The organism is Streptacidiphilus sp. MAP12-16, from assembly GCF_041262165.1.
GTDB lineage: Bacteria > Actinomycetota > Actinomycetes > Streptomycetales > Streptomycetaceae > Streptacidiphilus.
The window spans coordinates 167765-398450 of the sequence record NZ_JBGCBY010000003.1 but is presented as its reverse complement, the minus strand read 5'-3'; the positions used below and the strand labels follow the sequence as shown (position 1 = coordinate 398450).

The window sequence follows — 230686 nt, the reverse complement described above, 5'->3', positions numbered from 1 at the left end:
ACTACAACTCCGGTTCGATGAACGGCTGCGACGGCGGCGTGTACTCCGAGGGCACGGTGGACTTCATCACCTCGATGGCCTGCACCGCCATCCAGGCCGGGCTGAGCCCCAGCCAGGTCGGCATCGGCGTCCCCGCCTCCAGCAGCGCGGCGGGCAGCGGCTACGTCCAGCCGAGCGTCGTGGAGAACGCCCTCAACTGCCTCGCCAAGGGGACCAACTGCGGCACCTTCAAGCCCAGCACCACCTGGCCGGGCATCGGCGGCGTGATGACCTGGTCGACCGCCTGGGACGCCAGCAACGGCAACCAGTTCGCCAACAACGAGGGTGCGTTCGTGCACGCGATGCCGTAGTCAGGTCGCCGTGAGCGCCACCGCCAGTAGCGCTCCCAGCAGCAGGAACGGTCCGAAGGGAAGCTCGTCGCGACGCCTTGCCCGGCGTGCGACGAGCTTCCCTGTTCCGTAGATCCCGGAGAGCAGGAAGCCGAGGAAGACACCCTCGAAGAGGACCGTGAAGCCGTACCAGCCGAGCACGGCGCCCACCGTCAGCCCCAGCGTCGCGTCCCCGAGGCCGAACGGCAGCGCCAGCGCCATCAGCCAGAACACCGCCCACACCCCCGCCGCGCCGTACAGCGCGTGCAGCGGCGAGCCGGTGCGGTCGCCGAGCAGCGGCGCGACGGCGAGCAGCAGCAGCGTCCCGGCGGCCGAGGGGTAGGTCAGCGGCTGCGGCAGCCGGTGCTCCGCCACGTCGACCAGCGCCAGCGGGACCGCGAAGGCAGCCGCCCAGAGCAGCGCGAGGACGTGCCAGTGCACGCCGCAGGCCGCGGCCGTGGCGCCGAGCGCGACAGCACCGAGCAGCGCCACCCGGACCCCGGACGGCGCCTCGGCCGTGTAGCGGGCGACAGCACGCTGCCCGGGCCGGTACAGGACCGCCCCGAGCGCGCCGCCGGCGGCCACCAGAGCGGCGAAGGACCCCACCATGTCGCCCCCTCTCGACTGTGGGGCCCACGCTAGTGGTACCTCGGCGCGCGGCGTCAGCCGGTGACCGCGAGGGCGTCGATCTCCACCAGCAGTCCGGCGGGGAGGCCGACGTACACCGTGGTCCGGGCCGGGTGGCCGCCCTCGGGGAGGACCTTGGCGAACCACGCGTCGTAGACCGCGTTGAGCTCGGCGAAGTGGCCGGTGTCGGTGAGGTAGACGCGCATCATGATCACGTCGCCCCAGCCGGAGCCGCCCGCCTCCAGCACCGCGCCGACGTTGCGCAGGGTCTGCTCGATCTGCTCGCGCAGCCCGGGGCCCACCGGCGTACGCGTGTCAGGGTGGAAGCCGACCTGCCCGGCGACCTGCAGCAGCCCGCCCTTGGCGAGGCCCTGCGAGAAGCTGGCGGCGGGAAGAGGGGCCTGGTCGGTGTGGACGACAGTCTTGCTCACGGGTGCTGCTCCTCGGTCCGGGGAATGCTGTACGGACGAACTCCTGTACGGCAGGATATGCAACGAGCGTTGCAGCTTCTGCAATCCCCCGCCAGAACCAACCCGGCACCACCCCCTGGAGCACCATGGACACCGCAGCACTCCAGCAGCTCGGCAGCACCGTCGTCGACTGGCGCTTCAAGGGTCTGCCGCCCCGGTACGAGGGGTCGACGGTAGCGGAACTGGCGGCAGCGAGGGTGAGCCTGTTCGAGGACGGTTTCACGACGCCGGTGCTGACCCTCGACGCGGACGCCCTGCGCCACAACCTGGAGCTGATGGCCCGCTGGTCCGCCGCCCACGGCCTGGCATTCGCCCCGCACGGGAAGACGCCCCTCGCCCCGCAGCTGTACCAGCGTCAGCTCGCGCTCGGCGCCTGGGGCATCACCGCCGCCATGCCCTCCCACGTGAGGATGTACCGGGCCTTCGGCGTGCAGCGGGTCTTCCTCGCCAACGAGCTGGTGGATCCGGCGGCGCTGGCCTGGCTCTCCACGGAGCTCGACGCCGACCCGGACTTCCGCTTCGTCTGCTACGTCGACTCGGAGCGCGGGATCGCGCTGATGGAGGAGGCGCTGTCCCGTGCCGCAGCCCGGCGGCGCGTGGACGTCGTCGTCGAGCTCGGCGCCGACGGCGCGCGCACCGGGGCCCGAGGACTGGAAACCGCGCTCGACCTGGCCCGGAAGGTCGGCGCAGCCGAGCACCTGCGCCTCGTCGGCGTCGCCGGCTACGAGGGCACCATCGCCGCCGACGCGACTCGCGGGGCCGTCCGGGACTGGCTCGGCGCACTGGTGGAACTGGCCCGCCGGATCGACGCCGCAGGTCACTTCGACGACACCGACGAGATCGTGGTCAGCGCCGGCGGCAGCGAGCACTTCGACCTGGTCGCCGAGGCGCTGACGACCGACGCGCTCAAGCTGAGCAAGCCGACCCTGCGACTGCTGCGCAGCGGTGCGTACGTCACCCACGACCACCTGCACTACGCCGCGATCACGCCGCTGCGCGAAGCGGGCGAGCGGCTCCGCCCCGCCCTGCGGCTGTGGACCCAGGTCGTCTCCCGCCCCGAGCCGGAGCTCGGGCTGCTCAACGCGGGGAAGCGCGACGTCCCCTACGACCTGGGCCTGCCCGTGCCCACCCTGGTCCGTGACCAGCACACCGGCGAGGTCCGCGAGGCCGCCGGACTGACCGTCACCAAGCTCGCCGACCAGCACGCCTTCGTCCAGCTCGGACCCGAGGCGCAGATCGAGGTCGGCGACTGGGTCGCCCTGGGCCTCTCCCACCCCTGCACGGCGTTCGAGAAGTGGCAGCTCATCCCCGAGGTCGAAGCGGACGGCACGGTCAGCGACTACATCCGCACCTTCTTCTGATGCCGTCCGGCCGCGCTGCTCCGGTCCCGCGCGGGGCCCTCGTCCTGCGCGGGGCCCTGGTCGTGGACGGCAGCGGCGGTACGCCCTACCGTGCCGACACCGTCCTCACCGGCGGCCGGATCACCGCGATCCACCGGGAGACCGACTCCGGCCCCCGCCCCACCGCGACGCGCAGCATCGACGCCGACGGCCTCGCCCTCACCCCCGGGTTCGTCGACATGCACGCGCACTCCGACCTGGCGCTGCTCACCGACGCCGCCCACGAGGCCAAGACCGCACAGGGCGTGACCCTCGAGGTCCTCGGGCAGGACGGCCTCTCCTACGCCCCCGTCGACGACACCACCCTGCCCGGGATCCGGCGCCAACTCGCCGGCTGGAACGGCGATCCCGACTCCCTGGACTGGCTCGACCCGAAGCGGACCTGGCGCAGCGTCGGCGAGTACCTGGACCGGCTCGACCGCGGTCCACACGGCGAGGGCATCGCCGTCAACGCCGCCTACCTGGTCCCGCACGGCACCCTGCGGGCGCTCGTCTGCGGCTGGGCCGACCGCCCGGCCACCCCCGCCGAGCTGCGACTCATGAACGAGCACCTCGCCCGGGGCCTCGCCGAGGGCGCGATCGGCCTCTCCGCCGGGCTCACCTACTCCCCTGGGATGTACGCCGGCACCGCCGAACTCGTCTCGCTGTGCCGCACCGTCGCAGCCTTCGACGGCTACTTCTGCCCGCACCACCGCTCCTACGGCGCCCACGCCCTGGACGCCTACGCGGAGATGATCGACGTGGCCAGGCAGGCGAACTGCGCCCTGCACCTCGCCCACGCCACCATGAACTTCCAGGTCAACGCGGGCCGCGCGGCGGAACTGACCGAACTCCTCGACGAGGCCCTGGCGGGCGGGGTGGACCTGACCCTCGACAGCTACCCCTACCTTCCCGGGTCCACGACCCTGGCCGCCCTGCTCCCCGGCTGGGCGTCGGCCGGCGGCCCCGAGGAGACCCTGCGCCGCCTCGCCGACCCCGCGGCACTGGTCGCGCTGCGCACCGCGATGGAGGAGCTGGGTTCGGACGGCTGCCACGGAGTCGTCGCCGACTGGGACGCGGTGCAGGTCAGCGGCGTGCGCACGCAGGCGCTGCGGCCGGCCGTCGGTCTGACGGTCACCCAACTGGCCCGCCGGGACGGCGTCGAACCCTTCGCCGCCTTCGTCGCGCTGCTCCGTGACGACGCGCTCGGGACCACGGTCCTCCAGCACGTCGGCCACGAGGAGAACGTCCGCGCGATCATGCGCCACCCCGCGCACACCGGGGGCAGCGACGGCCTGCTGGTCGGCGACCGGCCGCACCCACGGGCCTGGGGCACCTTCCCGCGCTACCTCGGCCACTACGTCCGCGAGCAGGGCGTGCTCGGTCTGGCCGAGTGCGTGCGGCACCTCAGCGCCGGCCCAGCCCGCAGGCTGCGGCTGCCGGACCGGGGCCTGGTCCGCGTGGGCTATCGCGCCGACCTCGTCCTGCTGGATCCGCTGACAGTGGCCGCCGGGGCGGACTACGAACACCCGCGAACGCCGCCCGTCGGCATTCCCTATGTCCTGGTGAACGGCGTGCCGGTGATCGAGGACCACCGGCGCACCTCGGCCACGCCCGGACGGGCCGTCAGGCGGAGCCCGGTCAGGACGACGGGGTGACGGTCAGAGCGTGCACCAGCCCGGCCTGGGCCGGCACGGTGACCGACAGGATGTGAGTCTTCGGGTTCCAGGTGCTGGTGTAGTCACCGTTGAGCTGGACATCGCCGCCGCGCGGGAAGTCGGACGGCGGCAGGTAGACGTCGGTGCTGCCGGTCACACCCGCCTTGTCCCGCCAGCTCACGGCGAGTTCCAGGGTCGCCTTGTCGTAGCTGAACGACACCGGCTGGCCGGCGATGGCACGCGGGTACGCGGTGGCGAGGACCCCGGCCACGTCGGACGGCTTACCGTCGACCTGCCAGGGCGACCAGGTGCCCGGGTCACTGGACCAGTACGCCGAACCGATCATCATCTGGTCGATGAGCTGCTGGACGTGGTCCACGTACAGGTGGGTGCCTGGCTGCGTCGCATCCAGGCCCCACTCGCCGAGCAGCACCGGCGCGTCCATCCTGGTCGCCGTCCGCTGCACCTGGATCACCCAGGAGGCGAGCGAACGGTCCGTCAGGAAGGTGTTGCTGCCGGTGTAGGTGCCGCCGAGGTCGATCGGGGCGGGGTAGAGGTGCGGGGCGTAGCCGATCCGGGCGTCGCCCTTGCGCGGATCAGCGAGTTTCGGCAGCGCGCTGGGCATGGCCCAGTTGGCGGAGAACGCCTCCGGCTCCACGAACAGCCAGTGGTTCGGGTCGACGGCCCGGATGGCGTCGATGGTGCGCTGGTAGAACGCCGCCAGCGGCCCCGACTCGAACGCGGGGCCCTGCACGGAGCCGCCCCAGGGCTCGTTCATCAGGTCGTAGCCGACGACGGTGTCATTGGCGGCGAAGTAGGTCGCGACATGGGCCCAGGCCGCCGCGTAGTGCTGCTGCAGTTCGGGGTGGCCGGGTGTGGTGCCCCAGAACTCGTCGAAGGCGTGCACCACGCCGGGCTGGGTGTACGTCAGTTCCCAGGGGTTCTGAACGTTGGCGGGCAGTCCTCCGCTGACCGTCGCCCAGGCGGGGGCGCCGTTGCCGCCGACGGCGGGGCCGTAGAGGTCCTGGTGCATGTCGATGAGGACCCGGTAGCCCTGCTGGCGGTACCAGTCGACGCGCTGGGCGACCTGCGCCAGATAGGCGTCGTCGTAGACGCCGGGCTCCGGCTCGACCTGGCGCCACTGGATCAGGTAGCGCACGAAGTCCGTTCCCAGCTGGTTGTATTCGCTGGCGACATCCGCCTGCTTGATCCAGGGCATTCCGTCGGGGGAGGTCTTCGCACTGCTGGAGGTGTTCAGTCCGTACAGGATCAGTGCCCGGCCCTGGCCGTCGGTAATGAATCGTTCATGCCACGGCCCGGACCCCGAAGGTCCCGGCGCCACAGCCGCCAGCAGTCCGACCCCGCAGCCCAGAACCACCAGGTTCACCAGCCAGCGTCGCAGCCGACCTGCCATCCCCATACCCCGCCCCCATAGTGCTGATCTGGGAGATCCTAGATCGCGGGAACCTTACATCCCAGACCTTCAATGTCCTGATTCTGTACCGGATTCCAACCTTGGGAATCCCTGGGATTCGCTGTCCAGACCTCTCGTCACGGCACTAGAGTCCGCGGCATGGCCATGATCCAGCAGTACCCTGCGCGCCTGCGCGCGACCCTCGCGCACGCCCTGTCCGGGCGGAAGGTCGCCTACGCGGGCGGCGCGGTAACACTGCTGATGGTGCTGCTGTTCGGGTTGAACCCGATGCTGCTCTGGATCACGGCCAACTACGGCTTCCTGCTGATACCCAGCGCCCTCGGCGTCCCGCTGCTGCTGCCGGGTCTGCGGTTCACCCCGCTACCCGACCAGAGTTGGACCGCCCTGGGCTGCGAGGACTTCGCCGCGCTGCTGCTGGTCGGCACGGTGGTCCGGCTGCTCGCCCGGCACCGCCGCCTCTACCCCAGCTCCGGGCGGCTGCACCGGTTCTTCGCCGGGTGGGGCGCGCTGATGGTCGGCGGCCTGCTGGCCGGCCTCTTCCGCGGCCTGGTCGTCGCCCGGATGGTCGAGGCCGGGCCGCTGGGTTACTTCGGCTACCCCGCGCTGGGTGCTCTCTCCGCACTCCTGTGCACGCTGCTGCTGGGGTGGATACCAGGTCTCGCCGCGGTCTTCGCCGTGGTCCCCGCCGCCGCGGTGGACCGGGCCAGGGAGTGGTGGGCGGAGAGCGGCCGGCTGGTGCTGGTGTACCTGGTCGAGCCCGCCACCGAGCTGGTCCACGACTGGCGCGACCGCCTGCGCAAGCACCTGGACGACTGGCGGCACGACCGGCGGCACGACGCCGCAAACCCTCGCGGGACGACCCCCGAACCCCCGGCATGACGCTGCAAACCCTCGGCATGACGCTGCAATCCCCCGGCATGACAAAAACCACAAGGCGTCGAGCAACGTAGCCCCGTAGAGTACCGAGCCATGCAGGTGATCCAGTCCAGCAAGCTCGCCAATGTCTGCTACGACATCCGCGGTCCGATCCTCGACGAGGCCATGCGCCTCGAGGACGAGGGGCACCGGATCCTCAAGCTGAACACCGGGAACCCGGCACCCTTCGGCTTCGAGGCACCCCCCGAGATCCTGCACGACATCCTGCGCAACCTCGCCGGCGCACACGGCTACGGCGACTCCAAGGGCCTGCTCGCAGCCCGCCGCGCGGTGGTCATGCACTACGAGGACCGCGGCCTGGAGGGCCTGAGCGTCGACGACGTCTACATCGGCAACGGCGTGTCCGAGCTGATCCAGATGTCCATGCAGGCACTGCTGGACGACGGCGACGAGGTCCTCGTCCCCGCGCCCGACTACCCGTTGTGGACGGCCTCGGTGAGTCTGGCCGGCGGCACCGCCGTGCACTACCGCTGCGACGAGCAGGCCGACTGGTATCCCGACCTCGCCGACATCGAGGCCAAGGTCACCGACCGCACCCGCGGCATCGTGATCATCAATCCCAACAACCCGACCGGCGCGGTCTACTCCGACGAGTTGCTGCGCGGCATCACCGAGATCGCCCGCCGGCACAACCTGATCGTCTACTCGGACGAGATCTACGACAAGATCCTCTACGACGACGCCACGCACACCCCGACCGCGCTGTTCGCCCCCGACCTGCTCTGTCTCACCTTCAACGGGCTGTCCAAGGCGTACCGGGTCGCCGGGTTCCGCTCCGGCTGGATGACCATCTCGGGCCCCAAGGAACACGCCCGCAGCTACATCGAGGGCCTCGGCATCCTGGCCAGCATGCGCCTGTGCGCCAACATGCCGGCCCAGCACGCCATCGCCGCCGCCCTCGGCGGACGCCAGTCGATCAAGGACCTGATCCTCCCCGGCGGACGTCTGCTGGAGCAGCGCGACGCGGCGTGGAAGCTGCTGAACGACATCCCCGGTGTCTCCTGCGTGAAGCCCCGTGGCGCGCTCTACGCCTTCCCCCGGCTCGACCCCAAGGTCTACCGGATCAAGGACGACGCGCAGATGGTGCTCGACCTGCTGAAGCAGGAGCACATCTACGTGGTCCAGGGCACCGGGTTCAACTGGCCGGACCCGGACCACTTCCGCCTGGTCACCCTGCCCAGGGTCGAGGATCTGACGGACGCCGTCACCCGTATCGGCACCTTCCTGGACGGCTACAAGCAGCCCTGACCAGGACCAGCATGTGGGACACCATCCTTCCTTAGACTCCGTCCAAGTTAGGATGGTGTCCCACTTCCGTTTTCCTGCCAGAGGGCGCCCCATGTACGAACAGCCCAAGATCGTCCAGGCGCGGCGGCGCAGTCTCGCCCACGCCTACAACAGCAACGCCCACAACAGCAGCGCCCGCTCCACCACGGCGCCCGGCGCCCATGGCGCGCAGCTCGCCGGCCACCTCGCCGCGCTGCGCAGCGCCACCGAGGCGGTCCGCCGGGCGACCACCGGCGCCGCCGAACTGACCGAGCTCGACGCGGCACTGCGGGAGATCGGGGCGCGCGTCACCGAACTCTCGTCGGCCAATGCGCCCGCCAGGTCGGCCGCGTCCGCGTCCGCCTCCGCGAAGTCCCTGGCCGAGCTGCACGACCAGGCCCATGCGCTGGCCGGACGGCTGCTGGTGGTCGCCGCCGCGCAACAGGACACCGTCACCGCGATGCTGGCGTGCCGCCGCATGGATGCCCACGCGGCGGCACGCCGACAGCTGTCCTGACGCCCGGTCAGGCCAGGCGCTCGACCAGCTTCTCGTACTCGTCCCACAGCTCCTTCGGCGTGTGCTCGCCGAAGAGCTCCAGGTGCTCGGGGATCAGGGCGGCCTCCTGGCGCCAGATCTCCGGGTCCACGCTCAGCAGCAGGGCCAGGTCGTCCTCGCTGATGTCCAGACCGTCCAGATCCAGCGCCGCACGGGTGGGCAGCACGCCGATCGGCGACTGCACGCCCTCGGCCGCGCCCTGCAGCCGCTCGACGATCCACTTGAGCACGCGGCTGTTCTCGCCGAAGCCCGGCCAGACGAACTTGCCGCCGGCGTTCTTGCGGAACCAGTTCACGTAGTAGATCTTCGGCAGCTTGGCGGCGTCCGCCTGCTGGCCCAGCTTCACCCAGTGGGCGAAGTAGTCGCCCATGTTGTAGCCGCAGAACGGCAGCATGGCGAAGGGGTCGCGGCGCAGCTCGCCGACGGTGCCCTCGGCCGCCGCAGTCTTCTCGCTGGCGACGTTGGCGCCGAGGAAGACGCCGTGCTGCCAGTCGAAGGACTCGGTGACCAGCGGGACGGCGCTGGCGCGACGTCCGCCGAAGAGGATTGCCGAGATCGGCACCCCGGCCGGGTCCTCCCACTCGGGCGCGATGATCGGGCACTGCGAGGCGGGCACGGTGAAGCGCGCGTTGGGGTGCGCCGCCGGGGTACCGCTCTCCGGCGTCCAGTCGTTGCCGCGCCAGTCGATCAGGTGCGCCGGGGGCTGCTCGGTGAGACCCTCCCACCACACGTCGCCGTCGTCGGTCAGGGCCACGTTGGTGAAGACCGTGTTGCCCCACATCGACTCGATGGCGTTGGCGTTGGTGTCCGCGCCGGTGCCCGGGGCCACCCCGAAGAAGCCGAACTCGGGGTTGATGGCGTGCAGGCGGCCGTCCGCCCCGAAGCGCATCCAGGCGATGTCGTCGCCGATGGTCTCGACCTTCCAGCCCGGGATCGTGGGCTGGAGCATCGCCAGGTTGGTCTTGCCGCAGGCGCTCGGGAACGCGGCCGTGATGTACACCGGCTCACCGCCCTTGCCCTGGACCACCGGCGGCGTGAGCTTGAGGATCAGCATGTGCTCGGCGAGCCAGCCCTCGTCGCGCGCCATCGTGGAGGCGATCCGCAGGGCGTAGCACTTCTTGCCGAGCAGCGCGTTGCCGCCGTAGCCGGAGCCGTAGGACCAGATCTCGCGGGTCTCCGGGAAGTGCGAGATGTACTTGGTGTCGTTGCAGGGCCACGGCACGTCGGCCTGGCCCTCGGCGAGCGGTGCGCCCAGGCTGTGCACAGCCTTGACGAAGTCGCCGTCCGCGCCGAGGAAGTCGAGCACCGCCTGACCCATCCGGGTCATGGTGCGCATGGAGACGGCGACGTAGGCGGAGTCCGTGATCTCGACGCCGCACGCGGCGAGAGGGGAACCCACGGGGCCCATGCTGAAGGGGACGACGTACATCGTCCGGCCGCGCATGGAGCCCTCGAACAGACCTCCACTGTGACCCACACCGAAGATCGCCCGCATCTCGGCGGGCGCCTTCCAGTGGTTGGTGGGACCGGCGTCCTTCTCCTGCTCCGAACAGATGAAGGTACGGTCCTCGACGCGGGCGACATCGCTCGGGTCGGAGGCGGCGTAATAGGAGTTGGGCCGCTTCTCGGGATTGAGCTTGCGGAACGTTCCCTTGTCGACCAGGAGTTCACACAGGCGCTGGTACTCGGCTTCGGAGCCGTCGCACCATTCGATTCGATCCGGCTGGGTGAGCTCTGCGATCTCCTGGACCCAGGCGAGCAACCGTTTGTGCTGCGTGGGTGCGGAGGTGGCCAGGGCAGAGTTCTCGTACGGCACGATCGCTCCGTTTCACGCCGAATCGTCCTTGATCCGGCGTCGGGGGTTGAGGGTCTTGGCAGCGTAACGCCGATATCCCTAAAGCGACATACCGCCCCCGCTCACCGAAAGTGACGCAGCGCACACCCCGGGCGTCCGCTTGGGTGACGAATCCGGAAATCAGGGGCATGCCCGGCGTCACTGAGTGATGATTCACACCCTCCGGCAACCATCTACCAACCAGTAACCTACGGTCCCGTAGGTAAGGTGAGGGCCGTCACGCCAGGCCCGAACACCGTGGAGGCAGCCTTGCCCGCCGAGCCCACCGCTTCCCCCGGTTCCACCGCCGCCGAGGCACTGCCCGACGCACCCTTCAAACCCAAACTGCGCGGCTGGCTGCACGCCGGGATGTTCCCCGCGTCCGTCGCCGCCGGGATCGTCCTCATCTGCCTCGCCGACTCCCCGCAGGCACGCATCGCCTGCGCCGTCTACTCCGCGTCCGCGTGGATGCTGTTCGGCATCAGCGCCCTGTACCACCGCTTCACCTGGGGTCCACGCGGTGAGGCGATCCTGCGGCGGCTCGACCACAGCAACATCTTCCTGATCATCGCCGGAAGCTACACCCCGTTCACCATCCTGCTGCTCAACGGCGGCCGTCAGCAGTTGCTGCTGTGGCTGGTGTGGATCGGCGCGCTCGCCGGGATCGCCTTCCGGGTGTTCTGGGTCGGCGCGCCGCGCTGGCTCTACACGCCCTGCTACATAGCGCTGGGCTGGGCGGCGGTCTTCTTCCTGCCCGACTTCCTGCGCACGGGCGGCATGGCCGTGGTCGTCCTGCTCGTCGTCGGCGGGCTGCTCTACAGCGCGGGCGGCGTCATCTACGGCCTGAAGCGGCCCAACCCCTCGCCCCGCTGGTTCGGCTTCCACGAGGTCTTCCACCTCTGCACCCTGGCGGCGTTCATCGTCCAGTACGTCGGAGTATCCCTGGTCGCCTACTCGGCGGCCGCCTGACCGCGCACCACCCCCGAACGCAGCGCCCTTCTCCGCTCCAGGAGGAGGGCGCTCTGCCTCGAACGCGCCTTCAACGCCCTCGCCAGGGGTCAGCTCCTGAGGCTCGCCGCCAGCGCTGATGGATCGGTGACCGGGGCGTCGCAGGTGAAGTGGCGGCAGACGTAGGCGGTGGGCAGGCCGTCGCGGAGCGGGCGGTCGGCGAGGAGCGGGACCGAGGTGCTGCCGGGCTCGCCGAAGGCGAGCACCGCGCCCGGCGCGGTGGCGAGCAGCGCGGTGCGGCGCAGCGCAGCCGTGGCCGGATCGTCGGCGGCGCCAACCACGGCGATCTCGCGCGGCCCGTCCGCGTAGGCCTCGGCGACGGCCAGGCCCCAGCCGATGAAGCGCGGCGCGCGCGAACCGAGCGCGGTCACGATGCCGAGCGCGCCCGCCGCGGCTTCGCGGTGGCGCTGGGAGCCGGTGAGCGCCGCATAGCTGAGCAGCGCACCCGCTGCGGCGGTCCAGCCGGAGGGGGCGGCGTTGTCGGTCGGGTCCTGGGGACGCCGGATCAGCTTCTCGGCGTCGGCGGCGGTGTCGTACAGCGCGCCCGACGCCGGGTCGGCGAAGTGGTCGAGGACGGCGTCGAGGAGCACGCCGGCCAGGGTGAGCCAGGCTTCCTCGCCGGTGACGGAGTAGAGGGCGAGGAAGCCCTCGGCGGTGTCGGCGTAGTCCTCCAGGACGCCCGCGTTGGTGCCCGGACGTCCGTCCCGGGAGGTGCGCAGCAGCCGGCCCTCTGCGGTGAGGTGGACGCCGACCAGCAGGTCGGCCGCGGCGAGCGCGGCCTCGACGTAGTCGGGACGCTCCAACAGCGCGCCGGTCTCGGCCAGGGCGGCGACGGCGAGCCCGTTCCACGCCGCGACGATCTTGTCGTCGCGGGCGGGGCGGGGCCGGGTGGACCGCACGGCGAGGAGCCGGACCCGGACGGACGCGAACCAGTCGGGACCGTCGGCGTGGTCTTCGGCCTGGTCGGCGTCGTCGAGTAGCTGGAGCACGGACATGCCCTGCTCGAAGGTGCCCTCCGGCGTCACCGTGAACAGTGCCGCAGCCCGCGCCCCGTCCTCGGGGCCCAGCGCGTCGGCGAGTTGCGCCGGCGTCCAGGCGTAGAAGACGCCCTCGTGGTTGTGGCCGTCCGGGCCGGGACTGTCGGCGTCCAGCGCCGAGGCGAAACCGCCCTCGGGAGTGCGGAGTTCGGCGAGCAGGAAGTCCGCGGTCTCCAGTGCGATCCGTCGGGCCAGGTCGGACCCGGTGGCCCGCCAGAGGTGGAGATAGACGCGGAGCAGCAACGCGTTGTCGTAGAGCATCTTCTCGAAGTGGGGCACCACCCACTCGGCGTCGACCGAGTAGCGTGCGAAGCCGCCGCCGAGCTGGTCGTAGATGCCGCCGCGGGCCATCGCCTCGCAGGTGCGCTCGACCATGCGCAGTGCCGAGGCCGAGCCGGTCGCGGCGTGGTGCCTGAGCAGGAACTCCAACGCCATGGAAGGCGGGAACTTGGGTGCGCCGCCGAATCCGCCGCGCTTGTCGTCGTACTCGCGCCCGAGCGCGACGGCGGCCTCGTGCAGGTCCGACTCGGTCGGCGGCTGCTTCCCTGCCGCCCCGTAGACGTCGCCGCGCGACGCCAGGTCGGCCGCGATCTGCGCGGACACCTCGCCGACCTCGTCCCGACGGTCCGTCCACGCGGCGTGGACGCCTTCAAGCACCTGCTGGAACGACGGCATCCCCTGCCGCGGCGCGGGCGGGAAGTACGTCCCGAAGTAGAAGGGCTCCCCGGCGGGGGTGAGGAACACCGTCATCGGCCACCCGCCGTGCCCGGTCGCGGCCTGCACGGCCTCCATGTAGACGGCGTCGACGTCGGGCCGCTCCTCCCGGTCCACCTTGATCGGCAGGAAGTGCTCGTTGAGGTACGCGGCGAGTTCAGCGTCCTCGAAGGACTCGTGGGCCATGACATGGCACCAGTGGCACGCGGCATAGCCGACCGACAGCAGAACGGGCACGTCCCGGCGGCGCGCTTCCTCGAAAGCCTCCGGTCCCCATGGCCACCAGTCCACCGGATTCTCGGCGTGCTGGAGCAGATAGGGAGAGGTCGCGCTGGCCAACCGGTTCACGCGGCCCAGCCTCTCACACCCCGCGACTCGGAACCCGTAGCCGGCCTGCCCCGCGAAAAGCGGCGGCGATGCAGATGGCCAGGGCCCGCGCGAGCCGCGTGGGGGTCAGTTCGAGGGTGTCGGGTTCGTCCGTGAGGTCGTCAGGCGCCTCTGCCATGGTGCACCTCCGTTTCCCATCGGCTGTCTGGGCGGGGAGTTCGATGTCGTGGGCGCGCGGGCGCGCGCCGGGTGGTGGCCGGGACCGTCCTGTGCGGCGGTCCCGGCCGCAGGGCGCCGCGGTCAGCCCACGTCGGCGACCAGACCGACCTTCTCCACTCCGAAGACGGCGACGGCCTCGTCGTTGTCCGGGCGGTCACCGCTGACGCCCACCGAGCCGAGCAGTTCGCCGTCCTGCCCCCGGACGAGCACGCCGCCCCGGGAGGAGGCGACACGGCCCTCGGAGATCGCCGCCAGCGCGGCGAAGAAGGCGGGATCACGGGTGGCGTGCCGCGCTCCGGCCGCGCCGCCCGCGCCCATGCCGAGGCAGCCCCATGCCTTGGCATGGGCGATCTGCGGGCGCAGTATGCCGGCGCCGTCCTCCCGCTTGACGACCTGCGGGTGGCCGCCCGGGTCGAGCACGGTGATCGTCAGGGGTCGCAGTCCCAGTTCGCGCGCGTGGCTCAGCGCGGAGTCCACGATCTCGGACGCCTGGGCCAGGGTCAGTCCACTCATGTGTGTTGCTCCTCTGCTTTCTCCTCGAATCTGATCCCGCCGTCGGTGGTGACGATGTCGAACTGGTCCGAGGGCACGGCCGGCAGCTGGATCGGGGGCAGGCCGACGCTGTACAGCACCAGCTCGTCGGTCGCGACGAAGCGCGCCTTCTCCCCGGGGTCCGCCTCCACCGCGCCGAGCCTGCCGATCTCGGTGTCCTCGACCGTGCCGGCACCCGAGAGGACCACGGTCAGCCGACGCGCGTCCTCGCTGGTGGAGACCCACTCGGCACCGGCTTCGATCGTGATGAACTCGATCCAGAACTGCCGCTCGGTGTACGTACCGATGTGCTTGCGCTCCACTCCGGGCCACTCGGCCACGGGCAGATAGCTGAAGTGTGTCGGGTTGCTGACGACCACTCCGTTGTAGCGCGGCCGCGGGAACTTGACCTCCTGACGCGCGCGCCGCTCGGCCTGCGCCTCCTTGTTGTCGGGGCCGCGACCGCGGCCGGCCCCCATGCCGAGCCCGGACGCACCTGCGAACTGCAGCACCAACTGCAACTGCTTCGGGGTGCCGAGCGGGTCGTCCTGCGGCCCGTATGTCTGGCCCTCGGGGAAGTAGCCGACCTCGCCCTCGCGCAGGATGCCCTGCTCGCCCAGGTTCATGTCGCCCACCAGCGGCAGACGGATCTGCTCGAAGGTGTGGCAGTGCCGGGGCATGAGGAAGTCGGCCTCCTGGCGGCCCAGGATGTAGCGGTAGTTCTCGAGGGGCTTGCTCCTGTCGCCCATGAGCAGGTAGTTGAACGACACCGTTCCCCTGGGGTGGTCCATGCGGAACGCGTTCTCGTCGAACGGCGCGATCTTCATCGCTGTCCTCCGTTGTCTGGTGGTTGCCGTGCGCGACCTTCGCGTCCGATGGGACCGTCGCGCGAACGGGAGCGATGACTGCCTGCGATCGACCGGGCCGGCATCCGCCCGTTTCCACAGCGTGAGCGCCCTCCTGGCTGGCCTCCGGCCGTCGCCTCACCTAGAGAACCTTCCTAGTAGGTTTCCGTCAAGGTAGGTGGCGAGGTTGCGGAGAACCCCCAGGAATCGCCGGCGGAACGCCCTCGACGGAGCACAGCCGGCAAGGATTGAATCAACCTACTAGGTAGGTTACCTTGCTTGGGGTGGGCCACCGAGGTCCCCTGGGCCGTAGCGGTCCGGACGACACTGGGGAGTGGCATGTCCGTGCCTCACGCCGCGAAGCTGTACCGCGGCCGGGTGGCCGACCAGATCGTCGAGGATCTGCGCGAGCAGATCCTCAGCGGCGCCTTGCCGGACGGCTCCCGACTGCCGGCCGAGCGGGAACTGGCCACGGCCTACGACGTCAGCGGCCCCACCATCCGCGAGGCAATCCGGGTGCTGTCCGCGATGGGCCTGGTCAATACCCGCAACGGCAGCAGGGCGACGGTCGCCGCACAGGGCGACACCCTGCTCGCCATGTCCATCGCCTCCGTCGTGCAGGTCGAGAAGGTCGGCGCCGGGGAGGTCCTCGGCCTACTGGGCGCGCTCAACGCGTACGCCGCGGAGCTGGCCACGCAGCACGCCTCCGACGAGGAGATCGCCGACCTGCGGGCCGCGGCCGAGGAGACCGCCTCGACCGAAAGCGTGGAGCAGTCCTCCGCCGCGCTGCACAACTTCTTCGTCGTCCTCTCCGGGATCTCCCACAACCCGCTGCTGGCCGCGCTGTGCCGGTTCATCGCCGAGGTCCAGATCGGGCTCGCGGTCAAGATGTCCGGTGGCGAGGGCGGGGACTGGGGGCAGGTCGCGGGTGCGCTGTACCCGGAGCGGTTGCGGATCGTGGACGCCATCGCCGGTCGCGATCCGGTCATCGCAGCCTCCGTGGTCCGCGACTACCACCGGCAGGTCGTCGAGCGGATCCGATCCGTCCGCAAGGGCGGGGAGCCTGCCGGGTCCGATGCCGGGCTCACCGAGGCGCTCACCGCGTGGCTGCGGACGAACGCGGGGATTGGCGGTCAGGTCTCGAGCCGCAGGAACGCGCCGTCCTGACGCGCAGCCGTTCGGGGCGCGGGCCGTCCAGGGCTTCAACGCCCGGACGCCGCCGGGGGCGGCTCGGATGGTCCGAGCCGCCCCCGGCGGGGTGGTGGTGCGGGGTCAGCCGCGGGAGCTGCCGAAGCCGAACAGGTACGACAGCAGGTAGGCGGGGGCCGGGGTGCCGACGCCCGTCACGTCGTCGTAGCCGCGGGTCGCCGACAGGGAGGAGTCCTTGCCGAGCGAGCGGATCGAAGTGACCAGGCCGTTCGAGGCGTCCACGCCGTTGCGGAAGTCCACGCGGACGTCCGCCAGTTGGGTGTTCTTCCCGAGCGGGTGGTCGGTGACGTCATGGAAGGCCGGGGTGCCGTACTTCTCGTAGATCGCCGGGTTGGCGAAGCCGAGCGGGAAGCCGTTGGCCTGCTGCGCCAGCGCCTGGATGCCCGCGAACAGGGGGCTGGCCAGGCTGGTGCCGCCGATCCGGAACTGGCCGTACTTCACCGAACCGTCCGGGAAGGTCTGGGTCTGGCCCATCAGGAAGCCGGTGTTCGGGTCGGCGTCCGCCGCGACGTCCGGCACCACCCGGTTCTTGCCGCCGTTGACGGCGGCCAGCGCGGAGGGAACCACCCGGTCCTGGTACCAGGGCTCGGCAGACCGCACGCTGGTACCGCCGCCCGCGCCGCTGGTGTAGGCGCCGGGGAAGTTGATCCAGCTCTTGCCGTCAGGGGCGAGGAGCGCCTTCTCCGTGCCCCAACCCGTCTCGAACGAGTAGGAGTTGTGCTTGTCGACGGCCAGCGAGGTGCCGCCGACGGCGGTCACCCAGGGCAGCGAGGCCGGCATGTCGGACTGCTTGGTGCCGGTGTTGGCCAGCTCGTCGCCGTTGTCACCGCTGGAGAAGTAGAAGCCGATGCCCTGGATCGCCCCGCGGGTGAAGGTCTGGGTGTAGACCGCGTCCAGGGTCGGGTCGCTGGCGTTCTCCGGCTCGCCCCAGGAGTTGGTGACGATGGTGGCGAGGTGGTTGTCGACGATCTTGTTCAGGGCGTCGAGCAGGTCCGTGTCGTAGCAGGAGGCGGCTCCGACATAGGTGATTCCGGCGGCCGGCGCCATCGCGTGCACGGCCTCCACGTCCAGCGACTGCTCCCCGTACCAGCCGGAGGCTCCGCAGTCGGTGTCCGCGGTGTGGGTCCACTGCGCCGCGTCGACCTGGGTCAGCTGGTTGTGGCGGTACGCCGCGTCGCCGTTGTTCGCGGCGTAGGTACGGGCGTCGGAGACGATGGTCGGCGAGTCGTAGGCGTCCACGATGGCCACCGTGACGCCCTTGCCGGTGAGCCCGGTCCAGGACGCGCCGTAGGCGGAGCGCAACTGCTTGCCGGTGTAGCCCTTGATCACGTACGGAGCGACCGAGCCATAGGCCTTCGGCGTGCCCTTCGCGATGGCAGAACCGTAGTAGGACGAGAACGGGCCGGAGTTCACGAAGGCCGCGGCCGGCCCCGGCAGGGTGTCGCTCGGGGTCACGCTGTCGTGCTTGGCCTTGGCCGGGGCGGTGCTGAGCCCGCTCACCGAGAGCACCATCGAGGCGACCGAGGCCGGTGCCGAGGCCTCGGTGGCGGGGGCCCGGTAGACGTGGCCGTCCTTGGCGTAGGAGTGCAGCTGCACCGCGAAGGCGCGCTGCGCGGCGGCCGCGTCACCCTGGACGGTGATGTAGTGCGCGTTGCTCTCGGTGACCTTGAGCCCGGACGAGGTGAGCCAGGCGCTGACCGCGGATATCTGCTGCGCAGTGGCGTCGAAGCGCTGCGCCACCTGTTGGGCACTCAGGTAGTGCCCGTAGTCGGCGGACTTCGGGTCCGACACCGACCGGGCCAGGGCAGCCAGCCCGGCCTGGTCGCGACCGGCCAGGTAGACCCGGGCGGTGACCGGTGCGGAGGCCGCGGTGAGGCCGCGGTCCGTGGACGCCTGGGCCCAGGCGGGCTTGGTCGCTGGCAGGACCGAGCGGCCCTGGGGGGAGACGGCGTGGGCCGGCACCCCTGTCGCGACGGCGGCCGCCAGCAGCGGCAGGGTCGCCGCCACGGCAATACCGGCACGCCGACGAGATCCTCTGATGCGCATCAAACACCCTTCATGTTGATGGGATGTCAAGGACCGCGGCCCAGTTGTGAGGGACACGGGATCGCACGGGTCGAGCGTTGCTGTGAAGCGCTCACGACAGGGAATCTGTTCTGTGACGATTGGTCAAGAGCGCGACGCACACATGTGTGAGGTGCGTGTGCGACTGAACGGGCGTGATGGGGCGACCATGAACACGGTCGGTGAGGGTCCAGCGTGAGGGTTGGACGACGGCAGGTGCTTCCTGCGGCTTCAGGACGAGCGCCGTCGCGGTGTCCGCTTTGCGCGGACGCCCCTCGGCTGCTGTGATGGTTGGTCGTGACCGCTAACGACGACCAGACCCGGCGCACAGTCGACGCCGTCTGGCGGATCGAGTCGCCGCGGCTCATCGCCGGGCTCACCCGCATCGTCCGCGACATCGGCATCGCCGAGGAGCTCGCCCAGGACGCCCTGGTCGCAGCACTCGAACAGTGGCCGGAGGCGGGCGTCCCGCGGAACCCCGGCGCCTGGCTGATGGCCACCGCGAAGCACCGCGCCATCGACCTGCTGCGCCGCAACGAGCGGCTCGCGCGCAAGCTCCAACTCCTCGGCCACGAGCTGGAGATCGAGCAGCAGAAGCAGGGGGACGAGCCGCCCGGCGGGACCGGCCCGGCCGAGGACATCGAGGACGACCTGCTGCGCCTGGTCTTCATCGCCTGCCACCCGGTGCTGTCGCAGCAGGCGCGCGTCGCGCTCACCCTGCGGCTCCTCGGCGGCCTCACCACCGAGGAGATCGCCCGCGCGTTCCTGGTCCCGGAGTCCACCGTCGCCCAGCGCATCGTTCGCGCCAAGCGCACCCTGGCCAGGGAACGCGTCCCCTTCGAGGTCCCGTACGGGCCCGAACGCGCCGAACGGCTCGCATCCGTCCTCGAAGTCGTCTACCTGGTGTTCAACGAGGGCTACTCGGCCACCGCGGGCGACGACTGGATGCGGCCGGCGCTGTGCGAGGACGCGCTGCGGCTCGGCCGGGTCCTCGCCGGGCTCATGCCCGAGGAGCCCGAGGTGCACGGGCTGGTCGCGCTGCTGGAGATCCAGGCGTCCCGCTCCGCCGCCCGTACCGGCCCGTCGCGTGCCACCGTCCTGCTGCTCGACCAGGACCGCTCGCGCTGGGACCAACTGCTCATCCACCGTGGCTTCGCCGCCCTGGCCCGCGCCGAAGCGCTGGTGCACTCCCGTGGCGACGCACCCGGCCCCTACGTCCTGCAGGCGGCCATCGCGGCCTGCCACGCGCGGGCGGTCACCGCGGAGGACACCGACTGGGCCCGCATCGCCGAACTGTACGAGGCCCTCGCCGCCCGCACCGGGTCCCCCGTGGTGGAGCTGAACCGGGCGGTCGCCGTCGCCATGGCGCAGGGCCCGGCCGACGGACTCGCCCTGGTCGACGCCCTGGCCGCCACCGATGCTCTGAAGGGCTATCACCTGCTGCCGAGCGTGCGCGGAGACCTCCTCGCCAGGCTCGGCCGCCACGCCGAGGCGCGCCAGGAGTTCGAGCGCGCCGCCGCACTCACCCGCAACGGCGCCGAACGCGCCCTCCTGCTGGAACGTGCCAAGGGCGGGTAGCCCCGATGTCGCGGCCGGCTGGTCAGGTTGCAGCGGTCAGGTTGCAGCGGTCAGGTCGCAGCGGTCAGGTCGCAGCGGTCAGGTCGCGTCGGCCTCGCGGAGGCCCTCGGACCACTTCTCCTCGACCCGACCGAAGCGCCACACCAGGAGGGCGACGGCCCAGGTGGCGACGAAGAGGCCGACGATGACGAAGCCGACGCTGTTGAGGTCCAGGCCGGCGACCCAGCCGATCGGGCCGTGGGTGATGTTCAGCTGGCCGGCGAGCAGCGAGGTGAGCTCGATGCCGCCGATGATGACGGCGACGGCGACGCTCAGACCGGTGATGGTGATGTTGTAGTAGACCTTGCGGACGGGCTTGGAGAAGGCCCAGTCGTAGGCGAAGTTCATGAAGGAGCCGTCGATGGTGTCGAGCAGCGACATCCCGGCGGCGAAGAGGATCGGCAACGTGAGGATCGCGTACCAGGGCAGCGCGAACGCGGACGCGCCACCGGCCAGGACCAGCAGCGAGACCTCGGTGGCGGTGTCGAAGCCGAGCCCGAACAGCAGGCCGACCAGGTACATCTGCCAGGGCTTGGTGACGGTCCGCATGATCGGGCCGAGGATGCGGTTCATCAGGCCGCGCTTGGAGAGGTGTTCTTCCAGCTCGACCTCGCTGTAGCTGCCCGTGCGCATCTGCCGGAAGACCTTGAGGATGCCCGCGAGCACCACCGCGTTGAGCACCGCGATGATCATCAGGAAGCTACCGGACACGGTGGTGCCGATCAGGCTGGTCCAGTGCTGCAGGCCGCTGGAGCTGTTCTCGACCTGCCCGGCAAGGGCCCTGACGCCGAGCGAGAGCAGCGCGCAGAGCCCGAAGACCACCGAGGAGTGGCCGAGCGAGAACCAGAAGCCGACGGAGAGCGGCCGCTGCCCGTCGGCCATCAGCTTGCGGGTGGTGTTGTCGATGGCGGCGATGTGGTCGGCGTCGAAGGCGTGCCGCATGCCGAGGGTGTAGGCGGTGACGCCCATCCCCGCGCCGAAGAGCTGGGTGCCGACGGTGTAGTGGGCCGGTGCGACGACGGCGAGCAGGGTGAACCAGCCGACGAGGTGCAGCCCGGCGATGAAGGCCGCCATGCCGCCCATCCGGGCCCACTCGCGACGGGTCAGCGCCCCGCGAATCCGTGCGACCGTACCCGCCATGGCACACCCCTCCTGGTCAGTGATGACCTGACCACGTTAGGGGCTGGCGATGTGCAGTTGCAAGTAATGTGCAATAGCGACTGATGGGCTACTGCTTGTCGTCGTCCTCGGGCTGCTCGGTGAAGTTCACCCTGCCCAGGGAGCGGTTCATCGCCTTGAGGATCCACCAGGTCCCCACGCCCAGCGCGGCGAAGACGACGAAACCGAGGACGCCCGGGGTGACCTTGTTGTTGTCCAGGGCGAGGAGCGTGGTGGCGGTGTGCACGGCAGCAGAACTCATGCCCCTATCGTCCCCCCACCGCTCGGCGGCGGGGGGACCGGGGTCGGCGTGTCCGCCGGCCGCGCAGGAAGCGCAGCTCAGGGCCCGCGCCGAGGGACCTTAGGGAGCTCACGGATCTCCGCGAGCTCGGCGAGCTCGGCGAGCTCAGACGTGCACGATGTCCGCGGTGATCCCCGCGAACAGGTCGTCCTCGGGCAGCGAGGTGTCCACCAGCGAGCGCGCCAGCTCGTAGTCCTCGGTCGGCCACACGTCCCGCTGGATGTCCAGCGGGACGCGGAACCACGGGCCGTCCGGGTCGATCTGCGTGGCGTGCGCGATCAGCGCCCGGTCACGCACCGCGAAGTACTCCCCGCAGGGCACCTTCGTGGTGATCTCGCGCGGCTTGCGGTCGCTGTCGTCCCAGCGCTCGATCCACTCCTTGTACGGGGACTCCAGGCCGCGTTCGTGCATCGCGGCGTCCAGCGCCTTGATCCGCTCCAGCGAGATGCCCTGGTTGTAGTACAGCTTCAGCGGCTGCCACGGCTCCCCCGCGTCCGGAAACGCGTCCGGGTCACCCGCCGCCTCGAACGCCGCCATCGAGATGGTGTGCGTCATGATGTGGTCGGGATGCGGGTAGCCGCCGTTCTCGTCGTACGTGGTGATCACATGCGGGCGGAACTCCCGGATCAGCCGCACCAGCGCCTCGGCGGCGACCTCCACCGGCTGCAGCGCGAAACAGCCCTCGGGAAGCGGGGGCAGCGGGTCGCCCTCGGGCAGACCCGAGTCGACGAATCCCAGCCACGCCTGCTTCACCCCGAGGATCTCGCGGGCGGCTTCCATCTCCTTCGCCCGCACCTCGTGGATGTTCTCCTCGATCCAGGGGTCGCCCTGGAGCTTGGGGTTGAGAATCGAACCGCGCTCGCCCCCCGTGCAGGTCGCCACCAGTACGTCGACGCCGCGCGCCACGTACGAGGCCATGGTCGCCGCGCCCTTGCTGGACTCGTCGTCCGGGTGCGCGTGTACCGCCATCAGTCGCAGCTGCTCAGTCAACGCCCCAAAGCCCTTCGTCGGTAATGACTCCTTCTATAGTGACGGACTGGGAGCCGCGCACATTCCGCGATCTCGCAGAGAACCACCGAAAGTCCCGGAGGGAAGGCGAAAGTCGGATGAGTACTCCGACCAAGGTCGCAGTGCCGGCGGGCCGCTACGGCGCGGACCCGGCGCAGTCGGACCGCCGCTGGCGCCGCGCCCACCTCGCGTTCGCGGTGCTGTTCGTGCTGCTCATCGGGGGCGTCGGAGCCTCGTACGTGCTGCAGTCGCAGGTGAGCGGCGAGATCGTTTCGTTCCAGGTGGTCTCCGGCTCCGAGGTGCAGCTCCACCTGGAGGTGTCCAAGCCGGGCGGCAGCGCCGCCAGCTGCACCGTCCGCTCCCGGGACATCAACGGCAACGAGGTGGGCCGGGTCACCGTGCCGATACCCAAGGCGCCGAGCGAGTACGACACCATCGTGACGCTGCGCACCAACGGCCCCGGGACGACCGGCGAGCTCGTCGGCTGCTCCTGAACCTCCCGATACGTCCGCGATGCGTCCCTGATGCGTGCCTGATACGCCAGGGCTTCGCCTCAGCCCCGGACATTGTTAAGCTGCTGGTTTCGCCCCTTCCCGGGACCACGTCGGTGCACGTCACCGGCACGTCGACCGGAAGTGGGCGTTGTCTGTACCAGCCTGACATCCATGTACCTACGAGGAGCACCTGTGACCCAGACCAGCGAAAACGTCACCTGGCTCACCCAGGAGGCGTACGACCAGCTCCGCGCCGAGCTGGAGCACCTGTCTGGTCCTGCACGCGCCGAGATCACGCAGAAGATCGAGGCCGCCCGCGAGGAGGGCGATCTCAAGGAGAACGCCGGCTACCACGCGGCGCGTGAGGAGCAGGGCAAGATGGAGCTGCGGATCCGCCAGCTCAACCAGCTCCTGGAGCGCGCCCAGGTCGGCGCGGCCCCCGCCGACAACGGCGTGGTCGGCCCCGGCATGGTCGTCGTGATCGCCTGGGGCGGCGACGAGGACGACACCACGACCTTCCTGCTGGGCTCCCGCGAGGCGGCCTCCGACGACCTGGAGACCTACTCGCCGCAGTCCCCGCTGGGCCGCGCGATCGACGGGCGCAAGGTCGGCGAGAGCGCCACCTACGAGCTGCCCAACGGCCGCAAGGCCACGGTCAAGATCCTCTCGGCGAAGCCCTACCAGGGCTGAACCCCCCGTTCGCCCCCCGAGTACCGCTCCGCCGCCGGCCCGCCTCAGCCCACGGCGGAGCGGTACTTGCGCACCGAGAGCCACGAGAACAGCACGACGATCAGCAGCGACCAGCCGATCGACACGCCGATGGCGTGCTGCATCGACCACTGCGTCGGGCCCGGTCCCGGCGGCAGGTTGCCGAACAGCCGACGGGCCGCCTGGACCGTCGCGCTGAAGGGGTTCCAGTAGGCGATCGCCTGCAACCAGCCCGGCATACTGCTCACCGGCACGAAGGCGTTCGACACGAACGTCAGCGGGAACAGCCAGATCAGGCCGGCCGACGTCGCCGCCTCGGGGCTGCGCACGGAGAGGCCGATCAGCGCGCCGATCCAGGAGAACGCGTAGCCGAGCAGGAGCAGCAGCAGGAATCCGGCCAGCGCCTCCGGGACCCCCTTGGTGAAGCGCCAGCCGATGATGTAGGCGACCAGTCCGAGCACCACCAGGGTGAGCGCGGTCTGCACCAGGTCGGCCATGGTCCGGCCGACGAGGACGGCGGAGCGGGCCATCGGCAGCGAGCGGAACCGGTCCACCAGCCCCTTGGTCATGTCCTCGGCGATCCCGGCGGAGGCCCCTGCGGTGGCGAAGGTCACTGTCTGCGCGAAGATGCCGGCCATCAGGAACTGCTTGTAGTCCATGCCGGGGACGGCGATCGCGCCGCCCATCACGTAGCTGAACAGCAGCACGAACATCACCGGCTGCATCAGCCCGAAAACCACGATCTCCGGGATGCGGGTCATCCGGCGCAGGTTGCGCTTCGCGACGACCCGGGAGTCACGCAGGCTCTGCACCGCCCCGCCGCGGTGCTTCGGGGCGAGGGAACCGATCGCACCGGTGGTCGCAGCCGACATCAGACGTCCTTCCGCTTGCTCGTGTCGCCCTTGCTCTTGCCGCCGTTGCTCTTGCCGCCGTTGGTCTTGCCGCCGTTGCTCTTGTCGTCCTTGCTGCTGTCGCTCGTGCCGTCTCCGTTGCCCTCGTCGTCCCCCAGGGTGTGGTGGCCGGTGAGGGAGAGGAAGACGTCGTCCAGGGTGGGTCGGCGCAGGCCGATGTCGCTGATCACGATGTCGCGCGCGTCCAGCTCCCGGATCACGTCCGCGAGCACGGTCGCGCCGCCGCTGACCGGGACGGTGATGCGGCGGGTGTGCTGCTCGACGGTCGGATCCCCCTTGGCGAAGGGGGTCAGCGCCTCGACCGCCTCGGCCAGGACGGCGGAGTCCTGCACGACGACCTCGACGCGCTCGCCGCCGATCTGCGCCTTGAGCTGGTCTGCGCTGCCCCGGGCGATGACCTTGCCGTGGTCGACCACGGCGATGTCGTGGGCGAGGCGGTCCGCCTCCTCCAGGTACTGGGTGGTGAGCAGCAGCGTGGTGCCCTCGCCGACCAGGGTCTCGATGACCTCCCACAGCGCCATCCGGTTGCGGGGGTCGAGGCCGGTGGTGGGCTCGTCCAGGAACATCACCGGGGGTCGGACGACCAGGGCCGCGGCGAGGTCGAGGCGGCGGCGCATGCCGCCGGAGTAGGTCTTGGCGGTGCGGTTCGCGGCCGCGGAGAGGTCGAACCACTCCAGCAACTCCACCGCGCGTGCCTTGGCGTCGCGCGCGCTCATCTGGTAGAGCTCGCCGACCATCTGCAGGTTCTCACGGCCGGTCAGGTACTCGTCGACGGCGGCGTTCTGGCCGGAGAGCCCGATCAGACTGCGGACCCGGTTGGGGTGCTTGAGCACGTCCACCCCGGCCACCACGGCGTGCCCGGAGTCAGGCTTGAGCAACGTGGTGAGGACCCGGACGGTGGTGGTCTTGCCGGCGCCGTTGGGGCCGAGCAGACCCAGAACGGTCCCCTCCGGCACGTCCAAGTCGACTCCGTCCAGGGCCCGTACGTCCCCGAAGGTCTTCACCAGTCCCTCGGCCGATATGGCTCCCGCCATCTCCCACTCCCTCGAGCTCCGACGCGTTGACCTCAGCTTCGCTCCAGCTTCCGCTGCACGGAGACGGCCCGCGACACAGCTCAGCTCTGCTGGAGAATCGTGTAGCCCGCCTCACGCAGCTCCGACACTACGGCGTCGCAGTGTTCGGGGCCCTTGGTTTCCAGATGTAGATCCACCTCGGCCTCGCCCAGGTCGAGCTTGGGGTCGGTGCGGACGTGGGCGACGTCCACCACGTTCGCGTCGACCCGGCTGAGCACACCGAGCAGCGTCGCCAGCGCGCCGGGCCGGTCGGTGATCCGCAGCCGCAGCGAGAGGTAGCGCCCTGCGGCGACCATGCCGTGCCGCAGCACGCGCTGCAGCAGCAGCGGATCGACGTTGCCGCCGGACAGGATGGCCACCACCGGGCCTTCGATCTCCGCTCCGTGTTCGAGCAGCGCGGCGACGGTGCTGGCCGCCGCGGGTTCGACGACGAGCTTGCAGCGTTCCAGGCAGATCAGCAGGGCGCGGGCGAGCGACGTCTCGCTGACGGTCAGCACGCCGTCCGCCAGCTTGTTGATGATCTCGAACGGGATGTCCCCCGGACGGCCCACCTGGATGCCGTCCGCCATGGTGGAGAAGCCCTCCAGGCTGACCGGTCGTCCGGCGCGCAGCGACGGCGGGTACGCGGCCGCACCGGACGCCTGGACGCCGATGACGCGCACGTCAGGGCGGAGGTTCTTGACGGCGGTGGTGACCCCGGCCAGCAGTCCGCCGCCGCCCACCCCGACCAGGATGGTGCGGACCTCGGGGCACTGCTCCAGGATCTCCAGCCCGACGGTGCCCTGCCCCGCTACCACGTCCTGGTGGTCGAACGGGTGGATGACGACGGCGCCGGTCGTCTCCGCGTAGGCCAGCGCGGCGGCGAGGGTCTCGTCGAAGTTCTCCCCGTGCAGCCGGACCTCGGCCCCGTAGTCCCGGGTGGCCGCGACCTTGGGCAGCGGCGCGGCGATGGGCATGAACACCGTGGCGCGCACGCCGAGGACCGTCGCGGCCAGGGCCACGCCCTGCGCGTGGTTGCCGGCACTGGCAGCGACCACACCGGCGGCGCGCTCCACCGGGCTGAGCCCGGCGATCCGCACGTACGCGCCGCGCAGCTTGAACGATCCGGTGCGCTGCAGGTTCTCGCACTTGAGGTGAACCGGCGCACCGATCAGCCCGGAGAGGTGGCGGCTGCCCTCCATCGGGGTCACCCGGGCCACCCCCGCCAGCATCTTGTGGGCACCGCGGATGTCGTCGAGTGTGATCGACGTGATCGGCATGGTTGACCTGGAGTTCATGGGGTTCAGCGTAGGGCGTTCCACCGATAGTCTCGGAGAAGCTCAGCGGAACGACAGATCGTGACCACCATGACCAGAGAAGACAGCGCGCAAGCGACGGTGCAGGGCACCGTGGACCGCGAACTGCACGACCGGCTCCAGTACCAGGTCGCGATCTTCGCGCGCCGGGTCGAACAGGTGCGCATGGGCGGCGTCGGTGATCAGCGGAACTCCATGGACCGCGCGGCGTTCCTGCTCTTGAACCGGCTGGACTGGACCGGCGCGGTGGGCGTGAAGGCGCTGGCCCAGGCCATGGGGATCGACTCGTCGACGGTGACCAGGCAGGTCGCGCCGCTGGTGGACTGCGGCCTGGTGGAGCGGGTGCCGAACCCGGACGACGGTCGGGCGGTGCTCCTCGAGCTGTCCCCACGTGGGCGGGAACGGCTCGAGGAGGTACGCGTCTCACGGCAGTTGTTGATGCGTCAGCTGCTCGCGGAGTGGCCTGAGCCGGACCAGGAGCAGTTCTGCGAGCTGCTGACGCGGTTCAACCTGGCGATGCAGGGCTTCAAGCACTGACCGCCGGCTACTTCAGTGCCTCAGTGAGGTCTGCGAGCAGGTCGTCCACGGCCTCGATGCCGACGGAGAGCCGCACCAGGTCCGCCGGGACCTCCAGCGCCGAACCGGCCACTGAGGCGTGCGTCATCCGTCCCGGGTGCTCGATCAGCGACTCCACGCCGCCCAGCGACTCGCCGAGGGTGAACAGCTGCGCCCGGTTGCACACCTGCAGCGCCGCCTCCTCGCCGTCCTTGTGGCGGAACGACACCATGCCGCCGAACGCCTTCATCTGCTTGGCGGCGATCTCGTGGCCCGCGTGCTCCGGCAGCCCCGGGTAGAACACCTGCGCGACCTTGGGGTGGCCGACCAGGAAGTCGGCAACGCGGGTGGCGTTCTCGCTGTGCCGGTCCATGCGCACGCCGAGCGTCTTGATGCCGCGCAGCACCAGCCAGGCATCGAACGGGCCCGCGACCGCGCCCATCGCGTTCTGGTGGTAGGCCAGGTCCTCGCCGAGGGCGGCGTCGTCGGTGACCAGGCCACCGCCGACGACGTCCGAGTGGCCGCCCATGTACTTGGTGGTGGAGTACACGACGACGTCCGCGCCCAGCGCCAGGGGCTGCTGCAGGTAGGGGCTGGCGAAGGTGTTGTCGACCACGAGCTTCGCGCCCGTGTCGTGGGCGATGTGCGCGATCGCGGCGATGTCGGTGATGCCGAGCAGCGGGTTGCTCGGGGTCTCCACCCAGATGACCTTGGTGTTGGGCCGAACGGCGGCCCGTACCGCCTCCGGGTGGTGGGTGTCGGCGACGGACCATTCCACGCCCCAGCGCGACAGCACCTTGGAGAACAGGCGGAAGGTGCCGCCGTAGGCGTCGTTGGGGATGACGATGTGGTCCCCGGGCTTGGTCACCGTCCGCAGCAGGCAGTCCTCGGCGGCGAGGCCGGAGGCGAAGGCCAGGCCGCGACGGCCGCCGTCGAGGGCGGCGAGGTTCTGCTCCAGCGCGGTACGGGTCGGGTTCGCGGAGCGGCTGTACTCATAGCCGCCGCGCAGGCCGCCGACGCCGTCCTGCTTGTATGTCGAGACCTGGTAGATGGGGGTGACCACGGCCCCGGTCTGCGGATCGGCCTCCTGCCCGGCGTGGATGGCCAGGGTCTCGAAGGCGAAGTTGGGCTCGTGAGGGTGCTCAGTGCTCATGAGTCCCGAGCGTAGACCGAAACCGCTGTTCGAGTCGGCCAGCAGGCCGCTACGATCCCCACTCTTGTATGTCCGCGTGTGTCCTCGCGTGCGCTTCGGCTCGCACGCGCGCCCGAGGGGGGCTCGTTCATCCATGCGTACGTCCGTTCGCGCCGTCCAGGCGCTGGTCCTGCTGGCAGGCTTCTACCTGATCGCGCTCGGCGCCCTGGCCGCGATCGCCGTCGTCGACGTGCTGGTGCTGACGCATCTGGACTCCGGTTCTGGTCCCGGTAGTTCGGGTCTGGGCAGTTCGGGTCTGGGCGCGGCGAAGCTCGTCCTGTTCAGCTTCGTCGTGGCCGTTCCGCTGGTGCGCGGCGTCTTCCTGGTCCGCCGCCCCAAGGACGAGGCTCCGCCCGGCGTGAGTGTCACCGAGCGGCAGCAGCCGGAGCTGTGGCAGCGGGTACGGGACCTGGCGGAACAGGTCGGCACCCGAGCCCCCGACGAGATCCGGCTCATCCCCGCCGTCAACGCCGCCGTCAGCGAGAATCCGCGCTTCCTCGGGCTGGTCCCCGGCCACCGGCGGATGCTGGTCGGAGTGCCGCTGCTCATCGGGCTGACCGAGCCCCAGCTGGAAGCGGTTCTCGCGCACGAGCTGGGCCACTACAGCAACCGTGACACCAGGCTCGCCGGGATCACCGTGCGGGGACGGCAGAGCCTGCTCACGGTCGTGCAGCACGCCAGGGCGGGCGGCCGGAACATCACTGCGAGCCTCTTCACGGCTTACGCCAAGCTCTACTTCAGGGTCTCGGAATCGGTCGGGCGCCGCCAGGAGCTCGCCGCCGACCTGGCCGCCGCCCGCATCGCCGGAAGGGACCATGCGGCGGGCGCGCTGCGCCAGCTTCCAGCCCTGGACGCGGCCTACGACTTCTACCTGCAGCGCTACGCGGGCGTCGGCTGGGATGCGGGTCTGCTGCCGCTGGCCGAGGAGTTCTACGGCGGCTTCCGGTCGCTGCTGTCGTCCTCGCAGCGCCAGGAGGAGCTGGACAGGCTGCGGTCGGAGCCGCCGGTCCAGGAGACCTCGCCGTACGACTCGCACCCGCCGATCGCCCAACGGGTCGCCGAGTTGGAAGCGCTGCCTGCCGACGGCCGGGCGGTGACCGGCCTGGAGGCCCCCGCGCTTTCCCTGCTGCGCGACGTCGAGCCGCTGTTCGCGGCCGTCGGGGCGGCGGCGCTGCCACCGAAGGCGGCAGGCAAGCGTCCCGTCCCCTGGGACGAGCTGGCGCGCGGCGCGGGCCGGGCGGCGCTGGTCAAGGAGGGCGCCGTCGCCACGGAGGCCTTCCGCCTCGCGCTCAGCCGTCCACTGAACGGTCTCGCCGACCTTCTCGGCGCGGTCGACGCCGGCCGGCTGGACGCCATCGCCGCCCAACTCCCCAAGCGCACCACGACCGCCGCCCCGCAGGGGCGCGACGCGGCGGCGGCCGCTTTCCGCCCCCTGGTCCTGCTGGCGCTGGTCGACGCCGGACGGGCGACGTTCGCGCAGTCGTGGGAGCAGCCGCTCCATATCGAATTCGACCCGCCCACCCTCGGCGACGCACTGAAGCTCGCTCTCGACGCAGCCATCGCCACCCCGCCCGACACCGCGCCCCTGCGCGCGCTGCTCGGCACTCCGCTCGATTGAGTGAAGGCGAGAATAGGGGGCCGGCTGTCGGTGGTGCTTCTGGGGCGCGGAGCGCACGTTCTGGCAGGTCCGGGGCGCGAAGTCTGCAGCGGCCACACGGGCCACACCGAGGCCGTCCGCGTGGTCTTCGACCCCGCGCTGGTGACCTACGAGGAGCTCGTCAAGGTCTTCTGGGAGGCCCACGACCCCACCCAGGGCTTCCGCCAGGGCAGCGACCGCGGCACCCAGTACCGCTCCGCGATCTACCACCACTCCCCCGCCCAGCTCGCCGCAGCCACCGACGGCTCGTGCCCTACCGGCATCGCCTCAACAGACGGCTGAGGCCGCGCGAGGGATCAAGCCCATCTGCCGGAGGCCTGCGACAGATGCGAGCCGCCCGGCGAGGGTGGCTCGCCGGGCGGCTCGGGTGGTCAGTGGTTGTGGTCAGTGGATGTGGTCAGAAGTTCGTGGAGAGGCCCTCGAGGTCGCCGAGCAGGTCGATGGTGCCGGTGCTGTGGTTGGTGATCACGAGCTTGCCGGTCTTCGCGGGCACCAGCACCAGGTTCGAGACGCTCTGCCCTGTGGTCCAGTTGGCGTTGGAGACAAAAGGCGGTGTCGTCCCGTAGGGGTAGACCGCGAGGTACCCGGTGCCCTTGGTGTCCAGCACGGTGAGGTTCAGCGCGACCGCCTTGGGGTCGGAGCCCCAAAGGCCGTACACGTTGTCGATGTTGACGGTCAGGGAGGCGCCGGCTGCCAGCGGCGTCGGTCCGGTGGGGACCCCGCTCTGGGCAACGGTGTTGAGGATCCGGTTCGGTGTCATCAGATTGAAGGTGGAGAGCCCACCCGGGCTGAAGTAGCCCTCCAGGTCGGCGATCACATGGGTGTTGCCGGAGTGGTTGAAGAAGTCGATCTTTCCATTGTGCACCGGCACGATGACCAGGTTGGGGATCGTCTGGCCTGCGGAGAAGTTGAGGTTGGAGACGACGGGTCGAGTGATCCCGTCCGGGTAGACAGTCAGGTAGCCGTCGCTGCTGGGCTGGGTGACGGTCACGTTCAGCACTACCGCCGTGGCGCTTGCGGGGACGCCGTTGCTCCCGGTGACGGGCAGGACCACGGTCCCACCGGGGCCGATCGGGCGGGTTCCGGGCACGCCCTTGGCGGCGCGGGTGTCCAGGACGCGGACCGGCCCCGTGGTGGTGTAGCCGTTCGGTGCGGTCTGCGAGAAGTAGCCCTCCAGGTCCGCCACGATGTGGACACTGCCGGAGCTCATGTTGGTGAAGGTGATCGTGTCGCTGCCGGCCGGGACCGTCACCACGTTGGAGACGTTCTCGCCCTTGCTCCAGGTCAGGTTGGTCGCGGCGATCTGGTCGATCGTGGTCGGATTCCCCCCGCCGTCGTAGGGATGCGTCGGGGTGACCTTGAGCGTCCCGCTCGCGCTGCCGCCGGTCACTGTCACGTTCAGGGCGACGGCGTCGGCACCGGCCGGGATCTTGTTGGTGCCGTTGAGGTCGATGGTGACCGCACCGCCGGGCGCGACCGGCGTGGACGTGCCGACCCCGATGTCGGCACGGGTGTCGAGCACACGCACGGGCGACACAGGCGCGTAGGAGTTACCGGTGCTCATCTCGGTGGCACCGCGGTCGTAGTAGCCCACGCCGGTACCCGTGTTGGGGACGGAGCGCACGTCCACCCGCGGGTTGCCGCGGACGTCGGTGCTGAGCTCACCGGGCGCGTTGGCGTCGGCGGAGTCCACGGCGACGAAGTTGGTGGAGGAGTTGCCCACCGCGCCGGTGTCGCCGAGCATGTCGTGCGAACCCTGGCCGCTGGCCGCGGCGAAAGCGGCGGCGGTGGTGTAGGTGTGCGCACCCCACAGGTATGCGGGTCCGCCGCTCTTTGTCCCGAGGAAGTTGTACGCGACCTTTGTCCCGGTGGTCGATCCGGTCGGCACGGCCACCTCGGTGTCCTGGGAACCGGCCGGGCATGCCGCGTCACCGGGGCTGCCGAGGGCGGCCGTGTCCACGATGTTGTTCTCGATCACCCCGTTGGGGGACGAACCGTCGAACTGGATCCCGTTGTTGCACGAGCTGGTGACGGTGTTGCTGGTGACCACCGTGCCCGGAGCCGTCGCCACGGAGACGCCGGCGGGTTGCAGGGTGTTCACGGTGTTCGTGGTCACCACCGTGCCGCTGGAGCCGGACACGGCCAGCCCGGTCAGGGTGAGCACATTGCGCTCGACGGTGACGTTCTGGGACCCGGCGGTCACCGCGATCGAGTCGGATTGGCCAACGGGGCTGAAGCTCTCGACCACCACGTGCTGGGCGCCCTTGACCAGGATGCCGTGGGTCGTGTAGGTCGACGGGTCGCTCGCGTTGCCGATCTGGGGCAGTGCGCTGCCCGTGTTGAACGGTCCGGGCAGTCCCTCGAAGGTGATCGGGGCGGCGGCGGTACCGGAGCGGGTGATGTCCAGTTCCTGCGGGTAGGTTCCGGAAGAGACCAGCACGGTCTGGCCGGGCTGGACGACCGCCGCGGCGGCGACGACGGTGCAGTACGGCTGGGCCTGAGTACCGGTGCCCTGGTCGCTGCAGTTCGCTCCGGTGGCATTGTTCACGTACAGAGTGCCCGCGACGGCGTGGGCGGCGGTGCCGGTCAGCCCGGGCAGCGCCAGCGCGGCGCCGAGCAGCAGCGCGGCGGGTGGTGCGATTCGTTTGCGGCGCAAGAGAGTTCCCCAGGGCAATCGATGTGAAGAGCGGAGAGAGGCGCGGCGGTGCTGGTCAGGGTGCGAAGTAGCCCGCGTAGTCACCGATCACGTGGACCGTGCCGACGTGGTTGAAGATGCCGACCTTTCCGTCCGCGCCCACGGGAACCATCACCTGGTTGGAGACGGTCTGACCGGCCACCCAGTTGAGGTCGGACGCGGTCGGCCGTGCGGTGCCGTCCGGGTACACGGTGAGGTAGCTCCCCGCCGTCGGCCGGGTCACCGTCATGTTGAGCACGACCGAGCTCACCTTGTCGCCCTGGTTCACGAACTGGGAGTTGAGCGGCAGGACGGAGATCGCCGCACCAGCCCCCAGCGGGCTGGTGGTCGGAACGCCGAGCGCGGTCCTGGTGTCGAGGAAGTTGAAGCCGTTGGCCGGATGAAAGGTCTGCACGGAGTTGGGTCCGTAGTAGCCAGCCACGTCGGCGACGAGGTGCACGCTGCCGGTGTGGTTGTAGAAGGTGACCTCGCCGTTGGCTCCGACCGGCACGATCACCTGATTCGGCAGCGTCTGCCCCGCACTCAGGTTGAGGTTGGACACGGTCGGACGGCTCTGCCCGTTCGGGTACGCGGACACATACGTGTCCGCCGTGGGCTGCGTCCCGGTCAGGTTCAGGACGACTGCGGTGGCGTCGGCGGGCACGCCGCCCACCTGGGTGACGGGCAGTGAGATGCTCCCATTGGCCGGGACGGGCGTGGTGGTGGGCACACCCACCGCGAGGCGGGTGTCCAGGATCCGGCTCGGCGGCAGCGAACTGAAGCCACTGCGGCCGTCCATGGCGTAATAGCCGGACAGGTCCGCGACGATGGACACGGTCCCCGCACTGTGGTTGGTGAACGCGACGCTGTTCTCGTAGATCGGGACGGTGACCAGGCTGGAGACGAAATGCCCCTTGCTCCAGGTCAGGGTCGAGAGCAGGGGTCCGCCCATCTGGATGCCGGAGTATGCGGCGTAGGCGGACAGGTATCCGTCCGCGCTGGTGTCGGCCACGGTGACATTGAGGACGACGGCGAGGTTCTGGACATTGGTGGGAATGCCGTGCGTGCCTGCCAGCGGCAGGGTCACGGTGGCGCCGGGCGCGACCGGGACGGAGGTGGGCACGCCGACGGCGGACCGGGTGTCCAGCACGCGGACCGGGGCGACCGGGGTGTACGAGGAACCGACGTTGGCGAACTCGTTCGCGCCGCGGTCGTAGTAGCCCACGCCGGTGCCCGTGTTGGGCACGGTCCTGATATCCACGCGCGGCTGCCCGGCGACGTCGGTGGCCGTCTCGCCGGGCGCGTTGGCGTCGGCGGAGTCGACCACCGGTGACTTGCGGTCGGGGGAGCCCCCGTTCCCGGCGATCAGCGGGTCGGCGACGATGTCGTGCGAGCCCTGCCCGCTCGCCTTCGCGAAGGCTGCGACGGTTGAATAGCTGGTTCCGGCCCAGGAGTAGGCCGGGCCGCCGCTCTTCGGGTCGATGACGTTGTAGGCGACCGAGGTGCCGCTGGTCGAGCCGGCGGCGACGGTGATCCCGGTGTCGCTGGAACCAGCCGCGCAGGCCTGAGCCGGGGCCGTCTCGTACTGCGCGGCCTCGATCACGTTGTTCTCGACGCTTGCTCCGGTGGACGCCCCAGCCAGCACCAGCGCCGGTGCACAGCCTGACTCCAGGGTGTTGCCGGTGATCACGGTGCCCGGTGCGTCCGTGACAGTGATCGAGTTCATGCCGCTGGTGGGGAGCAGGTTGGTGCTGAGGACGGTTCCGGTGGCGCCGGCGCCGACGTCGATGCCTCGGCGGCCCGCGTCCTGGAACTGGTTCTGGCTGACGGTGACCCGGGTGGACGTCCCGGCGATCTGGACCTGCGGAACGTCCGTGGTCACGCCCATGATCCAGTTGCGCTGAACAATCACGTCCGAGGAGTTCTCCACGCGGACGTCACCGCTGTCGGCACTGGTGGTGAGTCCTTGGACTACGACGTGCTGGGCTCCGCTGATCTTCACCGCGTAGGCGATCGACTTGCCGCCGCCCCCGAGGGTGTCGCCCACGCCGACGGCGTAGCCCCCGCCGGTGCCCGGCGCGGACTGCTCACCCGCGAAGGTGATCGGCGCGCTGGCCGTCCCGGAGCGGGTGATGTCGACCTCTTCGTTGTATCCCTGCCCGGGCGCGATGCTGACGGTCTGTCCGGGGAGGACGACTGCTGCGGCGGCCGAGATGGTGCAGTACGGCTGGGCCTGCGTGCCGGTGCCCTGGTCGCTGCAGTGGGCGCTCGTGCCGTTGTCGACGTACAGCACGGTCGGCGTTGCCGCGGCAGCCTGTGCCGCGAGGCCGGGGAGCCCGAGGGCGGTGGCGAGCGCGGCGATGGCCAGTCCGGCGGATCTGCGATGCGGCAAGAGAGTTCCCCCAGGTTAGGCATTGATATTCGGCCGCACAGTATCCCGTCCGGTGATCCTCCCGGGTAAGATCTCGGTGCGAACCATGCGCTTGAGGTTTGGGGACGATGCGCTCTGGTCGGATCGCGGGGGAAAGCCCCGGGACCTGCCGGAAAGGTGTGAGTCTGACGGTACGTCCGAATTTGCGGCAGGGCCTTTGAGGCCGAAGGCCATGCGGGTGATCAAGCGGATCTCGGTAACGGAGGCGCACCGAAATCCCCTGGCCACGGTCGACTTCGAGGGGGGACGATCAACGCCAGTTTGGCTTCGCTCAGCGAGTTCTGAACGGCGAGGAATACAAGAGCCTCGCCTCGTTCGGACGCCCTTTGCCTGCCACCGCCGAACGTGCGGCAGAGCCCGAGTGCGGACACACTCCACCAAGACAACGGTCGGGGTGTCAGTGGGCGCTGCTAACTTCCTGCGCCATGGGTAACTTCGGTGGACTACTCGTGGCAAGATCTACTTCTCCGGTGGCTGAGCTGGCGGCCTCAGCCGGATTCGGCGAACCGCTCGAGGTCAGAGCGATCGCGGACGGATGGCAGGTCGTCGAATTTGGCAAGGCGAACGAACTCGGCCCGATGGTGAGTGTGCTGGCCCAAGCCACAGGCACGCCGACGATCGCGGCGATGTTCCTGGACAGCGACTGCGGGTTCGTCCATGCGGCAACACCCGATGGCCGTAGCTGGGAGGCGCTTCTCGATCGGGCGATGTGCGAGGAGTACGAGGCGCCGCTGGACAGGTTTCCCGTCGAACGTGCAGTGTCCGACTCGCTGGCCTGGTCAGCGGCAGCGGGCCTGACTCCCGATCAGGAGGTGCTCACGCGCGCCCTGACCGACTCGATGACCTTCGCGGAGTCCCTGTTCAGTGTCCTGCTGGTCGGCCTCGGCATACCGGGCAGCGAGCTCCCCAACGAGACGGACTGACGGCATCGTCCAGTCGCAGGGGTCGGTCACCGGTTGAGGTGGAGCGCCTGACGCGATGCCGGACCAGGCCCAGTCCTGGTTCAGCCGTGGTCGTGGCTCTCGGCCTGTTTGGCGACCGCTGTCAGCAGCGGTGACAGTTGGTTCTCCAGCCGCTGGAAGTCGGTGCTGTGGCCATCCGACCACTGGGCCATGCCGACGACTACGAGATGGCCGTAGCTGGTGAATGCCTGCACCAGGCCGCTGTCTGCGGGCAGGGAGCGAAGCCCGGAACCCGTCGGTGGGACCTGGACCGCGACCTGGTAGTTGGTGGGATCCGCGCTCAGCGTGCTGACGATGGATATCGCGTCGACCGGATCCTTCATGGTGAAGACCGCGAGATCGTACTCGTTGTTCAAACTGTCTTTGTAGAGGCCGAAGTCGAGACCGAGGCAGCCATGGCCCTGGGTGATCAACCCGGCCAGGGTGGGGCCGACGCTGTCCGCACCGGTACAACTCCTGTCGGCGACGTCAGCGACCCTGGTGTAGCCGGCTATCGCGGCGGGGAAGGCCTGGGCGGGGGTGACGGCCACCGCTGCGGTGTTGGCCTTCGCTGCGGCGTCGGCCCGCGCAGTCGGCTTGGCCGAGTTGACGGCAACCGCTGCGGCCCGCGCCGGGCGCCATGGGCTGAAGCGGTAGGCGCCGACAGCGCCAAGCACCAGGCAGCCGGCCAGGACGATCCATGGCCAGCGCCGACGCCTGCGCGGCCCAGCAGTCGCACGCTCCGCCGCACTGGGTTCGTGGGGGGCATGCTGCTTCTCGTACTCCCTGACGAACTCGTCCCACAGTTCGTCTCCGGTCCCGTGCTTGGTCACGGGCGGACTCTAGTGGCTGCGCAGCAGGTCACTGCCGGAGGGGTACCCACAGTGGGCGACTCGGCTGACCTGATGAGCCATCAGTGATGGTGGCCGCCGCCTGAGTCGTGATGGGAGGGGGAAGGGCTGCTGTCGGAGCTCGGACTCGAGCCGGCGTTCCAACCCGGGTCGTGGTGCCCGTGATGCCCGTGGTGGTGGTGGCCTTCGTGGTGGCCTTCTTGGTGGCCTTCTTGGTGGCCTTGGCCGCCATCGGGCGGCCCACCGTCGGTCCAGACGCCGTACGGGTTCCGGCGCTGCAGGTCTTCGGACTCCGGTAGCCAGTCCAGGTTGCCCGGGTGCCCGTACGGCTGCCCCGGACGACGCTGCCGCGCGGGGGCGCCGCCCGAGCGCAGCGCTGCGCGCAGCGACAGGGTCACGATGAGTGCGACGACGCCGGCGACAACGGCGAAGAAAACCATGAAGAACAGGCCGATCACCACGTGGACCCCTCCCCTTCACCGGCTGGTGCTCCCGCCGGGGTAACTGCACTGTCCCCGGACTTCGGTCGCTCGATACCGCACTTGACCAAGTTCTGAGCTTCGGCCGCCGAGCTCCCGGTTGGCTGGCGGTCAGCGCTGCGACGCCAGGCGGAACGCGGTGTGGCCGAAGGCGACGCGGTCGCCGGGGCGGACGGTGACGGCGCCGATGATGCGGGAGCCGTTGACATGGGTGCCGTTGGTGGAGCCGAGATCGCGGAGAGTCCAGGACTCGCCGTCGCGGTGCAGTTCCGCGTGGACGCGGGACACCGAGTCGTGGCTGAGCTTCAGGTCGGAGCCGGGTAGGCGGCCGATCCGCAGCGTGGGCATCTCCGTGCCGGGCAGCACGAGCGCCGGGAGCCTGGGGTTCTGCCAGGCGCTGCGCGCGCGGACGCCGAAGGCCGAGACCGCGCCGACCGCGCCGAGCGCGAGTCGCGCAAGCCGCCCCTGGCTGGGCAGGTCCGCGGTGAGCTCGTCCAGTTCGTCCCGGCCGCGGGCGGTGAGGGCGAGCTCGATCCGGCGCATGAAGGTGTCCTGCGACAGCCGACCCTGCGCCGAGTGCTCTCGGAGCACCTCGATCGCCTGATCACGCTCGGCGTCCGAGAGCCGCGCCACATGCGTCAGAGGCTCGGGTGTCGTCATGTTTGTGATTGTCTGCCCTTGCTCTGGACACGTCCAGGGGTGTTCCGGGCCGTGCGAGCGGCGGGAGCGGCAGATCAGCGTGATCCGCCCGTTCTCCCGCAGATGGGCCAGGGTTTCGGCGTGGTCGCCGCCGGAGTCCAGGTTAGGCGACGTCCGGCGGGACGTCAGATCGCGCTGCCGGCCTTCCAGCTGGCCCAGTCCATGTTCCAGCCGTTCAGGCCGTTCGCCGGGTCCACGGTCCGGTCACCGGAGTTGACGACCTCGACCACGTCACCGGTGATGGAGCTCTGGTAGAACTTCGCCGCCGGTGTGCTGGGATCGCCCGCGCCCTTGGCGTCGTGCAGGCCCACGCAGCCATGGCTGGTGTTCTGGCTTCCGAAGACGGAGGTGCTGCCCCAGTAGTTGCCGTGGATGAAGGTGCCCGAGGTGGTCAGCCGCTGGGCGTGCGGGACGTCGGAGATGTCGTACTCGCCACCGAGGTTCACGGTCTGCGAGTTCATCCTGGTCTGCAGCAGCTTCTCCGAGATCACCATCTTGCCCCCCCAGGTGGTGTGCTGGGGGCTCCCACCGGATATCGGCCAGGTCTGGGTGACCTGTCCGTCCCGGGTCACGGTCAGCTTCTTGGCCGCGAGGTCGGCCACGCTGGTCTGGCTGCGGCCGATGGTGAAGCTGACGTCCTTGTTCTGCGTCCCGTAGACGCCGGGGGCGCCCGCGACGTCCTTGAGGCGCAGGCTGAGGGTGACCTTGGTGCCGGAGGCCCAGTAGTTCTGCGGTCGGTAGTCGAGCCTGGTGTCGCTGAACCAGTGGCCGACCACCTCGACGCCGGGCAGCGCGGTGACGGTGATGCCCTTCTGGACGGTCGCCTTGTCGCTGATCGGCTTGTTGAACACGATCGACACCGGCATGCCCACGCCGACTGTGGTGGCGTTGTCGGGGGTGAAGATCCCGACGAAGGTCTTGGCGGGGGTCCCGGTGCTGAACGCGGCGTTCTTGGTGGCCTGCACCTTGTCGGAGTCGGCGGCCACGGCGGCGATCCGGTAGCTGGTGCCGGAGCTCAGCTTGCCGGTGCTGGTCCAGCTCTGGTTGTCGGCGGCGAGCTGCCCGGCGACGGCCTTGCCGTCCGCACCCGTGAGGGTGACCGAGCTGAGCGTGCCACTGGTCACGGCGACCTTCACGGGCTGACTGAAGTCCACCTTCTGGCTGCCGTCCGCAGGAGTGACGCTGACGACGGCTTTGGACACCTTGGCGCTCTTCGAGCCGGATCCGGAGCCCGAACCGGAGCCGCCGCAGGCCGCCACGAAGAGCACCGGCGTCGCGGCCAGTCCCGACACCACCGCCCGGCGGCCCCAGGTGCGGCTGGTGCCACCCTCGCCCCTGTCCTGCTGCTGTGCCTGCTGCTGGCCCTGCTCCTGCGCCTGCTGCTCCGCTTCCGCCACGTCATCCGCTCCCTCTTGTCGACCGTCACATCCCGAGAGTCGCCCGGCAAGCCACGCCATCAGATATCCATATGAACATAACCCTGACGACCGACTTGCCCCAATCCGGACAAAACAGCGGGCGACTCCAACACTCCGGAGCCGCCCGCCCTGCCTGTCCGCCACACTGCGAGGCCTGCCCGGCCGCCGCGTGCTACTCGACGCCGTCGCCGGCGTCGGCGTCGTAGAGGTCCCAGTCCTCGTTCTCGGGGTCGTACTCCACCGGCTGAGACTCCCAGGTGGCCTCGGCCAGTTCCACCCCGGGGACGCCCTCCAGCATGGCGACCGGGTCCACGAAGTGGGCGATCGCTCCGGCCGGGTCGATCTCGATGGCCGCGATGGCCTCGCTGCGCTCCTCGTCCTCGAGGAACTCGTCCGCCCTGACCTGCTCCAGGGCGGCGACCTGCAGCGCCTTCTGGTCCACGACCTCCACGATGAGCTCGATCTGCAGCCGGACGTAGCGCGGCTCGTTCTCGGAGTTGCTTGTCATGGATTGAGCCTATCCAACGGAGCCCCGGCTCATTAGCATCGTCCGGACCGTACACGTCGGGGGACGAGGCAGCGTCGCGCTGCGAGAGGGAGCGACATTGAGCGCCCGCCGGCCACTCACCACCACCGCCATCGCCGCAGGCATCGGCACTGTCGCCGCGCTGGCTCTGGGTCCGATCGCCTCCGCCGCCACCACGCAGGCGGCCCACCGCGAGGCGCACCTGGCTGCGGCGCCGCGCAACGGCAGCGGCAGCGGCAGCGAGCAGGCGTTGGCGGACACCGGGGTGGACGCCACCCCGTACGCGCTGGGCGGGGCGGGCTTCCTGGTCGCCGGGGTCGGCATGATCTTCGTCAGCCGGCGTCTCGTCGGCTGACGGCCGGGCCCCGCTCCGGCGGGGCCTCAGCAACACCCCGATGGCAACACCCCGCTCGGGCGACACCGAAAACACCAGCAGGGCCGGCCCCGAGGGGCCGGCCCTGCTCTCTCCGCTGAGTTCCCCCACCCGGGAACGCGGAGTTTGGTGCCGCGGGGACCGCCGCACCCCGGGCCCCGAAGGGCCCAGGGGCGGGACGACGGCGGTCCCCGCGGGCGGGACGCGGCCGGCCGGGTCAGGGCCTTCCGACGCGTCCTGAGGTGACTGCGGCGTCCGGGAGCCGCTCCGGACTGCCACTGTCACCACGCTCGGCTTCTTGCCGTGGTGACAACATTGCCGGGCCGTTGTTAAGCGCGTGCTGCCAGTACGTGTCGCCGGTGTACCAGTTCGGCGCGATTCAGTGAACGCCGTGCGCCGCCATGAAGGCGAGCAGGTCCTGCCGGGTGACGATGCCCTGCGGCTTTCCCTCGATCAGGACGACCGCCGCGTCCGCCTTCTCCAGCACTCCCATCAGCCGGGTCACCGACTCGCCCGAGCCCACTACCGGTAGCGGCATGGACATATGACGCTCGATCAGGTCGTCGAGCTCGAACCGCTTGGAGAACAGTCCGTCCAGCAGGTCACGCTCCACGATGGACCCGATGACCTCACCGGCCATCACATCGGGGTGCCCCGCGCCGGGCGAGACCACGGGCATCTGCGAGACGCCGTACTCGCGCAGAATGTGTACTGCCTCACCGACGGTCTCGTTCGGGTGAATGTGCACGAACTGGGGAATCCCGCCGTGCTCACGAGCGTCCTTACGAGCGAGGACGTCGCCGGCCACCGCCTCCGGGCCGCCCTCGTCCAGGAAGCCGTAGTCCTGCATCCAGTCGTCGTTGAAGATCTTGGAGAGGTAGCCGCGGCCGGAGTCCGGCAGCAGCACCACGACCACGTCGTCCGGGCCGAGCCGCTCGGCGACCCGCAGTGCCGCCACGACCGCCATCCCGCAGGAGCCGCCGACCAGCAGCCCCTCCTCCTTGGCCAGGCGGCGCGTCATCTGGAAGGAGTCCTTGTCCGAGACGGCGACGATCTCGTCCGCGACCTCGCGGTCGTACGCGGTCGGCCAGAAGTCCTCGCCGACGCCCTCGACGAGGTAGGGGCGGCCGGTGCCGCCCGAGTAGACCGAGCCCTCGGGGTCGGCGCCGATGACCTTGACCGCCCCGCCGGAGACGTCCTTGAGGTAGCGGCCGGTGCCGGAGATCGTGCCGCCGGTGCCGACGCCTGCGACGAAGTGGGTGATCCGCCCCTCGGTCTGCTCCCAGAGCTCGGGACCGGTGGAGTGGTAGTGGCTGGCCGGGTTGTTCGGGTTGGAGTACTGGTCCGGCTTCCACGCGCCGGGGGTCTCCCGGACGAGGCGGTCGCTGACGTTGTAGTAGGACTCCGGGTGCTCGGGGGCGACCGCCGTGGGGCAGACCACGACCTCGGCGCCGTAGGCACGCAGCACGTTGATCTTGTCGGTGGACACCTTGTCGGGACAGACGAAGATGCAGCGGTAGCCCTTCTGCTGGGCCACGATCGCCAGGCCGACGCCGGTGTTCCCCGAGGTCGGCTCCACGATCGTGCCACCCGGCTTGAGCTCCCCGGATGCCTCCGCCGCCTCGATCATCCGCATCGCGATGCGGTCCTTCACCGACCCGCCGGGGTTGAAGTACTCCACCTTGGCAAGGACGGTGGCACTGATCCCCTCAGCGACCCTGTTGAGCCGCACAAGTGGGGTGTTACCGACCAGGTCGATGATCGAATCGTGGTACCGCACGGGATCTCCTCCGCGGTTCGCCTGAATATCTACTGGACGCACGGTTTGTCGCCCTGTTGGGATCAGCGTAGTGGGGCAGACTGCGGGAGTACGGACTCTGCCCGAGTGCGGACCGTGGAGACCGGGGACGTCGGACTGGTGATGTGACCTGGTATGGGACCTGGTGATGGGATCTGGGGGTCGCTCATGTCCAGAGCACGTGTGGCACGGCGGATCGCGGCGGCTGCGGCCTACGGCGGCGGTGGGATCGGTCTGCTCGGCGTCGGCTTCGCGGGCCTGCTACTGACCGAGGCCAAGCTCGCCGAGCACATGCTCAACACCCTGCAGGGGGAGCCGCCACGGGCCGACGGCACCTACGGGCGGGCCTTCGCGGACGCGGACGACGCCACGCCGCTGGTCATGGCCGTCCTCGGCGACTCCACCGCGGCGGGCTTCGGAGTGAACCGGGGTCGGGAGACCCCCGGCGCGCTGCTGGCGGGGGGCATCGCCTCCATCGCCGAGCGCCCGGTGCGGCTGGCGGTCGCCGCCACCAACGGAGCCACCTCCGACGACCTGGAACGGCAGGTCGGCCTGGTGCTGCCGGAGCACCCGGACGTCGCCCTGATCATGATCGGGGCGAACGACGTCACCCAGCGGATCAAGCTCGCCGAATCGGTGCGGATGCTCGGCGAGGCCGTGCGCAGGTTGCGCACGGCCGGGGTCGAGGTCGTCGTGGGCACCTGCCCCGACCTCGGCACGATCGAACCGGTCCGGCCCCCGTTGCGCTGGCTCGCCCGGCGGGCCAGCCGTCAGCTCGCGGCGGCGCAGACCATCGCCGTGGTCGAGGCCGGGGCACGCAGCGTCTCGCTGGGCGACCTGCTGGGCTCCGAGTTCAGGGGCCGCCCGGAGATGTTCGCCTCCGACCGCTACCACCCCTCCGTGCAGGGCTATGCCACCGCCGCCATGGCGATGCTGCCGTCGATGTGCGCGGCACTCGACCTGTGGCCGGAAGGCCTGGCCGGGGAGCGTCCCGACGCCTTCCGCGGCGAAGGCGTGCTGCCCGTCGCCCAGGCGGCGGCGGAGGCAGCGGGGCGCGGCGGCACCGAGGTCGCGGGCGCGGCCGTGCTCGGCTCGGACTCCGGCCCGCGGGGCCGCTGGGCACTGCTCAAACACCGTCGGCGCAGGCATCTGCCGGAGGTCGTGGCGGAGGATGCAAGGTCAGGTAATTCACACGCCGTCAGCGCTGACGCCCCGGCTACCTGAAGGTAACTTGACCGGTAGGTCACCCCTTCCCCACCCTTCTGGAACCCACTGGAGTCCCGATGCCCGAAGCCGTCATCGTCAGTGCCGCCCGCTCCCCGATCGGCCGGGCGTTCAAGGGCTCGCTGAAGGATGTCCGCCCCGACGACCTGACCACGCAGATCATCCAGGCCGCGCTGGCCAAGGTGCCCGAACTTGACCCGCGCGACATCGACGACCTGATGCTGGGCTGCGGGCTGCCCGGCGGCGAGCAGGGCTACAACCTGGGGCGCGTCGTCGCGGTCCAGCTCGGCATGGACCACCTGCCGGGCTGTACGGTCACCCGCTACTGCTCCTCCTCGCTGCAGACGACCCGGATGGCGCTGCACGCGATCAAGGCCGGTGAGGGCGACGTCTTCATCTCGGCCGGCGTCGAGACCGTGTCGCGCAGCGTCAAGGGCTCCTCGGACGGCCTGCCGGACACCAAGAACCCGCTGTTCGCCGACGCGGAGGCGCGGACCGTGGCCACCGCACAGACCACCGGCGCCCCGGTCTGGCAGGACCCGCGCGAGAGCGGCCTGCTGCCGGACGTCTACATCGCCATGGGCCAGACCGCGGAGAACCTCGCCAAGCTCAAGGGCATCAGCCGCCGGGAGCAGGACGAGTTCGGCGTGCGCTCGCAGAACCTCGCCGAGAAGGCCATCGCGGACGGCTTCTGGGAGCGCGAGATCACCGCGGTGACCACGCCCGACGGCACCGTCGTGAGCCGCGACGACGGCCCGCGCGCGGGGGTCACCCTGGAAGCCGTCTCCGGCCTCAAGCCGGTGTTCCGTCCGGACGGCACCGTCAACGCGGGCAACTGCTGCCCGCTGAACGATGGCGCCGCCGCCCTGGTGATCATGTCGGACACCAAGGCCCGCGAGCTCGGCCTGACGCCGCTGGCGCGGATCGTGTCCACCGGCGTGACCGGGCTGTCCCCCGAGATCATGGGCTACGGGCCGGTCGAGGCGTCCAAGCAGGCGCTGAAGCGGGCCGGTCTGACCATCGGCGACATCGACCTGGTCGAGATCAACGAGGCGTTCGCCGCGCAGGTCATCCCCTCGTACCGGGACCTGGGCGTCGACCTGGACCGCCTCAACATCAACGGCGGCGGCATCGCGGTCGGACACCCCTTCGGGATGACCGGCGCCCGCATCACCACCACGCTGATCAACTCGCTCCAGTGGCACGACAAGCAGTTCGGTCTGGAGACCATGTGCGTCGGTGGCGGGCAGGGCATGGCGATGGTCATCGAGCGGCTGAGCTGAGGCGCAGCGGAGGCTGGGGGCCGGGAGCTGTGGGCTGAGGGCTGTGGGCTGTGGCTCTCAGGTAATTCTCACAATGACCCGTTTGGCCCTGAGTCGAGTGGGTAAGGTCCGGGTCACGCTACGGCGCGACCCGGACCGATTTCTTTATATGGATGAGACGAGTTGTCGACGGACAGTAATTGATCGATCGCATTGCGTGCAGATTCGACCTGGAATCAAATCGGGCGATGTCGGACGTCACAAATGAAAAGGACATTACGCACTGCCGCAATTCGCCGCAGTGCGGCACTGTGGGGTTGACCGCCAGTTCGACCCTTCACTAGGGGTGCCTTTCGTGAACGTCCTCACTCTCGTCCTCCTCGCCATGCTCGTCTTCGTGGCCGCCGTCGCCGTGGCGACGTTCCTTGCCCTGCGTACGCTCACCCGGCGCTTTGACGCCGCCGTGCGGGAGTCGGTCAGCACCGCGCTCGCGGAGGACCGTGAGCGGGAGATCGCCGAAGCCCGCACCTTCTGGGCCGAGCAGGAGGCCCGCGCCGCGGAGGACTCCGTGCTGGCCGGGGAATCGGTGTTCGCCGACGGCGCGGGCGACAACCTGGTGCTGCTGCCCGCTCCGCGCGGGTACGTGGACGACGAGGGCGAGATGGACCCGGAGTTCGCCGACGCGCTGCGCTCCGCGCTGGAGGAGCTGATCTCCGAGAGCAACAGCAGCGCCGGGGGCCACCCGGTCGCCCACCCCGCGCCCCCCGGCCGGCCCGGCCACCCCGCGCATCCCTCCGTCACCGGCTTCATTCCGCAGCCCACGCCCACCCCCGAGTGGACGGACCTCCGGCTGATCGAGCTGGTCGAGGTCGGCGCCTTGCTGCGGGACGTGCGCCCCGGCCCGATGGGGACGCTGGACGTCTACGTCTTCGAGGACGAGACCACGCTCTGCATCGCCCCCGGCGACCGTGCGGCCGGCGCGCGGCTGATCGAGGCCGTGAGCGCCGGCGTCGAGGTGCGGCTGCTCGGCAGCTCCCGCCTCCCGGGGGCGCACGCGCTGACCTTCGCGCTGGGAGCCGAATCCGACGACACCGTCTACATCCTGGCCGACCGGGTCGTAGCCAGCCTGTAGCGCGAAGGCCCTAGAGCGCCGCGACTGCCCGTACCGCCGCCAGGGAGTCGGCCAGCGCCTGCTCCGACTCCGCGCCGTCCACCGCGCGCAGCGCCGCGGCCAGATCGTGGGCGGCGACGGCGATCTGGTCCCCCACCGCGAAGATCCCTGCCTCCGGGATCTCGTCACGCACGATGTCGCCCTCCACCTGCTGAGCCTGCCGGGCCAGCCGGCGGGCCAGGTCGAGGCCACTGGGCGCCAGCGCCGTGAGCCTGTTCTGCGGCATCGAGCGGAAACGGTCCGCCAGACGATCGGCTGCGGCGAGGAGCGGGCTCGGATCGGACATGCGCCGAGCCTAGGCCACTCCGATCCCCAACCGAGGGCGATCCCCAACCGAGGGCGATCCCGAACCGAAGGGGATCCCGAACCGAGGGCCGTCGACTGTTGCCAAGCCTCCGGGGCTCAGGCAAAGTCGAAACACGGATCGGTTCAACTCTGGAGGCGCCCAGTGTCCCTCATGTACTCCACGGAAACCCACCAGAACCTGCTCTCCCGAATCCCCGCCGTCACCGGCCGCCCGCTCGAAGCCTGGCTCAAGGCCGTCGACGACGGCCCCAGCCTCCGCCACTGCGAGGACAAGATCGACTGGCTGCGCCGCGAGTACGACATCTCCTACGGCTACGCCAAGGCCCTGGTGCACGAGTACGACCTGCGTCGTGCCGCCGCGCGCATGTCAAAATAAAGGAGCTGGGTGCCCGGAGCCGGACTTGAACCGGCACGGCCTGGCGGCCAGCGAGGTTTAAGCTCGCCGTGTCTGCGTTCCACCATCCGGGCCCTTGTTTCCGCACCCCTGAGCCTAGCCGCAGGCCAGCCTCCCCATGTGCACACCTGGGGGGAAGTTGTCTTATTTCACCGTTACTTGACGCATCGTCGGTGCACTTCGTTCACTCAGGTACTACTGGTGCCCGGACCTGCATCGTCGAGCCCTCCCCTCAGCGGGCTCTCAGGGACAGGTCATACCTCGGGAGGAGAACCGCCCTACGCGCCGTACGACGCAAGGCGGTTCGCCAACCGTTCGGCCGGGCGACCACAGGGCGTGATCGGACGGAGAGGATGGGTAGCGCGGTCCAGACCGCGCCCCCGTCCCCTCTGACTGGAGAAGTCCTGTGACCACAACGACCCTGCTCACTGCCGCGGCCCGCGCGGTCGGGCTCAGCAAGGTGTACGGCGAGGGCGACACCCGCGTCACGGCTCTGGACCAGGTCTCCGTCGAGTTCCTGAAAGGCCAGTTCACCGCGATCATGGGCCCGTCGGGGTCCGGCAAGTCCACGCTGATGCACTGCATGGCCGGCCTCGACTCGGTCTCCTCCGGCTCCGCGCAGATCGGCGAGACAGAGCTGGGCGGGCTCAAGGACAAGCAGCTCACCAAGCTGCGCCGGGACCAGATCGGCTTCGTGTTCCAGGCGTTCAACCTGCTTCCCACGTTGACCGCGCTGGAGAACATCACCCTCCCGATGGACATCGCCGGGCGCCGGCCCGACCAGGCGTGGCTGGACCAGGTGGTGGCGACCGTCGGCCTGGCCGACCGGCTCAGCCACCGCCCGTCCCAACTGTCCGGCGGCCAGCAGCAGCGCGTCGCCTGCGCCCGGGCCCTCGCCGGCAAACCCGAGATCATCTTCGCGGACGAGCCCACCGGCAACCTGGACTCCCGTTCGGGTTCGGAGATCCTCTCCTTCCTCCGCTCCTCGGTGCGCGAGCTCGGCCAGACCGTGGTCATGGTCACCCACGACCCGGCCGCGGCCTCCTACGCGGACCGCGTGGTGTTCCTGGCCGACGGGCGCATCGTCGACGAGATGCAGGACCCCACCGCCGACAGCGTCCTGGACCGCATGCGTCGTTTCGACGCCAAGGGCCGCAATGGGGCTGGCGCCGACCGGGGGGCGGATGAAGGAGCGGGGCGAGGGCCGAGTCTGGGCGGTGCGGAGGAGGGAGGCCCTGCGGAGCAGCGGCGACCGACGACAAGCCGTCCAGGCGACAGCCCTCGCCCCGCGACGCCGCCCCCCGGTCGGCGCCAGCCCCAAAACTGAGGGGGGTCTGCCAACCATGTACCGCACCGCACTTCGCAACGTGCTGGCCCACAAGGGCCGTCTGTTGATGACGATGCTGGCCGTGCTGCTCGGCACCGCCTTCGTCGCCGGCACCATGGTCTTCTCCGACTCCGTCGGACAGTCCTTCAAGGACAGCATCTCCAGCAGCTACACCAACATCTCGGTCCAGGTCAGCGACACCCACGCCGGGGTCGACACCGGGCCCAAGGACCACACCGGCACCCACGCGATGCTGACCGGGTCCACCCTCAGAGACATCGCCGCCCTGCCGGGCACCGCGACCGCGCGCGGCACCGTGAGCGGCTTCGCCGGACTCTCCGACCCGCACGGCAACCTGATCGGCAGCCGGGGCAACACCTACGGTGGCAACTGGGTTCCCGGCAACGACGGCCAGGACGCCAAGTACCCGATGGCGCAAGGGACAGGGCCGACCGACGCGCACGGCATCGCCATCGACCAGAAGACCGCGAAGGACAACAACTTCAAGGTCGGCGACACCGTCCGGATGGCTGTCAACGGACCGGTCATGCAGATGACCGTGACCGGGGTCTTCAGCACCGACGACCCGCAGGTGAAGGCCGGTGGCTCGCTGGTCCTGTTCGACAACGCCACCGCGCAGAGCCTCTACCTCAAGCCCGGCCAGTACGGCAGCATCGAGGCCACCGCCAAGCCCGGCACGACCCAGGACCAACTGCTCAGCGAGATCAAGCAGGTCGTCCCGCACGGCCAGGGCATCAACGCCGAGACCGGCGCGCAACTGACGGCCGACCAGGCGTCGATGATCCAGACCGCCATGTCCGGGATGAGGACCGCACTGCTGGCATTCGCCGGGATCGCGCTCTTCGTCGGCATCTTCCTGATCTCCAACACCTTCACCATGCTGATCGCGCAACGCACCCGCGAGCTGGCACTGATGCGGGCCATCGGCGCGAGCCGCCGCCAGATCACCTACTCGGTACTGCTGGAAGCCCTGTTCGTGGGCATCAGCGCCTCGGTGGTCGGCCTGGCGGCCGGGATCGGCATCGGTAGGGGCATGCAGTCCCTGATGGGCTCCATGGGCAGCCAGATCTCGGCGAGCACCCTGGTGATCTCTCCGACGACCGTCGTGGCCACCCTCCTCACGGGTGTCCTGGTGACCGTCATGGCCGCGCTGCTGCCCAGCATCCGCGCCTCCCGGGTCGCCCCGGTGGCCGCGATGCGCAGCAACGACGCGCCCGCCACCCAGAAGAGCCTGATCGTCCGCAACACCATCGGCCTGGCGCTGGCCGGGCTCGGTCTGGCCGCTGTCGTTCTCGGTGCGGGGAAGTCCGGCAGCACCGGCCAGACGCTGGTCGGCGCGGGTGCGGTGTTCACGCTGGTCGGCGTGTTCGTACTGACACCGCTGCTGTCACGGCCGGTGATCGCACTGGTCGGCCCGCTGTACGCGCGGCTGTTCGGCATCTCCGGGACGCTGGCCCGGCAGAACGCGGTGCGCAATCCGCGCCGTACCGCCGCGACCGCGTCGGCGCTGACCATCGGGGTCACCCTGATCAGCGCACTGACGGTGATCGGCGCCTCGATGAACCATGCCATCGACAAGCAGGTCACCCAGGGCATGAGGGCGGACTACGCGATCAGCGCGATGCTGAGCCAGCCCATCTCCCCCGCGCTGCTGCCCGCCATCGCGGGGACGCCCGGTGTGACCGCGTCCAGCGTGCTGGACCAGCAGGACCTGACGGTGAACGGCGCCGACCTCTCGGTCACCGGCGTCAACGCCGCCGGCGCGGACCAGTTGATGACCCCGCAGATGGTCAGCGGCTCCATGGCGGCACTCGGACAGGGGCAGATCCTGGTCGACCAGGAGCACGCCACCAAGGGCCACTGGACGGTCGGCAGCAGCATCCTGGTGAGCTACCCCAACGGCAGCAGCGGGCAGGTGACGGTCGGCGGCATCTACCAGAACTCCGACCTGATGGGCCAGGCGCTGATGGGCGAGGCAGCGCTGAGCCCGCACACCAACGCGCCGTACTACGGCGACGTGCTGGTGAAGGGCGGCAGCGGTGCGACGCCGCAGCTGCGGCAGGCGCTGAAGGACGCGACCGGGGACAACCCGCTGATCAAGGTCGACTCGCAGCAGGACATCAGGGACCAGTTCAGCTCAAAGATCAGCCTGATGCTGAACGTCATGTACGGGCTGCTGGGGATGGCCGTGATCATCGCGATCCTGGGCGTGGTCAACACCCTGGCCATGTCGGTGTTCGAGCGGAAGCGCGAGATCGGCATGCTGCGGGCGATCGGCCTGGACCGGCGCGGCATCAAGCGGATGGTCCGGCTGGAGTCAGTGGTGATCGCGTCCTTCGGCGCGGTGCTCGGCGTCGCCATCGGCGGCTTCCTCGCCTGGGCCGCGGTACGGCTGCTGGGCAGCGCGGTGGGCGGTCTGACGACCACTCTGCCGTACGGGCAGCTCGCCGCGTACGTGGCAGGAGCGGCCCTGATCGGCCTGATGGCGGCACTGTGGCCGGCCCGCCGGGCGGCCAGGCTCGACATCCTGGGCAGCATCGCGACGGACTGACCGCCGCCGGGTTCGCCGGGAAACGCCAGTGCCCCGGTCCTGTGAGTACAGGACCGGGGCACTTACGGCAGCGGTGCCGGTATGAGCACCACGGGTGTGGTCCGGCGACGCTGCCGGGCATGGAGGCGTACGTACTACGCGGGGATCTTCTCCGTCTGCCGCACCGGCGCGGGGGCCGCGGCCTCGACGAAGGTCTCGCGCGGGCTCTCCATCTCCACCAGGGAGACGGTCTCGCGCTTGAGGAACATCGCCAGGGTCCAGTCGGCGAACACGCGGACCTTACGGTTCATCGTGGGGACCCGGCTGCCGTGGTACAGGCGGTGGAACCACCAGGCCGGACGGCCCTTCAGCTTGTACTTGCCGAAGAGGATCGCCACACCCTTGTGGAGGCCGAGGCCCGCGACCGCGCCGAGGTTCTTGTGCTTGTACTCCTTCTGCGGGAACCCCCGCATACCGGAGATCACGTTGTCGCCGAGGACGATCGCCTGGCGGACCGCGTGCTGGGCGTTCGGCGGGCACCAGGCGCCCTCGCCGACGGCCAGGTCGGGCACCTGGGCGTTGTCGCCGGCCGACCAGACGTTGTCGAAGCCCTGGACCTGGAGGGTCGGGGCGGTGTCGACGTGTCCGCGCGGGCCGAGCGGCAGGCCGAACTTCGCCAGCGCCGGGTGCGGCTTGACGCCGGCCGTCCACACGATGGTGGAGGCGTCGACCTCGACGCCGTTCTTCAGCACCACGTGCTTCTCGACGCAGGAGTCCATCGAGGTCTCGATGTAGATCTCGATGCCGCGCTCTTCGAGCTTCTCCTTGGTCCACAGACCGAGGTCCGGGCCCATCTCGGGGAGGATCCGGTTGGCCGCCTCGACCAGCAGGAAGCGCATGTCCTCCCGCTTGACGTTGCGGTAGAGCTTGGCCGCGTCGCGGGCCATGTCCTCGACCTCGGCGATGGTCTCCACACCCGCGAAGCCGCCGCCGACCACGACGAAGGTGAGCGCCTGCTTGCGCACGTTCTCGTCAGCGGTGGACTCGGCCTTGTCGAGCTGGGCGATGACGTGGTTCCGGAGGCTGATGGCCTCCTCGACCGACTTCATACCGATGCCGTGCTCGGCCAGGCCGGGGATCGGGAAGGTGCGGGAGACCGAGCCGAGCGCGACGACCAGGTAGTCGAAGGGCAGCTCGTAGGAGTCGCCGGCGGCGGGGTGGATGGTGGCCACCTTGCGCTCCTGGTCCACCGCGGTGACGTGGCCCGTGAGGACCTCCGCGGTCTTCAGGACGCTCCGCAGCGGGGCGACGAGGTTGCGAGGCGCGACGTTGCCGGCCGCCGCCTCAGGAAGGAAGGGCAGATAGGTCATGTACGACCGCGGGTCGACGACCGTGACGGTCGCCTCTCCGTAGCGCATCTTCTTGAGGATGCGCATCGCTGCATACATGCCGACGTATCCACCGCCGACGATGAGAATGCGAGGACGCTCCGTGGTGCTCATATCCGAAAGTATCCAGCACCCTTCGGAGCACTCCGTGCGACCCTACTCACGACCCTCTGGACGTGCCCTGCTACACTACGCGGCCCCGGATCTTCGCCTCACACGCGTCTCCGCTGCCCCGTGCGGCCCGCGGAGCATAGCCGCAGCTCGTCGCCCTTGTTGCGATTGTGCGTGCGATGTGTGGGCTTCGCCTTCGATGCTCCAGAAGCAGCCCGCCACCGCCTGCCACCTGCCCGTCAGCGGGCCTGCGATCTCGCAATTCGGACGAACACCCCAGACCGGTACATCATCCGTAGGCATCTGCATGTGAAGAAATTCACGAAGTTTCTCGGGCGACACTCCAGGCGATGCCGTCAAGGATGTCGTGCTCGCTCACCACCAGCTCACTCGCACCCGTCCGCTCCATGATCGCGAGCAGTACCAGGGCTCCCGCGCCGATCACGTCGACACGTCCCGGATGCATCACCGGGATGGCCGCGCGCTCGTCGTGCGTGGCCGCCAGCAGCATCTCGGTGACCTCGCGGACCTGCGCCAGCGGGATGCGGGAGTGGTGGATCGCGACCGAGTCGTAGGCCGGCAGGCCGAGCGCGATCGCGGCCACCGTGGTGACCGTGCCGGCCAGGCCGACCAGGGTCGCGGCCCCGGTCAGCGGGACGACCTCCGCGGCGAGGTCCAACGCCTGCTTGATGTCGGCGCGCATGGCCAGGGTGTCGTCGCCATGACGTTCCGTCATCCGGACACAGCCGATGTCGACGGACCGCGACGCCTCGACCCGGTCGGTGCCCAGGACGAACTCGGTGGAGCCGCCGCCGAGGTCAAAAACCAGATAGGGCGGGACGAGGCTGGAGCCGGCGAGTTCCCTGGTGGCGCCGGTGAAGGAGAGCTGCGCCTCCTCCTCCCCACTGATCACCTCGGGTTCGACGCCCAGGATCGCGCGGACGCCGTCCACGAACTCGGCGCGGTTCTCGGCGTCCCTGGACGCGCTGGTCGCGACGAAGCGCAGGTGCCCGGCGTCGAGATGGTCGATGCCGTGCGCCGCGATGGCGGCGGCGTAGTCGCGGCAGGCGGCGAAGGTGCGCTCCAGCGCCTCCGGCGCGAGGCGGCCGGTGCGGTCCACGCCCTGGCCGAGCCGGACGATGGTCATCCGCCGGTCCAGCTCCCGCAGTTCGCCCGTCCCGGGATCGAGGTCGGCGACCAGCAGGCGGATGGAGTTGGTGCCGCAGTCGATCGCGGCGACGCGCTGGAAGCTCACTTCTCGTCCTCCTCGAGGGGCTTGAACGCGAAGTGGCCGTCGCCGGCCTCGGACCGCACCACGGTCCAGCCGTCCTCCTCGGAAGGCGGGCCGGGCACCACCACGCACGGGCCCTTGCGCCACCACTCGGGCAGCTTCGCCAGCGCCTCGTCGCCCAGCGGGTTGACTCCGGGCCCGGCCGCCAGTGAGTGGCCCACCAGGACGTGCAGGCACTTCACCCGGTCGGGCATCCCGCCCGCGCTCGGGAAGCCCTCCAGCACCTCGATGGCGTCGCGCTTGGCGATGTACTCCTCGTGCGCCCGCTGGTAGGCGGCGGCCAGCTCCGGATCCTCGGCGAGGCGCGCGGTCTGTTCCTTCATCAGACCGTCGGCCTCCAGCGTGCCGATCGCGGAGGCGGCGCGCGGGCAGGTCAGGTAGTACAGGGTGGGGAACGGGGTGCCGTCCTCCAGCCGCGGGGCCGTCTCCACCACGTCAGGGAGGCCGCAAGGGCAGCGGTGGGCGACGGCGCGCAGCCCGCGCGGCACCCGGCCGAGCTGGGCGGCGACGGCGGCGACGTCCTCCCGGGCGACGGCAGGGGTGGCGAAAGCAGCGGCAGGGTCGGGGTCTTGCGAGGTCATCTTCAGGGCCTTCTTCAGTGCGGGGCGTTCGTCAGTGCTGGGCTGCTTCAGTGCGAGGCCGCTTCAGTGCGAGGCTGATGCTGCGTCGGCGGAGTCCAGCGACTCGAAAAGGCTGTCGTACCAGGGTGGCTTCACCGCGCCCGGCTGGGCCTGCGGCGTGGCCGAGCCGGCGGCGCCCGTGCCCGTGCCCGGGTCGACGGAGGTGAACGGGGTCTCGCCCGGGAAGCCGTAGTGCAGCCGCTCCCTGGCTTGCGCGGTCACATATGCCGGGTCCTGCCAGCGGGACTTCTCCCGGAGCAACTCGTCCACCTGCGCCTGGGCCTGCTCGGCGGCGGCACGCTGCTGGGCGATCTGGGCACGCTGGGCGATGAACTCGCGGGTCGGGTAGGCCAGCGCGGCGACCAGGGAGCACAGCACCAGAGCGAGAACGGCGGCGCGGCCGGTGAAGCGCGGCCTTCGGCCGGGGCCCTTGCCGCTGCCCGTCCCCTTGCTGCCGCTCACGTCGTCGCCCTCCCGATCGATGCCTGTGCCCCGCCGTCCCACCCTAGAGGGTGCGGACGGCGGGGCACGGGATCTGTGTCAGCTCAGGCGGACGGCGTGAAACGCGGGAACGCGCCGCGGCCGGCGTACTCGGCGGCGTCGTCGAGGATCTCCTCGATGCGCAGCAGCTGGTTGTACTTGGCGACGCGCTCGGAGCGGGCCGGGGCGCCGGTCTTGATCTGGCCGCAGTTGGTGGCGACGGCCAGGTCGGCGATGGTCACGTCCTCGGTCTCACCGGAGCGGTGCGACATCATGCAGCGGAAGCCGTTGCGCTGCGCCATCTCGACCGCGTCCAGGGTCTCGGTGAGCGAGCCGATCTGGTTGACCTTCACCAGCAGGGCGTTCGCGGCGCCCTCCTTGATGCCGCGGGCCAGACGGACCGGGTTGGTCACGAAGAGGTCGTCACCGACCAGCTGGACCTTGTCGCCGAGCTTGGCGGTGATGGTCTTCCAGCCCTCCCAGTCGTCCTCGAACAGCGGGTCCTCGATCGAGACCAGCGGGTACGCGGCGACCAGCTCGGCGTAGTAGTCGGTGAGCTCGGCGGCCGACAGCGACTTGCCCTCGAACTGGTATGCGCCGTCCTTGTAGAACTCGGACGCGGCGACGTCCAGCGCCAGCGCGACGTCCTTGCCGGGGGTGTAGCCGGCCTTCTTGATCGCCTCGACGATGAGGTCGAGGGCCTCACGGTTGCTGTCCAGGTTGGGGGCGAAGCCGCCCTCGTCGCCCAGACCCGTGGAGAGACCGCGCTCCTTCAGCACGCCCTTGAGGGTGTGGTAGACCTCGACGCCCCAGCGGACCGCCTCGGAGAAGGTCTCCGCGCCGATCGGAGCGATCATGAACTCCTGGATGTCGACGTTGGAGTCCGCGTGCGAGCCGCCGTTGAGGATGTTCATCATCGGGACCGGCAGCACGTGGGCGTTGGGGCCGCCCAGGTAGCGGAACAGCGGCAGGTCGCTGGCCTCGGAGGCGGCGTGGGCCACGGCGAGGGAGACGCCGAGGATGGCGTTCGCGCCCAGCGAGGACTTGTCGGGGGTGGCGTCCAGGTCGAGCATGGCCTGGTCGATCAGCCGCTGCTCGGTGGCGTCGTAGCCGACGAGCTCCGGGCCGATCTGCTCGATGACCGCGAGCACGGCCTTCTCCACGCCCTTGCCGCCGTAACGGGACTTGTCACCGTCACGCAGCTCCAGGGCCTCGAAGGCGCCGGTCGAGGCGCCGGACGGAACGGCGGCACGCCCGGTGCTGCCGTCGTCGAGGCCGACCTCGACCTCGACCGTGGGGTTGCCTCGCGAGTCGAGGATCTCCCGGGCTACGACGACGTCGATGGACGGCACAGGCATCTCCTTGGTGGATTACTCCGGTGGGCTCTTCCCCCTGAGCCTATCCGCAGCGGAGGGTCCGACCACCCTGACCCGACGCGAGTCTCACCTGACGGAGCCCCTACCCACCAGTAGTTCACCTGGTGGGTAGGGGCTCCGTCAGGTGAGGTGCCCGCGGTGCGGCTGTGGTCAGCCGACCTGGAGCTTCTGACCGGGAAGGATCAGGTCGGGGTTCCCGCCCACGGTGGTCTTGTTCTCCTGGTACAGCGGCTGCCAGCCGCCGCTGAGGTGGGCGGACCGGGCGATACCGGACAGAGTGTCACCGGGCTTGACGGTGTAGTTGCCGTGGCCGATCTGCGGCTTGGCAGCGGAGGTCGGGGTCGCCGTCGGAGCGCTGGAGGTGTGCGTGCCGGTCGAGGTGTGGGTGCCGGTCGACTGGTGGTGGGTGACCGACTTGTGCGTGGTGGTCCCGGTCGAGGTGTGCGTCGGGGACGCGGTGTCGAGGGCGGGCGCGGAGCCGCCCTGGCTGAGTCCGGCCTGGGGGCCGCAGACCGGCCAGGCGCCGACGCCCTGGGAGGCGAGGACCTTCTCGGCTATCGCTATCTGCTGGCTCTTGCTGGCGTGGTCGGCGGTCGGCGCGTACTGCGTGCCGCCGTACGCCGCCCAGGTCGAGGCGGAGAACTGCACCCCGCCGTAGTAGCCGTTGCCGGTGTTGATGGACCAGTCGCCGCCGCTCTCGCACTGCGCGACACGGTCCCAGGTGGACACGGAGGCGGCGGAGGCGCTGCTCGCCGCGATGAGCGGCATGGCTATGCCGGCCGTGCCGAGGCTTGCGGTGGCGACCAGGCGCCGGGTCTGACTGGTGCGGGGCTTGCGATGGCGGCCGGAAGACGCGTTGAAGACCATGTCAGGGTGTCCCTCTCCGACGCCTGCGAGGTGAGCTGTCGGGTTCGGGCCGTGAGGTAGCCCGGGCGCTGACGCGCCTTCACCCCCAGCCGCAGCCTTGCGAGCTGCGGCAACTTACCTGGGTCCCCCGCTCCTGCCCGTTCGAGAAGTCGAGTTCCGCCCCCCGGTTGGGCAGGACTCGGCGTCCCGCGAGGCGGCCGCCCGCGCATGCGGGCGTTCCGGGCAGGCTAGGCAGAGAGGCGCATGATTCACAAGGCACCGCCGGTGTTCAAGTCGCTTGCTGAGAGGCGAGAACCCTCGCGACCGACCACTGACGATGCCACTCCAGCAAGAGCTTGCGGATCACGTCGCACCCGAGGATCGGGGTAAGACCCAGAGGTGGGGCGGCTGTCGCCAGCGCTGCCTCGATGCGTTTCACGGCGTGGGTGAACGTCGATTCGTCCGGTGCGACTCCCAGAGTGAGTGCGGCGCGAATCACATCGGGGTAGACCGACTGCGCGCGCTCGTACGCCAGATAGTGCTTCAGATCCCGCTCCAGACCGAACGCATGGGCAGGGGACACCTCGGTGACGGCGTCCCGCCAGGCGGCGATGACCTGTCGCTCCTGCGCCGCTGGATATCGCATCCGGCACAGATGGGTCGCGAGATCGTACAGCGGGTCGCCGAACATCGCGTGCTCCCAGTCGATGACCCGAAGCCGATCGGCCGTGTCGATCACGATGTTCTGCCGGTGCACATCCGTGTGCAGGAGGCTGAACGGCCGCCCCTGCAGCTTGGGCAGCCCGGCGCCGAAGCGACTCATGGCGTCGTCGCCTACGCCCAGTTCGCGGAGCAGCCAGCCGAACTCGTCCCGATGGGCATCAGCCAGCTTCGTCTGGGCGAACTGCACCAGGCTCCCCATGAAGGCCGAGGAGTCGCCCTCAGGGGCCCACGGTTTCGGGAGCGGCGGCAAGTCCTGCCGCTCGAAGCGAACCAGTTGAGCGAAGAAGCGCGCGATCTGGTCGACATACGACGCCGGTACGATCGCCCCCGCGGGAACCCGATCCGCGAGCGTCCAGCCCTCGACGTAGATGAGCACCGCCGTGCCGTCAGGATCGGTGTGCAGCACCTGTGGGACGTCGACGCCCCGTCCACGCGTGGACGTGCGACGAACGTCCTCCAGGACGCGCAGCACGGCACTCTCATTCGGCCAGATTCGCCAGACCATCTCGGAAGTGGGCCGGCGGACGCGGAGCAGCTCGGGAGCGGACCGGCGGACCCGGAGCAGGAGGGAGGTGCCGACGCCCAGTCCGAGGGTGCAGGCGTCCTCCGGGGTCAGCCGCACCCGATAGTTCCGGTTGTGGAAACCACCTGTGGAGACGACTCTTCGCCGTACGGAGTTGACCAGATCGTCGTAGACAGCCTCGGGTGCCCGAACCACCACGGGCTCCACACCTGCGGTCGGAGAAACGAGGTCACTGCTGATGATGATGGCAGCTCCTGGCACTCAGGAAGATGGCTTGGTTTCTGCACCGGACGGGGCCGAGTTTGAAAGCCACCCTAGTGGGGAACGAGGTTGCCCGCGCCTCGGACACGGCTCCGTTACCACGATGTAGCACGGCGTCAGAGGCGGGGCGCCCAGCACAACTCATCGAGGTGCGCGATCAGGTGTCGGACACCTGCCGCTCGCAGGCGCGCCTCCGTCCTCTCGGTCGGCGCGAAGCCGAGAAACCGCACCTTCGCGGAGGCGGCTGCCTTGAAGTCGGATTCGGAGTCACCGATCATCAGACACCGGTCAGTGACCCTGCAGCCCAGCCCGTCCAGGGCACGGGCGACGCAGTCAGGGTCCGGCTTCATGAAGTCCGGGTCGGGATTCCGACCGTAGATGTGCCCCTGAAAAGCGGCTCTGAGTCCGCTGGACTGCTCAAGGGCCAGGAAGGCGCGTATTGCCTCGGGGGCGTTGTTGCTGGTGATCGCGAGTCCACGGCCCTGCCGGATCAGCTCGCCGACCAGCGCGTCCGCGCCCTCGGTGATGACCGCGCTCTTCGCGGCTGTGCGCTCCTCCCGGACCAGGGCTCGCTCCGTGGCGCTGACCAGCCGCTCTACTTCGCTCCTCGAACGGGCCGGGTGTCTCCGCAGGAGGCTGCGGAGCTCGGCCACCATCCCGTGCGGATCTGTCGGATCGGAGAAGTCCAGTTCGCCCAGCAGGAGTTCAGCCGACAGGAGGTCGAGCAGCCTGGAGGCGATTCCTTGCGCCTGACGCCCTGCGAAGAGATCCACCAGTGGACCGTCGAAGTCGAAGAGCACGTAGTCCACACCGTCGAAGAGCTCGGCGAGAGGGGGGCGAGCGGGGGGTCGGATCCAGTTCACCAGACGAGTGTCCGTGTAACTCGGTTATCAGACCAGAGGATCCCCGGCGAGCTGGTCCGCATCACCCGGCCACTCGACCGCGATCGTGTTCCAGACCGACTCGAACCATGTTTGGGCTTTGCGCGCGGCGGAGGGACGTTGGCGGATCAGCGAGGCGTCCAGGCCCATCAGGTCGTAGATCTCCAGCAACTCGGTCTCGCGGCCGTCCTCGCTCACGGGGACCTCCACCGGAGCCCTCTCGACCTCGTACCAACCACGCAGGGCCACCTCGCGGTTGATGACGTAGAGCTTGACCTGCGGGGTCATCGGAACGGCCATCACCTGGAGCGACGCCTCCGGAACCACCTCGCGCACCCGCAGTTCGTTGACGGCCTCCTGAAGAACGTCCACGAATCCCGTGGTCATCCTGCGAAGCCGCTCCAGCGGGCGGGGATCCTTCGGGTTGTCGACGGCACGCGGCAGCGCGAGGCGCACGTCCGTCGTCGGCAGAAGGAGCCGGATCTTCAGGGAGTCGGGGTGGAAGCTCCTTGCCAGTTTGAGCCGGTCGAGCCGGGGCTTGAGCAGTGTGGTGAGCGTCTCCGCGCTGAAGCCGAAGAAGTCGATGGTCACGTGCTCCTCTCGGAGCGCGTCGTCGAGGTAGTGGTCGAGGGCGATGATGGCCGGCTCCAGTTCGTCGCCGTCTCCCCCTTCATCGCCGCCCTCACCTGTCGTCTCGGCGACGAACGATCCGCTACCTGTCGTGGAGGTGATCAGACCTTCCGCGCGAAGCTCCCTGAGCGCCCGCTGGACGGTGTCTCGGGAGACGTCGAGCCGTTCCGACAGAGCGTGCTGGGAGAGCAGCCTGGCGCCTGGCTGAAGCTGTGCGATCTCGGCGCGGAGGGCTTCCACCACGCGCTGAACGGAAGACTGCGACTCTTGGCTCACACCGGCCTCCATACCCACCCATGCCAGGTTACAACTTTCAGCCAGCTATGGGGAGCCGCAGACCTCTTGACTGCTTGTCAGTTTATCGATCAGCCAAGTTCGGAATTCTGACAGTAGAGACCAGGCAGCTTGCGGCAGATGCGCGTAGATCTGACCGAACCTGACTGGCTTGGGGATCCGCGTGGCCGAAGTCGACGATGCCTGACGCCTTCACGTGCCCCACCCCCCATTCGAGCGGGGTCCACTGGAGGTATCCATGAAGCCGAGGTCGCCCAAGGAAGCCCTGTACGTCTTTCTGCTGATGCTGCTCAACTACCGGCTCCAGCAGCACTGCAGCGAGTTGTGGTTCCTGTTCGTCGCACCGAACATCCTGCTCAGGGGCCAGAGCGGGGACATCGCGATCAAGAGCTGCCTGACCGTGGTAGGCGCCTGCCTGGTGGCCTACCTACTGCACATCATCTGACTGACCCTCAGGTGTGAAGCTGACTGGAAGCTGGCGTAGGCCGCGCATGATGAGGCCGCCGCGCCAGCGGAGGTCGGCGGGGGTGGCGGCGAGTTGGAGGTCGGGGAGGCGGCAGAGCAGGGCGGCAAGGGCGTACTGGGCCTCGAGGCGGGCCAGCGGGGCGCCGATGCAGTAGTGGATGCCGAGGCCGAAGCCCAGGTGCGGGTTGTCGCGGCGGGTGAGGTCGAGCAGGTCGGGCTGGTCGAAGCGGGCCGGATCCCGGTCGGCGGCGGCGAGGACGACCAGGACCGGGTCGCCGACGGCGATGTCCTGGCCGCCGAGGGTGATCGGGCTGGTGGCGAAGCGCCAGGTGGCGAGCTCCACCGGACCGTCGTAGCGCAGCAGTTCCTCGACGGCGGTGGCGAGCAGTCCGGTTTCGCCCCGGTGCAGCGACGCCTGGAGTTGCGCGCGCTGCTCGGGGTGCGTCAGCAGCGCGTACAGGCCGTTGCCGATGAGGTTGACGGTGGTCTCGAAGCCGGCGAAGAGCAGGATGAAGGCCATCGCCGCGGCCTCGTTCTCGGTGAGGTGTTCGCCGTGGTCACTGGCGCGGATCAGGTCGGAGATCAGGTCGTCCCCGAGGTCGGCGCGCTTGCGGTGGATCAGTTCCGCGAGGTACGTCCGTATCTTCTTCACGGAGCGGGCCACGCCGCCGCGCGGGCCGGCGCCCTGTCCCGGCTTCTCGTGTCGCAGCATCATGCCCGCCCAGTCGCGGAAGTCGTCCTGGTCCTCGGCGGGGACGCCGAGCAGGTCGCAGATCGCGTAGATGGGGAGCGGGAAGGCGAACTCGTGGATGAGGTCGGCCTCGCCCCCGGAAGCGAAGGAGTCGATCAGCCGGTCGGTGATTTCCCTCACTCGGGGCTCGAACGAGGCGACGCGGCGCGGGGTGAACGCCTTGGAGACGAGGCGGCGCAGCCGGGTGTGGTCGGGCGGGTCGATGTTCAGCAGATGGGTCATCAGGTCGGCACTGCGTTCGCCGGGGATGCCGACGCGTCCGGAGCGGTGCGCCTGGGTGCTGTGGTTGCTCGGGTTCTTGCTCAGCCTGGCGTCGGCCAGGGCCTGCCTGGCGTCGGCGTAGCGGGTGACCAGCCAGGCGTCGACGCCGCTGGGCAGGGTGGTGCGGTGCACGGGCGAGTGGGTGCGCAGCCAGGCGTACGCCGGGTAGGGGTCGGCGGCGAACTCCCAGGTGAAGAGTTCCGGGGCGGCGGGGGCGGCGGCTGGCGGTTTGTGCACACCTTGACGGTAGCCGGAGGTTGGCTTGCATCTCGGACGGGCACTGTTGCGTTGGCTGGTCGGATGCCTACGATCACCGGCAGTGCACGGGCCTGTGCGGGGGCCCGTCGGGAGGAGCGGGACATGCAGATACGCGGAGCCGTCGTGGTCGTGACCGGTGCGGCCGGTGGAATCGGGGCCGCACTGGCGCGGCGGTTCGCCGCGGAGGGCGCCCGCGGGCTGCTCCTCGCGGACCTGGACGCGAGCCGGGTCGAGGATCTGGCGCTCGAACTCGACCGTGACGGTTGTCACACCGTCGGTGTCGGCAGCGACGTGTCGCGGGAGAGCGACGTGCGGGCGCTGGTGGAGACCGCGGAGAAGCACCTCGGCCCGGTGGACCTGTTCTGCAGCAACGCGGGCATCGGATCGGGCGCGGGCATCGAGGCGTCCAACGAGGTGTGGCAGGCGTGCTGGGACGTCAATGTGATGGCGCACGTGTACGCGGCGCGGGCCGTACTGCCCGGGATGCTGAAGCGAGGCCGGGGCTACCTGCTGCACACGGCCTCCGCCGCCGGGCTGCTGCAGATGCCCGGCGACGCGGCCTACACGGCGACCAAGCACGCGGCGGTGGCCTTCGCCGAGTCGTTGGCGGTGACCTACGGCGACCGCGGCATCAAGGTCAGCGCGCTGTGCCCGCAGGGTGTGCGGACGGGCATGACGGAGAACCCGGCGGTGGAGGCGGTGCTGAGCGCGTTCGGCGACATGCTGACGGCCGAGCAGGTCGCCGACGCGGTGATCCAGGGACTGGCGGAGGAGCGCTTCCTGATCCTGCCGCACCCCGAGGTTGCCCGATATGAGCAGGGCCGGGCCGCCGACCGCGACGGCTGGCTGGAGGGGCTGCGCCACACGGTCGCCAAGCTTCCGCCGGAGGCCCTGGGGGCTGCGGAGACAGCTGCGGAGGTGACGCCCGCTTAGAGGCTCCGCAGCGGCTCAGTTGCTCGGCCGAGCGGCGGCCCGGGCTCCGCAGCGGCTCAACCGGGGCTGACGGCGAGGACGGCGTCGGCCACGGCCTGGCGTCGCGCGCGGGCGTCGGCAGCGGTGTCGAGCATCTGCGGGGTCGGCAGGATCGCCGGGGCCGGGACGGTCACGCCGTTGGCGGCGTAGCGGCGCAGCTCCTCGCGGATCTGCTCGGGGTCGCCGTGGAGGATCAGCGCGTCCACGACCTCGTCGGGGACGGACGCCGCCGCGCCCTTGCGGTCGCCAGCCGCCCAGGCGTCCCACATGGGCTTGAGCTGGTCCTCGCGGCCGAGCCAGCGGTGGAAGGCCGCGTAGGCGGGGACGGTGAGGTAGCCGGCGATGAGGCGGCGGCCCAGCGCCCGGGCGTGGGCGGTGTCGGTGGTGGGGCAGACGAAGATCCGGGCGGCGACGGTCTTGCCGGTGCCCCCGGCCGACTCGAACTCCCGCACGACGGTGGTGACGTCGTCCGCGGAGAGCCAGTTGAGGATGGTGCCGTCCGCCTCCTGCGCGGCCAGCCGCAGCATGCCGGGGCGCAGCGCGGCGAGCAGCACGGGCGGGGTCGGCGCGGGCACGCGTTCCAGCCGGAAACGGCGCACGGCGAAGGTCTCGTACTGCTCGTCCACGACCTGGCCCGTGAAGGCGGCCTTGAGGAAGCGCACGATGTCGCGGCTGCGCTGGAACGGCTGCTCGTGCGGGACAGCGTTCCAGTCCTTGACGATCACGGGCGAGGACGCGCCGACACCGAGGGTGAAGCGTCCGGGTGCGGCCTCCGCGAGCGCGGCGGCCTGCATGGCGAGCAGCGCCGGGCCCCGGGTGTGGACGGGGACGATGGCGGTGCCGAGGTTCAGCTGCGGGGCCCAGACGGAGGCCAGCGCGAGCGGCGTGAACGCGTCGGCGCCCGCGGTCTCCATGGACCACAGGTCGGTGAAGCCGAGGTCGGGGAGGGCTTCGACCAGGCGGCGCTGGTCGGCGAGGGGGATCCCGTCGAGGGGGAAGGTGAGGCCCCAGCGGGACGAGGTGGTGGACGTGGTGGGGGTCATGGGCCGATGCCACCATGCGCGCGGTGGCCAGGGCAAGAGGGTGCCTGTTCGGCGAGCAGCGCGTCGCGGCAGAGCCGGTCGGCGAGGCGGGTGGTCTCCGGGAGGCGGTAGCGGGGCGCGGCCTGGAGCACCTGGGCGCAGGCACCGTCCAGATCGATGAGGTGACCTGTCGACACCGTGACCGGCTTCACTCCGTCCTGGGTCCGCAGCACCCGCGCCACGATCTCGCCGTCGTGCCGCACGTCCGAGGAGTCGCCGCGATCCGGACCGGGCTCGTCCCAGGCGCCGAGCAGCGGGGTCTTGGCGACGCCGAGCGTGGGCAGCCCCGCGAGCACGCCGAGGTGGCAGGCGAGGCCGAAGCGGCGGGGGTGGGCCAGGCCCTGGCCGTCGCAGAGCAGCACGTCCGGGGTCGTGGCCAGGCGCTCCAGGGCAGTGATCAGAACCGGCAACTCGCGGAAGGCGAAGAGCCCCGGGATGTACGGGAATCCGGCCGTGCCGACGGCGGTCGCGCTGTCGAGGACCTCCAGGGTCTCCGCGTCGAGGACGACGACGGCTGCCGCGACCCGGTCGTCGGCGCTGCCGTGGCTGCCGCCGTAGGCCACGTCGAGCCCGGCAAGGGTACGCGGCGCGGCCGGCAGAGGCACTGATCGGACCAGCGGCCGGAGTTCCTGCTGGAGGCGGAGTGCCTCGTCCTCGGTCTGCGGCCAGTCATGGCGCAGGCGCAGTTCCATCAGTTCCGCTTCTCCGCCTGTCGGATCGCGTCGCGGTAGCGCCGGGCGGCGGCCCGCAGCGCGGCCTCCGGGTCGACGTCCTGCTCCTGGGCGCGCAGCGCGAGGGCGAGCAGCGCGTCGCCGAACTCGTCAGCCGCTGTGGCGGTCGGCGGAGAGGTCGGCGTGGCGGTCGGCGGGGCGGTCGGCGGGGCGGTCGGCGGGGGCACGTGCAGGCCGGCTTTGCGGGCGCGGGAGTGCAGCTTCGCGGCAAGGGAGAGCGCGGGCTGCGCCAGCGGCACGCCGTCGACCACCGAGTCGCGCTGCTTCTCGGCGGCTTTCAGTTCCTCCCAGTTGGCCTCGACGTGCTCCGCTGTCGGCGCTGGGACGTCGCCGAGACTGGATTCCCCAAAAACGTGTGGATGGCGATAGGTCAGCTTGTCGACGATGCCACCGGCGACGTCGTCCACGCTGAACGGCTCGTCCGGGTGCTCCTCGGCGATCCGGGAGTGGAACAGGACCTGCAGCAGGACGTCGCCGAGCTCCTCCCTGAGCATCTCGCGGTCGCCCTCCTCGATCGCCTCGACCAGCTCGAAAGACTCCTCGACCAGGTACTTCACCAGCGACTCGTGGGTCTGCTGCGCGTCCCAGGGGCAGCCGCCGGGCGAGCGCAACCGGTCCATGACGGCGACCAGGTCCAGCAGGCGGGCGCCGGGCAGGTCGTAGGAGCCGGGCAGCAGTTCGATCTCGGGCACGGCGTCGACGCCTGTGGCGGCGACGCCCTCCACGGCGATCCGTGCCAGGGAGTCGGTCAGGCCGGGGTCGCCGTCCGCCCCACCGATCCACACCACGACGGCCCCGGACGCTGCCTGAGCGAGGGTCCGGCCGAGGGCGTACGGCGGGACGTCCAGCACCTCCACGTCCACGCCCGCCTGCCGCAGGTAGGGCAGCTGCGGGTGCGCCGGGTCGCCCACCAGCACCCGGTCTGCGCCGCGCAGCGCCTCCCAGGCGGGCCAGGACAGCAACCCGGGCGCGATGCGGTGCGTGCTGGAGAGCAGGACGAGCCGTCCTGGCAGGGCGGAGGTGATGTCGTGATCGGCCACGGAACGAACCTACCGCGTGGCGCGTGGCCGCCGGCGGGCGACGAACCTGTTGCGTCAGCTCGCCGGGGAGGTCGTGGCCGCCTTGGTCGTCTTCAGCCAGGGCTGGTTCGGAGCGCCGAGGGAGAGGGTCTTGGCGTCCCAGCTGCCGTAGCGCGGGTTGACGGTGACGCCGAGGTCCTGGCCGGCCTTCTGGATGATCTTCTGGAACGCCGCGTCGGCCGACGTGGAGGTCGGGTCCACACCGGCGTGCTGCAGCAGCTTCATCCGGCCCACCTCGAAGCGGGCGTAGGTATCGAGGTCGGACGGCGCGAGCGCGAGGTTCTCCACGATCGCCTGCCGCAGGGCCTGGGCGCTGCCCGCCTGCTGCAGGTAGGACGCCTCCGCCTGTTGGACCTCGCCCTGGGTGACGGTTCCACCCTGCGCCGTGAGCGCCTGGTCCACCAGCTGCGCGGCCACCAGCAGCCCCAGGGTCTTCTGGGCCTCGCCGACCGCCTCCTGCGCGCCGGCGTCCTTGGCCGCGGCGGTGCGGTAGGCGGCGACGTGCGCCTGCAGCGCGGAGACCGTGATCCGCTGGTCGCCGACCACAGCGGCGGCGCCGGGGTGTGCTGTCGCCGAGCAGGCCGACAGGGCGCCCACCACGCTGATGGCGAGCGCGACGACAGCGGTGCGACGGCGGTTCACGGGGCCTCCCGGCGGTGGCACTTCGAGCCTCTGGCACGTGCGGGACTGACGATACGTCTGTTGCTGGTCTGACAATCGAGGATAGGCAGCAGACCAGGCCGATGTCACCAGGTCGGCGGAGGCGGACCGAAGCCGGGCGGGGTCCGGCCGGGCGGGTTCTGGCCGGGCGGGGTCCGGCCGGGCGGGTTCTGGCCGGGCGGGGTCCGGCCGGGCGGGGTCCGGCCGGGCGGGTTCGGCGAGATGTTCCGTGCGGCGGAGTTCGCCATCGCCAGCAGGTTCCGCACCTCGACCACCTTGGGATGGTGCGGCCCGTGCAGGCGTTCGAGCTCGTGCCAGAGCGGGAGCAGCAGGGGCTGCGCCGCCGCCGGGTCGCGGACGGCGATGAGCAGTTCACCGATTCGCAGCCGGACTCTGAGGACACGGTCCTGGTCGACGGTGAAGCCACGGGACCGCCGCCGCTCGTATCCGGCGAGGACCTCGCGGCAGCCGGCCAGCGCGGCGGCCGGGTCTCCGGCCCGGGCGAGGCAGTCCGCGGCCTGGGCGGCGCAGTCGAGCGCCTCCGGGTCGTCGGGCCCGCGCTCGGCCGCATAGGCGCGGGCGAGCAGCTGGTACTCCTCGTGAGCGCGCTGGTACTGCCGGTCGTCGACGAGCACCCGGGCATGCATCCGCCGCAGGTCGCGGACCTGCGGCGCGGTCGCTCCGTGTTCCGCGGCGGCGCGGGGCAGAGCGGACGCGAGCAGCGCCGCGGCCTCGCCGTAGCGGCGGGCCTCGTAGAGGCTGGAGGCCTGCCCGGCGGCCTCGGCCGGATCGGGTCCGGGGGTTTCCACGCCGCCCAGGGCGAAGCCGAGACCGGGCGGAGGGGCGGCCGGATACCGGAAGGGGCGGGAGGGGTCCGGCTGCGCGGTCGCCCGCAGGGCGGCGACGGCGTCGGCAGCGGACGGCGGGAGCAGCGGAAGCAGCCGCTGGTACACCTCCTGGGCGGAGGCCGGGCGGGCCGCCGGGTCCTTCGCCAGCAGCGCGGCGACCAGCCCGTCCAGCAGGACCGGCACATCGGGTCGGAGTTCGTGCACCGGCCTGGGCCGGTGCGACACATGCTGGGTCATCACCGCGAGCGGTGTCGGGCCGTGGAAGGGCGCGTCCCCGGTCAGCATGGCGTACAGGGTGCAGCCCAGCGCGTAGAGGTCGCTGCGCGGCTCGGCCCGGCCGGTCAGCGCCTGCTCGGGGGCCATGTAGAGGGGCGTGCCGATGGGGTGGCCGGTACGGGTGAGGGTGGTGAGCTCGGGCTCGAACGCGGAGGCGATGCCGAGGTCGAGCAGGACGACGCGCCCGTCCGGACGGATCATCACATTGCTGGGCTTGAGATCGCGATGGACCACGGGGACGGCGTGCACGACCGCGAGCGCGGCGCAGAGCTGCGCGGCGACGGAGACCGCCCACTCGCACGGCAGCGCGTCGTTCTCGGCGATCAGGTCGGCGAGCGTCATGCCGTCGACGAGTTGCATCACCAGATAGTGGCGTCGACCGTCGGTGCCCGCGTCGAAGACCGAGACCAGACCCGGGTGGTCCAGCCTGGCGGTGACGCGGCACTCCCTGGCGAAGCGGGCCTGCTGGTCGGCCGCGTCGAGCGAGCTGGTGACAGCACCGCCGGTGGTGGAGGAGACCAGGTCCTCGCGCAGCAGCTTGACCGCGACCTGGCGGCCGAGGCGCAGGTCGGTGCCGGCCCACACCTGGCCCATGCCGCCCCTGCCGATGACCGAGTCCAGCCGGTAGCGATCACCGATCACAGGCTGGGCGTCGCTGCTCACCGGGCGGCTCCGCCGTCCCGGGGTCCACGGGGTCCACGGGTACCGCGCGGATCGCGGAGCCGCTCGCTGAGGCGGCGCAGCTCGGCGCCGACGTCCTCGGTCGCAGGAGCGGGGGCAGCGGCGGGGGCGGCGGGCAGCTGCCAGGGCTGGGGGTAGGGCTGGGCGTAGGGGCGCGGCTGGGGCTGGGGCTGGAAGTACTGCTGCGGAGCTGCCGGTATGCGTGGCATGTCGCGCTGCCAGCGGCGCATGCAGATCACGTAGTGCGCCACCGCGGCGAACATCACCCCGAGCGCCAGCGCGCCAAGTCCGGCGGAGGACCCGCTCTTCGGCGCCGTCGCCGCGAGCACCCACTCCGCGCCTGTCGTCGCCGCGAAGATCACAAGGGCCACCCAGCCGCCCACGGTACGTCGCAGAACCGCCAGGAACGCCGCCGGGACGAAGCTCAGCAGCCCGAGGCTGAGCAGCGGCACCAGGGCGAGCAGAACTGTCCCGACCTGCCATCGGGGCGCCGGGCGATAGGCCCGGTACGGGAACTGTCCTGCCATGGGCCTGCTCCGGACGGTGCGGGTGGGCGATTCTCAGCTCACCGTACCGCCGCCGACCGACAGCCATCCCGGCTTCGTGTCACTCCTCCGGGGTCAGGCCGCCGTCGACGAGGCCTGATGCGATTCCCTGGGCCAGTTGCCCCCCCAGTTCCGCGATCTGGCGCACCGTCCGATCGAAGGAGGCGAGCTGCCGGAACGGCCCGGCGTAGCGCCGCTGTTGCGCCGGCGAGAGCCGGGGGACACGGGTTCTGCGGATGTCGCGGCGAGAGGCGGTGGAGGTGAGGCTGCCCGACCGCTCGGAGCGTACTGCGGTGCTGAGGGCCGCGACGCTGATGAAACCCGCCAGGAACCATGGGTCGAGCACGGCCTGATCGGGCCTCAGCACCTGGACGTAGCCGGCCAGGTCGGCCAGGCCGACCGATTCGCCCGGTTCCCCCTCGTGGACTCCGGCGAAGCCGCCCGTGCCCGGCCCGGGGAGCAGGACGTCACCGGGACGGAGCGGTTCGCCCTCGGCGAGGAGTTCCAGAGCACCCGCCCGGATGAGTTCACCCACGGTGGAGGCGGCGCGGTGCGGCACTGCACCGTCAGCAGGACGGTAGCCCGGCAGGCTCCGCTCCAGCGGGGCGAGTTCGCCGAGGAGTGCTTCGAGCTGCTGCTGGACGGTCGCCAGCTCGCCGTATGTGTCCGCGGGACGCTGCGGCAGGTGGCGACCCGGGGTGAGGTCGGTCTCGTCGTCGAGCAGGTCGATGACGGGTACCGCGCGGTACCGGCCCGGCGCCTCCGGAGCTGCGGCGTCGCCGGCCGCCTGGAAGGCAGTCCAGGCCGCGAGGACCGTCCCGTTCAGACTCTCCCCGGCGTCGGCGGCGTCGACCAGCAGCAGGCGCGCGGGAGGGGACTCCCCCGGCGCGGGGCGGCGCAGCAGCCAGATGTGCAGCGGAACCGCGTACGGTGCGGCGACTCCGACCGGCAGCGAGACAACGCCGCGCAGTGCGCCGCGACGCAGCAGCTCGGCCCGGATGCGGCGGCCGGAACGGCGCGCGGCGACGGCTCCGGGCAGCAGCAGCACGACCGTCCCCCCGGGCCTGACCCGGGCGAGGGCATGCTGCACCCAGGCGAGTTCGGACTCGGCGCGCGGCGGAACGCCGTACTCCCAGCGCGGGTCGTAGCCGAGTTCGTTGGCTCCCCAGTTGCGCTCGTTGTACGGGGGGCGGCTGAGCACGGCGTCCGCCGCGAGGCCGGGTCGGGCGTCGGCACGGAGAGCGTCACCGGTGGCGAGGTCGAAGGGCAGCGGGCCCGGGCGGTCGGCGGGGGCGGCCAGGGCGAGCCGGAGCAGGGTGACCGCGGCGAGGGCGGGGTCGGCGTCCTGTCCGTGCAGCGTCGACGCTCCGCGCCGCGCGGCTTCCAGCAGCAGCGCGCCGTTCCCGCAGGCGGGGTCGAGGACCTCGGTGGCTTCGCCGGTGGCGGCGCCGGCGGCCAGGTCCGCGAGCAGCTCGGCGACCTGCGGGGGGACTGCCGCGCCGGGCCGGTTGGCGGTGTCGGTGTGACTGCTGATCAGTTCGACGGCGACGGCGACGGGGCCAGTTCGGTCGGCGAGCTCGGCGAGCAGCCGGGCGAGTTCGAGCTGGGTGCTGCCGTAGAGGGTGGGGAGCTGGAGCAGCCGGGCGCCGTCCGTGCCCAGAACGTCGGCGGCCAGAGTGGCGAGAGCGGCGGGCAGGGCGACAGCAAGGTCCAGGTCGTCGCGGGCGGCGAGGTCCTGCCAACGGGCCGGGGCGCGGTGCAGCAGCAGCAGCTGCGCCAGCGCCGGGACCAGCGGCGCCGCGGGCGAGGCCGCCGGGTCGCGCAGCCGTTCGATGCGCTGGCGCACGCGTTCCCTGAGCGGCACTTCGGCGATCTTGCCCTGCGCCCGCAGCCAGCCCTCGATCTCGGCGAGTGAGAACGCGGGGCTGTTCTCGGTGCCGCCGACGGGCCGGGGGAAGTCGGCGTGGCGGCGGCGCCAGTTGCTGACCGCGGCCCGGCCGACGCCCGCGAGGCGGGCGATCTCCACCGCGCTCACCTGGGCCTGCGACTCGTGGTCCGGCATCTGCGCCTCCTGGATCTCCGGGTGCCCGGGGGTGTGATCACGAGCATAGCGAACGGACGACCGCACCAGGTTCACGGCGTGAACGTTATCGATTTCTATTTCATGGTTGACGACGTACACAGCGCATGGTCTAGTGGATGACGCCAGCCCGGCGGTCGCCGGAAACAGCCAGCAACAGGGGGTTTGACCATGTCATCTCGCACTCGCACGCACCGTCGCCAGCTGCTCGCCGTGTTCACAGGCGCGCTCATCGTCGCCACCAGCGCCGCCTGCTCCGTCCCGGGCAGCAGCACCGTGTCCACCGCGGCCCAGCCCGCTGGCGGTGGTGGCAACGGGAGCAGCAGCGCCCCCGCCAAGGCCAAGGCGTCGTCCGCGAAGGTCGGCGACACGATCGCGCTGAGTGGAATGAACGGCGAGAAGGCCGACCTCACCGTGGTCAAGGTCGTCGACAACCCCAAGGGCGCCGACGACTTCAGCACCCCCGAGGCCGGCAAGCGGTTCTTCGCCGTCCAGTTCCGGATCAAGGACACCGGCAGCGGCGCCTACAGTGACGCGCCGTCGAACGGCGCCAAGGTCGTCGACAGCCAGGGACAGGCGTACACGTCGGACCTCAACGACACCAAGGCGGGACAGAGCTTCCCCGCCGCTGTGAACATCGCTCCCGGCAGCAGCGGCCTCGGCTTCATCACTTTCCAGGTGCCCGCCAACGCCAAGATCACCCAGATCCAGTTCGGCCTGGACAGCGGCATGGCCGACCAGACCGGTCAGTGGAACGTGAGCTGACGCAGGTCAGCCGACGTGGCTGTTGTGCGGCTTCTCCTCCGCGACCGCCACCGCGGCCGAAGCCGCAGACGCAGCCGCAGTCTCGACCTCGACCTCGACCTCGACCGGGGCCACCTCGCCGAAGCGGGCCAGGGCGAGCGCGCCCGCGACGGCGACGGCGAAGCCGGCGACGGCCAGCGGCATCATCCCGGGGCGGGTGCCGTCGCCGAGGAGGACGACGCCGAGGACGGCGGGGAGCGCGGTCTCGCCGAGCACCATGCTCGCGGTGGCTGTGGTCACCTTCCCGCCGCGCACGCCCTCGGTCATAAAGACGAAGGACACCGCGCCGCCGGCCAGCAGCGCGTATGTCGCCGGGTCGTGCAGCAGCGGCAGCAGGTGAAGGCCGTGCGTTGCCGGGAGGACCCGGACGGCCAGGCCGACGACGCCGAAGCCCAGCCCGCACAGGGCGCCCATGACGGCGGCGCGGCGCGGCTCGCCCAGCTTCCAGACCAGCCCGCCGAGCCCGGCGATCAGCACTACGGCTGCGACCAGCACCCAGTGGAACACCTGCGTGGGCTGCTTGTGCCCCTCCGCACCCGCGGTGGCACCGAGGACGGCCAGCCCGACGCACACCCCGGCGACGCCCAGCCACTCGGCCCGGCCGAGGCGGATCTTCAGCAGGGCCGCGCCGAGGACCGCCGTCACCGCGAGCGCGCCCGCGAGGGCGGCCTGAACGACGTACAGAGGCAGCGAGCGCAGGGCGACGAGCTGGGCGACGAAGCCCATGCAGTCCAGCACCAGGCCCGCTGCGAACGGCAGGTTGATCATGGCCTTGGCCGTTCCGACCAGGCCGGAACCCTCGGCCGGAGGCGAGTGCCGTTGCGCGCCGAGAGCCTGCAGCACCATGGCGACGCCGAAGCAGAGTGCGGCGGTGAGCGCCATGAGCAGTCCGAGAAGCATGTAATCAGCCTATCTAGCGCTTGGAGGTGGCGAGCTCGTCGAACATCGTCGTGAGGAACTCGGCACACCAGGTCAGCAGCTCACGGCCGACCACCGGCTTCCCGCCGATCTTCCCGCTGCTGGGCCGGGGCACCAGCAGCAGTCGGGTCGACGCCTTGACCTGGCTGCGCGGGTAGAGCCGCTGCAGTCGCAGCTCCTGGGACTCGCGCAGCTCCACCGGGCCGAAGCGGATGTTCTGGCCCTGCAGCGTGATGTCGGAGATCCCGCAGCGGCGGGCGAACAGCCGCAGCCCGGCGACCAGGAGCAGGTTCTCCACCGGCTCCGGCAGCTTGCCGTAGCGGTCGGTCAGCTCGGCGCGGACCGAGGCGATGTCGTCCTCCGAGTTCACGGCCGCGATCGAGCGGTAGGCCTGCAGCCGCAGCCGCTCGCCCGGCGCGTAGTCGTGCGGCAGGTGGGCGTCCACCGGCAGCTCGATCTTCACGTCCAGCGGCTCCTCCTCCGGTTCCGCGCCGGCGCCGTCGACGCCCTGGCGGTACTCGGCCACGGCCTCGCCGACCATCCGGATGTAGAGGTCGAAGCCGACGCCGGCGATGTGGCCCGACTGCTCGCCGCCGAGCAGGTTGCCCGCGCCGCGGATCTCCAGGTCCTTCATCGCGACGTACATACCCGCGCCCATCTCGGTGTGCTGCGCGATGGTCGCCAGCCGCTCGTGGGCGGTCTCCGTCAGCGGCTTCTCCGGCGGGTACAGCATGTAGGCGTACCCGCGCTCCCGGCCCCGGCCGACGCGACCGCGCAGCTGGTGCAGCTGGGACAGGCCGAAGGTGTCGCCCCGCTCCACGATCAGGGTGTTGGCGTTGGAGATGTCGATGCCGGACTCCACGATGGTGGTGGAGACCAGGACGTCGAACTCCTTCTCCCAGAAGTCGACGACGACCCGCTCCAGCGCCGACTCCCCCATCTGCCCGTGCGCGGTGGCGATCCGGGCCTCGGGGACGAGCTCCTTGAGCCTGGCCGCCGCCTTGTCGATGGACTCGACCCGGTTGTGGATGTAGAAGACCTGGCCCTCGCGCAGCAGTTCGCGGCGGATCGCGGCGGAGATCTGCTTCTCGTCGTACGCGCCGACGAAGGTCAGCACCGGGTGGCGCTCCTCCGGCGGGGTGGTGATGGTCGACATCTCGCGGATGCCGGTGACCGCCATCTCCAGGGTGCGCGGGATGGGGGTCGCGGACATGGTCAGCACGTCGACGTTGGCGCGGAGCTTCTTCAGCTGCTCCTTGTGCTCGACCCCGAAGCGCTGCTCCTCGTCGACGATGACCAGGCCGAGGTCCTTGAAGCGGGTATCGGCGGAGAACAGCCGGTGGGTGCCGATGACGATGTCGACACTGCCCTCGCGCAGCCCCTCCAGCACGGCCTTGGCCTCGGAGTCGCTCTGGAACCGGGACAGCGCCTTCACCACGACGGGAAAGTTCGAGTAGCGCTCAGAGAAAGTCGAGAAGTGCTGCTGCACCAGCAGGGTGGTGGGGACCAGGACGGCCACCTGCTTGCCGTCCTGCACCGCCTTGAAGGCGGCCCGCACGGCGATCTCGGTCTTGCCGTAGCCGACGTCGCCGCAGATCAGGCGGTCCATCGGGACCGACTTCTCCATGTCCTCCTTGACCTCGGCGATGGTGCTGAGCTGGTCCGGCGTCTCCGCGTAGGGGAAGGCGTCCTCCAGCTCGCGCTGCCAGGGCGTGTCCTGGCCGAAGGCGTGCCCGGGGGCGGCCATCCGCGCCGAGTAGAGCCGGATCAGGTCGCCGGCGATCTCCTTGACGGCCTTCTTCGCCCGCGACTTGGTCTTGGTCCAGTCCGCGCCGCCGAGGCGGTGCAGCGAGGGCGCCTCGCCGCCGACGTACTTGGTGACCTGCTCCAGCTGGTCGGTGGGGACGAACAGCCGGTCGCCGGGCTGGCCCTTCTTCGCGGGGGCGTACTCCAGGACCAAGTACTCACGGGTGGCGTTCTGGACGGTGCGCTGCACCATCTCGACGTAGCGGCCGACGCCGTGCGCCTCGTGGACGACGTAGTCGCCCGCCTGCAGGGCGAGCGGGTCGATGCCGTTGCGGCGGCGCGACGGCATCCGGCGCATGTCCTTGGTGGAGGACTTCTGCCCGGCTAGGTCGGTCTCGGTGACGACGGTGAGCTTGAGGCCCTCGTGCACCAGGCCGTACTCGATGGAACCGCAGGCGACGTGGACGACGTCCCGGTCCGGGACGTCGGTGAGGTCGGGGGTGAGCCGGGCGCCGATGCCCTCGCCGGCGAGCATCTCCGCGATCCGGGCGGCCGGGCCCTGGCCCTCCGTCACCAGGACCACGCGCCAGCCTTCGGCGAGACGGCCCTTGGCGTCGGCGATCGCGCGGGCGGTGTCGCCCCGGTAGGACTCGGCCGGGTGCAGGTCCATATGCAGCACGTCAGGGCCGGTGTTGGCCTCCTCGTCCGCGGCGAACGGGCTGACGGACCACCAGGGCAGCCCGATCTCGTCGGCGTGCGCGCGGATGTCGGCGATCGACCAGAGCGAGGCCGCGCCCACGTCCAGCGGCCGGTCGCCGCCGGACGCCGCGGCGACCCAGGACGCGTGCAGGAACTCCTCGCTGGTCGCGACCAGGTCGGCGGCCCGGGTGCGGACCCGCTCGGGGTCGCAGACCACGGCGATGCTGCCCTGCGGCAGCACGTCCACCAGCAGCTCCATGTCGTCGACCAGCACCGGGGCCAGCGACTCCATGCCCTCGACGGCGATGCCCTGGGCGATCCGGTCCAGGATGTCGGCGAGCTCGGGGTGCTCCGCGGCCAGCTGCGCGGCGCGGGCCATGACGGCGTCGGTGAGCAGCAGCTCGCGGCAGGGGGGAGCCCACAGGCCGTGCTGCGCGATCTCCAGCGAGCGCTGGTCGGCGACCTTGAAGTAACGAATCTCCTCGACCTCGTCGCCCCAGAACTCCACTCGCAGCGGGTGCTCCTCGGTGGGCGGGAAGACATCCAGGATTCCGCCGCGCACGGCGAACTCGCCGCGCTTCTCCACCAGTTCGACGCGCTGGTACGCGGCGGCGGCGAGGCGGCGGACCAGGTCCTCCAGGTCCACCTCCTGACGCACCCTCAGACTGACCGGCTCCAGCTCCGCCAGGCCCTTGACCTGCGGCTGCAGTACGCTGCGCACCGGCGCGACGATGACCTGCAGCGGGCCCGACGCCGGGTCGTCCGCGCTGGGGTGGGCGATCCGGCGCAGCACGGCGAGGCGGCGGCCGACGGTGTCCGAGCGCGGGGAGAGCCGCTCGTGCGGCAGGGTCTCCCAGGCGGGGAACTCGGCGACGGTGTCCGGCGGCAGCAGCGAGGCGAGCGCCGCGGCGAGGTCCTCGGCCTCCCGGCCGGTCGCGGTGACCGCGAGCACCGGCCGGCCTCTCCCGCCACGGGCCTGCCGCGCCAGGGCGCGCGCGAGCGCCGCCACGGCGAAGGGCCGGGCGGCGGGCGGACCGACCAGGTCCAGGTGGCGGCGGTCCCCGGCGACGGCGGACTGCGCCGCCTCCTCGAGGGCCGGGTCGGCGACGACGACGTCAAGCAGGCCGGTCAGGCTCATGGACTTCTCTCAGCGGGTCTCAGCCGGGGGCAACGCGAAGCACCCGGAACGCTGAGCGCACCGGGGGTTCCAAGGGTACGCCCCTGAGGAGCAGGCGCTCAGGGTTCGTCGGGGGAAGCGTTGTCCACAGGCTGTGGATCAGAGGGTGCTTGCACCACCGGGATCTCGTCGGTGTCGGACTCGCTGCCGTCGGGTTCGGGCTGGGATTCGGGCTGGGATTCGGATTCGTCCGGCGCTCCGGTGAGGGTGGTGAGGGTGGTGCGGATGTGTTCGAGATGGGCCTGGAGCTCGTCGCGGTGCTGCGTGAAGAGGGCCTGCTCGCGCTCGGCGGCGGCGGCGATCCGCGCGGCCTCGCGCTGGGCGGCCTCAAGGATGCGCTCGGCCTGGGTCGCGGCTTCCGCGTCGATCTCGGCGGCCTTCGCCTGCATCGCCTTGTGGTGCCGTTCGGCCTCCGTGCGCTTGCGGTCCGCGCCGGCCGTGACCTGGTGCTCCCAGGCGACGCCGCGGGCGTCCGTGGCGGCCTGCTCCTGGTCGGCGTCGTGCTGCAGCCCGACGAGCCGGACCCGGGCGGCCTCGGCCGCCGCCTCGGCGTCGGCATGCCGGCCGACGACGTACTCGTCGGCGGCCTCGCCGACGGCACGGGACTCCCGGTCGGCGTCGGCGCGCTCCGCCTCGGCCTGGGCGCGGGCCCGGTCCAGCTCGCGCCGGTGGGCCTCCTCGGCGACACGGCGCTGCTGGGCGGCGTACCCCTCCGCGTTCGCACGGAACTGCTGGGCGTCGGCGCGGGTGCGGGTGTCGAGCGACTCGGTCCACTCCTCGGCGTCCGAGCGGAGTTGCACCGCCTCCTCCTCGGCGAGCACCAGCATCCGCGCGGCGCGATCGCTGAGCTGCAGGTAGGAGGGCGGGTCGGCCTCGGCCGCGGCCTGCGCCGCCCGTTCCGCCTCGGCGGCGTCGAGCAGCTTCTGTTCCAGGGCCCGCATCCGGTGACCGAGACCGGACAGCCGTTCCCAGGCCGCGTCCCGCTCGGCGGTCAGCCGGGCCAGCGAATGCTCGACCTGGTCGGGGTCGTAGCCCCGCCTGGTCACGGTGAAGCCGTGCGGAGAGACGGCGTCGCTCATCGGCTGGTCCTCTCATCCGGTGAATGGATCATCTATGCAAATGATCAATTTCGACCCATTTTGCACAGATCCATGCCCCAGTCGGACGCACCGACACCCACGACGCCGTCGCCGTTCTCTCCTCAGCTCACAGCAGGCCGTCCCAGAACTGCTCCAGCAGCACCGCCCACCACGTCTCCGGCGACTGCAGCGCGGCCGGGTCCAGCACGGCCAGCTGCGCCTGGAAGTCGGTCGTCCAGTGACCCGCCTGCTCCGGTGTCAACCCGTAGCGGAACCGCCACATCCGGCCCAACAGCGCCATGCAGCGGATGAACTCGGGCAGGCCGGTGTTCACAAACCGCGGCTGCTGCGCCTCGGGACCGGCCGGCTGCGTCGCCGTGCCCAGGTCGACGGCGACGATCGCCGCCGTCCCGTACTGCACGCACAGCTGGCGGCCGTAGTCGTTGCCCAGGACGAGGTAGGTGCCCGCGTCCGCGCCCGCGGCGATTCCGCGCTCGGCGGCGAGCTCCGCCAGGGTCGGCATCGGACGCCCCGGTTGGGCCTGCGCCCAGAAGAACGGGCCGAACTCGACCGGCAGCCCCGCCCAGGTCAGCGACCCGGACACGGCCTCCGGAATGCCCTGCCTGGACACCGCCTGCGGCTCGTAGCGGAACAGGTTCTGCGCGCCGAAGGCCTGCTGCAACTCGTCCGCGAGCTGCGCCGGACCCACCGGCGGCGCCGGCGGCACGGACCCGGGTACCGGGAGCGGCACCCGGAACGGGCGCTGCGGCGCAGGGCCCGCCGCATGGGTGTGCAGCTCGCCGTGGTGCTCAAACAGATGCTGGACTCCGCGCTGGCGGGCCGCGTGGTCCCGGCCGTAGGGGGCGATGTTGCTGACCCGGACGTTGGGCCAGGCCTCCTTGACCATCCGCTGGCAATAGCCGCCCGGCAGGTCGCAGCTCTCCAGCTCTGTGTGCAGCTCAAGCACCTGCTCCGGCGGCACATTCAGCCGTCGCACCTCCTGCAGGATCTGCCATTCGGGGTGCGGCAGACCCAGCGTGGAGCGCTGGATGAGCTGCTGCTCCGAGCCATCGGGGCCTCGGTAGCGCAGGACGGCCATGTAGCCCGGGCCGACGGTGGGAACACCGGTGGGCACGCCCGGAGGTGCCGCCTGCGGCGGGGCGGCCGGCGGCGGAGGCGGGGGTGCGGCCGGGCCCCGGCCGAGGTTGAGCGCCGGGGCGAACTGCGTGGGGACGTAGCTGTCCCCGGCACCGGCGCTCGGCCCGGGGCCGGGAGGCGGCATGGGCACACCAGCAGCGGGCGTCCCGCCGCGCAGCCCGGACGGGGGCGGCGGCGGGGGCATGCCGGGGACGCCCGCGCCCTGCGGCGCGGCGGGCGGCGGGGTCGCGCCCGGACCGACCAGACCGGGCGGCGGGGGCGGCGGCAGGCCGGGGCCCCCGGGGGCGACCGGCGGAGCGGAGGGTGAGCCCGGCGGCGGGCCGGGCGGCGGCGGCACGGGCGATCCCGCGCCCGGGTACCCCGGCGGCGGCGGGGGCATCCCGGGACCGCCGGCGGACTGGCCGAGCAGACCCGGCGGCGGGGGCGGAGGCGTGCCGGGACCCGCCTGCGGCGCGGCGGGTGGCGCCGGCGGCGGCCCGGCGGGACGCGACAGCATCGTCGGCGCGTAGTCCAGCGACGGCGCGGGCGGAGGCGGCGGGGGCGACGACGGAGCCCCCTGCGGTGGGGAGTACTGCGGCTGTTGCGGCTGCTGCGGCGCGACCGGGGGCGGTGACTGCGGCGGCCGGTACGACGGTGCCGCCGGGCGCTCAGGTGGAGGCGCGAGCATCGTCGGCACCTCGCCCGCCGGGCCCTCCGAGAACGGCGGCGCGACCAGCAGCGACGGCTCGTCGGACCCGGCCGCTCCAGGTCCCCCTGCATGTCCCGCAGAATGTCCCGCTGCGGGCTGCCCCGTCGACGCGAGGCCTGCGGCCTCGGCCGCGACCGCCGCCGCGCCCGCCTCCTGCAGCCACTGCGGCGGGCTCAGCAGGAACGACGTCGCCTCCGCCAGGTCCCGGTCCGGCGGCGACGGGGTCCGCGTCGGCGTCGCACCGACCGGGCGGCCGTACGCCTCCTCGTACCGCCGCACCACGTCGTTGATCGGCAGGCCCGGCCAGAGCGTGGTCACCCCGCTGTCCCGGGCGATGACCATCCGCACAGCGCCGCCGTCCGAGGACGGACCGTCCGCGCGGTCCACCGCCCAGGCCACGAAGCCCAGGTCGAACTCCCGTACCCGCACCTCGCGGCGCTGGTACGAGGGCACACCCTCGTTGATCCACTGCTCGGCGCGCTGCTGCGCCTCCGCGTACGTCACCACGCGCCCGCTCACCCCTCCACCGGGACGGGGCGGGCGAAGCCGCCGTCCACCATCAGCTCGGCCACGGTCTGCAGCTCGGGCGGGTTGCCCGCGAGCCGCAGCAGGAACGCGTCGAAGTCCTCGCCGCAGGGCAGCAGCAGCTGCTCGCAACGCTGCTGCGGCGTCAGGTCCGGCGGCCCGCCGTCCCGCGCGTCGTCGTACGGCAGGAACCACACCGAGCCGATCGACTGGCCCTTCACCTTGAGCGCGACCAGGCCGCCCTGGACGTAGCTCACGCCCAGGTAGTCCTTCGTCAGGTGGTCCCGCAGGCACTTGTTGACGTACACCAGGTCGTCCAGGCCGCGTTCCTCACGCAGGGTCAGGAACGGCTGGTCCACCAGCATGCCCAGGTCCGTGTCCAGCGCGACGCCCTTGGGCCCGCGGCCGCCCGCTGCTTTCAGGAAGGAACGGAACGGTCCCGGCAGGCTGTACCCGAGGCCCTCCTCGGCGGCCTGCACCTGCTGCTCGCTCACGCCCGCGTCATCGACCGCGTCCGCGCCCTCGCCGAGCGGGAAGTGCACCGGGCGGCGCTCCTGGAGCGGCCGGGTGCCGCGCTTGCCGTGGTCCGCGCTGGACACGGCGAGCCCGGCGTGGTGCCGCAGCAGGGCCTTGACCTCGACCGGGACCAACTCCATCCGGCGGCTGCCCGGGCGCGCCCGGCCCACCGCGTGGTGCCAGGTCCAGCCGCTCGGGGTGGCCACCGAGGTCTCCGCGTCCGCCCACAGCTCGTGGCCCTGCGCGTAGAGCGCGGCGTTGGCCGAGACGTAGTCGGTGAGGCGCAGCTCGTCCACCCCGAATCCGTCCGGCGGGTCGGCGACCTCGGCGGCGGCGCGGACGTACGGGCCGAAGTCCGGGTGCCCCTGGCCGTCCATCCGTACCCCGTCGGGGTACTTCTGCGAGCGCAGCGGATCGGGGAAGTGCACGACCTGCCCGGCATAGGCGGCGTTGGGCCGACCTGTCGTCATCGAGTTTGCCCCCTGCTGGAACTGAATGCCGACCCCCAGCCTAGGGGCTCCCGCGTTCGAACGGATCTCCACCGTCCGCAATGCCCGCGCGCACGCCGGCCGAAGTACCGTCAGGACACCGTAAGGGAGACATCGGCCACCCCGACTTCCCCCCGGCTGTGGGCATTTGGCAGGCTGGCCCCTTGCAGCAGCGGTGAGCTCACGTTCACCAACGGGGGCTGCCGCGCGGCAAGTGTCCCTGCTCCGCCGTGCGCGAGGACAGGGAAGGAACGACCGTACGTGGATACCGAGGAACGACGCCAGACGACCGTCAGCACCGTCGCACCACTGCTGCGGCACCGGCGGGACAGCCTGATGCCGATAGTCGCGGCAGCGCTGTCGGTGCGCGGCGACACCCACACCTACGCCGGCGAGAAGGCCGACCGGCCGCCCCAACTGCATCCGCTCGTCGCCGCGTTCCTGGACGGCCTGCCGGTTTCGGCGCGCGAGCGCTTCACCGGGCGCTGCCCTGAGGCCGTGCTGCTGTCGCAGTTCCTGACCATCGTCGAGGAGGCACGCTCCAAGCGCTCCTCGCGCAAGCCGTTCACCGAGAGCGACGCCCGGAAGGGGCTGCGCGGGGCCCGGATGACGTCGGTGCGGATTCGCGAGGAGGGCGATCCGGCGCACGGTACGCACCAGCCGCCCTGCCGTTCCTGCGTACCGCTGCTGGCCCACTTCGGCGTGCAGATCGTCGCCCTCGCGCCCGCCGCCTAGATCGGATCACCATGGACGTCAGATTTTCCGCCGAGGTGGCCTCCGTCCTGACCGAGGCCGGCTGGTTCCCCGGGCGAAGACTGCTGCCGCGAGCCGAGCAGTGGGCCGACACCCTGTCAGGCCGGACGTCCCCCGAGGGGCACCGGCACGCGATCTTCCCGGCGGCGGTCGAGGCATGGGCGGAGTTCGGCGGGCTCGCTGTGACCCTGGAAGGCGACGGACAGCAGCTCGCCCGCACCCCGTTCAGCATCGACCCGCTGGTGGGCCTGTACCAGCCGCGCACCCTCGCCGACCTGGGCCGCTGCCTGGAGCTGCCACTCGCCCCGCTCGGCGAGGAACGGGAGGGCCAGGCGCTGCTCGCCATCGACGCGCTGGGCCGGGTCTACAGCCTGGACCACAGCGGCGAGTGGTTCCTCGGCCAGACCGTGGACCAGGCCCTCGCCACGCTCATCACCGGCGCCGTCCCGGAGCGCCTGCGCTTCGTCGCCGACGCGATGTGACCGCTCTTCCGTCTTCTCCGTCTTCCGCGGGGTCTCCGTCTTCCGCGGGGTCGCCGGCCGGGTCATCCCTGGCCGTAGGCGCTGCTCAGGGCCGCCTCGACGACGGCCCTGGCCTCCGCCGCGGGGATGCCCAGGCCGTGGACGCGCTCGGCGTAGGCGGCCGCGGCCTGGGCCGCCACCCGGCGCGAGGCGTCGCCGGAGGCGGCGACGACCGTGCCGTGGCGCCCGCGGGTCTCCACCACGCCGGCGGCCTCCAGCTCCCGGTACGCCTTGGCGACGGTGTTCGCAGCGAGCCCCAGGTCCTCGGCGAGCCGGCGGACCGTGGGCAGCCGCATCCCCACGGGGGCCGCGCCGCTGCGCGCCAACTCGGCGATCTGCGCCCGCACCTGCTCGTAGGGCGGGACGGAGGACTGAGGGTCGAGGGCGATCAGCACGAGGCGGTCTCCGGGGCTCGGGGCGGGATCCCTCCACGGTAGACGCCCGCGCGCCGACCAGGCGTCAGGGCGCCTTCGCCGCCGCCAGCCTCGCCTCGACGCGGAAACCCCCTTCGCCCGTCGGCCCCGCCTCGAACGTGCCGCCCAGGGCCGTGCACCGCTCGCGCATGCCGACCAGTCCGTTGCCGCCGCTGGGCAGTTCGCGGGGCGCGTCGCCACCGCCGTTCGGGCAGCTGTTGGAGACCGCCAGCACCACTCCGCCCGGCACGTACGCGACCACGACCTCGGCGTCCGCGCTCCCCGCGTGCTTCAACACGTTCGTCAGCGCCTCCTGCACCACCCGATAGGCGGTCCGCTCCGTCTCGGCGCTGAGCGCCCGCCGCGCGCCCCCCACCGTCAGCCGCACCCGCAGCCCGGCCGCTCGCGACTCGTCCACCAGCCGCGGCACGTCCGCGAGTCCGGGGCCGTCCGACGAGGGGACGGCCAGCACCGCCGCCGCGACCTCGCCGCTCACCGCGTCCGTCTCCACCGTGCGCAGCACGCCCAGGATCTGCCGCAGCTCGTCCAGGGCCTGCCGCCCGATGTCGGCCATCAGCCGGGCGCTTTCCGCCGCCCGGTCCGCGTCCCTGTGCACCACCCGCTCCAGCGCACCGGCGTGCACCACCAGCAGGCTCACCCGGTGCGCGACCACGTCGTGCATCTCCCGGGCGATCCGGGTGCGCTCCTCCATCCGCGCCCGCCGGGCCCGCTCGGTGGCCTGCTCCGCGAGCAGCGCCAACTCCGTCTCCAGGCCCTCGGCCCGCTCGCTCAACGTCTCCCACAGCCGGCGCCGGGCTCCTATGTACAGGCCGAGCATCGTCGGCGCGACCGTGATCCCCACCGCGACCAGCACCGACATGATCAGCAGCGCGTACCAGGGCACGCCCTGCTTCAGCGCCTCGGCCTGCTGCGTGCCGATCGTCAGCGCCGACACCACCGTCGTCTCCGCGATCGCCACCGCACACAGCAGCGACATGGCGCGCCGCTCGGTGAAGCGCCGGGCCACGCCCTCGGGCCGGTACGCCCCCAGGGTGTAGAGGCCGACCATCAGCAGCATGTACCCGGCCTGCAGCGGAATCGTCGCCAGCGCCGCCGCCACCGGCAGCAGCGGCCACCGGCGCCGCACCAGCAGCGTCCCGCCCGCCAGCAGTCCGAACACGCCCAGCAGCACCACGCCCGGCAGGCTCACCCCCTGCTTGCTCGCGAAGTTCGCCGCACTCCCCGCGCACTCCGCCGCGGCCACAACCGTCACCGCGAGGTCGAACCACATGCTGCGCCGACGCGACCACAACCGCGTCCACAAACCCGCTGTGCCGTCCGCGCCCACCCCAGGCGTCGCCATGCTCATGAGAGCAGCCTATGCGGCCTCCGACCCCCTGTGTCCGGCATACGGCCGCTGCCGCAGCACAAACGATCCGCACACCTATGCTGGTCGCGTCGGACAGTGCAGTCCGGGAGCCCGCCCCCCACCCACCTGCAACGAGGGAGCACCAGCGTGAGCGACGCACGCGAGGCCACCACCCCCGCCACCACGCCGACCACCGCCCCGACGACCACCCCGCCCGCGGTCCAGCCCGAGGCGGACAACTCCGCCCTGCGCGCCGACATCCGGCGCCTCGGCGAGCTCCTCGGCGAGACCCTGGTCCGGCAGGAGGGCCAGGAACTGCTCGACCTGGTGGAAGAGGTACGCGCGCTCACCCGCAGCGACGGCACGGCGGCCGCCGCACTGCTGGAGCAGACCGAACTGGAGACCGCCGCCAAGCTGGTGCGCGCCTTCTCCACCTACTTCCACCTCGCCAACGTCACCGAGCAGGTCCACCGAGGCCGCGAACTGGGTGTCCACCGCGCCAAGGAGGGCTCGCTGCTCTCCCGCACCGCCGACCGGCTCGCCGACGCCGATCCGCAGCAGGTCACCGACGCGCTCGCGCACCTCGCGGTGCGCCCGGTGTTCACCGCGCACCCCACCGAAGCGGCCCGCCGCAGCGTGCTCACCAAGCTGCGCCGCATCGCGGAACTGCTGGAGCAGACCGACACGCCGACCCGGCCGAGCGGACGCCGACAGGCCGACCGCCGCCTCGCCGAGGTCATCGACCTGCTCTGGCAGACCGACGAGCTGCGCATCGCCCGCCCCGAGCCCTCCGACGAGGCCCGCAACGCCGTCTACTACCTCGACGAGCTCTACAAGCGCGCGGTCCCGGACGTGCTGGAGGAGTTGAACGAGGAACTGGCCCGGGTCGGCGTCGAGATCCCCGAAGGCGTCCGCCCGCTCACCTTCGGCACCTGGATCGGCGGCGACCGCGACGGCAACCCCAACGTCACCCCCGCCGTCACCCTCGACGTGCTGCTGCTGCAGCACGAGTACGGCATCAGGGACGCGCTGGAGGTCGTCGACGACCTCCGCGGCCAGCTGTCCAGCTCAGTACGGCTGTCCGGCGCCAGCGACGAACTGCTCGCCTCCCTCGCCGCCGACCTCGACCAGCTCCCCGAGATCAGCCCCCGCTACAAGCGGATGAACGCCGAGGAGCCCTACCGGCTCAAGGCCACCTGCATCCGCCAGAAGCTGGTCAACACCCGCGAGCGCCTCGCCAACGGCACCCCGCACGTCGAGGGTCGGGACTACCTCGGCACCGCGCCGCTGCTCGCCGACCTCCAGGTGATCCAGGACTCGCTGCGCGCCCACCGGGGACAGCTGATCGCCGACGGCCGCCTGTCCCGCGCCATCCGCACCGTCTCCGCGTTCGGACTGCAGCTCGCCACGATGGACGTGCGCGAGCACGCCGACGCCCACCACCACGCGCTCGGACAGCTCTTCGACCGCCTCGGCGAGGAGGCCTGGCGCTACACCGACATGCCCCGCGAGTACCGGCAGCGGCTGCTCGCCAAGGAGCTCAAGTCCCGCCGCCCGCTCGCTCCCACCCCCGCCCCGCTCGACGCGGCGGGCGCCAAGACCTTGGGCGTGTTCGAGACGATCCGCGAGGGCTTCGAGCGCTTCGGCCCCGAGATCGTGGAGAGCTACATCATCTCCATGTGCCAGGGCGCGGACGACGTCTTCGCGGCGGCGGTCCTGGCCCGCGAGGCGGGGCTGATCGACCTGCACGCGGGCATCGCCCGGGTCGGCATCGTCCCACTGCTGGAGACCACCGACGAGCTCCGGGCCGCGGACACCATCCTCGACGAGATGCTCCGGGACCCCTCCTACCGCCGGCTGGTGGCGCTGCGCGGTGACGTCCAGGAGGTCATGCTCGGCTACTCCGACTCCTCCAAGTTCGGCGGCATCACCACCTCGCAGTGGGAGATCCACCGCGCCCAGCGCCGGCTGCGCGACGTCGCCCACCGCTACGGCATCCGGCTCCGCCTGTTCCACGGACGCGGCGGCACCGTCGGTCGCGGCGGCGGCCCCTCGCACGAGGCCATCCTGGCCCAGCCCTACGGCACTCTCGAAGGCGAGATCAAGGTCACCGAGCAGGGCGAGGTGATCTCCGACAAGTACCTGATCCCGGCCCTCGCCAGGGAGAACCTGGAGCTGACGGTGTCGGCGACACTGGAGGCCAGCGCCCTGCACACCTCCCCGCGCCAGTCCCCCGAGGCGCTGGCCCGCTGGGACGCCACGATGGACACCGTCTCCGACGGCGCCCACACGGCCTACCGCCGGCTCGTCGAGGACCCCGACCTCCCCGCGTACTTCTTCGCCGCAACCCCGGTCGACCAGCTCGCCTCGCTGCACCTCGGCTCCCGCCCCTCCCGCCGCCCCGACAGCGGCGCGGGCCTGGACGGGCTGCGGGCCATCCCCTGGGTCTTCGGCTGGACCCAGTCCCGCCAGATCGTCCCCGGCTGGTACGGCGTCGGCTCCGGCCTCGCCGCCGCCAGGGACGCCGGACTCGGCGACATCCTCGAAGAGATGCACGGCGAGTGGCACTTCTTCCGCAACTTCCTGTCCAACGTGGCCATGACGCTGGCCAAGACGGACCTGCGGATCGCCCGCCACTACGTCGACTCGCTCGTCCCGGACCACCTCAAGCACATCTTCTTCGACCTCATCGAGGCCGAGCACGCGCTGACGCTCAAGGAGGTGCTGCGGGTCAGCGGCGAGAGCGACCTGCTGGAGCACACCCCGGTGCTCAAGCAGACCTTCGCCATCCGCGACGCCTACCTCGACCCGATCTCCTACCTGCAGGTGGCGCTGCTGCGGCGGCAGCGCGAGGACGCCGCGCAGGGGCTCGCCGAGGATCCGCTGCGTTCCCGGGCCCTGCTGCTCACCGTCAACGGGATCGCGGCCGGCCTGCGCAACACCGGCTGACGCGTCGTCAAGCGGCCCGCACCCGATGTACTCGGGTGCGGGCCGCAGGTACGTGCGCGACTACCGGGTCAGTGACGCCCGGCAGCACCGCGACGGCGCAGGGCGAACATCGCACCGCCACCGACGACCACCAGCGCGCCGGCGATCCCGGCGATCAGACCGGAGCTGCTGCCCCCACCGGTCGTGGCCAGCACGGGTCCGGTCGGCGAGGCCGAGGCGGAGACCGACGGAGACGGCGACGACGACTCGGTGGGCTTGACCGACTTGGACGGCGACGCGGAGGGACTGTGCGACGCGCTCTTCGACGGCGACGGGGAGGCGCTGGGCGACGGGCTGGTGGTGGTCGGGGTCGCGCAGGCGCCCCCGGGGCTGGCGAGCGGCGGGGTGAGGTCGAAGTGCGGGCCCTTGTCGACCGCCTGGACGTGCACGGTCCACGAGCCGTCGGCCTTCCAGGGCACGAGGATGTCGAGCGCGGTCGACTTCCCCTGCCAGCCGGCCGCGAACTCGCCCGTGCCGACCAGCGTCCCGTTGTCGAGCACCGTGATGGTGGCCCCCGTGTGGTACGGGTCGATATCGACGATCTTGATGTCGGCCTTGCCGCTGCCACTGTCGCAGGACACGGACGGAGCGAAGTCTCCGGGCACGCACGCGAAGGCGCTGCCGGCGACGCCCAGGGTGATCGCGGCTGCGGCGGAGGCGACACCGAGGGTGCGTACCGCAGTGGCGGTACGACGGGATATGGACACGTTCTCCCCTAACTGGGTCAAGCCAGAACAGTGGAAGCCACAGGGGATGTCCAGCGGCGCTCGCGCAGCACGCGCCAGGCCGGGAGGAGCGGAACAGGATTCACGTCTTCCCCATGAGCACGACACATCGTCATTACACGCGGCAGGCTTGTCAATTCACTCCATTACCGACAATGCATCCCAATCCCTGCGCATCGTCAGCGACAAACCGCATATGTGGCACTAAAACCCGCAAAGATCGGCCAGTAACGATTCGCCATGGAGCTCAGGAGTTGTACGTCGTCTGGGCCCGCTCCAGGCCCTCGGCGATCAGCGCCTCAACGGCGTCCGCGGCGCGGTCGACGAACCAGTCGAGCTCCTTGCGCTCGGTCGACGAGAAGTCCCGGAGTACGAAGTCCGCGACCTCCATCCGCCCCGGCGGGCGGCCCACTCCCGCGCGCACCCGGTAGTAGTCGGAACCCAGCGACTTCGTCAGCGACTTGAGGCCGTTGTGCCCGTTGTCGCCCCCGCCCAGCTTCAGCCGCAGCGACGCGTAGTCGATGTCCAGCTCGTCGTGGACGACCACCAGCCGGTCCACCGGCGCCTTGTAGAAGTCCCGGAGGGCTGTCACCGGGCCACCGGAGAGGTTCATGAACGAGGAGGGCTTGGCCAGCACCACCCGCTGCCCCGACAGCCGCCCCTCGACCACCTGGTTGCGACTCTTGTGCGCCTTGAACTTCGCGCCGATCCGCGAGGCCAGCAGGTCGGCCACCATGTAGCCGATGTTGTGGCGGTTCCCGGCGTACTCGGGGCCGGGATTGCCCAGGCCCACCACGAGCCAGGGCCCGGTGTACTCGTCACTCACCGTGGGGTCCTTCCCTTATGCGGCTGCCCCGGCCTGTCGAGGGCCGGGGCAGCGGACGCGAACGCAGTGGTGCTGTGCTGGACAGTGCTCAGGCCTGGGCGGCGGCCTCTCCGGCCTCGGTCTCCTCGGCGACGGCCTCGACCTGGGCGGTGACGATGTGCAGGACCACGGTCTCCGGCTCGACGGCCAGGGTGGCGCCCTTCGGCAGCGTGATGTCCTTGGCGAGGACGGAGTCACCGGCGGTGAGGCCCTCGATGGAGATGGTGACCGACTCGGGGAGGTGGGTCGCCTCGGCCTCGAGCGGGAGGGTGTTGAGCACGTGCTCCAGCAGGTTGCCGCCAGGAGCCAGCTCGCCCTCGGTGTTGATCTGGATCTCGACGGTGACCTTCTCGCCGCGCTTCACCAGCAGCAGGTCGACGTGCTTCAGGCTGCGCTTGATCGGGTCGCGCTGCACGGCCTTCGGCAGCACGAACTCGTCCTTGCCGTCGATCGGCAGCGAGAACAGTACGTTCGGGGTCTTCAGCGCCAGCATCAGGGCGTGGCCCGGAAGGTTGACGTGAACCGGGGTCAGGCCGTGGCCGTAGACGACGGCGGGGACCAGGCCGGCGCGGCGGGCGCGGCGGGCGGCACCCTTGCCGAACTCGTTGCGGGGCTCGGCTTCAAGGCGGATCTCGGCCATGACGGCACTCCTCGTACGCGGGGTGGGCGCCGTCCGGGCCGACTCTTCGGGCAAAAGAAAAAGCCACCGGCAGAACCTCACCCGAAAGAATCTCTGGATGAGTCGCCCGGCGGCGTCTCGCACAACCGCCCACCAGGGGCGGTGCAGCGCGTCGATCACGGAGTCACGCGGAGGTGGGACTCCCTCGCCGGGCAATTTCAGAAGTCTAGCCGAATCCCGGCGAGGGACCCAAAACGATCACTCCGACGGATCACTCCGACGGAGTCGGGCGACCGAGTTACGCACCGTCGAAGAGGCTGGTCACCGAACCGTCGTCGAAGACCTCGCGGATGGCGCGGGCGATCAGCGGGGCGATCGACAGCGTGGTGACCTTGTCCATCTGCAGCTCGCCCGGCGTCGGCAGGGTGTTGGTGAAGACGAACTCGCTCGCGCGGGAGTTCTTCAGCCGGTCCGCGGCCGGGCCGGACAGCACGCCGTGCGTGGCGGCGACGATGACGTCCGCCGCACCCTGATCGAACAGGGCGTCGGCGGCGGCGCAGATGGTGCCACCGGTGTCGATCATGTCGTCGACCAGGACGCACACCCGGCCCTTGACGTCACCGACGACCTCGGCCGACATCACCTTGTTGGCCACGTTGGGGTCGCGGCGCTTGTGGATGATCGCCAGCGGCGCGCCCAGGCGGTCCGACCACTGGTCGGCGACGCGGACCCGGCCGGCGTCCGGGGAGACGATGGTGAGGCGGTCCCGGTCGACCTTGCCGCCGACGTAGTCCGCCAGCAGCGGCAGCGCGAAGAGGTGGTCCACCGGGCCGTCGAAGAAGCCTTGAATCTGCGCGGTGTGCAGGTCCACCGACATCAGCCGGTGGGCGCCGGCCTGCTTCAGCAGGTCGGCGACCAGGCGGGCGGAGATGGGCTCGCGACCGAGGTGCTTCTTGTCCTGGCGGGCGTAGCCGTAGAACGGCATGATCACGGTGATGCTCTTGACCGAGGCCCGCTTCAGGGCGTCGATCATGATCAGCTGTTCCATGATCCACTGGTTGATCGGCGCGGTGTGGCTCTGCAGCACGAACGCGTCCGCGCCACGTACCGACTCCTCGTAGCGCACGTAGATCTCACCGTTTGCGAAATCCAGCGCCTTCGTCGGAACCAGGTCCACACCGAGCTGCTCTGCCACCTCCCGGGCCAACTCGGGGTGTGCGCGGCCGGAGAAGAGCATCAAGTTCTTCTCACCGGACGTCTTGATCCCGGTCACTGCACCGTCTCCTCGTTGCCGACGTCGTTGCCGACGCGCGCCTCGCACGCCGCACGGCGCGGCGTAGCTGGTGGGGGGGTTGGCTGGAACGCCGACACGGACGACTCGTCCACGGCGCCTGGATGTCCCCCAGGTTACGCGTCGGCGGCGGTTCCCGTCGCCTCCGGGTCGTCGGACGGGACCCCGCCGGGCGCACCCGCGGAGCGTGCGGCCTGCGCCGCGCGCGCCGCCTCCGTGCCCGGACGCTTCCGCTCGACCCAGCCGTCGACGTTGCGCTGCTGGGGTCGGGTGACGCCCAGCGCGCCCGCCGGAACGTCCTTGTAAATCACCGATCCGGCTGCGGTGTATGCCCCGTCCCCCACCGTCACCGGAGCGACGAACATGTTGTCGGAGCCGGTACGGCAGTGGCTGCCGATGGTCGTCCGGTGCTTGTTCACGCCGTCGTAGTTGACGAAGACGGAGGCCGCGCCGATGTTGGTCCCCTCGCCGATTGTGGCGTCCCCCACATAGCTGAGGTGGGGCACCTTGCTGCCGTCGCCGATGGTCGAGTTCTTCGTCTCGACGTAGGTGCCGATCTTGCCCTTCGCGCCGAGGACCGTGCCCGGACGGAGGTAGGCGTACGGGCCGACGGAGGCGCCCGCGCCGATCACCGCGCTGTCAGCTGTGGCATTGCTCACATGGGCGCCCTCGCCGACCCGGGTGTCCTTCAGCGTGCAGTTCGGACCCACCTCGGCGCCCTCGCCGACGAAGGTGCGGCCCTGCAGCTGGGTATTGGGCCGGACGACCGCGTCCTGCTCGTAGGTCACCTGGACGTCCATCCAGGTGGTGGCCGGGTCCACCACGGTCACCCCGGCCCGCATCGCGGCGTCGAGCAGGCGGTTGTTCATGATCCGGCGGGCCTCGGCGAGCTGCACCCGGTCGTTGATGCCCAGGATGTCGCGGAAGTCCGAGGCGACCAGGGCCCCGACCCGGTGTCCGGCCTCGCGGAGGATGCCGAGGACGTCGGTGAGGTACTCCTCGCCCTGGCTGTTGTCGGTGCGGACCTCGCCCAGGGCCTGCGCGAGCAGCTTGCCGTCGAAGGCGTACACCGCGGAGTTGATCTCGGCGATGGCGAGCTGGGCCTCGGTGGCGTCCTTGTGCTCCACGATGGCCTGCACCTCGTGGCTGGGGCCGCGCAGAATCCGGCCGTAGCCGGTCGCGTCGGGGACCTCGGCGGTCAGCACCGTCACGGCGTTGCCGTCGGCGGTGTGCGCCTCGACGAGGCGGCGCAGGGTCGCGCCGGTGAGCAGCGGGGTGTCGCCTGTGCTCACCACGACCGTGCCGTCCAGAGCGACACCGCGGGCGGCGAGGGCCTCGAGCGCGACGCGGACGGCGTGTCCGGTGCCGTTCTGCTGCTCCTGCACGACCGTACGGGTACCCGGGTCGACCTCGGCGAGGTGGGCGGCGACCTTGTCGCGCATGTGGCCGATCACGACCACCAGGTGTTCCGGCGACAGTTCGCGCGCCGCGGCGACGGCGTGGCCGACGAGGGTTCTCCCGCAGATGGGATGCAGCACCTTCGGCAGCACCGCCGACTTCATCCGGGTGCCCCCGCCTGCGGCGAGGACGACGACAGCGGCCGGAGGGTTGAAGCTCACGGGAAGAGGCTCCTCGGCGTCATGGAGGGTGGAGGGTCCGCCGGGACGCCAGCAGGAGATCCGCACAGGCGTGCCCGAACGGTTTGAGGATAGCGGGGTCGCCGAACAGGTCGGTCGAACGAAAGCTCCGCTGCTAGGACTCGAACCTAGACCGAACATCTCCAAAGGATGCCGTGCTGCCAATTACACTACAGCGGAACAAATGTCAAGGGGAATCCAGTCTCCCTTGGACACCCCCACAGCCTACGGGTTTCGACGCCTCGCCTCCACTACCAATACCCCTCACCCTGTCGGCCCACAGCTTCGCCACGCCGGAGGGATTGGGTCTGTGCAGAGCGGGGCAATCAACCTACGATGCCGTAGGTTACGGAACCGTAGGAACGGCGCTCCGTGCCGACGGCCCCCCGCACTCCCCCGCACTCCCCCGGCAGCCCTGCGCAGTCCCAGCCTGAGCCTCCCCCTCCTGTCACGAGGTAGCCGCATGACCATCCAGCCCACCGAGGAGTCCGTCGCCGGCGCCGCCGCGACGGCCGTGCTGCCGCAGCGCCGGCCGGCACACCTGACCTCCGCGACGCGCGGCGGGGAGAAGCAGGGGGCGGCGGAGCAGTTCGCACTCGCCTCGTTCATCGCGGTGCCGTTCCTGGCCCTGGCCGCGGCGGTGCCGGTGGCCTGGGGGTGGGGTCTCGGCTGGCACGACGTGGTGATCATGGTGGTGATGTACTTCACCGCCTGCCACGGCGTCACCGTGGGCTTCCACCGCTTCTTCACCCATGGCTCGTTCAAGGCCAACCGCGCCCTGAAGATCGCGCTCGCCGTGGCCGGCAGCCTGGCGATCGAGGGCCCGGTCGTGCGCTGGGTCGCCGACCACCGCAAGCACCACAAGTTCTCCGACAAAGACGGCGACCCGCACTCGCCCTGGCGCTACGGCGAGTCCGTCCCCGCGCTGCTCAGGGGCCTGTGGTGGGCGCACATGGGCTGGCTGTTCGACGAGGAGCAGACCCCGCAGCAGACCTACGCCCCCGACCTGGTCAAGGACCGGGACATCTCCTGGATCTCGCGCCAGTTCGCCTTCTTCACGCTGGCCTCGCTGCTGCTCCCGCCGCTGGTCGGCGGCCTGTGGTCGTGGTCCTGGCAGGGCGCGCTGACCGCGTTCTTCTGGGGATCGCTGGTGCGGGTGGCGCTGCTGCACCACGTGACCTGGTCGATCAACTCGATCTGCCACGCCGTGGGCAAGCGTCCGTTCAAGTCGCGGGACCGGTCCGGGAACGTCGCCTGGCTGGCGGTGCTGTCCTGCGGCGAGTCCTGGCACAACCTGCACCACGCCGAGCCGACCTCGGCGCGGCACGGGGTGCTGCGCGGGCAGGTGGACTCCTCGGCGCGGCTGATCCGCTGGTTCGAGCTCGCCGGGTGGGCGCGCGACGTCCGCTGGCCCAGCCCCGAACGGATCGCGGCGCGACGCGCGGCATGATGGTCCTGTGAACGAGAGCAGCGGTGGGTCAGGAGAGGCTGGCGATCCACCCGTTGCCGCGAAGGCGGTACGGGGGACGACGCCGCGCGCGCGCCGGGCCACAGGGGGCACGCGGGTACGGATGAGCGGTAAGCAGCGGCGCGAGCAGCTGCTGGACATCGGCCGGACGCTGTTCGCGGAGCGGGGGTACGACGCGACGTCGGTGGAGGAGATCGCGGCAAAGGCCGGGGTCTCCAAGCCGGTGGTCTACGAGCACTTCGGCGGCAAGGAGGGGCTCTACGCGGTCGTGGTGGACCGCGAGATGCAACTGCTGCTGGACACCGTCACGGGCGCGCTGACCGGCGGGCATCCACGGGAGCTGCTGGAGGAGGCGGCGTTCGCGCTGCTCGACTACATCGAGACGTCGACGGACGGGTTCCGGATCCTGGTGCGGGACTCGCCGGTGGCCCAGTCGACGGGCACCTTCGCGTCGTTGATCAGCGACATCGCGACGCAGGTCGAGGACATCCTGGGCCTTGAGTTCAAGTCACGGGGCTACGACCCCAAGTTGGCGCCGATGTACGCGCAGATGCTGGTGGGGATGGTGGCGCTGACCGGCCAGTGGTGGCTGGAGGTGCGGAGCCCGAAGAAGGCGGAGGTCGCCGCCCACCTGGTGAACCTGGCCTGGCACGGCCTGGGCGGGATGGAACGGCGGCCTCAGCTGGTGGGGCGGCGGAAGAGCTAGGGCCGGTCCGGCCAGAAGAGCGAGGGGTCGTCCCTTGGTCTACGGCCTCGCTTCGAGGAACTCGATGCGGTTGCCGACGGGGTCGTGGGAGTAGAAGCGGTCGTGTCCGGGGAGGTCGTGGTCCCAGCTGACGGGGGCGCCGAGGGCGGCGATGTGCTCGGCGAAGGCGTGGATGCCCTGGACCCGCAGCGCCGGGTGGGCCTTCCTGGCCGGGACGAAGGGGTCCTCGACACCCACGTGGAGCTGGACCGCCCCGGTCTGGAACCAGCAGCCGCCACGGGCGGCGAGCACGCGGGGCTTGGGGATCTCGGTCATCCCGAGGATGTCCGCGTAGTACGCGCGGATCCGGTCCTCGCTGCCGACGGGGGCGGCCAGCTGGACGTGGTCGAGGGCGGTGATCATGTGAGTGTTCCTCAGTTCTTGACGGCGACGGCGAAGATACGGCGGTACGGCAGGACGGTGCCGTGCGGAGTGGCCGGGTACGCCTCGGCGAGCAGCGCGCCGTACTCGGCGAGGAACGCCTCGCGGTCGGCCGGATCGGTCAGCGCGGCGAGGACAGGACGCAGGCCGGTGCCGAGCATCCAGTCCAGCACCGGGTTGTCTCCGGTGAGGACCTGGTCGTAGGTCCACTCCCAGGCGTCGACGGTGCAGCCGAGGGCGGTGAGCCGCTGCCGGTACTCGGCGGGCTGGTGCACAGCAGGGGCGTGGATGTCGGCGAGGCGGCCGGCCCAGCGGGGGCTGTCCCTGAGTTCGGCGAGGAGGGTGTGGGTGGGCGCCCCGAAGTTGCCGGGGACCTGGAAGGCCAGGACGCCTCTGGTGGGGAGCCCGTCGATCCAGCGGGGGAACAGGTCGGCATGGCCGGGGACCCACTGCAGGGCGGCGTTGGAGAGGATCAGGTCGGGGTTGTCCTGCGCCGGTGCGTAGCCGGCGATGTCGCCGAGGCGGAAGGCGACGTCCGGGTGGTCGTGGAGGGCCTGCTGGATCATCTCGGTGGAGTTGTCCACACCGATGATCTCCGCGCCGGGCCAGCGGTCGGTGAGGGTCGCGGTGGTGTTGCCGGGACCGCAGCCGAGGTCGACGACCTTCGCCGGCGAGTGCGGGATTCGGTCGACCAGGTCGTGGAAGGGCCGGCTGCGGTGGTCGGCGTGGCGGAGGTACTGGGCGGGGTCCCAGGTCATGGCCTGCTCCTCGGAGAAGTATCTCGACATCAAGATACTTCGATTCTGGCCACTGCTGTTTCTTGATGTCAAGAGACTTCACATCGACACATCCACCACTACACTGATCGACTATGGAGGACGAGGTCGACCGGCTGGTCGCAGCATGGCGGCGCGAGCGCCCTGACCTCGACGTGGAACCACTCGAGGTACTCAGCCGGATCAGCCGCCTCGCCCGGCATCTCGACCGCGCCCGGCGCACCGCCTTCGCCGAGCACAACCTGGAGCCCTGGGAGTTCGACGTCCTCACCGCGCTGCGCCGCGCCGGAGCCCCCTATCAGCTGTCCCCCGGGCAGCTGCTGACGCAGACCCTGGTCACCTCCGGCACGATGACCAATCGGATCGACCGCCTGGCCGGCAAGGGCCTGGTCCAGCGGCTGCCCGACCCGGGCGACCGCCGGGGCGTCCTGGTCCGCCTCACCACGGCCGGGCAGGATCTCGCGGACGCCGCGCTGGCCGGCCTGCTGGCCCACGAGCGCGCCCTGCTGGCCGAGCTCTCCGCAGCCCAGCGCGGGGATCTGGCGGGACTGCTGCGGCAGCTCGTCGCGCCGTTCGACAACCTGCCCGAATAGCGCCCCAAGGCAACCCGCGCCTGACTCTTGACGGAGTACCAGCAATGGGGCCACTCTAGGCGAAATCAAGTTAGGAAAGCTTCCTAACTAAGTCCTGGCTCCCGAAGGAGCACCATCTGATGGCCTCTCATACCAGTCACATCAGAAAGCTGATCGCCGCCGCAGCGGCGGCCGGGTGTATCAGCCTCGGCCTCGCGGCCACCGGCGGAGCCACCGCCTCCGCCGCGACCACCCCCGCACATCCCTTCCCCACCCATGTGACCTACAAGGTCGGCGTGATGCCCTCCGCCTCGCAGGCGACCCGGGACGCGGCGGTGGAGAAGCAGTACAACTCGTGGAAGTCGACCTATCTGGTGCACGGCTGCGCCTCCAACGAGTACTACGTCTCGACGAAGGGCGACAACGACGCCACCAACGGCGGCACGGTGTCCGAGGCCCAGGGCTACGGCATGAACATCGTGCCGCTGATGGCCGGCTACGACACCAACGCGCAGACCGAGTTCAACGGCCTGTGGCAGCTGGTCAAGGACCACAAGGACCAGTGGGGCCTGATGCAGTGGCAGCTCGACGGCAAGAGCTGCAGGTACTACAGCGGTGGCACCCCCGACGCGGCCACCGACGGCGACCTGGACATCGGCTACGGCCTGATCCTCGCCGACAAGCAGTGGGGCGGCTACACCGCCGACGCCAAGGCCTGGTTGGCGAGCTTCTACGCCCACGACGTCGCCCCTGACGGCCACCTCAAGTGCGAGGACGACGGCCCCACCACGGACACCCGTCCCTCCGACATGATGCTGGACCACCTGCGGGCCTTCGCCGCCTACGACACCTCGCACGACTGGAACAAGGTGGTCACCCGCACCGAGGCGGTGATCAACGAGTTCTCCGCGTCGTACTCGTCGAGCTCCGGCCTGCTCTCGGACTTCGTGGTGAACGCGAACGGCACCAGCCCCAAGCCCGCGCCCGCGAACTACCAGGAGAGCCAGCCGGACAACATCGTCGGCTACAACTCGATCCGCGTGCCCTGGCACCTGGGCACCGACGCCCTGGTGAACGGCTCCAGCACCGCCGCGACCGCGTACGGCACGGCCAAGAAGGAGTCCGCCTGCCTGAAGAAGCTCTCCGGCGGCAACCCGGCCAACGTCCAGCCGCACATCAAGCTGAACTGCGCCAACGGGAACATCTCCGGCGACACCCAGGCGGAGGAGGCCGGCGACTCGGTCGGCCCGGCGGCAATGGCCTCCGGCGACCAGGCCTGGACCGACGCGATCTGGAAGCAGCTCGGCACCAACCCCTTCGGTGACGCCTACTACGGCGAGACCATCAAGATGCTGGTCTACGTGGTGATGGCCGGCGACTACTGGAGCCCCGCCTCCTGACACCGCGTCAAGCTGCGGCGCCCCCGGGTCCTGGCCCGGGGGCGCCGTACTGCCCAGGTCGTGACTGCACAGCTATTGCCAGAAGCTACTGGCGGGTTGGGATACTCCCTGGGATCGGGAGCCGCATCGAACGCGGCTCCCCAGAAGGGGGGCCCACCCGTGCCCAGCACCTCCCGCGTGCGCCGCGTTCTCGCCACCTTCGCGCTCGCGGCTCTCGCCGCGGCGACGATGACCGGCACCGCGTCCGCGCGCGACTCCGGCGGCAGCCCACAGGGCAGTCCGCACTACTACGTCTCACTCGGTGACTCGCTGGCCGCCGGCTACCAGCCGAACGTGCAGCAGAACACCGACGTCTCGTACACCGATCAGCTGTACGCGCAGCTCAAGCAGCGCGACCCCGCGCTGGTGCACATCAAGCTCGGGTGCAGCGGCGAGACCACCGGGACGATGATCGACGGCGGGATCTGCAGCTACCCGGGGGCGAGCTCGCAGCTGGACGCGGCCGAGAAGTTCCTCCGCGCGCACCGGGGCCAGGTCAGGTACGTGACCCTGGACATCGGCGCCAACGACGTGGACGGCTGCCTCGCCGGGGGGACCATCGACCTCGCCTGCACCGCGAAGGGCGTCGCCACGGTCGGGGCGCAGCTGCCGCAGATCACCCGGGCCCTCTACCAGGCGGGCGGCTCGCGGGTGCGCTACGCGGGCATGAACTACTACGACCCCTTCCTCGCGGTGTGGCTGACCGGCCCGGCCGGTCAGCAGCTGGCGGTGCAGTCCACGGCACTGTCCACGGTCCTCAACGGGGTGATCAAGCTGGGCCTGCGGAGCAGCCACTTCGAGCTGGCGGACGCGTCCAAGGCGTTCTCCACCGATGACTTCACCCACCAGGTCACCCTGCCCGGGATCGGCCAGGTGCCGCTGAACGTGGCCCGGATCTGCGCCTGGACCTGGGAGTGCACCCCGTACCACGACATCCACGCCAACCCGGTCGGGCACGCGGTGCTCGCCGAGGCGTTCCAGGACGCGCTGAAGCACCACGACTGATCGGCGTCACCACGCCCTGCCGCGAGAGCCCGCCCCCGCCATTCGGGGGGCGGGCTCTCGTCTTGTCGTCGGACGTCGTTGTGGAAATGCTATGCAAGTATGAAGATTCACTCATAACGGACGGGTAGAAACGTGTCCTCCGAATCGCCGACGAACCGGCTCGCTGCCTGGCGCCCGCGCGCCGCCGCCGCCTCCGTCTGGTACCTGCGCGTCGCCGCGGCGCTCAACTTCCTCGGAGCCGTCTCCGCGCCCTTCCGAGGGCAGGTCACCCGCCACAACACCGGGGACTTCTTCACCCCCTACATGATCACCTCGGGGTTCACCTCGGGCGCCCTGGCGCTGTTCCTGGCCATGATGATGCGTCGGCGCAAGCGCGCCGCCTGGATCTTCAACGTGGTCGTCGTGTCCCTCTACATGGCGCTGGTCCTGATCTCCCTGGTGGGCCTGCCCGAGGTCCGGGAGCACTGGTTCAACTGGGTGTCGGGGACCATCACCCTGGGCCTCCTCGCCGCGCTGCTGGTCGGCCGGCGCGAGTTCCGGGCGAAGGGCGACCGCTCCAACCCCTGGCTCGCGCTGAGCGCACTGATCGGCGGCGGGGCGGTGGGCGTGCTGATCGGCACGGCGCTGGTCTCCGCGACCAACACTGCGACGGGCTCGACGCTGCGCGGGCGGATTGACTACGTGCTGATGCGCGTCTACACCCTGGCGCCCTCCGACTCGAGCTTCCACAACATCGACATCCCGCACTGGGTGGACATCGTGATCAACGTGATGAGCGCGCTGATCTTCCTGCTGGTGCTGTACACGCTGTTCCGCTCGCCCAGGGGCAAGGAGTACCTCTGCCCCGACGACGAGCTGCGGCTGCGGGAGTTGCTCGACCGGCACGGCGAACGCGACTCGCTGGGCTACTTCGCGCTGCGCCGGGACAAGTCGGTGATCTTCTCGCCGTCCGGGAAGGCCGCCGTCGCCTACCGCGTGGTCGGCGGCGTCTCGCTGGCCTCCGGTGACCCCATCGGGGACATCGAGGCCTGGCCGGGCGCCATCGAGCTCTGGCTCGACCAGGCCCGCGACCACGCCTGGGTTCCCGCCGTGATGGGGGCCAGCGAGGAGGGCGGCACCGTCTTCGCCCGGCACGGACTGAACGCGCTGGAGCTGGGCGACGAGGCGCTGGTCGAGGTCGACGACTTCACCCTGGAGGGGCGCGCGATGCGCGGCGTCCGCCAGACGCACAAGAAGGTCGGACGCGCCGGATACACCGTTCGGGTACGCCGCCACGAGGACATCCCCGAAGAAGAGATGGACATGCTGCTGCAGCGCGCCGACCACTGGCGCGACGGGCAGACCGAGCGCGGGTTCTCCATGGCGCTGGGGCGGCTCGGCGACCCGGACGACGGCCAGTGCGTGATGCTGGAGTGCCATGACGGCCAGGGCGAGCTGAGGGCCCTGCTGAGCTTTGTCCCCTGGGGCCGTGACGGCCTTTCGCTGGACCTGATGCGGCGCGACCGGGAATCCGACAACGGACTGCTCGAGTTCATGGTGATCGAGCTGATCGGGCAGGCCGACAAGGTGGGCGTCAAGCGGGTGTCGCTGAACTTCGCCATGTTCCGGGCCGTCTTCGAACGCGGCTCCAGGCTCGGCGCCGGCCCGGTGCTGCGGATGTGGCGCTCGGTGCTGGTCTTCTTCTCCCGCTGGTGGCAGATCGAGTCGCTGTACCGGGCGAACGCGAAGTACCGGCCGATCTGGGAGCCGCGGTACCTGCTGTTCGCGCGCAGCAGCGACCTGCCGAGGATCGGCATCGCCTCCGCCCGGGCCGAGGGCTTCATCACCGCGCCCAGCCTGCCCAGCCTGTTCCAGCGGCGGCACCAGCGGGCCCTCCCGCGTTGACCTCAGGTCCGGCGTAGCGACAACTCGGCTACTCGACTACTCGGCCGGACCCACTCCTGCGCGCCGGGCCAGCGCGACCGCGGCGAGGGTGGAGTGGACCCCGAGCTTGCCGAGGACGTTCTGCATATGGGTCCGGACGGTGTGCGGGGAGAGGTAGAGCCGGTCGGCGACCGCCTGCCGGCCGAGTCCGGCGACCATGCAGCGGAGCACCTGCTTCTCGCGCGGGGTGAGCGACTCGACCAGCCGCTCGCTCTCGGTGCGGTCCCGGCGGGCCGCGGTGAGCTCCCTGATCACGCCGGTGAGCAGCAGCGGCGGGATGTGCGTCTCGTCCCGGAGCACCCCGCGGATCACGGCCATCAGCCGACCGAGCGAGCTCTCCTTGGCGACCCAGCCACCCGCTCCGGCCTGCAACGCCTGGACCACCCGGCGCGGGTCGTCGTCGGCGGCGAGGACGACCACCTGGAGGTCGGGGTGGGCGGTGCGGGCGCGGCCGACCAGGGAGATGCCGTCGCCGCCCTCGCTGCCGACGCGGGGACGTGCGGGCTGCGGCTCGCTGCCGCCGACGCGCGGCGCGGGGATGCGCGGGGCAGTGCGGGCGGGGGCCGGGGCGGCAGCGGGCCCGGGAGCCGGGGCTCCTGCGGACGTGGGCGCGCTGACCATGGGCTGCCGCAGCACCGGCAGGGGCACGGTCGCTGGCTTCGGGGGCTGCTTGGATGGTGCGCCGGGGCGGCGCTGGTCGCCGGCGCGGGCGGGCGCGGTTCCAATGGCCGGGGCCGGACTTCCCGGGCTTCCCAGACTTCCAGGGCTTCCAGGGCTTCCCGTGCCTCCGGAGGCGAGGTCGGCGTCGACCAGCAGCACCTGGAAGGGGCGGTTCTCGGCGGCGGCGCGCTCCAGGGCGCGCTCGGCCGCCTGGGTGCTGCCCGCCGCCGCGACCTCGACGTCGGGCTCGGCGGCGAGCGCGGTGGCGAGCGCCTCGGCGAAGATCCGATGGCCGTCCGCGACCAGGACCCGGATACGCGCCACTGCTGTCCCCCTGTCCCCTGCCCCGATTCCGGCCCCCCGCCGACTTCCGACTCAGGGTAGGCCCTGGGAGCCGTCAGGAGCGGGGGAACGGGGCGGGGGGTCGCCGGTTGACGTCAAATCAGGCGGCGGGCTCCGGCTGCCGGGACTGCGGTGAAGGCGCGGGGGGTCTTCCAGCCGCGGGCGGCGAAGGCGTCGGTGACGGCGGCGGTGATCCGGTCCGCGTCGGCGCGTTCGGCGAGCACGATGACGGAGCCGCCGAAGCCGCCGCCGGTCATCCGCGCCCCGAGCGCGCCCGCCGCGACCGCGGTGTCCACGGCGAGGTCGGTCTCCGCGCAGGAGATCGCGAAGTCGTCCCGCATGGAGGCGTGGCCCTCGGTCAGGATCGGGCCGATGCCCCGCAGATCCCCGGCGTCGAGCAGGGCGATGACGCGTTCCACCCGGGCGTCCTCGGTGACGATGTGCCGGGTCAGCGACCGCAGTTCGCCCTCGGGGAGGCGGGCCAGGGCCGCGTCCAGACCGTCGTACGGCACGTCGCGCAGGGCGGGCACGCCCAGCAGCTCGGCGGAGCGTTCGCAGCCCGCGCGGCGCTCGGCGTACGCGCCGTCCGCGTGGGCGTGCTTGACCTCGGTGTCGATGACCAACAGCACCAGGCCCTGCGCGGCGAGGTCCAGCGGGACCTGGCGCGTGTCCAGGCTCCGGGCGTCGACGAACAGTGCCGCACCCTCCGCGCAGCAGCTCGACGCGAGCTGGTCCAGGATGCCGCAGGGTACGCCGACGAAGGCGTTCTCGGCCCGCTGGGCGAGAACCGCGAGCTGACGCGGCGTCAGAGCGAGGCCGTGCAGGTCGTTGTACGCGGTGGCGACTGCGCACTCCAGGGCGGCGGAGGAGGACAGTCCGGCGCCGGTGGGCACGTCGCTATCCAGGTACAGGTCCGCGCCCGCCACCTGATGCCCCGCCTCGCGCAGCGCCCAGACGACCCCGGCGGGGTACGCGGCCCAGCCTTCGACCGATCCGGGGGCGAGGTCGGCGACCACCACCTCCGTCACGCTGTCCGGGGACTGGACGCTGTGCAGGCGCAGCAGACCGTCGTCGCGGCGGGCGGCGGCCACCCGGGCGGCGTGCGGAAGCGCGATCGGGAGCATGAAGCCGTCGTTGTAGTCGGTGTGCTCGCCGATCACGTTCACCCGCCCCGGCGCCTGCCAGACGCCCTCAGGCTCGGTGCCGTACAGAGTGGTGAAGCCCTTGCTGACGGCTTCGGTTTCGATCACTGCTGCTCCCTCTCCGGAGAAGACGCTGCGCTTGCGAGTGCGAAGTTCCAGGCGTCGGCGACGATCCCGTCGAGGTCGGTGCGGCGGGGCTGCCAGCCGAGGACGCTGCGGGCGCGCTCGGCGGAGGCGACCAGGACGGCGGGGTCGCCGGGGCGGCGCTCGGCCGTGATGGCGGGGATGTCGCGCCCGGTCACCCGGCGGACGGTGTCGATGACCTGGCGGACGGAGAAGCCGCTGCCGTTGCCGAGGTTGCAGATGAGGTGTTCCCCGGGCCTGGCGGCGGCGACGGCGAGGAGGTGGGCCTCGGCGAGGTCGGCGACGTGGATGTAGTCGCGGACGCAGGTGCCGTCGGGGGTGGGGTAGTCCTCGCCGTAGACGGCGATGTGCGGGCGCCTGCCCAGGGCGGCCTGGATGACCAGCGGGATCAGGTGGGACTCGGGGTCGTGCCGCTCGCCCTGCTCGCCGTAGGCGCCCGCGACGTTGAAGTAGCGCAGCGAGACGGCGGCAAGGCCGTGGGCGTTCGCCTCGCTGGTGATCATGTGGTCGACGGCGAGCTTGGTCGCGCCGTACGGGTTGGTCGGGGCGGTGCGGGCGGTCTCCTCGATGGGACTGACCTCCGGCTCCCCGTACACGGCCGCCGTGGAGGAGAAGACCAGGCGGCGCACCCCCGCCTTGCGCATCGCGGCCAGCAGCTCCAGGGAGCCCGCGACGTTGTTGCGCCAGTACTTCTCCGGGTCGGCGACCGACTCGCCCACCTGGGAGCTGGCGGCGAAGTGCAGTACGCCGTCGAACGAGCCGTCGAGGACGTCGGAGGCGTCCTGGATCCGGCCCTGGACGAACGCCGCCCCGGCGGGGACGGAGGCGCGGTGCCCGGTGGAGAGGTCGTCGAGGACGACGACGTCGTGCCCGGCCTCGACGAGGTGCGCGGCGACGACCCCGCCGACGTAGCCGGCGCCGCCGGTGACCAGGTACTTGCTCTGCTTGGGGGACGACTCCGTCACGGGGAGACCTCTCTTAGGCGCTGCGCCGCCGTCTCCGGCGACACGTCGTTGATGAACACGTCCATGCCGGATTCGGAGCCCGCCAGGAACTTGAGCTTGCCCACCGTACGACGGATGGTGAAGAGCTCCATGTGAAGAGCCAGCTCGCTGCCGTTGCCGAGGGCGCCCGAGCGGACCGGGCTCTGGTGCCAGGCGGCGATGTAGGGGGTCCTGTTGCCGGCCGGGTCGCCATGCTGGTCAGCGAGGTGCTTGTCTACGCTGTGCTTCTCTACGAACAGCAGGTCGAAGCGGCGGAGCAGGTCGAGGTAGACGGTGCAGAACTCGGCGCGCTCGGCGTCGTTCAGGGCGAGCAGGTCGCCGACCCGGCGGTTGGGGTAGAGGTGCACCTCGTAGGGCCAGCGGGCGGCGTAGGGGACAAAGGCGGTCCAGTGTTCGCCGGCGATGACGACGCGGTCGCCGGCGGCGCGTTCGGCGGCGAGCAGGTCGTCGAAGAGGTTGCGACCGGTGCGCCTGCGGTGGGCCGAGGCGGCGGCGAGCATCCGCTCGGTGCGCGGGGTGACGAAGGGGTACGCGTAGATCTGGCCGTGCGGGTGGCCGAGGGTGACGCCGATCTCCCGGCCGCGGTTCTCGAAGCAGAAGACCTGTTCGACTCCGGGGAGGGCGGAGAGCTCGGCGGTGCGGTCCGTCCAGGCGTCGAGCACCAGGCCGACCCGGGCCGGGGTGAGGTCGGCGAAGGAGGCGTCGTGGTCGGAGGTGAAGCAGACGACCTCGCAGCGCCCGATACCCGGGCGGGCGTGGTGGGCCAGCGGGGCGGGTGTCCCGTCCGGGAGGGCGGCCGGGCTCAGCGGACCGGCCGGGGTGTCGGCGTCGGGGCTGAGGGAGGGGAAGCGGTTCTCGAAGACGACCACGTCGTAGTCTGCGGCGGGGATCTCGCTGAGACGTCCGTCACGTGAGGGACACAGCGGGCACTCGTCCGCCGGAGGGTGGTAGATCCGGCCCTGGCGGTGCGAGGCCACCACGACCCATTCGTCCAGCAGCGGGTCGTAACGGATCTCGGACGCGGTACTGGTCGCGTCGAGAGGCCGCAGGTCGGGGTCGTCACGGACCACGTCGTCACGGGAGTCGTAGTAGATCAACTCGCGGCCGTCGGCCATCCGCGTACTGGTCTTCTTCACTACACGCTCCACCCTCACATCCACGCGGACCCTATGCCAACATATTCAAACACAAAGACTCAGTAGTCAACAGGGCAAGGTGTGGGGGTCGGGTCAGTTCTGGGCGGCTCGATCCAGCAGTCCCGTGCGGGCAGCCACAGCCGCAGCCTCCAGTCGGGTCCGCGCACCGAGTTTCATCAGCACCCGCTGGACGTGGGTGCGCGCCGTACTCGGCGCGATGGCCATCCCCTCGGCGATCTCCCTGGTGTCCTCGCCCTCCGCGATCCGCATCAGGACCTGCACCTCACGCCGGGTCAGCAGGCGCAGCAGCCGCACCGCCTCGTCGTCCGGCTCCGCCACGGGGCGCAGCAGATGCTGGAACACGGCGTGCAGCAGCTCGGGCGCCACCGCCACCTCGCCCGCGCGGACCCTGGTGAGGGCGCGCTCCACCACCTCGATGCGCTCGTCCTGGCGCACATAGCCGGTGGCGCCCGCGCCGAAGGCCGCCGCCACCCCGGACAGGCTGGCGACGCCTCCCATCACCACGACGGCGACCTCGGGTCGCTCCCGCCTGATCCGGCGCACCGAATCGAACGAGGACGGGTCCTCCGGGTGCGCCACCCCGAGCAGGCACACCTCGGGACGGCGGTGCACCACCAGGTCGGCGGCCGCGGCGACCGGAGTGCCCACCGCCAGGACCCGGTGCCCGCGCAACTGCAGCGCCGTCGCCAGCGCCTCCGCAAGCAAACGGTGGTCGTCCACAACCACGAGCCGCACGCCCACGGTGCCCCCTCAGTCCTCGCGAAACCGCCACAACCTTGGCGCGACGCACCATCACAACGCATGCGGTAGCCGTACCGCCAGCATGCCGCGCGACGGAGCGAGGGAGGGGAGACTTGCGCCATGCCACACCCGACACCTCTCTCCGACCTCACCGACGCCGCCGCCCGGCTGCTCGACCTGCCGGGCCGGCGCCTGCTCGGCCTCTGCGGGCCGCCCGCCGCGGGGAAGTCGACCCTGGCCAGGGCCCTGGTCGAAGGGATCGACGCCCGCCTCGGCCCCGGCACCGCGGCCTGGCTGCCGCTGGACGGCTTCCACCTGTCCAACGCCCAGTTGGAGCGGCTGGGACTGGCCGACCGCAAGGGCTCCCCGCCGACCTTCGACGTCCACGGCTACCTCGCGCTGCTGCGGCGGGTCGCCGCCGAACTCGACCACGACCTCTACATACCCGACTACGACCGCGCCCTGCACGAGCCCGTCGCGGCGCGGCACGTGATCGGCCCGGCGGTGCGGCTGGTCGTCACCGAGGGCAACTACCTCGGCATGGACGCCCCCGGCTGGCGCGAGACCGCCGAACCCCTGGACCAGCTCTGGTACGTGGACGCGCCGGACGCGCTGCGGGAACGGCGGCTCAGCGACCGCCACCTCGGCAACGGCTCCTCGTCGGATCGGACCCGTGCCAGGGTCGAGGGGAACGACCGGCCCAACGGTGAGCTGGTGAAAACGGCCCGCGGGAGGTGCGACCGGGTCGTCGGAGCATGGTCATGACGCTTGCCATGGACAAGGCGTGCCAAATCTGACATACCGCCATGAACCTTGCGGGGCAGAACTGTAGCGAGAGGCCGGACGGACACCTCTCGCGCATCAGTACCGTGTGATAATCCCCCCTATGTGCATACGTTGCGGGCTTCGTCCGAGGGCCGAGGCCCCACGGATATGAGCGAGTGGAGCCCGCTCACCGCCGAGCAGCCCAGGAGCGCCGCCCCGCCCGAGGTCCCGAGTCCGGACCGGAAGCACGGGTTCGGCGCTCTGGAACTGCTTGTCGCGGGCCTCCTGGTGCTGTTCCTCGGCCACCAGTGGGTCACCGGGCTGCTGCACGCCCCACGGCTGGACGCCTGGGCGACGGTGTTCGTAGCGATCTGCGTCCAGGCCACCCCCTTCCTGGTGCTGGGCACCGTGATCTCCGCCGCGATCGCGGCGCTGGTACCCGCCTCCTTCCTGGAGCGGGCGCTGCCCCGCAACCCGGCTCTCGCCGTCCCGGTCGCCGGGGTCGCGGGGGTGATCCTCCCCGGTTGCGAGTGCGCCTCGGTACCGGTGGCCGGCGGTCTCATCGCCCGGGGCGTGGCGCCCGCCGCCGCCCTGGCGTTCCTCCTCTCCGCTCCCGCGATCAACCCGATCGTGCTGACCGCGACCGCCGTCGCCTTCCCCGGCCACCCCGAGATGGTGCTCGCCCGCCTGGTGGCCTCGCTGGCCACCGCCCTGGTCATGGGCTGGCTCTGGGCCGCCTTCGGCCGCCCCGAGTGGCTGCGGCCGACCACCCGGCCGACCACGCCGGACGAGTCGGGGCGCTGGGCTGCCTTCCGGGCGGCGCTGGAGCACGACTTCCTGCAGTCGAGCGGATTCCTGGTGATCGGCGGGCTGACCGCGGCGACGCTGAACGTGGTGGTCCCCCGTCAGATCCTCTCCGGCCTGGCCGGCCTGCCCGGCGTCTCGGTCCTGGTGATGGCCCTGCTCGCGGTGGTGCTGGCGGTGTGCTCGGAGGCGGACGCCTTTGTCGCGGCCAGCCTGACCGCGTTCTCGCCGACCGCCCGGCTCGCCTTCATGGTGGTCGGCCCGATGGTGGACGTGAAGCTGGTCGCGCTGCAGACCGGGACCTTCGGACGGGCCTTCGCGTGGCGGTTCTCCTCCGTCACCTTCGCGGTCGCGGTGCTGTGCACCGCCCTGGTCGGCTGGCTGGTGCTCTGATGAAGCGTGAAGCACGTGCGGTACTGCTGGTGCTGGTCGGTGCGGCGCTGCTGCACCTCTCGCTCTTCACCGACGCCTACCTGCGCTACGTCCGGACCAGCCTGCGCCCGTACCTGATCGCCTCCGGCGTGGTGCTGGTGGCGCTCGGCCTGGCCCGCACCACCGCCGCGGTACGGGTACTGCTCCGCGAGGGCGCCGCGGAAACCGCGACCGCGCAGAAGCGCGGAAGCCGGGCCCGGCACCGCGGCGGCTCGCGCCCCGACGGCGGACCCCAGCAGCACGACGACGACGGGCACGGCCACGCGCACGGCGGCCCCAGGATCGCCTGGCTGCTGCTGCTCCCGATCCTGACGATCTTCCTGGTCTCGCCGCCCGCGCTCGGCTCCTACACCGCTCTGCACGCGAGCAACTCCGTCGCCAGGCCCGCCTCGGCCAAGAGCGGATTCCCCGCGCTGGCGGCGGGCGACCCGCTGGTCCTCCCGCTCGCCGACTTCGAGGTGCGCGCCATCTGGGACACCTCGCAGTCGCTGAAGGGGCGGCGGGTTCGGCTGACCGGATTCGCCCTGCCCAAGCGGGGCGGCGGCTGGTACCTCAGCCGGCTCACCATCACCTGCTGCGCCGCCGACGCCGTCACCTACAAGGTGGAGATCCAGGGTGTCGCCGCACCACCGCAGGGCAGCTGGGTCGAGGTCATCGGCGTGTGGCAGCCGAACGGCCAGACCGGGCGGGACGGCGCCGTACCCGCGCTCGCCGCCGCCCAGGCCACCGGGATCCCGGCGCCTCGCGACCCGTACGAGTGAGACCGACCGGCAGCACGCAGACACGCCAGACCACGAGGGGACGGGATCGACGGTGAAGTTGACGGACATGCGGGTGAAGCCCCGCACGAGGGCACTCATGCTGGTGGGGGGCGTCGCCCTGGCCCTGGCCACGGTGCCCGTGTTCTCCGGCACCGGGAAGTCCTCCGCGGACTCCAACTCGTACTACGGCAACACCCCGAGCGACCAGGCGACCGGTATCCCCGGCGAGAACGGCCAGCCCTGGGACGGGCAGACCCATCTCATCGGCGACGGCTCCACCTCGTACACCGGGCCGCAGCCCAAGCAGCTCGTCCCGGAGAAGCTGAAGCCGGGCGAGAAGCCCCCCCAGTTCGTCGTCTTCTCCTGGGACGGCGCGCTGCAGAACGACCAGCAGATGTTCTCCCACTTCAGGCAGTTGGGCGAGCAGTACAACGCCCAGATGACCTTCTTCCTCACCGGTATGTACCTGCTGCCCAACTCCAAGCGGTACCTCTACCACCCGCCGCTGCACGGGGTCGGCACCGCGGCCATCGACTTCGCTACCGACGCCCACATCCGCTCCACCGTGCAGCAGCTCAGCCTGGCCTGGACGGCAGGCGACGAGATAGGCACCCACTTCAACGGGCACTTCTGCGGCCAGGGCGGCGGCGGCGACTGGAGCACCCAGAACTGGCTCAGCGAGACCCAGCAGGCCTACTCCTTCGTGGAGAACTGGAAGACCAACACCGGCTTCACCGACCTCCCGGCGCTGCCCTTCGACTACAGCAAGGAGCTGGTCGGCGGCCGCGCGCCCTGCCTGGAGGGGCAGAAGACGCTGATCCCGGCGGAGAAGCAGCTGGGCTGGCGCTACGACGCCAGTTCTCCCGGCGACTTCCAGGCCTGGCCGTCGAAGCTCGGCGGCGTCTGGAACTTCCCGCTACAGGAGATGCCCTACCCGGGACAGAACTTCCAGGTCCTCTCCATGGACTTCAACTTCCTCGCCAACCAGTCCGGCGGCAGCCCGAACGGTGACCCCACCAAGTACGCCAAGTGGGAGCAGGAGACCCGCGACGGGTACCTCAACGGCTTCCAGCGCGTCTACAACGGCAGCCGTGCGCCCTTCTTCATCGGCAACCACTTCGAGAACTGGAACGGCGGCATCTACATGCAGGCCGTCGGCGAGGTGATGAAGAACATCTGCACGCGGACCGACGTCCGCTGCGTGTCCTTCAAGGAACTCGCGGACTGGATGGACGTGCAGGACCCGAAGGTGCTCGCGAAGCTCCGCCTGCTGGACCCGGGCGAGTCGCCCGACTGGTCGACCTATCTGACCCAGCAGCCGTAGCCGCGGCGGGCCCGACCGGGAAGCAGCGGGGAACGGTCGGGGATCGGCCGGGTGCGGCCGGGGTTCAGCCGGGGATCGATCCGGGGGCGGCCGGGGTTCAGCCGGTCGTGGCCCGGGTGTAGGCAGTCCAGATCCGCATCGGATCGGTGCTCTCGGGAACGGACTTGGCCGCGCCGCCGAGGCCCTCGAGCGAGAGCAGCTGACCGTTCTTGGGATCGACATGGAAGATGTTGACCGCCGTCACCGTCTTCCCGGTGTAGCCGACGAACCAGCCCACCGTGTTGTCCAGCATGGTCCCGGTCTTCCCCCCGACGCGCCGTCCGGCCAGCTTCGCGCCGCGCGCGTCCCCCCGGTTCACAGCGCCGACGAGCGCGGCGTCGACCTGGTTCGCGACGTCCGCGCTGAGAGCCTGCTTGGTCACCGGCGGGTCGACGGGGACGGCGGCGCCGGCCCGGGTCACCCGCAGCACCGAGTAGGGGTCGGTGTGCACGCCCGCTGCGGCGAAGGTGCCGTAGCCGTCCGCCATCCGGATGGCGCTGGGCATCGAGTTGCCGAGCGAGAAGTACGGCACCGGGGCGCCCATGCTCACCGGCAGCAGCCCGGCGGCCACCGCGGTCGAACGGACCCGGTCCAGACCGACATCCATTCCGAGCTGCACGAACGGGCTGTTCACTGACTGCTCCAGCGCCGACCGCAGGCTGATCTGCCCGAACGAGCGGCCGCCGTCGTTGATCCCCCGGACGATCTGCCCGTCCCGGTTCCAGTAGGGCCCTTCGGGGGTGTGCACCACCACCTTGTTGTCCCCGTTGTAGCGGGTGGCCGGGGTCACCGGCACCCGGGGGCCGCCGCGATCGGTCTGCACGCCCTGGCCGAGGGCTGCCGCGTACACGAACGGAGTGAAGGCCGAACCGGCGGGAACGGTCGAGGTGTTGGCGTTGTCGAAGCCCTGCTTGAGGTAGTCGGGACCGCCGTACAGCGCGAGGATCCGCCCGTCCGTGGCGACCGAGGCGGCGCCCACGGAGACATTGCGGTCGGCCGGCCTGGCGGCGGGATTGAGCCCTGCGGTGGTCCGTTGGACGGCGTCGGCGAGAGCGGCGACGCTCGGCTTCTGGAACGTGGTGTAGATCTGGTACCCGCCGAGGTCGAACTGCTGGTCGCTGATCTCGGTGCGGGCGGACACATTGGCCCTGGCCAGGTCGACCAGGTAGCCGGTCTCGCCGTTGAGGCCGGAGGCGCGCGGCGGCTGGATCGGCTCGGGGAAGGTGGTGTAAGTGGCCCGCTCCGCGGCGGACAGCCTGCCGATCTTCACCATCCGGTCCAGGATCCAGTTCCACCTGGTCACGGCCCGTTGGTGGTTCGCCGGGCTGATCGCCGGGTCGTAGAGCCCGGCGCCCTTGAGCAGCGTGGCCAGGAAGGCGCCCTGGCTGGGGGTCAGCTGCGAGACGTCCACCCCGTAGTAGACCTTGGCGGCCCGCTCGATGCCGTAGGCGCCGCGGCCGAACCAGCTGGTGTTGAGGTAGCCGTCCAGGATCTGCTGCTTGGACAGCTTGTTGTCCAGCTTCACCGAGATGAAGATCTCGGTGGCCTTGCGGGTGAGCGTCTGCTTCTGGTTGAGGTAGACGTTCTTCACGTACTGCTGGGTGATGGTCGATCCGCCCTGGGTGCTGCCCCCGGTGGCCATCAGGTAGGCGGCGCGGACGATCCCGTTGGGTGAGACCCCGTCATCGGTGTAGAAGGTCTCGTTCTCGGCCGCGAGCACGGCCCACTGCACCGGCACCGGAATCTCGGAGAGGGGCGCGACCTGCCGGTCGACCTGACCGGTGCGGGCCATCTCGGTGCCGTCGGCCCAGTAGTAGATGTTGTCCTGCTGGGTGGCGAAGGCATTGAGGTCGGTGGGTATCCCGGTCTCCAGGTAGGCGATGCCGACGAGCCAGATGAGCCCGATGCCGATCATCAGGACCAGCGCGAGCACCTGGTGCCAGGCCGGCATCCAGCGGCGGAACCCCGTGCGCCCGGGGCGGGGGTAGCTCGCCCGGACGGGGGCGAACAACCGCCCCGGTATTCGCAGGACCGCGCGGAGGCGCTCACCCACCATCAGCGAATCGAACCAGCTCCCGGCACGCACAGTTCCCCCATGGTTGAGCACACACACTGCCGACGGCTCCCCCGAGGCCCCCTGAGCCTATGCTGCGCCTCGTAACATCATCGCAACAACCCTGCACTAATCCAACACAACTGGCCCACCTGACCTCTGCTTCACCAGCAGCGACACATCAGGCCCCGAAACAGATCAGGCCCCCCGCCACTGGCGGGGGGCCTGATCTGGTCGCGGAGCCCCCATGCGGAATCGAACCGCAGACCTTCTCCTTACCATGGAGACGCTCTACCGACTGAGCTATAGGGGCGAACGAGGAAGACAATACCTGGTCACCGACCCGAACGTAAAATCGCCCGGCACCCGCTGCGCGGCGGCGCGGACGGGCGTCCCTCGACATCGCGTGGCAAAACGATCACACCTTGGCCAACGATGAGCACTGAGGGGTGGGGCGTGGGGCTCGCGGCGGGGGCGGAGCCGCTTGGGGCGACGGAGGCCGACGAGTTGACCCCGGCGTCCGCCGCCGCTGAGGCGGCGCTGCCGAGAAGCAGGGCCGCCGCCGCACACAGCGCAGGCATGGCTCGCGTCAGCCCCCGCATGCCCGGACCGTGTCATCGCGCTTGCTTGTGTGATCGACCGTCTGACCGAGAAGACCAGTGGACGCCCGCAACCGCTGGGCCTGCGCTGGGACCGTCGCCGCTATGGTGTGCGGCCAGCCGCGACCACGACAGACTCAACTGGCAGCGCCGCGTTGTCTGCCATCTCCACAACTCAGCCCCCTGGTGACATGTGGTCACCGTCTGCTACCAGGGGGATAGAAGCGCACGGAGTACTGCAGTCAGGGGTTGGGGAGGTGCGCGTACGGGTTGGGACGCGTGGGCGGCGTGGGCGGCGGGCCCGGGCGGTTGCGGCGACGGATCAGGATGAAGGCGACGACCGCTCCAGCGAGGACGACCACGGCTGCGCCGATGGCGATCCAGAGGACGGAGCTGCTACTACTGCTCCCGGTCGACTGCTTCGCAGCCTGGGGCGCCGCCTGGCCGGCCGTCGCAGCTGGGGTGCTGGTGGCGGGTGGGGCGGTGGTCGCGGCGACCGGGATCAGCGGGTTGACGTCGGCTGCACCGGGATCCCCGGGGGTGGCAAGGGCGATGCGGGGGCGGATGACGCCGTAGCCGAAGTGATCGTCGTGCACGCCCGGCTTGCCGCCCGCGTTGGCGGTGTTGATGAGGACTCGGATCACCTGGTTCGCGGTCCAGCTCGGATGGACGGACCAGAGCAGCGCGGCGGAGGCGGAGACGAGGGCAGCAGAGTCGCTGGTGCCGTGGGACCAGCAGTAGCCGGAGGGGCCCACGCACGCGTTGTGCATGTTGTCACCGTCCGCAGTGAGGGCGACCTGCGGACCGGACTCGGATTCCGCTGTTACCTGCCCCCTGCTGTCCGTGGCAGCGACGCCAAGGACTCCGGGAATGCCCGCCGGATAGTTGACCGGATTGCCGTTCTTCCCGTCATTCCCGACCGCGGCAACGATCAGCTTTCCCTTGGAGAACGCATAGGCGACAGCATTGCGGACGTTGGGGTCATCCTCAGGCTGTCCCTGAGAGATGCTGATGATCTTGGCGTCACTGTCAGCAGCGGCACGGAGTGCGGCAGAAAGTTGAACTGAGAAGTCGGCAGAAGCCACGGCCTCATTGGCGCCCTGTTTCACTACGCGATAGGGAAGGACCGTGGCTCCGGGAGCCAGTCCGTACATGCCCTGGCCGTTCCAACCCCTCCCCTGCCCGACGATGAAGCTGGCCATGCCCGTCCCATGGCCGTCCGCATCTGTGGTCGCGCCGCCAGAGAGCTTGGAGAAGTTCTGGCCCGGCAGAACCTTTCCCACCAGATCCGGATGGTTCGCGTTCACGCCGCTGTCGATCACTGCGACGGTGATACCGCTTCCCGTGGACACCTTCCACACCTGGTCGGGAGCATGCATGGAGTCAAGCCACCACTCCGTCGCCCGAATCGAGCTCACACCGGAGTCCGCTGTCGCCTTGGCCGCATTGCCGGGTAGCAGCGCCGCTGCCGCGCAGAGAACTGCCATGGCGCGCGGCAGTCCTCGCCTACCGGACCGTGCCATTACGCTCTCCTCGCCCTTGTGCCTGACCATCGGTTATGTCGGCGAACCTACTCGATCACGGAAGGGTTGACTCCGGAGTCATCCGGTGCCCAGGTCTCCTCATCCTCCATCAGATAAGCCGCTCGGCGACCGCCGCGCCCCCGACCACGGCCACTTGCCCCGCCCGTGCCACCGCCGCCCATGGGCATCATGCCGCTGCCCTCACCGGACGAGGCACCTGGTCGTTCGCCAGCGGCAGCCCCAACGCCGAGGCCTGAACGAGCGGAGCTGGAACCCGAGTTCTCGGCTGCTCCGGTCTCGCCACTGACCCTGCCCGAACCAGCACGACCCGTGGCTGAGCCACCGATGCCGCCGCCACGGGAGAAGCCGGAGCCGCCCGCTCCACCACCGCTCGCACCTATGGCCTGGGCGCCCAGACGGCTGCTGCGGCCGGCGGTGGGGACATCGGGCTCTCCACCGTGGATTCCCGACTTGGCTCCCCGAGCAGTCGGCTCCGAGCCTGTACCGAGCGTTCCGCCCTTGCCCTGGCGAGGTCCCGGCTCAGCCGTACCGGTGACTCCTGCTCCTCCTCCGGCGGGCGGTGGTGCGAGCAACCCGCCACCACCCGTGCCACCACGGCTCGGCCCCGTACCGCCGGTTCCGGTCGAGCCCGTAGGGGCCGCCGGTGCCGTCGGTGCGCTGGTGCCCTGAAGGGTGGTCGTTCCGCCCCCGGCGGGGGCGCCGCCGGCGGTCCCGTGCGTCGGCGAGTTCACGGGTGCAAAGGTGGTGCCTCCCGTGCCCGAGTGCGAGTCGGAGCCACCCGAGGATCTCCTTGTCCCCGTAGACGTCCGCACCGTCGTATAGCCGCCGCTCACGCCTCCATTCGTCGAGGAGCCTCCGCCGACCCCCGTCGTATTACCCGAAGTGCTGTACCCGCTCCCCTGCGGGGGCATCAACGTCCCTGGCGTCGGCGGGAAGTTCGGGATGGTGCTCACGCCCAGCGTCGCGTTCGCCCCGACGTACGACCCGCCCAGTTTCTCCATCTGGCCGATGGCCTCCTGGTGGGCCGCGTCGATGCGGGTCTGCGCCTGGTAGGCCTGAGCCTGGGTGATGCCGCCCGGGCTCGGCAGCGTCGTCGGGGTGACCATCACGCCCGGCTGCAGGATCTTGCCGTCGAGGCCCACCACCATGTGCGAGTCCAGTACATGCTGCTGTTTGAAGGTCGAGACTGTGGCCATGTCCGCCACGGGCACGGGCGGCATCCCGGGTTTGACACTGCTCAGCGTCTCGCCCGCCATGCTGATCGCCACGCCCGTGTTGCTCGCGTAGATCGACAGTGTGTCCGTCGCCGAGATGACCTGCTGTGCCCAACCCTTGAAGGTGGTTCCGGCGTCGCTTTCCCAGGCCAGATTGGTGATGTGGTGGGCGAGGTCGTCCGCGATCGATTGGATGTGGGTGCTCGCGTCCGACAGTGCGGTGCCGACGGCCATGACTCCCGCCGGGTTGGCGTCGGCCACCATGGCGTGCAGCTGCTCGTGCGTCAGCGTCTCGAAGTTGGTCGTCGCGCTCCAGCCGTCACCGGAGCTGTCTCGTACCAGCATGGTCAGTTCCCCCCGTTACGACGCGCGGCCCGGCGGCTGATTCGTTGGGCTCGTCCCGTTCTGCGCAGTGGTCTGCTGCGTGGTACCGGACTTCTTCGCCGCGTCCAGTTGCTGCTGCACCGTCAGCCCGTCCTGCGTCGGAGGGCGCACGGACTGCTGCGTCCGGCCCTGGATCGCCCACAGTGCGTCGACCTGGTCCGCCTCGACGTTCTGGTATCCGACCTGGGACACCTGGATGGTGATGCTCATCGCGTTGATCTGGTCGCTCAGGGTCTGCGAGAGACCCTGCAGCTGGGCGTGAACCTGCGTGTACGTGCCCACGAGGTCGCTGATCTCGCCGAAGCCCGACCCCAGGTACGCGGGCTCCAGCGTCTGCCCGGCGATCTGCCTCGGTGCGGCCGGGCCCGCGTCCAGGGACGCGAGCAGCCCATCGACCCGGTCGCGGAACGACTTCAGCGTCTCCAGCTCCACCTGCATTTGTGCGTTGTCCGTCACCATGGCGCCCCCGTGCCCCAGTTTCCATGTACCCAACACGCCTACTGCAGGCCAAAACTACCGCAACGCACCGACAGTCCGGCTCCCCACCCGGCCCTTGGCACACATACCGATGCCGAAGCGATGCAGGCAACGCATCACCACGGCGCGCCTCACACGTCCTCGGCGAGCTCCAGCCACTCCAGTTCGAGCTCGTCGCGCTCTTCCTTCAGGGCGCGCAGCTTCCCGTCAAGATCGGCGATCTTGCCGAAGTCGGCGGCGTGCTCGGCCATCTGGGCGTGCAGCTTGGCCTCCTCCTTGTCCATCTTCTGGATCTGACGCTCGATCCGCTGGAGCTCCTTCTTCGCCGCCCGGGTGTCGCCGGACTTCTTGGGGAACGAGGCCGCGGGCGCCGAGGCGGCTGCCTTCTCCTCGATGGCGTGACGGCGCTCCAGGTACTCGTCGATGCCCTTGGGCAGCATCCGCAGGGCCTGGTCGCCGAGCAGAGCGAAGACCTGGTCGGTGGTGCGCTCGATGAAGTAGCGGTCGTGGCTGACGACCACCAGCGACCCGGGCCAGCCGTCGAGAAGGTCCTCCAGCTGACTGAGCGTCTCGATGTCGAGGTCGTTGGTGGGCTCGTCCATGAACAGGATGTTGGGCTCGTCCATCAGCAGGCGCAGCAGCTGCAGCCGGCGCCGCTCACCACCGGACAGGTCGCCGACCGGGGTCCACTGCTTCTCCTTGCTGAAGCCGAAGGTCTCGCACAGCTGGCTGGCGGACATCTCGCGGCCCTTGCCGAGGTCCACCCGGCCCTTGATCTGCTCGACCGACTCGAGCACCCGCAGCGTCGGCGGCAGTTCCGTGACCTCCTGCGACAGGTACGCCAGCTTCACCGTCTTGCCGACGATCACCCGGCCCGAGGCGGGCTGGGTGTCGCCGTCGCTGTCCCAGGCCGCCTGCATGGCGCGCATCAGCGAGGTCTTGCCCGCGCCGTTGACGCCGACCAGACCGATCCGGTCACCGGGGCCGAGGTTCCAGGTGAGGTGCTTGAGCAGGACCTTGGGTCCGGCCTGGACAGTGACGTCCTTGAGCTCGAACACGGTCTTGCCGAGGCGCGAGTTGGCGAACTTCATCAACTCGGCGCGGTCACGCGGCTCGGGCACGTCCGCGATCAGCTCGTTCGCGGCCTCGACCCGGAACCGCGGCTTGGAGGTACGGGCCGGCGCTCCGCGGCGCAGCCAGGCGAGCTCCTTGCGGACCAGGTTCTGCCGCTTGGTCTCCTCCGTCGACGCGATCCGCTCGCGCTCGGCGCGGGCGAAGACGTAGTCGGAGTAGCCGCCCTCGTACTCGTGCACCGCGCCGGCCTGGACGTCCCACATCCGAGTGCAGACCTGGTCCAGGAACCAGCGGTCGTGGGTGACCACGACGAGCGCGGAGCGGCGCACCCGCAGGTGCCCGGCGAGCCAGGCGATGCCCTCGACGTCGAGGTGGTTGGTGGGCTCGTCCAGGACCAGCAGGTCGGGCTCGGCGATGAGCAGCTGCGCGAGCGCGATCCGGCGGCGCTCGCCGCCGGACAGCGGGCCGATGACGGTGTCCAGGCCCTGCTCGAAGCCGGGCAGGTCGAGGCCGCCGAACAGACCGGTGAGCACGTCGCGGATCTTGGCGTTGCCGGCCCACTCGTGGTCGTCCATGTCGCGGATGACCTCGTGCCTGATGGTGGCCTTCGGGTCGAGGGAGTCGCTCTGCGTCAGCGCGCCGACGCGGAGCCCGCCGACGTGGGTGACCCGGCCGGTGTCGGCGTCCTCCAGCTTGGCCATGATCCGGGTGAGGGTGGTCTTGCCGTCGCCGTTGCGGCCGACGACGCCGATCCGGTCGCCCTCGCTGACGCCGACGGACACGCCGTCGAGGACGGCGCGCGTGCCGTAGACCTTCGTTACGGCTTCGACGGTTACGAGGTTGACTGCCACGGGTGCTGCACTCCTGCGGGGCTGGGTGACGGGCTGGGGAACGCGCGGGGGGACGAACGTAGGTCCTCCCCAGCCTAGTCGGCGCGGGGTACCGCCTCAGGCCCAGAAGGCGTCGAGGTCCAGCCGCAGCGCGGACGAGCCCTCCGGGCCGCCGCAGACGAGGAGGCCGGAGGGGGCCAGAGCGAGGGTGTCGACGTCCTGCAGCAGCGGCACCGCCGCGACCCGTCCTTCAAACAGCCGCCAGATGTGCAGCAGCCGGTCGGACCAGGCGACGGCGAGGACGGGGCCGTGGCCGGTGCGAGCTGCGGCGAGGGCGGTGGGCAGGGCGTTGCGTCGGTCGACGGGCTCGGGCATGGACCGGCCCGAGGCGGAGTCCCAGAGGCGAACGGTGCCGTCGAGGCCGCCGGTGAGCACCAGGGTGAGGCCGGGGACTTCCGGCACGGCGAGGCAGGCCACGGCGGTGACGGCGGTCCGGTGCGGCCGCTCGGAGACGGGCCCTGTGGACGCGTCGACGGCGGGCCAGTAGTGGAAGCCGCCCTGGGCGTCGGCGACGACCACGGAGTCGCCGTCCGCGGCGACGGCGGTGGCCCGTCCGGCGGGGGTGGCGAGGACGGCGGCGTTGTGGTGCCGAGCCAGGCGCTCGAGCCACGCCGGGGTCGCGGTGACGGCCTCGGGCCGGGTCGACATGGGGTAGAGGCGGCCGGTGGCGTCGACGGCGAGTACGTGGTCGTCGTCGACGCCGGCCAGGCGGGAGGCGCGATGCCGGGGGTCGGTGGTGATCCGGGCGCGAAGCGCCCCGTCGGCGAGATCGTGCCGTTGGAGGCGACCTGCGCGGTCGACCGCGACGAAGGAATCGGCGGTCTCGGCGGTGACGGCCTCGGCGGTGATGGTGACCGCGGTGGTACGCAGTCGAGGGCGGGACCAGACCGCCGTCCAGGCGTGGGTCTCGGCGAGGGGACGCAGGAACTCCGCGAGACGCGGGTCGCGGCCCAGCGCTGCGGCGTGCAGTACGGCGGCGCGCTGGGGGTCGGAGAGGTCGCCGGAGGCGAGGGCGGGCCCTGCCTGCGCCCAGACCGAGCGCAACCGTCCGGGGGCGGTGACGCGCCGGTCCGCGAGGGTGGCAGTGATGGCTACAGCCGAACCGTGCACCAGGAAGCCCGGGTCGGCGAGGAGTCGCGGGGCGGTGCCCTCCTGCAGCGCCTGGTCGAGGGCGGTCTCGCGGATCGGCGCGGGTGCTGTGCGCCAGTCGTCCGGCAGCGGCGGGAGAGGGCGAAGCGGCGGGGTCGGCACGGCATCCCCGGGAGGGAGCGCGAGGACGAGCGCGCCGGGGACCGGGAGCAGCTCGCCGTGCTCGACCTCCACCGCGGCCCGGACGCCGGGCATCGCGAGCAGCGGCCGGAGCAGTTCGTCCACGACGGCCTGCGGGGTGGCTGTCGGGAGGTCGGCGGGCCCGCGCCCGGCCAGGTGCAGGTCGGGGACCAGCATCCGGATCGCGCGGGGGTCCGCCGAGACGCGTCCCAGGAGCTCGGCGACATCGAGCGGTCCGTAGCCGAGCTGCCGTCCGAGCTCCCAGGCGAGGGTCTGCGCGGTCTGCCCCCGCGCTGGGACGGTCGCGTGGACGGTGGTGGCCGGGTGCGTGTCGGATCCGGCGAGCAGCCAGGCCAGCAGATGGCTCTTGCCCGTCCCCCGTCCGCCGCTGACCAGGCAGACGCGGGGGCAGCCCGCGTCCTCGCGGGAGGCCCAGTCGAGCAGGGTGGGGGCCAGTCGCGCGGCGGGTCCCGCCAGCGGGGGCCAGGCCGCGATGTCGGGTGCCTGCACCGGGTCAGGCCTCCTGGTCGCGCTGGGCCATGGCCGCGCGGAGCTGCTCGATGCCCTCGCCGCGGGAGGCGGCGGTCTCGCCGTAGGAGAAGCTGTGGGTGAGCTTGGCCTCGGGGAAGGCCGTGGCCAGCCACATCGAGCAGTAGTGGCCCGGCAGGTAGCAGGCCTCCAGGTCGGTGTGGATGCCCGTCACCTGCTCGGGTGGTATCCCGGCGCCCTCCAGCGCGGCCCAGAGTCGTTCCTCGGGGTGCAGGCAGATCGCCCCCGCGCTGGTGAAGATCTTCTTCTCGCCTGCGGCGTCGGTGATCTCGAACGCCGCGTAGTTCTCGACGCTGGAGGTGTCCCTGATGTCGTCCAGGACCAGCGGCCACCAGCTCTCCCGGTCGGCGAAGGCCGCCGGGTCGGACTCCTGGAGCTGCCGCTCGAACGCGAAGAACGCGGCCTCCGCCGTCTCCGGGTCGTCGGCTGCCCCGATGGTGTCCAGGAGGACGTCGAGGCCGAGGAGGGCCTGGGCCAACTCCTCCGGGCTGGAGCTGACGTACCGCAGGGGCTCGTCGTAACCGAGGAGCATGGCCAGGACCTGCCCGTCGGGGCTGACCACGAGGTCGTAAGCCCGGTCGGAGCCCAGCCTGGCCCAGGCCAGGTACTCGGCGTCGCTCACCGACTCGTCGGCCTCCACGGCGTACTCGCGCAGCGACGCGGGCTCGTCCAGCAGGGTGTGGAAGTACGGTCCGACCTGAAGGGGCAGCGCGAGATCGGCGATCCGCGCGAGCACAGCCGCCTCGGGCGCAGCCGGGTCGGCCGCCGCTGCCGCCTCACCGAACCTCCGCAGCCCGGCCTCCCCGAAGCGGTCAACCAGAGCCTCGCCGGAGTTCGTCACGTGCTTCTCCTCCCCGCCACCTCACGGTTCCGGCCCGCAGGTGGTCACTTCGGTCTTCTAGTATCCCGAAAGCCCGCCGGAGACACCGCGCAGTGCCTCGAACCAGAAGGACTCGGGGTTCTCAAACGCCACCGGGTCGGCCGCCTCCATCAACACCTGCAGACGGTCCTCGGCTCCGCCGGTCTCGATGTCGCCGCCCGCGACCTGGTGGTCGTAGTTGGGTCGCTCGACCTCCAGCAGGTAAAGGAAGTACAGGAACGTGTCCATGCTGCTGTTCAGGAGGTGCGGCGGCTCGCCCTCGGGCTGGCAGTAGACAGCACCCGAACCGGTGTCGACATAGACACCGGTCGATCCGATGAAACCCAGGCAGGCCCATCGGTCGAAGGCGAACGGAAGGTCGACATCCTCCTCGTCGGGTTCGACACCGATGACAAGCTTCCCCTTGCAGATCCAACCCGCAACATCCAACCAGCGGGCATGTGGCCGATCAGGGAGACCAATGTCCCGCAGGGCGCCCCGCGTAGGAGCGTGCGACACTCCTCGAACGGCTTCGTCGCCCAGGGTGACCAGGGCCTCCACTGGGAGAACCGACTCAAACGCGGCACGGTCGACTAGCTGAGGCACAGACACTTCCCATCGTTTCACGCGGAGTCGAGCAGCGGTCGGTCATGGTATCTCGGCCTCAGAGCCCTGCGGCGGCGTGCTTGCTGGGGTTGGGGTTCAGCCCGTTGAGGTAGTCCTTCATGTTGTTGTTTCCCTGCAACTGCGAGGCAGCACCGGGTCCGTATTCCGTGCTGTGTGTGACGCTGATATGGCCCGGCAGGAAATGGTGCATCCAGCCACCGCAGTTGGGACTGCTGCTGCAGGGGGCCCGCTCGGTGTAGAGGGCGGTTATTCCGTGCTCTGATCCGGACTGGAGGAAGGGTATGCCGAGCACCCTTTCCGAATGTGTCGGGTATTCGCTGCGCCCGACCAGGATGAACCCGTTCGGATCCCCCTTCTCCCCGTATCGGACGGCGGCGTAGTTGTTGCTCTCGAACTTGTAGTTCTCACTGTCGGGGATCTTCTTGTAGTTCCCGTAGCTCTGGTCCTCGTGGCGAGCGAGCTGGGTCGCCTTCGCAAGATCCCCCTCGCCGAAGGGGACCTCCGTCGACTCGACCCTCGGTCGGGTCGTCCCCTTCTTCACCCGAGGCAGGTTGTACGGATTCTTCTGCCCCTCCTCGACCTTCCGGCTGGGGACCCGGTCATTGCCGTCCAGCTTCAGTTTCAGCCGATCGCGGTCCGCCTGGGTGAGTGCCGCCGGTCCGTGCGGTGTCAGTCGCTGGACCACTCCCTCGTCGCTCAACTTGTAGACGGGGGTGGACCCGATGTCCCGGTGCAGATCCTGGCGGATCTTCGCGATGCCGTCGAAGTGTGCGACATGCTCCGCCTCCGTCTTGGCGACGTTCTCGGAGACCGACTCCACTCCGTGGCCGGCGTCGTGGAGGACCGTCTCGACGGCCTTGCCCGCGTCCCTGCCTGCGGCCTTGGTGAGGCGTCCGGCGACGTGTTCGAGTCCATGGACCACGGGGTCGCTCATGTGAAGGAGAAACCTTCCGTCGCGGAGGTGAAGCGGGTGGCGTGGCCGGCCATGTCCTCGGCGTGGCCGTGCAGCGCCGCCGCGTGGTTGAGGAGTTCGCCGGGGTGGATGCGGAAGCCGTCGCCCGCGGAGCCGCCGCTGACGGTGGGGTCGCCGAGTGCCGCTTCGAGGCCCCTGAAGACCAGGCCGCCGACCGCGCGTTCGACGACCGCTTCGAGCGGGCCGACGGCCTGCTCGATCAGGTCACCGATGATCTGCTGCTCCAGCTGCTGCAGGATCGCGTTGACGATCTTCTTGGTGGCCTCGATCAGCAGGGCCTCCGCCGCCTCCGCCGCGCCGAGAGTCACCACGGCGGCGGCCTGGTCGGCGACGAACTCCACGGCCATCACCCCCAGTTCGGTGATGACGGAGAGCTTCGCGCCGACGATGACGTCCGCCGCGACCTCCAGTGCGACCGCCGCGACCTCGCAGGCGTCCACGAGCTCGCCCATGTGGTCGTTGGACATCCGGGCCCAGCTGGCGACCAGTTGCTCGTAGGAGTTGGCCTGGTAGTGCTCGCCCATCCGCTGGATGGTGTCCGTCGCCGCCCGGTGGGTGCTGTCGAGGTTCCGTCCGAAGTCCCGTACGTGACCCGCGAATTCGCGCACCTTGTCCTCATTCGCCTGCGGCCAGTTCAGGCCCAGCAGGTTCATCACCCACACCAGTTCACCTGGCAGTTCGATGGCCACGCGCCCCCCGCCCTCAGGAATGACCAATCGTCAAACACCAGAGCATAGTGCGAACGGGTGAGCCATCAAGGGCGGCACGGCACACAGCGGAGGGTGTGCAGACGGCGAACCTCCCGTCTGCACACCCTCGTTCGCTGCTACCTGCGCTTGGGCTGCTCACCCGGCTTGGTGCCCGGCTTGGTGCCCGCGAGGCGCCGCTGCGCCTCCCTGACCTGCTCGACCGCCGACGGCTTGACCTCGCGCTGCTCCAGGCAACGCACGAGCTTGTCGGTCATCTCGCTCGCCCTGCGCTGCTCACCCTGGGCGCCGAGCGCCTCCGCGACCCGGCGCACGTCACGGCTGAGCCGCACCGGGCCGAAGGTCTCGAAGGCCGCGTCCAGGTCGCCGAAGGCGAGGTCCAGCATCGGCCTGGCCGCCTGCGGGTCCGTCGGCGGGACGGAGAGGTGCTGCTTGTCCTGGGTGCCCTCGAGCACCTTCCCCGGGACGCAGGCCGCGTACGCCAGAGCCGCTGCCGCGTGCTTCGCCAGCGCCGACTCCGGGATCCGGTCGACGACGCGCCGCAGCACCTCGTTCGCCTCGTCCAGGACCCGGCTGCCGCCGAGCGCCAGCACCCGTCCGACCTGCTCGACGCACACCTCGTCCGCGATCCGCTCCTGCTCCCGCGACGCCGGGCGGTCCACCTGCAGCATCGCCGGCCGGGCCAGGACCTGCGCCGCCGGACCGCCCGCTCCCACACCCGAGGAGGTGCGCAGCGCCGCGTAGATCCGGTACGTGCCGGGCTCGGTGATCTGCCAGCCGCTCGCGCCCGCCGACAGCATGATCTGCTGCTGCAGCGACTCGCCGGGCTGCAGGACGTACGGTTCGACCTGCCGCGAGTGCCGGACGACCGGCCGCAGCAGGCGTGCCTCGCCGCCCTTCTGCTTGACGACGATGCCGAGATCCTCACCCGCGAGCAGGTGCCGGTCCACGACGACCGGGCCGGCCGAACGGTTCTTCAGCGAGAACTCGCCGATCACCGGCTCAAGCATCCCGAAGCGAATCACACCGTGCGGGTCGGCCGGACGGGCCAACCTGATCTTCAGCCGCAGCCCGCTGCCGGTCGCCTCGCTCGCGCGGCGCACCAGCTCGAACGCCTGGTGCTCGAACCACGGGATGGCGGTCTGCTGCTCTGGCCTGCCCGGCATGTGGCGGAGGAAGCGCAGCTCCTCCTCGCTGAAGAGGTAGCGGAAGTCGGCGAAGAAGGCCTTGGAGCCGCCCGCCACCCGGCTGGGGTCGTTCATGAAGCTGCGCGCCTCGGGCTCGTCCGCCATCGGCACCCACGCCATCGGGCGGGACTTGTCCCAGGAGTCGGCGAGGCCCAGGGCATGGCCGATCTCGCGGACGGCGGCGACGAACCGCAGCCGGTCGCGCTGTGCCGCCGCGTCTCCCGTGCCGTTCTGCTCGCTCGTGCCGTTCTGCTCGTCGGCGGCGAGGTGGTCGGCGGCGAGGTAGCTGTCGCCGAAGAGCACGCAGGTCTGGATCTGCTCGGGGCCGACCTGGTCGAGGACGGCTCCGGAGATGCCTGGGCCGTGCTGGTGGCTCTTCGCGAACAGCGTCCAGATGTGCTGCTGGGCGGAGTCCTCGTGGAGGTGGTGCCGTTCCTGCTGCAGCATGGACTGCTGAGCGATCGGGTACTGCTGCTCGGCCTTCCTGCGCTGCTGCCGGGTGGGCCCCGCGCTCGTCCGAACCGCCGCGTGCCGCTGGGCCGCGTCGTGCAACTCGACGTCGGACCAGGCGGACTGGGCCGCGTCGATGTCGACGGGCTCGTCGCTGCCGTGCACGACGACCTGGATGCCCTGGCGGGCGAAGGCCTCGGCGAGGTCCATCATCGGCTGCTGCTGCGGCCGGACCTGCTGGTGCGAGTGGGTCTCGGGCTGCACCCGGATCACCGCGGCGGAGTCGCCGGTGCGGTCGACCTCGATCTCCGCCTCGCGGAAGAACGGTCGGGCGAAGCTGTAGCCGAGGACCTTGTCCTGGCCGTCGGTCCGCTGGAACGACACCACGGCGCGCGGCTGCGCGAGCGGCGAACGGCCCGTCAGCTGCAGCTTCACCGAGGTGTAGGGGCGCAGCAGCGGGTTGCCCTCGCGGTAGCCGATGGGGCCGCTGTAGCTGCCGTCGGGCTGGCGGTCGACACTGGCGATCCAGTTCTGGGCGCCGGTGGTGAGCCGCCAGATGGTGCCGCTGACGGTCATGGTGGGGGCGATGCCGTCGACGTCGACGCGGAGCTCCTCGTACGCTCCTGCGCCGGCGGCCTGCGACGTGGTGCCGTTGCTCGACCCGTAGGCGTGGTCGGTGCGGAGGTAGAGGCCGCTTCGGGACGTCGCCTGGCCGGGGATCTGCTGGGACTGCTGCGATTCGTGCTGCTGGGACTCGTGTTGCCGGGACTCGTGTTGCTGGGACTGCGGCCTGATCTGCTTCGGCTCGTGCTGCTGGATCTTCACGGGGTGCCTCCTCCGGCATGAAGCCGGGTTGCTGTCCGTGCTCGGAATGTGCAGCTGATCGAAGGTGCGCCGAGGTGGGACGCTCAGAATGCGTCGTGGGCGCTCAAGGTACGCGGCGGGGGACTCCTCGCCTCATCCGTCGGCCGACGGAGGTGCGGAACATGCCCGCACAGCGTGAGCTAAGCACGACTCGGCCGTGAGCGGAACCCCTGGAGCCGACCTGGAGGGCAGAGCGGCGAATGGCAACTGATGTGGCGTCAGTTCACTGCTGTGGCACCGAGAACTGGGCCTTCGGCGAGCCTGGCGGCCTGGCAGGAGCCCGAGGACTCGAGTGCCTCGGCGAGAGTACGCGCGGCTGCCGCGTCCTTGGCCAGGAAGGCACAGGTCGGCCCCGAACCGGACACCAGCGCCCCGATCGCACCGGCGTCGGTTCCGGCCCGGAGCGTGTCGGCCAGCCCGGGGCGCAGCGACAGCGCGGCGTCCTGGAGGTCGTTGCTCAACGCCGCGCCGAGGGCGGTGACGTCGCCGGACCGAAGGGCGGCCAGCAGCACGGGGTCCGCGGCGGGTGCGGGGACGTCGGAGTCCGCCGATCCTCCGCCCAGCTCACGCAACCGGTCGCACTCCCCGTACACGGCCGGGGTGGACAGCCCGCCGTCGGCGACGGCGAACACCCAGTGGAACGTTCCTGCCACCGGCACCGGCGTCAGCAGCTCGCCACGTCCCTCCCCCAGGGCGACACCGCCGAGGAGGCTGAACGGGACGTCGCTGCCGAGCTCGGCGGCGAGCTCGACCAGCTCGGCGCGGGAGCTTCCGGTCCCCCACAGCGCGTCGCAGGCGACCAGCGCCGCGGCGGCGTCGGCGCTGCCGCCGGCCATGCCGCCGGCGACCGGGATGCCCTTGACGATGTGCAGGTGGACGTTCGGCTCGATGCCGTGTCGGGCGCCCAGCAGCCGGGCGGCCTTGGCGGCGAGGTTGCTGTCGTCGGTCGGGACGTGGGCGGCGTCGGCACCCTCGACCGTGATCCGGAGCCGGTCCGACGGTACGGCCGTCACCTCGTCGTACAGCCCCACGGCGAAGAACACCGAGGCCAGACCGTGGAAACCGTCAGCCCGCCGGCCGCCGACGGCCAGCTGCACGTTGACCTTGGCCGGGACACGGACGCGAACGACGGAATCCACGGACGCGACGGACGCGACGGACTCGGGCGACGACACGGACTTGCTACTCCCCTTGCTCGGACGACTCGGTCAACAGGCGACTCATTCTGCCGCAGGTTTCGCTTCCGCGATGCGGGCGAACTGCTCGACCGTCAGCGTCTCCCCGCGCAGCCGGAAGTCGATCCCGGCGGCGGTCAGCGCCTCCTCGGCGGCGGCAGCGGAGCCCGCCCAGCCGGCGAGGGCCGCCCGGAGCGTCTTGCGGCGCTGTGCGAAGGCGGCATCGACGACCGCGAAGACCTCCTGGCGGGAGGCCGTGGTCACCGGAGGGTCGCGGCGGACCAGGGAGACGAGTCCCGAGTCGACGTTGGGAGCGGGCCAGAAGACGTTCCGGCCGATCGCGCCGGCGCGCTTCACCTCGGCGTACCAGTTGGCCTTGACCGAGGGAACGCCGTACACCTTGTTGCCCGGCCCGGCGGCGAGCCGGTCAGCAACCTCGGACTGCACCATCACCAGCGTGCGCTCGATCGTCGGGAAGGTCTCCAGCATGTGCAGCAGCACCGGCACGGCGACGTTGTAGGGGAGGTTCGCCACCAGCGCGGTCGGCGGCGGTCCCGGCAGCTCGGCGACGGCCATCGCGTCGTCCTCGACCAGCGCGAAGCGGTCGGCGCGCTCAGGCATCCTGGCGGCGACGGTGGTCGGCAGGTGCCGGGCGAGGAGCGGGTCGATCTCGACGGCGGTGACCCGGTCGGCGACCTCCAGCAGCCCCAGGGTGAGCGAGCCCAGGCCGGGGCCGACCTCCACCACGACGTCCTTCGGGCCGACCCCGGCCGCACGGACGATGCGGCGGACCGTGTTGGCGTCGATGACGAAGTTCTGCCCGCGCTGCTTGGTCGGACGGACGCCGAGGGCGGCGGCGAGGCCGCGGATGTCGGCGGGGCCGAGGAGGGGGCCGTCGGCGGACGGGGCGGTGCTGGTCTGGTCCGTGCTGGTCGGATCGGGGGTGCTGGTCGAGTCCTGGGCGCTGGTGCTCACCGGGTAAGACTATCCGCCGGCGCGGTGCCCGCAGCTGGGCCACGGGGAGGCGCCGCGCTGCTGGTAGAGCCTTCGGGCGCGGGCGGTCTGCTCCTCGGCGGGGGCGTCCTGGGGACGCCCGGCGCCGCCGAGACGGTGCCAGGTGCTGCGGTCGAACTGGTAGAGGCCCCCGTAGCGGCCGCTGGGGTCAACGGCGTGCGGATCGCCGCCGGCCTCGCAGCGGGCGAGCGCGGACCAGTTCAGGTCGCCGGTGATGTGGTGCGTGGCGGGACTGTCCTCCCGCTGCGGCTCCGGCATGGAGCGGGTGTGGCGGGACTCGGTGCCGTACCGGAGCGCATGGCGGGCCCTGGTGGCCGAGCGCGACGGAGGTCCGGCGTGCAGGTGAGCGGGCGCCGGGGTGAGGGCCGTGGGCGCGGCGGGCGGCGCCGCATCGTGCGACTCGGCGCTGGAGGCGGGGTCCGCGTCCAGCCGTACCCGCTGCGGCAAGCTGTCCGCGTTGAGCCGGGCCTGGTGCTGCTGGCTGACGAAGGCGCTGGTCCCGCCGACCAGAAGGGCGAGGGCCAGCGCCTTGGGCAGCCGTCGCTGCAGGCCTGCAGAAACGTTCACTCGAAACCTTCCGCCGTCCGACAGAGCTCCTGCGGAGGGATCAACGATCCTCGGCGGGCAGGGTCACTCCCGCTCCCTCGCGAGAGCCGCTCAGTAGTCGAACGCGCGGGCGGTGTTCGCGGCGACGGCGGCGGCCATCGCGTCCTCGTCCAGTCCCCGCACTGCGGCCATCGCCCGCAATGTGATCGGGATCAGGTACGGGGCGTTGGGGCGTCCCCGGTAGGGGGCCGGGGTGAGGAACGGGGCGTCGGTCTCGACCAGGACCCGGTCCAGCGGTGCCACCGCGAGAGCCTCCCTGAGGTGCTGGTTGGCCGGGAAGGTGACCGGTCCCGCGAAGGAGAGGTAGTAGCCCGCCTCGGCGCAGATCTTCGCCATCTCGGCATCGCCCGAGTAGCAGTGGAACACGGTGCGCTCCGGCGCGCCCTCCTCGCGGAGGATGCGCAGCACGTCGTCGTGGGCGTCCCGGTCGTGGATCACCAGGGCCTTGCCGTGCTTCTTCGCGAGCGCGATGTGGCGGCGGAAGGACTCCTGCTGGACCTCCACACCCTCCGGCCCGGTCCGGAAGTAGTCGAGGCCGGTCTCGCCGACGGCCCGCACCTGCGGCAGAGCGGCCAGAGCATCGATCTCGGCGAGCGCGTCGTCGAGCGCCTTCGGGCCGCCGGGGGCGCGCTTGCGGCCGCTCCAGCCGTCGGGGTCGCCGAGGACGATCCGCGGAGCCTCGTTGGGGTGCAGTGAGACGGTCGCGTGGACGCCCGCGTGCTGCGCGGCGAGGTCGGCGGCCCAGCGGGACCCTTCGAGGTCGCAGCCGACCTGCACCACAGTGGTGACGCCCACGGAAGCAGCCCTGAGGAGACCGTCCTCGGGGCTGCCGTCCTGCATGTCGAGGTGCGTGTGCGAGTCGGCGACCGCGACCCGCAGCGGCTCGGGGAGCGGCGGGGCCGCGTCGCGATCCGACTTCTTCCTGGACTGGGCCATGGGCGTGATCAGGCGTCCTTCTTCTCTTCCAGCCGGGGGAAGAGAATCTCGCCCTTGGTCACGGTCACGCCCGCCGGGAGCACGCCCCAGGCAGCCGCTTCGGTGACCTTCTGGTCAGCGAGGGCACCGAGCAGCGGCTCCGCACCCAGCGAGTCCCAGAGCAGGCCGCAGACGCGCGGCATCACCGGGTTGAGCAGCACCGCGATACCGCGCAGCGACTCCGCCGACGCGTACAGGATCGTGGCGAGGCGCGCCCGGCCCTCGTCGGAGGCGTCCTTCGCCACCTTCCAGGGCTCCTGCTCGGTGATGTAGCCGTTGACCTGCTTGACGAAGTCGAAGATCGCGGCGATGCCACCCGCGAAGTCGAGCTGCTCGCCGATCCGCTCGTCCGCCTCGGCGACGGCCTTCGCCAGACCGTCCGCGAGCGCCTGCTCGGCGGGACCGCTCGCGGTCGCGGCCGGGAGCTTGCCGTCGAAGTACTTGCCGACCATCGCCGCCACGCGGGAGGCGAGGTTGCCGAAGTCGTTGGCGAGCTCCGAGGTGTAGCGGGCGGAGAAGTCCTCCCAAGAGAAGGAGCCGTCGGTGCCGAACGGGATCGCGCGCAGGAAGTAGTACCGGTACGCGTCCACGCCGAAGTGGTCGGTGAGCTGGTGCGGCGAGATGCCCGTCAGGTTGGACTTGCTCATCTTCTCGCCGCCGACCATCAGCCAGCCGTTGGCGGCGATCTTCTTCGGCAGCGGCAGGCCGTTCGCCATCAGCATCGCGGGCCAGATGACGGCGTGGAACCGGAGGATGTCCTTGCCGACCAGGTGCACGTCCGCCGGGAAGGTCTGATCGAACTTGGCCGGGTCGGAGCCGTAGCCGACGGCGGTGGCGTAGTTCAGCAGCGCGTCGATCCACACGTAGATGACGTGCTTGGGGTCCCAGGGGACCTGCACGCCCCAGTCGAAGGTGGAGCGGGAGATGGAGAGGTCCTGCAGGCCCTGCTCGACGAAGCGCAGCACCTCGTTGCGGGCCGACTCGGGCTGGATGAAGCCCGGGTTGGCGGCGTAGAAGTCGAGGAGCTTGGGGCCGTACTCGGAGAGCTTGAAGAAGTAGTTCTCCTCCTTCAGCATCTCCACGGGCGTCTTGTGGATCGGGCAGAGCTTCACGCCGCCCTCGCCGTCGAGCAGGTCGCCGGGGCTCTTGAACTCCTCGCAGCCCACGCAGTAGGGGCCCTCGTAGCCGCCCTGGTAGACCTCGCCCTTGTCGTACAGGTCCTGGACGAACTCCTGGACCCGGGCGGTGTGCCGGTCCTCGGTGGTGCGGATGAAGTCGTCGTTGGCGATCTCCAGATGTGCCCAGAGGGGCTTCCACGCCTCCTCGACCAGCTGGTCGCACCACTGCTGCGGGCTGACGCCGTGGGCCTCGGCGGTGCGCATGATCTTCTGACCGTGCTCGTCCGTGCCGGTGAGGAACCACACCTTCTCGCCGCGCTGGCGGTGCCAACGAGAGAGCACGTCGCCTGCGACGGTCGTGTAGGCGTGGCCGAGGTGGGGGCGATCGTTGACGTAGTAGATCGGCGTTGTTACGTAGTAACTCTTGCCAGGGACTGGAGCGGCGGTCATGGCGCCATGGTATCGGGCGTCAGCGCGGCTCTTCGCCTCTATTTCCTCTCCCTGCGGAAGCCCCGCTCTCCCGCGACAGGTCCTGCTGATCACTCTCTACATCGCCGACCCACCCGATCGACAGTCGATCCCCGACAGGTGTGGGGGCGGAACCGCGTACACCCCTCTGCCCACCGCACTTGCCGGCAGCCACGCTCACCCTGTCGATCATCACGGCGAGGAAGGTCCTCCGCTGCCCGACATCCCAGGACCTCCAGAGGGACTCGGGGCTGAGGGGATCGCGGCCAGACGTCGCGCACTCGAGCCAGCTGTACGGAAGTGTCACCCGCCGGTGCTGAAGCTCGCCCAGCTCGGACACACGGCTCTCCAGTCGCGCCTCGGCGACTGTGAGTCGCTGCACGGCTTCGAGATAGCGCTCATGACCTGTCGTTCCCGCGAACGCGCCATCCTCCCGGTCCTGATAGACCTGCCGCAGCGCCGCTGAGACCTGATCCAACTCGGTGCGGGCCTGCCGAATCTCAGTCCGGTGCTCCGCTGTGTCACAACGTCCGGCGAACCGGCGCGCCACCGCTTCCACAGCCGCGCGTGCGCCGTGATCGCTGCAGATCGCGGCAAGGCGCGTCCACGTCGCGCGTACGAGGTGGTCCTCCAACGGAGCCGCCGCAATCGACACCGCGACAACTCCTGCAGAGGCATGCGCTTCCGCGTGACCCGTGCACTGATAGCGCTCCCCCGTGCTGCGAGCCGCGAACACGGACCCGCAACCAGCGCAGTGCAGAAGCCGAGTACGGGCGAACAGCAGCCCGGACTCCTCTGCGCCCCGCCGCTTCATCACCCCGGCCGCATGGTCAAGTCGTTCCTGCAACCGCCACCACTTGTCGGAAGGCATCAGCCCTTCGTGGACGTGGACAGGGCCGCCGTCGTCCCCGTACATGATCAGTGCGTGCCGTTCGTGCGCACTGTTCAATCCAGCCGAGTTCGGGACCGTACGCCGCGCCGACAGCGAGTATCCGGCGATACGCGGATCACGAAGAGCCTTGCGAACTGCGTGTCGTGTCCAGCTCTGCCGCCGTCTGTCGCCGGCATGGGGCGCGTCGGCGTCAACCAAGCGCCGTGCGATCTCACCGATGCTCTCCCCTTGGCAGATCCACTCGACCATGCGTAGCAACCACGGAGCAGTGAGCGGATCCGGGACCAGGCGGCGAATCACCACTTGGTCGATGACCGCGGGCTCAGCCCGCATACCGTACGGGGCAATCCCGTTGCGGTGCCCTCCACGTTTGATCACCTCAGCGGCGACTGTCCGTCCAAAGGCTGACGTGTTGTCGGATTCGTATGTCGCGAGTGTCGCGGCGAACGCGACCGTGGCCTCCGCGCGTGGATTTCCCTCGCTCGTGTCCAGCCACGGCTCGGTGGCAGACAACAACGCCACCCCCTTGCGATTCAACCGCTGGATGAGTTCCAGAGTCGGAAGCACGCCCTGGCGGGTGAGTCGGGACAGTGAGTAGACCATGAGCACGTCGAACTCGCCGGCATCGGCAGCAGCCAGCGCGGCAGCCAGCCCGGCGCGCTGCACTCCCGGAGTCCAACCGCTGACACCGATGTCGGCGTAGACGTGGTGCCCGGCGATGTGCCAACCGGGCCTTGCAGCGACCTCGGCGAGGCAGGAGTCAAGCTGCCCACGAGGTGAAGCCTGCGAGCAGTCGCCCGGGGCGCTGGACTGCCGGACGAGGACGGCGACGCGCACGGAGTCCGGACCCAGGACGCGCGGTGGACGCATCCGTTCCATGGCCGAGTTGACGACGGACAGCCATTCGGTGGGGCAGGTCAGGGAGAGTCGGGTGTGCTCAGCCATGGTGCGAGCATACGAACACCGCTTGCACCAGGAATGGGAATCCAGATCCTCATATCAACAGAGAAAGCCATGGCCTTCTCCGTCGACAGGTGAAGTACGCCGATGGGCTGAAGGGTCTGTGCAAGCGGCCACGGACGGTGTTCTCTTGGATACGGGGAGCAGCCTGCCGGGCTGGGGGACCGCAGTGTTTGGGGGCGCAGTGCAGCCGTTGGAATCCGATGATCCGCCGCAGCTCGGGGGATACCGGCTGCTGGCCCGACTGGGCGCGGGCGGCATGGGGCGGGTCTATCTGGCCAGGTCGCGCGGCGGGCGGCGGGTGGCGCTGAAGGTGATCCGGCCCGAGTTGGCCGACGACCAGGACTTCCGCGCCCGCTTCGCCCGCGAGGTCAGCTCGGCGCGGGTGGTCGGCGGGGCCTTCACCGTGGCCGTGCTGGACGCCGACGCGGAGGCGGCGACGCCCTGGCTGGCCACCGAGTTCGTGGCCGGCCCCGCGCTCAGCACCGCCGTCCGCGACCACGGGCCACTGCCGGTGGAGTCGGTTCGGGCGCTGGCCGCCGGGCTCGCCGAGGCGCTGGCCGCGATCCACGGCGCCGGAGTGATCCACCGCGACCTCAAGCCGTCGAACGTGCTGCTCGCCGCCGACGGCCCGCGCGTCATCGACTTCGGCATCTCGCGGGCGGTCGAGGCGACCGAGCTGACCCGTACCGGGATGATCGTGGGCTCGCCCGGCTTCATGTCCCCGGAGCAGATCGAGGGCCTGCCGGTGACGCCGGCCGCGGACGTCTTCTCGCTGGGCGCGGTGCTCGCGTACGCCGCGACCGGGGCCGGGCCCTTCGGTGAGGGCGCGACTCCGGCACTGCTCTACCGGGTGGTGCACAGCGAGCCGCGGCTCGACGAGGTTCCGGCGGAGTTGCGCAGCCTGGTCGCCGACTGCCTGGCCAAGGACCCGGCGCGGCGTCCGAGCCCCGACGCGCTGCTGGACCGGCTGGAGGAGACCACCACCCACGAGCCCACCCAGACCTGGCTGCCCGCCGAACTGACCGGCATGATCGCGCGGGTGGAGGCGGAGCTGCCGAGCCGCCTCGGCTCGCTCGCCGGGAAGACGGAGGCGGCAGGGACGGCGGGAACGCAGGCGGCAGCGGCCGGGGCGGGGGCGGACGGGGCGGCGCTGGCGGGGGCGGCCGGGGAGCGGGCGACGCCGCCGACGATGCCTCAGGGCGGGGTCCCGGTGCAGCCGACGCTGCCGGTCGGCTTCGGCCCAGCCCCGGCCGGGTTCGGACCTGCTCAGGTCGCCGGATTCGCTGCCGAGGGCCCGCCGACGCCACCGCTCACGGCGAGCACAGCGACCCGGGAGTCGGCAGGGTTGCCGCCTCGGCGCAGCCGCCGCACCGCGGCGGTCGTCGTGGCCGTCGCGGCGGCCCTGGCGCTGTCCGCAGCCGGGGTCGTGATCGCCAACGGCCGCAACCCCGGTTCGGCGTCCGCCGGCGGCAACCCCACGGTCAGTACCTCCGCCCAGCCGTCCGCAAGCACGAGTTCCGCGACCACTTCGCCGTCCGCCGCGACCAGCGCCGCCGGCAGCAGCGGTCCACCTCCGACGGCGAGCGCCAACCAGGGCGCAGGCACCGTCTACTACACCGTTCCCACGGTGACCGGGCAGTCCGTGTCCTACGCCACGCAACTGCTGGTCACCGCGGGGTTCAGCCGGAGCGCCATCAAGGTCGCCTACCACTGCTCGGCCGCCGGGTCCGGGGTGTACGCGCAGTCCCCCGACGCGGGGAGCCGGCAGCCGAGCACGGCCACGATCAAGCTGTCCGCCTCGCCCGACAACTGCGTCGCCTACCCCAACGAGGTGGGGCAGCCGCTCGCGACGGCGAAGACCGACCTCAAGGGCTTCAGCAATGTGAGCGTCCGCTACGTCTGCGCGGGCGGGACGGTCGGCAACGTCGTCGACCAGTCCCCCGCCGCGACGGCTGAGGCCTCCTACCCGTCCGACCAGCCGATCACCCTCACGGTCCAGCAGACCGCCTGCGGCAGCCCCTCGACCACACCCGCCCCGTCGTCGACGTACCCGACGCAGTCGCCCGCGCCGGGTACGACATAGCTGCTGCTTGGGAGCGGCTGCTTCGGTCACGCCTCCGGCGTGCCGTGGTGGCGGCGCATGTGGAAGTGGAACGGCAGGTGCAGGCGGCGCTCGCGGCGCGGGCGGGTCGGCGCGTGGACGACCTCAGGGGGCGGGACCGGGTCGGACGGGGCCGGGTGCTGCGGGATGTGCCAGTATGCGCTCGCCTCGGCAATACGTCCGGCCCGCATGATCCGGACGTGCGACCCGCCGCACCCGGGGCAGGCGGGCTTGGTCAGTGGCGAGGGGACGGGCACGCCGTTGGCCCGGTAGACGGTGTTCAGCACGCCCTTGGTGTCGGCCCGGTGCTCGATCTCGTACTCCTGCTCCCAGCCGAAGCCGCAGTTGAGGCAGGCGAAGGCGTAGGCCTCGTGGACCGCGGGCACGGCGGACGGGGTGGGTACGGAGGATGCGGTGGGTGCCACCGGCGCGGTCGAGGCGCCGAGCGTGGTGACGGCAGGGTCCCCAGTGGATTCGCTCATGTCGTGCTCCCGATGCCCTGCGGGCGTTCGCCCGCGTGAGGTCTTTGCTCACCCTCAGAATTACCCTCCGGAAATGTCCCGGATTCAGTTCGGAGGATTTCTTGGGAGAGTGTTGAACTTCTTTGTCCTGCGACTACCTGTTCCAGGGCGACGCTTGAGCGGCTCTTTGTCGGGCACTCGCTCCGCGCGCTCCTTGCGCAACCCTACGCTCCAGCCGCACGCCCCACGAGTCGCACGGTCACCTGGAGGGCACGGTCACCCGGAGGGCAGAGCCGAGTTCTTGGCCGCGACCACCGCGTCGAACACCGCGCGCTTCGCCACACCCGTCTCGACGGCCACCGCCGCGATCGCCTCCTTCCGCCGCTCCCCCGCCTCCTCCCGCACCGCGACCCTGCGGGCCAGCTCGTCGGGCCCCAGCGCGGACGGATCGGCCGGCGGCGCACCCTGGACCACCACGGTGATCTCGCCGCGCACCCCGTCCGCGGCCCAGGCCGCGAGCTCGGCCAGCGGACCGCGCTTGACCTCCTCGTACGTCTTGGTCAGCTCGCGGCAGACCGCCGCCGGCCGCTCCGCGCCGAACGCTTCGGCCATCGCCGTCAGCGAGTCCTCGATGCGGTGCGGCGACTCGAAGAACACCATCGTGCGCGGCTCGGCGGCGAGCTCGCGCAGACGCGAGCCGCGTTCGCCTCCCTTGCGGGGAAGGAAGCCCTCGAAGCAGAAGCGGTCCACCGGCAGCCCGGACAGCGCCAGCGCCGTCAGCACCGCCGAGGGTCCGGGCACGGCGGTGATCCGCACGCCCTTCTCCACCGCCGCCGCGACCAGGCGGTAGCCGGGGTCGGAGACCGACGGCATGCCCGCGTCCGTCACCAGCAGCACCCGCGCGCCGCCGAGCAGCGCGTCCACCAGCTCCGGCGTGCGGCCCACCTCGTTGCCCTCGAAGTAGGAGACGACACGCCCCTTCGGGGAGACCCCGAGCGCGTTCGCCAGCCGCCACATCCGCCGGGTGTCCTCGGCGGCGACGATGTCGGCGCCGGCGAGCTCCTCGCCGAGCCTCGGCGGCGCGTCCCCGACCTCGCCGATGGGGGTTCCTGCCAATACGAGTAGACCTGTCACCTCCCCATCCTCCCAGGATGGCGAGGTGGCCGTACCACCGACAGGGTTCGCCCCTACGATGCACGGGTGAGCGGAGACAGGGCGACAGGGACAGTGCCGGACGGCGACGGGACTCGCGGCGGCACGCACGGCGCGGCGACGCTGACCAGCGACCGGGCGGCGGACTCGCCGCGGCCCGACCCGGCCGGGACGACCCCGCGCCAGGTCCGGCCGGCGAGCGCCTGGCAGCAGCGCCTCGCCAGGCTCGGCTACCGCGAGCCGGAGCGCCGTCCGCTCCGCGAGCGCCTGGTCCCGCCTATGCCGGACGGTCCCGGGATCTCCACCGGCGCACCGTCAGCCGTCCTGGCCCGCCTGGGCATCCGCGTCCCCGCCGGACTGTGGGTGTGGCTGTGCCGCTGGTCAGGATGGCTGGCACCGCTCGCGGTGACCCTGTTCGGCGCGATCATGACGTTCACTCACCTCGGCACTCCGAACGACATCATCTTCGACGAGACGTACTACGCCAAGGACTCCTGGGCGCTGTGGCACTACGGCTTCGAGGTCAACTGGCCGGACAGCACCAACGCCGCGATCATGGCGTCGCCGCAGCACCTCCCCACCCCCACCGGGGCCGCGTTCATCGCACACCCCCCGGCGGGCAAGTGGGTCATCGGGTTCGGCGAGCTGCTGTTCGGGCTGCACCCCCTCGGCTGGCGCTTCATGGTCGCGGTGCTCGGCAGCCTCGCGGTGCTGCTGGTCTGCCGGATCGGGCGGCGGCTGTTCCGCTCGACGCTGCTCGGCTGCGTCGCCGGGCTGTTGATGTGCGTCGACGGCATGCACTTCGTGATGAGCCGCACCGGGCTGCTCGACCAGATGGTGATGTTCTGGGCGCTGTGCGCCTTCGGGCTGCTGCTGGTCGACCGGGACCGTACGCGGGCCCGGCTCGCCGACGCCGTCGGCGCGACGGTCGACAACCCGGACGCCGCGCCCGATCACGAACTGGCAGCCGGGGCCCGGCTCGGCTGGCGTCCGCTGCGCATCCTCGCGGGCGTCTGCCTGGGGCTGTGCTGCGCGACCAAGTGGAACGGCCTGGACTTCCTGGCGGCCTTCGCCGTCCTCTCGGTGCTGTGGGACGCCGCCGCCCGCAAGACGGCCGGGGATCGGCACCCCTACCGCAGGGCCCTGCTGCACGACGTGCCGTTCGCCTTCCTGTCGACGGTGGTCGTCGCCTTCTTCACGTACCTGGTGACCTGGTCCGGCTGGCTGTTCAGCAACGCCCACGTCGGCACCACCTACGGCGCCTACGACCGGCACTGGGCCGACCACCGGGCGGGGCTCTCCGCCGCGAGCTGGGGCCCGATCCCGCTGCCGCAGGTCGACCTGAGCTGGGTGCCCGCGCCGCTGCGCAGCCTGTGGCACTACCACTCGGAGATCTGGAACTTCAACACCACGCTGACCACCCCGCACACCTACATGTCCAACCCGTGGAGCTGGCTGGTCAACGGGCGGCCGGTGTCGTTCTACTACCCCAACAACCTCAAGCCCTCGCAGTGCGGCGGGGCGGCGCAGTGCTCCAGCGAGGTGCTGGCGATCGGCACCCCGCTGCTGTGGTGGGCCGCCTGCTTCGCGCTGCTCTACGCGCTGTACCGGTGGATCCTGGTGCGCGACTGGCGGGCGGGGGCGATCTGCTGCGGCATCGCGGCCGGATACCTGCCCTGGTTCCAGTGGCAGCAGCGGACGATCTTCCTCTTCTACTCCATCGACTTCGAGCCCTACCTGGTGCTGGCTCTCGCCCTGATGATCGGCGCCATCCTGGGCCGGGCGACCGCCTCCCGGGACCGCCGGCTGCTCGGTGGCATCGGCGCGGGCGTGCTGGTCGTCGCGATCATGGCGACATTCCTCTACTTCCTGCCGCTGTACGACGCGCAGATCATCCCGCTGGACAGCTGGCGCGCCAGGATGTGGTGGCCCACCTGGATCTGACCGGGGGAATGTCGGGTCCGCCCGGATGTGGGGGTCACGGTTTCCTCACTACTTCCCGGGCGCACCACGCATACCGCAGACGCACACGTACGATCCTTTGAACGATTGGGTGTCCTCGAAACGGGCGCCGCCCGGACTGGGGGGACAATGAACCGCGGCGCGAAAGCCGGAGTCATCGGCACCTGTGTGGTCATGCTGACCGCAGGCGGATACGGGGCCTACCACATCGTCAGCGCCGTCGCGGGAACGTCGTCAGCTGCGCCGCGACCGGCGGCGACCGCGCTGTCGACCACGCCGCCGAGCAACGACAACGCGCTGAAGCGCGCTCAGTCCTTCCTCGACAGCTGGCACGCGGGCCCGGACCACTACGCGGGCGCGGCGAGCGACACCAACGACCCGACCGCCGCGCAGACGGCGCTCGCCGGCTACGGCACCGGGTTGAAGCTGACCTCGGTGGCGTTCAGCAATGTCGCGGCGGCGGGCCTGTCCTCGACCGTGACCGGCGCCTCCCATGTGACGTTCACGGTCACGGCGCAGATCGCGGGCGGCACCTGGACCTACCCGGGGGCGCTGGACGTGGTGCAGAGCGTGGGCGGCAACACCTCGGTGCGCTGGGCGCCCAGCGTGCTGTACCCGAAGCTGACGCCCGGGCAGACGCTCGCCACGGGGCCGATCCCGGTGTCCGCCTCCGATGTGACGGTGACCGACAACAAGGGCGTCGAGCTGACAGCTGCTCAGGACCCCTCGCTCGGGGACATCCTCAACCAGTTGAAGACCAAGTTCGCCGCGAAGGCCACGGGCACCTCCGGCAGCGGCGTGGCGGTGGTCGACTCCACCGGGACCGCGGTGGCCACGGCCCAGGTGTTCACGCCCCCCACCGGCGCGAAGATCAAGACCACGCTGGACGCCAAGCTCCAGGCGCAGGCCGAGCTGGGGGTGAAGGACGCTCACCTGGCCGGCAAGGCGGCCGGCGTCGTCGCGATCGACCACAGCAACGGCTGGATCAAGGCGATCGCCTACAGCGGCAGCCAGGGCGACATCGCGATCAACGGCTGGTCGGCGCCGGGCTCCACCATGAAGATCATCACTGCGGCGACGCTGATCGACAAGGGCGGACTGAATCCCGGCTCTCCCGCACCCTGCACCCCCAACATCCTGGTGGCCGGGCAGACCTTCCAGAACGTGGACAACGAGCAGGCGAAGGCGTCGACCATGCAGGACGCCTTCAAGATGTCCTGCAACACCGCCTTCATCAAGTTGATGGACAACGCCTGGAACTCCAACCCCGCCGAGGGCTTCACCGCCCAGAGCGAGGAGGCCGCCAACGTCTTCGGCCTGGGCAACTGGTCGATCGGGGTCGCCACTATGAACCCGCAGGTCAAGCCGTCCAACGGCAGTCGCAATCTGCGAGCGGCGGACGCCATCGGGCAGGGCAACATCGCGGTCAGCCCGCTGGTGATGGCCTCCGTCGGCGCGACGGTCGCGAACAGCGGCTTCATGCAGCCGATCCTGGTGCCCGGCCTGGCGCAGACGCCCGCGTCGTCGCCGATCTCCTCGTCCACGGCCGCTGACCTGCGCAGGATGATGGTGGCCACCGCCCAGGGCGGCACCGCGGCACCGCGCGTCGGCGGGATGTCCGGGGTGGGCGCGAAGACCGGCACCGCGGAGATCGGCAACGGCCAGCCCAACAACGGCTGGTTCGTCGCCTACGACGGGAAACTGTCGGTCGCGGCCGAGGTCATCGGCGGCCTGCGCGGCGTCGACTCCGCGGGCTACGTGGTCGCGGACATCCTGCGCAACGACTGACAGCGATCGGCGGATCGGTGGGGTCGATCCGGTTGGTCCGGTTGATCCGGTCGGCCCGGTCGGCCCGGTTGATCAGGTCGCGGAGCCCGCGGCCGCACCGGTGGCGAGGTCCGCGCCCCAGCGGGCGAGGGCGGCGTCGAGGTCCAGACGCTCGATGCCGCCACCGTCGCCCGGCCACTCCGCGCGCGGGACACGCCACATGACCTCGAACTCGTTGCCGTCGGGGTCCTTGGCGTAGAAGGACTTGCTCACCCCGTGGTCGGTCGCGCCGACCAGCGAGCCGCGCTCCTGCAGCTTCGCGCCGACCTCGGCCAGCTCGCCGAGCGTGCCGACCTCCCAGGCGAGGTGGTAGAGACCGACCTGGCCCGGGGTCGGGCCCGGGGCCTGGGCGCCGATGGCGAAGAGGCCGAGGTCGTGGTCGTTGAGGGTGCCGGGAGCGCGGAGGAAGGCGGCCCGGTCGGCGATCTCGGCCGCGACCTCGAAGCCGAAGACATCGGTGTAGAAGGCGACGGAGCGGGGGACCTCGCGGATGTACAGCACTGCGTGGTTGAGGCGGCGGACGGCCATGGCGGGCTCCTCGGTCTGGTTCGGTGCGATCCCTGTCGACCAGTGAACAATATCTTCTCAGGAAAGTATTCCGCACCGCACCTCAGCGCACCGGGCCGGTCGGACTACGGCTCCGCCGCCGGTTCGGGTACCGGGACGGCGACCGCCTCGACGTCGGCATCCACGTCCATGTCCACGTCCACGTCTGCCGAGGGCACGTGCGTGGCGAGGCGGGGCCAGAGGACCAGCAGAACCGGGAGCTCGAGGTAGCCGAACCGGCCCGCCGGGGCGAGCAGGAAGGCCACGCCGACACCCACGGCGAGGCGGTCGGCCGCCTGGGTCACGTCGAGCGGCGGTCGGATCAGCAGCCAGAGCGCGACCGCGACGCCGCCCAGGGCCAGCAGCGTCAGCGAGGCGACGCGGCCGGACGGGCCGAGCTCGGCCAGCAGGTGCCCGGGGAGCGGGCTGTCCGCCGGGGTCCGCATCGACGCCATGCCGAGCGGGAAGCGGATCACCTGGTCCATGACGGCGTGCGGCGTCAGGATCGCCCCGGGGGCGATCAGCGCGGCAGCGAGCGCGAGGGTCGCCGCGGTGCAGCGCAGCGCCGCACGCCTCCCGTACAGGTGGAGCAGCAGCAACACGGCGACGGGCAGGGCGGGCCACGCCGTCCACTTGACCGCGCAGGCCAGGGCGAGGACGACGCCGGCCCGCACCGCGTACCCGCGTCCGGCGAGAGCGAGCCCCAGGCAGCAGAAGCCGATCAGCGGAAGGTCCACGCCGCCGGTCGTGGCGACCAGGGCGACCAGCGGGGAGGCGGTGACCGCGGCGAGCGGAACGGCCCAGGAGACGCCGCCCGCGCCGCCCGCGCTGGGCGTCCTGCCTGCCGTCCCGGTTGCCGTCCCGCCTGCTGTCGCGCCTGCACCGTCGTCCGCGGCCCCGTCGGACTGCGGACGCACCAGCCGCCAGGTCGCGACCAGGCAGGCGGCGAAGGCCACGAGGAACCAGATCCGGGCGTCGCTGACGACCTGCGGCAGCAGCCCGTCGTCGCCGAGCAGGGCGCGCGGGAGTCCGAAGAGCGCCATGGCCGGGAGGTACGGGTTGTAGCCCATGATCCCGTGCGGGTCCGGGAGGTACGGACTGCCGGTGTGCAGGAGTTGGACGGCGGAGTTCTGGACGACGCTCACTTCCGACTGCGCCCAGCCCTCCGCAACCATGAGGCCCAGCGGAATCACCACCGCACCCAGCACGGCGAGTGCGGTGGCGGCGCGCGCCACCTTCGGGCGGGGCAGGAAGGCCGAGGCACAGGCGGCCGCGACGTAGCCGAGGGCGGCGATCAGACCCCAGGCGCGCTGCGGGCCGAGGTCGGAGACCAGCGGGAAGGTTCCGGCCCAGATCGCGGAGCCGACGCAGCCGAGGATCCATGGCAGGCGGCTCGGTGCGTTCGGGTCGGCGGAGCGGAAGAAGCCGAAGGCGGTCAGGCCGAATCCGACCGCGGACTTCCCGCTGCGCTGGCGCGGCAGCCGAAGTCGGGTGGCGGCGCCGGTGGTCCGTTCCTTGCGCAGGACATGAGTCGTCGTCACAGTAACCCACGGTAGGAAGCCCGACACGGTGATGTCGTCACGCTGGAGAGTGGCTCCGATGTCCCTCTGAAGGATGGCGCCGGATGGGTTAACGCTGCGCTTTTCGCTGTTGTCGCCCGTGCCGCACAGGCGCTAGCGCCCTTCGCCCACGACACCGACGAGACCGTTCTCGTAGGCGAAGACCACGGCCTGGGTGCGGTCGCGCAGTTCCAGCTTGGCGAGGATGCGCCCCACGTGGGTTTTGATGGTCTGTTCGGACAGGAACAGTTCCTCGGCGATTTCGGAGTTGGACAGCCCCCTGGCGACCTGGCGCAGCACGTCCAGTTCGCGGACGGTGAGCGCGGCGACGGCTTCTGGGCGGAGGTTGCCGGAGCGGCGGCGGCGGGCGACGTCGTCGATCAGCCGGCGGGTCACGGAGGGCGCGAGCAGGGCCTCTCCGGCGGCGATGACCCGGACCGCGTTGATGAGGTCGCGGGCGGGAGCGTCCTTGAGCAGGAAACCGCTGGCACCGCGTGCCAGCGCCTCGTACACGTACTCGTCGAGGTCAAAGGTGGTCAGGATGAGGACGCGGGGGGTGCGGACGGGCGGATTGGCGGCGGAGGCCGGCGCCGTGGGGGTGTGGGCGGAGGCCGCGGTGGGGGTTCCGACGGGTGCGGTGGTGGGGGCTCCGACGATGCGGGCGGTGGCGGCGAGGCCGTCCATGCCCGGCATCCGGATGTCCATGACGACGACGTCGGGCCGGAGTTCGGCGGCGAGCTGGATGGCCCGCAACCCGTCGCCCGCCTCGCCGACGAGTTCGATGTCGGGGGCGGAGGAGAGGAGCGCGCCCAGTCCGTCCCTGACCATCTCCTGGTCGTCGACCAGCAGCACCTTGATACGGTCCGCCATGCGCTTCCCCCCGTTGGGTCGACCGGTGTCCGGTCGGGTCAGCTGTCGCCTGCCGCCGAGGACGATTCTCCCTCGTTCGGCGGCGACGCACCGTCCAGGGGTAGTTCGGCCGTGACCTCGAAGCCGCCGTGTTCGCGCGGTACGGCGCGCAGCGTGCCCCCGAGCATGGCGGCACGCTCGCGCATGCCGGTGAGACCGTGGCCGCCGTTGCCGCCGGGGGCGGGGCCGCCGGTGGTGCGCCCGTCGTCGGCGATGTGCACCTGGACGGCGTCGTGGGTGCGGACGACCTCGACCTCGACGCGGGCGCCGGGCGCGTGCCGCCCGGCGTTGCTGAGGGCCTCCTGGACGATGCGGTACACGGACACGTCCACGACGGCGGGCGGCCGGTCCGGGCCGCCGGCCAGGGTGAGGTCGACCTGCATGCCGGCCTGCCGCGCGGCACGGACCATCTCCGGGATCCGGTCGATGCCGGGCTGGGGTGAGCGCTCGGCGTTCTCGTCGTCCTCTCGGAGCAGGCCGATGACGCGGCGCATCTCGGTGAGGGCGGTGGTGGACGCCTCCCGGATCGCGCCGAAGGTTCTGAGGGTCTGCTCGGGCAGGCCGGGTTCCTTGTAGGGGGCGGCCTCGGCCTGGATGGCGATCATCGACATGTGGTGGGCGACGACGTCGTGCAGTTCGCGGGCGATCCGGGAGCGCTCCTCCAGGACCGCCTGGCGGGCGAGCCCGGCGCGGCGCTGCAACTCGGCGGCGACGAGGTGCCGTTCCGCCTCCTGGCGGGAGTGGATGGACTCGCCGAGCACCAGGACCAGGGTGACAACGACGGCGGCGACCGCGAGGACCACCGGCGGCATGCCGACCAGCGGCACGGCGGGGAGCAGCACCGCGATCGCGGTGAGCAGGTCGACGCCGACGGCGATGTCTCTGCCGTACACCTGGGCGGTGATGAAGAGCAGCACCACATAGGCCAGGCAGCCGCTGACCGGCCAGGGCCAGAAGGGAGTGGGGGCGTGGCCGACCTCGGCGAAGGTGGTGAGGGTGAGCCCGACCGCGGAGAGACGCCAGGCCGCGAGGGGCCGGTGGGCGGCGAGCAGCAGCGGCAGGACCTGAAGGCCGGCGAGGGCCCAGGCGAGGCTGCCCGGGACGAGCTGGTTGAGCTGGGTGTCCGCGGTCACGGTGAGGATGAACACACCGCAGACGCAGACGACCGCGAGGGCGTAGCGCAGGCGGGGGCTGGAGAGCGAGCGGACCAGCAGGACGCTCTGGTCGGGGGCGGCCCAGGCGGCCTGGTGTACGAGCTGCGCGGTGTGGCGCACCCGGGCGAGGGCGCGGACCGCGGCGCGCCGGAGGGCTCCGTCCATATCGCGTCGAGCTTAGGGCCTCCGGCTCGCGGGGTGGGTGGCCTCGCTCAGAAGTCGTGTCCGAGCAGCTTCTCGACCTCGGCGCGGGTGGGCAGGGACGGCTGGGCGCCGGGGAGGGTGGTGGCGAGGGCCGCGCTGGCGTTGGCCCGCCGTACGGCCTCGTGGAGCGGGCTGCCGCCGGCGATGGCGTAGGCGAGCGCGCCGCAGAAGGCGTCGCCGGCGGCGGTGGTGTCAACCGGGGTGACCTCGAGTGCGGGGACGAGGAGAACGGCGCCCTCTTCGCAGAGCAGTGCTCCGTCCCGGCCGAGGGTGACCACGACGGCGGCGGGGCCGCGCAGCTGGCGGGCGGCATCGGCGACGGCGTGCAGGTCCGGCAGCGGGTGGCCGACCAGGGCGGCGAGCTCCGTGCGGTTGGGGACCAGGACGTCGACCATGTCCAGCAGCTCGGCCGGGAGGTCCCGAGCGGGGGCCGGGTTGAGCAGGACCGTGCCGCCCGCGAGGCGGGCCGCGGCCTCCACGGTGGCGGCGGGGATCTCCTGCTGCAGAAGAGTGACGCTCGCGTCACGGAGCACCGCACCCGACGCGGCGCAATGCTCCGGAAAGAGAGCACTGTTCGCGCCAGGACTGACGATGATCGAGTTCTCCCCCGTCATCCGGTCGACCGCGATCAGCGCCCGCCCGGTGCTGACGCCCGCCTCAGCGAGCACCCACCGGACATCCACGCCCTCCCGCTCCAGCACCGCCCGCAGCGCCGTCCCGGCCTGGTCCATGCCGACCCGCCCCACCATCGCGACCTGCGCACCAAGGCGCGCCGCCGCCACCGCCTGGTTCGCACCCTTGCCACCGGGGTGCTCCGCCAGGTCACCGCCCAGCACCGTCTCCCCCGGCACCGGATGATGCGGCACCGGCACCACGAGGTCGAGGTTGATGCTGCCCACCACTGCGATCATCGGCATGGGACTACTTTAGGCAGCCCGCCCGTCAGGCAGCCCGCCCGCCGCTCAGCCGATCAGGAGGTCGGCAGCCCGATCTCGGGAGCGATATCCGATGGGCCTCACGGTCGCTTCGTGGGTGGGGACGAAACGGGGAAGGTGAAGCCGATCTCCGCCCCGCCCCGGGAGTCGGGCCGGTTGCGGGCGAAGACCGTCCCCCCATGGCTCTCCGCGACCTCCCGCACGATCGCCAGTCCCAGGCCGGATCCCGGCAGGCTGCGCGCCGCGGTCGCCCGGTAGAACCGGTCGAAGACCCGGTCGAGGTCGGCCTCGTCGATGCCGGGGCCCCGGTCGAGCACCGCGACCCGGCCCGGTTGCACCCGCAGCAGGATCTCGCTCGGCTCGGAAGTGAACTTCGCCGCGTTCTCCACCAGGTTGGTCAGCGCCCGCTGCAGCGCGCCGGCCCGCCCGGTGAGGGGCACCGGCACCGCCTCGACCACGATCTCACGCCCGGTACGGCGGCGCGCCAGGTCGGCGACCCGTTCGGCGAGCACGTCCAGGTCGAACTCCGTCGGTTCCTCCGCCTCGCGGCGGTCGGCGGCGAGCTCGACCAGCTCGTTCACCAGCACGCTCAGCTCGCGGGTCTCCGTCGCCAGGTCGTCCAGCAGCGCCGCTTTGGACTCCGGCGGCAACCGGTCGAGATGCGGCAGAGCCGCGATGTTGGTGCGCAGCGAGGTCAGCGGGGTCCGCAGCTCGTGCCCGGCGTCCTGGACCAGGCGGCGCTGGTCGTCCTTGGAACGGGCGAGCCTGCCCAGCATGTCGTCGAAGGCCCGGCCGAGCCGGCCGATCTCGTCGCTGCCCCGGCGCGGGACGTCCACGTCCAGCGTTCCGGTGGAGGCGACGTGCTCGGCCGCGCCGGTCAGGCTGACCAGCCGCCGGGTGATCCGCCCGGCCAGCCACCAGCCGGCGGCGCCGGCGGCGAGCACGACGGTGGTGGCCAGCAGCGCCGTGCGCTCCAGCAGGATGTCCAGCAGGTCGTCGGTGGCGCTCAGCCGCTCGGAGAGCTGTACCGCCCCGCGTCCCCCGCCGAGAGAGACCGTGACGACGCGGTAGCGGTCGCCTCCGGTGTCCTCGGTGACGTCGTGGATCTGGCCGGCCTTCTTCCCGGTGGCGAGCCTGCGGTCGGTCGCGTCGACGGGCAACGGGTCCGGCGCGCCCTGCTCGACCACGTTGCCCGCGGGGCCCAGGACCTGGATGCCGATGTCCCCGGACTGGGTCAGCCGGTCCTCGAGCTGGTCGTGGTTCTGGTTGGAGGGCAGGAAGTCGGACGGGTAGAGCGGCGACTGGTCGACGGCGGCTACCAGGGTGTCCAGGGACTGGCTGAAGTCGCTGGCCCGGTCGTGCCGGATCAGGTTCGCCGCGGCGTCGTAGCCGAGGCCGCCGACCAGTACCGCGACCAGGGCCGCGACGCCGGCGAAGGCCACCGCGAAACGCACCCGCAGACCGGCCGGCAGCTTCCCGGGGAGCTCGGAGAGCTTTCGGAGCCCACCGACGTGCGGCAGGAGGGGGAGCCGCGGACGCAGCCCGCTCACGGCTCGCGCAGGGTGTAGCCGACACCTCGGACGGTGTGGATCAGCGCGGGCGCGTCCTGGACTTCGAGCTTCCGGCGCAGGTAGCCGATGTAAACGGCGAGGTTCTTGGATCCCGGGCCGAAGTCGTAGCCCCAGATCCGGTCGTAGACCGTGCTGTGGTCCAGCACGATCCCGGCGTTGCGGGCCAGCAGCTCCAGCAGGTCGTACTCGGTCCTGGAGAGGGCGATCTCGGTGTCCCGGCGCCACACCCGGCGCGCGGTCGGGTCGATCCGCAGGTCGGCGACCTCGATCACGTCGTCCAACGGGTACGCGACCTGGGTGGACGGCGGGTCGGCCGGTACCGGCACCGGCATGGCGCGCCGCAGCAGCGCGCGCAGCCGGGCCAGCAGCTCGTCCGCCTCGAAGGGCTTGACCATGTAGTCGTCGGCGCCTGCGTCGAGCCCGGCGACGCGGTCGGAGGTCTCGACCCGCGCGGTGAGCATGAGGATCGGCGTGCGGTCGTTCTCCGCGCGCAGCACCCCGCAGACGGCGAGGCCGTCGATGCCCGGCATCATCACGTCGAGGACGATGACGTCGGGGCCCTCCTTGTGGATCGCCGCCAACGCCTGGATGCCGTCGGCGACGGCGGTCACCTGGTAACCCTCCAGGGTCAGCAGGCGAACTACGGAATCGCGAATGGCCCGGTCGTCCTCGGCCAGCAGTACTGTCGACGTCACAGCGATGATTCTCTCCGGGGGGCATGAGAGAGCGGGTAAGAGTCCACTCCTGTACGGCGCTCTCCAGTGTCGCCGATGCCCGACCCGTACGAACGCCACCCCTACGAACGCCACCCCTACGAACGCCACCCCGCCTCGACGATCGGCCCCGGCAGCTCGACGATCAGCCCCGGTAGACGGTCAGTACCGCGCCGTCTATCTCGATTCGGCGGGTGCCGGCCAGGTCGCCCCGGCGCAGTGCCGCGAGGCAGCGGCGGAACAGCAGCATCTCGGCGCCGTCCAGAACGGCCGCGGCGAGGTCGAGCACCTCGGTGAGGTTGGCGTCGGTGAGCTCGGCCGGCAGCTCGCCGGACAGCAGCACGACGGACTCCCCGCTGCTGCCCCGGACGACGGCGGTGGTGGGGCTTCCCTGTACGACCAGCACGTATCCCCCTGGTCCCGGGGGCAGCGTGCGGCTCACCCGCCCCTTTCACGAGGTGACGCTAGCCGCATATACGACCGACAGCGGCAGGAGCCGGCGATATTCGCCCTATCCGGTCATCCCTGGACAATCAGGGAACCGGAACGGGCAGGAGCTGCGTACTAGTTGTCCGTTTCCGCCGGGCCCGTGCGGCGGTCGAGCAGCGATTCGACCAGGGCCGCGACATGGCGGCGGTCGTCCACCGAGAGCTTCTGCAGACTGGCGATCAGCACGTCCACCTCGGGGTCGGGAGCGGTCCCGCCGCCGGCGGCGTACAGGTGGATGCCGCAGGCCTCCGCCGCCGCGCGGCGGACGGCGTCCAACGGCAGGTCGAGGGCCCGGGCCAGGCCCTCGAGGGTGGCCGGCTGCGGCATTCTGACCAGCCGTTCGGTGGTGGCGAGGTGGTGCACGGTGGAGCGGGGGATGCCGCCACGCCGCGCGGCCTCGCCATAGGACCAGCCCTGCCGGTCCAAGCGCTCTCTCATCAACTGCTGCAGGGCGTTGGACACCTGGCTGACGCCTCCTGTCGGCCGCCCCTTCGGCGGCCTGCGACGGACCGATTCTACGGCGATCACCTGTTCCGGCACCGAGCCAGGGGCTCTCACCTGGCAATTTCTCTCTGTTACCGGTCTGTTGCAGAACGTGGCACCCGAATCGCTTGCGGGACTCCCTCCAGGCCTACTACTGTCCAATCTCGTTGGACAACATGTCCGACCGAGTTGGACGGGAGTTGGGGGGGATCCCTTCGCCGTCCGACCGTAACTGTCCATTCCTTAGGGGGAATTGACCATGCTTGAGATGCACGAGCTGGACGCCGAGTCGGCCGAGCTGCTCCCCGGCCGCGAGGCCCTGGGCAAGCTGAAGTTCAGCTTCACCAAGACCGTCAACGTCACCAAGCACGTCGCCAACGTCAGCGCCCACAACGAGTCGTCCGCGGCCAACTGGGGCTCCGACCTCGCGCTGGCCCAGTCGGGCGCCGACCAGGCGATCAGCATCCACCAGTAGCAGCGCGCCCCACCCTCCGGCTCCTCGCCGGCCCCAGCTTCACACACCACGTCAGACACCTCACGAAAGGCACCACCATGAGCATGGACATGAACGAGCTCGACGCCGAGTCCGCCGAGCTGCTCCCCGGCCGCGAGGCCCTGGGCAAGCTGAAGTTCAGCTTCACCAAGACCGTCAACGTGACGAAGCACGTCGCCAACGTGCACGCCCACAACGAGTCGTTCGCGGCCAACTTCGGCTCCGACGGCGCGACCGCTCAGTCCGAGGCCGCCCAGTCGATCAGCATCAGCCAGTAGTCCAGCAGCACTGCGCAGCACCTAGCACCATGGGCGCGGGCCGCGTCAGGGGAGGGCGCGGCCCGCGCCGGGGGAGGACACACCAGATGACCGTGAGCGTGGAACCGGGGGCGCTCGTCCCCGGTCCGGGGGGCTTCGCCACCACCTACGAGCAGTACGTGGGCCCGTACTCGGAACAGCCGTTGGCACCGGAACCCTTGTTCCCCGTGCCCAGGCTGAGTGCGGGCCTGCGCCTGCACGGCGAGTACCAGGGCTCGGGATTCAACGAGCCCAAGTACATCGCCCGTCGGGGGGACGGGCAGGTGGTGCAGCTCTCCCGGCTGCTCCACCTCGTCGCCGGCTGCGTCGACGGCGTCCGCGACACCGAGCGGATCTCGCACCGGGTCAGCGGGCTGTACGGGCGTGAGGTCAGCGAGGAGAACATCGCCTACCTGGTCGAGCACAAGCTCCAGCCGCTCGGCGTCACCGTCCCGTTCGGGCAGGAGGACGACGAGGTCGCCCAGGCCCCGCGCTCCGACCTGCTGCTGGCCCTCAAGGGCCATCGGGTGATGTTCAGTCAGCAGCGGGTGAACCGCATCGGACGCGCCCTGGCCTGGCTGCACCGGCCGCTGATGGTGGTCCTGGTGCTGGGCTCGATGGTCGCCATGGACGTCTGGCTGTTCGGCTTCTACGGCGCGATGACCCCGGTGCTGGAGGTGCTGAACCAGCCGGTGCTGCTGCTGGCGGTGTTCGCGCTGACCGTGGCCTCGCTGGTGTTCCACGAGTTCGGACACGCCTCCGCCTGCCGCTACGGCGGCGCCCGCCCGGGTTGCATCGGGTGCGGGCTGTTCCTGATCTGGCCGTCCATGTACACGGACGTCACCGACGTCTACCGGATCGGCCGCGCCGGACGGATCAGGACCGACCTGGGGGGCGTGTACTTCAACGTCGTCTTCATGCTCGGCATGGGCGGCTGCTACTTCCTGACCGGCCAGCAGTTCTTCCTCAGCGCCGTGTACCTCGGACACTTCGAGGTGCTGGAACAGCTGATGCCGGCCGTCCGCCTGGACGGCTACTACATCCTGGGCGACCTGGCCGGGGTGCCCGACCTCTTCGGCAAGATCAGACCGATCCTGCTGAGCATGGTGCCCGGCAAGCCGGTACGCCCCGAGGTGGTCGACCTCAAACGCTCCGCCCGGGTCATCGTCACCACCTGGGTGCTCACCATGGTGCCGTTGCTGCTCGGCGACCTCGGCTACGCGCTGTGGAACCTGCCGCGCATCGTCAGCACCGGCATCCGCTCGCTGACCGCCCAACTCACCGGCACCGCCTCGGCGTTCGCGGACGGACACCTCGCCACCGGCCTGGTCGGCGTGCTCGGCAGCTTCATGCTGGTCTGCCCACTCGCCGGGATGGCCTACCTCTCCATCCGGCTCGGCGGCCGGCTGGTGCGGACCGCCCTGCGCGCGACCAACGGGAGCCCGCGGCTGCGGCTCGGCTTCTGCGCGCTCGGCCTCGCCGGAGTGACCGCCCTGGCCTGCGCCTGGGCCGGGGGTATCACCCCCAAGCCGCTGCCGCCGCAGCCGCCGATCGTTCCGGTGCTGCAACCGGGAGTGCCGACGACCGAGCCCACCGCGACCCAGCCGGCCGCACCGCAACCGACGGCGAGTCGGTCCGCGCAGCCCAGCCCGACCCGGAGCAGCCGGAGCGGTGGCCCCTCCACCCCGCCGGGTCTCACCCCCTCGCCCAGCGCCGGAACAGCGGTCGCGCCCCCGTCCGCCAAGGCGTCGGCCTCCGCCACCACTGCCCCGGCCGCGGGCGGAGCACCGGCGCCGAGCGTGGCGAAGGCGACGCACTCCGCGAGCCCGCCGTCGGCCACCACCACCCCCTCGGCCCCCCCAAGTGCCGCGGCGAGCACGACGCCGACGGCCACTCCCACCCCGCCCGCGAGCTCCGCCCCTCCCCCGGCGAAAGCGACGCCGTGACGCGCTGCGGGCCACCGCCAGGACCGTCGGACCATCCACAGGAGAATCCATGAACCTCAACCAGCACCGCAGAGCGATCCCGCGCGTCGGCGCGGGCCGCAAGGCGGTCCGCCTCGGACTGCTCGCCACCGCGAGCCTCACCGCCCTGTCCGCCGCCGCCACCGCCGCGACCGCGCAGGGCGTGGGGCCCACCAACCACTCCACCAACTCGCACGGCATCGCCATCGCCGACGACAACGTGCACACGCTCGCCAACCGGGCGCACGAGTCCCGCTTCGCGGACTCCTTCACCGTGCACCAGTACGGGCCGGTGTTCGCGGCCAGCGCCCGCAACCAGGCCGACGCGGTCTCGGCGGGCTGCACCGCGGCCGACCCCTGCCGCTCGGTGGCACTCTCCTTCCAGATCGTGACCATGGCCGGGGAGAACATCCACCTCAACGCGGTGAACCTGAGCAACGCGTCCAACTACCACTGCGCGGGCTGCGAGACGCTGGCCGGGGCCTACCAGTTCGTCGTCTCCACGCCCAACCCGTTCACCCTGAGCGCGACGGCGCAGCGCCAGCTCGCCGACATCCACCGCAAGCTGGACGCGCTGGGGAAGTCCACGGCCCCGGTCGCCGTCGTCAAGCAGCAGGCCGACGCCCTGGCCGCGCAGGTGGTCACCATCCTCAAGTCCGCCGCCGCGACCGCGCCGAAGGGCCCCGGCGTGGACGCCCTGGCCGCCATGGCCCCGACCGTGACCGTGCACCGCATGATGAGCAGCTGAGCAGCTGCCCCGAGCCGACCAGCGACCGACCCGCGGCCTTCCCACCCCGACCACCGGGGCGGGAAGGCCGCCGCAGTGCGTGCGCCGGAGCAACCCGGAGCAATCCGGAGCGGTGTCGGCGGGAACAACGGGAACGTCAGAGGCCCTCCCGGATCAAGCCGGGAGGGCCTCTGTTGGGTGGAGCTGAGGGGATTCGAACCCCTGGCCCCCTCGATGCGAACGAGGTGCGCTACCGGACTGCGCCACAGCCCCAACGAGAAGAAACTCTATCAGGTCCGCGGGGGTGGTCCTGCATGGTTTCGGCGCTGGTGGGAGTGCGTCACTCGTTGGCGGCGCGGGGGTGCGGGGCGTCGTCGGCGTACTGGTCGAAGAGGGGTGTGGCCGGGGGGCGCTTCTGGGCGGGAGGCGGGGGAACGACTGCGCGTCCCGCGCTCCAGGTGTCGGGGGCGTTGAGGTCCAGGCTGCCGGTGCTGCGGGGGGCGACCGGGGCGGTGACGTAGGTGGGGAGGGGTACCGGTACCGGGTCCCAGGACTCGGGGTCGGTGGAGCGGTCGCGTGGGTTGTCGCCCCAGTCGTCCGACTCGTCGGGGTCTGCGGCTTCGACCAGGGCACGTGTGCGGTGCGGAACCTGCGGAACCGCCCCGGCGGCGGAGCGGCCGTCGGGGCGGGCGAAATCGGGGTGGGCGAAGTCGGGCGGCCGTGGGACGGACAGCGCCTGGGTGTCCGGGGCCGCCGCGGCCCGGCGGCGTTCCCGCTCCCGCTCGCGCACCCGCTGGGCCGCCTCGGCTGCGCGGCGGCGATCGAGCTTGACCTCGAAGCGGCGGCGTTCCTGGCGGCGCAGATGGGCGATGTAGAGGGAGAACAGGACGGCGGGAATGGCCGGGACCCAGAGCAGGGCGACGCCGCCGACCGCGGCGGTCACCATACCGGCCGTGAAGACGGCGAAGAGCAGGATGACCAGTCGCCGACGCCGTGCCAGCAGGGCAGCACGGCGCTTCGGGTCGAGGCGGCGTCCGGTGGCCCCGCCCGAGGGCGCGCCGGGTGGCGGGGTCCGCCGGACCTCCGGGCGCGGGGCCCCGGCGGACGACGACCGCTCGCGCGACGTGGGCTGCGACTGCACGGGAGCCGGGGAGGACGCACGGTGGTCCGCGGCGGCGGCGCCGGCGGCGGGCGCCGCCGGACCGCTGTCGTCAGTGCTCTCGCCGCTGCTGTTGCCAGCGCTGCTGCCGGCGCTGTTGTCGTCATCGAGGTGGCGCGAGACCCGGCGCTCCATTGCCGCGCGTCCGGACAGCAGGCGAATGGCGGTGCTGAACCGCTCCGTCGGGCGCGCTTCGTTGAGCTCGTCCTGCCTGCGGAGCCACATCGGCACCAGATAGGCAGCCCAGGCCCCCACGATGACCGCGTAGATGAGGCCGCTACTGCTCACGCATCACACCGTACGGGCGTGAAGGAGTGGCTCGCGGCAATTTCCGCCGGTGTGTCGCACGATCATGTTCATCTCACCCTATTTTTGTCGCTTTGAACGACAGGTTATCGACATCAATCGAATGCGTATGTGAATTTACTGCTCACACACATTTACTGCTCAAGATGCTGCCGGTTGCCGCGCCAGCGGCGCAACATGCCTTCCGGGACCTCGTCCGCCGTCAGCGCGTACACCAGATGGTCCCGCCAACCCCCGTCGATGTGCAGGTAGCGCGGGCGGATGCCCTCCTCGCGGAAGCCGAGTTTCTCCACCACGCGCCGGCTGGGCCCGTTCTCGGGCCGGATGCAGATCTCGATCCGGTGCAGGCCCATGTCCCGGAAGCAGTGGTCGACCGCGAGTGCCACCGCCGTCGGGATGATGCCGCGTCCGGCGACCGCCTCGTCCACCCAGTAGCCGACGTTCGCCGAGCACATGGAACCCCAGGTGATGCCGCCGACGGTGAGCTGTCCGACGAGTTGCCCCTGGTAGGTGACGATGAAGGGGAGCATCCGCCCGGCCTGCGCCTCGGAGCGCAGGAAGCGCACCATCTGCCGGTAGGTCGGGCGGGGTGACGAGGGGTTGCCCGGCTGGGCCGGGGGGACGGTGGCCTCCCAGCGGCGCAGCCAGTGCCGGTTCCGGGCGCTGACCTCCTGCCAGGTGCGCCGGTCGCGCACCCGGATCGGGCGCAGACCGACCGGTCCCTCGTGGAGTTCGACTGGCCAGAAGGCGTTCAGTGCGACCCTCCTGACGTGGCGCCGTCGGGTCTGCGGAGGTGGTCGCCTCCGTGTACCTGGTCGACGGCGTGCCCGAGCAGCGGGGCGAGGACGGCGAGTCCGTCCCTGACACCGCCGGTGGAGCCGGGCAGGTTGACGATCAAGGTGGTGCCGGCCAGCCCGGACAGTCCGCGGGAGAGCGCGGCGGTGGGGACTCCGGTGGCACGCCCCTCGGCGCGGATCGCCTCGGCGATGCCGGGGACCGGGCGGTCGATCACCTGCGCGGTCATCTCGGGGGTGAGATCCGTGGGAGTGACGCCCGTGCCACCGGTCGTCAGGATGACGTCGTAGCCGCGAGCCACCGCGGCGCGCAGCGCCTCGACCACCGGTTCGCCGTCCGGTACCACCTGCGGTCCGTCCACGGCGAAGCCCATCGCGGTCAGGCCCTCGACCAGCAGCGGGCCGCCCTTGTCGGCGTAGACGCCGGCCGAGGCACGGTTGGAGACGGTGAGGGCGAGGGCACGCTTCGTCGACCCGTTCACCGGACGCCACTGTCCTGGACGCCACTGTCCTGGGCGTTGCTGTCCTCGGCGTTGCTGTCTCGGGCGTCGTCGCGGTACCAGTCGCCGCTCTTCCCGCCGGTCTTCGACTCGACCTGGACCGCGTCGATCCGCGCGCCCTTGTCCACCGACTTGACCATGTCGATGACGGTCAGCCCGGCGACGGCGACGGCGGTCAGCGCCTCCATCTCGACCCCGGTGCGGTCCGCGGTGCGGACCGTCGCGGCGATTTCCACGGCGTCGTCGGTGACGACCAGGTCCACGGTCACCCCGGAGAGCGCGATGGGGTGGCAGAGCGGGATGAGATCAGGGGTGCGCTTCGCACCCATGATCCCGGCGATGCGGGCCACCGACAGGGCGTCGCCCTTGGGGACGCCCTCGCCGCGCAACAACTCGACCACCCGGGGCGCGACCAGGACCCGGCCGGTGGCGCGCGCGGTGCGCACCGTGGTCGCCTTCTCGGAGACGTCGACCATGCGTGCCGCCCCCGTCGCGTCGACGTGGGTCAGCCGGTCGCTGTGCGAGGTACTCAAGGTGTCGTCTCCTGTGGCCGGTGCCGTGCGGGCACAGGCTATCGCTGCGCGACCCGGCCGTCAGATCGGGCTCCGCCGGACGGACCGGGAGACGCCTCAGCGCAGCTGGTCCTCCGCAGCCGCCGCGGATTCCAGCAGGACGACGTCGACCAGGTCCCCTGCCGACACCGAGGTGCTCTCCTCGGGGACCACGATCACCGAGTTGGCCTGCGCCAGCGGACCCATCAGGTGGGATCCCGCACCGCCGACCGGGGTGACCTGCCCGGTCTCACCGCCGTGCCCGCTGACGTACCGGGACCTGGCGAACTGGCGGCGGCCCGCCGGGGAGTTGAGCCCCTCCGTCAACACGGCCCGCACCACCGGGCGGTGGACCTGTTCGGCACCCATCATGGCGCGGATGGCCGGCCGTACGAACAGCTCGAACGAGAGGTAGGCACTGACCGGGTTGCCGGGCAGCGCGAAGAGCGGGACGGTCCCGTCGAGCAGCCCGAAGCCCTGGGGCTTGCCGGGCTGCATCCGCAGCTTGCGGAAGGAGATCTCGCCCAGCGCGCCGCCGATGCTGTCGGGAGTCGCCTCCAGCGCCTCCTTGACCACGTCGTACGCGCCCACGCTCACACCGCCGCTGGTGACGATCAGGTCCGCCCGGATCAACTGGTCCTCGATGACCTCGCGCAGCCGCCTGGCGTCGTCGGGAACGCCGCCGACCCGGTAGGCGATGGCCCCCGCGTCCCTGGCCGCCGCCGTCAGCGCGAAGCTGTTGGAGTCGCTGATCTGGCCGGGGCCGATCTCGGCGCCTGGCTGGACCAGCTCGCTGCCGGTGGACAGCACCACGACACGCGGGCGGGGCCGTACCCGTACGGTGTCCCTGCCGATGGCCGCGAGCAGCCCGATCTGCGCGGGCCCGAGCAGTGTTCCTGCGGGAAGAACAGCCTGACCTGCGGTGATGTCGTCGCCACGACGGCGCACGAAGGCGCCGCTGTCGGCCGGACGGAAGACCCGGACCTCGCCGGACGCGCCCTCGGGGGCGCTGCTGCGCGGTGCCATGCCCACGGCGGGGGCGGTGCCGCCGCTGCCTCCGTCGGTCCACTCCACCGGGACGACGGCCTCCGCGCCGGGTGGCAGCGGTGCGCCGGTCATGATCCTGGCGCACTGGCCCGGACCGACCACGGGCAGGTTCGCCGCCCCGGCCGCGACGTCGCCGACGACGCTGAGCACCGAGGGGTAGGTCTCGGTCGCTCCGTCGACGTCGGCGACGCGCACGGCGTAGCCGTCCATGGAGCTGTTGTCGAACGGCGGGAGGTCGCGCTCCGCGCTGATCTTCTCGAACGTCAGGCAGCCCTGCGCCTCAAGGAGCTGGAGGTCGAGCGGCGGCAGCGGGCCGACCACGCGGAGGATGTCGGCGAGGTGCTCGTCGACCGTCCAGAACCGCTCGGTGCCGTCAGCCGCGCAGGGATCGCCCTCCGCCGTGTGCTTGTGCTCGCTCACTCGTTCCCCCTGCTGCCTCGTGGATCCACTGCTGCGACTGGACTGCCCACCACCCGGGCTGCTACGCCCGCCTGGTCAGACCTGCCCGGTCTGCTCGCCGCTGGTGGCCGCGTCCAGCTCGCCGCTGCTGACGAGCTCCTTCAGCCAGGCCCTGAACTCCGGGCCCAGATCCTCACGCTCGCACGCGAGCCGGACGATCGCCCGAAGGTAGTCGCCACGATCGCCCGTGTCGTAGCGGCGGCCCTTGAAGATCACGCCGTGGACGGGGCCGCCCCGACCCGGGGAGCGCTGGGCGAGGACCCGGAGCGCGTCGGTGAGCTGGATCTCTCCGTGCAGACCCGGCTTGGTGTTGCGCAGCACCTCGAAAACGCTGGGGTCCAGCACGTAGCGGCCGATCACCGCGAAGCTGCTCGGCGCCTCACCCGGGGCGGGCTTCTCCACCAGGTCGGTGATCCGGACGATCTCGTCGTCACCGCCGAGGGTTCCGTGCCACTCGGCGGGCCGCACCGCCGCGCATCCGTACAGGTGTGCCTGCGAGGGGTCCACCTCGATCAGCGCGACCACGCTGCCGCCGAGCTCGCGCTGGACGTCGATCATCTTGGTGAGCAGCGGGTCGCGCGGGTCGATCAGGTCGTCGCCGAGGAGGACCGCGAAGGGCTGGTCGCCGACGTGCGGCTCGGCGCAGAACACGGCGTGGCCGAGGCCCTTGGGGTCGCCCTGGCGGACGTAGTGCATCGTGGCCAGGTCGCTGGACTCGCGGACGCGGTCCAGCTTGGCCTGGTCGCCCTTGCGGATCAGCTGCTCTTCGAGTTCGTACGCGCGGTCGAAGTGGTCCTCCAGCGGGCGCTTGTTGCGCCCGGTGATCATCAGCACGTCGGTGAGCCCGGCCGACGCTGCCTCCTCGACGACGTACTGGATCGCCGGCTTGTCGACGACGGGAAGCATCTCCTTCGGGGTCGCCTTGGTTGCCGGCAGGAATCGGGTACCCAGACCGGCGGCGGGGATCACGGCCTTGGTGATCTGGCGCGTACGAGCTTTCGTCATGCAGACGACTGTACTGTCCGTCGGTTGCAGGTCATGCCCACCCTTCGGCTTTCATGGTGAGATCACATTCCTGCTCCGGTGGGCCGTCCCCGGAGGGCGACGGGGCCGACTCGCGGGCGGCGGCCAGAGCGCGGTCCGCTGCGCGCAGCAGCAGGGCCGCGTGCCCACCGTCCCGGGGCAGCACGGCGATTCCGACAGCGGCGCTGAGCCCGTTCACCGGCGCCGCCCCCGACTCCTCGGCCGGCACCGGGACCGAGGGCAGTGCCAGCGGATGCCTGCGGACCGTCCAGCGCAGCCGTTCGGCGACGTGCTCGGCCCCGGCGGCGTCGGTGTCCGGCAGGAGGATGAGGAACTCCTCGCCGCCGTAGCGACCGAAGACGTCGGCCTCGCGGACCTCCATGGCCAGGCGTTGCGCCAGGTCGCGCAGCACCGCGCCGCCGCGCTGGTAGCCGTGCTCGCGCCGGATCTCGGCGAAACCCTCGATCTCCAGCAGGAGCACCGCGAGCCGGTCAGCGCCGTCCGGGTGCGGCTGGCGGGCGCAGCGGGCGATCTCCCGGTCCAGCGAGAGCTGGAGGTAGCGGTAGTTCCAGACGCCGGTCAGCGGATCGGTGTAGGAGGTGCGTTCGAGTTCTGCGCGGGCTTGCTGGAGCCGGGTCAGCTCCTGCTGGAGGCTCAGGGCGTGTGCCGCCGCGCTGCGGCGGGACCGGCGGAGCAGGGTGGCGGTGAGCGCGACAGCGAGGAGTGCGAGCAGGAGCAGCGTGACGAGTACCACGGACTGGACGGTCGGCATCGGCGCACCTCTCTCGCTGCCTCGGGGTCTGACTGCCTCGGGTTCTGGCTGCCTTCAGGTCTGGCTGCCGCCTCCACGTGCAGCTGCGTGCAGACTGGGCGTGCTCGACTCAAACCGTTCGAAAGGCCGGCCCATCTGATGGTGAACGACAAGACCACGTTGAGGTCACGGCTGCTCGCGGCCCGCGCCGGGATGTCACCCGAGCAGCGGAAGGAGGCCGCCGAGGCGCTGGCCGGACGGTCGCTCGAGCTGGTACCCGCTCAGGTACCCGCTGTGGTCGCCGGCTATGTGTCCATCGGGGCGGAGCCGGGCACCCGGGCGCTGCTGGACGCGCTGCGTGCGCGGGGGGTACGGGTGCTGCTGCCGGTGCTGCTGGCGGACAACGACCTCGACTGGGGCACGTACGAGGGCACGCAGCGGCTCGTCAGGGCGCGCATGGGCCTGTGGGAGCCGGAGGGCGCACGACTGGGGCCGGAGGCGGTGTGCGGCGCGGACCTGGTGCTGATGCCGGGCCTGGCCGTGGACCGGCAGGGGGTCAGGCTCGGGCGGGGCGGCGGCAGTTATGACCGGGTCCTGGCCCGGCTGGCCGCCGCGGGGTCGCCGGCGCGGCTGGTGACCTTGCTGTACGACTCGGAGGTGCTGCCGAGCGTCCCTGCCGAACCGCACGACCGGCGGGTGGACGCGGCGGTGACGCCCTCGAAGCTCTATCTCTTCGAGGGCGCCACCGGCGGCTGACTACTGACCCGGGGTCAGGGTGTCAGGGTGTCAGGGTGAGCTTGTCGACCGCTTCCGCGTTCACCGCGTCCTTGCCGTACGGCCAGGTCAGCAGCTGGCCGTCGGCCCACAGCTGGGTCTGGTCGTTGTAGTGGGCGTCATAGGCGTGGCCCGAGGCCCCGCCGATGTTGATCCACCGTGAGGCGTCCAGGTTCGACAGGTCCACCACCATCCGCATCGACGGCGCCCAGTCGACCTCGTACCCTGCGGAGGCGTTCCAGCCCGTGGCGTCCACGGCGGCGCCGCCGCCGTTGAGTTGGTACGGGCCGCGGTTGAGCAGCATCTGCACCAGGCCCGAGGCCAGCGAGGAGTCGTCCTTGCCGAGGGTCTGCTCCTTGAGCGTCAGGGTGTGGATACGCCCCCAGCTCCAGGTGGTGATGTCCTTGCCCATCAGCGCGGTCAGCTGCTTACGCGCGTCGATCATGGCTTTGTACAGCAGGTTGTCGCGGCCCTTCACCGGCGCGCCGTTGGTGGCTGTGTAGGTCCACCAGTCGCTGTCGGGCTGCTTCAGCAGCTGCGTGACCGCCGTCATCCACTGGTCGCCGCCGTCCGGCTGGGCCTGGTCGGGGCTGCGGGTGCCGCACACCGAGACCCGCTTGGGCTGGCCGTTGACGCTGTCCGCCGGGATGTTGGCGGCGGAGGCGGGGACCTGCAGCACGCAGTCGGTGGTGGCCCGTACCTGCGCGGGGAACTTCTCGTCGATGGCCAGGTGCAGCAGGTTGCTCCACACCGCGTTGTAGTACGCGGCGGCGGCCGAACCGGCGTCCTGCTTGTAGTTCCAGTCCTTGAGCAGCTGCTGGGCGTCGGCGTAGTAGGGGTCGGTGAACTTCATGTTCAGCAGGTAGGGGACGAGGGTCTGCGCCATGGAGCTGGTGTCGTCCAGCTGCATGGACTGCATGTCGTCCGGGGAGATCTTCCCGCCGCCCGCGAGCTTCGACTGGATCAGGCCGGTGATCTCCTTGGCCCGGGTGCCGTAGCCCCAGTCGTCCGTCAGCTCGTAGGGGTAGCTGCTGTCGACCACGGCCTGGTTCGCGGTGACGATGTACCCGGCGGCCGGGTTCTCCACGTAGGGCAGCGCGGTCTGCGGGATGAGGCCCTGCCACTTGTAGGAGGAGTCCCAGCCCGGCGTCGGGTAGGTGCCGTCGTCGCCGGGGATCTTCGGGCGGACCGGGATCCGGCCCGGGGCCTGGTAGCCGATGTTCCCCGCGGTGTCCGCGTAGATCAGGTTCTGCGCCGGGACGGCGAAGTCGGCGGCGGCGTTCCGGAACTGTCCGAAGTTCGTGGCCTGGTCGATCTTGAACACGGCGTCCATGGTGTTGCTCGGGTCCAGCGCCGTCCAGCGCAGAGCAATGGCGTAGCCACCGCCGCGCGGCGGGGCGCTGCCGGAGACCGGGGCGTTCTGGCCGACGCTCTGCTGCTCGGTGCTGTGATCCGAGATGACCGGCATCCCGTCGGCGGTGCTGCGCACGGTGATGGTCTGGTCCGCGCCACCGGCCACCTTGATGACCTCCTGACGGGTGGTGAAGTTCTGGTTCTTCCCGTCCAGCAGGTAGGTGTCGGCGCCGGTGACCTGTTCCAGGTAGAGGTCCTGGACGTCGGCGCCGAGGTTGGTGAAGCCCCAGGAGATGGTCTGGTTGTGGCCGATGACCACGCCGGGCATTCCGGCGAAGGTGTAACCGGTCACGTCGAAGGGGCAGGCCGCGCTGACGTTGTTGCAGTGCAGGCCCATCTGGTACCAGATCGAGGGCAGTCCAGGGCCGAGGTGGGGATCGTTGGCGAGCAGCGGCTTGTTGGTGGTGGTGTGACTGCCGGAGATCACCCAGGAGTTGGAGCCGATGCCCTGGCCGGGGGTGCCGAGCAGCGCGGGCACGCTGTCGACGTTCGCGGCGAGCTGCGTCGCGGCCTGGTTCAGTCCCTGGACGGTGCCGGCACCGCTGGCGCTGCCCGAGCTGCCGGAGCTTCGGTAGGCGGCCGGGGTGGCCGTCCCGCTCTTGCTGGTGGCGGGGGCCGCGGTGCCGTCGCCGGGCTGGTAGGTCGCCTTGTTGGTGCCGGGGTTGCTGACCGTACCGGTCTTCAGGATCGTCCCGTTGGTGCTGTACGGGTAGGTCGGGTAGAGCTCGGCGATCTGCTGCTTGGTCAGGCTCTGCGAGAGCAGCGAGCGGTCGATCTCCTGCTGCATGTTGCCGCTGAGGTCCCAGGCCATGGCCTTCAGCCAGGAGACCGAGTCGACGGGGCTCCACGGCGCGGGCTTGTACCCGCTGTACGCGGTGCCGAGCAGCGCGTATTCCAGCGAGGCCCCAGCCCCTCCCGGATGGTCGCCCAACCAGGCGTTGACCCCGGCCGAGTACGCCTGCAGATATGCCTTGGTGGCGGCGTCGAGCTTGGTGTCGTACTCCTGCTGGGCCACGCCGCGCCAGTTCATGGTGCGGATGAAGGCGTCGGTCTCGACCTGGCCCTTGCCGAACATGGAGGCCAGCGTCCCCGAGGTGATGTGGCGGTTGACATCCATCTGCCAGAAGCGGTCCTGGGCCTGGACGTAGCCCTGCGCCATGAAGAGGTCGGCCGGGGTGTCCGCATACACCTGCGGGATTCCCTTGCTGTCGCGCACCACGGTGACCGGGCCGGAGAGGCCGGGAAGGTGGAGGGTGCCGGTGGTCTGCGGGAAGGACGCGTGGATCGTCCGCAGACCCAGCCACCCGCCGAGCCCGACGCCGACCACCAGCAACAAGGCGAGCAGGATCACCAGCAGGCGGAGCCTGCGGAACTTCTTGGTGCGGGGCATCAGGGTCCTTGTGGGGCAGGGGCTCGTCCGCCGCCGTGCGGTGCGGCGGAGCCGACGCTAACACTTGAACCGGAAGCGGTGCGGACTGGTATGCGGCCTGGCGTCCGTCCATGGTCTTCACGTCATCCGCTGGAAACCCAAGATCAGGTAAAATGTTAGAAGGAGTAACCAATCCGCTTCGCCCCGTCCCCGCCGCCGGCCGCTGTCGCGAGGTGCAACTGAGTGACCGTCCACCATCTCGACACGCTGCTGCTGATGTTCTCCCTCGTGCTGCTTGTCGCCGTCGTAGCCGTACGGCTGTCCTCCCGCAGCGGGCTCCCCACCCTGCTGCTCTACCTCGGCATCGGCGTCGCTCTCGGCCAGGACGGCCTCGGCATCGGCTTCGACAACGCGTCACTCACCCAGGTGCTCGGCTATGCCGCCCTGGTGGTGATCCTTGCCGAGGGCGGGCTCGGAACCAAATGGACGGACATCAGACCCGCCGCTCCGGCGGCAGCCGTGCTCGCGACCTTCGGGACGGGCGTCAGCGTCGCCGTCACCGCGCTGGGCGCACACGTCTTCGTCGGCACCGACTGGCGGCTCTCGCTGCTGCTGGGTGCCATCGTCTCGTCCACGGACGCCGCCGCCGTCTTCTCCGTGCTGCGCCGGGTCCCGCTGCCGTCCCGGCTCAGGGGTCTGTTGGAGGCCGAGTCGGGATTCAACGACGCACCCGTGGTCATCCTGGTCGTCGCGTTCGTCACCCCCGGACCCATCGACACCTGGTACGTACTGCTCGGCTCCATCGTCCTGAAGCTCGCCATAGGCCTCGTCGCCGGACTGGCCGTCGGGAGGCTCGGATCGCTGGCACTGCGTCACATAGCACTGCCCTCTTCCGGCCTCTACCCCATCGCCGTGGTGGCGCTGACCATGCTCGCGTACGCGGGCGGCGCGCTGCTGCACGGCTCCGGCTTTCTCGCCGTCTACATCTGCGCGCTGATCCTGGGGAACTCGCGGCTTCCGCACGGCCCCGCCACCCGGGGGTTCACCGAGGGGCTGGCGTGGATCGCGCAGATCAGCATGTTCGTCCTGCTGGGACTGCTGGTGACGCCGCACACGCTGCCCGACGCGCTGGTCCCCGCGCTGGTCGTCGGCCTGGTCCTGGTGTTCCTGGCCCGCCCGCTCTCGGTACTGCTCACGATGACGCCGTTCGGCATGCCCTGGCGCGAGCAGGCCCTGCTCTCCTGGGCCGGACTGCGCGGTGCGGTGCCCATCGTGCTGGCCACCATCCCGCTCGTCGCCGACGTGCCGGGGGCGCAGCGGCTGTTCAACACCGTCTTCCTGCTGGTCGTGGTGTTCACCCTGCTGCAGGGGCCGACCCTGCCCTGGGTGGCGCGGACGCTGCGGATCGGCGACCCCGCGCACGCGGACCGGCTCGACGTCGAGTCCGCGCCGCTGGAGCGGCTGCACGGGCACCTGCTGTCGCTGACCCTGGAGCCGGGCTCGCGGCTCGCGGGCGTCGAGATCAGCGAGCTGCGGCTGCCGAAGGGCGCGGCGGTGACGCTGGTCGTCCGCGACGGCGCGAGCTTCGTACCGGGGCCGACGACGGTGCTGCGGTCATCCGACGATCTGCTGGTGGTGGCCACGGACGCGGTACGGGACCGCACGGAGCGGCGGCTGCGCGCTGTCGACCGGGGCGGGAAGCTGGCCGGCTGGCTGGAACAGCGGGGCGAGTACTGACCGCCGGGGCGCGCGGGCGCCGGAGTGTGGGTGTTGTCACAGCTCACAGGGGTCACGGTGGACTATCGCCGTGGAATACCGCATCATTGACCGTCGTTAGCACTCATCAGGCGAGAGTGCCAGGAGGAATGACAGTGCCGACGTACCAGTACCAGTGCACCGAGTGTGGCAACGGCCTTGAGGCTGTCCAGAAGTTCACGGACGACGCCCTCACGGTCTGCCCCGAGTGCAGCGGCCGGCTGCGCAAGATCTTTTCCGCTGTGGGCGTGGTCTTCAAGGGCAGCGGTTTCTACCGCACCGACAGCCGCTCGTCCGCGAGCAGCACGGTGAGCACCCCGAAGTCCTCCAGCGGCGCGAGCACGTCGTCGGGCGACTCCTCGTCCTCGTCGTCGTCGAGCGCGACCTCGCCGAGCACGTCCAGCTCGTCGAGCAGCAGCAGCGCCACGCCGGCCGCCTGACCGGCAGCGTTTCCGCCGGGCCCCGCGACGTCCCCGTTCCGTAAGGACGCGTGGGGCTCCGGCATACCCGGAACGCTCCTAAGCTTCGGCACATGGCGAACCCGCAGAGCAGCACTCCCACCGCCGAGATCGGCGTCATCGGCGGCACCGGCCTGTACGCACTCGTGGACGACCTCGCCGAGGTCGCCGTCGAGACGCCCTACGGGCCGCCCAGCGACTCCCTCTTCGTAGGCTCGGTCGCCGGACGGCAGGTGGCCTTCCTGCCCCGGCACGGACGCACTCACCGGCTGCCGCCGCACCGGATCAACTACCGGGCCAACCTGTGGGCCCTGCGCTCGCTCGGCGTGCGCCAGATCCTCGGGCCCTGCGCCACGGGCGGGCTGCGCCCCGAGCACGGGCCGGGCACGCTGCTCGTCCCGGACCAGTTCGTCGACCGCACCACGGGACGTGTCCAGACCTTCTACGACGGCCAGCCGCGAACGGACGGCCGGACGCCCGAGGTGGTGCACGTCTCCGCCGCCGACCCGTACTGCCCGGTCGGGCGGGCGGTCGCGGTCAAGGCCGCCGCAGCGGCGGGCTGGGAGCCGGTGGACGGCGGCACGCTGGTGGTGATCGAGGGGCCCAGGTTCTCCACCCGCGCCGAGTCGCGCTGGTACGGCTCGCAGGGCTGGTCGGTGATCGGCATGACAGGCCACCCCGAGGCTGTACTGGCCCGCGAGCTCGGGCTCTGCTACACCTCGATCGCCCTGGTCACCGACCTGGACGCGGGTGTGGAGGCAGGCGAGGGAGTGACCCACGCGGAGGTGCTGCGGGTGTTCGCGGGAAGCATCGACCGGCTGCGTGGCGTGCTGTCGGGCGCGGTCGAGGCGCTCCCGGGCACGACGGAGCGGGAGTGCGTCTGCTCGCACGCACTGGACGGGCTGGAAACCGGACTCGGGCTGGAGTAGTTCACCCCTGGGGGTGGCGGAGTTTTCCACACCCCCTGGGTTGTCCACAGGGCGCGTCTCGGGGCGCCTGCCGGGCGGCGGAGTGGGACATCGTGGAGGCAGTCCAGCTCGCTCGCTACACACAGGCGGTGCTCCTCATGTCCCTGATGATCGACAACCCGATCCGACGTGCGAACCGGCACCGGGCGCACGCGTTCCGGTCCCCGGCTCCCGCCCCCGCCCCTGCTCCCGCTCACTCGCTCTCCGCTCCCCCGTGGGCGGACGAGGAGACCTGGGACGAGGACGACACGGCCGCGTCCTCGGACCCGGCGTCGGGCCAAGCGTCCGCCCCGGCGTCCGGCCCGATCTCCGGCCCCGCGTCCGGCCCGATCTCCGGCCCGATCTCCGGCCTGACCAACGGCCCGACATCGGGCCCGGCCTACGCGTCATCGAACCTGTGGTGGGAACCGGCCCCTGAACCCCGGCCCGCGCCGGCTGTGCCGGTCCCCTCCTTCGGGACCCGCCCCAGCGACCTCCCCTGTGACGCCCCCTCCGTGCCGCCGACGCGTGCCGTCGCCGCGTTCCCGCCGATCCGGGCCGGCGGAGGGCGGCACCGGCTCCCCGCCGCGGTCCGGCGAAGGCCGGGGCCGATCGCGGCCGGGCTGATGGTGGCGGCGACCACCCTCGCCGCGGGGTCGCTGCGGAACCCGACCCCGCCTGCCACCACCCACACCACGGCCGGCGCCGCGCTGCACGACGGAACCGGGGGCACACAGGTACGGTCGCGTCCGGCTGGATGAACGTCCCCGCCTCAAGGGCCCGCAGATCCGCGAGGCCGGGCCTACGACCTGGGGAGCAATAGGGCTCGGGCACCCACCGCCGCAAAGTCGAAGGGCCGGGGCGCTCGGCCCCAGCCCTTTCGTGTCGACTCACTCCTGCCGACTGAACAGCTCGTCAGCTGCCGTGGTGCGGCGGGGTCTCCCGCCGGTACCAGGCCTCGTCCCGGCCCGATTCTCCGCCGCCCCAGCCGGAGTCGGTGTCGTCGCGGCTCGGCCGGCTCAGGGGGTCGTCGAAGACCAGCGCGGGGCGCCGGCTCTTCTCCTCGGCGGCGGGCACTGCCGCGGTGTCGTCTGCCATCCCGTCAGGATACGGCGCGGCGTCGGGGCTCATGCGGCCTCGAAGCCCGCATGGTCAGCGATCTTGCGCAGCTCGGCGAGTGCGTGCTTCTCGATCTGGCGGATGCGCTCGCGGGTCAGCCCGTGCTGCTTGCCGACCTCGGTGAGGGTGCGTTCGCGGCCGTCCTCCATGCCGTAGCGGGACCGGATGATCGACGCGGTACGGGTGTCCAGGCGACCGATCAGACCCTCCAGCTCCTCGCGGCGCAGCATCACCATGACGGCGTCCTCCGGAGAGGTCGCGCCAGTGTCCTCGACCAGGTCGCCGAACTGCGTCTCGCCGTCGTCGTCGACGGTCATGTTCAGGCTGACCGGGTCGCGGGCCCAGTCCAGGACGTCCTTGATCCGCTCGACCGTGGTGTCCAGCTCCGCCGCGATCTCGGCGTGGTCTGCCTCACGGCCCAGCTCCTTGGACTTCTCCCGCTGCACCCGGCGGATCCGGCCCAGCTCCTCGACGAGGTGGACGGGCAGGCGGATGGTGCGTGACTGGTCGGCGATGGAACGGGTGATGGCCTGGCGAATCCACCAGGTGGCATAGGTGGAGAACTTGAAGCCCTTGCCGAAGTCGAACTTCTCCACGGCGCGGACCAGGCCTGCGTTGCCTTCCTGGATCAGGTCGAGCAGCGGCAGTCCGCTGCGCGGGTAGCGGCGGGCGACCGCCACGACGAGGCGCAGGTTGGAGCGGATGAAGATGTCCTTGGCGCGGGCGCCGTCTGCGGCTATCGCGCGCAGTTCGTCCTCGCTCCCTCCAGCGGCGACCTCGCCGTTGCCCAGGAGGTGCTCGGCGAAGACGCCCGCCTCGATGCGGGTGGAGAGCTCGACTTCCTGGGCGGCGTCGAGCAGCGGGGTCCGGGCGATCTCGTCGAGGTACATGCCGACGAGATCGCGGTCGGCCTCACCGCTGGTCGGACGCGCGTTGCGGGTCCGGTCGGCCTTGTCGCGGACGACGGCACGGGTGGCCATGCGTACTCCCTCTCGGAGTCGGGTCGGGCCTCGCTGGCCCGTTCGTTGGCTGCCTTTCGTAACGATGTAACGACCAGATTCCGGACATCATTCCCAAGGGGGCGTTTCTTCTCCCGCCGTGCAGTATCCTGATGATTTTTTCATCAAATGCTGCGGAGCGTGTCCGGTCGATCACGGACGGGCGTCCTAGCGCTGTATACGCACCGACACGCCGGGCCGGCACGCGGTCTGCCATATGCCGACTGAGACGATTCTCCGCTCGGCCCTGGTTCCCCGCGCGTCGGCAGCGCGGAGGCACGAAAGTGAGGCACATGAACGGCGACGTGAGGGCGGGCGCGCAGGCGGAGCAGCGGCGCAGAGAGAGGTTGTGGGCTGCCACCGCGGGTTGTCTGCTGCCGTTCGGTCTGCTGCTCGCACTGGTCGTGGCCCGCTGGCGGCCCCTTCAGGACGTCGACTCCCGCTGGGTCCTCCGGCTCCACTCCACCGCCGTGCACCGGGCGGGCTGGGCGGCTTCCATGCGCACCGTCGCCGACATCGGCTCGCCGACCGTGCTGCGCGTGCTGCTCGCGGTGGTGATCGTGTGGCTGTGGCTCCGTGGAGCCCGGGTGACGGCCCTGTGGGCGACCGTGCTGGTCGCGGTCGAGGCGCTGCTGGAGGTCGTCGTGAAGGAGCTGGTGGGCCGGCCTCGGCCGTTGCTGCCCCAGCCGGTGGCGCAGGCGACCGGCTGGTCGTTCCCGTCCGGTCATGCGATGACTGTCGCGACGCTGTGTCCGCTGCTGGTTCTGCTGGTGTGGCCGCACGCCGAGCGCTGGGGCCGGGTGGCCGCTGTCGTGGCGTCCACCGCGATGGTGCTGGCGGTGAGCTGGACCCGGATCGGCCTGGGGGTGCACTGGCCCAGCGACGTGCTCGGCGGCTGGCTGCTGGCCGGAGTGGTCCTGTTCGGAGTGGCGGCATCGTTCGAGAGTCTGCGCCCGGGGCTGCGGGCACAGGATCTGGGTCGGCTGCGGCTGCGCTCCTCGCTCCGGGTGCAGTCCGCCACGGCACCGGACCCCGCCTCCCCGCCGCCGGAATGACGCGGTGACCTGCCGGGGCGAGCCGCCGGACGCGCTCGCCACCACCCGGTACCGGGTGGTGGCGAGCTGTCAGCCTGCTTGTGACTTGCCGCTTATGACGTGCTGCTTATGACTTGCTGCTTATGACTTGCAGTAGTACAGCTTCTGCGTACTGGCCGTGTCGGCCGTGCTGCTGGTGCTCGTCGTACTGGTGCTGCTCGCGCCGTACGCGGAGGGGCTGACCACGGTGCAGCTGGACTGGACGTAGGCAGTCGCGGCGGCGTTGGCCTGGCCGCCACCACCGCCCATGCCGCCTCCGCCGACGAGGACGTAGTGCAGCTTGCCGGAGGCGATGTACTCCTTGATCTGAGCCAGGCTCATGGCCGGGTCGCTACCGGTGAAGCCGCCCATCCCGATGGCGGCCTTGCCACCGCTCTGCAGGATGATCTCAGCAGCGGACTGGGCGCTGGAGGTGGCCACGATCCAGGTGGCGCCGTTCTGGTGCGCCTCCAGGTAGTTCAGCAGCGCGGTGCTGACACCGCCTCTGCCGCCGCCGATGCCTCCGCCGCCGGCGGCGCGGCCGGCGGCCGTACCACCGGCACCGGGCATGGCACCGGTCGGCAGCCCACCGCCGGCACCGCCGGGGAAGCCCTGACCGGACCCGCCGGACGCTCCTCCGGAGGCACCCCGGGCGCCGGACGGCAGCTGCCCGCCCGCCCCGCCCGGGAATCCGCCCTGGGTGCCGCCCGGGCGCTCACCGCTGCGGCCTCCGGCCGCGAAGCTCCTGCCGCCGCCGAAGCCGCCCATCCCACCACCCGTGGAGGGACCGGCGGTCGGGTTGACGCCCTGGGTGCTTCCCGCCGTGGCCGTTTCCGCCGCGTACGAGGCCGGGCCGGCCAGCAGGGCGACCAGCGCCGCCACCGCGCCGACCGTGAACAGCCGCCCGCTGATCTTTCCGAAGCGTCCCACCAGCAGGAAGACCACGGCCGCGACGGCGAGCACCGCGATCGTCGGCCACAGCCAGGCGTCGAACGTCGTCGTGCGGCGGAGCAGTACGACCGCCCACACCGCCGAGACCACGATGGCCAGCGGCAGCACCCACACCCAGGCCACCGAGCGCGAGCGGAACGCCCGCAGCAGGGCGGTGCCGCCGGCCCCGGCGAGGGCGGCGATGGAGGGGGCGAGCATGGTGGTGTAGTAGGGGTGGAAAGTGCCGGAGGCGAAGCTGAAGGTCACGTAGTGGACGAGCAGCCAGCCGCCCCAGAGCAGGTATCCGGCGCGCTGCATGTCCGTGCGCGGACGGCGTCCGCGCAGGACGATCCCCGCGACCAGGGCGATCGCGGCGAAGGGGATCAGCCAGGAGATCTGACCGCCGAGGATGTCGTTGAACAGCCGCCCCACGCCGGAGGCGCCACCGAAGTTGGCCCCTACCCCGACGCCACCCGCTCCGCCGTTGTTACCCGTGATACGTGCAAGACCGTTGTATCCGGTGACCAGGTCCCAGACGGTGTTCTTGGTGCTGCTGCCGATGAAGGGCCGGTCGCTCGCGGGAATGGAGTCGACGACCACCATCCACCAGCCGCTGGAGACCGTCAGGGCCACACCCGCGACCAGCACGTTCCGCACCCGCTTCAACACTCCGCCCCTGGCCGCGAAGCCGTAGGCGAGGAAGAAGGCGGGCAGGACGATGTACGCCTGCAGCATCTTGGTGTTGAAGGCGAAGCCGACCAGGACGGCGCTCCAGACGAGCGGCAGGAGCTTGCCGCTGCGGATCGCCTCCAGGCAGAACCAGGCGGCGGCGACGCTGAGCAGCACCAGCACCGGGTCGGGGTTGTTGTCGCGGGTGATCGCGACGGTGATCGGGGTGAGGGCGAGGACGAGCCCGGCGACGGTCGCGGCGGCGTGGCCGAAGCTGCGCCGCACCGCGCTGTAGAGGATGCCGACGGAGGCGATGCCGCAGGCGGCGATGGGCAGCAGCATCTGCCAGGTGCCGAAGCCGAAGGCACGGCAGGAGAGCTCCATCAGCCACAGCGCGAAGGGTGGCTTGTCCACGGTGATGAAGTTGCCGGAGTCGAGCGAGCCGAAGAACATCGCCGACCAGCTCTTGGTACCGCTCAGCACGGCGGCCGAGTAGTAGGAGTTGGCATTGCCGTTCTGGCCGAGACCGTAGACGTAGACGGCGGTGGCGAGCAGCAAGATCCCCCAGAGCGCAGGTCGGGCCCAGCGCGGGGCCTGTTCGCGTCCCAGGAACAGCCGCTGGAGCCAGGAGCGGCCACCGGGCCTGGCGTGGCCGACGCCGGTCGCGGGTGGGGAGGAGACGTGGACGCTCATCGGTGCTTCAGCTCCTGGGGCCGGGTCTGGGAGGTCGGGGAGGTCTGGGGGGTGTGGGAGGTGTGGAAGTTGGGCTGGGAGTTGGCGGCTGCGTGGCGGGCCTGGTGGCGTTTCGGGTTGAAGACCCAGACCCGCATCAGCAGGAAGCGCACGACGGTGGCGAGAGCGTTCGCCCCGACCAGCGCGGCGAGTTCGGCGAGGTGCGAGGCACCGGGGGCGGCGGCCTTGACCACGGCGAGGGTCGCGGTACTGAGCACCAGGCCGATCAGGAAGGCGATGCCGCCCTCGACCTGGTGCTTGAGCGCGTCCCTCGATCCGGTCACGCCAAAGGTGAAGCGCCGGTTGGCGGCGGTGTTGGCGATCGCGGTGACGAAGAGGGAAAGCCCGTTGGCCACGACGGCGGGCGTGAGTTGACGCAGGACGAGATAGAGCGCGAGGTAGGCGACAGTGCTGAGGACGCCGATGACCGCGAAGCTGGAGAGCTGCCAGCGCATCGCGGGTGGCAGCTGGGCCTGCTGGACGCGGGGCGGCACCGGCAGGCGGGTGGCCCCGGACAGGGCCTTGCGGGCGACCCTCCACATGCCCTTGAGGTCGTCCTTGACGGTCCGGACGATGTCGACGCGGCTGTCGGGGTCGTCGACCCAGTCGACCGGGACCTCGTGGATCCGCAGGCCGCTGCGCTCGGCGAGCAGCAGCAGCTCGGTGTCGAAGAACCAGGTCTGGTCCTCGACGGAGTCCAGCAGGGCCTTGACCACGTCCGTGCGTCCGGCCTTGAAGCCGCACTGGGCGTCGGAGAACTTCGCCGCGAGAGTGGTCCGCAGCATCAGGTTGTAGGTGCGGGAGATGAACTCGCGCTTGGGGCCGCGGACGACCGCCGAGCCGCGGTGCAGGCGGCTGCCGATGGCCAGGTCGCTGTGACCGGAGAGCAGCGGTGCGACCAGTGGCAGGAAGGCGTCGAGGCCGGTGGAGAGGTCCACGTCCATGTAGCTGACGACGTCGGCGTCGCTGGTACCCCAGACGTGGCGCAGCGCCCGACCGCGTCCCTTCTGGTCGAGATGGACCACACGGACGTCCGGCAGCTCGGCGGCGAGGGCGTCGGCGACCTGCCAGGTCGTGTCGGTGCTGGCGTTGTCGGCGATGGTGATCTGGAAGCGGTACGGGAAGTTCTCGACCAGGTAGGCGTGCAGCCGCCGGACACTCTGGGCGAGGACGTGCTCCTCGTTGTAGACGGGGACGACGATCTCGACCAGGCGGGCGCGGGCCGGCGCAGTGGCCTGAAGGGCGGGCTGTCCCGCCAGCGCTGTCGTTTGGCTCATGACAGACACCGTTGGCCACCGCGCTGTGCGGAAGCTGTGCCCGACATAGGGCGGAGGTGAGAGTCCGGCCGAACGGTGCCCGGGCCGCAGCCGTCAGCTCGGCGGGCGCAGCTGTCCCTTCAGTACTTTTCCCGAGGCGTTGCGGGGCAGCTCGGTGACGAAAGCGACCTCGCGCGGCACCTTGTAGTTGGCCATCTCGCGCCGGGACCAGGCGATCAGCTCTCCGCCCGCGTCCGCCTCGGGAGGGCGGCTCGGTACGACGAACGCCTTGCCGACCTCGCCGAGGCGCGGGTCCGGGACGCCGACCACCGCCACGTCCGCGACCAGGGGGTGCCGGGCGAGCACCCGCTCGATCTCGGCGGGGTAGGCGTTGAAGCCGCCGACGGTGAACATGTCCTTGAGCCGGTCGGTGATCCGCAGGTTGCCCTCGTCATCGAGCATGCCGATGTCGCCGGTGCGCAGCCAGCCGTCGCTGGTGAACGCGGCCTCGGTCTCGTCCGGGTCCTCGAAGTACTCGCGCATCACCGTGTAGCCGCGTACCTGCACCTCACCGGGGGTGCCGACGGGCAGCTCCTTGCCGTCGGCGCCCTCCTGGCCGGCCTCGGCGATGCGGACGGTCACGCCGGAGACGGCGCGGCCGGAGGTGGCGGCGATCAGTCCGGGGTCGTCGCCGCGGCGGCACATGGTGACCAGTCCGCAGGACTCGGTGAGGCCGTACGCGGTGAGGACGGAGCGGAAACCCAGCTCCTCGCGGATGCGGGTGACCAGTTCCAGCGGGACCACGGCCGCGCCCGTCACGGCGAGCCGCAGCGAGCGCAGGTCGTACCCGGCGCGGGCCGGGTGGTCCAGCAGCGACTGGTAGACGGTGGGCGCGCCGGGCAGCACGGTGACCTTCTCGGCGGAGACCTTGGCGAGCACGGCCTCGGCGTCGAAGACGGGCTGCGGCAGGATCGTCGCCCCGCGCATCAGTGCGGCGAGGACTCCGGCCTTGTAGCCGAAGGTGTGGGTGAAGGGGTTGACCACCAGGTAGCGGTCGCCCTCGGTGAGTCCGGCGATGTCGGCCCAGGTGGAGAAGGCACGCAGGGACTGGGCGTGGGTGGTGACGGCGCCCTTGGCACGACCGGTGGTCCCGGAGGTGAACATGATGTCGGCGGGGTCGTCGGGTTTGACGGCGTCGGCGCGCTCGCGGACCGCCCGCTCCGGGACGTCCCCGGCGGCGGCGAGGAAGCCGCGCCAGTGCTGGAATCCCGCTCCGGCTTCGCTCCGCTCGCCGAGGACGACGGCGGTGCGCAGCTCGGGAAGGTCGCGCAGCGGTGTCCGGCGCCCGGTGCCCCCCGCTGCCGCCCGCAGCGCGCTGACATAGCTGACCCCGAGGAAGGCGTCGGTGACGAAGAGCAGTTCGGCTCGGGTGCGGCCGAGCAGCTCGACGGCCTCGGCGCCCTTGAGCCGGGTGCCCAGGGGGACGAGTACGCCCCCTGCGGTGACCGCCCCGAGCGCGGCGACGACGTAGTCCGGGGTGTTGGGAGCCCAGATCGCGACCCGGTCGCCGGGCCTGACGCCGGCCGCCATGACGGCGGCGGCGGCGCGTTCGACCCGTACGCCCAGCTCGCGGTAGCTCAGCCGGGTGCGCGGCCCGACCACGGCCTCGCTCTCGCCGTGGCGGGCGGCCGCCGCCCGCACCAGCCGCGGGATCGTGCCCCACTCCAGGTCCCCTCGCACGGCACCCTCCGCTCGTAGGCCATCACGCCCGCATGACGTCTCGTCAGATTAGAACGGCTGCGGACTTCCGGCCAAGACTCCTGCCACCTATTCTGACGGGACGTCAGATTCGCGGCGCTCGGGGGAATCCATGCTCAAGGACCGTACGGCGATCGTCGGCATCGGACAGACCCGCTTCGCCAAGCGCCTCGACGAGTCCGAGAAGACCCTCGCCTGCCGAGCCGTGCTGGCCGCCCTCGACGACGCCGGAATCGACCCCGCCGAGGTCGACGCCCTCGCCTCATACACCATGGAGGAGACCGACGAGGTCGAGCTCGCCAAGTCCATCGGCGCCGGCGACATCACCTTCTTCAGCCGGACCGGTTTCGGCGGCGGCGGTTCCTGTGCCACCGTCGCCCACCTCGCCATGGCCATCGCCACCGGGCAGGCCGCCGTCGGCGTCGCCTGGCGGGCACGGAAGCGCGGCTCGGGCATCCGGCCCTGGACCAACACCAGCGTGCAACTGCCCACTCCCGCGCAGTGGACCCGCCCGTTCGGGCTGCTCCGCCCGGCCGACGAGATCGCCATGCTCGCCCGCCGCTACATGCACGAGTACGGCGCGACCCGGGACCACCTCTTCAACGTCGCCCTGGCCTGCCGCAACCGCGCCAACCAGAACCCGGAAGCGGTCATGTACGACCGGCCGCTGACCCGGGAGATGTACATGGACTCGCGCTGGATCTCCGAGCCGCTGTGTCTCTACGACAACTGCCTGGAGACGGACGGCGCGCTGGCCTGCGTGGTCGTCGGCGCCGAGCGCGCACGCGACTGCCGCCGTACCCCGGTGTACGTCCACTCCGCCGCGCAGGGTCTGCCCGCGCAGCACCACGGCATGGTCAACTACTGGAACGACGACCCGCTGACCGGCCCCGCCTGGACCGCCGCCCGGCAGCTGTGGAAGACCGCCGACCTGAGCCCGCACGAGGTCGACGTCGCGCAGATCTACGACGCCTTCACCCCGTTGATCCCGCTCTCGCTGGAGGGCTACGGATTCTGCGGGCGCGGCGAGGGCGCGGCCTTCACCGAGGGCGGGGCGCTGGAACTCGGCGGCCGGCTGCCGATCAACACCGCGGGCGGCGGCCTCTCCGAGGGGTACGTGCACGGGTTCAACCTGATCAACGAGGGCGTTCGGCAACTCCGCGGCACCTCCACCGCACAGGTTCCCGACGCCGCGACCTGTCTGGTCACCGCCGGGGAGGGCGTCCCCACCTCAGCCCTGCTGCTGCGCACCTGAAGGAGTCACAGATGCCGCCATCCGTCGCCGGAAGCGTCACCGTCACCGAGGCGGTCAACTCCGCCGGGGGCCTCGCGGACGGCCTGCTGCTGCCCTGGCCGGACGCCGACGGCGAGCCCTTCTGGCAGTACGCGCTGCGCGGCGAACTGCGCGTCCAGGCCTGCGCCGACTGCGGGCTGCGGCGCTTCCCGCCCCGGCCCTGCTGCCCGCGCTGCCACAGCTTCGCGGACGACTGGCAGCCGACCTCCGGGCGCGCACGGATCTGGTCCTTCGTCATCGCGCACCCACCGCTGCTCCCCGCCTACGCCGAGTTCGCCCCGTACCCCGTCGCCGTGGTCGAACTGGACGACGACCCCGGCATCCGCCTCGTCGGGACGCTCATCCCGTCCGTGCGCCGCCCGGACGCCCCGTGGAACGCGGTGCCGACCTCCCGGCTGCGGATCGGCGCACCGGTGCAGGCTGTGTTCCAGACCGTCGCACCCGGCGTCGCCGTGCCCCGCTGGGCCCTGCTCACCGGGTGACGCCGGCCGTGCCCTCAGACCGACCGGTCTTGGTTCCGCCCGGTACGATGCTCCGCATGACGTGGCTGATCACAGGCGGAGCAGGCTTCATCGGGGCGCATGTCGTGCGCGCCATGGTCGAGGACGGCCGCGCCGTCGTCGTCCTGGACGACCTCAGCACCGGCGATCGGGAGCGGCTTCCGGCCGAGGTCCCGCTCGTCGTCGGCTCGACGCTCGACCGCCCCCTGCTCGACCGTGTTCTGACCGACCACGGGATCACCGGCGTGCTGCACATCGCCGCCAAGAAGCAGGTCGGCGAGTCGGTCGAGCAGCCGCTGCGCTACTACCACGAGAACGTCGAGGGCCTGCGGGTGGTCCTGGCCGCGGCGGCTGACGCGGGCCTGCGGCGTTTCCTGCTCTCGTCCTCCGCCGCCGTGTACGGGATGCCGGACGTGGACACGGTCACCGAGAGCACACCCTGCGCGCCGATGAGCCCGTACGGCGAGACCAAGCTCGTCGGCGAGTGGCTGGTACGCGCCGCCGGGCGCGCACACGGCATGGGGACGGTGTCCCTGCGCTACTTCAACGTGGCCGGTGCGGCCACCCCCGAACTGGGCGACCCCGGCATCTTCAACCTGGTCCCGATGGTCTTCGAGCGGCTCAGCGCCGGGAAGCCGCCGCTGGTCTTCGGAGCGGACTACCCCACCCCGGACGGCACCTGCGTCCGCGACTACATCCACGTCGCCGACATCGCCACCGCCCATGTCGCCGCCGTCCGCCGGCTGGAGGCCGACCCGGACGGCACCGAACTCGTTCTCAACATCGGCCGCGGTGAGGGTGTGTCCGTCCGCGAGATGCTCGACGTCATCGGCCGGGTCACCGGACTCGACGCGAGTGGCGAGATCGTCGCCCGACGGCCGGGCGACCCGGCCCGCGTCGTCGCGTCGGCGGAGCTCATCGCCAAGGAGCTGGGCTGGACCGCCGAGCACGACCTGGAGGACATGATCACCTCCGCCTGGGCCGGCTGGCAGCTGCGGCACCCGTAGGCCAAGCCCGGCAGGCCCCGGACCGGCAGGCCCCGGACGGGCAGGGGCGGTCCGGCAGGGGCGGTCCGGCCGAGTTCAGTCGCGGGCGGTCGCCGTGCCCCGGGCGGCGTCGAGGGCGTAGACGCAGCGGTCCTTACTGCAGGCGAAGACCCTGCCGTCGGCGGCGACCGGGGATCCGGTGATCTCGCCACCGGTGTCGAGCTTCCAGCGCAGGCGGCCTGAGGCCAGCTCCAGGGTGTGCAGGGAGTGGTCCCTGCTGCCCAGGTGGACCAGCCCGCCGGCGGCGGCCGGGGCCCCGGTCAGCTCGCCGCGCGCGCTGTAGCGCCAGAGCTCGCCGCCCTGGCGGGCGTCGAAGGCGTACACCGTGTCGGCGCTGCCGACCAGCACCGCACCGTCGGCCAGGACCACCGGGTCCACGCCCTGGCGGCCACCCGTGCGGGCCCGCCAGCGCAGAGCGCCGGTGGCTGCGTCCAGGGCGAAGACCGCGCCGAGGTAGTCGGCGACGAACACGCCGCCCTGCTCGTCCGGCGTCGGCGGGGTGAACAGCACCACCGGGGCGTCGAAGCGCCAGCGCTCGGCGCCGCTCGCCTCGTCGAGGGCCAGCACCCGGGCACCCGAGGTGACGTACAGCACACCGTGACGCAGCACGGGTCGGGACGGGACGTCCTCGCCGACCGGGTACGACCAGCGCGGGTGGCCCGTCGTCAGGTCGGCCGCGCGCAGCCGGCCGCCACCGTAGTAGTACACCGAGTCACCGACCACGCAGGGGCCCGACTGCTGGCTCTCGTACTCCTGCTGTGCGTCCCCGGCCTGCCACATCGGGCTGCCGTCGATCGCGGAGCGCACCTGGACTCCGCCGCCGCGGGTCCCCGCCACCAGAGCGCCGCCGCCGGTGTCGAGGGAGTAGGTCCAGCCGTCGAGCTGGGTGCGCCAGCGCTCGGCGCCGTCGTCGGCGGAGAGGGTGAACAGGTTGGGGCCGTCGGCGGCGTGGACCTGGCCGTCGGCCACGGACATGGCCCAGGCCACGTCGAGGGACTTGAAGCGGCGGCGCCCGGTCGCGATGTCGAGGGCGTGCACCTCGAAGCTGGTGATGTAGAGGACACCGCCGCTGACCTGCGGCGTGCCCCAGACGTCGTTGGACATGCGGAAGCGCCAGGGTCGCCAGCGCGAGCTGGTTGTGGGCGGCGCGGCCGACGACACCGGTGCTGACGGCGTGGAGGACGACGCCGAGGACGACGCCGACGGCTCGCCCTGCTGCGGGACCCGGCGCACCCAGCCGGTGCCGGGGGGCGGCACCGGGTCGCCCTGTGCCTGGCCGCCGTGCTCGCCCGCTCTGACGCCTGGACCGATCGCGACCGAGCCGCCGACCAGTTGCACCACCGGGTTGGGGGCGGTGAGATTGGCCGCGGCGGCTCCGGGCCGAGCCGCGGGGTGGCCCCCGGGGTGGAGGGCCTCGACGTCCGCCGCTCCGGCGTGCCGGCGGCTCCCGCCCGGGTAGACCTTCTTGGTCGGCGGGTGCTCGTCGGGCGGAGCAGCGGACGGGGCCGAGGGGGAGGCCCCGGGCGCGGGGTGCGAGGTCCGCGGATCGAGGCTGACCGGGGCAGCGGCGGCGGGAGCCGGTACCGGAGCGGGCGCCGCTACCGGCAGATGGGCCGGGGCGGACTGCAACCCTGGCCCGGGGCCCGCACCGGCCGCCGCCAACCCGCCCGGGTACCCGGCGACCGCGGACGGGGCAGCGCTGCCGCGCCGCCCGCGCCGACGGTCGATCAGCTCCAGTGCGACCGGTGGCAGCCAGTCCCGCGAGTCGTCGTCCCCGTCGCCGTTGGAGAAGAGGTGCGGCGCCAGCTCGGCCTGGATCTGCGCCGGCGTCAGCCGCCGCTCCGGCGCGGGACGCATACAGGCCTTGACCAGCGGAGCCAGGTCCGGCGCCAGGCCGGACAGGTCAGGGGCCTCGCGGAGCAGCATGAAGACCGTCTCCACCGGGTTCGACCCGTGGTACGGCGCATGTCCGGTGGCCGCGAAGACCAGCAGCGATCCCAGCGAGAACACGTCGCTGGCACCGGTGACGCTCCGGCTGTCGCGGGCCTGCTCCGGCGACATGTACGCGGGGGTGCCCACCGCGACGTTCGTCATGGTGAGCCGGGTGTGGGAGACCCCGGCCGCGATGCCGAAGTCGATGACCCGCGGTCCGTCCTCGGTGACCAGGACGTTGGACGGCTTGAGGTCGCGGTGGACCAGCCCGGCGGCGTGGATCGACTGAAGCGCCTCCGCCGTCCCGGCGACCAGCCAGCGCACCGCGTCGACGGGCATCGGACCGCACTCGGCGACCAGGTCCTCCAGCGAGGGTGCGGGAATGTAGGCAGTGGCCAGCCAGGGCACGGGCGCGTCGGCGTCCGCGTCCACCACGGCGGCGGTGTAGAAGCCGCTGACGGTGCGTGCGGCCGCGATCTCGCGGGCGAAGCGCACCCGGAACAGCTGATCTTCGGCCAGCTCCGCCCGCACGGTCTTGATCGCGACCCGGCGCCCCGCCGAGGACCGGGCGAGGTAGACCAGGCCCATTCCGCCCGCTCCGAGGCGTCCGAGCACCTCGAAGGGCCCGATCCGCCTGGGATCGTGCGCCGTCAGCTGGTCCACGTCCTCAGCCACCTCCCCGTCATGCCACGTACGCGCCTGGACCGCGCATGGTTCGCTGCGCCTGATTGTCCAACGTCGACCCGTGCCGGGGCCAACCCGCCCCGAAGAATCGTTCCCGTCCTCCGGCCCGGCCCCGCTCCACCCCGCCCGGCCCGGCTCCGGCCCCCACTCAGTACGCCATGCGTGGGGCGGCTTTCGGCCGTGTCGCCTGCCTGATCCAAAAATCGGTGCAAGAGCGTTAGATTGACGATCTGACGTGTCCGGCGGTGGCAGCGGCGCAGAGGAGGCGTGACATGGCTGATACGGCGGGGCAGCTTGTCCCCGTACTGGAGGAACTGCTCGGGGCGGAGCTTCCGCTCAGGCTCCGGACCTGGGACGGCACGGAGGCCGGGCCGGCCGGCGCGCCCGTGCTGGTACTGCGCAACCGGCGGGCGCTCCGGCACCTGCTCTGGCGTCCGGACGAGCTGGGCCTGGCCCGGGCCTATGTCTCGGGCGACCTGGAGGTGGCCCCGGACAGCGACCTCTACGACGTGCTGGGCTCCCTGGCGCGGCTGACCGAGCAGACCCAGTCGTTCACCCTGCGCGCGCACCCGAGGGACCTCTTCGGCCCGCAGGGCCGCCGGCTTCTGCGCACCGCGGTGGGCACCGGCATGATCGGCCCGAGGCCGCCACTGCCGCCGGAGGAGGCCACCCGTCAGAAGCTGACCGGGAGCCGACACTCGCTGCTGCGGGACCGCAAGGCCATCAGTCACCACTACGACGTGGGGAACGACTTCTACCGGCTGGTCCTCGGCCCGTCGATGGTCTACTCCTGCGCCTACTGGCCGACCGGCACGACCAGCCTGGAGCAGGCGCAGGAGGCCAAGCTCGATCTGATCTGCCGCAAGCTGAGCCTGCGTCCCGGCATGCGGCTGCTCGACGTGGGCTGCGGCTGGGGGTCGCTGCTGCTGCACGCCGCGGAGCACTACGGCGTGCACGGGACCGGCATCACCCTGTCCGGCGAGCAGGCGCGGGGCGCGCAGCAGCGGATCGGCGAGGCCGGGCTGTCCGACCGGCTGACGATCCGGCTGCAGGACTACCGCGAGGTCGACGACGGCCCGTACGACGCGATCGCCAGCGTCGGCATGGCCGAGCACGTCGGTACGGAGCAGTTCCGACGCTATGCCGCGGTGCTGTTCGGTCTGCTGGCGCCGGGCGGGCGGCTGCTGAACCACCAGATCGCGCGCCGCCCCAACCTCCCCGGAGAGTCGTACCGGATGAGTCCGTTCATCCACGCGTACGTCTTCCCCGACGGCGACCTCTCCCCCGTCGGCAACACCGTCAGCCTGCTGGAGGAGGCGGGATTCGAGGTCCGCGACCTGGAGTCACTGCGCGAGCACTACGCGCTGACGCTGCGTGCCTGGGTCGCCAACCTGGAGAGCGACTGGGACCGGGCGGTGAAGCTGTCGACGCTGGGCCGGGCCCGGGTGTGGCGGCTCTACATGGCGGCCTCGGCGCTGGCCTTCGAGCAGAACCGGATCGGCGTGAACCAGATCCTGGCCGTGCGCACCGGTTCTGACGGCGGCAGCGGCCTGCCCCCCACCAGGGCCGAGTGGCTCGGGGCGACGGCCGGCGAATCCACCGGTCCGTCAGTCTGACGGACCATTCAACTGACTGCCGAATAGCGCGGAGATCTTGCCACGGTAAACTGACGGCATGACAGGACAAGTTCGCACCGTCGACGGGCGTGTCGCCGGGCGACGCGGGCAGGCGACGCGGCAGAAGCTGCTCGAATGCCTTAGCGAGATGCTCAGCACATCGCCCTACCGGGACGTCAAGGTCATCGACGTCGCCCGGATGGCGGGTACCTCCCCCGCAACGTTCTACCAGTACTTCCCCGACGTCGAGGGCGCTGTCCTCGAGATCGCGGACAGTATGGCCCGGGAAGGCGCCGCCCTCAAGGACCTGGTCGCCGAGAAGTCGTGGGCCGGCAAGGCCGGCTACCAGACGGCTGAGGAGCTGGTTGACGGCTTCCTCAACTTCTGGCGCGACAACGAGGCCATCCTGCGTGTGGTGACGTTGGGATCGGCGGAAGGGGACAAGCGGTTCTTCAAGATCCGCATGAAGATCCTCAACGCCGTGACCAACTCGCTCACCGACTCCCTGAAAGCCCTCCAGGAAACTGGGAAGGCGGACAAGTCGGTCAGCGCACCGGCTGTCGCCGGCTCTCTGGTGGCCATGCTGGCCGCCGTCGCGGAGCACCAGAAGGGCTTCGACTCCTGGGGCGTCAAAGCCAAGGAGCTCAAGCCCAACCTGGCCCTCCTGGTCTACCTCGGTATGACCGGAAAGAAGCCGCCCAAGTAGCGGACCCAGCACCAGCCAGCACACGTCAGTACCCGTCAGCACCAGCCCAGGGATGCACCCCGGCCGCCTGTCCGGCCGGGGCCGGCTCCACGGTGTCGGGCGTACCTCGGGGGAGGTACACCGGTATGAGTCTCGCTCCCACGTCCACTCAAGGGCGGTCCTCCCTTCACGGGAGGACCGCCCTTCGCTTACGCCCCGGCGCGCTCCTCCGCCGCTTGCGGGAACAGCCGGAAGACGCGGATCTGCCGGTCGATCCTGGCCTGGTACGTGGCGTACGGGGGCCACATCCGCAGCAGCGCCGCCCACGCCTCGGCGCGTTCCTCTCCCTCCAGCAGCCGGGCCGTGACCTGGACCTTCCGGCCCTTGTGCTCCACCAGCGCCTCGGGCCTGCCGAGCAGGTTGCCGGTCCAGGCGGGGTGGTCGGTGCGGCCGAAGTTGCTGCCGACCACCAGGAAGGTGCCGCCGACCTCGGGCAGGCAGGCGAGCGGCGCCACTCGCGGCTCGCCGCTGCGGCGACCTGTCGTCGTCAGGAACAGCGACGGCAGCATGTACTGGCTGAGCATCACCTTGCCGCCGCTGACCCGGTGCACCGCCTTGTCCAGCCGAGGCAGCAGGTGCGGCGCGATCCTGGCGAAGGTCACCGAGGAGGACACCTTCTGGATGACGGCCTCCTGGCGGGAGCGTGGCGGTCGGGGGGTCGCTGTCGCCATGTCAGGCCTCCAGACGTTGGTGCGGGCGTCCATCGGGACGCCCGGCGGGGCCGAACAGAGCCGCGCGTTCGGCGGCTCGGGCCCGCAGCAGGTGCGGCGGACCGAACAGCAGTTCGTCGGCGGTGGCCCGCTTGAAGTAGAGATGCGCGTCGTGCTCCCAGGTGATGGCGATGCCGCCGTGCAGTTGGATCGCCTCGGCGGAAGCCGTGCGCAGGGCGCCGAGCGCGGCCGCCAGCGCCAGCGGCGCGGCGGCCGCTTGTTCGTCCGCCCCGTCCGGCCGGTCCGGCCCCTCCGCCGAGTCCACCCCGTCCGCCCCGCCGTTCCGCAGCGCCCACGCGGCGTAGTGGACCGCCGAGCGGGCCGTCTCGACAGCCACGTACACGTCCGCAAGCCGGTGCTTGACCGCCTGGAAGGACCCGACCGCCCGCCCGAACTGCTTCCTGACCTGCACATATTCCACGGTTCTGGTCAGGCACTGCTCCGCCGCCCCGACCGCCTCCGCCGCGACCGCGACGGCTGCGAGCAGCCCGGTACGGGCGAGAGCGGGTGCCGCGTCGCAGTCGGGGTCGCCCAGCGGCACGGCGCGGACGTCGCGCAGTTCCACCCGGCCGAGGGAGCGGGTGTCGTCCAGGGTGGCCAGGCGGCTCCGGGTCAGGCCGGTGGCCCCACCGTCCGCCGGATCCACCAGGAACAGCACGGTACGGCTGCGCGGGAAGCCACCGGTGTGCGCCGCGACGACCAGCAGGTCGGCCCTGGCCCCGTCCAGCACCTGCCCGGCCTCCCCGTACAGCAGCCAGCCCTGGTCGACCGGCCGCGCCTGCACTCCGCCGGCGCGCCCGCCGCCGGCCGGGGTGCCGTCCGGCAGGCCGTCCTGCATGCGGTCCGGCACCAGGCCGAGGCCGAGCGCCGGGGCGGCGGCCAGCACCAGTGCCGCCGTGCGCTCACCGCTCGCCAGTCGCGGCAGCAGCGCGGCCTGCTGCTCGTCCGTGCCCAGCGCGCGAACGACCGTTGCGGCCAGAACCGAGGACGCCAGCAGCGGCGAGGGAAGCAGCACCCGTCCGGCCTCCTCGCAGGCCAGGGCCAGCTCGACGGCCCCGAGCCCGGCCCCGCCGTGCTGCTCGGGCAGGGCGAGACCCGGCAGGCCGAGCTGCTCGGCGAGCCGGTGCCACAGCTCCGGGTCGTATCCCAGTGGACTGGCCGCCGCGGCGCGTACCTCCTCCGGTCCGCAGCGTTTCGCCAGGGCCTCGCGCAAGGTTCGGCGGACGGCCTCCTGTTCCGGGGTGAGCGCGGGATCCATGCCGCCTCCAGCTTCCTCGTGGCTGACGGATCGTCATCCTAGGAGCGTCCGGATGCAGGGCACAGGGGCGCGACCGAACTAATCTGATGTACCGTCAGATCTGCTGTGCCGCGCCCTTGTCCGCTCTTCCTGCGCCTGGCCGCAACGAGCCGCTAAGAGAGGTGGTCGTCCGTGCCCGGACCGTCGCTCCACTCCCCCGTGCCGGAAGGCGCCCCCCGCCGCCGCCGGGCCGCCGTCGTCGGCGTCGCCCACTCCGACTGCGGACGGGTGGACGACGCGACTCCCTTCCAGCTGCACGCCCAGGCCGCGCGCCGCGCTCTCGCCGACTCGGGGCTGCCCCGCTCGGTGATCGACGGCGTCGCCTCGGCCGGGCTCGGCCTGCTCGCGCCGGTCGAGGTCGCCGAGTACCTGGGGCTGCGCCCGACCTGGACCGACTCCACCTCCGTCGGGGGCTCCACCTGGGAGGTCATGGCCGCTCACGCCGCCGACGCGATAGCCGCAGGGCACACCAACGCCGTCCTGCTGGTCTACGGCTCCACCGCGCGCGCCGACCTCAAGGCCCACCGCCGCACCGCGGGGGTCGCGCTGGGCGCGCGCGGGCCGCAGCAGTTCGAGGCCCCGTACGGACACACCCTCATCGCCAAGTACGCCATGGCCGCCCGCCGCCACATGCACGAGTACGGCACCACGCTGGAGCAGCTCGCCGGCGTCGCCGTCCAGACCCGGGCCAACGCCGCCGCGAACCCCGAGGCCATGTACCGGACGCCGATCACCGTAGACGAGGTGCTGGCCGGACCTGAGATCGCCTCACCGTTCACCAAGCTGCACTGCTGCATCCGCTCGGACGGCGGCTGCGCGGTGCTGCTCGCCGCCGAGGAGTACGTCCCCGACACCCTGCGCGACCCGGTCTGGGTGCTCGGGACCGGCGAGTACCTCAGTCACAGCCTGATGTCCGAATGGGAGGACTTCACCGTCTCCCCCGCCGCCGTCTCCGGCCGCCTCGCCTACCAGCGGGCGGGCGTCGCCCCGGCCGACATCGACCTGGCGCAGATCTACGACGCGTTCACCTACATGCCGCTGGTCGCGGTCGAGGACCTGGGTTTCTGCGGCAAGGGCGACGGCGGCGCGTTCGTCGACGCCAAGCACGGGCGACTGCTCCGCGACGGCGAGCTGCCCCTGAACACCGACGGCGGCGGGCTGTCGGCCTGCCACCCGGGGATGCGCGGCCTCTTCCTCATCGTCGAGGCCGTCCGCCAGCTCCGCGGCGACTACGCCTCGGCGGCACCCGAACGCCAGGTTCGCCGACCCCGTGGCGACAGCCGCGGCCTTCCGGAACTGGCTCTGGTCAGTGGCACGGGCGGCTGGTTCTGTTCCTCGGCCACCATGGTCCTGAGCCGCTCACCGGGCTGACCTGCGCTGACACTCCGGAAACGGAGCAGCGCCCGGACTACGGGCAGCGGATGACCTGGCCCGCGTAGGCGAGGCCGCCGCCGAAGCCGAGCAGCAGGACCGGGGCCCCGGAGCGCAGCTCACCGCGTTCGACCAGCTTGGAGAGGGCCAGCGGGATCGACGCGGCCGAGGTGTTGCCGGAGTCCACGACGTCGCGGGCGACGACGGCGTTGGGGGCGCCGATCTTCGCGGCGATGGCGTCGATGATCCGCAGGTTGGCCTGGTGCGGAACGAATCCTTCGAGCTCGGCGGGGGTGATCCCGGCCTTCTCGCAGGCCTGCAGTGCCAGCGGCGCGATCTGGGTGGTCGCCCAGCGGAAGACGGCCTGGCCCTGCTGGCTGATCGTGGGGTCCCAGCCGTCGATGCGCACGGCGTCGCTCTTGGACGGGTCGGAGCCCCAGACCACGGGGCCGATGCCCGGCTCCTCGGATTCGCCCACGGCTGCGACCACGGCCGCGCCGGCGCCGTCGCCGAAGATCACGCAGGTGCTGCGGTCGGTCCAGTCGAGGACGTCGGACATCTTCTCCGCGCCGATGACCAGCGCCCGGGTGGCCGCGCCCGCACGGATCGCGTGGTCGGCGGTGGCCAGGGCGTAGGAGAAGCCGGAGCAGACGGTGTTGATGTCGTAGGCGGCCGGGGCGGCGATGCCCAGACGGGCGGCCACCTGGGCGGCGGTATTGGGGCTGCGGTCGATCGCCGTGCAGGTGGCGACGACGACCAGGTCGATCGAGGCGGCGTCGAAACCGCTCGCGGCGACGGCCTTCTCGGCAGCCCGAAAGGCCAGGTCGGTGACCGTTTCGTCCTCGGCGATGTGCCGGGTGCGGATGCCGACGCGGCTGCGGATCCACTCGTCGTCGGTGTCGACCAACTTCGCCAGGTCGTCATTGGTGAGGACCTTCGGCGGCTGGTAGTGGCCGAGAGCGACGATGCGGGAACCAGTCATGTATCCACTCAAGCCGGTTACCGGTGGGTCATCGGGCACTGCCTGGGACAGTTTCCGGTGGACGTTGCTGTAGGGGCCGGACAACTCCGGTGCAGGCACTGGCCTGCCCGGACCTCCTTCGAACGCATGATCCGGGTGTGAATGTGGCACCCGCTCGGTCGATCACGCCTTCAGCGAGGTCGCGTCGCCCATCACGATGACCGGGTGCTTGGCCGGGTCCAGATCCCTGAGCAGGGTCGCCATGTTCGCCTTGGCGAGGCTGACGCAGCCGTGCGTCGGGCCGCCGTGGTCCACGTGCACCCAGATCCCGCCGCCCCGCGACACGCCCATCGGGCGCAGCTCCGACAGCGGGGAGGTCCCCGGGACGTGGTTGTAGTTGATCGCCACGACGTAGTCGAAGGCATCGGCCAGCGACTCGCCCTCGAAGCCCGTCCCCGGGGCCTGGAACGCTGAGGAGTGGAGGTAGGGGAGCTTGGTGCCGGGGTTGGGGTCGAGGCCGCCCGCGTCGGTGAGGGTGAAGACCCCGATCGGGCTGTGCAGATCGCCCTCGTGGTGGTCGGTGGTCCAGCCGTCCCTGGCGTTGTGCGCGGCCCAGGGCGTGCCGGGCAGCCAGTTGCCGTCGGCGGTGCGGGTGTAGAGGACGGCGACGGCCGTGTTCGCCCCCTTGCCGCTGCCGGTGACCAGCAGCACCTGGTCGGCGTTCGCGGGGACCTTCGCACGGAAGACCGGGCCGAGGCCGGGGAGCTGTGCCGACGAGGTGTCAGGAGTCGCCCGGGTCGTCGAGCGGGAGGTGTCGGCGGCGGCGATGCGGGCGCTGTTCACAGCGGGGGCCGCCGCGGCGGTGGCGCGGGGCGCGATGCGGTCGGGGTGCAGGAAGCCGGCCACGGCGATCACCGCGACGGCGGCGACCGAACCCACGCCGAGGAAGCCGGTACGCAGGCGGCGCTTCCGGCGCGCCCGCGCCCGGGACGCGGCGCGGGCCTGGGAGCGGGAACCGCGGGGCGCGGCATCGGGCTCGGGCTCGGCGTAGCCGCCGGCTTCGTACCCGGCCTGCTCGTACCCCGGCTGCCCGTAGTCGGCCTGCTCGTACGGTGCCTGCTCGTACCCCGACTGCCCATGCCCCGACTGCCCGTACTCCACCTGCTCGTACCCGCTGGCGTACCCGTCGCCGAAGGTGTTCCCGTACGCATTCCCGTGGCTGCCTGCGGCGGAGCCGTGACCGCCGTCGTCCGCACCGGGCGCGGCACCGGTGGTGCGGCGCGGGTGGGGCCCGGAGGCGGAGCGGGAGTGACTGGACATGCGTTCGTTCCTCGCAGGGTGGGTGCGCTTCCGATGGTGCCCTGAGCGACGGGCGGAGCTGTGGGGGTCCGGCACTCCTCGGCGTCTCGGGCTGCACCTGCCTGCGCAACCACCTCTCGCGTCACGGTACCCCCATCGAGTGATGGGACACAGGAACCGCGACGCCGCCGACACGATGCCCTCACACTCATCCTCGTCGCACCTGCCGACCCCTCCCCGCCTCCTGACGCAGGATCACCGGGGCTCGGCCGGACCGAACAGCGGCACAGCGAGCCGAGCGAGATCACTTCCTTCGAGTGACGTCGGCGTGGCAAAGGTCACATGCAACGCCATGCCCACGCACAGCGTCGGGGGGTCGCAGTCGACGACTCCGGTCATCATCCGCGGCCCTTCCGCGAGCTCCACCACGGCGGCCACATAGGGCAAATGGTCACAGAACGGCGGCAGGTCGTTGGCCCGCACGACGGACCAGGTGTAGAGCACGGCCTCCCCGGACGCCTCCTCCCAGGAGACGTCCTCGCTCCAGCAGTGCGGGCAGAACTCGCGGGGATAGTGGTGCGCACGGCCGCAGGCTGCGCAGCGGCGCAGCAGCAGCCGGCCCTGGGCGGCGGCCGCCCAGTAGGTGCGGGTGAAGGCATCGGGCTCGGGGCGGTCGGCGTGTCGTTCGGCGTGTCGTTCGGCGTGCGGGTCGACGGAGGTCATCCACTGCTCCCTTCTCAGGCTCCGAACAGATGGAACGCGGAGTCGAGGGACCAGGTCTGCCAGCTCATGGCCAGCAGCGCGACCAGCGAGATCAGCGCCATCATCAGGTTCTGCCCCTGCTCGGCCCAGTCGTGGATCATCAGCAGGAAGTAGAGGAGGTTCAGCAGCAGCCCGCCGACCAGTGCGATCGGGGTGAGCAGCCCGACCGTCAGCCCGAGGCCGAGGGCCAGCTCGGCGAACACCACGGTGTAGGCCATGGGCCTCGGACGGGGCGCGACCATCTGATCGAAGCAGCGCGCGACGAACGGCCAACGGTGGCGGGCGGCGACGCCCTTGGCCCAGTCGATGCCGGTGCCGCGCTGCAGCCAGCCCTTCTTGTCCTTGTGCCGCCAGCTCTCCAGCCACCACAGGCCGAGGCCGATGCGCAGCAGGGCGAGCCATTCGGCGACGCTGAGCCCGTAGGTGTGGACGACCTGCACGTGCGGCCTCCCTCGCGGTAGTGCCTGAACGCAGTGGTGCATGCCTGAACGCAGCGGTGCCTGAACTCAGCGGCACCTGAACGCAGCGGTGCCTGAACGCAGCCGTCCCACCGACGCAATCTGACGTTCCGTCAGTTCATCGCATCGGGGCAGCCCGCCGCAAGGGGTGCGGCCGCCCCCGCCCCCTTCCTGCACAGGCTCCCGGCCAGTAATCTGATGGAACGTCAGATTTAACGCAAGCCCGCAACCCCACGGGATCGGAGGCATCGCCATGCTGGACGCGGAGGACGAGACCGATGTCAGCGGGCGACCGCTGCGCCCCCGCCCGGTCGACCTCGACCCCTTCTTCCGCCCCGCGAGCGTGGCGGTGATCGGTGCGTCCGACACTCACGGACGACCCAACACCGGCATCACCCGCCAGCTGCGCACCTGGTCGGAGCGGGTCGGGGCGCGGATGTACCCGGTCAACCCAGGACGACGGGAAGTCGACGGGCACCCCTGCTACCCGGACCTCGCCTCCGTCCCGGTCGCCGGCGGCGAGCCGATCGATCTGGCCGTGATCCTGCTCGCCGACCCCGCGCCGGTCGTCCCGCAGCTGATCGAGGCCAAGGTGAAGTTCGCCGTGGCCTTCGCCTCCGGCTTCGCCGAGACCGGCCCCGAGGGCGCGGCGGCGCAGCGGCGGCTGGCCCGGCTGATCGCCGAGGCGCCGACCGGCCTCCGGTTGCTCGGCCCCAACACCAACCTCAACGCCTTCGAGAGCTTCCGGGACGACCTCACCGGCCCCGCCATCGCGCTGATCACCCAGAGCGGCCACCAGGGCCGCCCGCTGTTCTCGCTGCAGACCCTCGGCATCCGGCTCAGCCACTGGGCCCCCACCGGCAACGAGGCCGACCTCGAGGTCGCCGACTTCGTCCACTGGTTCGCGGACCAGCCAGAGGTCGGCGCCATCGCCGCCTATATCGAGGGCCTCAAGGACGGCCGCGGCTTCCTGTTGGCGGCCGACCACGCCGCACGCCGGGGCGTCCCCGTCGTCGCCGTGAAGGTCGGCCGGACCAGCGAGGGCGCGCGGATGGCGGCCTCGCACACCGGCAAGCTGACCGGCGCGGACGACGTGGTGGACGCCGCCTTCCGGCAGTTCGGGGTGATCCGCGTGGATGGGCTGGACGAGCTCCAGGACACCGCCGCGCTGCTCGCGCGAGCCAAGCCGCCCACGGCGGACGGCGTCGCCGTCTACTCGATCTCCGGCGGGACCGGTGCGCACCTCGCCGACCTGGCGTCGGCTTCCGGACTGACCCTGCCCCAGCTCTCCGCGGCCAAGCAGGACGAGCTGCACCAGTGGATCCCCGAGTACCTGAGCGTCGCCAATCCGATCGACAACGGCGGCCACCCGGTCGGCGACTGGCGCGGCCGGCGGATCCTGGACGCGATCCTGACCGACCCGTCCGTGGGCGTGCTGATCTGCCCCATCACCGGGCCGTTCCCGCCGATGAGCGACAAGCTGGCAGAGGACCTGGTCGACGTCGCCGAGACCACCGACAAACTGGTCTGCGTGGTCTGGGGCTCGCCGGTCGGCACCGAGGCCGCCTACCGGGAGACCCTGCTCGGCTCCTCCCGCGTCGCCACCTTCCGCACCTTCGGCAACTGCGTCCGCGCCGTCGCCTCCTACCTGGAGTACCACCGCTTCACCGCCGCCTACCGCAGCCCCTTCGACAACGCGCCGCGCACCCCCTGCGCGGGGAAGGCAAAGGCGCAGCGCGTGCTGCGGGCGGGCCAGCAGCTCAGCGAGGTCGCCGCCAAGCAGTTGCTGCGCGCGTACGGGCTGCGGGTGCCCAGGGAGCAGCTGGTCACCAGCGCGGCCGGCGCGGTGCGGGCGGCAAGCATCGTGGGGTACCCGGTGGTGCTGAAGGGCTCGGCCCCCGAGGTCGCCCACAAGACCGAACTCGGGTTGGTCCAGGTCGGGTTGACCTCGGCCAGCCAGGTGCGGGAGGCGTTCCGGGAGCTCACCGACAACGCCCGGGCGGCGGGGATACCCCGGCTGGAGGGCGTGCTGGTGTGCCAGATGGTCGAGGCGGGCGTGGAGATGGTCCTCGGCGTCAACCAGGATCCGACGTTCGGCCCGACCGTCACCGTCGGCATGGGCGGGGTCTTCGTGGAGGTGCTGCGGGACACCGCGGTGCGCGTCCCGCCGTTCGGCTGTCCCGACGTGAAGGCGATGCTGCGGGAGCTGCGCGGCTGGCCGCTGCTCGAGGGCGTGCGGGGTGGCCCGCCGATGGACGTGGAGGCGCTGGTGGACGCGGTGCTGCGGGTGCAGCGGATGGCGCTGGAACTGGGCGACGAGCTGGCCGAGCTCGACATCAATCCGCTGATGGTGCTGGAGCGCGGCAAGGGCGTGGTCGCGCTGGACGCGCTGGCGGTGTGCCGGTGAACGCCGACGGCGCCGACGCCGTTCCGACCGTGCTGCACGCGGCGGAGGGCGGCATCCTGTGGCTGACCCTCAACCGGCCCGAGGCGTTGAACGCCGTGACGGCGGAGATGCGGGAGCGGTTGATCGATCTGCTGCAGGACGCGTCCGCCGACCCGGAGGTGCGGGCCGTGGTGCTGACCGGGTCGGGGCGGGGCTTCTGCTCGGGCGCCGACCTGCGCGCGTCCGGCGGTTCCGGCCCAGGGCCGCGGGTGTCCGGCGATGTGGCGCGGCTGCTGGAGCGCGGCGTACAGCGTCTGGTCGGAGCGGTGCTCGACTGCGAGAAGCCGGTGCTGGCGGTGGTGAACGGCACGGCGGCGGGAGTCGGCGTGCACCTTGCGCTGGCCTGTGACCTGGTGCTGGCAGCCGACGGGGCGTCCTTTGTGGAGGCGTTCGTGCGGCGCGGACTTGTCCCGGACGGCGGCGGGGCGTATCTGCTGGCGCGGCTGGTCGGGCCGCAGCGGGCCAAGGAGCTGATGTTCTTCGGCGACGCCCTGCCGGCGGCGGACGCGGAACGGCTCGGACTGGTCAACCGGGTGGTTCCGGCAGCCGAGTTGGAGAAGACCGCGCGGGAGTGGGCGGAGCGACTGGCGGCGGGGCCGACGCGGGCGCTCGCGCTGACGAAGCGGCTGGTCAACATGTCGCTGGAGACGAACCGTGCGGCGGCCTTCGCCGCCGAGGCGACCGCGCAGGAGGTCAACATGACGACGGCGGACGCGCCGGAGGGTGTGCGGGCCTTCGTCGAGCGCCGCCCGCCGCGCTTCACCGGACGGTAGTCGCGGCAGCAAAGGAGGCAACCGGCCGACGGCCCGAGCCGGTCAGCCTTCCAGCAGTTCGAGGGTTCCGAGGTAGCCGCCCATCTGCTGGACCAGCAGTTCCGGCTGGCGCCGGGTGTAGGCAGTGGCCCTGTCGGCGTGGAGCAGGGCGCTGCCGTCGGAGCGGAGTTCCAGGTCCAGCACGGTCGCCTGCCAGCCGTGGCCCAACGCGGTCGAGGCGTCGACCTTGAGCACGATCTGCGGCCGTCGGCCCGGAAGCACCTCCCAGAGTCCGGCGGTGGTCTCCGTCCCCCGGGAGAGCGTGAACACCCCGTCGGGGTCAAACCGCAGCGTGCCGCCGGGGGTGTCCCAGGCTCCGGGCATCTCGGCGGATATCGCTTCGGAGGGGGCGCCCGGTATTCGCGTCCGCAGCATCCAGGCTCCGGCGACCATGGGTATCGCCGACCCCTGGACCGTCTGCAGCCAGCCGAAGATCAGCGCCAGCGCGCCCTGCTGGGCGCCGTCGAAGCTGAACCACGAGGTGATCGCGGCGGCGACCAGGAACAGGCCGACGCCGATCGGCAGTGCGAAGCGGTCCCGGAGCAGGCGCCGGCTGATGAACACGGCCAGGACCAGGATCGCCAGATCCACCACGAACTGGATGGCGTCGGTGAGCGCTTCGGCCCGCAGATTCTCCCAGAACACCCGTCGGCCGTCGGCGTTCCCTGGATCACCGGCCATCGCCCAGGCCCCCCAGAGCAGCAGGAAGCTCGTCCCCAACTGGCAGCCCGCTATCGCGCCTGCTGCCTTCGCCCAGCGCATGACCTGCTGATTCATCGCCGCTCCCGCCCATAACCGTCCGGTCAGACTACGCAAGGTCCGATCTCCGGCGTCAAGGGACAATCCACCCACTTTTCATCTGACGACCCGTCAGCTTTAATGGGGTAGGGAACCGATCCTGACGAGACTGCGAGGCGACGATGGGCCACGAAGGCATGGCGGTCGCTGCCGTCCGGTACCTGCGGACGGCAGCCGAGCCCGCCCCTGCGCCGCCCGCCGTGCCGGGCCCGGCCCCCGCGCCGCCGCCGCTCCGCGCCGTGCGCCCCGACGAACGGCTCCCCAGCGCCGTCACCGACCCGCGCCGACTGCGCGCCGTCCTCGGGCACTTCTGCACCGGGGTCACCGTCATCAGCGCCATCGCGGCTGACGGAACGCCGGCCGGCTTCGCCTGCCAGTCCTTCTCGTCGCTCTCCCTCGACCCGCCCCTGATCAGCTTCAACGTCGCCAGGACCTCGTCGTCCTGGCCCCGGATCGCACACTCGGGCCGCTTCTGCGTCAGCGTACTGGCCGCCGACCAGGGCGAGCTCTGCCGCACCTTCGCGGTAAGCAGCTCCACCGGGACGGACAAGTTCGCGGACGTGGACTGGACCCCAACGCCCGGCACCGGATCACCGCGCCTCGCCGGAGCCCTCGCCTGGATCGACTGCAGCATCCACGCGGTGCACATCGGCGGGGACCACCTGATCGTCCTGGGCCGGGTCTGCGACCTCTCGGCGGCCCGGGACGACACCGGCCCGCTGCTGTTCTACCGCGGTGGGTTCGGCGAACTGGGCTGACTCAGACCGGTCGGTCTTAGGCCGTGACCAGGGTCGGCAGCGGCGGCCGTGAGCGCAGCAGCAGGGCGCAGCTCGCCGCGATCACGCACAGCGCGCCGGCTCCGTACCAGGCCGCGTCGTAGCTGCCCAGCTGGTCGCGGACCAGGCCCGCGCCCAGGGCGACCAGGGCCGCGCCGACCTGGTGCCCGCAGAACACCCAGCCAAAGACGATCGGCGCGTCGTCGCCGAACCACTCCCGGCACAGGGCGATCGTCGGCGGCACGGTGGCGACCCAGTCCAGGCCGTAGAAAATGATGAAGATGACCATGCTGGGGTGGACGCTGCGGGCGAAGAGCGCGGGCAGGAAGAGCAGCGACACGCCTCTGAGCAGGTAGTACACGCCGAGCAGCAGGCGTGAGTCGAGACGGTCCGTCAGCCAGCCGGAGAAGACGGTGCCCACCACGTCGAACACCCCCACCAGCGCCAGCAGACCCGCGGCCGTCGTCTCCACCATCCCGTGGTCCCCGGCCGCCGGAATGAAGTGCGTGCCGACCAGGCCTGACGTCGTCGCGCCGCAGATCGCGAAGGAGCCGGCCAGCAGCCAGAACGGGCGCGTCCCGGCCGCCGTGCGGAGCACCCGCAGCGCCCGCAGGCCCCTGCGCTCTGCCGCCACCGCCACCGCCGGTTCCGGAGCAGCCGGGGCAGCTGGGCCGGCCAGAGCGGCCTCGTCCGCCTCGGTCGCGCCGTAGGGCAACAGGCCCAGGTCGGCCGGGCGTTCGCGCAGCAGCAGCGCCACGATCGGGACCACGGCGAGAGCGCAGCAGCCGACGGCGAGCGAGGCGCTGCGCCAGCCGTAGGTGCTCACCAGCCAGGCCAGCACCGGCAGGAAGACCAGGTTCCCGGCGGCACTCGCGGCCGTCAGCACGCCCGTCACCAGCCCGCGCCTGGCGAAGAACCAGCGGCCGGTCACCGTCGCGCTGAAGGCCAGCGCCATCGAGCCGCTGCCGATGCCGACCAGGACGCCCCAACACAGCAGCATCTGCCAGGGCTGCGTCATGAACACCGTCGCGCCGCTGCCGACGGCCATCAGCGCCAGCGCGACGGCGGCGACCCTGCGGATGCCGAAGCGGTCCATCAGGGCAGCGGCGAAGGGCGCGGTCAGGCCGTTGAGCACCATGTTCACCGACACGGCGGACGAGATGATGCCGTGCGACCAGCCGAACTCCATGTGCAGAGGTTCCATCAGCAGGGCCGGGGTGGAACGGAATCCGGCCGCGCCGACCAGTACCAGCAGGCAGACGGCAGCGATGATCCAGGCGTAGTGCAGGCGCGGGGCGGTGGGTCGCGGCAGGCCGGAGGCAGCGGCGCAGGCAGCGGCGGAGGCAGCGGGTTCGGGAACGGCGGCGGATGCGGTGCCGGGAACGGTCTGCTGGTCGGTCACGGCCCGATTCTCCCGAGCTGCTGCGACCTCCATCCAGTGGCCTGAAGGACAGCTTGCGCAAGGATCGGGCCACGAGGCACAGTGACGGCATGCCGCAGCAACCGCATCGCGTCGCGATCCTCGCCCTGCCCGGCGTGGTGGCCTTCGAGCTGTCCACACCCGCACGGATCTTCGACTCCGCGCACCTCCCCGGCGACGCCCCGCTCTATCAGGTGAACACCTGCACCCTGGACGGCGGCCCGGTCCGGACCAGCTGCGACTTCAGCATCACCGTCGACCACGGGACGGAACTGCTGGCCGCGGCGGACACCGTGGTCATCCCGGCCTCCTTCGAGCTGGGCCCGATCTTCACCGAGGGCCGCCTTCCGGACGAGCTCGCCGCCGCGCTGGCCCTGGTCCGTCCCGGCGCGCGGCTGGTGTCCATCTGCACCGGTGCGTTCGTCCTCGCCGCCGCCGGGGTGCTGGACGGACGGCCCGCGACGACGCACTGGCGCTACACCGAGCAGTTCCGCCGGCTGTTCCCGAGCGTCCGGATCGACCCCGACGTGCTCTTCGTGGACGACGGCGACGTGCTGACCTCGGCCGGCGTCGCCGCGGGGGTGGACCTGTGCCTGCACATCGTGCGGCGGGACCACGGCGCGGGCGTCGCGAACCGGGTCGCCCGGCGCTGCGTCGTCCCGCCGTGGCGGGAGGGCGGCCAGGCGCAGTACATCGACCTGCCGGTCCCCGATCCGGGCGACGAGGGCACCGCCGGCGCCCGTGCCTGGGCGTTGGAGCGCATCGGCGAACCGCTGGCGCTGCGCGACCTGGCCGAGCAGGCGGGGATGAGCGTCCGCACCTTCACCCGCCGCTTCCGCGACGAGACCGGTCTCAGCCCCGGCCAGTGGCTGATCCGCCAACGCGCGCACCAAGCACGCCAGTTGCTGGAGGGAAGCGACCTCACTGTGGACCGGATCGCCCGCGAGGTCGGCTTCGGCACGGCGGCGTCCATGCGCCAGCACCTGCGCGAGGCGCTGGGCGTCGCCCCCAGCGCCTACCGCCGCACCTTCCGTGCGACGGGCTGACACCGGATGTCGGTCGGTCTTACGACATGGGGAGCGATAGGGCTCGGGCGCCCACCGCCCGGCACCTCCGCTTGCCGCGTTGCCGCTCTCACATCGGCGGCCGGCGCCGCGGGCCCCAGTAGCTCCGCTACACGGGAGTCCCGGCGCCTTGCCATCGAAGCCACGCGGCGGAGCCGCACAGTGTCACCGCGACGGCGTGCGCTGACCCGAGCCCTATCGCTCCCCAGGTCGTTAGAAGGTGAGCACCGCGCGGGCGACCCGCCCCCCGTGGGTGGCCTCGGCGGCGGCCTCGAACTCCTCCACCGGATAGGTGGCGGTGACGAGTTCGTCGAGGAGGAGGCGACCGGAGCGGTAGAGGTCGGCATACAGGGCGATGTCGACCTGGGGGCGGGAGGAGCCGTAGCGGCAGCCCAGGACGGACTTGTCGAGATACATGTCGGCGACCCGGAAGGCCGCCTCGGCGTCCGCCGGAGGGACGCCGAGCAGCACCGCCTGGCCGTGCCGGTCGAGCAGATCGACCGCCTGCCGGATCAACGCCGTCGAGCCCACGCACTCGAAGGCGTGGTCCACGCCCTCCGGCAGCAGCGCGCGCACCGCCTCCACCGTCGAGGCGACCGCCCGCGCGTCGACGAAGTCGGTCGCGCCGAAGGTCCGGGCCAGCTGTTCCTTCTCGGCGACGGCGTCGACCGCGACGATGCGGGAAGCACCGGCGAGGCGCGCGCCCTGGATCACGTTCAGGCCGATGCCGCCGCAGCCGATGACGGCGACGGTGTCGCCGAGTCCCACCCGGGCCCGGTTGAGCACCGCGCCGACGCCGGTCAGGACGCCGCAGCCGATGAGCGCGGCCGAGGTGAAGGGGATGTCCGGGTCGACGCGGACCACCTGGACCGCCTTGACCACGGTGCGCTCCGCGAAGACGGAGGTGGACGCGAAGTTGTAGAGCGGGGCGCCGGGTTGGGTGGTCCGGGTGAAGGGCTTGCCCGGGTAGCCGATGGCCTTGCGGCACATGGTCGGGCGCCCGCGCCCGCACTCGCGGCAGGTGCCGCAGTTGGCGAGGGTGGACAGCGCGACGTGGTCGCCGGTCTGCACATGCGTCACGCCGGCGCCAACCGCCTCCACCGTGCCCGCGCCTTCGTGGCCGAGCACGACCGGCACCGGGAAGGGAATGGTGCCGTCGATGACGGACAGGTCGCTGTGGCACAGGCCGGCTGCGGCGATGCGGACCAGGACCTCGCCCACGCCGGGCTCGCGGACCTCCAGGTCGTCCACGACCTGGGGTGACTTGCCGTCGAAGATGACGCCTCTCATGGCTCTCCTCAGTTGAAGATGACACGTGAAGATGACGCTTGAAGATGACGCTGGGTCAGGACTGCCAGACCAGGGCCTGTAGCTCGCTGTAGGCGTTCAGCCCGTAGGAGCCGCCGTCGCGGCCGACCCCGCTCTGCTTGAAGCCGCCGAACGGGGTCTCCGGGTGGCGCTGGGCCGTGTTGATGCCGACGTTTCCGGTGCGCAGCCGGGCAGCGAGGGCGTAGGCACGGGCGGTGTCGGCGGAGAAGACGTAGTCGTACAGGCCGAAGTCGGTGGAGTTGGCGATGGCGACGGCCTCGTCCTCGTCACGGAACGGGATCACCACGACGACGGGGCCGAAGACCTCCTCACGGGCGACGGCCATGGCCGGGGTGACGTCGGCGAGCAGGGTCGGGGCGACGTAGAAGCCGGTGGCGGGGAGGGCCGGGGAGGACCCGGCGTGCTCCTTGCGGGTGCCGCCGGCGACCAGTAGGGCGCCCTCGGCGAGCGCGCCCGCGATATGGGCCTCGACGCGGTCCCGGTGCAGCGCGGTGATCAGCGGTCCGACCACGGTGGACGGGGAGAGCGGATCGCCGACCGGAAGCGCGGCGGCGAAGCGGGCGAGCCCGGCGACGGCCTCCTCGTACCGGGACTCGTGCACCAGGGCACGGGTGGGGGCGGTGCAGATCTGGCCGGAGTGAAAGGCCCAGGTGGAGCCGATGGCGGGGATGGCGGCGCCCAGGTCGGCGTCCGCGAGCACGATTCCGGCGCCCTTGCCGCCGAGCTCCATCAGCAGCCGCTTCATGGTCGGCCCGCCGTCGGCGGCGATGCGCCGCCCGACGGCGGTGGAGCCGGTGAAGCTGATCATGTCGACGTCGGGCGACGCGACGAGGGCGGCACCGGTCGCGGCTCCGGAGCCGGTGACGACGTTGAAGATGCCGGGGGGAGCGCCGGCCTCCTCGAAGATCTCGCCGAGCCTCAGGCAGCCGAGGGGGTCCTGCGGAGCGGGCTTGGCGACCACGGTGTTGCCCATGGCCAGCGCGGGAGCGAGCTTCCCGGCGAGGTTGACGATGGGGAAGTTGTAGGAGGTGATGCAGCCGACCACGCCGACCGGGCGGCGGGCGGCGGCGGCGTTGGTCAGGCCTCCGGCGGCCAGCGGCGAGGCTGCCACCGGGTGCGGGGCGAAGGCGGTGAGGGCCGGTTCGAGCGCACCCCTGGCGTAGCGCCGGAAGCGCTCTGCGGCGACCGGGACCTGCATCGAGGAGGCGACCTTGATGGTGGCTCCGGTCTCGGCCTGGAGCAGCGGGACCAGCTCCTCGCTGTGCCGCAACAGGGCGTCGGCGACGCGGTCGAGGACGCCGGCGCGCTCGGCGGGGCTGGTTCGGGACCAGGTCACGAACGCTTCCCGGGCGGCGGCGACGGCGGCGTCCACGTCTGCGGCGGAGGCTTCGGGGGCGTGGCCGACGACCTCCTCGGTGGCCGGGTTGACGACGGGGTAGCTGCCGTCGCCGCCGTCACGCCACGCCCCGTCGATGAAGAGGCGGTAGGGAGCTGGGGTGCTGGTCATGGGGTCCGTCTCTCTCAGGTCGCGAGCGGAGACCCGGGTCAGAGCTCGGGTCAGGACTCGGGTCGAGGCTCGGCTCAGGGCTCAGGGCTCAGGCCGGAGCTCGGGTCGAGGCTCGGGCCGGAGCTCGGGTCGAGGCTCGGGTCGGAGCTGGGGGCAGGGCTCGCGGGGCAGGCCGAGGACGCGCTCGGCGATCAGGTTGCGCTGGATCTGGTCGCTGCCGCCGTAGACCGTGTCCGCGCGGGAGAACAGCAGCAGGTGCTGTGCGGCGGTGAGCGGGTAGCCGCCGGGGTCGTGCGCGCCGGGGGCGAGTGCCCCGGTCGGGCCGAGGACCTGCACGGCGAGCTCGCCGAGCCGTTGGTGCCAGTCGCCCCACACCAGCTTGGCCACGGCAGCGGAGCCGGGCTCGGCCGTGCCGAGGGTGCGCAGCGCGTTGCAGCGCATGACATGGAGTTCCGCCCACTGGCGGGTGAGCCGCTCCCGGATGACGGGATCGTCCACCGTGCCGGAGGCCGTGGCGGCGGCGAGGACCGTGTCGAGCTCGCGGGCGTAGCCGATCTGGCGGCCCAGCATGCCGGCACCGCGCTCGAAGGAGAGCAGGTCCATGGCCACCCGCCAGCCGTCGCCGGGACGGCCGAGGACGTGGCCGGCCTGAGCCCGTGCGCCGTCGAAGAAGACCTCGCTGAACTCCGAGGCCCCGTCGAGCTGGCGGATCGGGCGGACGTCGATGCGGCCCGGCTGGTCCATCGGGAGCAGCAACAGGCTGAGGCCGTGGTGGCGCTGCGATCCGCGCTCGGTGCGGGCCAGGACGAAGCACCAGTCGGCCCACTGGGACAGCGAGGTCCAGGTCTTCTGGCCGGTGACCAGCCAGCTGCCGCCGTCCTCGCTCGGAGTGGCCGTGGTGCGGACGGCGGCGAGGTCGGACCCTGCGCCGGGTTCGCTGTAGCCCTGGCACCAGATCTCCTGGCCGCGGGCGATCGGCGACAGGAAGCGTTCGCGCTGGGCGGCGGTGCCGTGGCGCAGCAGGGTGGGGGCGAGCAGGTGCTCGCCGACGATGCCGAGGGGCGCGGGGCCGGCCGCGCGCGCGTACTCCTCGGCCCAGACGACCTGGCGCGAGAGCGAGGGGGCCGGTTCGGGGTCGTCGGCGTCGGTCCAGCCGAGGCCGATCCAGCCGCCCGCGCCCAACTCCCGTTCCCAGGCCCGGCGGCGGTCGGGAGCGGCACTGCTGGGCGTGGCCGCGCGAAGGTCGGCGAACGAGCCGCCGCCCGCGAGCCGCTCCGCGAGCCAGCTGCGGGCGCGTGCGCGGAAGGCGTCGTCCTCGGCGCTGAAGGAGAAGTCCATGCGGTCAGATCTCCTGGGCGTTGGGGCGTTGCTTCGCGGCGGCGGCCTCGGCCATGGCTTCGAGCTGGGCCAGCATCGGCATGGGGTCGACGCCGACCGCTCCGGGAAGGACGTCCGCTATGCGCTGCGGCGTCCAGGAGACGCCCTCCGCGCCGGGCTCCGCGTGGACGGCGCGGATCTCCCGGGGCTGGGCCCAGACGGCGATCTTGGGCCCGGCGACGGTGTAGACCTGGCCGGTCGTCTCGCGGGCCTGCTCGGAAAGGAGGTAGACGACGAGGGCGGCGACGTCCTCCGGCTCGCCGATCTCCTTGAGCTCCATGGGCACGTTGGCGGACATCCGGGTGCGGGCAACCGGCGCGACGCAGTTGGCGGTCACCCCGTACTTGTTGAGGCCGAGCGCGGCGCTGCGGACCAGCGAGATGATGCCGCCCTTGGCCGCGCTGTAGTTGGCCTGGCTGACGCTGCCCGTGTGGTTCCCGCTGGTGAAGCCGATGAGGGTGCCGCTGCCCTGGCGGCGCATCAGGGCGGAGGCGGCGCGGAAGACGGTGAAGGTGCCCTTGAGGTGAGTGGCGATGACGGCGTCCCACTCCTCCTCGGACATGTTGAAGAGCATCCGCTCGCGCAGGATGCCCGCGACGCAGACCGCCCCGTCCAGCCGCCCGTAGGTGTCGACGGCGGTGCGGACGATCCGCTCGCCGCCGGCCATGCTGGAGACGTCGTCGGCGACGGCGACGCCCTCGCCGCCCGCGGCCTGGATCTCCTTGACGACCGCCTCGGCGACCTCGCTGGTGGGATCCGCACCGTCCATCGCGACGCCGTAGTCGTTGACCACGACCTTCGCTCCCTCGGCGGCGCAGGCGAGGGCCACGGCGCGCCCGATGCCCCGCCCTGCGCCGGTCACCGCGATCACCCTGCCGTGCAGAAACTCACCCACGTCGTAGCCCTCCTCAAGAATCTGACGGACCGTTAGATTCTAGGGACGAGACTCCACAGGCAACAGACCTGAGTCACCGTCAGATCAGGTGTCAGATCCATACGGGAGGCCGACCGTGCCCGCACTCACCGACTTCGACGAGTTCCGCGACATCGCCAAGCGCGTCAACAACTGGGGCCGCTGGGGTGTCGAGGACGAGATCGGCACGCTCAACCTGATCACGCCGGACACAGTGCGGGCTGCGGCCGCCGCCGTCCGCACCGGCAAGCGCTTCGCGCTGGCGGTACCGCTGCAGCAGTACGGAGTGCAGACCGGGCTGATCCCCGGCCGGGTGAACCCGCTGCACACCATGGTCGCGCTCAACTGGGAGATGTTCGGACCAGGCGCGATCGCCACCAGCGACGACGTGGTGACGATGGGCCTGCAGGCCGGCACCCACTGGGACGGGCTCGGCCACGTCAGCCACGGCGGCCGCATCTACAACAACCGCCCCGCGGGCAACGCCGTCACCGCCCACGAGGGCGCGGTCCGCAGCGGCGTGGAGAAGGCCCCGCCACTGGTCGGCCGAGGCGTGCTGCTCGACGTCGCCCGTGCGCGGGGCGTGGACCGCCTGCCCGGCGACCACGCCGTCACCCCGGAGGACCTGGAGGCCGCACAGGAGCTGGCTCATACTCAGGTGCGGGCCGGGGACGTGGTGCTGGTACGCACCGGGCAGATCCAGCTCTACCTCGGCGGCGACCGCGACGCCTACGCCTTCCCCTCCCCCGGCCTCTCGCTCCGTACGCCGGAGTGGTTCCACTCCAGGGACGTGGCAGCGGTCGCCGATGACACGCTGACCTTCGAGATCTTCCCGCCGGAGGTCGACGGCCTGTACCTGCCGGTACACGCGCTGCACCTGGTGGAGATGGGAATGATGCAGGGTCAGAACTGGAACCTGGAGCAGCTGGCGGCCGACTGCGCCGAGGACGGCGTCTACGAGTTCCTGCTCTCCGCGCCGCCCGAGCCGTTCACCGGGGGCGTCGGCGCGCCGGTCGCACCCGTCGCCGTGAAGTGACGCCGCCCCAATCGGCGCGGCACGGAGCAGAACGGGTGGCGAGCCGCCGTGCCACCTCGAGCACAGCACGGAGACTCGCCACCCGGCCTCGACGCCTGGGCCCTGACCAGCGTCGAAACGACTCGCACTCGCCAAGGACACAAAAAACGGCACTGCCGTCCGCGCCCTCGACGTCCCCTCGCAACGAATCGCTGAACCCAAGCGTGATCAGGCAGACACGTCACGTCAATGGCTTGTCCGGAATTCGGATTGGTTGCGTACGCTTTCGGACTACTGATCGACTACCGGTCGAGTGTGGACAGACAGCGCCCTGACGTCGGCAACCAGGGATCCACGAACGGCATTTGGCGGGAGAACTCCGGGAACCCGGCGCTGACATGACCTGATTTCGGCCAGAAGCCGTTCACCGGCGGTGCGAGGGTGCGCTTGGGGAATCGGGCCGTGTTGTGGACATAGATACCAATTTCCAGAGTGATGTGCTCACTTGGTCGTTCTATGATCATCTGTACGAACCGCGGTCGTCAACCGACCAACAACTGCTGCAAGGGCGGCTCCGCACCTTCGGCCGGCACCGGGCCCTGCTCCAGCGGGCCCTGCTCCAGCGCCGCGCCCTGCTCCTGGAGCGGTTCCTCCGCCTCGCGCGGCTCGCGTTCGAGCTCGCACCACACCCGCTTGCCCGACCCGTCCGGGAACCACCCCCATCGGTCGCACAGGTTCTCGACCAGCTCCAGCCCGCGCCCGTTGGTCGCCTCGCCCGGAGCATGCCTCGGCTTCGGCGGCTGCCCGCTGACGTCGGCGACCTCGACCCGTACCGGGTGGTGCTCGGCCTCCGCGCCGAGCGGGAACAGCAGCCGCAGCACCGCCGGATTCCCGGTGTGCACCACGGCGTTGGTGACCAGCTCGGACACCACCAGCACCAGTGCGTCGGCGAGCGCCGCGTCCGGATCGAAGCCGCACCCGCTCAACCGCGACCTGGTCCACCGGCGGGCCCGACCGACCTCAGCCGGGTCCGCCTGCACGGCGATCTGCACCTGAAGCACCTGCACCGCTCACACCACCCGTACTTGCGGGATCAGTTGCGCCTCTGGAGCTGTCCAGACCCGCAGACAGCGCGCACGGCGGCGCTCCGTTGCGCATCTGATCCAGGATGATTTGCTCCTACCAGTTCCAACAAGCGCTTCCGGCATATTCCAACATGGTGGCTGCCTCACGGTGCATACTGCCCGCGAAGGGTGCCGTGTCGTTCTGGAGCGTGGGTCCGGCCGAGCATGCCACAGTCCGGTGACAGGCCCTGCCATCCGATCCATGCGCACCCGTGGAGCGTAGCCGAATCGGACCCGGATGCAGCGAGACCGGCGGACGCCCCGCCAGAACCACCCTTCCTACAAGTGTCCGACGAGTCTCCGCGCTCACAACGCCGCCGCCGCTTCTGCCGCGCCCTCGGCGTCGACCGGCGCCACCAGCGCCGCGGCAAGCCGCTCCGCGCACTCCTCCGCCCCGGCGAAGGCGCGCTCATGGACCCACGCCCGCTTCAGCAGCAGATGCACGTCGGCTTCCCAGGTGAATCCCATCCCGCCGAACACCTGCAGGCAGTCCCGCGCGCCGCGCACCGCCGCCTCGTCCGCGAGCAGCTTCGCCCCCGCCACCTCAGCCAGGACGTCGGGAGTGGGCCCGTACGCGTCCAGGCCCACGGCCGCGGCGCGCACGGCGGCCCGGGCCGGCTCCGTCCGCGCCAGTATGTCCGCGCACAGATGCTGCACCGCCTGGAACGCCCCGATGGGTTGGCCGAACTGCTCGCGCTGCTTCGCATACCCGACCGCCGACTCCACCGCCCGCGTGGCCAGGCCCACCTGGAGTGCCGCGGTCAGCAGCATGCCCTCGGCGCGGAGCAGCGCCGGGTCCACCCCGGGCAGCGGCACCCCGCGCGGCAGCGGTCCGGTCACCTCCCAGAGCGGCGTCAGCGGATCGACCGAACGCACCCGCCTGGCCGGCACCTCGGCCGGATCGGCCAGGCGCACCTCCGCCGCGTCAGGGTCCAGCACCAGCACGGCCTGCAACGACGGCAGGCGCTCGACCAGCAACGGCCCGCGTGCCGACGTGCGCGCGAGCACCGCGACGCCGCCCGTCCCACCGGCGTGCACCGCGGCAAGCTCGGTGCCGACCAGCGGCCCGGGCACGAGGGACCGGCCCACCTCCTCGAACGCGAGCACCGCCTCCGCGACCCCGAGGCCGAGCCCCCCGTCCGACTCTGCCGTCCGGAGCGAGAACAGCCCGGCGCCTTCCAACGCCGCCCAGCCGGGGTTCGCGCCCGTCTCGACCGCACCCCGCAACTGCTCGGGGCCAAAGCGTCCGACCAGCAGCTCCCGTAGCCCGCCCCGCAGCGACCGCTGGTCCTCCGTCAGTCGGAAGTCCATCAGGCACCCCTCCCCTTGGGCAGCCCCAGCACCCGCTGCGCCACGATGGTCCGCTGGATCTGCGACGTCCCCGCGGCGATGGTGTAGGAGAGGCCCTGCAGCCGCTGTGCGGTCCAGCTCTCGCTGCCGGTCTCGTCCAGGACCAGCGCCCCCGCGCCCAGCACCTCCGCGGCCAGGTCGTACAGTTCCTGCCTCGCCTCGGAGAAGCGCAACTTGAACACCGACGCCCCCGGCCCCGGCACCCCTCCGCCCTGCGCCTCCGACACGTTCCACTGCACCAGCCGCCAGAGCGCCCCGAACCGTGCCGCCAGCAGGCCGATCCCCCGCCGCAGCCCCGGATCGCCCCACGCGCCGTTGCGCTGCGCCAGCCGGGCCAGTTCCGCGAGCGAGCGGCGGCAGGCCACCACCTCACCCGCGAACGCCGTTCCCCGCTCGAAGGACAGGGTCACCATGGTGACCCGCCAGCCGTCGTTCTCCGCCCCCACGCGGTTGGCCACGGGCACCCGCACCTCGTCCAGGAACAGCTCGGCGAACTCGGTCGTCCCGGTCAGCGTCCGCAGCGGACGGACCGTCACCCCCGGTGCGTCCATGGCCAGGATCAGCCAGCTGATGCCCCGGTGCTTCGGCGCGTCCGGGTCGGTGCGCACCAGCAGCTCGCACCAGTCGGCTACTTCGGCGTGCGAGGTCCAGACCTTGCTGCCGCTGACGACGTACTCGTCCCCGTCCCGCTCGGCGCGGGTCCGCAGCGACGCCAGGTCGGAGCCGGCCCCCGGCTCGCTGAACCCCTGGCACCAGACCTCCGCACCGCTCAGGATCCGCGGCAGGTACCGGCGGCGCTGCTCGGGCGTGCCTTCGGCGGCGATGGTCGGCCCGGCGTGCAGCAGGCCGACGAAGTTGGCGCCGACGTACGGGGCGCCGGCCCGCTCGGTCTCCTCCAGGAAGATCAGATACTCGGCCGGGCTGGCGCCCTTCCCGCCCGCCTCCACCGGCCAGTGCACCCCCGCGTACCCCGCGTCGTACAGCCGCCGCTGCCACGCCGTGTCGTACGCCCGCCGCCCGGGCCAGTCGGCCGGATCGGGCGCCGGCGGCAGCTCCGGCAGCGTCTTCCCGAGCCACTCGCGCAGCCCGCGCCGGAACGCGGCCTCGGCTTCGGTGTCGCGCAGGTCCACGGTCTGCTCCCTGTCGGGTAGATGTGGGGCGGTAGATGTGGGGCGGTAGATGTGGGGCGGTAGATGCGGGGTCTGGTGGATGCCGGGTCTGGTGGATGCGGGGTCTGGTGGATGCGGCCTGGTGACACCCCGAGGAGGGTGCCTCAGCTGCGCAGCGGCCGCCCGTAGGCGTCGAGATGGCGGTCGAGGTCGAGGTCGAGCATCCGGATGGCGTTGCCCCGCATGATCTTGTAGACGACGTCCGGGGGCAGCCCCTCCACGTGGTCGAGAGCCACCGCCTTGGTCTCCGGCCAGGTCGAGTCGACGTGGGGGTAGTCGGTCTCGAAGGTGACGTTGTCGACGCCCACCGTGTCCAGCGAGGCGACCCCGTGCTTGTCGCGGAAGAAGCAGGCGAAGATCTGCCGGTAGTAGTAGGTCGACGGTGGTTCCGGGATCAGGTCCCGGACGCCGCCCCACGCACGGTGTTCCCGCCAGACGTCGTCGGCCCGTTCGAGGGCATAAGGGATCCAGCCCATCTGGCCCTCGCTGTAGGCGAGCTTCAGCCGGGGGAACTTCACCAGCACCCCGGAGAAGAGGAAGTCCGTCATCGACGCCATCGCGTTGTTGAAGCTCAGCGTGGCCTGGACGGCGGGCGGTGCGTCGGGCGAGGCGGCGGGCATCTGCGAGGAGGAGCCGATGTGCATGCAGACGACCGTCCCGGTCGCCTCGCACTCGGCGAAGAACGGGTCCCAGTAGCCGCTGTGGATGCTGGGGAGGCCCAGGTAGGTGGGAATCTCGCTGAAGCAGACGGCGCGCACCCCGCGTGCGGCGTTGCGGCGGATCTCGGTCACGGCCAGCCCCACGTCCCACAGCGGGATCAGGCAGAGCGGGACGAGCCGTCCCGCGCTGTCACCGCACCACTCCTCCACCATCCAGTCGTTGTAGGCGCGGACGCAGGCGAGGGCCACCTCCTTGTCGTGGGCCTCGGCGAAGGTCTGGCCGCAGAAACGCGGGAAGGTGGGGAAGCAGAGCGACGCCTCGACGTGGTTGTTCTCCATGTCGTCGATCCGGGCCTTGGGGTCCCAGCAGCCGCGGCGCATCTGGTCCCTGGTGATGCCCTCGAGGGTCATCTCGTCGCGGTCGAAGCCGACGGCGGCGATGTTCCGCTTGTACGGGAACTTCAGGTCCTCGTAGATCCACCAGTCGGTGGGCGGCCCGTCCGGGTCCATGGTGATCCGGTACTTCCCGCCGACGTAGGCGAGCTCGCCGATGCCCGCGCGCAGCGGCCTGGGGCCACGGTCGCGGTACTTGGCGGGGAGCCAGGTCTCGAAGAGGTGTGCCGGCTCGATCACATGGTCGTCGACGCTGACCACCATCGGCAGGTCGGTCTCCGGTCCGGTCGGGGGCTGCGGCTCGGGGCGGTCCATACGGTCTCCCTCCGAGGTCCGGCTGCCCGAACCCTTTACCTGACGATCCGTCAGATTCAGACTAGTGAGGCAGGGGGTGGGCGGCAAGCACCCCGGGGACCAGGCCGAGGACGGGCGGACGCCACCATGGGCGCACGACGGGAACAACTGCTGGACGACCTGCTCGACCCGGCCCGCACCGCGCTGATCACCTGCGAGTGCCAGAACGGCGTACTGGGCGACCGGGCCGTCTTCCCCGAGCTCGCCCAAGCCGCCGCGAAGACCGGCCTGGTCGAGCACGTTCGCGGGTTGGCCGAGGCGGCGCGCACCGCGGGCGTGCCGGTGCTGCACTGCACCGCGCTGCGGCGTGCGGACGGCCTCGGCGCGAATCGCAACGCGCGGCTGTTCGCGGCGGCGGCCCGAGCCGGGACCGCGCTCACGCCGGGCTCGGCGGCCGCCGCGCTGCACCCCGACATCGGGGCCGACGAGCAGCGGGACCTGGTCCTGCCGAGGCTGCACGGCCTCGGCCCGTTCCAGGACACCGGCCTCGCCTCGGTGCTGCGCAACCTGGGCGTACGGACTCTGGTCTGCGTCGGGGTGTCGGTGAACGTCGCGCTGCTGGAGCTGACCTTCGGTGCCGTGGATGCCGGATTCCAGGTGGTGCTGCCGCGCGACGCCGTGGCGGGCACCCCGCCGGAGTACGCGGAGGCGGTGCTGACGCACACGCTCGCCCTGGTCGCGACGGTCACCGAGGCGGCGGCGGTGGCCGCGCGCTGGAGCGGGGCGCGGCCGGCGACGCCGGAGTCTTGAGGCGGTGGCTGCGGGGTGGGTAGCCTCATCCTGAATCTGACGGCAAGTCAGATGATGGGGAGGCCACCATGACCAGCACCGCCGCGACCGGCACCGCCGCCCGCGACTATCTCGCGGACGCCCGCACGCTCTGGGAGTTGCTGGAGCGCCGGGTCGCGCTGACCCCCGACCAGCCGATGCTCATGCAGGAGATCGAGCCCAGCGAGATCGAGCAGGGCCGGATCGAGCAGGGCCAGGCGGGCGAGCCGGGCCAGGCGGGCGAGCCGGGCCAGGCGGGCGAGCCGGGCCAGGCGGGCGAGCCGGGTCGGGAGGGCGAGCCGGCTCAGGAGGGCGAGCCGGGATCGGCGCGCGACCGCGTGCCGCGCTTCCGGGTGCTCAGCTTCCGCGAGGTCCGCGACCGGGCCGTGCGGATCGCCGCCGGGCTGCGGGAGGCGTACGGCGTCGGCGAGGGCACCCCCGTCGCCTGGCAACTGCCCACCCGTGTCGAGACGGTGCTGGTGTCACTGGCCCTGGCCCGTCTCGGCGCCGTGCAGACGCCGATCATCGCGATCTACCGGGGCGCCGAGGTCGGCCGGATCCTCGACGAGTCCGGCGCGGAGCTGTTCCTCGTGCCCGGCGCCTGGCGCGGCTTCGACTACGTCGCCTTCGCCGAGAAGCTGGGGACGGGCCGGGCCCGCCCGCCGCGGGTCGTCGTGGCCTACGACCAGGCCGGACTGCCGCAGGGCGACCCCTCCACGCTGCCCCCGCCGCCGCGCACGGACCAATCCGACGAGCTGGCCCCGATCCGCTGGATCTACTACACCTCGGGCATCACCTCCGCCCCCAAGGGCGCGCGGCACACCGACCGCACGCTGATCGCCGGGGGCGTCGGCCTGGCCGACGCACTCGACATGGGACCGGAGGACGTCGGCTCGATCGCCTTCCCCTACGCCCACATCGGCGGCCCCGACTACCTGGTGACCATGCTGGTGCACGGTTTTCCGGCCCTGCTGGTGGAAGTGTTCGCGCTACCGGACGTGCTTCCCGGCTACCGGCGCGGCGGCGTCACGATGGCGGGTGGGAGCACGGCCTTCTACGCGGCCTTCCTGGCGGAGCAGCGGAAGCTCCCGCCGGGCGAACGCCTGCTGCCCGACCTGCGGATCATCTCCGGCGGCGGGGCGCCGCGCCCTCCGGAGATGTACCGGGAGGTGGTCGAGGAGTTGGGCTGCGTCCTCGCGCACGGGTACGGGATGACGGAGGTCCCGGCAATCTGCATGGGCTCGCCGCGTGACACGCCTGACCAACTGGCCCACACCGAGGGCCGTCCGGTGACCGGCGTCGAGGTGCGGGTGGTGCGCCTCGACGGCGAGCCGGCTTCGGCGGGCGAGGAGGGGGAGCTGTGGTTGCGCGGGCCGATGGTCTGCCGGGGGTACACCGACCCGGGGTTGACGGAGGAGTGCTTCGCGCCGGACGGGTGGTTCCGAACGGGTGATCTTGGTCACATTCGCCTTGACGGTCATGTGGTGCTCACCGGCCGGCTGAAGGACATCATCATCCGCAAGGGCGAGAACATCTCCGCCAAGGAGATCGAGGATCTGCTCTACCAGGACCCGCGGGTCGGCGAGGTGGCGGTGATCGGTCTACCCGACCCGGTCCGTGGCGAGCGGGTGTGCGCGGTGGTCGAGCGGAGACCGGGCGTGGAGCCGCCGACCCTGGCCGATGTGGCGGCGCGGCTGCGCGCGGCGGGGCTGATGGCCCAGAAGGTCCCCGAGCAACTGGAGGTCGTCGATGCGCTGCCCCGCAACGAGACGCTGCGCAAGATCCTCAAGCATGAGCTGCGTGACCGGTACGCGGCAGAACCGTGGACGGATCCGCGCGGCTGACCCTCTCTCAGACGTTCCCCTCCACCCCGCCGTACGGCCATTCCACGGTCATCCATTGGTATGAGGCTCTTAAACAGCTCCCAGGTAGGCTCAAGCTAAGCTCGCCTCCCGGAATCGCCCCACGCGGCTGCGAAGAAGACGAGAGTCGGCAACCTGCCGGGCTTTCCATGCGTCTTCACCAGCGGATTCCGTCCGAGCAGGGGTCCACCCGACCTCTGCTTACGACGGCGGGAGAGTCCGGAAAGGTCAGCGATGAGTCTCACAGGTACGCCGTTCTTCTTTCTCACCATCGCCCTGGTCGTGTTGGCCGTGGCGGCGATGGTGGCGATCTGGAACCGGATACCGGGGCCGACGCCCGCACGCGTGGCGGCGAGGGTCGGCCTGACAGTGTTCAGCCAGGTAGCGGCGGTACTCATGGTGCTCGTCTATGTGAACAACAGCATGGGCCCCTTCTACGACACCTGGGGCTCGCTGTTCGGTCAGAACGCCGATGTGCAGGTGACCGCGACCGGCTCGAAGAACGCCGGCTCGGGCGACGGCTCGCCCAGCGCGACCGGCGTCTCCGCGCAGAAGTTGAACTTCACCAAGTACAACGACGACGTGCTGCAGGCCAACGCGGTCGGCCCGGAGTCGCACATCAAGGGCGACATGTACGTGTGGCTGCCGCCGCAGTACAACGACCCGGCGTTCGCGCACACCAACTTCCCGGTCGCGGAGCTGCTGCCGGGAACGCCCGGCTCGCCCAAGACCTGGTTCGGTTCCATGCACGCCGACAAAGCCATGATCAAGCTCATGGGCGAGGGCAAGGTCAAACCGATGATCCTGGTCTCGGCCAAGCTCAACATGTTCGGCGGCAGCAAGGACTCAGGCTGCGTCAACCTGCCGGGCGGCTTCCAGACCGCGACCTGGCTGGCCAAGGACGTCCCCACGCTGATGAGGCAGAACTTCAGGGTCGCGGACGACCCCAAGAAGTGGGCGATCCTGGGCTACTCGGCCGGCGGCTACTGCGCGGCGAACCTCACGGTGCAGTACCCGCAGTCCTTCTCCGCAGGCGTGAGCATGTCGGGCTACAACGCCCCCGACGCGGCCGTGGTCGTGAAGGACCCGAAGCTGGCCGCGGCCAACAATCCGCTGCTGCTGCTCCAGAAGGCCAGGCCGCAGCCCGACATCCAACTGCTGATGGAGGGCACCCTCCAGGACGGCAGCACCGTCGCGGACGCCAAGGCGATGCTCAGGGCGCTGCACAACCCGCGTAACAGCCAGCTGCTGACCCTCAGCAAGGGGGACCACACCACGGAGACGTTCATCACCGAGATGACGCCGTCGCTGATCTGGGCCTCGCAGCAGATCGCGGGCTGAGGGCCGGTCCGCTCGACGACGATCTACAGGCCGCGACGGGCGGTGCCGCGCAGGGCGCGCTTCGCCAGCGGCACGCTGCCGCGCGCGGTGCGCCTGAGCGTGCGCGGGAGCGCCTGCAGCGGGCGCAGCCGCTGGTACGCACCCCAGGCATCCCGCTCCACCAGGCGGTACTGGACACCGCGCAGGCCGCCGGGGTACCGGTAGCCGTCCGGCCGCCGGCGGCGGAAGTGCTCGGCGGTGCGGTGGAAGAAGTCGCGGCGCAGCTCGGGCGGGACCAGACCGGGAGTGTCCAGGACGGTCACCGCCTGCTTGACCGTGCGGTCGAACACCAGGCGGCGCAGGGAGGCGGGGATGTCGGGGCGGCGGTCCAGGAAGGCGAAGATCGCGTCGTACTGGGCGAAGGCATCCGCGTGCTTGGGCGAGGCGGTGCTGGTGATCGCACCTTCGCGCGCGCGGCGGTAGAAGTACGCCTCCTGCGGGAGGAAGCCGATCCGCTCGGCGGTGAGCAGCAGCGGGTAGGTGACGGAGAGGTCCTCGTAGTAGCCGTCACCGAAGCTGACGCCGAGCTGCTGCAGGAACTCGCGGCGGACCACCTTGTTCCAGGCGGAGAGGATCATCTGGAGCAGCGCCGGCCGTTCGGCGAGGGTGAAGGCGTCGGGAGCGCCGTCCATCAGGCCGCGCCAGGTGTCGGGTTCGATGCTGCCGTCGGGGTAGGTCCGGGCGAAGCCGGTGATCAGAACGTCGAGCGGTGCCTGGGGGCAGGCCGCGGCCAGCCGGTCGGCGACGGCTTCGACCGCGCCCTCCGCGAGCCAGTCGTCGCTGTCGACGAACCAGACGTACTCGCCGGTGGCCAGCGGGAGGCCGGCCTCGCGCGCGCCGCCCAGGCCCCGGTTCTCCGTCAGGTGCAGCACGGTGAGCCTCGGGTCGCGTGCGGCGTACTCGTCCAGGATGGCTCCCGAGGCGTCGGGCGAGCAGTCGTCGACGGCGATGACCTGCAGTCCGGGCAGGCGCGCGGCGTCGGTGGCGAGCACGGAGTCCAGGCAGCGCGGCAGATAGTCGGCGACCCCGTACACGGGCAGGACGATGGAGAGGGTCACTGCGTTCACGACGGGGTCTCACTCCAGGGGCCGGGGGACGAGCGCTCCCGAGCCTACTGGCCGCCGCTGGGGGACGTGGCAGGGGCCGCCCCCACTCCGGAGCGGCAAGCGGAGTCGCAGGGCGCCGCGAGCCCGTCCTGGATCTTCAGCACCCTCCTAGGCGCTCTGGGCCAGGCGCGGAGGGGGAACCCGCGTCGGCCGTGCCTTGGGCACGTTCGCGGGTTCGGCGGTCGCCGACGCCAGGTCCGGGTGGATGTCGAACAGGCGCCGGATGCCGAGGGCGGTGAAGACCCGGTGCACCTCCGCGCAGTCCGCCCGGTCCCGCACATCCGGCAGGACCAGCCGCAGCTCGCCCGAGCAGGACCGCATCAGCCGCCGGGCGGCGATGAGCACGCCCACCCCGCTGGAGTCGCAGAAGCGCACCGCGCTCAGGTCGAGGACGAGGCTGCGCCGCCCCGCCGCGACGACCTGGCGCACCTGCTCCCGGATCACCGCTCCGGAGAGCAGGTCGATCTCCCCCGTCACGCGCAGCAAGAGCCAGCTGTCGTGTGCCTCGGACGTCACTGTCAGTGTGGTCACGCTGTGCCGCGATTCTCGGTTGTCGGGTCGGTTGTCGGGGCAGATGGTCCGCAACGGGACAGGAGTGGAACGCGAACGGTCACGGAGAGTCTATGACGGACCCTCAGGTTAGCCGGAGCGGACGTCGGATGGCACCCCGCCTCGACCCGGGGGCGCACGGGGGTGGGTAAGCGCCGGGGTGGAGAGTTTCAACAAACAGGCGTGCGCCCACCCAGGTGAGCGATAGATTTCCTTGGGGACAACCCGCGACTGCACAGCTCCACAGCGTCACAGCACGTGCGGCAACCGGTAGGGACACCCAGGAAGGGTGGTGCCCATGGCGACGCCGGCTCCCATCCGGTGGGACCGTCAGATCCAGCGGCGACTCGCCCGCGGCGAGGAGTCCGCCCTGGGCGAGCTGTACGACCAGTTCGCCTCGCTGGTGCACGGGCTCGCCAACCGCGTGCTCGCCGACCCCGACGCCGCCGAGCAGATCACCCGTGAGGTCTTCACCCACGTGTGGGAGCACCCCGAGGACTTCGACTCCGCCCAGGGCTCCATGCGCTCCTGGATAAGCACGCTCACCCACCGCAGGGCCGTCGAGCGCCTGCGCAGGGACCGTGGCCTGCCGACGGCCGGACCCGACGACTACGAGATCCCGCAGGAGCCGTCCAGCGTCGAGGAGCAGGCGCTCGCCGACGCGACCGCCGCCCGGGTCCAGTACGTCGTCACCGGGCTGCCGCAGGCGCTGCGGGAGACCCTCGTCCTCACCTACTTCAGCGGCCGGACGTACCAGCAGGCCGCCCGGGAACTGGGCATCAGCACCGCCACCGCCAAGCACCGGATGCGGCTCGGCCTCCAGCTCCTCGCCACCGCTCTCGCCACGGAGCCCACCTCATGACCGCTCCTCCTCGCCCGGGCGACCCCGGAGAACACGACCCGCTCGATCCGCTGGCTCCGCTCGACCCCCTCGACCCCCTCGACCCCCTCGACCCCGTCGACCCGCTCGACCCGCTCGACCCGCTCGACCCGCTCGACCACGAGGCACTGCGCGGGCTGCTGGGGGCCTGGGCCCTGGACGCCTGCCCGGCCGGGGAGTCGGCCCAGGTGCAACGTCACCTGGCAGGCTGCCCCTCCTGCTCCGAGGAGGCGAACCGGCTGCGGGACGCCGCCGGTTGGCTCTCCGCGGACGAGCCGCTCGACCCCGCGCCGACGCTGCGCACCCAGGTCCTGACCCGTGCCCTGGCCCGGCGCGCTCCGCAGATCCGGGTGCCCGACTACGCGACCCCGTACGTCGCCGAGACCGCCCGGCTGGACGCCCTGCTGCGCGACCTCGGCGAGCTCGACTGGATGGAGCGCGCCGACCTGCCGTGGCACGGCGGGACGGAGCAGTGGCGCCCGGCCGAGGTGCTGTGCCATCTCGCCGCGGTGGACGGCGTGCTGTCCCGGACGCTCGGCCTGCCCGATCCGGTGCCGGCGTCCCCGGTCGACGCGTCGCCGTCGCCCGGCATCGACCTGATGGAGCGCACCACCCGGCTGATGGACGCCCAGCGCCGCCGCTCCCCCGACGCCGTACGCGCCTTCTGGCGCGAGCAGACCCGCACCATCGTGGAGACCGCGGCCCTCGCCGAGGCCGCAGCGGCCGACGGCGAGGGGGAGGGCCGGGCCGCCGGGAAGGCCGCGGTGGACTACGGCGCCTTCCAACTCCCGCTCCGGGACGCCTTCCTGGACCGTGCCTTCGAGTGCTGGGTCCACGGCGAGGACATCGCCGAGGCGGTCGGCTACCCGTACGGCCCGCCGCGCGGGACGCACATTCGCCAGCTGATCGAGCTGGCCTCGCGGCTGCTCCCGTACGGCCTCGCGCAGCTCCGGGCGGCAGGTCTGGCCTCGCTGGCCGGCTGGCAGGACCCGTCCTACGGTGACCCGCGCGGCGCGAGGGCGGTGAAGCTGATCATCGAGGGCCGGGGCGAGAGCGAGTGGCTGGTCCCGCTCGAGCCGCCGACCCCGGGCGCCCCGCCCCTGCCCGTGGACACCGAACCCGTGGCCACGCTCGCCGTCGACGGCGTGGAGTTCTGCTTCCTGTGCGCGGCGCATCGTGACCCGGACCGGCTGCCCTGCGGCGTCACCGGCGACCGCGCCGCCGCCCGCGACCTCCTCCACGCGGCCCGGCTGCTGTCGCGCCCGTGACCCGAACCCCACACCACCGTCGGCGCGACTGGGGGTCCGGGGGTCGCCCCCCGGGTCAGCACAGTCTCCTCCACGCGGCCCGACTGCTGTCGCGCCCGTGACCCGAACCCCACACCACCGTCGGCGCGACTGGGGGTCCGGGGGTCATCCCCCGGGCAGCACAGTCTCCTCCACGCCGCCCGACTGCTGTCGCGCCCGTGAGCGTCGCGCGTTCCTGACCGTCAGGTGAAGACGACGGTGCGGCTGCCGTTGAGCAGCACGCGGTGCTCGGCGTGCCACTTCACCGCGCGCGCGAGCGCCTGGCACTCGGCGTCCCGGCCCAGCGCCACCAGTTGCTCGGGCGTGACGTCGTGGCTGACCCGAACGACCTCCTGCTCGATGATCGGGCCCTCGTCGAGCTGCGCCGTGACGTAGTGCGCCGTCGCGCCGATCAGCTTCACACCCCGGATGTGCGCCTGGTGGTACGGCTTGGCGCCCTTGAAGCTCGGCAGGAAGGAGTGGTGGATGTTGATCGCCCGCCCGGCCAGGGCCTTGCACAGGTCGTCCGACAGCACCTGCATGTAGCGGGCCAGCACGACGAGGTCCACCCGCTCCCGGTCGACCAGCTCCAGCAGCGCCGCCTCGGCCTGCGCCTTGGTCTCGGCGGTCACCGGGATGTGGTGGAAGGGGACGCCGTAGGACTCCGCCAGGTCCTGGAAGTCGGTGTGGTTGGACACGACGCCGACGACGTCGACCGGCAGCGCGCCGCTGCGGGCACGGAACAGCAGGTCGTTGAGGCAGTGGCCGAACTTGCTGACCAGCAGCAGCATTCGGGTGCGCTCCGCGGCGGGGTGGATCTGCCAGTCCATCCGGTAGGCGTCGCCGGTCGCGGCGAAGCTCGCGCGCAGCTTCTCCACCGTGACCGGGGCCTCCGCCGAGAAGTGCACCCGCATGAAGAAGAGCCCGCTGGCCGCGTCGCCGAACTGCTGGCTGTCGGCGATGTTGCAGCCGGTGAGGAAGAGGTAGCTGGATACGGCGTGCACGATGCCCTGCTTGTCCGGGCAGGACAGGGTCAGTACGTACTGGCCCGTGCCGGGCTGCTGCTGTGACACCGGGGACGTCCTCTCGTGCGATCCGCTGGATGGCAAGAGTGCCACAGGCAGCGGGCGGCGCGGGCGGCCGTCTCACCAGCCAAGAGCTCCGCCAGGAACTCCGCCAGGAGCTCCAGGGGGCTAGGCGGGGACCCGGGTCAGGATGGCCAGCACGGAGAGCGAACGCGGCGGCGTGTCCGGGTCCTCGCCGTCGTTCACCGCGAGGCGGATGTGGGCGTCACGGCAGGCCCTGACCGCCTCCGGCCAGCCGTGGTGCTGGAGATAGGCGGCGGAGGGCGCGTCCGGGCCGACCTGGTGCAGGATCCGGAGCACCCGGAGCACCGCGGTGTCCACGGCCGCGGCCTCGGCCGAGTCCCGGACCATGGTGCCGACGTACTTCTCGGCGGACCAGCGGTCCAGCCAGGTGTCCTCGACCAGGCGGTACACGGCGTCGGTCACGTCGCCGTAGCCCTCCCTGCCGAGGACCCAGCAGTCCTGCTGGAAGGCGGGGTCGCCGAGCATGTGCAGCGCTGAGCGGACTCGGGCCCGCCAGCGCCACCAGGGGATGTCAGTGAGCGGCATAGCGCCCATGGTGCTGGAGCGGGTGGCCGTTCGAGAAGACTTTGGTGAACCCTGCTGTGAAGCCTGCATAAGAATCGATCCTACGTTCTACCCCCGGCGGCCTCCCCGGACGCCCCACGAATCCCTCCCCACTCGTTGTTCCCCTTCCGTTGGTCCGGCGTTACAGATCCGGCCGCCCTGCCGTGCGGCGCCGCATCAAGGCTGGGTCGGAGTGGTGCTCGGTTCAGCCAAGGAAAGCCTCAGGGGAGGGGTACCAAAGCGATGAGGTCCACGCGGAAGTCCAGGCACGTGATCGTCGCCGCCGTCGGAGCGGCAGCCCTGGTCGGCGGACTCTCGGGTTGCGGCGGGGACGCCAACGCCTCCGAGCACGACGTGATCAAAGTGATGACCTGGGCGCCCGAGGAGGGCTCCGCGGGCTCCGCAGCGGGAATGCCCGCCCTGGCCACCGCCATCGCCAAGCAGGTCAACGACACGGGCGGGCTGCAGGGTCACCAGCTCCAGGTGGTGACCTGCGACGAGCAGAACACCCCCGTCGGAGCCGCCGCCTGCGCCACCGAGGCCGCCAACCAGAAGGTCGCCGCGGTCGTCGGCTCGTACAGCCAGTTCGCCGGAACGTTCATGCCGATCCTGGAGACCGCTGGGATCCCCTACATCGGTGGATTCGGGCTGTCCCCGCAGGAGTTCACCTCGCCGTACTCCTACCCCGTCAACGGCGGCTACCAGGCGCTGCTGGCCGGGAACGGCGAGCAGCTGGCGGAGTCCGGCTGCCACCGGGTCGCGGTGATCCGCCCGCAGAGCAAGGGCGGCGACACCATGCTCGGCTTCCTCAACGCCGGCCTCTCCACCAAGCAGATCACCGCCGTGGACATCCCCGTCGACCAGGGACGGACCGACTACACCACCGAGGCCGGCCGGGCCATCGGTGCGGACCTGCCGCACTCCTGCGTCACCACGGCGCTCGACCCCGCGTCCACCGCGACCTTCTACGACGACTACCGGCGGCTGTCCCCCACCAACACCCAGCTGTCCGCGATCATCGGCAGCTTCCAGCAGTCGCTGGTCGACTCCACCGGCGGCGACACCGGCCCGCTGCGCAGCGCGCTCGCCACCGGCTGGTACCCGCCGGACGACAGCCCCGTGTGGAACGCCCTGCACGCGGCGGTCAAGCAGTACGCCTTCACCGACAACCGGATCAATACCGCCGACCCGGGCGAGCAGACCACCTGGATCGCCTTCGAGGTCCTGCGCAAGGCAGTCTCCGAGGTCAACGGACCGGTCACCGGCAGCGCGCTCAAGGCCGCGCTCGACGCGAGCGCCCCGATCAACACCGGCGGCCAGACCCCGCCGCTGTCCTGGCGGGACAGCGACCTGCTGCCGCTCGCCAGCGCGCCCCGGCTGGTGAACACCAAGGTGACCTTCCAGCAGGTGCGCGTCGGCGCGCTGACCGAGGAGAAGACCGGCCTGGTGGACGTACGCAGCATCCTGCTCCAGCCCTGACCGGCCAGCTCTGACCGGCCAGTCCTGACCGGCCCTTCGGCCCGGCGTTCGCGCTGGAGCAGGAGTCTCAGAGCTGGCTGCCCGCCCGCTTGGGCAGTCCTGCTCCGTCGGCGATCGCGTTCCACAACCGCGACGCCTTGGCCTTGGCCACGGTCGCGGTGGAGCTCGCCGCGTCGCCTGCCTTCTTCTCACCGCCGGCCTGCGGCTTGTGCTTGTGCGCGCACGGGCTCTTCGACTGCGCGGCCCAGGCCGCGTAGTGGCTGTCGGCGCTCTCCGAGGCCTTCCAGCCGTCCTGCAGCGCCGCGATCAGCTGCGGGCCGCTCTGCAGCTGATCGGTCTGCAGGGTGCCCAACTGCACGACGAGCTGCTGGCGCATCCCCGCCGCCGAGGTGAGGTCCTGCTGGGCCTGGTCCAGATTCTGGCAGTGCTCGATGCTCGATACCGCGCTGATCACGGCGGAGCGGCTGTTCGAGGCAGTGGACAGCAGGTCGGACAGAGCCTGCGCCTGGGGGTTGGCGGCCGCCGAGCCCGAGCCGGTGGTGCTGGGCTGCTTGGCGCCGGCGGCCGGGGTGGTCGGCCGGGTGGCCGCGGCGCTGGGCGCGCTGCCGCCGCTGAGGGCGGCTGCGACGCAGATGCCGAGTACAGCGCAGACCCCGACGACGCCGGCGGCGATGGTGCGCGAGCTGAAGCGGCGCCAGGGCGGCCCGGGCCGGTGCTCCGGCTCCTGCTCCTGCTCCTGGTAGCCGGACTGGTAGCCGGACTGGCCTCCGTAGCCGCCGTAGCCACCCTGGTCGTAGCCCTGCGGCTGCTGGTAGCCCTGCTGGTAGCCGCCGCCGTAGGTCGGCTGCTGGTGCATGGGCTGCTGCACCGGCTGGGTCGCGGCCGCCGGGAACGGCGGCATGAACTGCGTCGACGCCTCCTCCGCCACCTGCTGCTGCGGCACCGCCCGGGTCGGCGCCGGAGCGTCGCCGAAGTACTCGGGACGCCCCTCCACCTGCTGGGTGGGGGCGTCCCAGGGCATGTCACTGCGGGTGGAGCGGACGACCTCGCCGGGAATGACCGCAGGCTCGGGTCTGAACAGGTCGTCGGGGGTCAGCTCGTCGGAGTTCGGGCGACGGTGGTTCAACGCGATTCCTCACTTCGCCCGGTAGGCGGGCTGCCCTGCCCCCGCACCGGGGCGGGACCACTTGTCAGATCTTCAGAGCCGGAGCATCAGAGCTGAGGCATCCGAGCCGGACTCTGACAGGCCCACGCTACCCGTTCACCCTGACGAGTGGCCACGAACCCACCGTATTGACGTACTGCCAGACGCACTGCCAGACCTACAGCCGGAACCCGGCTCAGGCCGCGGCCTCCGCCAGCGTCCGCGCCTGGAACTCCCGTACCGCGCGCTGTTCCCGGTAGGGCTCCAGCCTGCGCCGGAAGTCGTCGAGGTACTCCGCTCCGCGCGCGGAACGCAGACCCGACATCAACTCGACCGCATGTCCCCCGGTTTCGCACGCCTGCTCCACGTCCCGCAGCTGCAACTGCGCGGTGGCGAGCAGCACCAGGTCCACCGCCCGCCGGCGGACCCGCGTCTCCGGGTGGCCCCGCAGCGCCTCCTCGGCCTGCCGCGCCGCCTGCCTCGGCTGTTCCAGATCCCGGTGGCAGTGCGCGAGTTCGTCCGCCAGATAGGCCGCGTCGAAGTGCGCGATCCACTCCGGGTCCTCGTCCGGCCGGCTGTGCTCCATCGCCTCGACGGCGCGGCCCGCTACCACCTCGCAGGAGCGCGCGTCGCCCAGCAGCGCGTGTCCGCGCGCCTCCGCGACGTAGAACATCGCCATCGCGGTGGACGTGGCCGAACCCCGCGCTCCCTCCTGCGCCGCGCGGGCGAGTTGGGCGATCTCCCGGGGATTGCCCAGGGCGGCGGCGAGATGGCTCATCGAGGAGGCCAGGACGTAGCCCCCGTAGGCGCGGTCGCCGGCGGCCTGGGCCAGGCGCAGCGCCTGGATGTAGTACCGCTGGGCCAGTCCGGGCTGGCCGGTGTCGATGGCCATGTATCCGGCGAGCTCGGTGAGCCGGGCCACCGCGGCGAACAGGATGCGTCCGGTCTCCTCCCGGTAGGAACCGGAGAGCAGCCCGGAGACCACGCTGTTGAGGTAGTGCACCACGACGGGTCTGACGTGGCCGCTGCCGAAGCGGTGATCGAGTTCCACCAGCATCTCGGTGGTCGCGCGCACCGCCTCGACGTCCGCCTGTCCTACCCGCGGGCCCCCGGTTCGGGCCACCTGCTGGTCGGGACGGGTGATCAGCCAGTCGCGGCTCGGCTCGACCAGGGCGGAGGCGGCGACGGAGGCCCCGGTGAGGAAGTCGCGCCGGCCGACGTCACTGCGCCACAGCTCGCACACCTGCTCGACGGCGCCGGAGAGGGTGGCGGAGAAGTGCAGTCCGATGCTGGAGGAGAGGTTCTTGCCGTCGGCCATGCCGATCTCCTCGACGGTGACGGACCGTCCGAGTTTGCGGCCGATGGCCTCGGCGATCACCGCGGGGGCCTGCCCGCGCGGCTGCTGGCCGCGCAACCAGCGCGCCACCGAGGTCTTGTCGTAACGGAGATCGAGTGCGTGTTCGGCGCCGCAGAGGTTCACCCGGCGAGCCAGGCCGGCGTTGGAGCAGCCCGCCTCCTGGATCAGTGCCTGGAGTCGTTCGTTGGGCTGTCGTGCGACCAGTGGTCTGGCGGCCATGAGCGTGCCTCCCCCTTGAGCGTGGTGGTCACCCCGACAGGTCTCCGGCAGTCCCCAGCATTCCCGCAGCGGAGCACGATGAAGCCTGATAGGCGTGAATCTCTTGCCATGTCATGGCATTTGAGACATACCGTTCAGGGTAGCGAGCGGTCTCCCCTGAGAGATACCCGTTACCCGCCTCCCGACCCCGCGTGCGCCCCGTTCGTGCACCGACGCGCCCCCACTCGACCGACCTGGCGTTCACTTTCGTGGCAACGCCCGTAACCCGCTCACGCCGTGCGAGTTGTGCACGACGTGGAAGACACCCTGGGAGCTACGCGGCAGACCACCGTCCGTCAGGACAGCACCGGCGACCTGCTGATCGATGCGGCCGTCAGATACGCGGAGGAGCGCCATTGGGAGGTTGCCGCCGGTACCTGGCTGATCGAGGACGAAGGACCGCTCCGCTGCTCCTGCGGCGACCTGGGCTGCCCCGCGCCCGGCGCCCACCCGACCACCCGCGACTGGGTGCGCAAGGCCAGCGCGGGACCCGGCGTGGTCCGGCGCTGGTGGACCGAGAACCCGCTGGCCTCCATCCTGCTGCCGACCGGTCGCGCCTTCGACGCCATCGACGTGCCGGAGATCGCCGGCTGCCTGGCCCTGGCCCGGATGGAGCGGATGGGCGTACAGCTCGGCCCGGTGCTGGCGGTTCCCGGTGGCGGCGGGGGCGGTTCGGGTCGCGGTCGGCGGCTGGTCTTCCTGGTCCTGCCCGGCTCGCTGCCCAAGCTGCCCGAGGTGCTGCGCCGGCTCGGCTGGGGCCCGGGACGTCTCGACCTGGTCGGCCACGGCGAGGGCGACTGGATCGTCGCGCCGCCGACCCGCGTGGGCACCTTCGGCTTCGCCCAGTGGGCGCGCGAACCCACCACTCTGAACCGCTGGCTGCCCGAGGCCACCGAGCTGATCAACCCCGTCGCCTACGCGTGCGGCCGAGAGGCGCCGCTGCCCGCCCCCGTCTCCTAGGAGAAGCCCTGTACTCCTGGCAGGCGGCGCAGTAGCGACCTGTGGAGCCGTAAACGCGGCAGTCGCAGCCCGGCACACCCTGTGCCCCGACTCCCCTCCCCCTGGAGCCGGGGCACAGCCGCGCCCGGTGGCAGAAAGGAAAGCGGAGAGGTGATCAGTACCCACTCCGACGAGTGGAAAAGCCCCACGTACGAGTGACAGCGCTCAAGGATTGGCCGTTGCTGCCGAGGGGAGGAATGCCGACGTAAGGATCCGCAGCAGGGAGGGAGTCGCCTCAGGAGATCAGGGCAGCGCAGCAGGGGGCGCCCGGAGGGGAAGCCGGGCAAGGGGGACGGGGTGGGATCCCCGGGGAGGGATCAGGGGAGGATCAGGGGTGGGACGTCTGCCGGGAGGCAGGCACGGAGGGGGAAAGCGGAGGACCCCGGCGCTCGGGGAAAGAGCCGGGGTCCTCCACTCCGTCGTCCGCCTCAGGTGCGGGCCACGAACACGTGGGCGGCGATGTCCTTGTCCAGCTCGGCGGCCTCGCCGCCACTGCTCACCAGCACGCCGCCCGGCGCCTCGGTGACGCTGACCACCGCGCCCGGCTGCACGCCGGCCCGGCGCAGCGTGTACATCAGTTGCGCGTCCGTCTGGATCGGCTCGCCGATCCTCCGGATCACCACGCTCTTGCCCTCCGCGCCCGGGGCCAGCAGGTCCAGGGTCACCAGCGTCTCCGCGTCCGCGTCGTCCGCGGGGATCTCCCCCAGCTCCTCCAGGCCCGGGATCGGGTTGCCGTACGGCGACTGGGTGGGGTGGCGCAGCAGCTCCAGGACGCGGCGCTCCACCGCCTCGCTCATCACGTGCTCCCAGCGGCAGGCCTCGGCGTGGACCTGTTCCCACTCCAGGCCGATGACGTCCACCAGCAGGCACTCCGCGATGCGGTGCTTGCGCATCACCCGGGTGGCGAGCTGTCGCCCGCCCTCGGTGAGTTCCAGGTGGCGGTCGTCGGCGACCTGCAGCAGGCCGTCTCGTTCCATCCGGGCCACGGTCTGGCTGACCGTGGGCCCGCTCTGCTCCAGGCGCTCCGCGATTCGGGCGCGCATGGGGACGACGCCCTCTTCCTCCAGTTCGAAGATGGTGCGCAGGTACATCTCAGTCGTGTCGATCAGGTGCCCTGACATCGGCCGCGGGCTCCGTTCCTCGTGGGCTGTCGTGGTCGCAGTGCCAATTCTGACGCATCACGCCGACAATCCGGCCGGATCGACCGGGGCCCTGTTGACAGCGCCCCGGCCGAGGCAGCACGGTGCCTCCGGTACGGGCACCTCTCCGCCGAAGCGCAGCAACCAGCGAAAGCGAGCGCACTCTCGATGAGCGATCTGGCCGGGCAGTACTTCGACGCCGCGATCTCCCTGCTCCAGCGGGTCCGGACGGAGGAGGCCGAGAGCGTCGAGCGCGCGGCGGAGGCGCTCGCGGGCACCGTGCGCGACGGCGGCCGGATCTTCACCTTCGGGGCCGGCCACTCCTCGCTGGCCGCGCAGGACGTGGTGTACCGCGCCGGCGGCCTAGTCCTGATGAACCTGCTCGCCGTGCCCGGAGTGACGGGCGTGGACGTCATCCCGGCCCATCTGGGTAGCTCGCTGGAGCGGGTGTCGGGGCTGGCCACTGCGACCCTGGACGCGAGCCCCGCACGGCGCGGCGACCTGCTCTTCGTGATCTCCCTGTCCGGGCGGCAGGTGATGCCGGTGGAGCTCGCCATGCACGCCCGCGAGCGCGGACTGACCGTGATCGGCGTCACCTCGTTGGCCTATCCGGCCGCGGTGTCCTCGCAGCACCCCTCGGGCACCTATCTCAAGGACCAGTGCGACATCGTCCTGGACAACAAGATCGCGGTGGGGGACGGCGAGCTCAGCGCCGAGGGCGCGGACACCACCTTCGGCCCCGTCTCCAGCATCACCACGATCGCGCTGATGCAGGCCGTGGTCGCCTCCGCCGTGGGCAAGCTGGCCGCGCGGGGCCTCACCCCGCCGCTGTTCCGCTCCGGCAACGTCGACGGGGGCATGGACTGGAACGCGAAGCTCATGGCCGAGCACCGGGACCGCGTCTTCTACACCTTCTGAGCCGCTACACCTTCTGAGCCGCGGACAACCCGGCGGTCGCGGCCTTCACAGCCTCGGCGGCCTCCGCCAGGTCGACGGCGGAGGCCACTCGGGCGGCGATGTCCTCCGCATAGGCGATGTCCGCGCGGTCGAAGCGCTGGCGCCCCGAGCCACGCAGGAAGGTGAGCACGCCGACCGTGCGGCCCCGGCTGCGCAGCACCGTGCACAGGCCGTGCACCGTACCCGCGGGCCAGTGCCGCAGCGCGGCCCAGTCGGGCTGCGGCAGGGTGCCGCCGCTGTCGGGCAGGGCCGCCGGGGCGGACACGGTGACCGTCCCGGAGCGTTCGAGCGCCCGGACCGCCGGATGGACCTCGCCGTAGCGGGCCGGGATGCCGGTGGGCTCCAGCGCCGCCTCCTCGCCCAGGACCCCGATCGGGGACACCGCCAGCCGGACCAGTCCGCCGCCGGCCGCCCCGCACTCCGATCCGGCCGGTACGTCGAGCAGCGCGAAGTCGGCGAACCCGGCGAGGACGAAGTCAAGGTAGCCGACGGCGCCCTCCATCGGGTCCTCGCACTCCGCCGCCGCCTGGCCGGCCCGGCGCAGCTGGGTGGCCCGGAACCGCAGCACCGTTCCCTCCTGCTCGGCCTGCTCGTGCAGGGTGGTGTCCTCGAAGAACCAGGCGACGCCCAGCGGCACCGGCTCCTCGCCGAGCGGGGAGCCGAGCCGGACGAACTCGCTGTGCCAGCAGCGGCGGCGGCCCGGGTCGGCGCGCAGCGCGGCCCACAGCTTGACGCCGCTGAGCGGTTTCCCGGTGGCGAGGACGTGCTGCAGCGCCGCTTCCAGTTCCTGGACTCCGTCGCCCAGCACCTCTCCCAGCGGGTGCCCGAGCAGCGCGGTGCGCTCGCAGTCCAGCCAGCGGGCGGCGGAGTCGCCGACTGCGGCGGGGCGCAGGTCCGCGTCCACCAGCACCACGCCGGTCGGGGCCTCGTCCATCATCGCCTCGGCGAGCGCGAGCGAGCGCTCCAGCTCCACCTGCGCGCCCGCCTCGGAGAAGGCGAAGTACAGGCCGAGCGAGCGGCCGTCGGCGGCCACGACCGGGTGCGCCTGGGCCCGGACCAGGACCCGCCGCCCGTCCCGGGTGACCAGGGCGAACTCGTGGACGCGCGGGGTCGCCCCGGCGGTCGCGCCGAGCAGTTGGCTGCGCACCGCGTCGGCGTCGCCGGGGCGCAGCGCCCAGCCTTCGAGACCGCTGCGGCCGACCGATTCCTCCGCCGTCCAGCCCAGCATCCGGGTGGCCTCGCGGTTCCAGTGGGTCAGCACCCCGTCGCGGTCCATCGCGGCGAGGCCGACCTCCATTCCGTCGAGCAGGGCAGCGAGCAGTCGAGTGTCCGCATCGACATGCACTGCCGGTACTTGCGCGTTCACGCGGAGGCAACTCCCCACCGGGTCCGGGCCGTGTTCGTGGGCGTTGCCATTCAACTCGCCCGTCACGCCGTGTACACCCGTTTCCGCCAAATGTCCCCCGTCAGTGGGGCTTCGCCCTGGAATCGCCGCACGTCGGAGGGCCGCTCTCGGACAATCCCCAATATCCCGTTGCCGCACCGCACGGCACCTGCCTACAGTGTCGGCACACTGAAAGGAGGTGATCCAGAGAATGAGTAACTCTGGGACTCGTGAGGTGGCTGCTTCCTAGCAGCCCAACCCGCTGAGCGCGTTAGGGCGGCGGGGCAATCCACAGCAGTCACCCGGTCCCTGGGCTCGCCGGCCGTCCTCCGGCGCCCGTCCCTCCGGACGGGAGCAGGCCCAGGGGCCGTTCCTTTTCACTCCCCCTCCCCTCCCTCCCCATCCCTCCCCATCCCTCCCCATCCCTCCCCTGCCGCTCCTCGCTGCCGAACTTCGGCGGATACGTGTGCTGTGCAGGGTCGCTGGGCAGGGTCACACTGGTCCAGGACGAGACGAGGGGGAGTCGATGGTCCACAAGGATCCGCCAGGCCACCGCGAGCGCCAACTGCTCCCGGAGCCGTTCTGGACGGCTGACGACGCGTCGCTCCAGGGCCAGGAGCAGTCCATCCGCTGGTACCGCGGACAGATCCTGATGCTGGTCCTCGCCGCCCTGGCAGGAATAGCCAATGTCCGGGACGGGCATCTGAACTGGCTCCAGGCCGTGTCCGCCGCCTTCTTTGCCGGAGCCGGCTACTTCTGGTGGCGCCTGGGCCGCGACAAGCCCCAGACCCTTTGGTACGAGGGCCGCGCTGCGGCGGAGTCCGTGAAGACCCTGGCCTGGAAGTACGTGGTGCGCGCTTGGCCGTTCGCCGACGAGCCCGATTCCCCCGATGCCGACAGTGCCTATCTGGAGCAGATGGGCGAGGTCTTCGCGGCGTTCCAGAAGAGCCCGGTGATCCCCACCGGAACGAAACCCGCGATCACCGACGAGATGCGCCGGCTGCGGACGATGCCGCTGTCCGTACGCCGCGACGTGTACCTGCAGGAGCGGATCCGGGTCCAGCGCACCTGGTACCTCTCTCGGGCCGACCGCTGCGAGAATGCGACCACGATCTGGCAGCTGGCTTCCACCGGCACCATCATCATCGCCGTGGTAGTCGCACTGGCCCAGTTTCTGGGCATCGTCGACCTCCACCTGCTCGGCGTGTGCACCACCATCGCTGTGGCGGTGACCGCCTGGACCCAGCTCAAGCAGTTCCGTCCGCTTGCTGCCGCGTACCGCCTGGCGGCCAGTGAACTGGACCTGATCGAAAGCCAGTTGAGCCGTCTGGACCTGAACGTCCCGCAGGCCGAGACCATCTGGGCGCGGCTGTCCAGCGACGCGGAGGACGCCGTCTCCCGCGAGCACACCATCTGGCGTGCCCGCCGCGACCGCCGGGTGTAGCACGGCTCCTCGTTCGCGTTCTGTACGGCGCGGTGTCCACTGGGCAGACTGGAGGGGACGCCAGGGGGACACGCATGCCGCATCAGGATCCGCCGCGCCACCGGGAGGCCGAACTGCTCCCGGACCCGTTCTGGGCCGCCGACCGGGCCTCGCTCCAGGGTCAGGACTTCGCCCTGCACTGGTACCGGTGGCAGCTCGGGCTCACCCTGCTTGCCGCCCTCTTCGGTGTGCTCTCCGCCCGTGAGGTGGACGGCATCAACATCGTTCCATTGCTCTCCATCGCCTGCTTCCTCGCGGCCGGAGCCTTCGCCCTCGCGCTCCACCGCCGGGCACCGCAGGAGCAGTGGTACCAGGGCCGGTCGGCTGCGGAGTCAGTGAAGACCCTCACCTGGAAATACGTGGTGCGGGCGAGGCCCTTCGAGGGACCGGCCGAGTCGGCCCTGGCCGACAAGCAGTTCGAGGAGCAGGTCCGCGACGTCCCACAGGTATTCCGGGACACCACTGCCCTGCCCTCGGGCACCGAGCCGAAGATCACCCGGCGAATGCGGGTGGAACGCCGGGCGTCGCTTCGGCAGCGGCGGGAGCTGTACCTGACCGAGCGGGTGTACGCACAGCGGACCTGGTACCTGTCCCGTGCCGACGAGTGCGACCACAAGTCGCATGTCTGGGGCCTGTGGATCGCCGTGATGTTCGGGGCAGGGATCCTGTTCTCGGTCCTCGAAGCCACCGCGTATCCGTCCCTTCGAGCACTCGGCCTGTTCTCCGCCGGAGCGGCCACGGTGACGGCCTGGACCCAGCTGAGGCAGTTCCGCCCCCTGGCCTCCGCATACAGGCTGGCCGGCAACGAACTCGAGCGCATTGCCCGGCAGTTGAACCGGCTCGACCTCAACGCGCCCGGCGCCGAGGCGGACTGGGCACGGCTGGCCAGAGACGCGGAGGAGGCGATCTCGCGCGAGCACATCGTCTGGCGGGCCCGCAGCCAGCACCGGGTCTGACGCGCGCGGCCAGCGGCACCTCGGCGCCGCGTTGCTGCGGTCAGCGGCACGCGGAGATCTCCCAGGAGAGATCGGCGGGTACGCGTCCTGTGCAAGGACGCCGGGGCGGGTCACACTGGTCCGGCAACACATGGGGGAGTTGATGATCCGTCAGCCTTTGCCTGCGCGAGCCGGATGACTTGCTCCCGCGGAACTCTGCGACCGTCCACGGGACGACGGGACAGACGAAGGGAGACGCATTGGCGTCACGACTGGTCAAGGCGTCCGACGACAGAACGATCGCAGTGGAGACCGCGGGTGATCCGCGTGGAAGGCCGGTCTTCCTGCTGCACGGAACGCCCGGCAGCCGACTCGGGCCGGCCCCGCGCGGCCAGGTACTGCACCGCTTGGGCATCCATCTGATCAGCTTCGACCGGCCCGGCTACGGCGACTCCGACCGCCGCCCGGGCCGACGGGTCGTCGACGCGGCGGCGGATGTCGCCGCCGTCGCCGAGGAGCTGGGGCTGACCGCCTTCGCCGTGGTCGGCCGGTCCGGCGGCGCCCCACACGCGCTGGCCTGCGCCGCGCTGTTACCCGACCTGGTCACTCGGACGGCCGCCCTGGTCAGCATCGCCCCCAGGAACGCGCCGGGGCTTGACTGGTACGCCGGCATGACGGAGTCGAACGTCCGCGCGTACACCAGCGCCGACCGCGGGCACCAGCGCATCGTCGCCACCATCCAGGTCCGCTCGCGCGACATCCGGGCCGACCCGTCCCGCCTGATCGCCGAACTGCGCCGGGAACTGCCGCCCTCCGACCGCCGAGTGGTCGCCGATCCGGGGCTGCGCCGGATGCTGGAGCTCAACTACAGCGAGGCCCTGCGCTACGACGCGGGAGGCTGGATCGACGACGCTGTTGCGTTCAGCCAGGACTGGGGCTTCGACCCCGCGGACATCGCCTCTCCGGTACTGCTCTGGCACGGCGAGGACGACACCTTCTCCCCGGTCGAGCACTCCCGCTGGCTGGCGGACCGCATCCCCGACTCCCACATGGTCGTGGAACCGGGCGCCGCCCACTTCGGCGCGCTGCGAATCCTCCCCGCAGTGCTCCGCTGGGCGGCGCGTTAGCCGGTCCGGCGTCAGACCGGCTGCACCTCCAGATCGCGGTTGATCCGTTTCCAGCCACGGCAGGACTGGGTGGTCGGGTGCTCCTCACCGAACTGACGCACCAGCTCCGCCAGCACCTGGGCGCGCAGCTCCTGGGCCTTCTCCCGATGCCCCGCCTCCCGCAGCGTGGCCGCCAGATTGGCCTGGGCCACCACCACGTCGGGGTGCTGGGCTCCGTAGCGCTCGGTCAGGATGGTGATCGCCCCGCGGAGCAGTTCCTCGGACCGCTCCAGCTCGCCCGCGTCCGCGTGGGCGTTCGCCAGGTTGATCATCGCCGACAGGGTGTACGGGTGCCGGGGGCCGACCACCTCCCCCAGGGCGGTGAGAGTTCGTTCGCCCAGTTCCACCGCCTCCGGGACCGCGTCGCTGCCCCGCAGGTAGATCGCGACGTTGTTGGCGCAGGCCAGGGTGAACGGGTGGCGTGCTCCCAGCGAGTCCTGGTACCCCTGGTACACCTCCCTGGCGCTGTCGCGCGCCGTCTCCTTGTCGCCGGAGGCCGAGTAGTCGGCGGCGAGGTTGAGCGCACAGGCCAGCGAGTCGGGGAAGTTGGCTCCGTAGCGCTCCAGGTAGCGCTCGTAGGTCTCCTTGGTGAGCCTCTTCGCCTCACCCTGTCGACCGGCCTTGCGAAGCGCCACCGCGAGGCTCTTGGTGTAGCGCAGGGTGGGCAGGTCCAGCACCGGAACGGAGGTGTACTCCACCCGGAACTCCTCGAGCAGCTCGACCGAGCCGTCGAAGTCCCCCAGCGACCGCAGGTCCTCCGCGAGGGCCGCCTTGGTGGTCAGCGTGTAGGGGTGCCGCGGACCGAGCACCGCGATGCGTCGCTCCAGGGTCTCCTGGTCCAGGTCCCTGGCGGACGCGTAGCGGCCGGTGAAGCGGTAGTCGATGGCCAGGTTGTGCGCGATGGCCATGGTGCGCGGGTGGTCCTCCCCGAACAGATCCTTGAACTTGTTGTATGTCTCCTTGTCCAGCTCCAGTGCCTTCTGGAAGCGGCCGAGCGCCCTCAGGTCGGCGCCCAGACTTCCGGCCGTCATCAGGGTGTACGGGTGGTCGGGTGTCAGCACCACCTTCTGCCGTTCGAGGGTGTCCTCGTCGTACGCCAGGGCCTCCTCGAAGCGTCCTTGGGTGCGCAGCACATTGGCCAGTTGGAAGCGCAGCAGCAGCGTCTGCCGGTCGAGCTCGCCGAGCTTGGTGATCCACGCCTCGTGGAGCCTGCGCCCCAGCTCCGCACCCGCCTCCAGCTCGCCGCGCTTCCACAGGTAGCGGACCCGGTCGATCAGCAGCTGCCGGGTGTCCGCCTCGTCGCAGTCATCGGCCTTGGATGGGACCAGGTGCGGCCAGATCCGCTCGAACGGCGGCCAGTTGTCCGGGTCGTCCATGTCGTCGACCAGCGGGCGCGCATCGACGAGGATGCGGTGCACCTCGTGCATCGCGGCGACCTGCTCCTCCGCGTCGAGCTGGGAGCGGATCACGGCCTGCACCATCCGGTGCACCTGGAAGGTGTTGCTGCCCGCGTCGACCTTGGCCAGTCCGTAGCGGCCGATGGCCTGGATGACCTTGCCGAGCATGAACTTGTCCTGCAGGTCCGGGTCGTACTCCACCAGCGTCCGGATCATCTGCCCGCTGTAGAACAGACTCATCGATATCGGGTCGGCGGAGAAGAACGCGCACAGCTGCAACAGTCGCGCAGCGGCCGGCGACTGCTCGCGCAGCCTGTTGATGGACACGTTCCAGGTGGCACCGAACACCGACGGGTAGTCGTTGACCTGGGTGGCGGCCAGCGCCAGCGGGGCCTCCTGCTGCAGCTCTGCCA

The 230686-nt window shown here is 71.2% G+C and carries 198 protein-coding genes, 4 tRNA genes, 3 pseudogenes and 1 riboswitch (2 of these 206 cut by a window edge); of the genes and pseudogenes, 73 read left to right on the top strand and 132 right to left on the bottom strand.

Translation table 11 applies throughout. The features are described from left to right. Positions 1-350: the 3' end of a chitinase gene (locus ABIA33_RS05690; RefSeq protein WP_370077725.1), read on the top strand. The gene continues 1201 nt to the left of window position 1, outside the view; 350 of the gene's 1551 nt are visible here — the last part of the coding sequence; its start codon lies beyond the left edge, outside the window; the stop codon is at positions 348-350. On the opposite strand, the gene ABIA33_RS05685 is transcribed toward ABIA33_RS05690, so the two are convergent. Next, a complete protein-coding gene (locus ABIA33_RS05685; protein WP_370077723.1) occupies positions 351-977 on the bottom strand; it encodes a prepilin peptidase in 627 nt (208 codons plus the stop codon). It lies immediately after the preceding gene. 53 nt (positions 978-1030) lie between these two features. Then, a complete protein-coding gene (locus ABIA33_RS05680) occupies positions 1031-1426 on the bottom strand; it encodes a Rid family hydrolase (protein WP_370077721.1) in 396 nt (131 codons plus the stop codon). A gap of 125 nt (positions 1427-1551) precedes the next feature. Here ABIA33_RS05680 and ABIA33_RS05675 point away from each other — a divergent pair, with 125 nt between their 5' ends. Beyond that, positions 1552-2826 (top strand): alanine racemase, encoded by a 1275-nt coding sequence (locus tag ABIA33_RS05675; RefSeq protein WP_370077720.1) that lies wholly within the window; start codon positions 1552-1554, stop codon positions 2824-2826. Beyond that, complete coding sequence (locus ABIA33_RS05670; protein WP_370077719.1) at positions 2826-4502, top strand: amidohydrolase family protein; 1677 nt, start codon at positions 2826-2828, stop codon at positions 4500-4502. Before ABIA33_RS05675 ends, ABIA33_RS05670 begins: the two co-directional genes overlap by 1 nt. Here the strand turns inward: ABIA33_RS05670 and ABIA33_RS05665 are convergent. Further along, on the bottom strand, positions 4486-5922 hold the full coding sequence (locus tag ABIA33_RS05665; protein ID WP_370077718.1) for a cellulase family glycosylhydrolase: 1437 nt from the start codon (positions 5920-5922) through the stop codon (positions 4486-4488). The genes ABIA33_RS05670 and ABIA33_RS05665 overlap by 17 nt on opposite strands. 153 nt (positions 5923-6075) lie before the next feature. Between ABIA33_RS05665 and ABIA33_RS05660 the strand changes: the two genes are divergently transcribed. The 3 genes from ABIA33_RS05660 to ABIA33_RS05650 all read left to right on the top strand — a co-directional run bounded on the left by ABIA33_RS05660 (position 6076) and on the right by ABIA33_RS05650 (position 8656). After that, a complete protein-coding gene (locus ABIA33_RS05660; RefSeq protein ID WP_370077717.1) occupies positions 6076-6816 on the top strand; it encodes a hypothetical protein in 741 nt (246 codons plus the stop codon). Between the two features lie 90 nt (positions 6817-6906). After that, positions 6907-8121, top strand: a complete 1215-nt coding sequence (locus ABIA33_RS05655) for a pyridoxal phosphate-dependent aminotransferase (protein WP_370077716.1) — start codon at positions 6907-6909, stop codon at positions 8119-8121. Between the two features lie 91 nt (positions 8122-8212). Next, on the top strand, positions 8213-8656 hold the full coding sequence (locus ABIA33_RS05650) for a hypothetical protein (protein ID WP_370077714.1): 444 nt from the start codon (positions 8213-8215) through the stop codon (positions 8654-8656). A gap of 7 nt (positions 8657-8663) precedes the next feature. On the opposite strand, the gene ABIA33_RS05645 is transcribed toward ABIA33_RS05650, so the two are convergent. Continuing rightward, positions 8664-10511 carry a phosphoenolpyruvate carboxykinase (GTP) gene (locus ABIA33_RS05645; protein ID WP_370077712.1) on the bottom strand — a complete coding sequence of 616 codons (1848 nt, stop codon included), beginning with the start codon at positions 10509-10511 and terminating at the stop codon, positions 8664-8666. Positions 10512-10799: 288 nt separating this feature from the next. Here ABIA33_RS05645 and ABIA33_RS05640 point away from each other — a divergent pair, with 288 nt between their 5' ends. After that, positions 10800-11498, top strand: a complete 699-nt coding sequence (locus tag ABIA33_RS05640) for a hemolysin III family protein (RefSeq protein ID WP_370077710.1) — start codon at positions 10800-10802, stop codon at positions 11496-11498. A gap of 89 nt (positions 11499-11587) precedes the next feature. On the opposite strand, the gene ABIA33_RS05635 is transcribed toward ABIA33_RS05640, so the two are convergent. The 4 genes from ABIA33_RS05635 to ABIA33_RS05620 all read right to left on the bottom strand — a co-directional run bounded on the left by ABIA33_RS05635 (position 11588) and on the right by ABIA33_RS05620 (position 15192). Continuing rightward, positions 11588-13636, bottom strand: a complete 2049-nt coding sequence (locus tag ABIA33_RS05635; RefSeq protein WP_370077708.1) for a thioredoxin domain-containing protein — start codon at positions 13634-13636, stop codon at positions 11588-11590. A gap of 13 nt (positions 13637-13649) precedes the next feature. After that, positions 13650-13793, bottom strand: a complete 144-nt coding sequence (locus tag ABIA33_RS05630; protein ID WP_370077706.1) for a hypothetical protein — start codon at positions 13791-13793, stop codon at positions 13650-13652. 122 nt (positions 13794-13915) lie between these two features. Then, a complete protein-coding gene (locus ABIA33_RS05625; protein WP_370077704.1) occupies positions 13916-14347 on the bottom strand; it encodes a heme-binding protein in 432 nt (143 codons plus the stop codon). Next, positions 14344-15192, bottom strand: coding sequence for a hypothetical protein (locus ABIA33_RS05620; protein ID WP_370077703.1), 849 nt, complete (start codon positions 15190-15192; stop codon positions 14344-14346). Before ABIA33_RS05620 ends, ABIA33_RS05625 begins: the two co-directional genes overlap by 4 nt. 357 nt (positions 15193-15549) lie before the next feature. Between ABIA33_RS05620 and ABIA33_RS05615 the strand changes: the two genes are divergently transcribed. Beyond that, positions 15550-16377 carry a FadR/GntR family transcriptional regulator gene (locus ABIA33_RS05615; RefSeq protein WP_370077701.1) on the top strand — a complete coding sequence of 276 codons (828 nt, stop codon included), beginning with the start codon at positions 15550-15552 and terminating at the stop codon, positions 16375-16377. 105 nt (positions 16378-16482) lie between these two features. Here ABIA33_RS05615 and ABIA33_RS05610 read toward each other — a convergent pair whose 3' ends face one another. Continuing rightward, positions 16483-18465 (bottom strand): protease pro-enzyme activation domain-containing protein, encoded by a 1983-nt coding sequence (locus ABIA33_RS05610; RefSeq protein WP_370077699.1) that lies wholly within the window; start codon positions 18463-18465, stop codon positions 16483-16485. A gap of 309 nt (positions 18466-18774) precedes the next feature. Between ABIA33_RS05610 and ABIA33_RS05605 the strand changes: the two genes are divergently transcribed. Beyond that, a complete protein-coding gene (locus ABIA33_RS05605; protein WP_370077697.1) occupies positions 18775-20061 on the top strand; it encodes an RNA polymerase sigma factor in 1287 nt (428 codons plus the stop codon). A gap of 78 nt (positions 20062-20139) precedes the next feature. Here the strand turns inward: ABIA33_RS05605 and ABIA33_RS05600 are convergent, their stop codons facing one another. The 3 genes from ABIA33_RS05600 to mca form a co-directional block, all read right to left on the bottom strand. Next, complete coding sequence (locus tag ABIA33_RS05600; RefSeq protein ID WP_370077695.1) at positions 20140-21240, bottom strand: HoxN/HupN/NixA family nickel/cobalt transporter; 1101 nt, start codon at positions 21238-21240, stop codon at positions 20140-20142. 88 nt (positions 21241-21328) lie between these two features. After that, positions 21329-21520 (bottom strand): hypothetical protein, encoded by a 192-nt coding sequence (locus ABIA33_RS05595; RefSeq protein WP_370077693.1) that lies wholly within the window; start codon positions 21518-21520, stop codon positions 21329-21331. A gap of 144 nt (positions 21521-21664) precedes the next feature. Next, entirely contained in the window at positions 21665-22549 is an 885-nt protein-coding gene (gene mca, locus ABIA33_RS05590) for a mycothiol conjugate amidase Mca (RefSeq protein WP_370077691.1), read from the bottom strand. A gap of 116 nt (positions 22550-22665) precedes the next feature. Here mca and ABIA33_RS05585 point away from each other — a divergent pair, with 116 nt between their 5' ends. Together ABIA33_RS05585 and greA are read left to right on the top strand one after the other, a co-directional pair. Next, positions 22666-23061: a DUF4307 domain-containing protein gene (locus tag ABIA33_RS05585; RefSeq protein ID WP_370077690.1), complete on the top strand. Its 396-nt coding sequence runs from the start codon at positions 22666-22668 to the stop codon at positions 23059-23061. A gap of 192 nt (positions 23062-23253) precedes the next feature. Next, entirely contained in the window at positions 23254-23751 is a 498-nt protein-coding gene (greA, locus tag ABIA33_RS05580) for a transcription elongation factor GreA (RefSeq protein ID WP_370077688.1), read from the top strand. A gap of 44 nt (positions 23752-23795) precedes the next feature. On the opposite strand, the gene ABIA33_RS05575 is transcribed toward greA, so the two are convergent. From ABIA33_RS05575 to ilvA, 3 genes are all read right to left on the bottom strand, one after another. Next, positions 23796-24641, bottom strand: coding sequence for an ABC transporter permease (locus tag ABIA33_RS05575; protein ID WP_370077685.1), 846 nt, complete (start codon positions 24639-24641; stop codon positions 23796-23798). Further along, a complete protein-coding gene (locus ABIA33_RS05570; RefSeq protein WP_370077683.1) occupies positions 24641-25714 on the bottom strand; it encodes an ATP-binding cassette domain-containing protein in 1074 nt (357 codons plus the stop codon). Before ABIA33_RS05570 ends, ABIA33_RS05575 begins: the two co-directional genes overlap by 1 nt. Positions 25715-25794: 80 nt before the next feature. Continuing rightward, on the bottom strand, positions 25795-27030 hold the full coding sequence (ilvA, locus tag ABIA33_RS05565; RefSeq protein WP_370077681.1) for a threonine ammonia-lyase: 1236 nt from the start codon (positions 27028-27030) through the stop codon (positions 25795-25797). 69 nt (positions 27031-27099) lie between these two features. Between ilvA and ABIA33_RS05560 the strand changes: the two genes are divergently transcribed. Beyond that, positions 27100-27585: a MarR family winged helix-turn-helix transcriptional regulator gene (locus ABIA33_RS05560; RefSeq protein ID WP_370077679.1), complete on the top strand. Its 486-nt coding sequence runs from the start codon at positions 27100-27102 to the stop codon at positions 27583-27585. 7 nt (positions 27586-27592) lie between these two features. On the opposite strand, the gene ABIA33_RS05555 is transcribed toward ABIA33_RS05560, so the two are convergent. Beyond that, on the bottom strand, positions 27593-28756 hold the full coding sequence (locus tag ABIA33_RS05555; RefSeq protein ID WP_370077677.1) for a cystathionine gamma-synthase: 1164 nt from the start codon (positions 28754-28756) through the stop codon (positions 27593-27595). Positions 28757-28889: 133 nt separating this feature from the next. On the opposite strand from ABIA33_RS05555, the gene ABIA33_RS05550 reads away from it, so the two are divergent. Continuing rightward, complete coding sequence (locus ABIA33_RS05550; RefSeq protein WP_370077675.1) at positions 28890-30413, top strand: M48 family metalloprotease; 1524 nt, start codon at positions 28890-28892, stop codon at positions 30411-30413. Between the two features lie 34 nt (positions 30414-30447). Then, positions 30448-30689: pseudogene (locus tag ABIA33_RS05545) on the top strand (peptide-methionine (S)-S-oxide reductase MsrA); the annotation flags it as partial. 160 nt (positions 30690-30849) lie between these two features. Here ABIA33_RS05545 and ABIA33_RS05540 read toward each other — a convergent pair. Together ABIA33_RS05540 and ABIA33_RS05535 are read right to left on the bottom strand one after the other, a co-directional pair. Next, on the bottom strand, positions 30850-33108 hold the full coding sequence (locus ABIA33_RS05540) for a right-handed parallel beta-helix repeat-containing protein (RefSeq protein WP_370077673.1): 2259 nt from the start codon (positions 33106-33108) through the stop codon (positions 30850-30852). A gap of 55 nt (positions 33109-33163) precedes the next feature. Next, positions 33164-35518 carry a right-handed parallel beta-helix repeat-containing protein gene (locus tag ABIA33_RS05535; protein WP_370077671.1) on the bottom strand — a complete coding sequence of 785 codons (2355 nt, stop codon included), beginning with the start codon at positions 35516-35518 and terminating at the stop codon, positions 33164-33166. Positions 35519-36027: 509 nt separating this feature from the next. On the opposite strand from ABIA33_RS05535, the gene ABIA33_RS05530 reads away from it, so the two are divergent. Next, positions 36028-36480 (top strand): hypothetical protein, encoded by a 453-nt coding sequence (locus ABIA33_RS05530; RefSeq protein ID WP_370077669.1) that lies wholly within the window; start codon positions 36028-36030, stop codon positions 36478-36480. 80 nt (positions 36481-36560) lie between these two features. Here the strand turns inward: ABIA33_RS05530 and ABIA33_RS05525 are convergent, their stop codons facing one another. The 5 genes from ABIA33_RS05525 to ABIA33_RS05505 all read right to left on the bottom strand — a co-directional run bounded on the left by ABIA33_RS05525 (position 36561) and on the right by ABIA33_RS05505 (position 40453). Then, a complete protein-coding gene (locus ABIA33_RS05525) occupies positions 36561-37331 on the bottom strand; it encodes a hypothetical protein (protein ID WP_370077667.1) in 771 nt (256 codons plus the stop codon). An 80-nt stretch (positions 37332-37411) separates the two neighbouring features. Continuing rightward, the gene (locus ABIA33_RS05520; protein ID WP_370077665.1) at positions 37412-37810 is read right to left on the bottom strand and encodes a hypothetical protein; all 399 of its coding nucleotides are present in this window, start codon (positions 37808-37810) and stop codon (positions 37412-37414) included. A 129-nt stretch (positions 37811-37939) separates the two neighbouring features. Continuing rightward, the gene (locus ABIA33_RS05515) at positions 37940-38488 is read right to left on the bottom strand and encodes an FHA domain-containing protein (RefSeq protein WP_370077663.1); all 549 of its coding nucleotides are present in this window, start codon (positions 38486-38488) and stop codon (positions 37940-37942) included. A gap of 164 nt (positions 38489-38652) precedes the next feature. Beyond that, positions 38653-39822 (bottom strand): Ig-like domain-containing protein, encoded by a 1170-nt coding sequence (locus ABIA33_RS05510; RefSeq protein ID WP_370077776.1) that lies wholly within the window; start codon positions 39820-39822, stop codon positions 38653-38655. Between the two features lie 295 nt (positions 39823-40117). After that, positions 40118-40453 (bottom strand): hypothetical protein, encoded by a 336-nt coding sequence (locus ABIA33_RS05505; protein WP_370077661.1) that lies wholly within the window; start codon positions 40451-40453, stop codon positions 40118-40120. Positions 40454-40550: 97 nt separating this feature from the next. On the opposite strand from ABIA33_RS05505, the gene ABIA33_RS05500 reads away from it, so the two are divergent. Next, on the top strand, positions 40551-40826 hold the full coding sequence (locus ABIA33_RS05500) for a hypothetical protein (RefSeq protein ID WP_370077659.1): 276 nt from the start codon (positions 40551-40553) through the stop codon (positions 40824-40826). 397 nt (positions 40827-41223) lie between these two features. On the opposite strand, the gene ABIA33_RS05495 is transcribed toward ABIA33_RS05500, so the two are convergent. Continuing rightward, a complete protein-coding gene (locus tag ABIA33_RS05495; protein ID WP_370077657.1) occupies positions 41224-42624 on the bottom strand; it encodes a cystathionine beta-synthase in 1401 nt (466 codons plus the stop codon). Positions 42625-42810: 186 nt separating this feature from the next. Between ABIA33_RS05495 and ABIA33_RS05490 the strand changes: the two genes are divergently transcribed. The 3 genes from ABIA33_RS05490 to ABIA33_RS05480 all read left to right on the top strand — a co-directional run bounded on the left by ABIA33_RS05490 (position 42811) and on the right by ABIA33_RS05480 (position 46260). Next, positions 42811-43866, top strand: coding sequence for an SGNH/GDSL hydrolase family protein (locus tag ABIA33_RS05490; RefSeq protein WP_370077655.1), 1056 nt, complete (start codon positions 42811-42813; stop codon positions 43864-43866). Positions 43867-43925: 59 nt separating this feature from the next. Beyond that, positions 43926-45149, top strand: a complete 1224-nt coding sequence (locus ABIA33_RS05485) for an acetyl-CoA C-acetyltransferase (protein ID WP_370077653.1) — start codon at positions 43926-43928, stop codon at positions 45147-45149. A gap of 334 nt (positions 45150-45483) precedes the next feature. Next, entirely contained in the window at positions 45484-46260 is a 777-nt protein-coding gene (locus ABIA33_RS05480) for a hypothetical protein (protein WP_370077651.1), read from the top strand. A gap of 10 nt (positions 46261-46270) precedes the next feature. Here ABIA33_RS05480 and ABIA33_RS05475 read toward each other — a convergent pair whose 3' ends face one another. Further along, positions 46271-46585, bottom strand: coding sequence for a hypothetical protein (locus tag ABIA33_RS05475; RefSeq protein WP_370077649.1), 315 nt, complete (start codon positions 46583-46585; stop codon positions 46271-46273). A 162-nt stretch (positions 46586-46747) separates the two neighbouring features. On the opposite strand from ABIA33_RS05475, the gene ABIA33_RS05470 reads away from it, so the two are divergent. Beyond that, positions 46748-46981, top strand: coding sequence for a DUF4287 domain-containing protein (locus tag ABIA33_RS05470; RefSeq protein WP_370077647.1), 234 nt, complete (start codon positions 46748-46750; stop codon positions 46979-46981). A gap of 10 nt (positions 46982-46991) precedes the next feature. Here ABIA33_RS05470 and ABIA33_RS05465 read toward each other — a convergent pair. Beyond that, positions 46992-47073, bottom strand: a tRNA-Leu gene (locus ABIA33_RS05465). A gap of 332 nt (positions 47074-47405) precedes the next feature. Between ABIA33_RS05465 and ABIA33_RS05460 the strand changes: the two are divergent. After that, positions 47406-48155, top strand: a pseudogene (locus ABIA33_RS05460) (ABC transporter ATP-binding protein); the annotation flags it as partial. A gap of 187 nt (positions 48156-48342) precedes the next feature. Further along, complete coding sequence (locus tag ABIA33_RS05455; protein ID WP_370077644.1) at positions 48343-50898, top strand: ABC transporter permease; 2556 nt, start codon at positions 48343-48345, stop codon at positions 50896-50898. A gap of 134 nt (positions 50899-51032) precedes the next feature. On the opposite strand, the gene ABIA33_RS05450 is transcribed toward ABIA33_RS05455, so the two are convergent. The 9 genes from ABIA33_RS05450 to ABIA33_RS05410 all read right to left on the bottom strand — a co-directional run bounded on the left by ABIA33_RS05450 (position 51033) and on the right by ABIA33_RS05410 (position 60250). Next, complete coding sequence (locus ABIA33_RS05450; RefSeq protein WP_370077642.1) at positions 51033-52379, bottom strand: NAD(P)/FAD-dependent oxidoreductase; 1347 nt, start codon at positions 52377-52379, stop codon at positions 51033-51035. A 316-nt stretch (positions 52380-52695) separates the two neighbouring features. Then, the gene (locus ABIA33_RS05445; protein WP_370077640.1) at positions 52696-53631 is read right to left on the bottom strand and encodes an exopolyphosphatase; all 936 of its coding nucleotides are present in this window, start codon (positions 53629-53631) and stop codon (positions 52696-52698) included. Then, positions 53628-54248 (bottom strand): DUF501 domain-containing protein, encoded by a 621-nt coding sequence (locus tag ABIA33_RS05440; protein ID WP_370077638.1) that lies wholly within the window; start codon positions 54246-54248, stop codon positions 53628-53630. Before ABIA33_RS05440 ends, ABIA33_RS05445 begins: the two co-directional genes overlap by 4 nt. Positions 54249-54311: 63 nt before the next feature. Beyond that, on the bottom strand, positions 54312-54749 hold the full coding sequence (locus ABIA33_RS05435; protein ID WP_370077636.1) for a septum formation initiator family protein: 438 nt from the start codon (positions 54747-54749) through the stop codon (positions 54312-54314). 83 nt (positions 54750-54832) lie between these two features. Continuing rightward, entirely contained in the window at positions 54833-56119 is a 1287-nt protein-coding gene (gene eno / locus ABIA33_RS05430) for a phosphopyruvate hydratase (protein ID WP_370077634.1), read from the bottom strand. A 174-nt stretch (positions 56120-56293) separates the two neighbouring features. Then, positions 56294-57010: a transglycosylase family protein gene (locus ABIA33_RS05425; protein WP_370077632.1), complete on the bottom strand. Its 717-nt coding sequence runs from the start codon at positions 57008-57010 to the stop codon at positions 56294-56296. A 5-nt stretch (positions 57011-57015) separates the two neighbouring features. Next, positions 57016-57172, bottom strand: a riboswitch (cyclic di-AMP (ydaO/yuaA leader). Between the two features lie 106 nt (positions 57173-57278). After that, positions 57279-58217, bottom strand: a complete 939-nt coding sequence (locus ABIA33_RS05420; protein ID WP_370077630.1) for a phosphotransferase — start codon at positions 58215-58217, stop codon at positions 57279-57281. 395 nt (positions 58218-58612) lie between these two features. Continuing rightward, positions 58613-59359 (bottom strand): HAD family hydrolase, encoded by a 747-nt coding sequence (locus ABIA33_RS05415; protein WP_370077628.1) that lies wholly within the window; start codon positions 59357-59359, stop codon positions 58613-58615. A 27-nt stretch (positions 59360-59386) separates the two neighbouring features. Next, positions 59387-60250, bottom strand: a complete 864-nt coding sequence (locus ABIA33_RS05410; RefSeq protein ID WP_370077626.1) for a winged helix-turn-helix domain-containing protein — start codon at positions 60248-60250, stop codon at positions 59387-59389. Between the two features lie 289 nt (positions 60251-60539). Between ABIA33_RS05410 and ABIA33_RS05405 the strand changes: the two genes are divergently transcribed. Further along, on the top strand, positions 60540-60746 hold the full coding sequence (locus ABIA33_RS05405) for a hypothetical protein (protein WP_370077624.1): 207 nt from the start codon (positions 60540-60542) through the stop codon (positions 60744-60746). On the opposite strand, the gene ABIA33_RS05400 is transcribed toward ABIA33_RS05405, so the two are convergent. Further along, positions 60729-62015, bottom strand: coding sequence for a cytochrome P450 (locus ABIA33_RS05400; protein ID WP_370077622.1), 1287 nt, complete (start codon positions 62013-62015; stop codon positions 60729-60731). The genes ABIA33_RS05405 and ABIA33_RS05400 overlap by 18 nt on opposite strands. Before the next feature lie 123 nt (positions 62016-62138). On the opposite strand from ABIA33_RS05400, the gene ABIA33_RS05395 reads away from it, so the two are divergent. Beyond that, positions 62139-62969, top strand: coding sequence for an SDR family oxidoreductase (locus ABIA33_RS05395; protein WP_370077620.1), 831 nt, complete (start codon positions 62139-62141; stop codon positions 62967-62969). Positions 62970-63025: 56 nt separating this feature from the next. Here ABIA33_RS05395 and ABIA33_RS05390 read toward each other — a convergent pair whose 3' ends face one another. The 7 genes from ABIA33_RS05390 to ABIA33_RS05360 all read right to left on the bottom strand — a co-directional run bounded on the left by ABIA33_RS05390 (position 63026) and on the right by ABIA33_RS05360 (position 70972). Next, complete coding sequence (locus ABIA33_RS05390; protein WP_370077618.1) at positions 63026-64051, bottom strand: LLM class F420-dependent oxidoreductase; 1026 nt, start codon at positions 64049-64051, stop codon at positions 63026-63028. Next, positions 64048-64782, bottom strand: a complete 735-nt coding sequence (locus tag ABIA33_RS05385) for an endonuclease V (RefSeq protein WP_370077616.1) — start codon at positions 64780-64782, stop codon at positions 64048-64050. Before ABIA33_RS05385 ends, ABIA33_RS05390 begins: the two co-directional genes overlap by 4 nt. Next, positions 64782-65861 (bottom strand): MazG family protein, encoded by a 1080-nt coding sequence (locus tag ABIA33_RS05380; protein WP_370077614.1) that lies wholly within the window; start codon positions 65859-65861, stop codon positions 64782-64784. Before ABIA33_RS05380 ends, ABIA33_RS05385 begins: the two co-directional genes overlap by 1 nt. 54 nt (positions 65862-65915) lie before the next feature. Beyond that, positions 65916-66542: a hypothetical protein gene (locus ABIA33_RS05375; RefSeq protein ID WP_370077612.1), complete on the bottom strand. Its 627-nt coding sequence runs from the start codon at positions 66540-66542 to the stop codon at positions 65916-65918. A gap of 104 nt (positions 66543-66646) precedes the next feature. Continuing rightward, the gene (locus tag ABIA33_RS05370) at positions 66647-68347 is read right to left on the bottom strand and encodes a protein kinase (RefSeq protein ID WP_370077610.1); all 1701 of its coding nucleotides are present in this window, start codon (positions 68345-68347) and stop codon (positions 66647-66649) included. Beyond that, on the bottom strand, positions 68344-68892 hold the full coding sequence (locus tag ABIA33_RS05365) for a hypothetical protein (RefSeq protein WP_370077608.1): 549 nt from the start codon (positions 68890-68892) through the stop codon (positions 68344-68346). Before ABIA33_RS05365 ends, ABIA33_RS05370 begins: the two co-directional genes overlap by 4 nt. Before the next feature lie 79 nt (positions 68893-68971). Then, positions 68972-70972, bottom strand: a complete 2001-nt coding sequence (locus ABIA33_RS05360) for an N-6 DNA methylase (RefSeq protein WP_370077606.1) — start codon at positions 70970-70972, stop codon at positions 68972-68974. 189 nt (positions 70973-71161) lie between these two features. Here ABIA33_RS05360 and ABIA33_RS05355 point away from each other — a divergent pair, with 189 nt between their 5' ends. Further along, on the top strand, positions 71162-71755 hold the full coding sequence (locus tag ABIA33_RS05355; protein WP_370077604.1) for a DUF4352 domain-containing protein: 594 nt from the start codon (positions 71162-71164) through the stop codon (positions 71753-71755). Between the two features lie 6 nt (positions 71756-71761). Here the strand turns inward: ABIA33_RS05355 and ABIA33_RS05350 are convergent, their stop codons facing one another. The 5 genes from ABIA33_RS05350 to ABIA33_RS05330 form a co-directional block, all read right to left on the bottom strand. Further along, positions 71762-72694, bottom strand: a complete 933-nt coding sequence (locus tag ABIA33_RS05350; RefSeq protein ID WP_370077602.1) for a hypothetical protein — start codon at positions 72692-72694, stop codon at positions 71762-71764. 13 nt (positions 72695-72707) lie between these two features. Next, a complete protein-coding gene (mfd, locus tag ABIA33_RS05345) occupies positions 72708-76295 on the bottom strand; it encodes a transcription-repair coupling factor (protein ID WP_370077600.1) in 3588 nt (1195 codons plus the stop codon). A gap of 98 nt (positions 76296-76393) precedes the next feature. Continuing rightward, a complete protein-coding gene (locus ABIA33_RS05340) occupies positions 76394-77413 on the bottom strand; it encodes a hypothetical protein (protein ID WP_370077598.1) in 1020 nt (339 codons plus the stop codon). 127 nt (positions 77414-77540) lie between these two features. Next, positions 77541-79766 (bottom strand): SUKH-4 family immunity protein, encoded by a 2226-nt coding sequence (locus ABIA33_RS05335; protein WP_370077596.1) that lies wholly within the window; start codon positions 79764-79766, stop codon positions 77541-77543. Positions 79767-79774: 8 nt separating this feature from the next. Beyond that, positions 79775-80770 (bottom strand): SMI1/KNR4 family protein, encoded by a 996-nt coding sequence (locus ABIA33_RS05330; RefSeq protein ID WP_370077594.1) that lies wholly within the window; start codon positions 80768-80770, stop codon positions 79775-79777. A 279-nt stretch (positions 80771-81049) separates the two neighbouring features. Between ABIA33_RS05330 and ABIA33_RS05325 the strand changes: the two genes are divergently transcribed. Continuing rightward, positions 81050-81523, top strand: coding sequence for a YwqJ-related putative deaminase (locus ABIA33_RS05325; RefSeq protein WP_370077592.1), 474 nt, complete (start codon positions 81050-81052; stop codon positions 81521-81523). Positions 81524-81534: 11 nt separating this feature from the next. Then, the gene (locus tag ABIA33_RS05320; RefSeq protein WP_370077590.1) at positions 81535-82023 is read left to right on the top strand and encodes an SUKH-3 domain-containing protein; all 489 of its coding nucleotides are present in this window, start codon (positions 81535-81537) and stop codon (positions 82021-82023) included. A gap of 62 nt (positions 82024-82085) precedes the next feature. Here the strand turns inward: ABIA33_RS05320 and ABIA33_RS05315 are convergent, their stop codons facing one another. Together ABIA33_RS05315 and ABIA33_RS05310 are read right to left on the bottom strand one after the other, a co-directional pair. Continuing rightward, positions 82086-82457 (bottom strand): GntR family transcriptional regulator, encoded by a 372-nt coding sequence (locus ABIA33_RS05315; RefSeq protein WP_370077588.1) that lies wholly within the window; start codon positions 82455-82457, stop codon positions 82086-82088. Between the two features lie 64 nt (positions 82458-82521). After that, on the bottom strand, positions 82522-83844 hold the full coding sequence (locus ABIA33_RS05310; protein WP_370077586.1) for a sensor histidine kinase: 1323 nt from the start codon (positions 83842-83844) through the stop codon (positions 82522-82524). A gap of 246 nt (positions 83845-84090) precedes the next feature. Between ABIA33_RS05310 and ppc the strand changes: the two genes are divergently transcribed. Next, positions 84091-86793, top strand: a complete 2703-nt coding sequence (gene ppc, locus ABIA33_RS05305) for a phosphoenolpyruvate carboxylase (protein WP_370077774.1) — start codon at positions 84091-84093, stop codon at positions 86791-86793. 68 nt (positions 86794-86861) lie between these two features. On the opposite strand, the gene ABIA33_RS05300 is transcribed toward ppc, so the two are convergent. From ABIA33_RS05300 to ABIA33_RS05275, 6 genes are all read right to left on the bottom strand, one after another. Further along, complete coding sequence (locus tag ABIA33_RS05300; protein ID WP_370077583.1) at positions 86862-87539, bottom strand: LAETG motif-containing sortase-dependent surface protein; 678 nt, start codon at positions 87537-87539, stop codon at positions 86862-86864. Between the two features lie 265 nt (positions 87540-87804). Next, positions 87805-88383, bottom strand: a complete 579-nt coding sequence (gene pth / locus ABIA33_RS05295; RefSeq protein ID WP_370077581.1) for an aminoacyl-tRNA hydrolase — start codon at positions 88381-88383, stop codon at positions 87805-87807. 88 nt (positions 88384-88471) lie between these two features. Continuing rightward, entirely contained in the window at positions 88472-89062 is a 591-nt protein-coding gene (locus ABIA33_RS05290) for a 50S ribosomal protein L25/general stress protein Ctc (RefSeq protein WP_370077578.1), read from the bottom strand. A 277-nt stretch (positions 89063-89339) separates the two neighbouring features. Continuing rightward, positions 89340-90314: a ribose-phosphate diphosphokinase gene (locus ABIA33_RS05285; protein ID WP_370077576.1), complete on the bottom strand. Its 975-nt coding sequence runs from the start codon at positions 90312-90314 to the stop codon at positions 89340-89342. Positions 90315-90448: 134 nt separating this feature from the next. Further along, positions 90449-91951 (bottom strand): bifunctional UDP-N-acetylglucosamine diphosphorylase/glucosamine-1-phosphate N-acetyltransferase GlmU, encoded by a 1503-nt coding sequence (gene glmU / locus ABIA33_RS05280; protein WP_370077574.1) that lies wholly within the window; start codon positions 91949-91951, stop codon positions 90449-90451. Positions 91952-92076: 125 nt separating this feature from the next. After that, positions 92077-92149, bottom strand: a tRNA-Gln gene (locus ABIA33_RS05275). A gap of 283 nt (positions 92150-92432) precedes the next feature. Between ABIA33_RS05275 and ABIA33_RS05270 the strand changes: the two genes are divergently transcribed. Both ABIA33_RS05270 and ABIA33_RS05265 read left to right on the top strand, forming a co-directional pair. Then, positions 92433-93419: an acyl-CoA desaturase gene (locus tag ABIA33_RS05270; RefSeq protein WP_370077572.1), complete on the top strand. Its 987-nt coding sequence runs from the start codon at positions 92433-92435 to the stop codon at positions 93417-93419. Positions 93420-93540: 121 nt separating this feature from the next. Next, entirely contained in the window at positions 93541-94143 is a 603-nt protein-coding gene (locus tag ABIA33_RS05265) for a TetR family transcriptional regulator (RefSeq protein ID WP_370077570.1), read from the top strand. Between the two features lie 39 nt (positions 94144-94182). Here ABIA33_RS05265 and ABIA33_RS05260 read toward each other — a convergent pair whose 3' ends face one another. Together ABIA33_RS05260 and ABIA33_RS05255 are read right to left on the bottom strand one after the other, a co-directional pair. Beyond that, positions 94183-94545 (bottom strand): VOC family protein, encoded by a 363-nt coding sequence (locus ABIA33_RS05260; protein WP_370077568.1) that lies wholly within the window; start codon positions 94543-94545, stop codon positions 94183-94185. A gap of 11 nt (positions 94546-94556) precedes the next feature. After that, positions 94557-95321, bottom strand: coding sequence for a trans-aconitate 2-methyltransferase (locus ABIA33_RS05255; protein ID WP_370077566.1), 765 nt, complete (start codon positions 95319-95321; stop codon positions 94557-94559). Positions 95322-95434: 113 nt separating this feature from the next. Here ABIA33_RS05255 and ABIA33_RS05250 point away from each other — a divergent pair, with 113 nt between their 5' ends. The 4 genes from ABIA33_RS05250 (at position 95435) to ABIA33_RS05235 (ending at position 100239) form a co-directional block, all read left to right on the top strand. Next, on the top strand, positions 95435-95932 hold the full coding sequence (locus tag ABIA33_RS05250) for a MarR family winged helix-turn-helix transcriptional regulator (RefSeq protein ID WP_370077564.1): 498 nt from the start codon (positions 95435-95437) through the stop codon (positions 95930-95932). Between the two features lie 119 nt (positions 95933-96051). After that, complete coding sequence (locus tag ABIA33_RS05245) at positions 96052-97311, top strand: glycosyl hydrolase family 8 (protein ID WP_370077562.1); 1260 nt, start codon at positions 96052-96054, stop codon at positions 97309-97311. A gap of 159 nt (positions 97312-97470) precedes the next feature. Next, on the top strand, positions 97471-98355 hold the full coding sequence (locus ABIA33_RS05240) for an SGNH/GDSL hydrolase family protein (protein ID WP_370077560.1): 885 nt from the start codon (positions 97471-97473) through the stop codon (positions 98353-98355). Between the two features lie 132 nt (positions 98356-98487). Beyond that, a complete protein-coding gene (locus ABIA33_RS05235; RefSeq protein WP_370077558.1) occupies positions 98488-100239 on the top strand; it encodes a phosphatidylglycerol lysyltransferase domain-containing protein in 1752 nt (583 codons plus the stop codon). A 36-nt stretch (positions 100240-100275) separates the two neighbouring features. Here the strand turns inward: ABIA33_RS05235 and ABIA33_RS05230 are convergent, their stop codons facing one another. The 5 genes from ABIA33_RS05230 to ABIA33_RS05210 form a co-directional block, all read right to left on the bottom strand. Beyond that, complete coding sequence (locus ABIA33_RS05230) at positions 100276-101262, bottom strand: LuxR C-terminal-related transcriptional regulator (protein ID WP_370077556.1); 987 nt, start codon at positions 101260-101262, stop codon at positions 100276-100278. Between the two features lie 113 nt (positions 101263-101375). After that, positions 101376-102527: a galactokinase gene (gene galK, locus ABIA33_RS05225; RefSeq protein ID WP_370077772.1), complete on the bottom strand. Its 1152-nt coding sequence runs from the start codon at positions 102525-102527 to the stop codon at positions 101376-101378. Beyond that, positions 102527-103531 carry a UDP-glucose 4-epimerase GalE gene (gene galE / locus ABIA33_RS05220; RefSeq protein WP_370077554.1) on the bottom strand — a complete coding sequence of 335 codons (1005 nt, stop codon included), beginning with the start codon at positions 103529-103531 and terminating at the stop codon, positions 102527-102529. Before galE (ABIA33_RS05220) ends, galK begins: the two co-directional genes overlap by 1 nt. Beyond that, positions 103528-104706 carry a galactose-1-phosphate uridylyltransferase gene (galT, locus tag ABIA33_RS05215; protein WP_370077552.1) on the bottom strand — a complete coding sequence of 393 codons (1179 nt, stop codon included), beginning with the start codon at positions 104704-104706 and terminating at the stop codon, positions 103528-103530. The genes galE (ABIA33_RS05220) and galT overlap by 4 nt, the downstream gene beginning before the upstream one ends. A gap of 93 nt (positions 104707-104799) precedes the next feature. After that, positions 104800-105468 (bottom strand): response regulator transcription factor, encoded by a 669-nt coding sequence (locus ABIA33_RS05210; RefSeq protein ID WP_370077550.1) that lies wholly within the window; start codon positions 105466-105468, stop codon positions 104800-104802. A 120-nt stretch (positions 105469-105588) separates the two neighbouring features. Between ABIA33_RS05210 and ABIA33_RS05205 the strand changes: the two genes are divergently transcribed. The 4 genes from ABIA33_RS05205 (at position 105589) to ABIA33_RS05190 (ending at position 109554) form a co-directional block, all read left to right on the top strand. Beyond that, positions 105589-106233, top strand: coding sequence for a nucleoside/nucleotide kinase family protein (locus ABIA33_RS05205; protein WP_370077548.1), 645 nt, complete (start codon positions 105589-105591; stop codon positions 106231-106233). A gap of 168 nt (positions 106234-106401) precedes the next feature. Beyond that, a complete protein-coding gene (locus ABIA33_RS05200; RefSeq protein WP_370077546.1) occupies positions 106402-107430 on the top strand; it encodes a permease in 1029 nt (342 codons plus the stop codon). After that, the gene (locus ABIA33_RS05195) at positions 107430-108230 is read left to right on the top strand and encodes a TIGR03943 family protein (RefSeq protein WP_370077544.1); all 801 of its coding nucleotides are present in this window, start codon (positions 107430-107432) and stop codon (positions 108228-108230) included. The genes ABIA33_RS05200 and ABIA33_RS05195 overlap by 1 nt, the downstream gene beginning before the upstream one ends. A gap of 67 nt (positions 108231-108297) precedes the next feature. Next, positions 108298-109554: a hypothetical protein gene (locus tag ABIA33_RS05190; RefSeq protein WP_370077770.1), complete on the top strand. Its 1257-nt coding sequence runs from the start codon at positions 108298-108300 to the stop codon at positions 109552-109554. Positions 109555-109651: 97 nt separating this feature from the next. On the opposite strand, the gene ABIA33_RS05185 is transcribed toward ABIA33_RS05190, so the two are convergent. From ABIA33_RS05185 to ABIA33_RS05100, 18 genes and pseudogenes are all read right to left on the bottom strand, one after another. After that, positions 109652-111649: a transglycosylase domain-containing protein gene (locus ABIA33_RS05185; RefSeq protein WP_370077542.1), complete on the bottom strand. Its 1998-nt coding sequence runs from the start codon at positions 111647-111649 to the stop codon at positions 109652-109654. Between the two features lie 237 nt (positions 111650-111886). Further along, positions 111887-111959: transfer RNA gene (locus ABIA33_RS05180), tRNA-Thr, on the bottom strand. A 528-nt stretch (positions 111960-112487) separates the two neighbouring features. Further along, positions 112488-113732 (bottom strand): type VII secretion-associated serine protease mycosin, encoded by a 1245-nt coding sequence (gene mycP / locus ABIA33_RS05175; protein WP_370077540.1) that lies wholly within the window; start codon positions 113730-113732, stop codon positions 112488-112490. An 83-nt stretch (positions 113733-113815) separates the two neighbouring features. After that, positions 113816-115348: a WXG100 family type VII secretion target gene (locus ABIA33_RS05170; protein WP_370077538.1), complete on the bottom strand. Its 1533-nt coding sequence runs from the start codon at positions 115346-115348 to the stop codon at positions 113816-113818. Positions 115349-115363: 15 nt separating this feature from the next. Next, positions 115364-115846, bottom strand: coding sequence for a hypothetical protein (locus tag ABIA33_RS05165; protein ID WP_370077536.1), 483 nt, complete (start codon positions 115844-115846; stop codon positions 115364-115366). A 149-nt stretch (positions 115847-115995) separates the two neighbouring features. Next, complete coding sequence (locus ABIA33_RS05160; RefSeq protein WP_370077534.1) at positions 115996-117789, bottom strand: ABC-F family ATP-binding cassette domain-containing protein; 1794 nt, start codon at positions 117787-117789, stop codon at positions 115996-115998. A gap of 96 nt (positions 117790-117885) precedes the next feature. Continuing rightward, positions 117886-119607 (bottom strand): hypothetical protein, encoded by a 1722-nt coding sequence (locus ABIA33_RS05155; protein WP_370077532.1) that lies wholly within the window; start codon positions 119605-119607, stop codon positions 117886-117888. Between the two features lie 4 nt (positions 119608-119611). Beyond that, entirely contained in the window at positions 119612-120487 is an 876-nt protein-coding gene (locus ABIA33_RS05150; protein ID WP_370077530.1) for a nucleic acid/nucleotide deaminase domain-containing protein, read from the bottom strand. Between the two features lie 57 nt (positions 120488-120544). Then, on the bottom strand, positions 120545-121111 hold the full coding sequence (locus ABIA33_RS05145; RefSeq protein ID WP_370077528.1) for an SUKH-4 family immunity protein: 567 nt from the start codon (positions 121109-121111) through the stop codon (positions 120545-120547). A gap of 58 nt (positions 121112-121169) precedes the next feature. Continuing rightward, complete coding sequence (locus tag ABIA33_RS05140; protein WP_370077525.1) at positions 121170-122066, bottom strand: nucleic acid/nucleotide deaminase domain-containing protein; 897 nt, start codon at positions 122064-122066, stop codon at positions 121170-121172. Further along, on the bottom strand, positions 122063-122794 hold the full coding sequence (locus tag ABIA33_RS05135) for a hypothetical protein (RefSeq protein ID WP_370077523.1): 732 nt from the start codon (positions 122792-122794) through the stop codon (positions 122063-122065). Before ABIA33_RS05135 ends, ABIA33_RS05140 begins: the two co-directional genes overlap by 4 nt. A 137-nt stretch (positions 122795-122931) precedes the next feature. After that, positions 122932-125274, bottom strand: coding sequence for a hypothetical protein (locus ABIA33_RS05130; RefSeq protein WP_370077521.1), 2343 nt, complete (start codon positions 125272-125274; stop codon positions 122932-122934). A gap of 257 nt (positions 125275-125531) precedes the next feature. Then, positions 125532-126488 (bottom strand): 4-(cytidine 5'-diphospho)-2-C-methyl-D-erythritol kinase, encoded by a 957-nt coding sequence (locus tag ABIA33_RS05125; RefSeq protein WP_370077518.1) that lies wholly within the window; start codon positions 126486-126488, stop codon positions 125532-125534. A gap of 45 nt (positions 126489-126533) precedes the next feature. Beyond that, a complete protein-coding gene (rsmA, locus tag ABIA33_RS05120; RefSeq protein ID WP_370077768.1) occupies positions 126534-127358 on the bottom strand; it encodes a 16S rRNA (adenine(1518)-N(6)/adenine(1519)-N(6))-dimethyltransferase RsmA in 825 nt (274 codons plus the stop codon). Between the two features lie 114 nt (positions 127359-127472). After that, a pseudogene (locus tag ABIA33_RS05115) lies at positions 127473-127709 on the bottom strand (transglycosylase family protein); the annotation flags it as partial. Positions 127710-128159: 450 nt separating this feature from the next. Then, positions 128160-129044: a TatD family hydrolase gene (locus ABIA33_RS05110; protein WP_370077516.1), complete on the bottom strand. Its 885-nt coding sequence runs from the start codon at positions 129042-129044 to the stop codon at positions 128160-128162. 8 nt (positions 129045-129052) lie between these two features. Next, entirely contained in the window at positions 129053-130651 is a 1599-nt protein-coding gene (gene metG, locus ABIA33_RS05105) for a methionine--tRNA ligase (protein ID WP_370077514.1), read from the bottom strand. Between the two features lie 19 nt (positions 130652-130670). Beyond that, the gene (locus ABIA33_RS05100) at positions 130671-132506 is read right to left on the bottom strand and encodes a recombinase family protein (RefSeq protein ID WP_370077511.1); all 1836 of its coding nucleotides are present in this window, start codon (positions 132504-132506) and stop codon (positions 130671-130673) included. A gap of 208 nt (positions 132507-132714) precedes the next feature. Between ABIA33_RS05100 and ABIA33_RS05095 the strand changes: the two genes are divergently transcribed. Beyond that, positions 132715-134607, top strand: coding sequence for a protein kinase (locus ABIA33_RS05095; protein WP_370077509.1), 1893 nt, complete (start codon positions 132715-132717; stop codon positions 134605-134607). Between the two features lie 26 nt (positions 134608-134633). On the opposite strand, the gene ABIA33_RS05090 is transcribed toward ABIA33_RS05095, so the two are convergent. Next, positions 134634-135107: a hypothetical protein gene (locus ABIA33_RS05090; RefSeq protein WP_370077507.1), complete on the bottom strand. Its 474-nt coding sequence runs from the start codon at positions 135105-135107 to the stop codon at positions 134634-134636. A 255-nt stretch (positions 135108-135362) separates the two neighbouring features. Continuing rightward, positions 135363-136220: a 16S rRNA (cytidine(1402)-2'-O)-methyltransferase gene (gene rsmI / locus ABIA33_RS05085; RefSeq protein WP_370077505.1), complete on the bottom strand. Its 858-nt coding sequence runs from the start codon at positions 136218-136220 to the stop codon at positions 135363-135365. Between the two features lie 66 nt (positions 136221-136286). On the opposite strand from rsmI, the gene ABIA33_RS05080 reads away from it, so the two are divergent. Then, positions 136287-138182, top strand: coding sequence for a dolichyl-phosphate-mannose--protein mannosyltransferase (locus ABIA33_RS05080; protein WP_370077503.1), 1896 nt, complete (start codon positions 136287-136289; stop codon positions 138180-138182). A gap of 147 nt (positions 138183-138329) precedes the next feature. Then, positions 138330-139988, top strand: coding sequence for a penicillin-binding transpeptidase domain-containing protein (locus ABIA33_RS05075; RefSeq protein WP_370077500.1), 1659 nt, complete (start codon positions 138330-138332; stop codon positions 139986-139988). A gap of 72 nt (positions 139989-140060) precedes the next feature. Here ABIA33_RS05075 and ABIA33_RS05070 read toward each other — a convergent pair whose 3' ends face one another. The 9 genes from ABIA33_RS05070 to ABIA33_RS05030 all read right to left on the bottom strand — a co-directional run bounded on the left by ABIA33_RS05070 (position 140061) and on the right by ABIA33_RS05030 (position 148569). Then, positions 140061-140555, bottom strand: coding sequence for a VOC family protein (locus ABIA33_RS05070; RefSeq protein ID WP_370077498.1), 495 nt, complete (start codon positions 140553-140555; stop codon positions 140061-140063). A gap of 104 nt (positions 140556-140659) precedes the next feature. Then, positions 140660-142114, bottom strand: a complete 1455-nt coding sequence (locus ABIA33_RS05065; RefSeq protein ID WP_370077496.1) for a glycosyltransferase 87 family protein — start codon at positions 142112-142114, stop codon at positions 140660-140662. A 132-nt stretch (positions 142115-142246) separates the two neighbouring features. Beyond that, positions 142247-143002, bottom strand: coding sequence for a response regulator (locus tag ABIA33_RS05060; protein ID WP_370077494.1), 756 nt, complete (start codon positions 143000-143002; stop codon positions 142247-142249). A gap of 38 nt (positions 143003-143040) precedes the next feature. Further along, positions 143041-144360, bottom strand: coding sequence for a sensor histidine kinase (locus tag ABIA33_RS05055; RefSeq protein WP_370077492.1), 1320 nt, complete (start codon positions 144358-144360; stop codon positions 143041-143043). Between the two features lie 47 nt (positions 144361-144407). Beyond that, positions 144408-145310 (bottom strand): ribokinase, encoded by a 903-nt coding sequence (gene rbsK / locus ABIA33_RS05050; RefSeq protein WP_370077766.1) that lies wholly within the window; start codon positions 145308-145310, stop codon positions 144408-144410. 104 nt (positions 145311-145414) lie between these two features. Next, complete coding sequence (locus tag ABIA33_RS05045; protein ID WP_370077490.1) at positions 145415-146884, bottom strand: ATP-binding protein; 1470 nt, start codon at positions 146882-146884, stop codon at positions 145415-145417. Further along, positions 146881-147600 carry a response regulator transcription factor gene (locus ABIA33_RS05040; RefSeq protein WP_370077488.1) on the bottom strand — a complete coding sequence of 240 codons (720 nt, stop codon included), beginning with the start codon at positions 147598-147600 and terminating at the stop codon, positions 146881-146883. Before ABIA33_RS05040 ends, ABIA33_RS05045 begins: the two co-directional genes overlap by 4 nt. A 163-nt stretch (positions 147601-147763) precedes the next feature. Continuing rightward, complete coding sequence (locus ABIA33_RS05035; RefSeq protein ID WP_370077486.1) at positions 147764-148024, bottom strand: hypothetical protein; 261 nt, start codon at positions 148022-148024, stop codon at positions 147764-147766. A gap of 158 nt (positions 148025-148182) precedes the next feature. Beyond that, the gene (locus ABIA33_RS05030; protein ID WP_370077484.1) at positions 148183-148569 is read right to left on the bottom strand and encodes a helix-turn-helix domain-containing protein; all 387 of its coding nucleotides are present in this window, start codon (positions 148567-148569) and stop codon (positions 148183-148185) included. A gap of 280 nt (positions 148570-148849) precedes the next feature. Here ABIA33_RS05030 and ABIA33_RS05025 point away from each other — a divergent pair, with 280 nt between their 5' ends. The 4 genes from ABIA33_RS05025 to ABIA33_RS05010 all read left to right on the top strand — a co-directional run bounded on the left by ABIA33_RS05025 (position 148850) and on the right by ABIA33_RS05010 (position 152091). After that, positions 148850-149065 carry a hypothetical protein gene (locus ABIA33_RS05025; RefSeq protein WP_370077482.1) on the top strand — a complete coding sequence of 72 codons (216 nt, stop codon included), beginning with the start codon at positions 148850-148852 and terminating at the stop codon, positions 149063-149065. Positions 149066-149142: 77 nt separating this feature from the next. Next, on the top strand, positions 149143-149361 hold the full coding sequence (locus tag ABIA33_RS05020) for a hypothetical protein (protein WP_370077480.1): 219 nt from the start codon (positions 149143-149145) through the stop codon (positions 149359-149361). An 86-nt stretch (positions 149362-149447) separates the two neighbouring features. Further along, positions 149448-151325 carry a hypothetical protein gene (locus tag ABIA33_RS05015; RefSeq protein ID WP_370077478.1) on the top strand — a complete coding sequence of 626 codons (1878 nt, stop codon included), beginning with the start codon at positions 149448-149450 and terminating at the stop codon, positions 151323-151325. Between the two features lie 49 nt (positions 151326-151374). Continuing rightward, the gene (locus ABIA33_RS05010; protein ID WP_370077476.1) at positions 151375-152091 is read left to right on the top strand and encodes a hypothetical protein; all 717 of its coding nucleotides are present in this window, start codon (positions 151375-151377) and stop codon (positions 152089-152091) included. A gap of 178 nt (positions 152092-152269) precedes the next feature. Here the strand turns inward: ABIA33_RS05010 and ABIA33_RS05005 are convergent. The 8 genes from ABIA33_RS05005 to ABIA33_RS04970 all read right to left on the bottom strand — a co-directional run bounded on the left by ABIA33_RS05005 (position 152270) and on the right by ABIA33_RS04970 (position 158681). Next, positions 152270-152343, bottom strand: a tRNA-Ala gene (locus tag ABIA33_RS05005). A gap of 67 nt (positions 152344-152410) precedes the next feature. Beyond that, positions 152411-153517, bottom strand: coding sequence for a gephyrin-like molybdotransferase receptor GlpR (glpR, locus tag ABIA33_RS05000; protein ID WP_370077474.1), 1107 nt, complete (start codon positions 153515-153517; stop codon positions 152411-152413). Positions 153518-153669: 152 nt separating this feature from the next. Next, on the bottom strand, positions 153670-154290 hold the full coding sequence (locus tag ABIA33_RS04995) for a GNAT family N-acetyltransferase (RefSeq protein WP_370077764.1): 621 nt from the start codon (positions 154288-154290) through the stop codon (positions 153670-153672). Beyond that, entirely contained in the window at positions 154287-154811 is a 525-nt protein-coding gene (locus tag ABIA33_RS04990) for a molybdenum cofactor biosynthesis protein B (protein ID WP_370077472.1), read from the bottom strand. Before ABIA33_RS04990 ends, ABIA33_RS04995 begins: the two co-directional genes overlap by 4 nt. Continuing rightward, positions 154808-155362, bottom strand: a complete 555-nt coding sequence (gene moaC, locus ABIA33_RS04985; protein WP_370077470.1) for a cyclic pyranopterin monophosphate synthase MoaC — start codon at positions 155360-155362, stop codon at positions 154808-154810. Before moaC ends, ABIA33_RS04990 begins: the two co-directional genes overlap by 4 nt. A 96-nt stretch (positions 155363-155458) precedes the next feature. Further along, entirely contained in the window at positions 155459-156847 is a 1389-nt protein-coding gene (gene glp, locus ABIA33_RS04980; protein WP_370077469.1) for a gephyrin-like molybdotransferase Glp, read from the bottom strand. A 75-nt stretch (positions 156848-156922) separates the two neighbouring features. Continuing rightward, positions 156923-157891 carry a UTP--glucose-1-phosphate uridylyltransferase gene (locus ABIA33_RS04975; RefSeq protein ID WP_370077468.1) on the bottom strand — a complete coding sequence of 323 codons (969 nt, stop codon included), beginning with the start codon at positions 157889-157891 and terminating at the stop codon, positions 156923-156925. A 31-nt stretch (positions 157892-157922) separates the two neighbouring features. After that, entirely contained in the window at positions 157923-158681 is a 759-nt protein-coding gene (locus tag ABIA33_RS04970) for a GGDEF domain-containing protein (protein WP_370077466.1), read from the bottom strand. Positions 158682-158819: 138 nt separating this feature from the next. Between ABIA33_RS04970 and ABIA33_RS04965 the strand changes: the two genes are divergently transcribed. Continuing rightward, positions 158820-159416 carry a 5-formyltetrahydrofolate cyclo-ligase gene (locus ABIA33_RS04965; RefSeq protein WP_370077464.1) on the top strand — a complete coding sequence of 199 codons (597 nt, stop codon included), beginning with the start codon at positions 158820-158822 and terminating at the stop codon, positions 159414-159416. Positions 159417-159438: 22 nt separating this feature from the next. On the opposite strand, the gene ABIA33_RS04960 is transcribed toward ABIA33_RS04965, so the two are convergent. Beyond that, positions 159439-162237, bottom strand: a complete 2799-nt coding sequence (locus tag ABIA33_RS04960) for a penicillin acylase family protein (protein ID WP_370077461.1) — start codon at positions 162235-162237, stop codon at positions 159439-159441. 222 nt (positions 162238-162459) lie between these two features. On the opposite strand from ABIA33_RS04960, the gene ABIA33_RS04955 reads away from it, so the two are divergent. From ABIA33_RS04955 to ABIA33_RS04940, 4 genes are all read left to right on the top strand, one after another. Continuing rightward, on the top strand, positions 162460-163953 hold the full coding sequence (locus ABIA33_RS04955; RefSeq protein ID WP_370077459.1) for a potassium/proton antiporter: 1494 nt from the start codon (positions 162460-162462) through the stop codon (positions 163951-163953). A 134-nt stretch (positions 163954-164087) separates the two neighbouring features. Next, on the top strand, positions 164088-164411 hold the full coding sequence (locus tag ABIA33_RS04950; RefSeq protein ID WP_370077762.1) for an FmdB family zinc ribbon protein: 324 nt from the start codon (positions 164088-164090) through the stop codon (positions 164409-164411). Between the two features lie 92 nt (positions 164412-164503). Further along, positions 164504-165358, top strand: coding sequence for an S-methyl-5'-thioadenosine phosphorylase (locus tag ABIA33_RS04945; protein ID WP_370077457.1), 855 nt, complete (start codon positions 164504-164506; stop codon positions 165356-165358). 92 nt (positions 165359-165450) lie between these two features. Then, complete coding sequence (locus tag ABIA33_RS04940) at positions 165451-166137, top strand: hypothetical protein (protein ID WP_370077455.1); 687 nt, start codon at positions 165451-165453, stop codon at positions 166135-166137. Positions 166138-166291: 154 nt separating this feature from the next. Here the strand turns inward: ABIA33_RS04940 and ABIA33_RS04935 are convergent, their stop codons facing one another. Both ABIA33_RS04935 and ABIA33_RS04930 read right to left on the bottom strand, forming a co-directional pair. Further along, entirely contained in the window at positions 166292-166474 is a 183-nt protein-coding gene (locus ABIA33_RS04935) for a hypothetical protein (RefSeq protein WP_370077453.1), read from the bottom strand. 29 nt (positions 166475-166503) lie between these two features. Then, on the bottom strand, positions 166504-167475 hold the full coding sequence (locus tag ABIA33_RS04930; protein ID WP_370077451.1) for a sigma-70 family RNA polymerase sigma factor: 972 nt from the start codon (positions 167473-167475) through the stop codon (positions 166504-166506). 311 nt (positions 167476-167786) lie between these two features. Here ABIA33_RS04930 and ABIA33_RS04925 point away from each other — a divergent pair, with 311 nt between their 5' ends. After that, positions 167787-168548 carry a phosphatase PAP2 family protein gene (locus ABIA33_RS04925; protein WP_370077448.1) on the top strand — a complete coding sequence of 254 codons (762 nt, stop codon included), beginning with the start codon at positions 167787-167789 and terminating at the stop codon, positions 168546-168548. A 120-nt stretch (positions 168549-168668) separates the two neighbouring features. On the opposite strand, the gene ABIA33_RS04920 is transcribed toward ABIA33_RS04925, so the two are convergent. From ABIA33_RS04920 to ABIA33_RS04910, 3 genes are all read right to left on the bottom strand, one after another. Next, the gene (locus ABIA33_RS04920; RefSeq protein WP_370077446.1) at positions 168669-170858 is read right to left on the bottom strand and encodes an ArnT family glycosyltransferase; all 2190 of its coding nucleotides are present in this window, start codon (positions 170856-170858) and stop codon (positions 168669-168671) included. Beyond that, positions 170855-172174, bottom strand: a complete 1320-nt coding sequence (locus tag ABIA33_RS04915) for a glycosyltransferase (protein ID WP_370077444.1) — start codon at positions 172172-172174, stop codon at positions 170855-170857. The genes ABIA33_RS04920 and ABIA33_RS04915 overlap by 4 nt, the downstream gene beginning before the upstream one ends. Positions 172175-172267: 93 nt before the next feature. Further along, on the bottom strand, positions 172268-173893 hold the full coding sequence (locus ABIA33_RS04910; protein ID WP_370077441.1) for a FadD3 family acyl-CoA ligase: 1626 nt from the start codon (positions 173891-173893) through the stop codon (positions 172268-172270). Positions 173894-174023: 130 nt separating this feature from the next. Here ABIA33_RS04910 and ABIA33_RS04905 point away from each other — a divergent pair, with 130 nt between their 5' ends. The 3 genes from ABIA33_RS04905 to galE (ABIA33_RS04895) are packed head-to-tail and all read left to right on the top strand — an operon-like array spanning position 174024 to position 176712. Beyond that, positions 174024-175166 (top strand): lipid-transfer protein, encoded by a 1143-nt coding sequence (locus ABIA33_RS04905; RefSeq protein ID WP_370077439.1) that lies wholly within the window; start codon positions 174024-174026, stop codon positions 175164-175166. 11 nt (positions 175167-175177) lie between these two features. Continuing rightward, entirely contained in the window at positions 175178-175687 is a 510-nt protein-coding gene (locus ABIA33_RS04900; protein ID WP_370077437.1) for a Zn-ribbon domain-containing OB-fold protein, read from the top strand. Between the two features lie 56 nt (positions 175688-175743). Beyond that, positions 175744-176712 carry a UDP-glucose 4-epimerase GalE gene (gene galE / locus ABIA33_RS04895; protein ID WP_370077435.1) on the top strand — a complete coding sequence of 323 codons (969 nt, stop codon included), beginning with the start codon at positions 175744-175746 and terminating at the stop codon, positions 176710-176712. A 75-nt stretch (positions 176713-176787) separates the two neighbouring features. Here the strand turns inward: galE (ABIA33_RS04895) and ABIA33_RS04890 are convergent, their stop codons facing one another. Beyond that, complete coding sequence (locus tag ABIA33_RS04890; protein ID WP_370077433.1) at positions 176788-179358, bottom strand: PQQ-binding-like beta-propeller repeat protein; 2571 nt, start codon at positions 179356-179358, stop codon at positions 176788-176790. 281 nt (positions 179359-179639) lie between these two features. On the opposite strand from ABIA33_RS04890, the gene ABIA33_RS04885 reads away from it, so the two are divergent. Together ABIA33_RS04885 and ABIA33_RS04880 are read left to right on the top strand one after the other, a co-directional pair. After that, positions 179640-180983, top strand: a complete 1344-nt coding sequence (locus ABIA33_RS04885; protein WP_370077430.1) for a class I SAM-dependent methyltransferase — start codon at positions 179640-179642, stop codon at positions 180981-180983. Between the two features lie 58 nt (positions 180984-181041). Then, positions 181042-181689 (top strand): TetR/AcrR family transcriptional regulator, encoded by a 648-nt coding sequence (locus ABIA33_RS04880; protein WP_370077428.1) that lies wholly within the window; start codon positions 181042-181044, stop codon positions 181687-181689. A 188-nt stretch (positions 181690-181877) separates the two neighbouring features. Here the strand turns inward: ABIA33_RS04880 and ABIA33_RS04875 are convergent, their stop codons facing one another. Beyond that, the gene (locus ABIA33_RS04875) at positions 181878-182399 is read right to left on the bottom strand and encodes a nitroreductase/quinone reductase family protein (protein WP_370077425.1); all 522 of its coding nucleotides are present in this window, start codon (positions 182397-182399) and stop codon (positions 181878-181880) included. A gap of 1 nt (position 182400) precedes the next feature. After that, complete coding sequence (locus ABIA33_RS04870) at positions 182401-183696, bottom strand: acyl-CoA dehydrogenase family protein (protein WP_370077303.1); 1296 nt, start codon at positions 183694-183696, stop codon at positions 182401-182403. A 171-nt stretch (positions 183697-183867) separates the two neighbouring features. Between ABIA33_RS04870 and ABIA33_RS04865 the strand changes: the two genes are divergently transcribed. Beyond that, the gene (locus ABIA33_RS04865; protein WP_370077301.1) at positions 183868-185106 is read left to right on the top strand and encodes an acetyl-CoA acetyltransferase; all 1239 of its coding nucleotides are present in this window, start codon (positions 183868-183870) and stop codon (positions 185104-185106) included. 37 nt (positions 185107-185143) lie between these two features. On the opposite strand, the gene ABIA33_RS04860 is transcribed toward ABIA33_RS04865, so the two are convergent. The 4 genes from ABIA33_RS04860 to ABIA33_RS04845 all read right to left on the bottom strand — a co-directional run bounded on the left by ABIA33_RS04860 (position 185144) and on the right by ABIA33_RS04845 (position 188568). Next, positions 185144-186088: a beta-ketoacyl-ACP synthase III gene (locus ABIA33_RS04860; protein ID WP_370077299.1), complete on the bottom strand. Its 945-nt coding sequence runs from the start codon at positions 186086-186088 to the stop codon at positions 185144-185146. Positions 186089-186250: 162 nt separating this feature from the next. Continuing rightward, a complete protein-coding gene (locus tag ABIA33_RS04855; RefSeq protein ID WP_370077296.1) occupies positions 186251-187387 on the bottom strand; it encodes a L,D-transpeptidase family protein in 1137 nt (378 codons plus the stop codon). Positions 187388-187621: 234 nt separating this feature from the next. After that, positions 187622-188089, bottom strand: a complete 468-nt coding sequence (locus ABIA33_RS04850) for a Zn-ribbon domain-containing OB-fold protein (protein WP_370077294.1) — start codon at positions 188087-188089, stop codon at positions 187622-187624. A gap of 14 nt (positions 188090-188103) precedes the next feature. After that, the gene (locus ABIA33_RS04845; protein ID WP_370077292.1) at positions 188104-188568 is read right to left on the bottom strand and encodes a DoxX family protein; all 465 of its coding nucleotides are present in this window, start codon (positions 188566-188568) and stop codon (positions 188104-188106) included. Between the two features lie 271 nt (positions 188569-188839). Here ABIA33_RS04845 and ABIA33_RS04840 point away from each other — a divergent pair, with 271 nt between their 5' ends. Together ABIA33_RS04840 and ABIA33_RS04835 are read left to right on the top strand one after the other, a co-directional pair. Further along, entirely contained in the window at positions 188840-190993 is a 2154-nt protein-coding gene (locus tag ABIA33_RS04840; RefSeq protein ID WP_370077290.1) for an acetate--CoA ligase family protein, read from the top strand. Continuing rightward, positions 190990-191805, top strand: a complete 816-nt coding sequence (locus tag ABIA33_RS04835) for an enoyl-CoA hydratase/isomerase family protein (protein ID WP_370077288.1) — start codon at positions 190990-190992, stop codon at positions 191803-191805. Before ABIA33_RS04840 ends, ABIA33_RS04835 begins: the two co-directional genes overlap by 4 nt. 42 nt (positions 191806-191847) lie before the next feature. Here the strand turns inward: ABIA33_RS04835 and ABIA33_RS04830 are convergent, their stop codons facing one another. Then, positions 191848-192621: a hypothetical protein gene (locus ABIA33_RS04830; RefSeq protein ID WP_370077286.1), complete on the bottom strand. Its 774-nt coding sequence runs from the start codon at positions 192619-192621 to the stop codon at positions 191848-191850. 158 nt (positions 192622-192779) lie between these two features. On the opposite strand from ABIA33_RS04830, the gene ABIA33_RS04825 reads away from it, so the two are divergent. Then, positions 192780-193400 (top strand): flavin reductase family protein, encoded by a 621-nt coding sequence (locus ABIA33_RS04825; RefSeq protein ID WP_370077284.1) that lies wholly within the window; start codon positions 192780-192782, stop codon positions 193398-193400. A 16-nt stretch (positions 193401-193416) separates the two neighbouring features. On the opposite strand, the gene ABIA33_RS04820 is transcribed toward ABIA33_RS04825, so the two are convergent. Beyond that, positions 193417-194853 carry an MFS transporter gene (locus ABIA33_RS04820; RefSeq protein WP_370077282.1) on the bottom strand — a complete coding sequence of 479 codons (1437 nt, stop codon included), beginning with the start codon at positions 194851-194853 and terminating at the stop codon, positions 193417-193419. Positions 194854-194909: 56 nt separating this feature from the next. Between ABIA33_RS04820 and ABIA33_RS04815 the strand changes: the two genes are divergently transcribed. Further along, positions 194910-195884 carry a GlxA family transcriptional regulator gene (locus tag ABIA33_RS04815; RefSeq protein ID WP_370077280.1) on the top strand — a complete coding sequence of 325 codons (975 nt, stop codon included), beginning with the start codon at positions 194910-194912 and terminating at the stop codon, positions 195882-195884. Between the two features lie 231 nt (positions 195885-196115). Here the strand turns inward: ABIA33_RS04815 and ABIA33_RS04810 are convergent, their stop codons facing one another. The 4 genes from ABIA33_RS04810 to ABIA33_RS04795 all read right to left on the bottom strand — a co-directional run bounded on the left by ABIA33_RS04810 (position 196116) and on the right by ABIA33_RS04795 (position 201010). Continuing rightward, positions 196116-197192: a Zn-dependent alcohol dehydrogenase gene (locus tag ABIA33_RS04810; protein WP_370077278.1), complete on the bottom strand. Its 1077-nt coding sequence runs from the start codon at positions 197190-197192 to the stop codon at positions 196116-196118. Between the two features lie 55 nt (positions 197193-197247). Further along, entirely contained in the window at positions 197248-198738 is a 1491-nt protein-coding gene (locus ABIA33_RS04805) for an aldehyde dehydrogenase family protein (RefSeq protein ID WP_370077276.1), read from the bottom strand. An 81-nt stretch (positions 198739-198819) separates the two neighbouring features. Then, positions 198820-200076, bottom strand: coding sequence for an acyl-CoA dehydrogenase family protein (locus tag ABIA33_RS04800; protein WP_370077274.1), 1257 nt, complete (start codon positions 200074-200076; stop codon positions 198820-198822). Between the two features lie 4 nt (positions 200077-200080). Then, positions 200081-201010, bottom strand: coding sequence for an SDR family oxidoreductase (locus ABIA33_RS04795; RefSeq protein ID WP_370077272.1), 930 nt, complete (start codon positions 201008-201010; stop codon positions 200081-200083). 115 nt (positions 201011-201125) lie between these two features. Here ABIA33_RS04795 and ABIA33_RS04790 point away from each other — a divergent pair, with 115 nt between their 5' ends. After that, complete coding sequence (locus ABIA33_RS04790; protein WP_370077270.1) at positions 201126-202064, top strand: cyclase family protein; 939 nt, start codon at positions 201126-201128, stop codon at positions 202062-202064. A 521-nt stretch (positions 202065-202585) separates the two neighbouring features. Here ABIA33_RS04790 and ABIA33_RS04785 read toward each other — a convergent pair. The 4 genes from ABIA33_RS04785 to ABIA33_RS04770 form a co-directional block, all read right to left on the bottom strand. Then, positions 202586-203110, bottom strand: a complete 525-nt coding sequence (locus ABIA33_RS04785) for an ATP-binding protein (protein WP_370077268.1) — start codon at positions 203108-203110, stop codon at positions 202586-202588. A 363-nt stretch (positions 203111-203473) separates the two neighbouring features. Further along, a complete protein-coding gene (locus ABIA33_RS04780; protein WP_370077266.1) occupies positions 203474-204478 on the bottom strand; it encodes an acyl-CoA dehydrogenase family protein in 1005 nt (334 codons plus the stop codon). Then, on the bottom strand, positions 204478-205647 hold the full coding sequence (locus tag ABIA33_RS04775; RefSeq protein ID WP_370077264.1) for an acyl-CoA dehydrogenase family protein: 1170 nt from the start codon (positions 205645-205647) through the stop codon (positions 204478-204480). The genes ABIA33_RS04780 and ABIA33_RS04775 overlap by 1 nt, the downstream gene beginning before the upstream one ends. A gap of 143 nt (positions 205648-205790) precedes the next feature. Continuing rightward, complete coding sequence (locus ABIA33_RS04770) at positions 205791-207053, bottom strand: amidohydrolase family protein (protein ID WP_370077261.1); 1263 nt, start codon at positions 207051-207053, stop codon at positions 205791-205793. A gap of 126 nt (positions 207054-207179) precedes the next feature. On the opposite strand from ABIA33_RS04770, the gene ABIA33_RS04765 reads away from it, so the two are divergent. The 3 genes from ABIA33_RS04765 to ABIA33_RS04755 all read left to right on the top strand — a co-directional run bounded on the left by ABIA33_RS04765 (position 207180) and on the right by ABIA33_RS04755 (position 211063). After that, positions 207180-207842, top strand: coding sequence for a cysteine hydrolase family protein (locus ABIA33_RS04765; RefSeq protein ID WP_370077259.1), 663 nt, complete (start codon positions 207180-207182; stop codon positions 207840-207842). A 68-nt stretch (positions 207843-207910) separates the two neighbouring features. Beyond that, positions 207911-209704 (top strand): AMP-binding protein, encoded by a 1794-nt coding sequence (locus ABIA33_RS04760; protein ID WP_370077257.1) that lies wholly within the window; start codon positions 207911-207913, stop codon positions 209702-209704. Positions 209705-209956: 252 nt separating this feature from the next. Further along, positions 209957-211063, top strand: coding sequence for an alpha/beta hydrolase (locus ABIA33_RS04755; RefSeq protein WP_370077255.1), 1107 nt, complete (start codon positions 209957-209959; stop codon positions 211061-211063). A gap of 23 nt (positions 211064-211086) precedes the next feature. Here the strand turns inward: ABIA33_RS04755 and ABIA33_RS04750 are convergent, their stop codons facing one another. Further along, positions 211087-212169 carry a glycosyltransferase family 2 protein gene (locus ABIA33_RS04750; RefSeq protein WP_370077253.1) on the bottom strand — a complete coding sequence of 361 codons (1083 nt, stop codon included), beginning with the start codon at positions 212167-212169 and terminating at the stop codon, positions 211087-211089. 147 nt (positions 212170-212316) lie between these two features. Next, the gene (locus ABIA33_RS04745; RefSeq protein ID WP_370077251.1) at positions 212317-212739 is read right to left on the bottom strand and encodes an STAS domain-containing protein; all 423 of its coding nucleotides are present in this window, start codon (positions 212737-212739) and stop codon (positions 212317-212319) included. Between the two features lie 316 nt (positions 212740-213055). Between ABIA33_RS04745 and ABIA33_RS04740 the strand changes: the two genes are divergently transcribed. Beyond that, a complete protein-coding gene (locus ABIA33_RS04740; RefSeq protein WP_370077249.1) occupies positions 213056-213619 on the top strand; it encodes a sigma-70 family RNA polymerase sigma factor in 564 nt (187 codons plus the stop codon). Further along, on the top strand, positions 213616-214905 hold the full coding sequence (locus ABIA33_RS04735; RefSeq protein WP_370077247.1) for a zf-HC2 domain-containing protein: 1290 nt from the start codon (positions 213616-213618) through the stop codon (positions 214903-214905). Before ABIA33_RS04740 ends, ABIA33_RS04735 begins: the two co-directional genes overlap by 4 nt. A 221-nt stretch (positions 214906-215126) precedes the next feature. On the opposite strand, the gene purU is transcribed toward ABIA33_RS04735, so the two are convergent. Together purU and ABIA33_RS04725 are read right to left on the bottom strand one after the other, a co-directional pair. Further along, positions 215127-215996, bottom strand: coding sequence for a formyltetrahydrofolate deformylase (gene purU, locus ABIA33_RS04730; protein WP_370077245.1), 870 nt, complete (start codon positions 215994-215996; stop codon positions 215127-215129). Between the two features lie 120 nt (positions 215997-216116). Beyond that, positions 216117-216626, bottom strand: coding sequence for a hypothetical protein (locus tag ABIA33_RS04725; protein ID WP_370077243.1), 510 nt, complete (start codon positions 216624-216626; stop codon positions 216117-216119). Positions 216627-216818: 192 nt separating this feature from the next. Here ABIA33_RS04725 and ABIA33_RS04720 point away from each other — a divergent pair, with 192 nt between their 5' ends. Further along, positions 216819-218054, top strand: a complete 1236-nt coding sequence (locus tag ABIA33_RS04720; protein ID WP_370077241.1) for an ABC transporter substrate-binding protein — start codon at positions 216819-216821, stop codon at positions 218052-218054. A 67-nt stretch (positions 218055-218121) separates the two neighbouring features. Here the strand turns inward: ABIA33_RS04720 and ABIA33_RS04715 are convergent, their stop codons facing one another. Together ABIA33_RS04715 and ABIA33_RS04710 are read right to left on the bottom strand one after the other, a co-directional pair. Beyond that, positions 218122-219180 carry a hypothetical protein gene (locus tag ABIA33_RS04715; RefSeq protein WP_370077239.1) on the bottom strand — a complete coding sequence of 353 codons (1059 nt, stop codon included), beginning with the start codon at positions 219178-219180 and terminating at the stop codon, positions 218122-218124. Between the two features lie 214 nt (positions 219181-219394). Next, positions 219395-220774 (bottom strand): transcriptional regulator, encoded by a 1380-nt coding sequence (locus tag ABIA33_RS04710; RefSeq protein WP_370077237.1) that lies wholly within the window; start codon positions 220772-220774, stop codon positions 219395-219397. A 294-nt stretch (positions 220775-221068) separates the two neighbouring features. Between ABIA33_RS04710 and ABIA33_RS04705 the strand changes: the two genes are divergently transcribed. After that, on the top strand, positions 221069-221773 hold the full coding sequence (locus tag ABIA33_RS04705) for a bifunctional DNA primase/polymerase (protein ID WP_370077235.1): 705 nt from the start codon (positions 221069-221071) through the stop codon (positions 221771-221773). 467 nt (positions 221774-222240) lie between these two features. On the opposite strand, the gene ABIA33_RS04700 is transcribed toward ABIA33_RS04705, so the two are convergent. Next, entirely contained in the window at positions 222241-222933 is a 693-nt protein-coding gene (locus tag ABIA33_RS04700; RefSeq protein ID WP_370077233.1) for a metal-dependent transcriptional regulator, read from the bottom strand. 186 nt (positions 222934-223119) lie between these two features. Between ABIA33_RS04700 and ABIA33_RS04695 the strand changes: the two genes are divergently transcribed. Continuing rightward, positions 223120-223869, top strand: a complete 750-nt coding sequence (locus ABIA33_RS04695) for an SIS domain-containing protein (RefSeq protein ID WP_370077231.1) — start codon at positions 223120-223122, stop codon at positions 223867-223869. A gap of 4 nt (positions 223870-223873) precedes the next feature. Here ABIA33_RS04695 and ABIA33_RS04690 read toward each other — a convergent pair whose 3' ends face one another. Beyond that, positions 223874-225274 (bottom strand): PAS domain-containing protein, encoded by a 1401-nt coding sequence (locus tag ABIA33_RS04690; RefSeq protein WP_370077229.1) that lies wholly within the window; start codon positions 225272-225274, stop codon positions 223874-223876. 544 nt (positions 225275-225818) lie between these two features. Here ABIA33_RS04690 and ABIA33_RS04685 point away from each other — a divergent pair. From ABIA33_RS04685 to ABIA33_RS04675, 3 genes are all read left to right on the top strand, one after another. Continuing rightward, complete coding sequence (locus ABIA33_RS04685) at positions 225819-226736, top strand: DUF4231 domain-containing protein (protein ID WP_370077227.1); 918 nt, start codon at positions 225819-225821, stop codon at positions 226734-226736. Between the two features lie 74 nt (positions 226737-226810). Further along, positions 226811-227731 (top strand): DUF4231 domain-containing protein, encoded by a 921-nt coding sequence (locus tag ABIA33_RS04680; protein WP_370077225.1) that lies wholly within the window; start codon positions 226811-226813, stop codon positions 227729-227731. Between the two features lie 239 nt (positions 227732-227970). Next, the gene (locus tag ABIA33_RS04675) at positions 227971-228837 is read left to right on the top strand and encodes an alpha/beta fold hydrolase (RefSeq protein WP_370077223.1); all 867 of its coding nucleotides are present in this window, start codon (positions 227971-227973) and stop codon (positions 228835-228837) included. An 11-nt stretch (positions 228838-228848) separates the two neighbouring features. Here the strand turns inward: ABIA33_RS04675 and fxsT are convergent, their stop codons facing one another. Beyond that, on the bottom strand, positions 228849-230686 hold the end of the coding sequence (fxsT, locus tag ABIA33_RS04670) for an FxSxx-COOH system tetratricopeptide repeat protein (protein WP_370077221.1). 2128 nt of this gene lie beyond the right edge of the window; the window shows 1838 of its 3966 coding nt (coding positions 2129-3966); its start codon lies off the right edge, out of view — the gene reads right to left on this strand; it ends in the stop codon at positions 228849-228851.

What these genes read in the sequence shown, in the direction of transcription:
- ABIA33_RS05685 (WP_370077723.1), bottom strand. Translation starts at nt 977, where the DNA reads ATGGTGGGGTCCTTCGCCGCTCTGGTGGCCGCCGGCGGCGCGCTCGGG.
- ABIA33_RS05675 (WP_370077720.1), top strand. Translation starts at nt 1,552, where the DNA reads ATGGACACCGCAGCACTCCAGCAGCTCGGCAGCACCGTCGTCGACTGG.
- ABIA33_RS05670 (WP_370077719.1), top strand. Translation starts at nt 2,826, where the DNA reads ATGCCGTCCGGCCGCGCTGCTCCGGTCCCGCGCGGGGCCCTCGTCCTG.
- ABIA33_RS05665 (WP_370077718.1), bottom strand. Translation starts at nt 5,922, where the DNA reads ATGGGGATGGCAGGTCGGCTGCGACGCTGGCTGGTGAACCTGGTGGTT.
- ABIA33_RS05660 (WP_370077717.1), top strand. Translation starts at nt 6,076, where the DNA reads ATGGCCATGATCCAGCAGTACCCTGCGCGCCTGCGCGCGACCCTCGCG.
- ABIA33_RS05655 (WP_370077716.1), top strand. Translation starts at nt 6,907, where the DNA reads ATGCAGGTGATCCAGTCCAGCAAGCTCGCCAATGTCTGCTACGACATC.
- ABIA33_RS05650 (WP_370077714.1), top strand. Translation starts at nt 8,213, where the DNA reads ATGTACGAACAGCCCAAGATCGTCCAGGCGCGGCGGCGCAGTCTCGCC.
- ABIA33_RS05630 (WP_370077706.1), bottom strand. Translation starts at nt 13,793, where the DNA reads ATGGCAGAGGCGCCTGACGACCTCACGGACGAACCCGACACCCTCGAA.
- ABIA33_RS05625 (WP_370077704.1), bottom strand. Translation starts at nt 14,347, where the DNA reads ATGAGTGGACTGACCCTGGCCCAGGCGTCCGAGATCGTGGACTCCGCG.
- ABIA33_RS05620 (WP_370077703.1), bottom strand. Translation starts at nt 15,192, where the DNA reads ATGAAGATCGCGCCGTTCGACGAGAACGCGTTCCGCATGGACCACCCC.
- ABIA33_RS05615 (WP_370077701.1), top strand. Translation starts at nt 15,550, where the DNA reads ATGTCCGTGCCTCACGCCGCGAAGCTGTACCGCGGCCGGGTGGCCGAC.
- ABIA33_RS05610 (WP_370077699.1), bottom strand. Translation starts at nt 18,465, where the DNA reads ATGCGCATCAGAGGATCTCGTCGGCGTGCCGGTATTGCCGTGGCGGCG.
- ABIA33_RS05600 (WP_370077695.1), bottom strand. Translation starts at nt 21,240, where the DNA reads ATGGCGGGTACGGTCGCACGGATTCGCGGGGCGCTGACCCGTCGCGAG.
- ABIA33_RS05595 (WP_370077693.1), bottom strand. Translation starts at nt 21,520, where the DNA reads ATGAGTTCTGCTGCCGTGCACACCGCCACCACGCTCCTCGCCCTGGAC.
- ABIA33_RS05585 (WP_370077690.1), top strand. Translation starts at nt 22,666, where the DNA reads ATGAGTACTCCGACCAAGGTCGCAGTGCCGGCGGGCCGCTACGGCGCG.
- ABIA33_RS05575 (WP_370077685.1), bottom strand. Translation starts at nt 24,641, where the DNA reads ATGTCGGCTGCGACCACCGGTGCGATCGGTTCCCTCGCCCCGAAGCAC.
- ABIA33_RS05570 (WP_370077683.1), bottom strand. Translation starts at nt 25,714, where the DNA reads ATGGCGGGAGCCATATCGGCCGAGGGACTGGTGAAGACCTTCGGGGAC.
- ilvA (WP_370077681.1), bottom strand. Translation starts at nt 27,030, where the DNA reads ATGAACTCCAGGTCAACCATGCCGATCACGTCGATCACACTCGACGAC.
- ABIA33_RS05560 (WP_370077679.1), top strand. Translation starts at nt 27,100, where the DNA reads ATGACCAGAGAAGACAGCGCGCAAGCGACGGTGCAGGGCACCGTGGAC.
- ABIA33_RS05555 (WP_370077677.1), bottom strand. Translation starts at nt 28,756, where the DNA reads ATGAGCACTGAGCACCCTCACGAGCCCAACTTCGCCTTCGAGACCCTG.
- ABIA33_RS05550 (WP_370077675.1), top strand. Translation starts at nt 28,890, where the DNA reads ATGCGTACGTCCGTTCGCGCCGTCCAGGCGCTGGTCCTGCTGGCAGGC.
- ABIA33_RS05515 (WP_370077663.1), bottom strand. Translation starts at nt 38,488, where the DNA reads ATGACGACACCCGAGCCTCTGACGCATGTGGCGCGGCTCTCGGACGCC.
- ABIA33_RS05505 (WP_370077661.1), bottom strand. Translation starts at nt 40,453, where the DNA reads ATGACAAGCAACTCCGAGAACGAGCCGCGCTACGTCCGGCTGCAGATC.
- ABIA33_RS05490 (WP_370077655.1), top strand. Translation starts at nt 42,811, where the DNA reads ATGTCCAGAGCACGTGTGGCACGGCGGATCGCGGCGGCTGCGGCCTAC.
- ABIA33_RS05485 (WP_370077653.1), top strand. Translation starts at nt 43,926, where the DNA reads ATGCCCGAAGCCGTCATCGTCAGTGCCGCCCGCTCCCCGATCGGCCGG.
- ABIA33_RS05475 (WP_370077649.1), bottom strand. Translation starts at nt 46,585, where the DNA reads ATGTCCGATCCGAGCCCGCTCCTCGCCGCAGCCGATCGTCTGGCGGAC.
- ABIA33_RS05455 (WP_370077644.1), top strand. Translation starts at nt 48,343, where the DNA reads ATGTACCGCACCGCACTTCGCAACGTGCTGGCCCACAAGGGCCGTCTG.
- ABIA33_RS05450 (WP_370077642.1), bottom strand. Translation starts at nt 52,379, where the DNA reads ATGAGCACCACGGAGCGTCCTCGCATTCTCATCGTCGGCGGTGGATAC.
- ABIA33_RS05440 (WP_370077638.1), bottom strand. Translation starts at nt 54,248, where the DNA reads ATGACCTCGCAAGACCCCGACCCTGCCGCTGCTTTCGCCACCCCTGCC.
- ABIA33_RS05425 (WP_370077632.1), bottom strand. Translation starts at nt 57,010, where the DNA reads ATGGTCTTCAACGCGTCTTCCGGCCGCCATCGCAAGCCCCGCACCAGT.
- ABIA33_RS05420 (WP_370077630.1), bottom strand. Translation starts at nt 58,217, where the DNA reads ATGGTCTGGCGAATCTGGCCGAATGAGAGTGCCGTGCTGCGCGTCCTG.
- ABIA33_RS05405 (WP_370077624.1), top strand. Translation starts at nt 60,540, where the DNA reads ATGAAGCCGAGGTCGCCCAAGGAAGCCCTGTACGTCTTTCTGCTGATG.
- ABIA33_RS05395 (WP_370077620.1), top strand. Translation starts at nt 62,139, where the DNA reads ATGCAGATACGCGGAGCCGTCGTGGTCGTGACCGGTGCGGCCGGTGGA.
- ABIA33_RS05390 (WP_370077618.1), bottom strand. Translation starts at nt 64,051, where the DNA reads ATGACCCCCACCACGTCCACCACCTCGTCCCGCTGGGGCCTCACCTTC.
- ABIA33_RS05385 (WP_370077616.1), bottom strand. Translation starts at nt 64,782, where the DNA reads ATGGAACTGCGCCTGCGCCATGACTGGCCGCAGACCGAGGACGAGGCA.
- ABIA33_RS05365 (WP_370077608.1), bottom strand. Translation starts at nt 68,892, where the DNA reads ATGGCAGGACAGTTCCCGTACCGGGCCTATCGCCCGGCGCCCCGATGG.
- ABIA33_RS05360 (WP_370077606.1), bottom strand. Translation starts at nt 70,972, where the DNA reads ATGCCGGACCACGAGTCGCAGGCCCAGGTGAGCGCGGTGGAGATCGCC.
- ABIA33_RS05355 (WP_370077604.1), top strand. Translation starts at nt 71,162, where the DNA reads ATGTCATCTCGCACTCGCACGCACCGTCGCCAGCTGCTCGCCGTGTTC.
- ABIA33_RS05350 (WP_370077602.1), bottom strand. Translation starts at nt 72,694, where the DNA reads ATGCTTCTCGGACTGCTCATGGCGCTCACCGCCGCACTCTGCTTCGGC.
- mfd (WP_370077600.1), bottom strand. Translation starts at nt 76,295, where the DNA reads ATGAGCCTGACCGGCCTGCTTGACGTCGTCGTCGCCGACCCGGCCCTC.
- ABIA33_RS05340 (WP_370077598.1), bottom strand. Translation starts at nt 77,413, where the DNA reads ATGAGCGACGCCGTCTCTCCGCACGGCTTCACCGTGACCAGGCGGGGC.
- ABIA33_RS05330 (WP_370077594.1), bottom strand. Translation starts at nt 80,770, where the DNA reads ATGACGACAGGTCGGCCCAACGCCGCCTATGCCGGGCAGGTCGTGCAC.
- ABIA33_RS05320 (WP_370077590.1), top strand. Translation starts at nt 81,535, where the DNA reads ATGGACGTCAGATTTTCCGCCGAGGTGGCCTCCGTCCTGACCGAGGCC.
- ABIA33_RS05310 (WP_370077586.1), bottom strand. Translation starts at nt 83,844, where the DNA reads ATGAGCATGGCGACGCCTGGGGTGGGCGCGGACGGCACAGCGGGTTTG.
- ABIA33_RS05290 (WP_370077578.1), bottom strand. Translation starts at nt 89,062, where the DNA reads ATGGCCGAGATCCGCCTTGAAGCCGAGCCCCGCAACGAGTTCGGCAAG.
- ABIA33_RS05270 (WP_370077572.1), top strand. Translation starts at nt 92,433, where the DNA reads ATGACCATCCAGCCCACCGAGGAGTCCGTCGCCGGCGCCGCCGCGACG.
- ABIA33_RS05265 (WP_370077570.1), top strand. Translation starts at nt 93,541, where the DNA reads ATGAGCGGTAAGCAGCGGCGCGAGCAGCTGCTGGACATCGGCCGGACG.
- ABIA33_RS05260 (WP_370077568.1), bottom strand. Translation starts at nt 94,545, where the DNA reads ATGATCACCGCCCTCGACCACGTCCAGCTGGCCGCCCCCGTCGGCAGC.
- ABIA33_RS05255 (WP_370077566.1), bottom strand. Translation starts at nt 95,321, where the DNA reads ATGACCTGGGACCCCGCCCAGTACCTCCGCCACGCCGACCACCGCAGC.
- ABIA33_RS05250 (WP_370077564.1), top strand. Translation starts at nt 95,435, where the DNA reads ATGGAGGACGAGGTCGACCGGCTGGTCGCAGCATGGCGGCGCGAGCGC.
- ABIA33_RS05245 (WP_370077562.1), top strand. Translation starts at nt 96,052, where the DNA reads ATGGCCTCTCATACCAGTCACATCAGAAAGCTGATCGCCGCCGCAGCG.
- ABIA33_RS05205 (WP_370077548.1), top strand. Translation starts at nt 105,589, where the DNA reads ATGCCACACCCGACACCTCTCTCCGACCTCACCGACGCCGCCGCCCGG.
- ABIA33_RS05200 (WP_370077546.1), top strand. Translation starts at nt 106,402, where the DNA reads ATGAGCGAGTGGAGCCCGCTCACCGCCGAGCAGCCCAGGAGCGCCGCC.
- ABIA33_RS05195 (WP_370077544.1), top strand. Translation starts at nt 107,430, where the DNA reads ATGAAGCGTGAAGCACGTGCGGTACTGCTGGTGCTGGTCGGTGCGGCG.
- ABIA33_RS05190 (WP_370077770.1), top strand. Translation starts at nt 108,298, where the DNA reads ATGCGGGTGAAGCCCCGCACGAGGGCACTCATGCTGGTGGGGGGCGTC.
- ABIA33_RS05185 (WP_370077542.1), bottom strand. Translation starts at nt 111,649, where the DNA reads ATGGTGGGTGAGCGCCTCCGCGCGGTCCTGCGAATACCGGGGCGGTTG.
- mycP (WP_370077540.1), bottom strand. Translation starts at nt 113,732, where the DNA reads ATGGCAGTTCTCTGCGCGGCAGCGGCGCTGCTACCCGGCAATGCGGCC.
- ABIA33_RS05170 (WP_370077538.1), bottom strand. Translation starts at nt 115,348, where the DNA reads ATGCTGGTACGAGACAGCTCCGGTGACGGCTGGAGCGCGACGACCAAC.
- ABIA33_RS05165 (WP_370077536.1), bottom strand. Translation starts at nt 115,846, where the DNA reads ATGGTGACGGACAACGCACAAATGCAGGTGGAGCTGGAGACGCTGAAG.
- ABIA33_RS05140 (WP_370077525.1), bottom strand. Translation starts at nt 122,066, where the DNA reads ATGAGCGACCCCGTGGTCCATGGACTCGAACACGTCGCCGGACGCCTC.
- ABIA33_RS05110 (WP_370077516.1), bottom strand. Translation starts at nt 129,044, where the DNA reads ATGGCCCAGTCCAGGAAGAAGTCGGATCGCGACGCGGCCCCGCCGCTC.
- metG (WP_370077514.1), bottom strand. Translation starts at nt 130,651, where the DNA reads ATGACCGCCGCTCCAGTCCCTGGCAAGAGTTACTACGTAACAACGCCG.
- ABIA33_RS05100 (WP_370077511.1), bottom strand. Translation starts at nt 132,506, where the DNA reads ATGGCTGAGCACACCCGACTCTCCCTGACCTGCCCCACCGAATGGCTG.
- ABIA33_RS05090 (WP_370077507.1), bottom strand. Translation starts at nt 135,107, where the DNA reads ATGAGCGAATCCACTGGGGACCCTGCCGTCACCACGCTCGGCGCCTCG.
- ABIA33_RS05075 (WP_370077500.1), top strand. Translation starts at nt 138,330, where the DNA reads ATGAACCGCGGCGCGAAAGCCGGAGTCATCGGCACCTGTGTGGTCATG.
- ABIA33_RS05070 (WP_370077498.1), bottom strand. Translation starts at nt 140,555, where the DNA reads ATGGCCGTCCGCCGCCTCAACCACGCAGTGCTGTACATCCGCGAGGTC.
- ABIA33_RS05060 (WP_370077494.1), bottom strand. Translation starts at nt 143,002, where the DNA reads ATGGCGGACCGTATCAAGGTGCTGCTGGTCGACGACCAGGAGATGGTC.
- ABIA33_RS05055 (WP_370077492.1), bottom strand. Translation starts at nt 144,360, where the DNA reads ATGGACGGAGCCCTCCGGCGCGCCGCGGTCCGCGCCCTCGCCCGGGTG.
- rbsK (WP_370077766.1), bottom strand. Translation starts at nt 145,310, where the DNA reads ATGATCGCAGTGGTGGGCAGCATCAACCTCGACCTCGTGGTGCCGGTG.
- ABIA33_RS05025 (WP_370077482.1), top strand. Translation starts at nt 148,850, where the DNA reads ATGCTTGAGATGCACGAGCTGGACGCCGAGTCGGCCGAGCTGCTCCCC.
- ABIA33_RS05020 (WP_370077480.1), top strand. Translation starts at nt 149,143, where the DNA reads ATGAGCATGGACATGAACGAGCTCGACGCCGAGTCCGCCGAGCTGCTC.
- ABIA33_RS05015 (WP_370077478.1), top strand. Translation starts at nt 149,448, where the DNA reads ATGACCGTGAGCGTGGAACCGGGGGCGCTCGTCCCCGGTCCGGGGGGC.
- ABIA33_RS05010 (WP_370077476.1), top strand. Translation starts at nt 151,375, where the DNA reads ATGAACCTCAACCAGCACCGCAGAGCGATCCCGCGCGTCGGCGCGGGC.
- ABIA33_RS04975 (WP_370077468.1), bottom strand. Translation starts at nt 157,891, where the DNA reads ATGACGAAAGCTCGTACGCGCCAGATCACCAAGGCCGTGATCCCCGCC.
- ABIA33_RS04970 (WP_370077466.1), bottom strand. Translation starts at nt 158,681, where the DNA reads ATGCCGACCGTCCAGTCCGTGGTACTCGTCACGCTGCTCCTGCTCGCA.
- ABIA33_RS04965 (WP_370077464.1), top strand. Translation starts at nt 158,820, where the DNA reads ATGGTGAACGACAAGACCACGTTGAGGTCACGGCTGCTCGCGGCCCGC.
- ABIA33_RS04960 (WP_370077461.1), bottom strand. Translation starts at nt 162,237, where the DNA reads ATGCCCCGCACCAAGAAGTTCCGCAGGCTCCGCCTGCTGGTGATCCTG.
- ABIA33_RS04945 (WP_370077457.1), top strand. Translation starts at nt 164,504, where the DNA reads ATGGCGAACCCGCAGAGCAGCACTCCCACCGCCGAGATCGGCGTCATC.
- ABIA33_RS04935 (WP_370077453.1), bottom strand. Translation starts at nt 166,474, where the DNA reads ATGGCAGACGACACCGCGGCAGTGCCCGCCGCCGAGGAGAAGAGCCGG.
- ABIA33_RS04930 (WP_370077451.1), bottom strand. Translation starts at nt 167,475, where the DNA reads ATGGCCACCCGTGCCGTCGTCCGCGACAAGGCCGACCGGACCCGCAAC.
- ABIA33_RS04925 (WP_370077448.1), top strand. Translation starts at nt 167,787, where the DNA reads ATGAACGGCGACGTGAGGGCGGGCGCGCAGGCGGAGCAGCGGCGCAGA.
- ABIA33_RS04920 (WP_370077446.1), bottom strand. Translation starts at nt 170,858, where the DNA reads ATGAGCGTCCACGTCTCCTCCCCACCCGCGACCGGCGTCGGCCACGCC.
- ABIA33_RS04915 (WP_370077444.1), bottom strand. Translation starts at nt 172,174, where the DNA reads ATGAGCCAAACGACAGCGCTGGCGGGACAGCCCGCCCTTCAGGCCACT.
- ABIA33_RS04905 (WP_370077439.1), top strand. Translation starts at nt 174,024, where the DNA reads ATGCTCAAGGACCGTACGGCGATCGTCGGCATCGGACAGACCCGCTTC.
- ABIA33_RS04900 (WP_370077437.1), top strand. Translation starts at nt 175,178, where the DNA reads ATGCCGCCATCCGTCGCCGGAAGCGTCACCGTCACCGAGGCGGTCAAC.
- galE (WP_370077435.1), top strand. Translation starts at nt 175,744, where the DNA reads ATGACGTGGCTGATCACAGGCGGAGCAGGCTTCATCGGGGCGCATGTC.
- ABIA33_RS04885 (WP_370077430.1), top strand. Translation starts at nt 179,640, where the DNA reads ATGGCTGATACGGCGGGGCAGCTTGTCCCCGTACTGGAGGAACTGCTC.
- ABIA33_RS04880 (WP_370077428.1), top strand. Translation starts at nt 181,042, where the DNA reads ATGACAGGACAAGTTCGCACCGTCGACGGGCGTGTCGCCGGGCGACGC.
- ABIA33_RS04875 (WP_370077425.1), bottom strand. Translation starts at nt 182,399, where the DNA reads ATGGCGACAGCGACCCCCCGACCGCCACGCTCCCGCCAGGAGGCCGTC.
- ABIA33_RS04870 (WP_370077303.1), bottom strand. Translation starts at nt 183,696, where the DNA reads ATGGATCCCGCGCTCACCCCGGAACAGGAGGCCGTCCGCCGAACCTTG.
- ABIA33_RS04860 (WP_370077299.1), bottom strand. Translation starts at nt 186,088, where the DNA reads ATGACTGGTTCCCGCATCGTCGCTCTCGGCCACTACCAGCCGCCGAAG.
- ABIA33_RS04855 (WP_370077296.1), bottom strand. Translation starts at nt 187,387, where the DNA reads ATGTCCAGTCACTCCCGCTCCGCCTCCGGGCCCCACCCGCGCCGCACC.
- ABIA33_RS04850 (WP_370077294.1), bottom strand. Translation starts at nt 188,089, where the DNA reads ATGACCTCCGTCGACCCGCACGCCGAACGACACGCCGAACGACACGCC.
- ABIA33_RS04840 (WP_370077290.1), top strand. Translation starts at nt 188,840, where the DNA reads ATGCTGGACGCGGAGGACGAGACCGATGTCAGCGGGCGACCGCTGCGC.
- ABIA33_RS04830 (WP_370077286.1), bottom strand. Translation starts at nt 192,621, where the DNA reads ATGAATCAGCAGGTCATGCGCTGGGCGAAGGCAGCAGGCGCGATAGCG.
- ABIA33_RS04825 (WP_370077284.1), top strand. Translation starts at nt 192,780, where the DNA reads ATGGCGGTCGCTGCCGTCCGGTACCTGCGGACGGCAGCCGAGCCCGCC.
- ABIA33_RS04820 (WP_370077282.1), bottom strand. Translation starts at nt 194,853, where the DNA reads ATGGAGGTCGCAGCAGCTCGGGAGAATCGGGCCGTGACCGACCAGCAG.
- ABIA33_RS04815 (WP_370077280.1), top strand. Translation starts at nt 194,910, where the DNA reads ATGCCGCAGCAACCGCATCGCGTCGCGATCCTCGCCCTGCCCGGCGTG.
- ABIA33_RS04810 (WP_370077278.1), bottom strand. Translation starts at nt 197,192, where the DNA reads ATGAGAGGCGTCATCTTCGACGGCAAGTCACCCCAGGTCGTGGACGAC.
- ABIA33_RS04805 (WP_370077276.1), bottom strand. Translation starts at nt 198,738, where the DNA reads ATGACCAGCACCCCAGCTCCCTACCGCCTCTTCATCGACGGGGCGTGG.
- ABIA33_RS04800 (WP_370077274.1), bottom strand. Translation starts at nt 200,076, where the DNA reads ATGGACTTCTCCTTCAGCGCCGAGGACGACGCCTTCCGCGCACGCGCC.
- ABIA33_RS04780 (WP_370077266.1), bottom strand. Translation starts at nt 204,478, where the DNA reads ATGGACTTCCGACTGACGGAGGACCAGCGGTCGCTGCGGGGCGGGCTA.
- ABIA33_RS04770 (WP_370077261.1), bottom strand. Translation starts at nt 207,053, where the DNA reads ATGGACCGCCCCGAGCCGCAGCCCCCGACCGGACCGGAGACCGACCTG.
- ABIA33_RS04765 (WP_370077259.1), top strand. Translation starts at nt 207,180, where the DNA reads ATGGGCGCACGACGGGAACAACTGCTGGACGACCTGCTCGACCCGGCC.
- ABIA33_RS04760 (WP_370077257.1), top strand. Translation starts at nt 207,911, where the DNA reads ATGACCAGCACCGCCGCGACCGGCACCGCCGCCCGCGACTATCTCGCG.
- ABIA33_RS04755 (WP_370077255.1), top strand. Translation starts at nt 209,957, where the DNA reads ATGAGTCTCACAGGTACGCCGTTCTTCTTTCTCACCATCGCCCTGGTC.
- ABIA33_RS04740 (WP_370077249.1), top strand. Translation starts at nt 213,056, where the DNA reads ATGGCGACGCCGGCTCCCATCCGGTGGGACCGTCAGATCCAGCGGCGA.
- ABIA33_RS04735 (WP_370077247.1), top strand. Translation starts at nt 213,616, where the DNA reads ATGACCGCTCCTCCTCGCCCGGGCGACCCCGGAGAACACGACCCGCTC.
- ABIA33_RS04725 (WP_370077243.1), bottom strand. Translation starts at nt 216,626, where the DNA reads ATGCAGGCTTCACAGCAGGGTTCACCAAAGTCTTCTCGAACGGCCACC.
- ABIA33_RS04720 (WP_370077241.1), top strand. Translation starts at nt 216,819, where the DNA reads ATGAGGTCCACGCGGAAGTCCAGGCACGTGATCGTCGCCGCCGTCGGA.
- ABIA33_RS04710 (WP_370077237.1), bottom strand. Translation starts at nt 220,774, where the DNA reads ATGGCCGCCAGACCACTGGTCGCACGACAGCCCAACGAACGACTCCAG.
- ABIA33_RS04700 (WP_370077233.1), bottom strand. Translation starts at nt 222,933, where the DNA reads ATGTCAGGGCACCTGATCGACACGACTGAGATGTACCTGCGCACCATC.
- ABIA33_RS04695 (WP_370077231.1), top strand. Translation starts at nt 223,120, where the DNA reads ATGAGCGATCTGGCCGGGCAGTACTTCGACGCCGCGATCTCCCTGCTC.
- ABIA33_RS04685 (WP_370077227.1), top strand. Translation starts at nt 225,819, where the DNA reads ATGGTCCACAAGGATCCGCCAGGCCACCGCGAGCGCCAACTGCTCCCG.
- ABIA33_RS04680 (WP_370077225.1), top strand. Translation starts at nt 226,811, where the DNA reads ATGCCGCATCAGGATCCGCCGCGCCACCGGGAGGCCGAACTGCTCCCG.